This window comes from Aeoliella mucimassa (genome assembly GCF_007748035.1).
GTDB lineage: Bacteria > Planctomycetota > Planctomycetia > Pirellulales > Lacipirellulaceae > Aeoliella > Aeoliella mucimassa.
This window is the reverse complement of the sequence record NZ_CP036278.1, coordinates 2,710,560-2,941,245: the sequence shown is the minus strand read 5'-3', so window position 1 is coordinate 2,941,245 and position 230,686 is coordinate 2,710,560. Positions and strand designations below refer to the sequence as shown.

The following is a 230,686-nucleotide window of genomic DNA, read 5'->3' as shown; positions in this document are numbered from 1 at the left end:
GCTGCTGTGCTACCAAGGAGTGGGGAACCGGGGGGCCGGGCCGCGATGCGCCGAAACCCACGGCGGGAAGCTTGTCGGCTCGGTACAATTATTGTTTACTGATGGACGGACGCCAAGCGGACCGCCGGTGGGGCGAAACACTTGCACGGCACGCTTCTCGCCGCGAAATCCTTCACTCTTTTACGTCAAAGGCTCAGCAGATGGCACAGGAATCGGCACAGCAAACCCAATCGGCCCCCAAGCGGACTACCCAGAAATACATGGACCGTGCCTTGGAGGTGCTGGAGAAGTTCGGCGTGGCGACCGGAAAAGACGTGCAGAACGAGCTGATTCGCCTGCTTGAGGAGGTCCGCCATGTGGACGAAGCCCGGGCGCTGGCGATCGCCAACACGGTGAAGCACATGAGCGAGTTCAACCAGCTAGTTCGCGACAACGTGGAGGATATCAACGTTGGCAATCGGTATCTCGAAATCAGCCAGATGTTCGACTCGATTCGCGAAGACTCGAAGAAGCTGATCGCCCAACTAGACGACGGCAAAATCGGCTTTATCGAGAAGATGTCGAACCTGTGGATGAAAATCCGCCGAGGCACGCCGCACGATCGTTTTGAGAAGATCGTGGATGTCTACCAGGACGTTTGCAAAGACACGAAGGATCAGCTGGAGCGCGAAGAGATCATCATGGATGGTTACATCGACTTCCGCTTCGCCTTGAAGGAAGCCGAGATCCTCTCGCGGGAATTGCTCGAAATGCAGCTACCGAATCTCGAAGCCGCCAAGGAAGCGATGGGCAAGGCCCAGCAAGCGGTGCAGGACTACACCGGCGAGGACGAAAGCCAACGCTCGCGGCTCGAGCTCGAACGCGACGAAGCTCACGACCGCTGGAAGAAGGAAGATCGCATCTACCAGCTCTGCAAAGATGTCGCGGAGAACCTGGCCATCGGTTACGACGTCGGCGAGACCCTGGTTACCAAGCTCCGCCAGACGCACGATGTGAAGGAGCAGGTGTACCGCCGGGCGGTGACGTTCTTCACGACCAACGAGCACGTGTTTACCATCCTCGGCACGGTCTACACTTCGCAGCAAGGGCTGCACGAAGCAACCCAGTCGACCGAAGCCCTCAAAGAAGGCGTGAACAAGAGCCTGGAGGACGTTGCCGACTTGGGACGCGAGCTGGAAAAGGCGGCGTTGAAGGCTGGTTACGGCTCGACCATCAGCCCGCAGTCGCTCGAGAAGCTCGTAAAGGCGATTTCGGATTACCAGGTCGACTCGCTGAAGATGATCGCCGACCTCCGCAAAGAAAGCGAAGAGAACGCCCGCGAAATCCGCCGGGTGGTTGAACAAGGCAAAGCCCGCTATCAGAGTACGCTGGCCAAGTTTGCCATGGGCGGCGAGCTGACTTCGCAGGAGACCACCGACGAGGATTCGCCTTGGTCCGATAGCTCGAAGTAACGCAGTCCGCCTTCGGGCAGCTTACTCTTTGATTTCGAACTCCACCATCGATTTGCCGATTTTGCCGCTCAGGCGGTCGCGAATCTGCAGTTGCAGCTGGTACTTGCTGGCGTAGATTCGCTTCGGCATGGTGATGGTGTATTCGATGTAAAAGTCCTGCCGTGGGCGGTTGCAGTAGTCTTCCACACTGGCGAACTCGCCCCCTTCCACGCGATTGCCGCTTTGGTCGAGCACTTCGTAGCTGGTCGCCAGCGACGTGTGATAACCGCGTTCGGTCGATTCGCTGCGGAAGTTGTCGATTTCGGCATACAGCCGGATGGTCTGCCCTGGAGTAAATCGGTTCTCCAACGGCTTGTCGATATCGCCGAATCCGTACACCTTGTTGCAGAAGGTCACGTTGCGAACGATCAGGTTCGAGAGTTCTCCCAGCTTGCCAACCGCTTCGGAGAGTTGCTCCGACGCCGCACTTGCGCGACGTTGCTCGTCGGGCACGGTCTGGTAGTCGAGCAGCGTCGCGAGGGCGAAGAACTGGCTTTGCCAGTACGCTTGTTCGGTGGGGGTGAGACCCGGGATCGGGGCGAGCGCCTTGTCGCGATCGCCGTTGGCCAGGTGCATCAGCCGCAGTCGCACGTGCTGGTAGGCTTCCTCGGTGCTGCGAGGATCGTCGGTCGCTTTGGTCGCAAGCTGCTCGATGGCACCCGCCAGGGCGTCTTCCCAGTTGCGAGGTTCGTCGACTGGTTTCGAATCGTCGGCTACTTCTTCGTGGCTCGCTTGCTGTACTGCTTCTCCTTCCGGCTTCGCCGCTTCGGCTGCAGCCGCAGGAGCTGGCTCGGCAGCCGCTGGTGGTTTGACAGGCGGAGCAGCCGGCGTTTCGGCCGGGGCAGGTGCCTCGGCGGCCGGCGCTGGTGGAGTTTGTGCTGGTGGTGGAGTTGGTGCAGCCGCAGGCGTTTCAGCCGCCGGGGCGGCGGGAGTTTCCGCCGGAGCAGTCGCTGCCAGTGGAGCGACCGGCGGAGCCGCCCCTTCGGGAGCAGTGTAGGGGGGAGGATCGAACGTGGTCGACGGGGCACTCGACATCGGCAGCCCCGCGGTGTGAACGATGGGAGCCTCGGTCGCTTGTTGTTCGGCCAAGGCTTCGGCCGCTTTTTGGTTCAGCAGAATATGTTCTTGCCAGCTCGCCCGCAGGTTTTGAGCGGTGAGCGCACGGAGCGAGGGTTTTACTTCCTGCAGTCGGGCTACCATGATGGCGGCCGCGTGCGGATCGGTCGCTGCAACGATCTGGATTTCGTGCAGCACCGCTCCGCTGGGATCGAGGTCTTCGGCCCCAACGGGAGTGATCACGTTATTACCGGCCGTGGTGGCCGAAGCCGCCGAGGCGAGTTGATTCGGATCCGTGAACGAGGCGGTCTGTTGTACCGACGGGGTTGTCGAAGCCGAGCGCTGATCAACCAACGTTGGCGAATCGGACGCTGCGGAACCCGACCATGGCAGTGCACGACAGCCGGCGAGACCCGAGCAAACAATCAGCAGTGTTAGGCAGCGTAATGCGGACACGATGATTTTGGTGGGCAAGTGAAGGCGGGAGTGATAGCAACCAAGCGGCCAGATAGTAGAAAAACCGCAGCTCCTCGGCAAGACAAATGTGGCCGGTTCCCAAGCTGGATTTCCGAACACGCTAGCACCGCACGCCGAAGAACTCGCGTGCTGCGGCCGAACCAATCGTTCAGGTCGACGTAAACGAAATCACCGCCATGATGCCTGAAACTGGCGGTTTAGCGACTTTTTTCAGGACGGCTGGCTGCGAAGCCGATGCTAGCTGACGGACGCGCTAGCTGGCACGGAGCCGGCTCGTATTGGCACGTCACCGTGAGGGTCGTACAATCCCCGCCCCTCATCAGCTTCCTCTGCGAATAAGGACGGAACCATGAATCAGCTGGCCAGTAAACTTGGTGTCTTAGCGTTGCTGCTCGGCACCGCGGTCGGTTGCAATCCGTCGGTTCGCACGCCGCGGCTCTACAATCCAGGGCCAGCGGGGTATCAGCGGTATCAGGCCGATCATTACTACGATCCCTATCCGCTGCCGGATGCAGGGCCCGAGATCGTGGGTGGTCGCCCCCGCGATTTCCAGGCGCCGCGTCCCGAGGTCGAGCGGGCCCGCCAGTACACGTACGAGCGCCAGCAAAAGCAGTTCGTGGTGCCAGCACCGCAGGCGAACTACATCCAGTCGCAACCGACTTACGCACCAGTGCAATAAGCACTGAGTCTGATAGATGTCGCAGGGCGTTCGACGCAGCGCGGGTTACTCTTGAGCGGGGGCTTCTTCGGCTGGGGCTTCTTCGGCTGGGGCTTCTTCGGGCTCGGGATCTTTGAAGGCTCGCTGCCAGCCTTGCTTGCCATCGACCACTGGCAGCTTGAAGCTCGTGCGATCGAGATCCACGGTGATTTCGGTACCCGGCTTCGGCCAGAGTGTGAAGTCCTGGTCGCTGGAGAAAATCATCAAGCCGATCTGCTGGCCCGCGGGAATCACTTGATCGTCGGGCTGCAGGGCGAACTCCACGTCGACAAACTTACCTGGCTCGAGCGGCTCACTCTCCGTGATCGAATGGCGATTCTGAGGATCTGCCCAGCCGCGGGTGATGATGTTATCGGTGATTCGACGGTCGCGGTTCGATTCCCAGGGGAGCGAGACCACCCATACCGAGAGGTTGGCCGCTTCGCGATCGCAGGCCATCCGCACTTTGATGGTCGCCGTGCCCGACAGGTGCAACGGCTGCTTGAGCTTAGGGGTCAAGTAGATCAGGCGATGCTCGGTCCACTCAGCGCGGGCGAGCGACTCGCCGTTGAACGAGTAGTTGTCGATCAGCTTCTCTTTGCCTTGCTTGCCTTTGACCTTCAGCAGCAGTTCCCCTTGCTCGGGGGCACCCTTCTTCAGGTGCAGCTCCACCATCTTGGCGGCTGGGTTCGGGTAGCTCTCGTACGGGGTCGGCTTCTCGCGATCGTCGTGCTCGCGGACAATCCACGCTCGAGGGTCGTTCTCTACTCCGTTTTCGACGCCGTGCAGGTAGCGAGTGAACCAACGGTTCATCATTTTCATCGGCGGGGGACCACCGTGGCCCCCTTGGTGGTAGTAGACCTGCACCGGCAGCCCGCGGTCGCGGGCCGCGTCGATGATTCGCAAGCTGTGCTCCGGAACCACGTTCCAGTCGTTGAAGCCGTGGGCCATGAGCAGTGCGCACTTCATCGAGTCCATCTTGTTCAAGTAGTCGCGGCTCGCCCAGAAATCGTTGTAGTCGCCGGTCTTGCGATCCATGTTCATGTGGAACAGTTCTTCGCGAATGCACTCGTTGCAGTGCTCGCGCATCGCTTCGTCGCCGGAGTGAATGAACTCGTACAAGCAGTCGATGTCTTCGCCCATGTAGCCGCCTGGGTGACGCACCAGGCCGTTCGAGCGGTAGTAGTGATAGTACGACGTGTTCGGGGCGATGGGGATGATGGCTTCCAGGCCTTCGACGCCGGTGGTGGCCGCGGCCAATGGCAGCGTGCCATTGTACGAAGTGCCGGTCATGCCAATCTTGCCAGTGCACCAACCTGCGGTTACGCGATCGAACCCATCGACCGTTGTGTAACCATTGGCTCGGCCGCAAAGCCAGTCGATCACTGCCTTGGGGGCGAGCGATTCGTTCTCGCCGCCGACGGTCGGGCATCCTTCGGACAAACCGGTGCCAGGCGACGACGAATGCACCACGATGTAACCGCGTGGTACCCACTCGTTCGCGTGCGATTTCGAGATGATCGGCCGCATGCCGCGACGCTCGACTTCGGGCGAGAGCTTACGTTCTGGCGGATCCGCACCCAACTCCTGATGGGGGTCCCACATATGTTCCGAGTTCGAAGGGGACGTGCCGGCGAAGTAGGGGCTCGTCACGTACACCACCGGTAGCTTCAGCCCTTCGGTCTCGGTCTGGCGAGGGCGGGTTACACTTACGTGCATGCGGTCGAGTTTACCATCGTCGTCGGAGTCGAACTCGGTCTCCACCCACAGGTCGTGTCGCAACCAAAAGTCAGAGTCTTTGAACGCCTCGACCTCTTGGGCTTCGCCATCTTTGAACACCGGCACCGCCCGATTGTCGTCGGCCTGAACCATTGATGCGGATGCCAGAAAGACCCAACTAAACAGAATCGCGAGCGAATACTTCATCGGTGGAACTCAGGAAGCTCAGGAGGCGGGAAATCGTGAAGCTCCTAGTATGCGCACCGGTCGGGGCAGGGGGCAATGAGGCACCGTTGCGCCTGCCCGCTCGGGACTGTTTTCCGCGAGGCCTCATACGCCTGACTGGTTGGCTGCTTTCACCGCTCCAGAGTACTCCCAGGCGACCCCGGCAACTACCAGGTAGACAGCAGCCAGCCCGGCCGAAGCGGCATACTCGTACAGATTCGAGAGATTGTTTGGCAGACCCCAGCTCGGCACCAATTCCAGAAACAACACATGCGGGGCGATGAAACAGAACAGCACTGCCGCGGAGACAAACACCATTTTTGCTCCCCACGACATCACCTGGTTTACTGGTAACGCCGCGGCCAGCAGCAACCACCAGCACGTGCCGACCAACGCATACGCATAGCCGGTGTGTCTGGCGACTCGGTACGGTTGTGTCACCACCGGGATCAGTCCGCACGCCAGGCACACCAGTGCGGTGAGCACCAACAGATCTTTCAGCCGTAGTCCGCGGCTATGCTTCTGGGGAGAACGTTGAAGTGCCAAGACAGCCATCGCAGGAAGCCCGCAGAGGGACGCCAGCACTACCCAGCCAAGTATCGAGGCAAAGGTAGGACTAACGACAACCATTTGCAGTCTCCAGGAGCGAATGCCAGCAGATTAACATTCGATGACAGATGATCGCTAGCCGCACGCCCGGCCTCACTTGGCGGCGAACTTGTCCAGCAATTTTCGTCCCTTGGAGAGCCGCTGGTGACGGGCGAAGAAGGCATCGACCTGGCGCAGCCGGCGCGGGGGAGTGTAGCCAACAGAGCAGCCACTCCCGGCGAACGAGAATCCCCGGTCGTTCAGGTCGCGAACCACCTCCCAAGCGATGACGTCTTGTTTCTTCGGCGCTCGAAAGTCGAGTCCCATGGCAGCCATCGCCTTTCCGCATTGAGGGCAAGTGCTGACATCGTCGTAGTACTGCTGGCGGAACTCGCTCCAGGTAATCCCGAGCCGGGCTTCTACCTTCTCGAGTTGCTGGCCACGGTTCACGAACAGCTGGTGGTAGGTGCGCGATAGCCCCTTTTGCTCCGCCCAGTCGACCATGGCTTTCTTCTTGAAAGTCTTGCGACAATCAAAGCAGGCAAAGTGCGATTTGTAGGTTTGATAACTATAGCGACACATCTTGAGGCTCCGTTCGCGCCGATCAGTCACGGCACTTATTTGATACATAGGTTGTTTTAACTTTGAGACATGCCAGCAGACCGAAAGGTTCCATCCAAGTGCGCGAAAACCGCACTTTCTTACTATTCGCGACTCGCCCCGCAACCTTGGGGGGAAACTGGTTGATTATTTCGACCAATTGGGGGCGGGAATCGACAGAATCGGACTCAATATCTTGGTTGATTTAGGTGGGAATTGGCCACTCGTTGTGGTAGTGTATAGGTGGTCAGTGGTTACTGGAAGGTGCCGCTCGCCAGCTAGCACGCTCCCGCTCTGGGGACGCAACGTGGTGGCCATTTGATTTGCCCCCACCCCTGGGGGCACTATTCGCAAGCCATGGTTCGGAGATGGACAACAAACCCCCAAAAAGCCCGCCGAAATCGAGCCTCTCTGGCATTTGGCCGCCGAGGGTTTTGCCCCCACGAATCGATTTCGCGGTTTTGGGGGCAAAACGAACCACCGAGATCCGCTGGGCGGTCGCCTGCGACGAACCCCGTGGTGGAGACCACATTATTGCGGGATGGACCACTGACAAAAGCCCCCCGCGCTGGAGTAGAATAGAGCGTTTACCAATTTCAGGCCGCTGAGTTCCCTACGATGCCCCCCAAAAAGTCACATCAAAAATCTGCCGCCTCCAAAGGTCGTAAGCCGTCGGGGACGCCGCGCAAAGGCACTGGCGGCAAGGGAGCACCCAAAAAGAAGGGGGCCCCTAAGAAAGCCACCGCTGGTAAGGGGGCTGCCAAGAAGGGCACCTCCATCCGTGGACCCGCGAAGCCCGGCGGCCCGAAGAAAGCGGCCGCCAAGAAGAGTGCTGGCAGCAAATCTGGACCAGCCAGCAAACCGGGGCCGGGCGGTAAATCGAAGCCGGCCGGCAAGTCGGGGCCCGGCCTGAAGTCCGGCGCACCGAAGAAGCCACGCCCACCCAAGCGGAAGCGTACCCCGCAGCCGGCGAGCGATTTGCCGGGCGATCGACTGCAGAAGGTGCTCGCCGCAGCCGGTCTGGCGAGTCGCCGGGAGTGCGAGGAGCTGATTCTCGAAGGTCGCGTGCAGGTCGATGGTCAGGTGGTCGCCGAACTCGGTACCCGGGTCGATCCCTCCACGCAAACGATTCACGTCGACGGCGAACCGCTTCCCAAGCCACGCCTGGCCTACTACGCAGTGAACAAGCCAACCGGAGTGGTGTCGACCGCCAACGACCCGTCGGGGCGCCAGCGGGTGATCGACCTGTTGCCGCCGAGCTTGGGGCGACTCTACAACGTCGGTCGACTCGACATGGCCAGCGAAGGGCTGATTCTCGTCACCAACGATGGCGAAATGGCCAACCGGCTGACCCATCCCAGTCATGGGGTCGAGAAAACCTACAACGTGCAGGTGGCCGGCGTGCCCGATCGCGAGGTGCTCGATCAGCTCCGCAAAGGCGTTTACTTTGCCGAAGGCAAGGTGAAGGTGGTGCGGGCCAAGATCAAGAGCAGCCGCAAGCAGTCGACCGTACTCGAGATCGTGCTCGACGAAGGTCGCAACCGCGAGATTCGACGCATGCTGGCCAAAGTGGGCCACAAAGTGCAGCGGCTGGTCCGCATTGCGGTCGGCCCAGTGCGGCTGGCAGAGATGCCACCCGGGGCGTATCGTAGACTCACCGCGGCCGAAGTTCGCGACCTCCGCAAAGCGGCCAAACTGTAGACCATCGCCGGTGCTGCCCTGCAGTGCCCAAAGCCATCGATTTTCCCTCCTAGCCCACTTCGACCAACATGCCATTTGCTCTGGAAGCCAACGCCCTGACGGTGCCCGTTGTGGAGAACGTGCAGCTCGCCTCGCGGACGTATCGCGTACGGTTCGAATGCCCGCAGATTGCCGAAACCGTGGTGCCAGGGCAGTTTCTCATGCTGCGACTCACCGGTTCGGGCGATCCGCTGCTTGGCCGGGCGTTTGCCATGTACGACACGGTGGACGACTCGGAGGGCCGGCCCACCTACGTCGACGTGGTGTACCTGGTGATCGGCAAAATGACCTCGCGCTTGTCGCAGTACCAGCCGGGCCAGATGCTCGACGTATGGGGCCCACTTGGCAACGGATTCACGATTCCCGAGTGCGATCACCTGTTGATGGTCGCCGGCGGCATCGGACAGACCCCGATGCTCGCGCTCGGTAAGGAGCACCTGGGGATCCGCGGGTATGGCTCGCCGCCGCGTACCGTGTCGGCTCCCGACAAAGTGACGCTGCTCTATGGAGTTCGCTCGCTTGATCTGGTGGCCGGCGAAACCGACTTTCGCTCCGCTGGCATCGACCTCCGCATCGCCAGCGACGACGGCAGCATCGGCCATCACGGGTTCGTTACTGAGTTGCTCGAGCAAGCACTCGCCGAGTCGGCTGGCCAGCGAGTGCAGGTCGCCTGCTGCGGCCCGGAAGTGATGATGGAGCGTGTGGCCGAAATCTGCCAGGCCGCGGAAACGCCTTGCCTGGTATCGCTCGAAACGCCGATGGCCTGTGGCATCGGTATCTGCTTTAGCTGCGTCGCCAAGGTGCGTCAGGAAGATGGCACCTGGGACTATCGTCGCACGTGTGTCGAAGGCCCGGTGTTCGACGGCTGCTCGATTGAGTGGTAACCCTAGCGAGGCGCTCGCGCTCGGCCACTTTGCACTCGGCCGCACTGCGGCAAGTAGATTGATTCCAACACACTAAACACAAACAGCCGACGAGCTACGCCTCGTCGCCTAAGAATAAAGGAGACGAAAGGTAGCTCGTCGGCTATCGCGCAGCGGAACCGGCTGCGTGAGTCCGAAGCGAGGTGCAAACGACCTTACTTGATTGCCTTGATGGCCTTCGACAGGCGGCTCTTCGTGCGAGCGGCTACGTTGGCGTGGATCACCTTCTTGGCAGCAGCTTGGTCGAGCTTCTTGGTCGCTACGCGGAAAGCAGCTTCGCTATCCACCACGTTGCCGGTGGCGATCATCTCGCGAACCTTGCGAATCTGGCCACGGACGTGCGACTTCACGGCACGATTGTGGGCATTGCGAGCAATGTTCTGGCGAAGACGCTTCTTGGCACTTTCAGAATTAGGCATGTTCAGTTAACCGTTGAAACTCTTGAATGTTCGTAGAACCCCCTCTCCAGGCCTGTGCTCGCCCAGCCGGTTTTGGGGGCGGCAGCAACCGAAAGGAGGCAGCTATAGTTCCCGCATTCCAAACGCGGGGAATCGCTAAGTATTTCGCATTTGGCTGAGTTTGTCCAGCCGGTCAGCCACATCTCGGTAGCTAAAATCGGCCGCGGCGATCTCGGTAAGGTGTTTTTCGGCCTTTTCGAGCTCTCCCATCCCCATCGCCAGCACCCCCGCACGGTAGCGGGCCAGCTTCAGCTGCTCGGGATTCGCGTCGCCAGCCGCCTGTACCGCGGCCTCGTAGCTCGACATCGCCAGGCGAAATTGCTCGATTTTCTGGAAGCATTCCCCGAGATGCAGCTGAGTATCGGAAAGCCGCCGGGTGTCCTCGCGGGCCACCTGGAACGACTTGATCGCCTCGCGAAACTTACCCGCCCGCTTCAATCGCATTGCGAGTTCGAATTGATAGTTCAGATTTGCCGGATTCCGCTCCGCCCGGGCGGCATACACTTCCAGCTCTACCTGGTTTGCCTGGGCGAGCATCTTCTTGGCCAGCGCCTTCGATTCGGGCGAGGGTTCGTCCGTTGCTCGGCGGTTGGCCACGTCGACCTGCTGCCGCATCCGGCGAAGCCGAGTGTCTTCCAATCGTTCGCGAGTATCGAGGTCGCCCGGCGAAACGGTCAGCGCCTTCGTGAGCACCCGCTCGGCATCCTTCAGGCGGTCGACCGAGTTATAGAGGTCGGCCAGGTCCTTGTAATGGCTCAGCTCCGCGGGATACAAGCGGATGCGGTCAAGCAGGTCCTGCTCGCGACTCTCCGGCGTCTCTTCCGGCTCGGCGGGCGTTTGTGGCTCGTCATGATGCGGTCCTGCAGGGCTGGCCTTGATGGCCGCAGTTGCGTTTTCGTCGAGCGTGGCCGATTGGCTTACACCGGGACGCAGCAGTTCTTCGTTGTAGCCACCCTTTTGGATGGTCTGCTCGACGCTCATCCGCGAAATCTTGCGTTCCAGGTCCTTATCGTTCGGCTTCAGCTCGAGCACCCGCTTCAGGCAGACGATCGCCTGCTCGAATTGCCCAACGGCCGCCAGGGCGTCGGCGGCGTCGCGATTGGCTTGTTCGTGCTTGGGATTCGCGTCGAGCGCCCACTTCAGATAGAAGAGTTGGCATTCCGACGAACCAAGCGTGTGTACCGCGTCGGCCAGTTCGATCAGTGTCGCAGGGTCGTTGGGGCCGTGGTCCAACGCTTCGCATCCCGCGGTGAATGCGGCTTCCCACTCACCCTTGGTCTTGGCTTTCACGAGTGCCGAGCGGGAGGAGCTGAGTTTGCGATTCAATCCGCCAAACAGCGAACTCTTCTTCGCCTCGCCATGCTTCTTGGCCAGGTTCGATCGCAGGTGTTGCAGGTAGACCAGATTGGTCGGATCTTCGGCAACGCACTGGGCGAACAGCGTGTGGGCGTATTCGTGGTCGCCTTTTTCCAGACTCTTCTTGCCGTGTTCGAACAGTTGTTGCAACCGTTGACGAGTAGCGGCTGTAATCACTTTGGCAGCAGACATGGCAACGCATGGGGTCGGAGCAGGGCAGGGCGTGCGGATCACTCAATTCTAGTCGATTCGCCGGCTCCTACAAAAGGTAGATCGGTCGAACCTGCTCCGACTATTCACTCGGTTGGGGGCCGCCGCCCGGTTGCGGGTGCTCGCCGCCCGGTCTTCCAGGGCCAGGATGCTGCTGCTGATCGCCCTCAGTACGCTGTTTCTCGGGCTTTCCACCAACCCAGGGATCGCCCAACGCTTCGGAGAGAGCCTTTTTCAGGGCTTCGGGCGAGATTCCGCTGTGGAGCGAGTGAACAGCGACCGTCGTTTGCGGACTTGCGGCTTCGTCCAGGCTCTGGACGATCTGCAACACGCTTTCAAACAGTTCTTCCTGCACGGAAATAATGATGATGTTCGAAATTTCATCCACCCCGATCGACAGGGCTCCCTGGAACCCCACTTTCACCGGCGTTGGCTTTTTGCCATCGTCCGAATCGCCGGTCCCTTGGCCGTACCGAATGATGGTGGTGGTTTCTCGCTGCGTGGCCGCTCCCTTTTTGTCCTCGGTCTCGAACTCCTTGTCACGAGAACTGAGCAGGTCGCGATACACATCCTTCAGCGCGGCTGCCACCACCTTGGCCTGCGAGTACTTGAGCTTGATCGCTGCGGTGCGACGGGTCTTCGAGTCCTCGTCGTCGCTTGGTCGATCATACTTTTCGATCAAAGTGCCAATTTCGCGAAGCTGATCCTCCGAGGCGTTGGCCACCAAAATTGTGTTGCTGCCAGTATCCCAATCGAGCTTCAAGCGTTTGCGTTTCGACATCTGAGGGCTCGACCTTTTTTGCTGCCCTGGGATGTACTCCCATAGAAACTGATCGAAATAGCCATCGGTTTTGTCGCCGTCGATTTCTTCTTTGTATAGGTTCTTTAGCGTTAGGTAGATGGAGTAAGCCGTGACATACTTTACTTGGAACAAGCGGAAACGCTCTTGCGGTGGGGCCACCGAATCGATCAATCGTTCGGCTTCATCCAAGGCGAGCGTGTCGTCGCTAAACAGTAGTAACCGACCATCTGGCGCCACGCGAATCACCACCGGTGGTCTTCCCGATTCTATCGGTACGGTCTCAGGCTCCGACAAGGGCTCGGAGTCATCCGTCTCCGGTGGGGTGGTCGCCGTTGTTTGCTCGTTCGCGAAGTGGAACTTGCCACTGCTACTGCGAGCCTCGCGGTCGGGCGCGGAGGTCTCTTCCACGGGAATCGCTTGTTCGGCTTCAGGCTCGGTGGTTGAGTCGTCGGCTGGAGTGTTTTGTTGGGTGGTTCCTTCGAGCGGATACCCTTCGATCCGCAGTTCGTTGTCGCTCATTTGCGGCCAGATGCGTCGCAGGCGTTGCAGCAGCGCGGCGGTGTCGTCGGCCGACATCGAATCGACGACTCGCATATGGTCCCGGCGATCGGGCTCGTCGAGGGGCTCGCCGAGTTGGATCAGAAAATCGCGAATCTGCTGCAACTGCTCAGGAGTCGCCCGCACGATCAAGCGATTATTCTCGATGTCGGCATCAATCCGCACATCGGCTGGTGGTTCTTCTTCCTCTTCGTATGGGTTGTATCCCCACGGGTCCCAATTGCGGAAGCGACTGCTATTGGATTTTTTGTCATCCTTGCTGGGAGCGAACATGGTCTGCAGTGTGCCAGCCACCGCGTCGGCCGGATGCTTTCGCAGCATAAACACCATGGTCTCCAGGCCTGCTTCGTCGAGCTGTTTGATGAGTTGCTCGATCTTGGCATGGTCGGCTTCGGTCGCGCGGGCGAACAGGATATCGGCTTTGTTATCGGCTCGCAGTTCGGTCAGCGGGCTGAGGTCACCGATTTCTTCGAGAGTTGTTTGCAGCGTCGTGGGGTTGATCGTTTCGAGCTTGTAACTTTTGGGGATGCGATGCCCAAGTTCGGCAGTGAGGTCGATATCGCCCCCGTCGGCCGGCACGTCGAGCAGTTCGATCGTGTGGCGGATGGTGCGAATTACCTCCGGCGGGGCGTTAATCAGCACGCTGTTGCGATGCGAGTTGTATGCCAGGTAAACGTCGGGGCCATCCTGCTTGAGCATCCGCGAAATGTCTTTGCCTTGACCTTGCATCTGCATCAGCATTTGCATTTTTTGCTGCCGCATGGCGAGCTCTTCCTGCGAAGGCCGGCCGGCAGGATCGAGACCGAGTACCACGTAAAGGATATCGATGATTTTTTCCGCCCGCCGATGCTTCAAGATGATTTCAACCGGGACGATTTTACCGTCGACCGCCAGGCGTTCTTCGTTCAGGATGCTGCTGACCAGGCGGGCGTGGGCGACCGTGGTAATCAGCAAGATGCGTCGCGTCGACGGCAGCGGAATGACCTTCGTGTGCTCGCCAGCGGTCTTCTTCACGTCCTCGGCCGCGGCGGCCACTTCCATTCCTATGGGAAGCTGGAAGGTGATTTTCACAAAGTCGGCCGGCTGCAGGTCGTATAGATCTTCTTCGTCGACGCGGGGAATCAAGCTCGGATCGAGTTTGTCGATCTTAAAGATGCTGAGCACCTCGCCGTTGAGGATCATCGTAAAGCCGCGGGCGTGGAGCTGGCGGTTGATCAGGTCGCGGGCTTCGGGCAGCGTGTACGACCGCTGCGTGGTGAGGTTGAGATATCCGGCCGGTAGTTCGGTCCAGTCGAGGCTCTTGCCCGACACGTTTGCCAGCCATTGCAGCACGTCGGGCCACATTTGGCCGTTGAAGCTGAACGACACTTTGCCGCTTGAGTCAGGCTTGGCCTCCAGCTCGCGGGGATCAGCCACCTTGGGTGGTTGCTCGGGACGCTTTACGTCGCCGTCCGGGGCGGCTTCGTCCGGCTTTTTCTCCCCTTCAGGCTGCGGTTGGTTCGGCACCTCTGGATTGCTGGGGGGAGCTGCTTCGCCCTCGGTGGGCTGCTCCATGTGGTGTTCGATCACCACCGGCCGGCCGGGAGCGACCTGCATGCTATTGGGAGAGGGGATCACGAATTCCTCATCGGATCCAAAAAACTGCACGTCTTCTTCGACGGGCTGCGCAGTAGCAGGCGAGATGATCGCCATCGAAGCGAGTGCGCAAGCGATCAAAATCACTTGCCAGGGCAGCGATTGCCTTCGCAGTTTAAAAGGAAAAGAGAGTGCTTTCCGCCAGTTTCCGCAAGGCACCTGAGGCTCCTGAATCATTCGACTGCCATGGACGCTCACTTCCGGTGAACACAGTATAAGCGCGGGACAACACCCCCACCATCTCCTCAGACGCATCCACCCCGCAAAAAGGTCTCGGAATCTATGAACATTTCGCAAAAAGGTTCAAATATATTGCCAGCATTGCCAGCCGAATGGCAGAAAACCGGGAACTCCTGACCAGGTGTCGGCGTCGTAGGGGAGCAAACCCTCGTGGCTTTGCTCGCCTTGTTTTCACCCTTTCCTAACTCGGAGGACGAACCATGAACCTACTGGCTTTTCTCTGTGCGGTCGCCCTGTCTATTCCCCCGGTCGACTCGGCAGTCAGCACACGTGGTACCGCAGAGGTACCGCTGGACAATGTGGTGGTGCCGATGGACGTAGTCACGGTGCCAGTAGCTACCGAATATACACTCGATGGCGGTTGGCAGCTAAGCTGGGACGACCAAGTAGGGCAGGAGCTTTCGGGAGAGGTAAAAACCTGCGAAATCCGCCTGCGACACGTCGGTAGCAAAGTGACCGGCCGCTTCAGCGGGCGGGTTGCTGGCACCATGCGAAATGCCATTCTCGAGGGAGAACTGATTCACCAATCCGGCGGGTATGTGTTTCTGTTACAGCAACACGAGCCCGACTACGTTTGCACCTATCAAATTTGCTGGACCGAGAGCCAGGGCATCACGGATAAGGTCGGAGTATGGACCGATACCAAAGGCCGCAGCGGCAATTTCTCGGTACTCAAGCTGCAATAACGAACGCTGCAACCAGATAATACTCATCCCTCTCCCCCTTGGGGGAGAGGTTGGGAGAGAGGGGAATTGAAGTCAGCAGTAACACCGACACGGATGAGCTACACTTAACCCATCGCGGCGATGATCGCCTTGGTGTAGTCTTCGGTGCCGGCCGAGCCACCGAGGTCGCCGGTAAGCGAAGTGCCTTCGGCGATGACCTGACGGATCGCGTTTTCCACGCGGTCGGCGGCTTCTTTCTCGCCGAGGAAACGCAGCATCAGCACCGCGCTTTGAACCAGGGCAGTGGGGTTCGCGAGGCCCTTGCCGGCGATGTCGGGCGCGGTGCCATGCACGGCTTCGAACACGGCCGCGTCGTCGCCTACGTTTGCGCTGGGCGTTACACCAAGACCACCGACCAGGCCGCTGGTCAGGTCGCTGAGGATGTCGCCGAACAGGTTCTCCATGACCAGCATGTCGAACTGATGCGGGTCGATGACCAACTTCATCGCGGCCGCGTCGACAATGCAGTCGTCGAATTCAATGTCGCTATAGTCAGCGGCGATTTTCTTGCATGACTCCAGGAACAACCCATCGGACAGCTTCAAAATGTTCGCCTTGTGAACGCAAGTCACCCGCTTGCGGCCTTGACGACGGGCGGTATCAAACGCGAACTTGGCAATCCGCTCCGAGGCCTTCGACGAGATGATTCGCAGGCTCTCCACCACGCCTGGCACCACGGTGTGCTCGATGCCGCTGTAGAGGCCTTCGGTGTTTTCGCGAATCACAATCAGGTCGACGTCGTCGTACCGCGACTTGATGCCAGGAATCGAGCGGGCAGGGCGGAAGTTGGCGTAGAGTTGCAGTTTCTGACGCATGGCGACGTTCACGCTACGGAAACCGACGCCACTGGCCGTGGCCGTAGGACCCTTGAGCGTGGCGTGCGCGCCGCGAATGGCGTCGAGCGTCGCCTCGGGCAGCGGGTCGCCAGTGGCTTCGAACGTGCCGAGCCCCGCGTGGGCCTCCTGCCAGTTGCATGCGACACCCGCGGCATCGACCACCCGCATGGCAGCATTCACAACTTCAGGGCCAATTCCGTCGCCGGGGATATAAACGATGTTGTACATGGGGAGGATACAGGGGTCGGGGTTCAGGGATCAGGGAATGTGGGGTTTGTTGTGTTTGGAATCTCATAGCCGGAGACTTATGTGTCTCTGGAACTAGCTGGACGTTCAAGGTCTTTCCTAGTCCAAGCTTCGTATGCAGATTTCAATGCACTGCGACCTGCTTGCTTGTACACAAAAGGGGCGGAGTCTACTGGATGATAGGAAAGTTTTTTCAGAGTGATATCGAAGTTGCGAATTGGGATTTCATAATCCTGTGCGACATCATTAATACCTTCGATCACGGCCTGAACAAACAAACCTTCTTCATGAATGGATAAGTCATCCGCGTCCCTGTAAACCATTGACTCAGCGCCAGAAAGCGCTTCAATGATGATTCTTCCAGGGAGCGACTTTGCCGATTTCAATCTAACTTCCACACCTCCAAGGAATGCCGGTTCCGTTGCTTGATTGGTGAGATAACTCGATCCGACTGCAAATCTGCTCATATATGGCTACTCCCGAGCATCCATCGGGAACCACACGGTGGTGCCGGCTACCTGTTGGGCTTCATCACTTCCTTCGACTAGTACGACTTCCTTTACGGTCATGGCCGGTGAATCGTTGGGTTCGTTTTCGATCTTCTTGTACAGTTCCTCGTCGGAGGTCACTTCCTTCAGCGCTTGCTTGGCGGCCAGCGTGGCATCGCTCGCTTCTATGAGTGACCACCTCATGAAACCGTATTTGCCTTGCTTGGCTTCGACAGTCACCAGCAAGTTGGCCGCTTCGATGGCTACTAGGTATTCGGTCATCGTTTACTCCCGGGCATCCATCGGCACGGACAGCGCGCTCGCCCCGCCGGCGGTGACGCTGACCACCAGAAAGCCATCGTCCGGAGGGCCTTCGGCGAACACCGGGGCCAGGTACTCGAACGTTTCGGGCACCGCCTGCTTGCACTGTTTCCAGCTCTCCGCCCGGGCGTAGACGGTGGTCTCGCTGTCGGTGTTGTTGGCAATCGCATCGTCCACGGCATCGTCGCCGAGCCAGGCGCGGGCGATCTGGCCGCCGATTTCGTCTTCGCAGTCCACCAGAATCACCACGGGAGTCTTCAGCCCGCGTTCGATCGCCTGGTCATAGGTTTCGAACAGCAGCGGCAAGCTCGACTCGGCAAGCTCTTGTTGTTGCTCCAGGGGGTCGCTGTCGTCGTCGGCCATAGGTTTCCTGCAGTGGGGAGGTGCGTCCATCGATTGTGTGCGTTTCGCGCAAGCGACAGAACGACGAATACCGCTATTTGAAACCATCGCGCGCAAAAAACAAGGCTCGACCCTACCCGTAGGTAAAGCCGAGCCTTGCGTTAATTGCTTTAAGGGAGACCGACCTCAACTAGCGAGGTGCGGTAGCCGCTCAAAGGCAGGTGGTGGCTGTCCTGTGGGGACAACCCGCCGGTCATCGTCAGGTTAAGCCACCTCGCTGGCTACTAGAACAACTATCGAACAAAGTACCACCTCCTTCCTATATAGAACCTGGCGCGAGCCGCAATGAATGCCAGAGACATCACGACTAGGGCCAAATTGTCCGTCGCACTGCGTTAGTGCGACCCACTACACTCACTATAATCGGCGAGCGAAATCTTTGCAGCGCGAATAAACTGCGGAATTTTGCTCTTCACGGGAAATTCACTCCCCCGCGATACCGAGCTAGACAAGCCATGGCGGCCGAGGTTCGCTGAATTTTGCCAGGCGACGGGTTTTATCGTGCTCTGCCCGCTAATCTTCGCAATTTCCGCACGACGCATCCAGCGAGAACTTGCTGCCGGAAGCCGCTGTGTGAGCTAGGCTTGCTGTGCGTATTTTAACGTTCCACGAACCGAGGGGATCGCTGTCCATGCTTCGCAAAATCGTCGTTCGTCTTTTCCTGGGTGGGGTGGCCGTGGTTGGGTTGGTATTCGTTGGGCTTTCGGTCTGCGGTTATCTGGCATTCCAGGAGCCCGGCTTCTACGCTGCGCTTGAGAACCAGTCGTACACGGATGCCGATCGCCAGGCGGCCAACGATGCGATGCGACAGAGCGACGAGGAATTCCGCCGCTGGCGCGAGTTGTCGCTCGCTCGTCAGCAGACGAAGCCGATCGGGCTGAATCAAGTGGTCAACGTGCCGAACGTTCCAGAGAAGGTAGCCTACAATCCCGAGCAGGATGTCTACTCGGTGCGGATCACGCAGCAGCAACTCAACGCCCAGCTTTCGGCCGGCAATAAGAGTGGAAACCAATCGGTCGGCGTACCACGGATTTCGATACAGCAAGATCGCATCGACCTCGGCATGCAAGTCGAAGCGTCCGACACGTCGTGCGTGATTTCGGCGTCGCTCAAGCCGATGATGACCGAAACCGGCGACTTGCGATTCGAGATTGTCTCGGCCCACATTGGGCAGTTGCCGATTCCGCTGAAGACCATCGCCAAGTACCTACCAGCAAACGCGGTGCAGAGCGATCATCAGATGACGTTGAACCTGGCCGCGGCGACTCCCTACATCGATTTGCACCTGTCGCAGACCCAACAGAAGGCCGCGCGGGTCAAATCAATCGAGTGCCAGGAAGGGCTGATCTGCTTCGAGTTTCTACCGCCGCTGGTTGAGCAACCAGGAGCGGGAAGCTAGAGTGATCCTCTAGTTGCCACATCGCCGGATCGTAAGCAAATGGCGAGGCACGTCGTCGGCACGTGAGTCGAGGGTTGTGTAACTCGCACGAGTGCTGCCGTGTGGTGTTGGCATCCCTCCACATTCACGGTCTGTTGCCTGATGTATCCCGACTCACAACCTTTAGGTCCCGACCCGTCGTACGTCTGCGATAACTGCGGCGAGGAGATCGTGATTCCGGTCGACATTACGCAGGGAGCCAGCCAGGAATACGTCGAAGATTGCCCGGTGTGCTGCTGCCCGAACGTGATTCGGGTGGAGTTCGACGAAGATGGCGAAGCGCGGTGCTGGGGGGAGCGAGAATAGAGCGATGGTTCGCCTCCTCGCGTCATCCCCCACAACGCCTGCTCGCACGATCACTTGCGGCGGTGCCACCAAACTCCCCCGGTAGCCGCCAGGGCGAGTAGGCCGAGCACTGCGGTGGAGGGTTCGGGGACTACGTAGTAGTGCAGGTTTGACTGGGGAACAAATCGATAGTTATGGCTGAAATAAACTGTGCGGTCGTACTGCTCGCTATACCTAGATTGGTACCCAAGACTATTTGTAGTTTGTATGCTTACTTCAACTTCTACCGGTAAATCGTAGCCTTTGATTGTGATCCGTTGTCTGAAGTTCGGGTGGCCCTGGTCGTAGTTGTATTCCGTTCGATGGTAGACGGAGGAGGTTTTCCCTTCGGTATCCGTATGGGAATTGCCTCCGCCCACAGCACTATGGCCGCTGATGCCAACAGGAAGAGTAGGGGTGTATAACTTTTCATCAACTATAAATGTTGATTGAATATAGGCTGCTCGCGAGTCACGGTGATCTGGATATGCCCAATCGATATTTAGCCAATCCCCCGACCTAATGGACTTGCCGTCTGCTGGCGAGACAACTGCGGGGGCAAACCTATCAAGAGTCATTGTTGGGAGAGCATCGATGGCAATGGAGAGCTCAATCGGCGTAGTTGCATATTCAAGCGTTGTGCTGTCGAAGGGGCGGACTTGGAATTGCCAGTTTCCTACGGCAAATGCTACAGCCTCTTCTAGGGAATCGAAGTCCCATCTAACGACTTCGGTCTCGAAGGAATGCAATACGTGCATATCTGAGAAGTCGTTAGATGCGGGCGGAGAGATGCTAAGTCCGTAATAAGTTGTCGTGAGTGTTTTGTTATAGAGTTCGTAGCTATATTCAAACCCCGTGGCGGTTTCTTTCTCGATGAAAGTGCCATAAAAGTAGGTGTCGTTCATCGCGGAGGAAACTTGTCCGGAAACACCCATCAGTAAGGTTGTAACTGAAGAGATCGCGGCGACACGAATGTAATTGGTAAATTTGTAAGTCATCGTTAACCCCCTTAAACCCTGTTTCTCACGCTCGTAAGAATATCTCTCTCCGCCATTCGTGGCAATCTTTGAGAATTATTCCCTAAAGTAGATCGCAGCATACTAGGGCTGTGTAAACATCGAACGATGGGCCATGTATCAAGTAAACACTCTTCGTCCGATTTTCCTCGCAAATGGCCACCCCTTCTGCTATAAATAATCGTGAGATAGTGTGCGCGCGTATATTAGTCGTCTGCTGCAGCGACGTTGGTAAAAATAGATTCCCATGTGGGAATCTATTTCTGGCATCGCTGGCAGACTTACGTCGACGGTAAGATGAAAAGTGTCGGTAAACATAGTGCGAAGCGAGTGGTGACTCGACGTAAGTCGTGGGAAAATAGATTCCCATCGAATCGTTTATTCCCAAATGGGAATCTATTCGCTCAAAGAAATTGGGGGTAAACAACCAGTAAATGGGGTGAACATCCATGTTGCGTCGCCTGTCTTGAATCGACAAGTCGCTCCGGCGACTTGTCGCTCGGCGATCCTCTGGGGTGCAACCCGATCGCCAGCTAGCCTGTTCCTGCTGCTACCAGCATTCAGCCATTTCAGATACCTAAACCATAACCCCTGTCCAGAACCATGAATCGCAAGCAACTCCAGAAACTCGGCGTGCCGCCGCGTTGCGTGAAGATCGCCACGCAAACGCTTAGTCGGGCTGCGCAGCAGGGGACCGGGTTTGGACTCAAGGGCAAGCAGGCCAAGCAACTGGTGGCTGCCGTGCTCGATAGCCCGCAGGCTTATCTGCACGATTCGGTGTGGGGCGAGTTCGCGCGGGAGCTGCTGACGAAAGACATCGAGCCACAGGCCGAGCCGATCACCTATCGAACTTGGGGCGACGAAATCGACCACTCGGCCCACGCCCAGATGCGGCAGGCGTGTCGCGTGCCCAGTGCGGTCGGCGCGGCCCTGATGCCCGACGCCCACGTCGGTTACGGGCTGCCGATCGGTGGGGTGCTGGCGTGCGAGAACGCGGTGATTCCTTACGCGGTGGGAGTCGACATTGCTTGCCGCATGAAGCTCTCGGTGCTTGACTTGCCTGCCGACTCGCTAGCGAAGCGTCGCAATCTGTTGGAAGAAGCCTTGCTCGGCGGCACGCGTTTCGGCGTGGGCATCGAGCACAAGCCTCGCCAGCAGCACGAGGTGCTCGATCGCGACTGGAAAGTGACCTACATCACGCATCAGAAGAAAGATACCGCTTGGAAGCAGCTTGGCACCAGCGGTTCGGGCAATCACTTCGTGGAGTTTGGTTTGTTGTCGCTCGCCGAACGAGACGACGAGTTGAACCTCGACCCCGGCGAGTACCTGGCCTTACTGTCGCATAGCGGAAGTCGCGGGGCGGGCGCGGCGGTGTGCAACTACTACAGTCAGATGGCTCAACGGATGATGCCGCCTGGTTGCAAGGAGCTGGGGCATCTCGGGTGGTTGTCGCTCGACACCGAAGCAGGTCAGGAGTACTGGGCGGCCATGAACTTGATGGGCGAGTACGCGGCCGCCAACCACGCGGTGATTCATCGGCTGGTGGCAAAGCTGGCCGGCGCCCAGGTGATTGCGGGCGTCGAGAATCATCACAACTTCGCCTGGAAAGAGTACCACGAGGTCCCTGGCAAGGGACGCCGCGAAGTGGTCGTGCATCGCAAGGGTGCTACGCCTGCCGCGGCCGGCGTGCTGGGGGTGATCCCCGGTTCGATGGCCGACCCGGCGTTCGTCGTGCGCGGCAAGGGGAACATCGACAGCCTAGCAAGCGCCTCGCATGGTGCGGGACGCTGCATGAGTCGCAAGCAGGCGAAGGATACGTTTCGCATCAATGCGGTGAAGAAGGATCTGGAGAAGAAGGGGATTACCGTGCTCGCAGCCGGCAGCGACGAAGTGCCCGGCGTGTACAAGGACATCCGCCGGGTGATGGCCGCCCAGCAAGATTTGGTGGAGGTAGTTGCCCAGTTCGACCCCAAAATCGTTCGTATGTGCGGCGATGGTAGCAAAGCGGAGGATTAATCCGGCAGTTTCTCACCCCGCGTAACTACCGCAGTTGGGTCCCATCCAGTGCCTGAAATGGTATAAACTAACAACAGGTTTTTCTCTCCCCGCAAGGCGTACTTCCATGAATCGTATCGTTCCCAAGGTCGTTCTTCTATTACTTGCTAGTGTGCTGTCGTGTACCGCGAGCGCTCAGCGTTTTGCTCGCGAAGGCATCCTGGCCGGCGCGGCCGATCCCACCATCGTGGCGGTCGAGAACAAGCAAGGTCAAACCGAATACTACGTGGTCGCTACCGGCCGCGGGGTGCGGCTCTACAAGAGCACCGACCTGAAGAAGTGGAAGTACCTTGGACGCGTGTTCGAGAACAACGTGCCGGAGTGGGCGCGTCGCGCGGTGCCCGGCAGCAACGGCATCTGGGCCCCCGATCTCAGTTATCACAACGGCTTGTACTACATGTACTACAGTGTTTCGACGTTCGGCAGCCAGCGTTCGGTCATCGGCCTGGCGGTGAACAAGGCGATTGATCCCGAAAGCCCCGACTATAAATGGGAAGATCGCGGGTTGGTGATTGAGTCGTCGCCGGAGACCACGAACTTCAACGCGATTGATCCCGCCTTGTTGGTCGACGAGCAAGGGCGTTGGCTGTTGTATTGGGGATCGTTCTGGACCGGGCTGAAGGTCGTGGAAGTCGATCCCGCAACCGGCAAGCCAAAGCCCGATGCCGAGATTCAACCGATCGCCGCCCGACCCAACCACCCGGCCCACGCCATTGAAGCGGCCTACGTGATCTTCCACGATGGCTACTACTACCTGTTTGTGTCGTGGGATAGTTGCTGCGATGGAGCCGACAGCACGTATCGCGTGTTGGTAGGCCGCAGTCGCGAGGCAACCGGGCCGTTTGTGGATGCCGATGGCAAGCCGATGCTCGAAGGTGGCGGCACGCTGGTCATCGAAAGCAGCGAGCGCTGGCGTGGGCCGGGGCATAACTGTGTGCTCACTACCGACGAAGGTCAATGGATGGTGCACCACACGTACGACATGCAAAACCTACGTGCACAACGCATTCTGCAGATTCGTCCAATGACTTGGACCGAGCAAGGTTGGCCGAAGGTCGGCGAGCCAGTGGCCACTCCCTAACCTCGAAGGCTTCTCGTCATGCGTAATCTCATCGCTCTGCTTGTGCTCGTGGCCGGTATCGTCGGTGCCGACTGTCGCGCCCAACCGACGAACGAACCGCTCACCCGCGGAGTTGTGGCGGTGCGCTGCGCGGAAGGGGGCGTGTTCGTGAGTTGGCGCGTACTGCCAACCGAGGTCGAAGCGACCAAGTTCAACCTGTTTCGTCGGACCTCGGAGCAGCCCTGGCAACAGGTCAACGACCAGCCGCTCGCGGGAGCGAGTTGCTGGGTGGATGAGTCCGCGCCGGATGCCGAGGGTCTCGAATACCAAGTCCGAGTAGAGGGAGCCAGCGACAACGCAAACGACGATCCGGTGGCCAAGGTATGGTCGCCGGGGTATCTGGAGATTCCAATCCAGCCGATCGATGGTTACCGCCCTGGCGATGCTTCGCTCGGCGACCTCGATGGTGATGGCGAGTTCGAAATCGTGTTGCATCAGGTCTCGCGGGCTCGTGACAACGGCTCGGCAGGCGTCACTGGCATTCCGGTGCTCGACGCCTACAAGCTCGACGGCACCCATCTGTGGCGCATTTCGCTCGGCAAGAACATTCGCGAAGGCGAGCACTACACGCAGTTCATGGTGTACGACCTCGATGGCGATGGTTGCGCCGAGATCGCCTGCAAAACGGCCGACGGAACCATCGACGGTCAGGGCCAGGTGATTGGCGATGCCGACAAAGACTGGCGAACACTCGACGAGGGTTCGAACCGCGACGGTCGGATTCTCGATGGACCAGAGTACTTCACGATTTTCGCTGGCCCAACGGGAGCTGAACTGAAAACCGTGGACTTTGTGCCTGGTCGCGATCCGATTAATGGTTGGGGCGGGATCGGTGGCAACGCGGGGAACGACAGCTACGGCAATCGCTGCGATCGGTTCTTGGCCTGTGTCGCCTATCTCGATGGCACGCATCCCAGCGTGGTGATGTGTCGCGGCGTGTATGGTCGCATCGTGATGACCGCTTGGGACTGGCGCGACGACCAACTCACCCAGCGGTGGAAGTTCGACACCGGCAGCAGCTACCCTCCGTTTCGCGATGCGTCGCCTTATGCCGGCATGGGCGGGCATAACCTCTCGGTCGGCGATGTCGATCACGATGGCAAAGACGAAATCGTGTACCAAGCCATGGTAGTCGACGACAATGGGCAAGGCCTGTACTCGTCGGGCCTCAGGCATGGCGATGTGATGTACCTGAGCGACCTCGACCCCACCCATCCTGGTCAAGAAGTCTTCACCGTGCAGGAGAACGAAGAGCAGGTCGAGCGATTCATGACGCCTGGTGCAGCGTTCCGCGACGCCGCGACTGGTGAGATCCTCTGGAGCCACAGCCCGATGATCGACGTGCCATCTTGCATGGCAGCCGACATCGATCCTCGGTACGTTGGTTTCGAATGTTGGGGTGGTCCCGGTGGGCTGCGAACTTGCCAAGGAGTTGAGATCGGTCGCGCCCCGCGAAACACGAGTTGGACCATTTGGTGGGATGGCGACCCGCTTCGCGAACTGCTCACGCTCGGTCGGGCCGGTCGGCGCGGGCTGCGCAGGACGTACGGGGACTTCCCCACGCAGATTTCTAAGTGGGATTGGAACAGCGAGCAAGAGCAACCGCTGCAGCAACTCGAAGGGGTATCGATGAGCCGTGGGCCTTGCCTGGTGGGCGACCTGCTCGGCGACTGGCGCGAAGAGCTGCTACTCGTGGTGCCCGATGGCAAGTCGCTACGGCTTTACTCGACGACGATTCCGACGGAGCTTCGCTTGCCAACCCTGCTGGCCGACCGTCAGTATCGGCTAGGCCTGGTTTGGCAAAACGTGGTTTACAACCGCGGGTGCTATCCGAGTTACTACCTGGGAGCGGGCAAGGACGAATCGCTCAACTCCGCTCCGCAGGAACCATAGCCATACAATCTGTTAATGCTATTTGACCGGCTGCAACGTCACCGGCCCACTGAGGCCCAGCGGCCGCACCGGCCAGTCGGACGCATCGAATGGTTTGTAGTTCATATTCACAACGTTGATGTCTTCGAAGATGCGCCACTCGACGCCTCGGCGATCGAGGTCGCGAATGCGATTCGCGGCTACGCCGGTCACTTCGATTTGTAGTTCATTCACCTGGTCGGTCTTGGTGTCGATCATCACTTGATAAGGAGAACCAATCAACGTCGCAACTTGCTCTCCGTTGAGCATCACGCGGGCGCTACCATCGACCTTACCGAGGTCGAGCAAGTAGTGAGACTGCTTCTTACTGAGAGTGCTGAAACTCGTAGAGTACCGCACGGTACCGGCAAACGATTGGGCCGACTGGTCGGGGGCGTTCGTCCATGGAACAGGTTGAGGGGAACTAAACGACTCTGGCAGCGAAGGTCCTCCTTCGACGAACTCAATTTGCCAGGTGCCGCTTATCGCAACTGGCTGATCCGTCACCTGATGGTAAAGCCATGGTTCGGCGTTGAGCGGTTCGTCGGAGACCAGCAGGAACAAGCTCCCCCCCGCGGCCATTTGCAGCCGTACCGAGAGTGAGCCGGAGTCGAGCGACTTGCTCTCCGCCAGCCCAATGTTGCCTGTCATCGGATCAAGGATCGCGACCGAATTGCCCGAGGAGCCAAGCGTCGTCCACTGGTCGATCGCCTGCGAAGTGGTGTTTTTGAGGAAGTAGCATTTGCTTCCTTGATACTTCTTGCGGAGAAAGTCGATGCCAGATGTTTTTAAGCCAGACTCCTCAGTCAGCCCCGCCTGTTCGGCTGCGATTTGAAGGTCGTCGCAGACGATCATGCGTTGTTCTTTGACAAGCTGGTTGACTTGCGCGATGGCTTGCTTCCATGGCTGGCTGGGGGTGAGTCCCGCGAGTCCAGAATCGCTCTCGGGCAGGTGCTTCCGGAAGGCCACGGTCGCGCCGGCTTCGGCCAGGTCGATCAGGTGCTCGAGGGTCGCCAGCGGCAGGTGCTTGGCCTCGGGGATGACGATCAACTTGTACTCGCCCCCTGCGGTGGTGATGGTCTTGTGATCGGTCGCCGAGCACTTGGCCAGCTGTCGGTCGGAGACGTAGTCGAACATCACGCCTTGGTCATCCAGCCAGCGAGCCGCATGACCAATCGGCTGCCCGCGCAGCCAGTGCTCCGAGTTGTGCACAGTGATGTCGCGACGCATGCCATCCGCGTCGTGCCAGAGGTCGTAGATCGGCCAGTACAGCAGCACCTCGTTATCGGGCTGCGACGCCTGGAGCATCGACTGGCAACGCGTGACATACTGGTTGAGTGCTGGAAAGTCGTGCCAGATCGGATTCTGCGGGTTCAGCTGAGTCGAGGCGTAGAACAGCCAGCCAGGCCAGGACGCGTCGTCGGGCGAATAGGCGGTGCCGTGGTAGAGGATGTGGTTGATGCCGCCGAGCATTTGCTTGTCGACGACTTGCTGGATGTCGCTAAGGCCAACTGTGAAGTGCTCGCCGAGCCAAGTGGCCGTTTCCGACGAAGCGAGCGATTTGCCGGTGACATTGGCCGCCGACGAAGCGAACTTGAACACCAGCTTCTCGGCATCGCCGCCATCGACCCGTCCGAAGCTCTCGGTTTCGGGAATGTCGCAAGCGGCGTACAGGTCGAGCCAGTTCGCTGGGGAACCATGCGACTGATTGCGGGCGAGCTGATCGTGTTGGTGCGACCAGGCGACCCAGGTGCCGATGAAGTCTTCGAGCAGCAGGTCGGAGATCGTCTCACGGTAATCACTTTTCACACGAGCGATCAGCTCGCGGTCACCCTCACCGGCCAGCGCGGGCAAATGCGCTTCCAGGCGAAAGCCGCGTCGCTTGGCAAACGCATCGAGGAACTCCGGTTGCCAGTCGCCCTGGTACTCGAACGAATCATGAAACTGCGCCCGCACACCTGGCAGGCGATTGAGCGTGCTATCAAAGTCGGTAAGGAACGCGTTGACGGAATGCTTCCAGTATGGATTGATGTTGATACCCTCCCCGCCTGGATCAGGACGCTTTACCCGATCGCCCGACCATCGATAGGCCAGGCTGTAGACGGTCCAGTCACCTTCGGGCACCTGCCAGGTAAGCTTGCCATCGGCAATCTTTTCGGTAAGGTCGACCTGTTCGCCGGCAGCATTAAGGGCGAGGGCCGACTGGGGAGTCGACTTCGCGAAACGCTTGACGAAGGTCTTGCCGCCGACCGCTTGGTCGCTCTCGACGATCACACGGCTGTTTGCCAGGTCCATCGTGATGTTCGGTCCTCCCATCCGCCAGCCAGAGCCGGCGGGGAGATCGACCCCCATGCCTAAGCGATTTGCCTCGCGAAGCACGTGTTGCACTGCATCGACCCAGGCGTCGGAGCGATAGACCAGATTCCGCGAGTCGTTGTTCTGCACTCCGTAGATGCAAGTGATTTCGACCCCTCCGAGCCCCGCCTCGTGGTAGGTATCGAGCAGTCGCGTGAGGTTGGCATCGTCCACGGCCGAGCCATGCCACCACCAGCGGGTCCAAGGACGCGAGGTCGTGGTAGCCGCGGGCCACGCAACTGATGACGTCGCAGTTGGCGTCTGACTTAAGGCTACGTTGGGAGTTGACGCTAGCCAGCCCGTGGTAGCAGCAATTAGCAAGACAAAGCGAGTGAACCACCTGGAGATTTCGAGCATTGCGGCATCCTATGATCGAGACAAGCTATCGACCCGCATGTGGCTGCGGGTGCGATACCATTGTAAGCGAACGGCAGAGGCTCATTGTCCGCAATTGCAGGCCCGATTCCTGCAAAAATAGGCACTCGGTCTTTTCGATTCGCTGTCTGAAAAATCAGACAAACCTAAAAGTCAAACCGCAAGCTGTCGCAATGCAGTATTGTTGCAAATACGCTCTACCGGGTGGACTTTTTCAGGAGGGCTCGCTAACGATTATTTGGATTGCAGGGTAACATTTCACCGCAATTGAAGCCCTGGATAGCCAAATACGGTCTCCTGCAACTCTTCTTTACTCCATATTTGAAAAGTGAAAGTAGGAGTGCCATCGTGTTGCTCCAAAGGGCAGGTGTGTTGTTATTTCGGTGGGGAATAAGCTGCAACTGGCTTAACCAAACATAAACCAATCCCTTTCCGAGCAGGCTGAGTCAGTCGATCACTCTTCGTGACGTGGGCAGGTGAGGTCAACAGCTAAGTAGTGCCGGGTCTCGACTCGTTCGCACTGGGCCTATTCGCAATGCTTAGGAGTTAGTTGCTAGTGGTTGTTATTGCTATTGCCATTTGTGCTCTGATATTGATTGCGGGAATCGGTATTCACCTACGCAATCTGCATGTCGAGCTAGAGGCACGTAGCGAGGAAGTTGAAAGCCTGCAACAACAGCTGGAACTTGAGCGTCGAGAGCTTCACGAGGTCGAAAGAGATTTGCATAAACTGACTCGGGCGGTCGAGCATTGTCCGCTCTCCATTGTCATTACGAATGCAAAAGGAGAGATGGAATAGGCCTTGTTGACTAACTCCACTCGAACTGTGGAAGCCCGAGTTGGGTGAATTGATTGATGATTTTACAGCGCAAGCGGGCTTCCGTTTGTTGGTTTTCGAATACTCGGTTTTTGAGATGGCTCCCAAAGCTTTGTTTCACTCGGTACATGGTCGTTTCCGCCAAGCTTCTACGATGATAGCCCACTTCCTCTTTCCAACTCCTACGCCCCTTGCGTCGAATCTGACGAATTGCCTCGTCCCGGGGCAAAGGCTCCTCCGCAGAGTTGCCATGTTGTTTGATCTTGGCGTTGTGCTGCGGCGGAATCACCGGCTCAATGCCTTCGGATTCCAGCCCTTCATAAACCTTCCACTTGTCGTAACTACCGTCGCCGTGAAACTTTTTTACGGGCTGCTCCACCTGCTCCAGCATTTCGGGAACCGCATCGGCATCGTGGCAACTGTTCTCGGTCAAAATCTCCGCCACAATCTCGCGGGTGTCAGGATTCACCGACAAATGCAGCTTCCGCCATGTCCGCCGCTTCGACTTGCCATGCGTCCGCATCTTCCATTCGCCCTCGCCAAACACTTTCATGCCGGTGCTATCCACCACGATATCGATGTCGCCCCTCTTGTTAGCGATATCGAGCGAAACATTCAGCTTGCTGGCTCGCTTGGCGAGCGAAGAATAATTGGGAATCGCTGCCTCGACGCCCAACATCGCCACCAGCGAGCGGCCGAATCCCTCAGTCTGCCGATAGGGAAGTTTCAGCAGTTCGCGAATCGTCAGCAAGCACTCGATCGCCGTATCGCTGAAGACAAAAGGGCGACCGACTTTTGTCTGGTCGTTAGGATGTTCCCAGTTCTCCAACGCCTCGTCGCTAAACCAAATAGTGATGTTTCCACGCTCGATGAGCGACTTGTTATACTCCTTCCAGTTCGTGACTTTGTAGGTTCGTTTTTCTTTCGTAGCCATGTTCGATCTCCGTAAAAAAGGTACGTGGTTCCATTCCACGTTAGTTTTTACGGAGGTTTGTGACTAATTGTTCAACAAGGCCGATGGAATATGTGAATCCCCATTTCACCCGCACGACTGGCTACTCGGCTCAGGAAGCATTGGGAAATACGTCTCGCCTACTCAAGTCGGGCGAAACGCCCGATAGCGTCTACGAAGATCTATGGAGCAAGATCAATAGTGGGCAAAACTGGTCCGGCGAGTTGCTGAATCGCAAACGTTCTGGAGAGCTCTATTGGGAACAGCAGACGATTGCTCCCCTGGTGAACGAACTTGGCAAGATCACGCATTTTATTGCAGTGAAGGAAGACATCACCTGTCGAAAGATATCGGAGAAGGAACAGCTGCGGCTGGCCGAGGAGCTGAAGTCGCGAAACGATGAACTCGCCTACGAACGCCGGATGCTGCAGACCATTGTCGACAGCGCACCGCTTGCCATCTTCTGGAAAGACCGCGAGTCGGTTTACCTCGGGTGCAATGCCCTGTTCGCTCGCATGGCAGGCGTGGAGAGTTCGGACGAGATCAAGGGTCTCACCGACTTTGAGATGCCTTGGACTACCGACGAAGCACTGCACTATCGACTCTGTGACCAGCAAGTGATGGAACTCGGATTCGAGATTCTCAACCACGAAGAGACGCATACCTCGAGTGATGGGAAGGAACATATTGTTTGGACCAGCAAGGCTCCCTTCTACGATCAGGATGGCAACGTGGTTGGCATGGTCGGTGTCTACTCTGATGTAACCGAGCAACGCGAGGCCGCGGTGCACCGAGATCAGTTGCTTCAGGAAACCCAGGAGCAGAAATCGCTCCTCGACGCAGTCATGTCGAGTGTGGGGGATGGCATTCTCGCTTTCGACGACTCGAAGCATTTGCTCTGCTCGAATCCAGCAGCGGAGAAGATTCTCGGGGTGACAATGGAAGTAGGCAACACCTTGGAGAGCTGTGTGTCGACACTACAGATTTGCCATCTCGACGGCGAAACACCTGTCGAAACGAGCGAATTGGCTGTCAATAAAGCGATCGCTGGTAACGTGGTAGTCAACGAAGAAGTACTGCTGCGTAGCAAGTCGGGCGATAAAATGTTGTCAGTCAACGCAGCACCGCTGGTTGCCAATGGTCATCGGGGTGGTGTGGTGACCATGCGTGACGTGACGGAGTACAAAACGCTGGAACGGCAATTGCTTCAATCGCAGAAGCTCGAGTCGATTGGACAGCTAGCCGCCGGAATTGCCCACGAAATTAATACCCCGATGCAGTTTGTTGCCGACAACATTGAGTTCCTGGAGAAATCAGCAGGTGGCTTGTGTACGGTGATCGATCGCTATAACGAACTGCTTACCGAAGAGACTCCCAAGAGTTGGTCGCAACGGAAGCAAGAAATCGAAGAGATGATAGAAACGTGCGACTTCAACTTGGTGCGTTCGCAGTTTGCCGAGGCCATTGATGAATCACGCGAGGGTATTCAGCGTACCGTTAACATCATCAAAGCGATGAAGAGCTTCTCGCATCCTGGGAACAAAGACCGGGTGATGGTGAATATCAACGAAGCGATTCGTAGTACGATGACGATTAGTCGAAATCGTTGGAAGTACAACGCCGAGATCGACCTGAACTTGGACGACTCGCTGCCAGAGATTCCCGCGTATCCTTCCGAACTGAACCAGGTACTGTTAAACCTGATCGTGAATGCGTCCGATGCGATCGTCGATCGCTATGGAGAGAATGGTGTCGGAAAGATCGAGGTCCGCAGTTCCTTGACTGAGGATGGAGTCGAAGTGTCAGTAAAAGACAACGGGTGTGGTATTCCCGAGCCGATTCGTCAAAAGGTATTCGATCCCTTCTTTACGACCAAGGCGGTTGGCCAGGGAACGGGGCAGGGGCTCTCGATTACCCACAACGTGATTGTCGCGATGCACGGAGGTCAAGTGCATCTGGAATCGACCGAAGGAGAGGGGACGACTTTCACGGTTTGCTTGCCGATAGAACCTGACGATGAAGCTGGCAACGATCGGGCGAGCTTTGCCCACGAACTGAGCGTCGCGACGGCCGATTTGGCCGAATGCTAGCGGCTGCGACTTAGCCAAACTCGAATCCGTCCAGTCAGCGAGTGCGAGTCGTTCGACCCGTAGGTCGTGGTAGAATTCGTTTTGCTCGCTGTTCGCTTGCTGTATTGGAACCAGTGCCGGCCGCCCAACCATACACAGGCAGCTACTGTCAGGCTGCAGCAAGTTGGTTCTGGTGCTGCTATTTCGCTGTCGCCGGCTTCCAGCGAGGCCAGACGGTTACCAGCTGCCAAGTAGGCATTCTTGAATAGTCGGAAGTCGTTGCGGTCGACCCATCCCGACCGGTTGATGTCGCCCATTGATTGCCAGAGCGACTCGTCGATGCCCTGAGCGACTAGGCTGGTGTTCATATTCGCCAACATTAACGGCCAATCGGTTACATCGACGATGCTGTCGCCATTGAGGTCGCCAAGTCGTACGCCATTTACTGATGCATACGAGTCGAAGAAACGCTGAAGATCCAGATAATCGACAGACCGATCGAGGTTCAGGTCACCCAACTTCAGAAGCTCATTGTAAGACAGGTTCGCGACGTCTTGATGTAGCGATGAACGGATGGTGTCGTAGTCGGCGAGCGTAATTTGCGAGTCGTCATCGAGATCGGCTAGAAAACGTTGCTCGTGCAGCCAGTCTTCCATGTAAAGCTCGTTATAAGCTTCGAGCGTGGTGCCTTCGACCAGGGCGCTGATGTAAAGCCAGTTAATGTGAAATGGACTGTAGTTGGGTTTTGTGGGATCGAGCCCCCGCATGCTCAAAGGTTGGGCGTAGCCAAGTGTTGCGATCGATACGCCAAACTCCTCGAATAAGCCATGCATGTCGCTTAGATGATTGGTGTTAAACCAAGGTTGCGACGTGATGAAGTCGGTCCACTCCTGCCGACTCACCTGATTCGCAAATGCGTTTTTCAAGTACTCATCAACCTCCAGTGACGAAGCGTAGCCATACTGACTGGCGAAGGCCGAGCCGGCGGCGGTTGCCCCGATCGCGTCGTTCAGATGATCCTTGTAGCGCCAGACGGGAGAGAACTCGGTGACCAGCAGATCCTTTTCCGCTCCCAACGTTTGCCGCGCGAACTGGGCCATACCGCGGGCTTCGGCCGTGGTGCCGAAGTGAATATGCAGGTCCATGCCGGAAATGGCCGGATTATCGCGAGCCACGCGGAACAGTTCCTGCACGACATCCCTGTTTTGGTTCGAGGTCTGATCGAGTCGATTGAGGGATCCGAGGAAGTAGCGAGGTTCTTCTGTTTGAAGCGAACCATATTCGGTTTGTACGTAGTCCAGTAGTCGCTCCGTGAACTGGACGTAGGGGACTACTCCACCGGAAAACGAGAGATCGGAATCATGCGTTTCCCACATCGGCTCGTTCCCCAGCACGATCGCGTTGATAGGGCGATCGATGGCCTCCAGCGTTTCGACAGCCCGCTGAAACAGTGCGAGTTCGTCGTCGGAACCAGGAGCAGGTACGTTGCGGTCGAAACCTTTGAAGTTCCACTTGAACGACACCAGCACTTGCTGGCCCGCGTCGGCTGCACGTTGGAGGCCCAGCACATTCTCGTTGGTTTCCAGAGAGGTGATGCCGCGCATGGCAAGCACGTCGTAGAATCCACGTGACCAGGTGTTTTCGCTGGCCGCAAACAGCGAGGTGTTTACGTCTTTCGGACGTTCATTGAAGTTGGCTCCCAGAATCTGCCCCCAGCATGGTTGGTTGAATTCACCCATGACACAGGAGAGCAACGCCATCGCCAACAGGCGGGTCGTACGGCGGTGGTTGGATTCGCGTAACATAGTAGCTTTGCTCACCGCTGGCGGTGTCTCCGTTGAGCTCTTGTCTCTCATGAAGTTAGACTGTACTGCACACAAATGATACAAAGCACCTCCGAAACAGAGAGGTTTCGGAGGTGCCTCGACTTACGGCTGCCCGTCGTAAGTTATCGCTCAAATTCGCAATTGTTAGGTTCGGCGATATCCCAAGGCGGCCAAAACAATTGCACCCAACAGAGCGAGGCCGCTGGTAGGTTCGGGCACCGCTGTACCGTCGAGCGAGGCCAGCGAGCCGCTGCTGGCGCCGAAGTTGGCTTTCCACACCATGTAGTCGATCGTTCCGATCTCGGATCCATTGAGGGCAACGCTGCGATTGGCCAGGGTGCTTCCATCAGCTCCGAGATTGTCGCGCCAGACAGTGTAGTCGCCCAGATCCACGGAGCCATCGCTGTTATAGTCGCCAGGAAGTCCGGTGGACTCGACATAGTCGACGTAGACTCCTCCGATAATTGACTGCGAGATAAACTCGCCAGTGGTCGGGTCGACGACATCGTAGTAGAGGACTAAGTCTTGCAAGTCCTGCTCGGTGTCGTAGAACAAGCCCAAGGGGATCGAATCTCCGCTGTTGCTGATGGTGGAGTTACCCAGCGTGCCATCGTTGTTAAAGGCAAAGTACTCTCGTTTATCGCTGATGTTGCCTTCGTTGCTCGGTGCCAGGTCCCAACCTTCGCCTCCCAGGCCATCGCCTGCGGGGAACTCATCGTTCGCACCTAAGCCAAGATAACCGCTGCCGAGTAAACCACTGCCAGGGCTACTGACTCGTAAGAAATCGATGGTGCGATCGCCAGCAGCGGCACGCTGTAGGCTCACAACACCGGTCGAAGTATCGACGAGCAGTTTCATCTCTTCCGTATCTGGAACGATGGAAAAGCTGCCGATGACTTCGTTACCGAAGCCTGGAAGTTGATACGAACGATTGCCACCGCCGCCATCACCACCAGGAGTCGCACCGACGCCGTACATGCCGTAACCGGACTGGGTTAGAGTACCTTCCCAACCTTCGAATTGCCCGCCACCAGTGATATGGAAGTAGTTGGAGCCCGGGCCTGCGTCGGCGTTTGGCAGGCCGGTTGTGAAGCGAGCATCTTCGTCGGGGTAGTACATCAGCATGATGTTGCCGGCGTAACCGTTCGGGGTATAGATTGTGCCATTATTCTCGACGAAGTTTTTCAGCGTGGAGTATTGCTTGAGATCCCCCTCGTTCTCATCCGGCCCCTCCAGAACCACGTAGAGTCCTCCGGTATTGCCATCGAAGGAAAAACCATGGATGCCCGAGCGAGGCGACTCTGTTGCCAGGGATCCATACGGATCGCCGGTGGAAACCGTGGTAAGGTTCGTGTTGGCGGTAAAGTCAGCTAGAGTTGGCCAGCTGTCGACTCCACCGGCGCTATTCACTCCATAAACGGTACCATTGGGTAGTGAAGTGAAGCCCTGGTAGGTTCCGTACTCGGCAATCGTGTTTACCAGAGTGCCACCGGCAAAATTGCCGACTTGGTCGACGGAACCGCTGGTGCCGCCGACGCCATCGAAGGTGCGGATTTCGCCGGTGTTGCTCACCATGTAAATGTCTGCCGCCATCGCGGTTGTGCTGGTGCTTGCCAGCAGAGCGACGCAGGCGGTTGCCAAAACAGCCGATTTACGACGATAGGTGCAGAGACACATGGTGATACCCACTGCGATAAGACCCCAGGTAGCCGGCTCGGGTACGTTGGCTGCATCGGCCGATCCACTAGTAGCCGCCGATCCAGAGGCCAGCTCTTTGAGGAGTCGGAAATCGTTGCGATCAACTTGTCCATCGCCAGTCAGGTCTCCTGCCATGTAGCGCCCAATACCATCGAGGTCGGCGACGCTCGTGTTCATCGAGGCCAGCAGCGTGGGCCAATCGCCAGCGTCTACGACACCGCTTCCGTCGTAGTCGCCAAACAGTAGAGTGGAACCCGTGTAATTCACAATGGTATTAGTCGTTGCTCCACTTACCTCCAAGGCGATGCCCGCGTCGATGAAGGGACTCGGCGCCCAACTGACGCCCGGCAACACGGCCGAACTCCCCGCGGCGATGGTCACCAGGTTGCCACCCGAAAGTACAAGTTGTTGTACCGCACCGTTGCCATCGTCGAAGCCACCTTGGCCACCGATGAGGGTCGCCGAATCGATCGTGACCGACGAACTCGTGGGATTGGAGATGGTAATGTCGCCTTGTTCGAGATCGATCGTAGCGGTAAGGACCGCCAGGTTCGAACCAACCGACAGCGTGGATGGTTCGTTCCAAAACAACGTTTCAAAGCCATTGAAGGTGCCATTCGAAAAATCGCTGACTCCATCCATGCTCACGGCATCGACCGCTGTGAAGGGGGTTCCTTCGGTTCCGCTCAGTCCTCCGTAGCTACCTGGGTCGCCAACCAAGCGGCCTACGTTGTAGGTGCTATTGCCGTACCAGTTGTAGCTGCTGCTGGTGCCATCGACGACCGTCGATTGAACTACGCCTTGTTGGGTCGAATTGTCTTGTACAGCCAAAGTGAAAGTGTCGTTCGCATTCCAGGTCGCGGCAATCGAATACGACGTGCCCGCGGACAGAGAACCGTAGCTGCTAAAGATGGCCGCCGCATTGTCGACCAGGCTTACGTCGCTGGCGACGCTTGAGATTGGGCTGGGCAATCCGGCGCCGGTTTTAAGGGCGAGCGTAGGGACGCCATCGAGGAGCCATAGCCCCGTGCCATTGCTGGTACCGCCGATTTCCATGAGCAGTCGCGTTTCGCCGGTAGCCAAGTCGGCTGCAACTGGAGTGAACGTAGTATTCATAGTCCAGCCAGCGTCGAATCCGTTGAGGCCATTGAATTCGTCGGCTAGCTGCCGACCGTTGGCGCCGAAATCGCTTTCGCCGGCGATATCAGCAGGGCCGCCGAACGCGACCAGTGAAGTCGCAAAGTCGCTGAGATTCGACAAATTGTCTGCCTGGGCCAAGGATGGAAGACTGAGGAAGGGTAGGGTCAACAGTAAGAATCGACGGAATAGATGGTGCACTAGCATTGCTGATATCGTCCTTTCATGGTGCGATGAGAAACCATCTGCTGATCGGTGTGCTCGTAGGGAAAAGTTGCCGCCTGCAATTCGTACGTCGAAGCCTTGTGAGTGGTCACTTGGTCGACAGCTCGAAATCGCAATCAGCGGTGCCGCCTGTAGGCACATTGAAAGTAAGTTCGCTGTTTTGGTTGTATTTGGGGGGGAGTAATTCCTTTCGCAGTATCTTGTCGCCTTCGAATTCGTTCCGTTCGACTATCTTGCTGGTAATCGTCACGCGATGGTTGCCAACGACCGCGCCGTTGATCTTGTCGTTCTCGGGAGTGAGAGTTTCGAGGTGGAACTCGCCTTGCTCGTTGGTTTGGCCGCTTGCTACTGGCAAGCGATCTCCCTCGGTTCCCTCAGGAGGAGGAGTGAGGATGGCGAACTCCACCACCGCATTGGCAAGAGGTTGGCCATCGAGCTTCACTTGACCCGAGACCTCCGCGTATTGCCAGCCGGACGAACCACACCCAACCAGCATCGCGCAATAGCCTGTTATCAACCAGCAGAAGGCCGCGCGAAGCACGTCCTTGCTGTGGGGGTTACAATTCATCGACCAGCTCCCCGCCACTGATGGTGCCAGCGGCGCCCCAGATCACTGGATCGATATCGTTGTTGAGCGTTCGAACACTTCCGTCGAGCAGTCCAACCTGCACGACGCCACCGCTATGCAAGCTGGCGACCGCCCGTTCGCAGGAAACTGGATTAAGACCACTGGCAGTCACGCAAGCTTCGAAGTCGGGCAGGCCGAAGATGTAGGGGTGTTTGGCCGATGCCACCGGCACGCTCCGGCGTTCGTCCACGTAGGTGGTATCCGACATGCTCGAGTAGGCCCGCCAGTCGCCCCAGGAGGGGGGACGGAAGCCACCGTACAGAGTTTGCGTATGGTATTCGGCGATGGCAACCGTGCTACTGGTGCCATCGGTCACCTGACGGAGCTTCACTCGGTGGGCTTTGCCAACCGGCTCGGTCACGCAGGGCAGGGCCCCTTTGCGAATCTTGAATCGGGCCCACTTCGCAGCATTTTTCATGTTCGACGCATCCGCTGTCGGCACCGAGCCGGCCCCGCCATCCATCACGTGGATCGGGCGGCTCCAGTAGTTGCCATCGAAGTCTTGTCCTGCAATGCCAACGTACGAAGCGCGGGCTGGTTTGACGTCGGCCACCGAAGTGATTTCGGCTGCGCTATTGAAGGAAGTGTTAGCATAGTCATCCGGCCCCGGGTCGGAGGGGCAGACAAACAACCCGATAGGATTGTCGATCAAGTGCAGGTTCACGGGATCGCTAATCGGCAACGTGTAGTCGAACAAGTCTCCCAGGTTCGAGGCTTCAATGAACGATAATATCTCAATCCCCCAGGTGCTGTTGGCCGCGGCGAAGCCGGCCTGCACTTCGAGCGGCGAATGAATCTCCATGCCGGCGGGCAACTCACCGCGCGTCGACTCGTAGTTCATTACACCAAGCATCTGCTGCTTAATGTTGTTGGTGCATTGACTCCGACGCGCCGCTTCGCGTGCTGCTTGCACTGCGGGCAACAGCAAGGCAACCAGGATTCCAATGATCGCAATGACCACTAGAAGTTCCACGAGTGTGAAGCCTCTTCGTACTAACCTGTTCATGTTTACGTGCTTCCTAACCACGGAAAAGGAGATCGCTGGGCATAACCGCACGCGGTGAAGCCGCATTGCGGTCGTGGAGGCGAGGTCTGCCAAGCTGTGCTGTGCCAACCACCGAAGGTGCCAATGTCTGATAGGACTAGTTGTGACGAGTTGCGATCGCCTGGCTTCCTACAACCGGGCGAACATCATGCAGTTACCACCGTGAACCGCGCAGCTTACAGAAAAGTAGCCAAAAACTGACTTTTCCCACCAGGTTAAGGGCAGCGGGCAAAAAACGTGATTTATTTCGCTTTTATGTAAGCTTCCAGACGAGTTTTGTTAAATACCCAATAACGAACATCCTCCTCCTGCACTGGGACGCTGGTTAGCAGGCGGGTAGCGAAAGCCTGAGGCGGCAAGAGGCCCGCAGCAAAGCTGTTCGGGGTTTCCTATAATAAGAAGCCTCCAGAGCCCTTAAGGTGGGGTTAGATAAGCGGAGGTGAGGACTGCATGTGGAAAAGCAACTAACGGCGGAAGAGCTTGCCCAAATGTGGACGGCTGCATTGCCGGCGGTTGTTGCTTTTGTGCGGGCTGAAATTCGAAATCGACACGATGTAGAAGATGTGGTTCAAGAGATTGGCCACGCTGTCGTCAAAAGTGCGGATCGATACGATGCCGAACGTCCCTTTCTTAGCTGGGTGTTCGGTGTCACACGTCGGCAGTTGCTGCGGTACTATCGCAAGCAATCAAGCGACCGTGGGGTGTTCAGTTCTGAGCTCGTGGAGGGATTGGCCACCGCTTACGAACAGTTGCTGCCCCAGATTCCGGCTCGCCGCGAGGCACTCGATCAATGCGTCGAACATTTGAAATCAAATCAGAAGGTGGCGATTCAACTGTTTTATCACGATGAACTCTCGCAAGCAGAAATTGCCGAAGAAATCGGCATCACCAAATCGTCGGTAGGCGTTTTGTTACACCGAGCGCGAGAGAATCTCAAGGAATGCATTCGCAGGCGACTGGGCCAGGGACAGAGTTCGTAAGTCATGCAATCAAAACACCAATTACTCGAGAAGTACCTGAACGGCGAGCTCTCAGCCGACGAGCGCGCGCAGTTGGAAGAAAAATTGCTGGCCGACGAAGGCGAGCTTCAGGAGTTCGCCGAGCTGCTGTTGGTTTCCAGCGACCTGAAAGATCGAGATTTTACGTTTACCCGCCGCGAAGCCGAACCGCCAGTCGTGGCTCCGGTGACACTGCCAAAACGCGATTCCCGATCCCGTGCTCCCTGGATGGGATGGCTGCTGGCAGCATCGATTGCCGTGGTCAGCACCATCGGTGTTCTAAGATGGTTGCAGCCCGATTTCTCGAACGTGGCTGGCATCCCAGGCGGGATGGTCGGCAGCAAGGAGCCAGCCCATGCGGCTGTGGTTCCCACACTCGTATCTGCATACGTGGGACGAACGGACCAATGCGAGTGGCAAGCCGATCCATTAGTCAATGGCGATCTGCTGCATCAAGGGGATGTGGTCGCCTTGAACCAGGGTGTGGCCGAACTTATCTTCGACGATGGTGCCCGAGTGATCGCCCAGGGCCCTTGTACGTTGGAGATCAGTGATTCCAATTCATTCTCGTTGTCGCTTGGTAACGTATCGGTCGAAGCCACCTATGGATTCAAGGTCGGCACGCCGAGCGGTATCGTGCTCGACCTAGGCACCGAGTTCGGTGTAGCAGTTGACCACGCGGGAGGCTCCGAGGTCCATGTGTTCAAAGGCGAGGTAGCCTTTCAAGCAGTGAACGCGGGAGGAACCTTCCAAGGCAAGCCGTTGAAGCTCAAAGCCGATCAGGCCTGTAGCGTTGCCATCGGTGGTGTCACACTGCAGGAGTTCGAAGCCAACGAGGCGAAGTTCGACTGGCGCAATCGTCCTCAACTGCTAGATAGCGACGCACCTGACATGCAGGTGCGCAAGAATCTTACGCTATGGCTGGCCGCAGATCGCATGGTGGAGGTCGACGAGCAAAATCGAGTCTCGCAGTGGCGCGACCTCATGGTTCGCGGAAACAACACTCCAGAAGATGCTTTACAGACTTCGGCCGAACATCAACCACTGTTGGTGGCCGATGCCATCCACGGACACCCAGCGGTGCGATTTGGCGAAGGGGGCACGTTCTTGGTGACCCCGCCGCTGCATACCACCGACGAACAAACCGCATTTGTGGTCTGCTCGCTCAACGAAATCAAACCCGCCTTCCAGCAGATCTTGAATTACAATGGGCCGCCGCAACGAGTGGTTCCTCCGTTCGGCGGATTGGTGAGTCCCTCGGTGTTTGAAATCTGTCTTCGCGATCGCGACGACGACGGGCGCTTCGCCGTGTGTGGCGAGGTGTTCTCGGGGTTCAGCGATGGACGCACCGAAATATACAAAGGGGCAGTCGAGGTGCTCGACCGCATGCCGATCGCCGCGCCGCAGGTGATTTGTTTCCGGTATAGCTTAGCGGCCGAGAAGATGACGCTTTACTTGAATGGCCGCAAGCGTAGCGAGTCGGCCGCGCGGGAGCCAATTGCCATTACCTCCCGGAAAATACTCGGTCGACACCCCATTCTTTCAACTGGTCAGGGGATCTTCCGAGGCGATATCGGCGAGCTATTGTTGTTTAACCGGGCGCTCACCGATGAGGAAGTCACTACGATCTCCGCTTACCTTTGCAAGCGATTCGACATTGCTGTCGATAAACGCTAGCGACTTTGACTTCAGAAACTGGGCGCGGCGGTATTCCCGGCGCCCCAGCCAATGTGTTTGCCAGCTTACTTTTCGCGAAAACTAGATCTATGCTTTTCCAACGCGAATATTCAGCAGTTGTTTCCATCGGTGTGTTAGTGGTACTCGCGGTGGCGTCGTGTCAGGCCACTGCGGACGATGCTCCAACCGCAGGGCGGTGGTCGGTGGAGCGGGCGAACCAGTGGTACGCCACTCAGCCATGGCCGGTAGGGGCGAACTTCACCCCCTCCTCGGCGATCAATCAACTCGAGATGTGGCAGGCCGATACGTTCGATCCTGAGACCATCGATCGCGAACTCGGGTGGGCCGCCGATATCGGCATGAACTCCATGCGAGTGTTCCTGCACGATATCGCCTGGCGCGAAGACCCCGATGGATTCTGCGACCGCATCGATCAGTATCTGCAGATCGCCGACCGTCATGGCATCCGCACGATGTTCGTGTTGTTCGACGGAGTCTGGCTTCCCAATCCCAAAGCGGGGCCGCAACCAGCCCCCCAACCGCGAGTGCATAACTCGGGATGGCTGCAGTCGCCAGGCAAGGAGATTCTGCTCGACTCCGCGCGTCAAGACGAACTCCAAGACTACGTGCAAGGAGTCCTTTCCCGTTTCAAAGACGATCCGCGAGTGTTGGTGTGGGATCTGTTTAACGAACCTGACAACGCGAACCAGGGAAAGTGGCCAGGCACTTCGATTCGCGATCTGGAGCCCCGTGTTAAGCACGAGCGAACTTTCGAGCTACTGAAAAAGACCTTTGCCTGGGCGCGTGAAGTGAATCCATCGCAGCCGCTCACCGCAGGCGTGTGGGGGAATCCTCGCTGGTTCACGAATCCCGACGCCATCGACGCGCTATCGCTATCGCAGTCGGACATCATCACGTTCCATACCTATCACAATGCGGAAGATGCTCGGCCGATTATCGAGCAAATGGTGCAGCACTGCGACCGACCACTGATGTGCACCGAGTACATGGCACGTACCAACGGTTCGACCTTTCAAGGGCTGCTACCGCAGTTCAAAGAGCACAAGATCGGCGCGTACAACTGGGGTTTGGTGAGTGGCAAAACGCAGACGATCTATCCCCAAGACTCGCTGCGACGCAAATACGAAGCGGAGCCAAAGCTCTGGTTCCACGACGTGTTCCACCCCGATGGGCGTCCCTATCGCGAAGCCGAGACTCGCTTAATCAGCGACTTGGCCACCGACTACCAGGGCAATAATCCTCAGCACGTGAAAACCGCCGCGGCGTTGCCGCCGGACGATATTGCCGCGGGGCTGAAGAGTCACGATCGGGCGTTGTTTGTGAAAGCAGGGTGGATTCGCGATCCATTCATCACGCTGTCGCCGTCGGGTATGTACGTGCTCACGGGCACCACTCCGCTGCCAGATGACCCCGCGCAGAAGACCGATCCCTACAACACGGGTTTGGGCGATGGAAGCATTGTTGGCTGGAAGGCCCAGGTTTGGCAAAGTCCCGACCTAATTCACTGGCAATCTCTCGATACCCCCTTCACGCTGGAAGATGGCATCTGGAAGAAGGCTCGCCCCAAACGTTTTGCCAACGTTCCCCAGTCGCAATGGCGTCTATGGGCGCCCGAGTTGCATTACGTGGATGGTCGCTGGGCGTTGGTGCATACGAGTCCCTCGCCGGTGAATGGAGCAAACCTGTCGTTCACCCAAGGCGAGGATATTAAAGGCCCGTGGTCGAATCCCATGGGACCGAAGATCGGGCGTCGCCATGATCCCTCGCTGTTTAAAGACGACGATGGCACCTGGTGGATGATCTGGGGAGCCACGATGATCGCCCCGTTGAACGACGATTTCTCGGGCTTTACGCGAGAGCCGATTGCGATCGGACCGACCGGCGATACCGCCAAGATGGGACACGAAGGTTGCCTGATGTACAAGCTCGGCGACAAGTACATTCTGTTCGGCACCGGCTGGTCGACGGGGCAGATGCGTAAGGGGAGCTACAACCTGTACTACGCAGTAGCCGACAAGATCGAGGGGCCTTACGGGCCGCGGCAGTTTGCCGGGCGGTTCCTGGGCCATGGCACGCCGTTCAAAGACAAGCAGGGACGCTGGTGGTGTACCGCATTCTACAACGGCAACATTCCACCGCTTGAGACCAAGGACATCGCTAGTCGCGATCTGAGTGAGACCGCTCAGACGATTAACCAACAAGGGGTCACCATCGTACCGATGGATATTCATCTCGACGACCAAGGCGTGCCTGTCGTCGTAGCGAAGGATCCCCACTATGCTTCCCCTGGGCCGGATGAAGCCCAAGATTTCTCCCCACAACCCTAGCGATGCAAATCGCACTCGAATAAAGAAGACGGAAGACGATGAGTTGCTACCGAGTACTAAGTTGCGTTGCGTTAGGCCTGATGCTTAGCGCGTGTTTACCCGCCAAGGCCGATCCCCCCAACGTATTGTTGATTTTGGTCGACGATCTAAAGCCGTCGTTCGGAGCCTACGGTGCCGATTGGGTCCATTCGCCGAATCTCGATCGGCTGGCCGATCGAGGGATGCGGTTCAACTTTGCCTACTGCAACCAGGCGGTCTGCGCCCCATCGCGAAACAACCTGATGACTGGCTCGCGATCCACCTCGCTCGGGGTGTACGGCCTGTCGATGAACTTCCGTCGCGCGGTGCCCGATGCGGTGACGATGCCGCAGTTCTTCCGTAAGCATGGGTACACGGCCGAGGGCGTTGGCAAGGTGTTTCACATCGGCCATGGCAACACCGACGATACCGCGTCGTGGAGTACTCCTTTCTTTCCCGAGAAAGTGATCGACTACGCGCTTCCCGAGAGTAACGAGGGGAAGCTTACCCGCGAAGAAGCCTACTTCAGCAATCAGGAACTCGGTCGCATTCACGAACTGCCTCGCGGGGCTGCTTGGGAACGGGCCGACGTGCCCGACGATGCTTACTCCGACGGGCGGATTGCTAACGAGGGAATCCGTCGGTTGCAGCAAGCCAAGGAATCGGACCAACCCTTCTTTCTGGCCTTGGGATTTGTGAAGCCTCACTTGCCGTTCTGTGCGCCGGAGAAATACTGGGCGCTATACGACGATGTTGATTTGCCGATCGCGACCGTGCGAGACTACCCGGTGGGGGCCCCCTCATACGCGCCGAAGGACAAGCATGGCGAGCTCAATCAGTACAAGCCGATTCCCCAGGACCCACCGCTCGACCCGGCGGTGGAGCGAAATCTTGTGCAAGGCTACTATTCGGCCTTGAGCTACATGGACGCCCAGGTGGGCCGCGTGATTGACGAGGTCGATCGGCTTGGGCTGGCTGAGAACACGATCATTGTGTTGTGGGGCGACCATGGCTACCACCTTGGCGATCACGGCATGTGGACCAAGCATACGAACTACGAGCAAGCCAATCGTATTCCGATCATCTTTGCCGGACCTGGGGTCGCCAGGCCAGGGAGCGAGTCCGACGCTCTGGTCGAGACAGTCGATATCTATCCCACGCTGGCCGCTTTGGCTGGATTACCGACACCGGAAGGACCTCAGCCGATCGATGGGGAGAGCCTGGCGGGCATCCTGCAAGGTAGCGAGCAAGCGGTACGCGACCACGCCTATCACGCGTTCCCACGCGGTGGTGGTCGCATCGGTCAGGCGGTTCGCACGCATCGCTACCGCCTCGTAGAGTGGAAACAATTTCGTGGTAACGATCCGCCGGAATACGAGCTGTACGATTACGAGACCGATCCCCTGGAGACTCGCAATCTGGCCGACGATAAGCCTGAGATCGTCGCCGAGCTAAAGAAAATGCTCGATACGCATCCCGAAGCAGTCCCAGCTGGGGGACTCAAGAACTACCTGAAGTCTCAGGCCGCAAAGAAGTCGCCTTAATCAGAACGTCTCAGCATCAACAACAGCAGGAGCCTCACGAAGTCGATCGCTTCGTGAGGCTCGCTGTGTTCTGTTATTGGATTTTCATCAGTTCGCCATCGTCACGATGACCATACTGGTGCAGCAGTTCCTTCTCGATGTCTTCGGAAATGAAGCAGACCGAGCCATCGGCAAAGGCCACGTTGATGCCGCCGGGATGATAGCTTCCAAAGCCGCCGTTCTCGAGCGGCTGTAGTACCTTCTTTTCCTTGCGAGTGCCATCTGGCAAGAAGCGGTCGAGATGGGCGTTGATCACTGAGGTGTTGCGCAGCGTAGCTCGCGTGCCCGACGCCCAACCAAGACCCTCTGACTCGTTGAACGCCTCGGCTAGCAGGATGGTGTGCGAACTGCCATCGTAGATGTCGGCGAAGCGTACCCGGCTGTTCAGGAACAACAGCCCGTGATTGTCGACATCGATGGGGGCTTCTACATCATGGTAACAGCCCGCGTAGCTCGATTGCGTGACCGTTTGATCTTCGTTGTAGACCTCCAGTGGTGAGCTGGGGCACACGATGGCTTCGATCTGGCACGCACGGGCTTCGGCATTCTCTAGTGCGTAGGCCCCCAGCGACTTATCGAACCGCCGTGAGAGAGTGTTTGCCTCAATGTAAGGCAGGATCTGCACAATCCAGCTCGTGTGGTTACCTTGAGGTTGATTGATGATCGGCCCATCGGGATTGATCGTACCTGGAGGCAACGTTTCGAAGGTGAACTCGTAGTTATGAACGGCCAGGTTTAATTGCGTGAGATTGTTCACACAATTGGTGCGTCTGGCTGCTTCGCGGGCCGCTTGTACAGCGGGCAACAACAGGGCGACGAGAATACCGATGATCGCAATGACCACCAGCAGCTCAACAAGCGTGAAGCCGGCACCATAGCGACGAGATAGAGGGCGTGAAAGGGTCATCATGGGCTCCATTAACGCGAAGGCGTCGACTGGGGAAGGGAGATGGTGAGGGAACGTTGTACGAAGTGAGGCGATTCGAGTGGGTACTTGGCGGTAATTGTCAGGTGGCCTTTTGTCGGTGGATCGGCCGTTTGTGGATCGGCTGCGACTCGTGCGATGACCACCTCGCCAGTTTGAGTTTCGGTCGGCTCAGGTACTTCGATGCGAAGTGTTTCGCCATCGTAGGTCTCCTGCAGCGTCCACTGCTGTTGGGCCCGCTCGGCCCCCGCTTGCAGCAAAAGCATTGCCTGCCGTGCATGGCGTTCGGTACGAAGCTGGCGTCGACTAGTGAGTGCCGCCTGCAACATGGCCGTGACCAGCATGCTGATCAACAACAGGCAAGTAAGGGCAACCACCAACGCAGTTCCGCGCCGTTGCCGATGCACGCTGGCAGGCAATGCACGGTGGAGTAAAACAAGATTCATGGCGATTCCTCCTGCGGTGGTTCATTCTCCGCGGTTGGGGCATCGTCTGCCGGGGGGGCGGCCGCTGCGTCGTCGTCAGTGGAGTCATCCCATGTCAATCGGCCCACGACTTGCTCGACACGCAGTTCGAATGGCACTCGCCAGGCGGGAGGAGGCGCCCGGCGGTCCGACGAACTTGCTTCGGCTGCGCTGATGGCCTCGACGACTAGACGATCGGGTTCCGACAGCAACTGCACTCGCCAGCGGGTACCCTGCGGCAACCGATAGTTTTCGTGCGAGTATTTGTCATCGCTAACCGAGGTCATTCGCAGCACCCCCTCGGGGCTAAAGTGGTAGTCGATGTTAGGGTCGCCATTCTGCATGCCATAGAGGGTCACACCAATTGGTCCATCGTCTTCGGCTTGTTCGGTGAGTCCCACGTGACTGGCGAGCAGCAGATCGCTCCGCAATTGCCGCGACAGTCGCAAGCCGGTGCGTTCTGCTTGCAGGAACCTGGACGACTGGCTGTGGATATGCATCATGCGACTCAGAAAGGTAACCGCCAAAGTGAGGACAACTATCGAGATCGACATGACCACTAGCAGCTCGATCAAGCTGTGCCCAGTGCGGCGAGTGTGTCCAAGCAGGTTCATGGTGCACCTCCTGGGCTGGTGGTCTCCACGTCAGACGCAGTGGTTTCCGCGGGCAGATGCCAGCCGCTCAGCACCACGCACTTTGGCTGCTGCTCTGCAGGGCCCCACTCCACCCGCAGGGTCACCCGCGTGCCGAGCGATTGAGGTTCGGCGGTGCCGGTGATCGCGACGTGGTCGAGATGCGTTGCCAAAGAATCGGAAGGTTCAATTTTCGGTAGCTGCTCCGTGAGTTGTTGCTCGGAGAGCATGGTCAGCCGATCGAGCACGTTGGCAGCTTCGTCGAGCGCCAGGCGGTAGTCGCGGTGATCGTCCATCACGTCGCGGGCTTTCACCACTAGCTGCGTCCCGACCGTCATGGCGGTAGTGAGCAGCGACAGCGCGACGATCAGCTCGAGCGTACTCAGGCCCAGCCGCGCAGTGCGGCCATGACGCTCGCCCGAGAGGCTCGTTGGTCGGCGGATGGAGGGGAGGAATGACATGTTACGAAAGTGTCTCCAACAACGACGAAAGGGTCAGGAATATACCCAATGCATGCAGCAGCACGAACGCTCCCAGTGCGAACACCACGAGCAGTACGCCAGCGGCAACCAGGCGTTCGAGTTTCTGGCGGGCGAAATGTTTGCGTATGTCGGCGATTTGCCGAAGCACCCAGTTGCGATTGCCAAGGTTGTCGGCCGTTTCGAGCGCACGCGCTTCGGTCGCATTCAAGAGCTGGCAGTTAAGCAGCGACGGCCACAAATCGGCTCCCTGTTCCATCTCGTTGCGAACGTACAGTAACTTGTGACGCAGGTACGGATCGTAATGGTAGCGGGCGAGGGTCGATATCACGCCTGGCAGCGGGCGACCTGCTTCGGAAGCGACACTCAGCTCGTCGAGCGTCGCCGCGGTGCGCCACTGCCGGAGAAGTCGAAAGAAACTACCGCCGAGCTTATGTCGCAACGCCCTTCGCCGGCGATCGGATACCATCACCCAAATAGCAGGAATGAGCACTAGCAGGATCAGCCACCACAAGTTCACAACCGTATCTGCCGAGAAGGCTAAGAAGTCGGTGGCGGAAGGATGCTTCTGGTTGAACTCGTCGAAAATCTGCATCAGCACCGGAATAATCGAGCTGTGCATGAACACCGCCACTGGCACGGCCAGGAGCAGCATCACGCCGAGGTAAAAGATGATGCGGCCGATACCCACCTTCGCGCGGGGCGTCATGAACGGTTCGGCCTCGAGTCGCTCGCGGACCGCCGCCGATACCGCGCCCGACTGGTAGCCGAATCGCACCGCCAGCACGTCTTCGTCGTCCAGTAGGTCGACTACCTGCTCCAGCGCATCGGGCAGCGACGCTCCTTCGTCGAGCACCTTCGCGAGCCGATGCAAGCGAAGCTTGTGCCGACCTCGTTCGTCGAGCGCGAGCGCTTGCACGAGCGGAGCCAGCGGCAATCTTTGCTCCGTTGCGGTCGCAATCAGTCGCAGCAGCGTCCGATGTTGGGCGCGGCTCACGAACTGCGGCCAGAGCGTGTGCTTGATTCGTTCGATGGTGGGGAAATAGGAAGGCATCAGCCGGAGAGTCCTTCTATCAGTCGTACCAATGGCAAAAATAGGGCGAGTACCGTGAAGCCTACGGTCGCTCCGACCACGAGAATCGCAAGCGGACCGAACACAATTCCCTTGGTCCAGTACAGCCGGTCGGCCGTCTGGTCGGCGTACGAGCGACTCAGTTCGCGAAGCAACTGAATGCGGCTGCGCGGTTTCATGTCGGACGATACCGCGTGAGTGAGCGAGTGAGTCAGCGTATTGCCGACCGCGCGGGGGATCATGTAATCGCCAAGGGCGATTTGATGGGCGAGTAGCGAGGCGGTTTGCGAGATGGCCGCGTGTCGAATCGTACCAGCAGCTTGGCGGACCGCCTCGGCCAGCGGCAAACCGGCTTCGTGCAGGTCGGCGACATGCCTGGCCAACTGTCCGGTAACCGTGAGCTGAGTTCCTCGGCCGAGGAGTCGCGCACTAAACCATTCGCGAAGTGAGTGCGGCAACGTGCGGGCGGCGAAGAAACCGAGCACCACAAGCATCGCCAGCACCAACACGATGAGCAACAACCAGCCGTTGCGAATCGATTCAGCGACTGTGATCACCAGCAGCGTGGGGCCCGGCAGCGATAGGCCAAATTCTTGGAAAATGGCTTGGAACGTCGGAATTACGATGAAGCTCATCGCGACAATCAGTGCCATCGCGAGCAACAGCAGGAAGATCGGGTAAGCCAGGAACAACCACCGCCGCTGGCGTACCTGATGTCGTTCTTCGGTCCGGCGAAAGTACTCCGCGAGTACCAGTTCGCCGTCGTCGTGCACCGCGGCCGCGCTAAGCAAAGGGGCCCAGACGTTTGCCAGAGAATCGAACGAGGCAATCGCCCGCGTGAGTTCGTTGTGCGAGAGCAGGTGAATCACTTGCTCCAGCTCTTGCCGCGACTTGCCTACGGGTAGTTCACTGCAGTACGCGGTGAACGCGGGAATCAGGAGTTCGCTATGCGTAAACAGCTTCTCAAACGCGGTGTCGAGTGGCGGCGTGCGGTCGAGGGAGGCCTCGTCGCCTGTCAGCATCGCTGACGGAAGCTTTGCGTCGGCCTGCTCGATCGACAGCAGGGTGTAGCCTTCTGATTCCAAAGCCTCGACCGCCTCGCGGACCGTCTCAGCGGCAATTTCGCCGCTGAAGGTCTGCTGGTTGGTGTCGTACGCGGTGTAACGGAACTGAGGCATGGAATTGCAGCGTGGGGGTTAGGGAGTAAACGGGCGGGTGGTCGAGCTTTCGGCAAACGCGGTTAACAGCTCGACCATCGGCACGAACAACGCGAGGCCGTACAGCAGGGCAGCACCACCGCCGATGAGCACGAACGGAATCAGGATCGCCCGCCTCGAGATCTGGAACGCCTTGATCGTGCCGAGACAGTCGTACGCCTCGGCGATGCCATGCAGTAGTTCGCCGCGGACCGTCGAACTGCTCGCCAGGCTGGTTGTCCACCGCACAAGCGGCGGCATTTGCTTCGAGCTTCCCTCGTCAGGCGGATGATTCGCATCGCTGCAAGCCGCTTTGGCAATCGGTTCTCGCTGTTCCGCTGCGCACTGGCTCGTCTCCAGGTCGCCCAGCACATTGGCCAACTTTGCCTGTCGCTGCCATTTGAACTGCCGGCCACTGGCCTGCGAGGTCCAACCTTTCCAACGACACCATCCAGCAATCGCCACCAACACGATCGGCGGTATCCACGCCCACGCGGCGAGGTGCTCGCTCAGCCAGGTCATCCATCGCACCGCCATGCTCGGCGGCAGTCGCAGGTCGACAAACGTTGCCTGCAGCGAGGGAGCCAGGTACAAGCTGAATCCCACCAGACCAAGGTAAGCCAGCACGCAGATCAGCAGCGGATAAGCGAGCCCCGACCACACCGAGTGCCAAGCCTGTTCGCTTGCTTCGACGAGGGTTCGCGAGCGGTCGAGCGCCTTGTTCCAGTCGTTAGTCGCCAGGGCGTACCGCATGGTACTCGCGTACTGCTGGTACTTGCCTTGCTGCAGCTGGCCCAGTGCGTCGTCGAGCGAGCACCCTTGGCTCAGCTTGCGGGCGAGCAGGGCGTTGATTTCTTGTAGTTCGAGCGAGACCTGTCGCGCCGAGTTGCCGAGTCCCAGATCGAACCGCACGCCCAGTTCGGCCATCGAGGCGATCTGATCGTTCACGGAAAGCAGTTCTTCGAATTCGCTGTTAGGCATGAGAATCTATCGGCAACAAAAACTAGGAACAACCGCACCAGTCAGGTGCGTCTTCTGTTATTCCTGATGCACTGCGGCGGTGAATTTGCCTAGAAAAGATCCGCGTTTTTGGTACTCGTCACAGAGTCGACCCAGAAAGAGCCCGCACGACCCGCAGCACCGCTTATCGGCACCGCTAGTCGATGTCGTTCGGCGGAGCGGTGGCCTTTTGATTGAGCGATTTGGCCTGCTGCTCGCGAACGTCGGTGAAGATCTCGACCAGCCGCCAGCCAAGGTCGTTGTTGCGATAGTTCGTGGTGCCATTGCCCGAAGTCAGCACCTCGTCCATCGACGTGGGACCGCGCAACGCAAAGTTCGGTTGCCACCAAGGTAGCGAGAGACCAACCAGAAATACCGCCGCGGCAAACATCATGCTGTGCATCACCCGCGACCGGTCCCGGCGATCCCCTTTGGCGTCGCGGACCGCTTCGATCACTTGCGGGCGGAGGCCTTCGGAAGGCTGCACGTAGTCGCCAGCCGAGCGAATAAGCGATTCGAGCGAGGGGTCGCCTTCGTAAGCGTTGTGCTTAGTCATGCAGTACCTCCTCGCGCCGGCCGGCGAGTTTGGCCGATAGTTTGTTGAGGGCGTACTTGTAGCGACTGGCCGCGGTGTTGGGAGAGATCTCGAGAATCTCGCCGATCTCCTGGAAGGTCATCTCTTCCCAGATCTTCAGCACGACGACCTCCGCCTGTTCGGCCGGCAACGTTCGCAGTGCCGACCAGACCGCGCGGTTGGTCTCCTGCAGTTCGATTTCGTCGACTCGGCGGCGGATCACCAGATCGGCCAGCGAACCGAGCCCCCGCAGTCGCTTGCGTTTCCGCAGCACGGTCAACGCTTCGTGACGCACCATTTGCAGCAGGTAGGCCCACGCGCAGCGGGCAGAGTGCAACTGGTGAGGTCGCGTAGCGATGCGGACCATCACCGCCTGCACCGCGTCTTCGGCATCGCATTGATTGCGGGTGATGGCCACGGCCAGGCGAACAAGCCTTTGCGAGGTCAAATCAAACAACGCCCCCACCACGTCGACCCCGGCATCGCCGAGTTGGTCGGTCAGGTACTTCACACGGTGGACATAGGCGGAATTTGTGCTCACGCCCCCCATGATGCGCCGGCGACGCCAATTTGTGCAACCAAGTTTCCAAATCGGCGAAAAAATTCCCCGAGGCACCCAGCGGCCCGCCGAGGCCGAGGTCAGTCATGCCTGCCCCATTCGACGTAACCTGTTATGGAGAAGTAACTTGCAGTGTTTCGCGGGTAAGGTGAACAGGGCAGGGGGGAACCAACCGTCGCGGAGTGATGATGGTTACGTCTTGGCGATTGTGGTTTCGTCGGGCTGCGGCCGACATGAATGCTCGAAAGGAGATGCCCCGCGAATGCTTCACACGTTCCTCCTCTGGAAGAGTAATCGCTCTAGGCACCATCCGTGGGGCGAGTCGATTGTGGTTGCGGTAGGGAGGGAATCTAGCTAATTTTCGCCGAGCGATCCCCGTTGTTTTCAACCCCCTCAGGCGTGTCATTTGTGAGGAGCGTGTCTGTTGATGAGCCCCCACTCGCGTTCCAAAACTCACCATCTGTTAGCCAAGGCGATCTGCGCGGTCGCTCTCGTGATTGCCTGTAGCAGCAACACCTCGCTGGCCGCCACGTTTCTTCCCCTTGGCGATCTGCCTCAAGGGGAGTTTGGTAGCATTGCCTATGGCATTTCGCCCGATGGCAACATCGTTGCAGGCGGAGGAACCGCTTTGCCCTATCAATATCGGTCCTACGAGGCCGTGTTGTGGGATAGCACCGCGAAAGTCCATGCCCTCCGTGACAGCCTGGAAGACGATGGATTCGAACGCCGGGCAATTGCCGTCAATAACACTGGGGATGTGGCCGTTGTTAGCGCCTATGGCCTTGAAGATCATGAGTGGGATGCTTACTACTGGTCGGCGTCCTATGGTTTTACTTCCCTTGGCCACTTATTAGATCACCCAAGCACTATAGTTAGTGGAGCCAGTGACGATCTAGGCGTGATTACAGGCATCTGTAGCTATGGAAGTAGCCCATCCATAGCTTTTCGTTGGTCTGCCGCAACTGGCATCGAACCTCTTTATGGCGATTTAGGGGCCAACCCAGGCAACCCTACGGGCTGTAATGGGCGTGGAATTTCAGCAGACGGAAAAGTGATTGTTGGCATAGCTGGTTCTGGGGATTCGATGGAAGCCTTCCGCTGGACTGCTGAGAGCGGTATGGTCGGACTAGGAGACTTACCAGGTGGAGATTTCACCAGTGGAGCAATTTCGGCTTCTGCCGACGGTTCGGTAATCGTCGGATTTGGAACTGCCGAAGAATCATACAGCGTATCGCGCGCCTTCTATTGGAGCGAAGTAACCGGCATGTTCTCCCTGGGGACTCTCGATCCAGACGACTATGCAAGTACTGCTGAATTGGTGTCTGCGGATGGTCGGTTGGTCTTTGGTGTATCTCGCCAGCTTGATGACTTTCAGCCCCCACGCATCGAGAAATCTTTTGTGTGGGACGAAGCGCATGGCATGCGCTCGTTCAACAGGGTGCTAGAAACCGAGTTTGGTCTCGCCAGCGATCTAGCCGGTTGGGGCGACCTATTCGTCCTTGATATCTCGTCCGACAGCCTGACACTCGTGGGCCATGGCATCAACCCCGATGGCAATCGAGAAGCCTGGAAACTTACCCTCGACCATCCCATCGGTATCCCAGAACCGGCGTCGATCGTGCTGGTGATCGCGGGCGTTTTGGCCGCTGCGTGGCGGGCTCGTGGGCCAAATCGAGCGGCGTGTGAAGGTCGATGATCGAGCCACCAATTTTTTCACACAGGTACTCACATTCGCTCGCAACCGGTGTTATTGTATGACCATTCCAGCTTGTTGGACGTGGGGGGGCTCACGTCGGCTATCTCTAAACGCCAGGCGCCGGCAAGAACGGACAACTTAACGTGGATATACCTCAAGACCCGAGCTCTATCAAGCTAGCTATCTATTGGCCGTTCGCGTTAATCCAGCAGATTCGTCTCGTGCACGCGCTGGTCGAATCGGATTACCCAATTATCATCCCCGAAAGCGATTTACATAAGTTCACGGAACTGGAGAAAGTGTTCGGGATTCGCCTGAACGACCGCGCAGTCGGCTCCGTCGATTGCGATATTACGAAGTTTCTCAAGTTTGCTCATCGAGTGCCTACCACCTCCGTCGGCAGCATCGATCGCCCCCTCATCTTTCCCCGGGCGATCATGGCCAAGTGCAAGCGACTCTGGGCAGCCGACAGAAGTGTGCAGGTTGGCTTTGCCGGGCTGATCACTCCTGCAAGAGAACAGCTTATTGCGAAGTGGGTGGCAGCGAATACCGACGATCGTTCCGTCAAGCAGGAGGCACTCTTTTCTGCTGTCGGACGATTCATGTACAAGGTGATGAGAAAGCTGAACCTGCCCTTCGAGTATCGCCGGCAGTTCGGGCCGCTGGTATTGATGCAGTCGAATCGAGGGAGAAGGTTCCCGGGCAAGTCGTGGGATCACGATTATTTCAAGGCTCTTGGGGAATCGCAATTCACGCTCTGCCCGTCGGGCGAGAGTGTGTGGTCGTACCGGTTCTTCGAAGCGGCTCTCTGTGGTTCGATTCCGATCGTGGAAGAGAGTTGTGAGGCTTATGAGGGCTTCCGGTATTTCACTTTTGAAGACGATTTTTCCTCCCTCGAATGGAGCGAAGAGGTCGCCATGCACAATTACGACTTGTGCAGCGAACGCTTGTCTATCAACAAAGAGATGCTCAACCAAGAGCTGAGTGAGCTTGTTGAAAAATCGTTGCAGTCTGCTACCGCCGAAAAAGTCGCTTAGGCTTGAAGTTATCACCAGTAGTGCTTCATGTTGCCTGCTGCGCTAGCGGTACGATGGGGGGGCAACACCGCTGAAATCTCTGTGGTGGACGACGCCTGCCCCTGGGGGGCGTCGCCTATCTGAGGGCTTTTTTTTCCACGAGCAATTCTTGTTGTTTTTTGGTGGATATTGGCCACCTGTGGTGTTCTAATGAATAGGTGTGTGTTGTCCGTTGTTAGTTGTCAGTGGTTCGTTGTTGGAGGGTGGAATGGTTTAGCAGTTATTGAATTCACTTGATTGCCAATTTCGACGCGCAGGCGAAGGGTTGCTTGCGGGGGCGTTCGCTGCTGCGCGCGTGGGAAATGCGGGTGATGGGGCTGCGTCGCTGGAAGCTTTATGGGCTCTAGGCTTTAGGCTTTAGGCTGTAAGCGGTAGGCTAAGATTCTTCGGGTCGCTTGAAGCTCCCGTCAGGATGACATTCCACATTCCGAAATCCCCAATCTGCCCCCTCCCCAAAAATAGTTTCCCATGGGTGGGAATCTATTTTGGGCAACTATCACGGAGGTGTTGATGCAACTTGTTACCCACAAACGACTTGCGATTGATTCCCACCGAGAAAATAGATTCCCACTCGATGCGTTTTGGGAAATGGGAATCTATTCGAGAGAGAAAACCACTGGTTTTGTAGAGTGGGCGGAGATTCAATTTTCCCATCGATGGGTAAATTGGGAATCTATTTGCCCAGCGGTGGGAATCTATTGGGGGCGGTGGGAATCAATTCCTCGCTGGTCCCGGGCATGCGGGGAGCCGGGGGAGGGCAGGGGGCCTGGGGGAGTACGTCGCTTTAGCTGGCGACGCTTGGCGTCGAGGTCCGAGTGCGTTGGCACTCGTCGATGGCTTGCAACAGCTGTCGCTGGTCGACCGAGTGGACGTTCGCCGGTTGGGCGACTTGCTGGAGCATGGTTAGTGTGAGTCGACCACCGAGGTGCTGGCGGAACTCTTCGAGTCCTGCGAGCAGTTGGTCCGACTTGCTGAGTTGCTGGTGATCGAGCGTGAACCCTAATTCCAACAAACTATCGACCGCCCGCTGAGCGTCGCGGCGCGGGAACCCTAACGCGAGGGAGGAGTAAATGACATCGATCGCAACGCCGATGGCGACCGCTTCGCCATGGCGAAGCGAGAAGTTCGACATCGCTTCGAGCTTGTGAGCTGACCAGTGACCAAAATCGAGCGGCCTGGCTTCGAGCATTTCGAACGGGTCGCCGCCGCGGGTGATGTGGTCGAGGTGCAGTTCGGCCGACCGACGGATGATCGGTAAGCAGGCATCCATGTCGCGCTGGCGAATCCGCGTTGCCGAGTGACAAAGCTCGTCGAACAGCGCAGCATCCTTGAGCAACGACACCTTCACGGCCTCGGCAAAGCCGCTGCGGAAGTCGCGATCGGAGAGCGTTTCGAGCAGTCGGGCGTCGTTCACCACTGCCCATGGCACGCCGAACGTGCCGAGCCAGTTTTTGGTGTTGTAGAGATTCACCCCGTTTTTCACCCCCACGCCGGAGTCGGCCTGGGCGAGCGTGGTGGTCGGTAAGCGAACGAGTCGCACGCCGCGATGGGCCAAGGCGGCCGCGAAGCCGACTGCGTCGAGCACGGCCCCGCCGCCGATGACGACAACGTAGCTGCGACGGTCGAGCTCGGCGCGATGCATCTCGCCGAGCATCTGCTGCAGCAGGTGAACGTCGTTTTTGATGGCTTCGCCGCCGGAGACGAGTTGCACGTCGCTCGCCAGGAGCAGCCGATCGGCGTAGCGAGTGACAAACTGCTGCAGGCTATCGAGCAGCCAAGGCGTGGCTTCGGCCACATGAGCGTCGACCCAAAACTGAACCCGCGCCGGCGCGTCGCCCGACGGTTCGAGCAAATCGGCCAGCACGTGGTGTTCGGTTCCCAGTACGTCGCGGGTGAAACGAATCTGATGCTTCAACGGCACCGAGAAACGAACGTCGATCGAAAGAGAGTCGGATTGTGTATCAAAATCACTCATGTCATTCACATCATAGGGCACAGCTACCCGCTTGCAACAGCTCCACGCGGCGGGGGCGGCGAGCACCATTGGCACCGGTGTCGGCAGCCTGGGAGCAGCGGATGGCCGATGCGGGTTACCTGCGTATGCGGGGTCGCTGGCATCGCAAGCCGGATGGCGGGGGGAACCTTAGGCATTTTACGTGCCATGCACCGAAACAACCAATTGCCGATAAATGGCGATTGGCAACCGAATTGGGTGTCGGCCCGGTCGACAGGCGTGTCTGTTCTGCCGACATGTCGAAGCGGTTGTTCGGCCACAAGGATGCAGAGTAACCAAAGGTTTGGCGGTCGACCAGTCGCTTCCATTTATAAGGGGTCAACGGAATGGCGTAAGCCGGTCGAAGGCAAACTCTAAACCAGTATCCAGTGCAGTACGCTCTCGGGGCAGATCGGCTGCGTTGAAATTCACCCCTGAGGGTAATATCGTTCGCCCCAGAAGCAACTAAGCTACGTTTCATCACTTCCAAAATTTATCGAAAGGTCTACTTATGATTTGATGGATGGTATCGGCACTTTGTTGGCTGTTGATGGTTAACGCGCTGCAGGCAGCGATCATTCCGGCTCAGAGTGAGTTTCAAGTGATCGGCACTGCGAGCAACTCATCCAATCCTTCTGTATGGCAACCGAAGCAGATCGATGTCACTTCGTTCGTTGATGGTTCAACAATCGCTATGCTTAGCTTCGACTTGCGAAACGACTCGCCAGATAGCATCAGCAATGTGCCCAATACACCAACCACTGCTCGGCTGCGGATGGCTTCCGACGAAGAATACTACTTCGTGAACATTGAATGGTTCACCGGGCTATCGACTTCCCACTTTCGCGATATGCAGTTAGATATCGATGGCACGCTATTTCGTGATCAATTTGGGGCATTCAACGATCATCTCGGACTCGAGATTTCTGGAACCGTGCAGGACGGATTGGGGGCGGGCAGCAATATACTCGGTCTCACTGGTTTTGAAGGGCGGACCTTTGTGCTAAGCGTTCCCGAACCAAAATCAACACTGCTGCTGATTGCAAGCCTCTTGGGTGGGTGGTGGCTCTTTGGAGCCAGACGCCTTGGAGGAGGGACTGCCTTGAGTTGCCGGTATTTTTCCGCCAGTGTCGTTACTTGATTTGCACCTCGAGGATGCCGGCCGACCATTCAGGCTGCAGTTCGACTTCGATGCGAAGCGTGCTGAGCGATTGCCGGGGAAAGGTGATACTGCAGAAGCGATCCATTGCGGTGGCTCCCGCGGTCTGTTCGGCAATCGGTTTCCACTCGCCCTCTTGCAAAGTAAGTACGCGCCAGCGAAGGGGAGTACGGCAGTGAGCGCCGAGCCGTCGATCGTCCCACCAGTAGACTTGCACTTCGCTCACTTCGGTGGAATCGGCCAAGTCGGCCTGCACCCACTCGGTGGTTCCTCGATGGTTCCACCAACTGAACCGCGGAGTGGTTTGGTCGTCGGAAGCGGCGACGTCGAGTTGATCGTTGAGCGCGGCCGTGGTATCGCCAGACCAGCAGTGCGAAGCGGTCCACTCGGCTTGGCTGGCAATGGTCGCTGGCTTCTGGGCCTCGGCAAGTTGGCGTTGCTCGGGCAGCCAGACACGGCGAGCGGTCGGCTGGCGGTTGGAGTGGGCGTAGAACGGAATGGCCAACGCCTCGATGGTGTGGTCCGCTTCCGCCGAGTCGCTTTCACTCGCCTCCGCTGGCACTCCACGGACGTTGGCAGTGCAGCGAATGGCATCGATGCCGCCGAGCAGGTCGTCGCGCGACTCCACTCGCAACGTGGTGTCTTGATCGAAGTACAGATGGCTCAGCAGATTCTGGTTGTCACAATTCTCCAAGCAATAGACCAAAGGGCCTCGTTCGATGGCCACGTAACCTTGATTGGTGGTCACCAGAGGATTGTCGTGGACCAGTTGCGGAACGAGCGGCAGCTCGAGCTGAATGGCGTCGCCAGTCGACCACTGGCGAGTGAGCACCGCATAGCCTTGCTCGACGCGAGGCGAGTCAACCGGCTTGCCATTCACCCGCAGACGAGGAGCATCGCACCACTGCGGAAGCCGCACTCGCACGGTGAACTCGCTGGGCGAGTCGAGCTGCAACTTAAGATGGATGCTGCCGTTCCAGGGGTAGTCGGTCGACTGGTGGATGGTGACCTGCTGATCGCCGATTGGCAGCGACGCATGGCTGCCGATAAACAGGTTCACCGCTACTCCATCGTCGCGAGTCGAGTAGATGTATCCAGGAAGGGCGCCCATCATCTTCAGGAACATCGGAGGACAGCAGGGGCAGCCGTGCCATTGCCAGCGACGTTGCTGAGCCGACGCGGTCAGCGGATTCGTGTAGAGATACTGATCGCCCGACTGCGACACGCCCGCGAGAATGCCATTGTAGAGTACCCGCTCCAGTTCGTCGTAGTACTTGCCATCGCCGGTCAGCACGCCCATGTTGTGGTGAAACATACCGGCCGCGACCGAGCCGCAGATTTCCATGTAGCCATCGTTGGGCAGCTCGTAATCGTCGCCAAACCGTTCGTCGTGAGCGATCGCTCCCACCGCGCCGGTGATGTACATCCGGCGGGTGGTCATGTTTTGCCACAAGCGCTGCGTGCACTCTCGATAGACGCCGTCGGGGCGTTCCTGGGCGAGGGCGGCCATTCCAGCGCACAGCAGCGTCGCCCGGACCGCATGTCCTTCCATGGTTTGCAGTTCGGCCACAGGGCGAGCGTCTTGGGCGTAGGCCTCCAACGAGGTGCGCCCCTCGTAATGACCGCGAGCCTGGACGAAGAACTCAGCAAGGCGCAGGATCGATTCGACTTCGACCTCTCCGCATACTTCCTGCGCAAGTGCTGGGTCGTCGCGCAGCAGTTGATAGAGCGAAACGAGGGTGACCTCGGGCAGGGCGTGGCCTGGAATCACGTTGAGCCTGGGAGGAAAGCCGAACTCCTCGGCCATGTGCCCGACTAGTGTCGTGGCCGTCTTCAGCAAGCGAGTATCGCCGGTCGCCTGGTAGTGGTGAACCGCTGCTTCGACGAGACATCCAATATTGTAAACATCGTGTTGATAGCGAAGATTCCCCCCATTGCGTCCCCACCGCTTGGTGGGATCCTCCAGTTGCGTGTAGGTGTTGATGTAGCCATCGGGGTCGCGCTCGGCAGCCGCTGCGATCAGCTTGGCGTATTCGTCCAGCTGGTGCTGCAACTGCGGATCGGGATGCCGGGCCAGGAAGTCGCTGCTGGCGGCAATCATTTCGTACACCAACCCATCGAACCACGGTGCGCTTTCGTGCGACTCGGCACGTCCGTCGCGGATGCGTTCGAAATTGCGAAAGGCACCATCGTTTTCGAACTTGGCAAAGCAGTCGCGTATCGTGGTTCGTTGCCAGACCTCCATCATGGGAGTCCAGAAGTCATCGTCGACGGTAACGCTCCCCAGTGGCAAATCGTCGCCAACCCGTTGCGGACCATTCGCTCTGGTTGCAGGGCAGGGCAAGACCAGGCAGACAGACATGATCATCAGCAGACAAGTTTTGCTGCTATCGAAATGTACCGGTGTGCGAAGCTTGCGGAAATACCATTGAAGATAAGAGTGAGTAGTCATCGCCTGTGAATCCTTGTTCGTCGTGCGGGTGATCTCGACGCTTGTAATGTAGCTTACTGTGTTCTTGATGGAGAGGAGGTGCTAGCGATCAACCCGACCCCCCAACCGCCGATGCGAGTTGTGCTCGCCTATCACTGGAACTTGAAGATCGTGATCGAGTAAGGCTCAATCGTGACAGGGAGGTCTGTATTGGCTTCTTGAGGTTTCCGTTCGTGGATCTTTGGGGCAATGCGATTCATCTGCTCTTCGGTGTTGGTGTCGTCCAACTGACCGACAAGCTGAGCAACCTCGATGGTCGCTTGGGTTCTTTGGAAACCGTCGATGCGAAGCTGCGTGCGAATCGTCTGGTCGGTTGCATTGATCACACGGCAGCAGAGTACATCCCCTTGCTCGCTCAGGCTGGCAGAGCACGCGAGCGAACTCGCCGAGCCTTCCGGCGTGCACTTGAGCAAGCGAGGCTGGTAGTACTTGGCGAAGAGCTGCGTGACGTAGCCCGGTGGTTGCAACCATACACTTGAAGGAGACAGAAACAACAAACCTTGATCCCACCCGTTGTCGTTTTGTCCGTCGGGCTGCAAGCAGTTGGCGGAGAGCGTGACTGGGATGCGGCCATCCTGTTCGATCGCGTGCAAAGCAAGTGCATTGCCGATCGCCCGGCGATGCGAATGGTTGTTGGCATTCAACTCAAAGACCACCACTTGGAAGTTGGCTCCGGTCTGCATGGCTTCGAGGGCGTCGATAAACGACAGCATGCCCTCGGTGCTACGATCGATGCCCGGCCCGCCGGTCCACACATGCAAATCGAACCAGACTCGCTTGTTCTGCGACTTGGCGAACTCCAGAATCTGCTGCTGGCCATTCAGGTTGGTAATGCCGGAAGCCGCGCCGGTGACATGCTGCGAATCATGAATCACATCACTGTAAACAAAGTCTCCCACAACCAAGGTGAGTTCCGGATGAACGTTCCAGATAGCCTGCGCGCGTTCGATGAATCGCTGAGCGTACTGTTCGTCTACACGCTCCTCGTTGCCGAGCTGAAGGTACTTAAGGTGATAGGGGCGTGCGTGACCATTGGCGATCCGCTTGCGACCCCAAGCTGTCGAGGCATCGCCAGTGGCGTACTCCGCAAACTGGGCCACGCTCTCAGGCGTCTCGTTCATGCTCAGTGTCGGAATGTATTCGAAGCCGGCCGCCTCGCAGAACTCCATGAAGTCGAAGATGCCCCAGCCATTAGTCGAGAAGTCGTACCAATGCCCGCGATAGGGGGGCCGCTCCGCCCGTGGGCCAATCATGTTTTGCCAACGGTAGGTGTCGGTGTTCACCATCGAACCACCGTACCGCAGCATGGTGATGCCTTGGTGTTGCAGGAGTTCGGCGACATCGCGGCGGACCGGCAGGCCGTGGAAACGTCTCCACTCGCCAGGCTGAAGCGACACGTAGCCGACGTTCACTTTACCTGGAGCAGTTAACGAAATGGCGAAACGCCCGTCCCGACAACTGTCGTCGGGAGTAAATGAGAACGTGTGTTTTGTCCATTGATTCGAGGAAACTGAGATGGTTGTCTCCGCCAGCGTACGATCACCTTCCTTTGACTGTAGCGATACATGAACTTCGCAGGAGGAATCGGATCTAAAATAGACTACACCTTCGTACAGCCGGCCAGACTGGAATGCCATGCCCCAGCGATTCAGTCCCTGATTGTAGAGGCCTACTTCGCCTTCCCCACCCGCATGGATGAGCTGCTGCGACTGCCTGCCGACGAAGAACCGATCGGAGTCGAGCTCAAACCTGCCTTGAGCTGTGTGAGTGCGGAACGAAGTCCACATGCGACTCACTTCATCCACTTTGTCTACAGCGTCAACAAAAGGTAACGTGTGAAGTTCCTGCTCATCCTGGTAAGCTAAATGGCGATACGAAGCCCGGCGATGGAAGTGTCGCAGGCCGACGCTGCCAGCTTTTATTGCCTCTGCAGAGTCGTCGGTGAAGTGAAGCTTCGGATCACCATCGACGAAGACTTCGATAACAGTACCTCGAAGCCGCGTTTCGAGCTTGATCCACTTGCCGATAGGGATATCGCAAGGGACATCCTGAAGCAGCGTGAAGTCATTGCAATGGTGACCCAAGCGTACGATCTGCCTTTCGGGATCGAGCGCGACTTCGTAGCCGTAAAACTGATCGATGCCAGGGCCTGCTTGCGAAGTTCGCACGATGAGTCCCGCGTTGCCGCCGGAGTTGTCGTCGAACCGGACTTCGACGCTGACCTTGCCATCGACCAGTTCGACATGGTCGGCAATCAGTTTGTTACCGTTGCCGACGGGGCTGCCGATGGTGTCGCGATCAATTCGCCAGCTTTGACCATGAGCGGTGAATCCCTTTGCGATGGGAATGTCGGCCGGCTCCTGAAAGCTCTCGCCAAAAATCATCTGGCTGTAGAGACCGCCATAAATCTCATGGTTCACGTCCTCGATGCAGGCGCCCGTCAGCCAAGGCGTGGTGGTGCGAACGTCGTGCGAGGCGTCGATGCGAATCAGGCTCGCGGGCTCCGTAGCCAAAACCGAAACACAGGATCCCAGCAAAACGGAAAGAAGTATCTGCCAAAGTGAGCGAAGAACTGTCGTGCGCCGACGCATGGTCGTTTCCAGGAGCTGATAGGACGTGGTAACAAAGCTGTTTTCCCACCATTGTCCCTGAATGACGAGCGGATTGCCATGAGATCCGTCGTCGCGGGCTTGAGGTATATTGCGAGTGCTTCTGCTTAGCGATATATGCTAGATTGCTGGTGAATAATCGAAAAAATGGCTGTAGCGTAAGTGTAGTAGGAGGTGTCGGTGGGGGGCGTCTTGAGATAGGTACCGTTTGCCTCTTTGGTGAGAAATGAGTTCTGTTGCGAACATCTGGCTCTTTGTTGGAAAGACATGAAACGGAAACCGCGAGTAGCGATCTTGGTGGAATCGGCGACCACTTACGGGCGGGCGATCATCGCTGGCATTGCCCGCCATCAGCGGTCGCACAGCCCGTGGTCGACCTACATGGACGAGCGGGAACTCGGGGCAGCCCCTCCGACGTGGCTCCTAAAACGGCAGTGGGATGGCATCATCTGTCGGGCGACCAATCCAGCGTTGGCCAAAGCGATTGCGAAGCAGGCCATTCCCACGGTAGACCTCAACGATCTGTACGATGACCTTGGGCTGCCGCACATCCAGTCCGACATGAGTACGATCGGTTGCGCGGCGGCTCAGCATCTTTACGAGCGTGGCTTTCGTAACTTTGCTTTTTGTGGTTTCGTCAACGAGAAATGGTCGAGTGAGCGCTTGGAGGGATTCGAGTCGCAATTGCACGACTATCACTGCACGTGCGAAGTTTATCAATCGGCATGGCGGGGGGCTACTGCTCCGGAATGGGATGCCGATCAGGAGCGCATTGCCGAGTGGCTGCTAAGATTGCCAAAACCGCTCGGCGTAGCGGCATGCAACGACGTGCGAGGCCAGCATGTGCTGAACGCGTGCATGGACGCAGGCGTGTTTGTGCCAGAGCAAGTGGCCGTGGTCGGAGTCGACAACAACGAGTTGCTCTGCAACTTCTGCAATCCACCCTTGTCGAGCGTGGTGCCCGATGCCGAATCGGTAGGCTACGAAGCCGCCAGTTGGTTGGACGCATTGATGGGGGGGAGGAGACGCCAGCCCGGCAACTGGTTGCTCCATTGGGAGTGGTCACGCGCCATTCGTCCGACGCGTTAGACATCGCCGACCCGCTGGTGGTCAAGGCAATCGCCTGTATTCGCGACACTGCTTGTCATGGTTTATCGATGAGCCAACTCGTCGATCAATTGGACGTGTCGCGAAGCGTGGTCGAGCGACGCTTTCGCAAGTGGCTAGGTCACTCACCCCAGCAAGAAATACGACGAACACAGATCCGGCGCGTGAAAGAGTTGCTCCGCGACACAAATCTCACGCTTGCCAAAATCGCTAGCCTGACCGGCTTCGAACATACCGAGTACATGACCGTGGTCTTTAAGCGTTTCACCGGCGATCCGCCGAGTGCGTACCGGCAAAGAGTCGCGGGGGATTGCCGCCGACATTATCAGCAGACTGTTCACCGTCGTGAGTTGCTTTGCAATCACAACGACGCACTCATCAACGCCGGTAGAGAGCTTTTGCGAAGTGGTAAGAATAGTAGGGATCGTTTTTTCGTTATCCTGAAACGTCTTCAGAAAGCGTTCTCCCTCCGGACCATCGTCGGCTGTCACTCGTACACAGTAGTCCGGATGGGTGCTCGACTTCAACTGGTTGATAATGTCTCGTATGGTTAGTGCATGCCCTTGCTTTGCGCAGAACACCAGAGTCTTTTGAGACTGGTCGATTTGCTCCATGAACAACTTGACGCGGTGCATCTCTCGCTCATCGATTTCGATGATCCGGTTGAAATCCTCTTCCTCATACCTTTTGCCTTGCTTTACCTGGCCTTCCACAATTGTGTCATCGGAAGTGTAGACATAAGTGTCGAGCGTGGTCTCAATCTGCCGCACCTTGAACGGTGTCAGGTAACCGTCGTTGATGCCTTCTTTGAGCGAGTAGGTATATACCGGTTCGCCAAAATACCGGTAAGTATCGGCGTTGTCTTTTCGTTTTGGTGTGGCTGTAAGTCCAAGCTGCACCGCGGGAGAGAAATATTCCAGGATGCCTCTCCAGTTGCTTTCGTCGTTCGCGCCGCCGCGGTGGCATTCATCGATCACAATGAAGTCGAAGAAGTCAGGTGGATAGTCCCCAAAGTTTGGCGATGACTCACCCGACTCATCAGTCCCAGTCATAAACGTCTGAAAGATCGTGAAGAACACGCTGCCATTCTTCGGCACCCGGCCTTTCTTCTTGATAATCTCAGGATCGATCCGAACTAGCGCATCTTCGTCGAACGCGCTAAACGAGTTAAATGCCTGGTCGGCCAGGATGTTCCGATCGGCCAAGAATAGAATCCGTGGCCGGCGAGTCGGCGCGTCGGCACTTCGCCAGTGCGGCACCTTGGCACGCTTTGCCGCGCGGCGGATCGACTTGCGGAGGCTGTCGCGGGTCCATGGAAAGCATGGGGAGCGAAACAGATAAGGCGTGAGTAGCTTTTGTGCCTTGGGGCCAATGGGGATAACCCGGCTTTTGTCCTTGTGCTGCGTCTTATGGGTCGGCGGGCGGTACAGCCAGACGTCGCCGGCCATGTCGATGAACTCCTTGTCGATCTGGCACAGTTCACCCGGGCGCATCCCGGTTAGCAGCAATAGATTAACCATGTCAGCACGGACGGGTGTCAGCTCCTTAATGGTCGCCTGCAGGTCCGCGACGCTCACTGGTTTCACCTTGGGAGTCTCACGAACACCATGTTCGCCGCGTCGGAGTGGTCCCACAGCGTCGAGTCGATGCTTGGCGTCCCCCGGCAGCAGCTCCTCCTCGACTCCGTAGGCGATCATGCGTTTGAGCCGACCGCACTGGTCACGGATGTAGGTACGAGACCAATTAGCGGCGATCATGTCGAGTCGTACAAGTTTGTAGGCCTTGGGGCCGAAGTCCTTCGCAAGGTCGTCCGCATACCGCTTGCGTAGGAGCTTCATCAGGCCGCGCAGGTGGGTAACCTCAGAAGTCTTGTTGCCACCGTAACGGGTGATCGCAAACTTGAGATACTCCGCCATCAGCCGCACCATTGTCGGATCACTAACCGCGACGATGGGCAGCTCGACCGCTGGCGACTCTGGATCGGATTCCAACGCTTCAGCATAGCGTCGGTAGCTGTCCTTGGAGCCGTGTTCGCCTAACTGGATGCGTTTGCCATCGACGACAACGTAGGCCCTGTCGGGCCGGTTCTTCTCACGCTGGCGGCAATACTTGGGGAGACGGGGAGAGGGTGTTGTCATTGCAGTTACCTTCAAAAGCTACCCATTTGGGTAGGTTTGCGTGAAAGTAGCTGCACGACCGACCGTCGGAAGGAAGCCTCGAAGGGCTTATCAGCAAAGAACTTAGAGAGAGTGGGCGACACAAGATTCGAACTTGTGACCTCTGCGGTGTGAACACAGCGCTCTAACCAACTGAGCTAGCCGCCCTTGAGTGGGGTACGACATCGTGTCGTAAAGGTAAATCTTAGCAGCCGCGGGGCGAGTTTGCCAGAGGCTCCACCTTAGTGGGCAGCCTCGACTTTTTCCTTCTCGTCCTGCGGGGGAGCGGTCGGGGGCTCGAACTTGGGAGCCGAGGCTTCTTGCTGGTCGTAGTCGATGCTCGGGGTCGACGACTCGGTGCTTGCCGCGTCGTGGAACTCATCCTGGAGTCCCTGCACGCCCTTCTTGAATTCAGTGAGGCTCTTGCCCAGTGAGCGAGCTACTTCGGGCAGGCGACTGCCGAACAGCAGCAGTGCCACGACGCCGATGATAATGAGCTCGGTATTGCCAATGCCAAACATGGAGTATCGATCCTTGCCGCAGATTTAACTTGTACGATCGGGGGCCAACAGCACTTTGCGTTGGCGATTAGTGCGAGGTTTCCTTCTCGTCCGACTTGTCGTCGATTTCCTTCACGCCCTTCTTAAACTCGGTAAGGCTTTGCCCCAACGAGCGAGCAAGCAGCGGAAGACGATTGCCAAACAGCAATAGCACAACGGCCAAGACGATCAGGAGTTGCCAAGGGCCAATAGCGGACATTGAAACCACCTTGTATGGAGGGACACTCACCCGAGGCTGACGGGCGGCAAGTAGGAGGGCAACCGACCGCAGGCCGGAAAGTCCTAGTATAGTCACGGGTTACGATCAATTCTACTGCTAGGGCAGGGGGAGTCAAACAAGAGTTTCTCCCGCGATTTCCCCCGTGTGGGGGCTCAATCGCCCTGCAGATGCGGCTTTCGGGCTATTTCTGCGTGGTTTCGCCGCGCGGACGAGTGGCGATCCAGGGGCTTTGGCCTGCTGCGGGAGAGCCGTAGCGGTAATAGACTTCCAGACACATGGCGGCCATCGCGGTGGTGTAGACCCGGCCGCCGTAACCTCCCCATACCGTATTAGGGTTCCAGCTTCCCTGATCGGAACCTTCGATCACCTGGGCGGTCAGCAGCTGGTGCTTCATCCGCTCGTTCCAACGGTTCCAAGTTAGGCGGGCAGCGTTGCCGTCATGCTGAGCATGGTGCAATGCGAGACCAGCGTAGTACCAATAGTAGTAGTTGGTCATGCCATCGCCGGGCAGTTCGGCCGCCAGTGCATCGAGCGATTCGAGCTGGGCCAGGTCGGTGAGCGGCTTGCCAAGGACCTGCCGACAGTACATCGCCTCGGCGGTCATCGAGCGACTCCAGTCGGTGTTCGGACGGTAGGCCGCGAGACCTCCATTTCGTCCGCGAACCACGCGCGACAGGAAGTACTCGATACGTTGCCAGGTTTCGTTGGGGATGTCGATGCCGGCCATCTCGGCGCTTCGCAGAGCCATGATGATCCAGCCAAGTTGACTCACGTCGCCGACGGTGTTCGGTTCGTACCGCCAGCCTCCGTAGGTCTTGTTCTCGGTCCGCAGCAGGTAGTCGACACCGCGACGCACCGAAGCCTCCAGGCGTTTGTCGCCGGTCATGGCGTAGGCCTCGGCCAGGGCAAACGTGGCCATCGAATGGCAATACGTGCGGGCGTAGAACGTCGCGTCGCCGGCCAAGCAGCCATCGGCGGTTTGCGAACGCATGAGGAACACCAACCCACCAGCAATCTGGTGTTGATAGGGACCACCCAGGTGCGAATGTCCCGAGCCCATGAACGTGAGCAGCGCAAGACCAGTGATACCGGTGTCGGCCTGCACGCCGGCTCCGTGACGATCGTGACCCAGCACGCGAAGCTCGCGTCCCGCCCGCCATTGGTCGGCGTCCCACCGCCCATCGCGGGCTTGGGCCTGAGCGAGCCATTCCAGGGCACGGCCAACGGCGTTTTCGGTTTCGAGGCTCCCACCTTGCTCGAGAATCGACTTCGAACGATCGGGGCGAATCCGCTCGGCGTACGACGAAGGCACCGCCGGCGTGGCTGGTGTGATGTCGGCCACCGCGGGAGTGGGGGCTTCCGGCACGGCCGGCGTTACTTCGGCAGGTGGATTCGGTTCGCTCGGTGGTGTTTCGGGCGCTGGCGTCTCAGGCGGCGTTTCTGGTTCGACCGCGGGAGGTGTTTCCATCACCTCGGCTATCTCTTCGCCTTGCTCGGCGATGTCGGGTGGCGGCATCAGGTCGGGCGGTTGAATCGGCTCGGTGGGGGCTTCAGGGTCCGCTTCCGATATGGGCTCAGGTTCCGGCGGAGCTTCTTCGGCATCCGGTTCCACCACCGGAGCAATCGGCTCCTCGGTAGGTTCTTCGGCGAGCTCGTCGGTCGCAGCGGGCGTTTCCTCGGCGAGGATCGACGGTTGCAGCTTCGAGGCGATGATCGTCACCCGCACAGATTCGTCTTTGCCGGCTCCCGGAGGGATGGCCGCAAAGCGTACGAACGCAGCCAGACCAATCAGCACCGCGTGGGCAGCCAGAGAGAGTAGCACGCACCGAAGGATCGGGCGTTGTCGCGCCCAGCGGGTGCGGAGGCCGAAGAGCGATCCCACAAACACCACGACCAGCACCACCCATAGCACGATGTGCCAGGCATTCAGAGCCGCGATGGGTAGGATGGTGATCACTGGAATCTCACAGGCAGTTCGCCAAGGGCGAATGCTACTTTCGGGTGTTTGCCGGCTGACTCATCGCCGTGGCCAGTTCCACCGCGATACCGATTTGATGGATCTCGGATTCGTGACACGCGGCCAAGGTGTCGGCCACATGCTGGAAGGGACAATTCGCGTCGCCGTTGAGCATGACTTCCACGTCGGGCGAGGCACGCCGGGCTGCTGTGAGCCGTTCGACCAACTCGACGCGACTGAGCGACTCGCCGTCGAGGGCAATCCGGCCATCGGCGTACACGGTCACGGTGCGGGGTTCGCGCGGCGATTCATGTTCGCCAGCGGTCGCCACTTCCGGTAGTTCGACTTCGATGTTCCGTTCGAGTTCCGTGAATTTGGTTGCCACCATGAAAAAGATGATCAGCAAGAACAAGACATCGATCATCGGTGTCAGGTTTAACTGCAGTTGATCGTCTTGAGTGGTTTTAAGTGGCATGGCACGAACACACAGCAATGGGAACGGCGGACAGCGAGTCGTAAGCAAGGTGACTCGATGGATTAAGCGGCTTTCTTGCGACCTTTGCTTTGATTCGTTTCGGCCGAGATCAGGTTGACCAATTGCTGACCGTTGTTGTCGATCTCCATGACCAGCGTGTCGACTCGACCAACGAAGTACAGGTAGAGAATCAGAGCCGGAATCGCGACAAACAGCGCGGCAGCTGTCGAGAGCAACGCTTCGCTGATGCCGCCGGCAAGCATTTCGGGGCGGCCCATGCCATCGCCGCTGGCAATGGCGTTAAACGCCTTGATCATGCCGCAGACGGTACCGAGCAAACCAAGCAGTGGACTTACGGTCGCGACACCATTGATCACCCGCAGGTACTTGCGAAGCATATTCGCGGTGCGTTCGCCTTCGTCGAGAATCGCTTGCTCGACTTCCACCGCCGGCTTACCCCACTTACGCACCCCAGCGGCGAACACTCGGGCCATGTGGCTCGAGTCGTCTTCGCAATACTCCAGGGCTTCGTCGCGATCGAGCGAACCATCGGCCACTTGCGAAAGAAAGCAGTGGATGAAAGGTTTCGGCACCACCCGTTTACGGCGTAGACTCACCAATCGCTCAAATACCACTACCAACATCACAAACGACGCGACGACGATCGGCCACAACGTCAGGCCGCTGGCGAGTGCCATATCCAGCAGACTTTGTGTAGGGATTTCGGTGGCAGTTTGTGTGGCAAGCATTACAGCCTCGCTTTACATAGCACTAGCCTCGACCAACGAGTGGCGAGGCTAGTGGTAATTTTCAATTGTGTCAGCCTAGCAGTCTCTGGCGAGAAGTCGCGTTAGAACTGGGCAGCACCGCCATCTTCCACGTTGCCCACCATGTGAAGGTGGTTGTGGTCGACGTAAACCACTTCGCGAGCATCTTCATCGACCAGACGGTGAGGCACAGGCCAGCCAATGTTGCGTACGTCGGTGTAGTAGATGGTGCACTTATAGTGAGCGTGATGTTGTTGAGCAGGGCCGATCAGAGGGTACACGCGTGGTGGATCCATGTAGTCGGCAATCTTCTCTTTCACGATGCGAACGTTGTTGCGATTACGCTCGTACAGGAACGGCAGGTTGCCTTGAACCTGATTGGCCTTTTCCATGGCGATCATTACTTCGTCGTCGCTCGGAGGATCGAGCGCAACCGGTTCGTTACCCGACGTGTTGGGGCCAAGAATTGGCACACGACCGTAACGTTCCTTGTAATGGAACTCGTCTTCCTTTTTCTTCTGGTAGTAAGGGCTGATTGGCACTGGAATCGAAGCCATGCCGAGGCTCGGTCCCAATGTTTGCAAACCCCAGAAGCAACCGCTGGAGGTCAAGGAGATGAAACCGATTACGCTGGCGGTGGCCAGCATAACGGCCTTGGAATGTTGGCGAGATGAGCGGATGGTCCGTTGCATGGATCAACCTTTTGAATGCTTGAATGCTGTTGGGAGCGAAAAGCGACCGTTTCAACCAGGGTGGTGAAACGAGGTCATGCTATAGGTATCGAGATAATCTGGGTCAATCTTGCGGGTTGTTTGGATTTTGCTGGAAATAATCTGCAATTTCCAACCAGGCATGTAGCTAGCATTCCATTGCGCACAAAAAAACTCGGCCCTTCCGCGAGGGAAGGACCGAGCTTGTACGTTATCTGGCTGTATGCCGCTAGGCTTACTGGCACTTGCTGTGGCTGAAGTCCAGCATCCACCAACCGTCGTCCCATTCCAGCGTGACCTTACGCCATCCCAGGGGAACCTGGGGATACGGATAGAACGGGCCGATGTAAGGCCAAGCGGTAGGCGAGTACTGCTTGGGGTAGGTGACCGCAGCGTAGTTCGGGTAAGCAGCGTAGCTCGGCCAGGCGTAGCCAGGCATGTGAGCGTTGTCGTAGCTTACGCCAGTTGCACCGCCGTTGGGAACATAACCCGAAGGTTGTGGCGACATGCCACCACCTGGGTACCCATTGGTGCAGCCGTTGCAGTAGCTAGCGGGCATCGGACGGCCCTGGTTGCTAGCAGTGCGGATCGCGGTAGCCTGACCAGGTGCCATCGGACGAGGCATCTGAGCCATTTGGCGTGGGGCCACAGGGGCCGGACCAGCAACAGGTTGCATCGGAGCTTGCTGCATTGGCATGGCAGCGAGACGTTCCTGAACAGGTGCAGGAGTCTCGACCACTTGAGCCGCAGGCGACACCAATTGGTCGGTAGCCATGCCTTCGACTTCCAGCTTGCAGATGACTTGCTCGACACCTTCGATGTTCTGAGCAAGCTTCACAGCAGTTTGCTGCTGTTCGTCGCTGGTAACCGAGCCCAGCAACCAGGCGACACCGTCTTGGTATTTCACACCGAGACGATAGTTCTGAAGTTGGCCACTCTCTTTAATCGATCGGGCCACGTGCTGCGCCATGGCGGTGTCTTCCGGCGTTTGGGCCTTCACCGCAGTTGCGGATGCCACCAACATTGCGCAGGCGCATACGAGATGAATCGAACGCCTTCCCATTTTCCCCCTCCTAGGTTTCAAGTGAGTCAGTACAGCAATACTCTCTGCGGTACTAACTACGGCCCGACCCGAAAGTCGGGACTCGAGCAATAGACGATGTAATACGCTCGACCACCGCAAATAGGTGCGAGGACGATGCGACGCTATTGGTTTCGGCACCGGATGCTAACGGAGGGGAGTTTTTTTCCGGTTTTGCCGGTCATTTCGCGCGGAGTGCTAGCACGCGAGGCTCTTAGCGATGAATGTCGTCGCCCTGAGCGATGGATTGCAGCAGGCGATCGGGCTCGAAACCAGTGCGCTCTATGCACACCACCACGGCCATCAATCCCAGCGTGCATCCCGAGGCGGCCCAGAACGATTGTTGCGACAAAAACCCTACCACGGCTATCACGGCCACGACGCCCATGGTGATCGAGAGCAGGAAACTCGTGCAGACAGCGCACACTGGTTTCAGGTGATTGCGACTCGAAACGGCCAGGATGATTCCAGCCAGATGCACCGCCAGCCATACGCCGGGGTGAGCATTCAGAACAGCGTCCATGCAGGTTCTTTCTATGCCAATAAGTAGGAGGGGAGAGGATGGCCGGAGAATAGGGTCTACGCACCCTAGCGTCAACGTCAGAGCGACTTGCGGTTTTTTGCAACGGCTGGGAACTTCGGCACATCGATTGCTTTAGATTTTGGTCAACTGGTTGCCCGGCAGCTTCGATGAAAGCCCATGCTGGCAGCTGGTTGTGGTTCGGTGGGCCTTTGAGTCGCTCCGGAATGGGGTGGCATCCGCTACATGAACCAACGGAACGCTTCCAGCATGTTCGCCCTGCTGGAGTAGGTATTCCAGGTAGTCGCAAATCTCGGTACACGGGGTTTTTATAACGATTGTGATCCAACGTATCGCATCCCCAAGCCCCAGAGGCTTGGTGTTTTGCCTCGGCCTACGACGGACGCTCCGCTTTGGAGCGGGCGGTGTAGTGTCGGTGGAATTGGGGCTAAGTTTGGGCAGGCGAATGGAGCCAGCACCGCCCTCGGTACGCGCGTTTCACCCCCCCAGCGATTCACCATTTTGGTGAATTTGCTTCCCTATTGTTGTGACCCAACTCAAAAGCCCTGGAATCAAAGGGCTTTTTGAAAACCTGGCCACTCTGCCAGCTTCTAGGGAAGTCGACCGTAAGCAAGTCGTTCCGCGAAAACGTGCTTCTATCCAGCTGTTTTTGGCGAATCATCCCATGCTCACCACAACGGGGAGGAAATGTCGGGAGCGTGACTTGGTGGTTCGACCAAAGCCGGAGGATTTCGAGAGAAACTTCGCCCGAATCGCGGTTTCAACGCCCGAAAACACCAATTGCGAAATTGCCAACTTGAAATCTAACGACTGGCACGGGCATTGCATTGCTATCAGTCGGAGTGTGAGCTTCGCCATCGACGGCGGACTCGCTTCGCCTAAGATTGGCAACTTGCACTTTGGGATGATCGACTAATGAACTACGGCAGCAAACACCTCGACTACGCTTTGCGAAACTGCATGATCGACGAAGTTGAGACTGGCGATAACTACCACTGCGGAACCCAGATTCAATACAAGCGGAAACGTTCGGTGCACGCGCTGCGTCGCCGCCGACGTCGTAAGTCCGACACCCCTGGTTGCGGCATCGGTGGCCGCAATAATCGCCGCTACTCTTGGTAGCGACTGCTGCCTGTAGTCATGGCATAAAAAAAGCCCGCTCGATTTTGAATCGAGCGGGCTTTCGTTTTTCTAGAAGCTTTTCAGCCGATGCTATCGGCGGCTCATTTGCGGAGTCTTGCCGATCACTCGCTTCAGCTCGTCTTCAAGCTGCGAGATGTGCATGTTGCGATTGGCCACTTTTCCTTCATCGTCGACGAAGATCATCAGCGGCAAAGTCATCACACCCATCTCGTTTGCCAGGCGCCCATCGAGGCCTCCTTCGTCGTAAACGTGCTTCCAAGGGGTGCGATTGCTAGCTAGGTACTGCTCGGCCAGCTTCACGTTGCTATCGAGGTTCACCCCGATGATGTCGAAGCCCTGGCGAGCGTAGGCCGCGTGCAGCTTTTTCAGCTGTTCGATGTCTTCCTTGCAAGGCTCACACCAGGTGGCCCAGTAGTGAATCAGCACGTACTTGCGACGATAGCTCGTGAGGTCGACCTTGCCGCCACCAATCGCGTTGCCCGAGAGCGGCAACACTTTGCCGATGGAGTCGATGCGTTGAATCGCTCCTTGGGCTTTCTGGCCCGCGTCGGTTTTGGGGAAGTCTTTTGCGAGCTTACCGTACCATTCGATGGCATCTTTCTCTTCGCCCGCGAACTCCTGCTCCATGCCGAGTTGCAGCAAGGCTTCGGCCGTGTCGGTGTAGTTCGGATAGTCGTTCACAAAGGTCTTGAGCGATTCCACCCAGCTGTCACGTACCTTGGTGTAGTCGGCCTTGGGATCGCTACCCGCCTTGATGTAGTCGGACCACAGGCGACGGAACTCCACGTGCGCTTGCAGTTCTTTCGAGGCGTTGTCCTTCTTGAGCTGCTCGGCGAGCTTCTTCAGGTCGTCGATGGCTTCGTCGTACTGCAGCGTCTGAACCGAAGCGCTCAGCATATCCGCCAACTGGCGTTGCCATTGTTCGCGATCGTTGCCGGCTGGGCTCATCTTGGCCAGTTCCTGCATGATCTCGATCCGCCGTTTCATGTCGGCGTTTTGTTGCTTGGGATCGCTGCTGAAGTTGCTATCGAGCTTCTCCAGTTCGGTCATCAGGGTTTGCATCTCCTCGGTGGGGGCGTTGGTTGCCGCTACCGAACCCAGGGGATCGGCCGAGGGAATGTTAAACAAGCTCGCGACGGCCGAAGCGTCGCCGGTCTGCGGCAAGCCTAGCAAACGCCAGGTGTTGTCGACTTTCACGACCGCGCCCAGGTAAACCTGTTCGGGGTTGCCGCCGTTTTCGACCAAGGCAGCTGCGTTCTCATAGACTTCGATGTCTTTCGTCGAACCGTTGGTGCCAGCTGGAACCAACGCCGGGCGGGCGGCGCCGAAATCGAGGAAGCGCGTTTGCTTGTTGATCACGCTTTGCGACTTGGCGAACTGGGTGAACTTCGATTCGGCTTCGCGAATGCTGGTGGTTACTTGCTGTTCGAGTTCGGAACCGAGGCCAAGCGATTTCACGTCGCCGCTGCCGAGTAGCAAGGTGTTGAACAGGTTCGCGTCGTTCTTCTGGATCGCTTCGATCGCAACTTCCGCGACTTCGTAAGGCGAGATCTGCTTCCAGCTATCGATTTTGCCATTCTCGTCTTTGTCCAAACCCCAGCGAGTGCCGCCGGTGTGGAACCAACGGTACTGATCGGCTTTGCCATCGAAGTCGGCGTCGATGTCGCGATACACTTCCAGGCCGTTCTTGTAGTAGCACCACAGGTCGACCACGTTATCGCCGTTCGAGTCCTTGAAGTACCGCAGCATGGCGCCGCTCGGGTCGAGCACGATCCAGGCGGTCTTGCCATCTTGCTTGCCGGGCTGGATGGTGCAGTTTCCCGCGTCGGCCGCCGATGGCTTGTCGTAGTCGACATTCGACTGAATCGGTTTGAGCGACAAGGCCTGCTGCACGGTCGGCACGGCCGCCCGAACGCTCGGGCAGCAGACGAAGGCTACGGCAGCGGAAATCGTCGTCAGAAGGGTGGGGAAAGGGCAGGGGCGATGATGTAACATCGTCAAATTCCTCGAAAGTGGACGGGTTGATTAGCTACCGGCAGGAATCCGCCAGATTGGGGCAATAAAGTATCGAACCTCGGCGTCTGTTGCTAGGTCAGTACTGGGGAATGCTGGCAAGTCCGGCTGTGCCGGAGAATCCACCAAATTTTGTCCGCTGGAGGCCTCGGATGCCACCCGGCACCCTTTGACAAGCCACGCCAGCGCCCTAAAATACTGGACTCGACGGTTAAAACCCCGTCGACCCTCGGGTGCGTAGCTCAGTTGGTTAGAGCGCAGCCCTGATAAGGCTGAGGTCCCAAGTTCGAGTCTTGGCGCACCCACTCCCGAGAGGCTCGAGGCCAGAGGTTGGTAGCCAAAACCCGCAAGGATTTTGACTTCGAACCCCTGGCCTCCCGTTTCTCACATGGGGCCGTAGCTCAGTTGGGAGAGCGCTAGCTTTGCAAGCTAGATGTCGCCGGTTCGAGCCCGGCCGGCTCCACTTTTTTCTCTTTCCGCTCCAGCAAAAGTTCTGGAGCAGGGTCGCCCGCGGTGCCCGCGGCGATATGGCTTTCTCGGCCAAAGTTCTTTTCCCAAGCCATGTATCCCGTTTGGGAACAACCGCTTGTGATCGCCGATTCTTCCCCGGCTCGCAAGTTTCCCCTGGTTAGACGACACCGGGGGGCAATCAAGTCCGTCTCCGCTATTCGGTAGCTGGGAGTGCCAAGGCGAAAAGGAATGTGTGCACCTCGACGGACAATACCACCACGAACTGTTCGACCTGACGTTTACTACCGATGCAGGCGCCGCCGAGTCGGTCCGCACCACCGGTTGGCATAAGTTCTACCGCGTCGACGACCAAGCCTGGGTCTCAGCCGCCGAGCTAAACCGGGGCGACACCCTCGAAGGCATCGACGGCCTGCTCACCGTCGAGAGCCTCAACCGAGCCCCCGGCACCCACCGCGTCTACAACCTGACCGTCGAGGGAGAACACGTCTACCGCGTGGCCTCGCTTGGCGCGCTGGTGCATAATAATGGTTGTAGTGCTCGCAAACACGTAGCTTACACAGCTGAGGCCCTCGATTATCCAGGAAAGAAGTATTCAGGGCGTTCTAGTGGAGTGGATATGACAGCCGAGCAGATCCTCGCAAAACGAAAATCTGTTCATCATCGCAATCTAGGCCCCTTGGAATTAGATCAAATATCGGACTTAGGCAGTGCTATCCGGGGACGAGAACAACTATTGAAAGACAAGTTTGAAGAATTGGGAGTGGCAACCGAACAAATACAACCAATCAGCCCTCGCAGCAAGAATCGCAACAAGTACATTCAAGATGCCATAGACGAGTTTGGGGATCGATAAGGTGATCAGAACAGCGGGAAAAATAGGCGACGTTATTGAAATACCGCTCAGCAATGGCAATTTTGCAGCCGGACGGCTTTACAGAGAAAGTTCAATCGGAATATTCTCCAGGAAGTTTCGAAGCCATGTCAGGATCGAAGAGTTAGTTGACTTATCAATCGCGTTTGTTGTTGGATGCTTCGATACTGCAATCACCAAGGGCAACTGGCCTACGATTGGGAATATTCCTTTTGACGACTCCGAGGATGCCTGGGCTCCGCCACGGTATATTCAAGACATTATCAATCCTAGCAAGTATCGCATCTATCATCATGGTGAAATGCGACCGGCTGATCCATCAGAAATTGCAGGATTGGAGAAAGCGCAAGTCTACAAGCCGGAGCAGTTAGTGGAGAGAATTGAACGCGAATTACCTCTCTTGTAGATTTGGCGTTTCGCCTGCCCGCTCACCGTCGAGAGCCTCAACCGAACCCCCGGCACCCACCGCGCCAGCGAACCTGACCGTCGAGGGCGAGCACGTTTACTGTGTAGCCGAACACGGCGCGTTGGTGCATAATATTGGTTGTGCCCCAGTAAAGGCACTGAATGACGACGCTGCGAGAGCCGCCCTTCGCAAAGCACTTGGACAAGAAGGAACCGGCAAGGTCGCTCACCACCTGATTCCGCTTGAAGCAGAGAAGAAGTTCGGCAATCTGTTGGAACGGGGCCGTCGAGGTGGGTTTGACATCAATGTCGCCAACAACGGACGGTTGGTTGACCCGACAGACCACATAGGTGGTCACCCTCAGTACAACAAAGCGGTCCTGGACGAACTCGGTCGGATTGAAGACTAAGTCCGGGCCGGTGGGTTGTCGGATGGTGACGTTGCCGACCTCTTGCAAGGTGCCGCGGACAGATTGGGCGGGGCAATCGACAATGGCACATTCGGCCCCTGGGGATAGAGCATGAGCGAATCGACCGAAGCACCTTGGCAGAGCGACTGGAGTCTCTTCATTGATGAACTTGGAGGTTGGCTGCGGACCAGTGAGGACACCGACGAGCTTGCCCGCAGGTTTGGGAACCAGAGCATCGAGTGGGAAGGCGCCCATCGTGCCGCAAGCGGAAAATACCAGAAGGCATGGGAAGGGTTCTTAGATAAACCAAGATCGCAGGATGAGATCATCGGATTCGGAAAGAAACTATCAGAGAGGTTCGGCTTTGACTGGCAATACTAAGACTTTTCCAGGTTTCGACCACCTGTACTACATGCAACAAGCACCTATGGGAAATAAGTGCTTCTACGCTGATCTTGCCGACGACACCCCAGAATATGAACTGCTGCGTGGAGAATGGACGCCGGAAGGTCCTTTGTGTGCCAACTGGGGGATGGGAACGCCCGAGCCAGAAGACATTGCTCGTGGTCGTACTGTGACTTGGTTTTACTTGAGTCCTCGCGTTCAAGAAATCTTTCGAAATCATCACCTTACTGGCTGGTCAACCTACCCTCTTGCTTTACGCAACAAAGCCGGTGAAATCTGCCCCGGATACAAGGGCTTGAGTATTACAGGGCGTTGTGGCCCGATTGATGAGAATAAAGGGGCATTGGCGCCAGGTGAGTCCCCCGACGACTGTTTCGCAGAGCGTGTTGGTATTTTCTTTGATGAGTCTTCCTGGGATGGGGCGGATTTCTTTTATCCAACCGATGGGGTTAGAACCCTCGCCTTCAGGCGAAACCTTCAGGTTCATATACTACTGTGATGGATAGTTACCGGACTGGAGCACATAGCCGCTTTGATTTGAAATACCATTTCGTGTGGGTCACGAAGTACCGCAAGGCGATCCTGAGAGGTGACGTCGGGGTACGGGTGCGTGAAATCGTGCGCGAGGTGTGTCGGACGAACGATATTGAGATACTGCAGGGGGCGGTTTCGGCCGATCATGTGCATGTTTTGTTGTCATGCCCTCCGAATCTCTCGCCCAGCAAGATCATGCAGTATCTCAAGGGCAAGAGCTCGCGAAAGCTTCTGATGGAGTTCCAGCATCTGCAAAAGCAGTACTGGGGGCGTCATTTGTGGGCCCGCGGGTATTTTGTGGCGTCTAGCGGAAGTGTGACTGAGGAAGCGATCACCGCGTATATCCAGGGTCAGCGGGGAACGGAGCCCAGCGACGGGGAAGATAACTTCCGCGTAACGCCTTCGTGAGTGAAGGACTTCAGTCCGTAGCTCACGAACTCTTTCCAAACCTACCGGCTTCCAGCCGGTAGTAGTTCAGTTAGGCCTTGTTGACTAACTCCACTCGAACTGTGGAAGCCCGAGTTGGGTGAATTGATTGATGATTTTACAGCGCAAGCGGGCTTCCGTTTGTTGGTTTTCGAATACTCGGTTTTTGAGATGGCTCCCAAAGCTTTGTTTCACTCGGTACATGGTCGTTTCCGCCAAGCTTCTACGATGATAGCCCACTTCCTCTTTCCAACTCCTACGCCCCTTGCGTCGAATCTGACGAATTGCCTCGTCCCGGGGCAAAGGCTCCTCCGCAGAGTTGCCATGTTGTTTGATCTTGGCGTTGTGCTGCGGCGGAATCACCGGCTCAATGCCTTCGGATTCCAGCCCTTCATAAACCTTCCACTTGTCGTAACTACCGTCGCCGTGAAACTTTTTTACGGGCTGCTCCACCTGCTCCAGCATTTCGGGAACCGCATCGGCATCGTGGCAACTGTTCTCGGTCAAAATCTCCGCCACAATCTCGCGGGTGTCAGGATTCACCGACAAATGCAGCTTCCGCCATGTCCGCCGCTTCGACTTGCCATGCGTCCGCATCTTCCATTCGCCCTCGCCAAACACTTTCATGCCGGTGCTATCCACCACGATATCGATGTCGCCCCTCTTGTTAGCGATATCGAGCGAAACATTCAGCTTGCTGGCTCGCTTGGCGAGCGAAGAATAATTGGGAATCGCTGCCTCGACGCCCAACATCGCCACCAGCGAGCGGCCGAATCCCTCAGTCTGCCGATAGGGAAGTTTCAGCAGTTCGCGAATCGTCAGCAAGCACTCGATCGCCGTATCGCTGAAGACAAAAGGGCGACCGACTTTTGTCTGGTCGTTAGGATGTTCCCAGTTCTCCAACGCCTCGTCGCTAAACCAAATAGTGATGTTTCCACGCTCGATGAGCGACTTGTTATACTCCTTCCAGTTCGTGACTTTGTAGGTTCGTTTTTCTTTCGTAGCCATGTTCGATCTCCGTAAAAAAGGTACGTGGTTCCATTCCACGTTAGTTTTTACGGAGGTTTGTGACTAATTGTTCAACAAGGCCACTCACTTCTAAAAAATGCCGTAGTGTTTCGACTAGTCGATTATCTAATGGTGATGACCGTCTCAGAACGCTTGGTACAGCGAGTCTACCAATGCCAGCTCGGTGGATTTGAGTTCAAGAAGAAATGGCCACTTCCTCCAGGCACGAACTGGTTCAGTGAACACAAGCGGCGACCTTGGAAGCCAAATTAAAAGCACTCTTTAGAAAACTCCAAAGCCATCGCGGTCGGAGACCGCTCCTACATGCGATGCTTTGGCTTTGCGCCGGGTTACTTTGGCAACTTCTCCGGCGCTAGCACCGGGCGGCCCGCTTTCCAATCGATCGGCACGACCGACAGGTACCACGATTTGCCGTGGTCGTTGTTCCCCTGATAGAACAGGTAGTCCTGGCCGTCGTCGTCCTGGAACAGGAAGGGATGCCCCGACTCGCTGGAGTTCCAACTACCGGGCTGGCCGCAGGGCAGGAGAGGTTCGACCGAAAGCCGCTTGAAGTGCACTCCGTCGTCGCTCACTGCGACCCCAATTTGCTGCGGAGCATTGTTGTACGCTCCCGCGTAGAACATGTAGAGCTTGCCATCGCGACTGGCCATGGCGGCCGCTTCGATGCACTGTTGCTCCCACGCCAGATCGAGATGGGGGTCGTCCAAAGGTGTCGGCACGGTTGGCTCTAGAATCGGACCTTTCAGGTTCAATTGCTTCCAAGCGTCGCGGCCGAAGTCGCTATCGAGCGGCGCGGCGGCAACGCCTTGCATCTGAATCTTCATCTCGGGATCACGGGTGGCCCAGTACAGCAGCAGCCGATCGCCGAACGGCACCACGTCGGCATCAATCGCCCGCCCGACGTTCCAATTGCCGGTGGGACGGAAGATGGGGTTCGAGGGGTTCCGCTCGAAATGGATGCCATCGTCCGACCAGGCGTGACAGATCGCATCGCGCGGGCCACTGCCATAGGTTTGGTAGAACAAATGGACGCGGCCATTAAGCACGATGGCTCCCGGGGCAGTGAAGCCGGTGGCTTCGGCCGGGCCGGTGTTGGCGAGCCGAGTGACCTTGGTCCAGTCGACGAGATTCTCGCTAGTGGCGATGCCGATCGACCACCCTTGGGTCGGCTTGCCCTCGTAAGGCGGTACCGAATAGTAGAGCCAGTACTTCTGCTGGAACCGCACCACCGCGGGATCCTTGGAGTAAGGTCGGCCGCTCACGTTATCGGCAAAGTACATCCGCGGGGCATCAACTGGAGGATCGGCCAGGCTCACGTCGGCCAACACACACCCAACAAGACAAGTGACAAGAAGCAGTGCGTATTTCATCGGTGGGGAAACTCCGAAAGCGATATCGTCGGGTGCTGATTTAGGTCAGAAGAGTCGCATTGCAACCGCGCAGGACTCTGCGATGCAAGTACCCTCCATTAGACCATACCACGTCCCCCAATTAAACAAGTTGATACCCCCTCTAGCGACGCCCTCAATAACGCACCTCTTAACCAGGGGACCGCGCAAGAAGCAACCCAACTGCCCGCATCGTGCAGTTGGGTTGCTGGAATTCCACCACCTGACGCTTCGCTAGCTACCTTATGGAAAGCGTCGGGTGGTGGCGACGCAAGGGGCTCGTTACGCAGTGAGGGATCCCAACAGGGTGCCGGATGTGTAAAGGCCGCCGATGTATAGGCCATCTTCTTCCTCTCCCGTGGAACTGCCACCGGAGTAGACATCGTAGGTGGATCCCGAAACCAGCAGCGGCGAACAGATCACCACCGACTGGTACGCTTTCTCGGGTACAAAGGTCAGGATGTCTTGGCCGCTCGCATCTTCGATATGCACCATGGTTCCCGCCGCCTGGGTACTACCGTAACTGAAGGCCAAGTACTCTTGCGTGGAGGTGGAACTGGGTGCTTGGGCCATTTGCGAGCTACCTACGGCAACCAGGAACCCACCGGTCATGACAAACGTGCCATCGAAATCGAGGGGACCGTTACCGCTGGAGGTCGGGCCGTTGACGATCACGGTGCCGGCCGACATGGTGATGTTGCCATTCGCATCGATACCATCGCCGGTTGCGTTCACGACAATGTAGCCACCGGTGATGGTGATGGTTCCGGTACTGCCAGTGGTTCCGCCACCTGGGCCACCACCGCCGCCGGGACGACCACCAGTGGTGCCGCCTGAGCTATCGGCTCCCCCCGCAGCGTTCACTCCGTCGTCGCTACTGACGATGTGAATCGTGCCGCCGGCAAGCACAATGTCGGTGGCCTCGATCCCTTCGTAGCTGGTCGTGATGTTGATGGTGCCATCGTTGATGGTTACTTCTTCGTCGCCGTGGATTCCATCGTCGTAGGCAGCAATAGTAAAGATACCGCCGTTGATGGTGAGCACGGTATTGGTGTGCAGGCCATCTTCGGCCGAGTTGATGATAAAGGTGCCGCCGTTGATGGTGAGCACCGCGTCGGACTTGATCGCCTTGGCGCTCTCCGATTCGCTGACTCCTTGCGAGCTACCACCACCGGTAGTAACGATGAGCAACCCGCCGGAGACGATCAGGCTCGCTTCGGCCGAGATGCCGTCGCCGCCCGCTTCGACCACCAGCGAACCACTGGAAATCACGATGGTCGACGTGGTTCCCGCATCGGTACTCGCAATGATTCCATCGTCGGTCGCAGTGACATCGAGCGTGGTGTTCGCGATGGTGATGTTGGCAGCCTCCACTCCCTCGTAGCTGGTGGAGATGGTGATCATGCCGCCGCTGAGAGCGATAAGCCCTTCGGCATGGATGCCATCGTCGGCGGTCGCCAGGGTGATGGTTCCACCGGAGATAGAGAGGTCGCCGTCGCTATGCAGCGCGTCGTCCGAGGCGTCGACTTCGATCGTGCCCCCTTCGATTTCGAGGGTCACGCCGGCTTTGAGTCCTTTGCCACTGTCGGACGACACATCGCTGCCGCCGCCGGTGAGAAGGGTGATGTCGCCATCGACAATGGTAAGCGTAGTTTCGGCCTGAATGCCTTCGCCATCGGCAGTGATGTCGATCGTACCGCCGAGAATGGTGATGGTTCCCTCGGTGGCCTCTTCGTCGTTATTGGATTGAATGCCGTCGCCGCCGGCGGTGATGGTGATCGTACCACCTTCGATGACTACCGAGTCGCGACCACGAATCCCATGGCCCACGGAATTGATGCTGATGTTGCCGCCCGAGATGGTGAAGTCGTCCTTGCTGACGATGCCCATGCTGTAATTGGCATTGACCACCAAGGAGCCGCTGCCGGTGATCTCGAGATCGTCGTGACTGAACAACGCCGCATCGGGCTCGGTATCGGCGCCGAGATCGTAGGCGTCGCCGTCGGTAAGGGTGTTGACCGTGCCAGCGGCCAGGCTGATCAAAACGTCTTCGGCATTGGCGACGTAGACCGGCGAGTTATCGCTGCAGGTGATACTGACCCCATTGAACACGAGTGTCACCAGCTCGGTATCGGTGGTATCGACGACCAACTGGCCATCGGTCAGGGTACCACTGATGTTGTAGGTGCCGGACTCGGTAATGGTGATCACCGAGCCTTCCACCGTGACTCCGCTGCCGTCGACGGTGGCCGACGTGCCAGTTAGATCGATCGAAGTTTCTTCGGAGACTACTTTGCCATAGTTGGTTTTCCAAAGCTGGTAGTCGTCGGAGGTGTAAAGCGACCCGAGATTGTCGCGCCACACGGTGTAGTCGGCCAGGCTCACGACTCCGTCGTTGTTGAAGTCGCCCTGGGTACCGGATAGCAACTGGCGCTGCTCCAGCGTTTCGACGCGCAAGTTGCGTCGCAATTGGTGGCGGTTCGTCCGCCGAGTCGAACGGCTGCGAGTCGACCATAGGCGGTTCGCCTGCTCGATGATTCCTTTAATGTCTAGCAATGCACTGTCCCGTAAATCTGATGCGTGGTGATTCTCGAAGGAAGACAAGCTGGGCTACTTGGTGAGCTGTGAGGGCCGCGCTCCGTGTGGTTAAATCGGAGCATCAAGCAGCTTCTTTGGTCCATGCGATGTAAGACCGAAGAAAGGGCACCACAATCACGCAAATTGTTAAGAAAAAGTGAATCCGCGTCCTATTTTCGCCATTTTGACCAGGTCGGAGCCAAAATCGGGGCGCGCAGGACGCTTTCGCAGCCAGTTCGGACGATTGGAAAACCGTAGCTTTCCCAAGTGCTACCAGCCGGGCATCCGGAGGGCGAATCTCTATTGCTCGGAACCGCAGCGGCCGATATGAGTAGTGACTCAATAGGGTTTCCACTTATTCGCGAGACAGTTCCATGAACGTGGCGAGCTTCCAAACCAAGACCGCATTAGTACTTCTGGGGGTGGCCGTAGCGGCGTCGAGCATGACCTCGGCCCTGGCTCAGTACCCGAATCAGGAGTACTACTATCAGGCCCCCAATAGCTACTACCGCAACGACACCCGCGAAGGCACCATCACTGGTGCTGGCATCGGGGCGATCGCCGGTGCTTTGATCGGCGGGAAGAAGAATGCCGAAGGGGGAGCTTTGATTGGTGCCGGACTAGGTGCGCTCACCGGGCACACCCTCGGCAAAGCCCGCGACGACGCCGACATGCAACAAGTGGCCGTCGGCACCTCGATGGCGGCCAACGCCAATGCCCAAGTAGCCGCTCGGGCGGTATCGAATTACGACTTGATTCAGATGTCGCAAGCTGGCTTGAGCGACGACCTGATCATCAGCACCATCCAAACCCGCGGTGGCCGGTTCGACATGAGCCCGAACAGCCTGATCAGCCTCAAGCAGGCCGGCGTGAGCGATCGCGTGGTGATGGAAGCCCAACGGGCCGCCAGCGTGACGATGGCAACGCCGATCAATCCGGCGCCGCCGACCGTGCGAGTGGTACCAGCCCCCACGGTGTATGTCCGCCCCGCTCCCGTGATTCGCGTCTACCATGGTTACCATGGACCGGTTCCGCACCATTACCACGGACACTGGTAACACGTAAGACCACAGGTCTTTAGCAGCGATAAACAACAAGAGCCGGTCGATTGGATGCTTGAAAAGGCAACCACTTCGACCGGCTCTTTTTATATTGCTGTTGTTTAAGAGCTAAGCGAACGCCTACTCGACGCAGTACAGGGTGGACGTCGAGCGAATGAAGAGCTGGCCATCGCTCACCGCAGGCGTAGCGCTGATTTCACCAGTGTCGGATTCGAACTTGTTCACTGCCAGTTGCTCGAGGCCATCGTCGGTGAACTTGAATACGTAACCGCTTCCGCTACGTGAAAAGTAGTAGAGCTTGCCATCGGCGACGATCGGCGAGGAGTAATCGCCGCGCGGCCCACGACCGCCCCCCTGGGTGGCTCCGCCGGCCAAGCGTTGCTTGTCGATCGGCTCGCGTGTGGTGGCATCGATGACAGTGATCACTCCGCTCGAAATCCAGTAGAGTCGATTGTTGTAAATCACCGGCGTGCTGATGCGGCCCTTCTCGGTGCCAGTCCACAGCGAGTTGGATTCGGTAATGTCTCCTTCGCCCCCCACCCGCACGGCCACTGCACCGCTGTCGCGACCACCGAGTACGTAAGCGATCTTCTCGTCTCCGTCGCTCACCACCACACTGGCGGTGCACGAGTTGGACTTACTATTGGGCAGGCTGCAGTGCCATACTTGGCTACCATCTTCGGGATTGAGACCCCAGATTTCGTTCGGAACAGCGAGCACGATGTCGGTCCGCTGGTCGTCGACCTGCACCATCACCGGCGTGCCCCAGGTGCCGGCCAGGCTGGGGGCTGGTTTGCTCCAGACTTCTTTGCCGGTCTCTTTGTCCAAGGCCACAATCGACTTGCTTTCGGCCGAAGCGGTCACAATCACTTTGTCCTCGAACAAAATCGGGCTCGAGGCCGAGCCCCAGTGACGCTCATCGAGTTCGGTCCCGACGCTGGTTTGCCATATCTGCTCGCCATTGAGGTCGAACGCGACGACGCCCGACTTGCCGAAGAAGCAGTAGACGTGTTTGCCATCGCTCACCGGAGTGTGCGAGGCGTAGCCGTTCTCGGCAAACATGCCGCGGTAGTCGTCCTCCGGCAGCACTGCGTCGACCGACTTGCTCCAGGCAATCGCGCCGGTCGCGCGATCGACACAAACCAGCAGTCGCTTCAGGTCCTTTTGATCGTCCGACGATCCCTCGCCGGCAGCGAATCCGGTCCAGCAAGTGACGAACACCTTATCGCCGACGATGATGGGACTCGACAATCCTGGTCCGGGGAGTTCGCACTTCCATTTCAAGTTCTCGCTGTCGCTCCACGTGCTCGGCACCGAAGCAGAATCGTCGCTAACGCCTGCGCCAGATTCGCCACGAAAACGAAGCCAATCCGTTGCGTGCGAGGTGAGAGGAAGCGAGAGAATGAGTAGGGTGAGAACAAATCGCTGTAACATGCAGTGTGCCTCCGTGATTTAAAAGATCGCGAGGAGCCAGAACGTGTAACAAAGCGAGGCCCCTGAACGATGTAACCCGCTCGACTGACGAAAGGGTTTGTTCACGATAAAGTTTTCCGCTAATAGAGTCCAGAAGTCGTCTATGATTTCGGTTTTCACCCAATGCGCAAAAGGCAGGCTCATTTCGCCGAATTTTCTTGACATTGGCAGTGCGATTCGGATAATCCGTAGCATGCGGTGGCTAATCATTGGATGGAAATCGGTGACACAAGTGCTTCCATCCGTTATCTAATCGACTTGTGTGGTACTTCGCGCAGTAGCTGAACACCGACGACTTTTTCACGGTGAAGTTCCACGAGCACATGTTTGGCGGGCGTGGCTCAGGAGTGTTGATTCGATGGAGATCCGCCACCACGTATCCGGCTCTTACCATGGGAGGAATGTGGTCGTGTCACAAGTTTCAGTGCTTGATGCAATACGCGAGGGAATGTGGGACTTCGAGCCCCAGCCGTTAAATGCCGACGAATACTCGGCCACGAAAGCCATGCCTGGCACCAAAGCCAAGCTAGATGTGCTGGCCGAGCGCGCCCAGCGTGGTTTGCCGCTATGGCATGATGAAGACCGCGTTGAATACGACGACGGCAAAGACCTACCCCCTAGCCGCGCTTGACGCTCCCTACTTAGCGCCGCGAGTCACACTCCCGCGCAGTGCGCTGGCTGCAATACCTCGCTGAGTTACCAGCGAGTGGCGTTACGAGGTGATGCCCTTCGTGAGAGCCATGAAGGCGGTCTCGAGATTGATCTCGTCTTCCTTCAGCAATGTCAGGCGATAGCCACCGGCGATTAGCGTCGCGGCTAGGTCGCTAGGATCTTCGGCTTCAGGCACCAACGTGGCGGTAATATCCCGCGCGTCAATCTCAGCCGACTCTACCAGCGCGTGCGAGCGGATAGTCTCGAGCGCCTGTTCCATGTTCTCGGCTACACGAATCTTGAGCACCAGCTGCTGACGCACCTGCTTCATCACCGATTCGACGTCGGTATTCACAATCAACTCACCCTTCTCGATGATGCCGATCTTATTGCAGATGTCGGCCAACTCCGGCAGGATGTGACTCGAAACGATGATGGTCTTGCCCATGTTTCGCAGCTCTTTTAGCAGCCCGCGAATATCGATACGCGCACGCGGATCGAGACCACTGGCCGGTTCGTCGAGCAGCAGCACCTGCGGATCGTGCAACAACACCCGCGCCAAGCCAAGGCGTTGCGTCATGCCGCGTGACAAGCTGGTGACCAACGCTTCGCGCTTGTAAGTAAGGTCGACTAGCTCCAGCACTCCTTCGCAGATCTTCCGACGTTCGGCACCTCGGATGCGATACGCGGCCGCGAAGAACTCCAGGTACTCGATCACCTTCATGTCGTCGTACACCCCGAAGAAGTCGGGCATGTAGCCGATAATGCGGCGGATTTCTTTGGGGTGCGTGTAAATCGAATGCCCTGCAACGTAGGCTTCGCCCCAAGTGGGGTTCAGCAGCGTCGCGAGAATACGCATGGTGGTTGTCTTGCCGGCACCATTGGGACCGATAAACCCGAATACATCTCCTTGCGAGAGTTCGAGGTTGATGTCCTTGATGGCAAACAACTCTCCGTACTTCTTCGTTAGTCCGCGGATTTCGATCATGGCAAGTTACGCAGGTTGGGGTTCCGGACTGGAGAGTTGCAACAAAGGTTGGAGGATAGCTTGCTATTCGTCGGACGATGGCTCTTCTTCCGGCGCTTCGCCCGAAGTATTGACCGGCAGCACGTAACGGTACATCACCACGTACACGTCTTTCTCGTTGCGTAACGACTCGGCTTCGTCTCCCCTCAGTCGCACCAGTTCGCTCCGCGGGGCGGAGCAGGCACCGATGAGCATGGCGGTTTGCGAATCGAGGGCGTGGCTCAGGTCGACGTATTGCTGGTAGCGCATCCACTGATGGGTATAACGCCGGCCACCGAGTGCGTCGTAGAACATCATCATCTCGGCTAGACCACGGAGTTCGAGACTGTGAACCAAGTACTGCTTCTCGTAGTACGAGTTCGCTCCCACGTCGAATCCATGATCTTGCTTGTACATGTTTCGCAGCTTACGCGGGGCGCTCGACGAGTTGCTGGCTCCCGTCGACACCACCTTCACTGTGTCGCCCGGATTCATAGTGCCCAGCTTCCACGCCCAGTTGCCGTAGACGAGTCGGCAATCTTCGAGAGTCGCCGAAGTCGCGTTGGTAATCTCCCCTTCCACCAGATTGTTGGGAGTTCGCATCAAATCGCTCGCAAGCAAATCGTCGGTCTCGGTTTCCCAACGCGAAATAAACGTTTTGGTCGACCAGACCTCGATCGGCACCCCATTAAGCTGCGAGAGGTCGGTCCCCCAGCCATAATCGGGTCGGCCGCCGAGCATGCCGGCCTCGGTGGCCATGCCCCCCATGCCGCTTGCGGGGCGACCAAGCCAGGCCAAGTTCGACTCGGCGGTGGTGTCGGCCTCGCCGGATGGGCTCTTCACCGCGGGGATGAAGTTGTATCGATCGGGACTCGGACTAAATAGGTGAGTCCACATGGTGCCACGCGTCATGCCCGTTTGATTGTCGACGTCGACAATCTCGAGCTGGTTGATCCGCATGGAGTCGCCCTTGAGATAGGCGGCATAATAATAGGCGGCCGCACACGTTCCGATGATGAGCAGCGGGAACGTAATCCAGGTGAGCTCCATCCGCTTCAGCACGTGCTTGACCAGGAAGTAATCCCCAGGGCCAATCACGACGATGTACAACAGCACGAGGGCTGCGATGCCGAGGAAGGAGGGAGTGCGAATGCCGGAGTTCTCGAGCTGTTCGTCAAGCTGCTCCTGCATGGCCAGGGCCACATCGGCTGGGCCGTCGTAGTAATAGTCGCTGGTTTCGTCGTCGAGCTTTTCGTCGGGCAGGGCGATGATCTTCTCGAGCAGTTGAGCGCGACCGCCCCAAGACTTGGGACCGTAGAGCGGAGCAATATCGATGTCGAGTCCCACGAAAACGGTCTCGCCCAAACCAACCCGGCGGCGAATGATCAGCGGTAGCGGATTCTCGCGGCTGCCAAAGGTCAGATCGACATCGCCGGCGATTTGGCTGAACGTGGGGATCGCCCGCTTGATGCGTCCCCGGTCGGGCAGTGGTTCGTTGCTGCCGGTGTAGTTCATCAGCGGTGCCAGCGAGTCGATCGTCACCATCTCGGCAAACGGACCGGGAGCAAACGGAGTTAATGGGCCGTTGGCTCCCAGCACCAGATCGGCGTTCTCGCCGCAGAACAGCACGAGGCGGCCACCGTTATGAACCCAATCCGAAAGTGCCTGGATGCGAGGATCGTCGCCCCGCATGCCGGTCCAATCGTCGCGGCGGCTCGTCGAGAGCAACACCGTATCGACCGACTCGTAAGCCATCGACTGGGTCGGCAGCGATTCGACTTGACTAATGTGCGACACCACATTCTGGGTGTAGTACAGCTCGTTCGATTTTCCCGCTTCGGCCGAAGCTACGCCGATCGGCACCGGTCCGACTTCCACGATCATCCGCGTGGTCGAGGGATCGCCATGAGCAACGCCCCCCTTATCAAGCATGCGATTCGGCGAAAACTTGCGCGAAGCCAAACGCCGGCCTTGCTCGAGATTGATTAGCGTCACGTCGACCGGCGACTCAAGCTGCCCGATGCGTACCAGCAATTCAACGCTGGTCACTCCTTTGGCCGGCAGGCTAAAGGGGAGCGAGTTCACACTGGTGTAGACCCCGTCGCTATCGGGCACCGCCACTTGAGCGATGGCCGTCACGGTTTTCTCGCCGCCCGAGATGGTCAAACGGAGCGGGGTCCAGGATCCCACGCGGTACCGATCGGCAAAGCCGAGTTCTGCCCGCTCGAGGGTGACCTTCGGCGGCTGCTGGGCTTGCGCCGATGCACTGAAGGCACCCACCAGCAACAGAATGGTCCCTAGCAAGCGGCAAATCATTCGAGCCATAGCCAAGAACCGAACCATGAACGGGGAATTGGAGAGGAACATAACAACCTCCCAATTCTAATATCCGGACGCCAGATCTGGCCAGTGTCGATTTGCGGCATTACACAGGTTTACCAGCAGCGAGCCCCCCCGGCCGCTGCTGGTAAATCCTGCGATTTGCGTGTGACTCGTCGATTACTCGAATCGCGAAGCCCGCGAGGCCGACTCGAGTGGAGTGTTTGCGGGCTGCGAATCGTCCTGGAAGAACCGCGTGGTCTCTTCCGCGGCCAGCTTGATCTCCAAGTCGCGACACAGCACTTCGGCACGGAACAAGTGCGTGCCAGCCGCCTGAGCCCGAGCACGAATCTTGAGCGTTACTTGCTGTCCAGCGGGCAAGCTGCCGATGCTGCGGAATCCCACGCGGCCGTCGGCGATGGTCGCTTCGGCTCCAAGAGCGGCGACTGGTTCGATGCCTTGAGCGAACAGGCCAACGATGTTCACCTGCTCGGCAGCACTACGGCCGCGGTTGGTTACCGTAATGGCGTATTCGATCTCGGTGCCGACAGGAACCGGTCCCTTGGGATCGACGATGTCGAGCTTCAGGTCGGCCAGGGCAACCACGTCGGTCGAGGCGGTTACCGAATCGCGTACGTCGCCCGCACCATTGGAGGCCGACAGATTAAACTGGTTGGCTCCTGCCTGATTCACGACACCTCGCAACTCAAGATAACGATCGTCGCCAGGACGCAGCGTGCCGACGTTCCAGATCACGCGTTGAGCCGCCGAATCGAACTGATGTCCTTCACTGGCACTGCGGAACTCAAAACCAGCAGGTAGCGAGACGACGAACTGTGTTTGATCGGCCGAAGCGGTGCCCGGATTGCGAACCCGGAAGTAGTAGACCGCCTCGGTACCAGCGTACTTACGATTCGGTCCACGCCAGTCGACGTTCAGTTCCGCATGGCGGCAGAAAATCGACTGAGCGGTTTCGCAACGCAGGTTGCCATCGGCAACAGCCATCGCACGAATCGCCAGTTCGCCAGGCTCGCGAGCGGTGATCTCGATATCGACCGACTTCGATTCACCAGCCGCCAGTTGATCGATACGGTAGCTGCTCGTTGGCTGGCCACCTCCGGGAGGCATCAATTGCACCACGATGTTCTCGGCCGGTCCCGTTCCTGGATTGCTGAGCGACAGGTGATAACTCTGCGGACGACCAAAGTAGACTTCGTTCGGGCCATTGATGGCCATTTCGATCTTCGGCTCTTGCACCTCGACCATGGTGGTGGTCGCCACTGGTGCATGACGCCAGCTCACACCCAGGCTGAGCGACTGGCTGGTCTTCGGCACAAGCACTACGTTGAGTGTCTGCGAGCGACCTTCGGCCAACGAAGCGACGTCCCAACGCAGGGTGGTGCCACCGTTGGCACTCGCTTCGCGTTGTACGGTTCCGGCCGAGGCGGTGGTATGAATCACGTCGGCCCACTCAGGAGCGACGACTTCGGTCGAAAGCTGATTAGCAGCCGCCGTACCGCGGTTTTCCAAAGTCACGCGATAGGTGGCTTCGCGACCAATCAAAATCGTCTTTGGACCCGCTACGCGAGAAGCGATCAACGGCAGTTGCTCGTTGACCAATACGTTTTCGTTGTCCAACCCAGCCGGCGTTTGGGTATTCACTCCCAGCGGGGTGGTACTCCAGGGCTGCTGGTTCAAGTTGCTGGCAGCTGGTGGGGCAGCCGTAAACGCTTGCTCCGCGTCGGCTGAATTGGGAGCCATTCCGTTATCGACGATCGGCGGAAAGTTCGAGTCGGCTTCTTGCTCTACAGGGGCGACCACAGGTGGTGCTGGGGCGGCTTGGCTCCATTCATTCAGGGTCGCTTCCGCATCGAACTCGTCGATGTCGATCTCGTCCTGAGCCGAACCTACCACCTGCGGTGTGGGAGCGTTCAAAGCCAGATGCTCGGGCGACTCCGATGGTTCGGTCTCCGCCTGAGCTTCCGATTCCTCCACCACAGGCACCGCAACCGTTTCGGTACTAGGCGACAGTGGCTCGGTGGTCGGAGCAAGCGGGGCGATCGGAGCAAGCTCAATCGGATTCAGCGCCAGTTCAGCGGCTTCGTCGGCCGAGGCGAACCCCGACTCTTCGGGCTCCTCGGTTTGTTCTTCGGCTACAGGCACCTCGGCGAGCGGAGCTTCGTCGACTTTCGGCGCGACTGGCTCGCTGACCACGGGTTCTTTCTTGGCGACCGGTTCCGGAGTGGTGGAAACACCACTGGTGTCGTTCGAATCTGCCGACGTGCCGATTAGATCCAGGGCAATATCGTTGCCGCTGTGATGACGGGTAGCGGTGGTTTCGGGACGCGTGGCCACCTTCACAGGCTTGGCCTGCGTACGCAGCGGGGCTCCGCCGAGGGCAGGACCGATGTCGTACACGGCCGATTGCTGGGGCTTGCTCAGCACGCTACCCGCACGCTGGCGACTAGGGGCCGGCACGCTTGCCACGCGGGCGGCTGGCTGCTCGGGCTTGCCACGCAGGACATCGAACAAGTCACGCCCACCAGCTTGCTGCTGAGGCTGCGGTGCGGGCTCGGCCGCCGGCGGTTGTTCGCCGGTCCAGCTTCTACGAAGCTGCGAGAGCCGATCGCTCAACGACGGACCATCTTCCGCTAGAACATTGCTCGCTGACGAGAGTGTAGAGACAATGACGAAGGTGCAGAGTATCGATCGAATAATCTCGGTCGGGCGGTGCATGTTCGCTTCCTTGCGTTGCTGCCGGGGGGCCAGACTGCTAGCAAACCGCGGGGTCCTTCCACAACGGTTCGCCTGCTGTCGGTACTAGATCGGCAAACTGTGCAGCGCGAGTTGAGCGAATCGCAACGAATTTACCTAAGAATCCGCGTAGGAAAGACTGGCAACATGGGAAGACTTTTCCGGCCGAGCGATGCAGCTAGCAACTTCGCCTTCGATGGAGTGCTAATGACGCCGAATATCCGCTGCTCATCATTCATGGCTCTTCTGGTGCTGCTAGCAATCTGTTCGCTGACTGGCTGCACGAAGAAAGCTCCGGTCGTGCGACTCAATAGCTCGGCCATGACAACACTCGCCGAGAAGCAGGCGGCCTTGGCTCCTTACCTAACTTGCCAGCTGCCTTGCACCGACCTCGACTTCTCACTCGTCTACCACGACCCCTCCAACGACCGCCTGCCAGGCCCCCTGTACTACGACATCTGTGTGGCCGCCGACATCGCCCCAGATGAGCTAGCCACCTGGACCGCTGGCACCAGTTTGGTTCCGGATGCCGAAGCCGTTAGGGAGTGCTTTGCGTTCTCGACCCTGGCGACCAACTTGTCTGCAACCGTGGAGTGGCAGCTTTACCAATCGGCCGATCGCTCGAAGACCATCCTCTATTCGGCCGACAACGATCTGGTGCTAGCGCGTTGGACTTCCGACTAAGCCAGGGCAGGGGAGAGCAGGGCACGCGTGAGCGTTCTCTTCATAGGTGCATCGTGCGATCGTATTTCTGGCCAGAACGGGAGCAACTCCCTTCCGCCGAGGAACGGTTTCGCAAATGGTTCACTTTTCGCTGGCAATTGGCCACCACTGGTGTTCTAATGAACATGTGTAATTGGTTATCGGCTTTCAGTTATCGGCTGTTGGCTTTTTTGGTGAAAGGAGGCTGCGTTATGTGATGCTTATCCAAAAGTTCGAACGACTAGCAGTGCGCAGGCGATGGTTCGTGTGCGCCCAGGTTCGCTGCTGCGCGGTTGTCAAAGCTGTGGTGGGGCTGGGTCGCTGGAAGCTCCCTCAAAAGACATTCCGCATTCCGAAATCGAACCCCCAACATCCAACCAAAATAGTTTCCCATGGGTGGGAATCTATTTTGGGCACTTTCGAAGGAGGTGTTGATGCAACTTGTTATCCATCAACGACTTGCGATTGATACCCATCGTGAAAATAGATTCCCACTCGATGCGATATTGGAAATGGGAATCTATTCGCAGCCGAAAACCACAGGTTTTGTAGCGTGGGCGAAGATTCAATTTTCCCATCGGTGGGTAAATTGGGAATCTATATGCGCAGCGGTGGGAATCTATTGCGCCCAGCCGAGTAGATTAGCCCCCTAAGGGGAACTGTGGACTTCGACGCACAGAAGGAGAACAGGATAGGTAAGCTGATGATCGGATGCCGAACACCGACTGGCTATCGAGTTACTTTCGTGTCGCCGGTAGGCTGGGGGCGTTGCTTTTCTTGCCGATCGTCCCGGGCGTATACTGACCGCCATGCCTGGCCTGGTGGCGGATCGCCTGCCAGCAATCTCATTCGCCTTTAGCCCCACGTGGTCCTGCCATGTCCCGCCTGCGAAGTGTTCCTAGCGTATTACTACTTAGCCTGACGGCTCTCGTATCGTTCGGCTCCGCCAAGGCAGAGACCACAAAGCTGGTTTCCGAACCGACCGAAGCCGCGCTGCGGGCAGCCCTCGCGGAGGTTCGTCAGATGAGAAGCACCGGCGACACCGCGCCGGTTCGCTTGCAACTCACAGGTGGGGTTTACCAGCTGAGCCAAACCATTGAGCTCAATGGAGAAATTGTCGGCGAGGGACTTACCATCGAGCCAACTCCCGATTGCAAGCACGTAACCATTTCGGGCGCGGAGCAACTCGGCGTGCCGACCAAAGATGCCGATGGCCGCTGGCGTTACCCTTTACCAACCACCTGGCGGGCGAATGGTATCCCGCGAGTGATGCTTGTTGGTCACAAACTGCAAACCGCCGCGCGCACTCCGAACGAAGGTTACTATCGCATCGTCGAATGCCTGCCTGACCGTCGTAGCGGATTTTTGTACGAGGTCAACGATCTTCCGAGCCCGCTGCCTTTAGAAGGACACGTGTGCGACTTGGTACTGCTGCACGACTGGTCGAGTAGCCGGTTGCCGGTGAAGTCGATCGACGCCGAATCGCACGAACTGAAAACCGTGGGGCCGATCGGAGCAGATGCTCCCCACTACGCGATCGACCACTTCGAGAAACAACCGCGTTACTACTTGGAAGGGCATGAAGCGTTTGCCGACCTGCCCGGCGAGTGGTACGTGGATGTCGCTGCGGAAGAACTGGTTGTCGTTGCAGGCGACGATGCCTCGGCTCCGAATGTTGCGCTGCCTGTGGTCGAGCAATTGATCGTTGCTACAGGCACCGACGAGGCTCCTCTAAAGCACTTGGTGATTCAGAACATTCGTTTTACAGGAACACGATTCCCCATGCCCCCGGGGGGAATGGCCTGCGTGCAGGCGGCGAACCTGCAGGCTCGCGACGCGAATGGCGACATGATTCACCAAGGCCGGCAAGGGCTTTCCTCCGCAGTTCACGTGGAGGTTGCCGAGCAGGCGATCGTTCGCGACTGCGAGTTCGTTGGTCTTGGCAACTGTGGACTTTGGCTCGGCAGTCGCACGACGGACTGTCGCATCGAGCAGTGCAAGTTCGACGACATTGGTGGCAACGCCCTGAACCTGGGCGAGGATAGTTCGCGCAGCGTGAACGGCCAGGCCTGGTGGCAGGCGGCTCCCGCCGAGGTGGCTACCAACAACGTGGTGACCAAATGCACGATCAGCCATTGTGGACAATTGCTCCCCGGTGCGGTCGCCATCTGGGGTGGATTCCTTAAGCAGCTCCAGATTTCGGATAATGAAATCAGCGACTGTCCCTACACGGGCATTTCGCTCGGGTGGATGTGGAACCCGACACCGACCCCAGCTGGTAACAATCGGATTGCCAACAATCATATCGTGCGGGTGATGCAGACCCTGAGCGACGGAGGGGGCATCTACACTTTGGGACTCCAGCCGAACAGTGTGATCGAAGGTAACGTGATCGAAGACGTTCCACTGAACCTGGGACGCGCCGAATCGAATGGCATGTTCCTCGACGAAGGAACGACCGGCTGGACGATCCGCCAGAACACCTTCCGCGGCATCGCCCGCTCGCCGTTGCGGTTCCATCGAGCAGGCGAGAACTTCGTGAGCGAAAACACCTGGCAACTGGCCACGCCGGATACGCCGCCGGTGCGGTTCAACTCAACCCCGGAGACCAACATTACGATTGAAAATAATCGAGTGATCGACAACTAGTCGTTCCGCAACCTAGGCTAACGCGAGTCGCTGAGGGGTTCGTACGCGAGGAACTTCTTGAGTTCCTCCACGCGTTCCGCACAGAGCGGCGAGGTGCGATCGTCCGTTAAGCACGCAGCGCCACGCACAGCAACGATGTCGGCACCTGCCGCGATTACGGTCGGCAGGTGCTCGAAACGCAAGCTGCCTGCAGCGACGAACTCGAGCCCCGACTGGTGCGCGCGGCGAACCAGCTCGGTCAGCTCGCTAGTCGTGTAATGGTGCACCAGCGAGCGGCCCGACTTGTAGTAGGTATCGATCAACATGCTGGAACAGCCGGCTGTTAAAGCGGCCGAGAGCAATTCGTCGAACGAAGGGGCATCGCACAATAGCCAATCCGCGTAATGGACGGCCACCGGCTCGACTCCGGCTGGCAACGATTCGCACAAGCTTAGCCAGCGATCGCGCCACTCGGGCTGCCATTTGCCCCCCGGCGCGGTGCCAGCCAGACCGACTTTCACGCGCGCGACGCCAGCGAATTGCTGAGGCTCCAACGCGGCAGTGTCGTTCCATTTGACGAGTTCACCGAGAGCGATGCTCACGGGCCGTTCTCCTGCAATGGCTTGCACAGCGGTGCAAATCGCATCGGCATCGGCCATGCCTAACGAACCGCGAGCGGGTTGCTTGATATCGATCCAATCAGCTCCAGCAGTCATCGCCTGCCGAGCTTCTCGATCATTCACCACACTCACAAGTAGCAATGGCATTTGAATTGCTTACCCGAGAACTTAAGGTAGGTACTCTGCGAGCTCTGGCAGGTTTGCCGTGTTAATCGCCGCACCGGCCATTCTAGCAGAACACCATTAAAAGGCCACTTGAAAGGTTTGTGCCGATTCTATCAAATCATGACCGTCCGTGTGACTCCCTTAGGTGAGATAGATTCCATCGCAGTTGGTCGTGGGTGTACTACCCTTTGTAGACTGCGGGGCAGGCAGTTGACGTATTCGCTTCGAAAGGCGAGATGCGTCTGATGCTCCGTACAGCCATCCACAGTTCAGTGCCAATCCAATTGGGACATTCGCCAAAACGGTTGCGGAGTCACTTAAGCTATGTCTGCTACTGCCTCGCCGGTTGCCCCTATGTCGCATGCTTCGAGTAACAGCTCCGGGGGCGGAGTTGTCGCTGCTATTGCAGCTACCGTCCTCGCCTATGTCGTATCCCTGAGCTTGGGGCTGCCCCAATATGGAACTCAGTTGATCGTCGATCACCTGCACCATGGCGAAGCCCATGGAGCAGAGGGAGCCGATGGTCACGCGACGGAGTCGGTCGATCCGCACGCCAGCGAATCGCCGGAAGTGCATGAGCATGCCACCGAAACTCCAGCTGCCGAGGCCCCGGGCGAAGCCCATGCGGCCACCGCACCGCCGTTCTGGACGGTGCTGCCGTTTATCATGATTCTGGCGGCCATTGCCGTGTTCCCGTTGATTCCAGCAATTGAGCACTGGTGGGAAGAGAACATCAACCGCTTTAAAGTAGCCGCATCGCTCGGCGTAGTGACCTTGCTGTACTACTTGTTCATGCATGCTCACCCCGTCGATGGACACTGGCCTTACCATTATGTCGCTCAGCCGAATGCCGTGGGGGCCAACTGGTCCATGGCCGGAGCCATTATCGGCAACGCCCTGATCAGCGAGTTCATCCCATTCATTGTGCTGCTATTCAGCCTGTATACCATTAGCGGCGGCATTCGCATCGGTGGCGACTTGCGAGCCAACCCGATGACCAACGCCAGCTTCATGGCCGCCGGTGGTCTGTTGGCCAGCTTTATCGGTACCACTGGTGCGGCGATGCTACTAATCCGTCCGCTATTGGAAACCAATGCCGAACGTAAGCACGTCGTGCATACGGTGGTGTTTTTCATCTTTATCGTTTGCAACTGCGGTGGCTGCTTACTGCCGATCGGCGATCCTCCCCTCTTCTTGGGTTACCTGGAAGGGGTTAGCTTTACCTGGACGTTGTTCGCCCTCTGGAAGCCGTGGCTCATTACCAATGGTATCCTGATTGGCATGTACCTGCTGCTCGACGAGTTTGCCTACTACCGTCGGGAGACCGTGGCCGACATCTATCGCGACATCACCCACACCACCAAGCTTCGCTTCGAAGGCCTGGCGCTCAACTTGCCGTTGCTGTTCGGCGTGGTGCTGGCCGTTGCGTTGCTTGATCCCACCAAAACCCTTCCAGGCACCAACATCCATCCTTGGATGTTCTCTCGCGAAGTCGCTCAATTGGCCTTGGTCGGCCTGGCGCTTTGGCTGGGCTCCACGGACATTCGCCGGCGCAACAGCTTCAACTACCACGCGATTGTCGAAGTCGCCGCGCTGTTCTGCGGCATCTTCATCTGCATGCAACCCGCGCTGCAGATCCTCGGGCAATACGGCGGTGAGCTTGGCACCCTGATCGGTGCTGCCGACGGTCAATTGACTCCACTGCACTACTATTTCATCACTGGTGGCCTGTCGAGCGTGCTCGACAACGCTCCGACCTATCTGGTGTTCTTCAAAACTGCCGAAGCCGCTCCTGGCGGGCACGGGCACTTTGTGGCTGGCACCAACGTGGAGTACCAGACTCTGGTCGCCATCAGCTTGGGTGCGGTGTTCATGGGTGCCATGACCTACATTGGCAACGGCCCCAACTTCATGGTACGTGCTATTGCCGAAAAAGCGGGCGTAAGAATGCCCAGCTTTTTCGGGTACGTGGGCTATAGTGTCGTATTCTTGCTCCCGGTCCTGGTGTTTATTGCCTGGTTCGAGCTGATGTAACGGTTATTCCGGCTGCATCGGAAGAAACACCAGCTGAGTGTGCTTCGCCGCAGGGCTGTGATTCGCTCTCCCCAGGCGCGGGCCAAATACGCTACAATAGAGCTTTTAAAACCTTGCCCCGCCTCGTTTTGCAGTCACCGTCGTGGATTACCAGAGGATCAACACTAAGGCCGAACTCGCCGAGCTCTGTGAACAAATTGCCGACTCCAAGCTAGTTGGCTTTGACACCGAGTTCGTGTCGGAGGATACCTTTCGCCCCGAGCTTTGCCTGGTACAGGTAGTTACCGAACATGGCATGGCCATCGTGGATCCTCAAAAAGTCCCCGATATGGAACCCTTTTGGCTAGCCCTAGCCGATGGCGACCATGTGACGATTGCCCACGCGGCCCGCGAAGAAATCAACTTCTCGCTGAACGCCATCGGGCGTCCTCCAGCAAACCTGTTCGATACTCAGCTCGCTGCAGCGTTCTGTTCGCACGAATACCCGGCCGCCTACGCGTCGGTGGTCACTCGCATACTCAATCAGAAGGCCCAGAAGGGCGAGCAGCGCACCGACTGGCGGCGTCGCCCCCTGACCGAGGCCCAACTCGACTACGCCCTCGAGGACGTTCGCTACCTGTTCGAACTGTACGAACGGATCAAGCTGAAAGTCGAGAAGCTGGGCCGCACCGCTTGGCTCGATGAAGAAACCGCCGCGTTTATCGAAGAAGTCACGACCGCTCGCACCCGTCAACGGTGGAAACGGGTTTCGGGCATCGGCAACCTGCCTCCTCGCAGCCTGGCGATCGTACGCGAACTCTGGCTCTGGCGTCAGGAAGAAGCCGAGAAACGCAACATCCCTCCCCGGCGAGTCCTGCGAGACGACTTGCTGGTGGAATTGGCCAAACGCAAAAGCTCTACGCCCGACAAGATTAAAGCTGTCCGCGGCATGAATTACCGCCCGGTAAAGAACTCCATCGAGGAGATTGCCGAGTGCGTCGAACGCGGCCTCAACGCCTCGCTCGACGACTTAAAGCCTCCTCGCGGGCGGGCGATGCCTCCTCAACTGCAACTGCTGGGACAGGTGCTCTCACCGGCAATTACCAGCGTGTGCCGCCGATCGAGCCTGGCCACGAGCCTGGCCTGCACTGCGAGCGACATTCGAGACCTGGTAGCTTACCGCCTGGGCTTTGGCAACGCCGCAGATGGCGAGCAACCGATTCTCGCCAAAGGCTGGCGAGCAAAGCTGATTGGTTCGTTGATCGACGACGTGCTGCACGGTCGCAAAAGCATCCGGATCGAAGACCCCAATAGCGAGCATCCGCTCGACTTTGTGGACTGCTGAGTCGCAGCGAATCCTTTGCTGAGGCTGAAATCGTAGCCAGGTAGCATTAAAGAACCGCGGGTCTCTCGGCAATTTACTTGCCACCCCCGCCGGGTTGATTGGCGACTTCCGCTGCCGGGCCTTCAGCCACCGGTTCTTCCTCAAACAACAGCGGCGACGCAAACGAAGCCTGCTGACCTAGTTCGAACGACTCCCCCTCGTCTCCGCGGTCGCCCATCACCAGGGCTCCCTTAATATCCCGCCCGGCGAAGTTGGTTCCGTCGTAGATCGTTCCCTTCTGGAACGGTCCTGCGCCCATCACCCACAGGTTGCGGGCTGAGCTTTCGCTCATCGCCATGCCGCTCTGCCAGACAGGCATGCCGGATTCACGGTGATAAGCAAACACCGCCAGTTTCACGAGACCACGTTGGTCCTGACGCTTGGCGACTGCCACCTCCGGAATGGCCGAAGGCATCGTCCCGTCGAGAGCTAGAATATCGGGAATCTGAATCGCCGGAATACCGAACATCAGATCGTGGCTATCGGTTCCCACCGCCCCAGCGCGAGCTTCCACCACAAAATCAGCGTCGGTGCGATGCTCGCTGATCGTGCACCCGCTCGCGAGCAGATGCTGACGAATACTGCTCGACATGTACTGCCGATCCACTGCCGAGCCCAATGCTGCGTCATCCAGATACACACTCTGCCCAGCTAGCACCCGAAAGTTTAGCTGCGTCACCGCCCGATCAATCGCATCGGAAATCAGTAGCTGCTCAGTCGCAGTGCGAGAAGTCGAGGTGGTTCGCGTAGTGCCACAACCAACCAAACTGCAGAGCAGGACGCCGAGCACCAAGCAGCACCGCTGGGCATTGCTGGAGGTCCAACAATACCGCGGGCAAGGTTCGCTAGGGGAAGCGTCGGCGGTGAACATGGCGGGAGGGCAGGGGGAGGGTTTTCGAAAGCCAGCGGGAGTATAGCAATGTTCCCAGCCAGCAAAAGACCAGATCGGCGATGCTAGCACCGCCAGAAACGGTTCCCTGCAAACTCAGATTATGGCTTTTCTGCATCGTCGCAGGTGCAAACCAGATTGCTGCAGCCAGGACAGCCGCTACCGTATTTCTCGCGCACCGCTTCGCTCAGATCGACTCCCACCACATTCGCGATGGTGGTGAGCCATGCTAGCACGTCGGCAAACTCTTCCTTCTGCTCCTGGTGAGTTCCCTCACGCAAGGCCGATGCCAGTTCGCCTACTTCTTCCATCAACCACATGAAGGTGCCATCGACGCCGCGGGCGACATCCTTCTCTCCGTACATCTCTTTGATGAGATTCTGAAAGTCCGCAATCGTAGGCGACATGCACTTCTCTCTTGCTATCGCCAATGAATCGAAATGCCAGCTAGCTTCGCCCGATCGATAAGATAGACCTTGCCGGTCTCAAGATCGCGAAGCCCACGCATGTCGTTCACTGGGTCATCCAAACGTTCCATGTGGGTAAAACCCAAAAGCAAACGGCAAAATTGATCGCGATCGACCAATTGGCAGTCTTGCGAAGCGAACTTCTGCATTCGGCGAGTTAGTAGCGGTATCATCAACAGGTCTCACGAGATCCTTAAGGAGACGATGAGTACCCCTTCAAATTAACCGATTGGCGGATAGCGCCCACCCCCAGGGCGTTCGGAATTCCCGCTTGCGCGACGTAAGTTATTCTCAGCCCAACGGTTATGGCATTCTTGCGGTCTAGTGAAAATGTGCATAACCTGTTCGCAAGAAACGCCTTGAAGCCATCGGCTAACCGCACAAGACGGCTATTCCTCGGCTCTCAGCACTACCTTGGTCGCTGCCTTTTCACCAGGCTTCAGAACATGAAGCCCTGTGGAAATTCCCATTTTCTCGAGCCGGAACGGGTCGGGCACGCAGGTGTAGGGCTCGATGCAGACCGCCTGACGGTCGCCCGGCGTGTAAACCACCGCCACGGGGTACTCGCTGGCCTCGTACTCCTGCACCACCCGGCGGCCGCTCATGGGATCGGCTACCACGGTTTGTACCATTCCTTGCTCCACCGCATTGGCGTACACAGTATCGAACTTCCGCTCGCCTAGCTTCAGCCCCCCCGAGAAGGTTATGTCCTCTGCAAGTTTGGTCTGCTCACCGGTCGGAAGCATGTCGACCATCGGCCATTCACGATCGAGCGGGGCGGTGAGCAGGGTGTCGGCCGTGGCCGAACCGCTGGCCATCGGCAACCGCAAGTAAGCATGCGTACCAAATCCCCAGGGCAGGGGACCTTCGCCGGAGTTTGCAAACTCGGCCTCGAACCGAAGCTCGTTGCCAACCAGTTCGTAGCTCGCTACTACCGTGAAGTCGCTGGGCCAGTGCTCAAGAATCGTAGGATCGACCTCGGCCGCATGAAACTCGCCGACCACCTTGGTATCGGTCTGCTCGATGACTTTCCACGGGCGATTGAATACGAATCCATGCAACGCATGCGGGCGGGCGGGATCATGATCGAGTACGTAGTCGCGTCCCTCGTAGCTGTACTGCGAGTGACCGATGCGTCCTGGAAATGGAAACAGCAGGGGAATGCCGCTGCCGCTCGGGCGGCGATCGCCGGCGGCGAAACCATCCTCGGCCCACAACAGATCCTGCGGACCATCGGCAAACTGAACCGTCCACTCATAACAATTGAATCCCAGATCGATCAGGATCGAAGCCGAGTTCCCCGTAGCCGCATCGCGCAGTGTGACAGTCTTCATGACAGTTTCAATCGTAGTTAGTGGTGAATATTAATGAATCGTCGAGGGAAGCGTGCGTGCCAGGAACTCGCCCCGACCGGCTTCGCCTTCAAAGACACCGTCGCGTACTTGCACCTCGCCACGCACGGTGACCAGGCTCGGGCGGCCTTCAATCTCCCAACCTTCGTGGGGATTATAATCGGCCGCCATCTGCTGATTGGCCACGGTGATGTGCCCTTGATACGTGGGGTCGTAAACCACCAAGTCGGCATCGGCTCCCAAGGCGATCGTCCCCTTGCGAGGGAACAACCCAAAACGCTTCGCAGCCTGAGTACTAGCGGCGTCGACGAAGCGATGTAGGTCGATACGACCTCGCTTCACGCCGTAGGTGTAGAGCAAGTTGACGCGATCTTCGATCGAAGGCAATCCGTTCGGTATCTTGGTGAAGTCGCCACGGCCCATCTCTTTTTGTGCGGAAAAATCGAATGGTGCGTGATCGGTAGCAACCGTGCTGACGACGCCCGAAGCCAGTGCATTCCATAGGTAGTCCTGATGTTCGCGACTCCGAATCGGTGGCGACATCACGAACTTCGCCCCTTCGAAATCACCTTGCTCGGCGTACGTGTTGTCGAGCGTCAGATAGGGAATCACGGTCTCTAACATCACGTCAACACCGCGCGCCCGGGCGGCCATGGCAGCTTCGATCGCAGGTTGGTTGCTCGTATGCACCACGTAGACCGAAGCACCGGTAGCCTCGGCAAACGACATCAGGTGATGGACGCCTTCGGCCTCCACTTGCACAGGCCGCGAAGGCTCGTGCCATTCAGGGCCCGTCTTGCCCTCGGCAAGCAGCAGCTGCTGCCGCTCGGCGATCAGGGTTTCGTTTTCGCAGTGGGCGGTGACCACCACCCCAAGCTCCTTAGCCAGTTTCAGCGTGCGGAACAATTCGGTGTCGTTCACACCAAAGAAGTCTTTGTAGGCCAAGAACACCTTGAAACTGGTGATTCCGCGGTCGACGATCGTTCGCAGCTTGGCTTCTGTGGTATCGTCGAAGCGGGTGACTCCCATGTGGAAGGTATAGTCGCACGACGAAATGCCCTCGGCCTTGCTCATCCACAAGTCGAAGGCCTCAAGCGGATCCTCCTGCCGGCTCGGGCAGCACATTTCGATCAGCGTGGTGGTTCCCCCCACCAACGCCGCCCGGCTGGCCGAGTCGTAATCGTCCTTGGCAAAGGTACCCATGAACTCCATATAGATATGGACATGCGGATCGATGAATCCGGGAAACACGAACTGTCCCGTGGCGTCGAACACCTCGTCGCCGGCCGGCGCGGTCAGGTCGTGCCCGATGGCGGCAATTTTGCCCTCGTCGCACAGGATATCAGCCACATAGTCGTCGGTCGCCGTCACAATACGGCCATTTTTGATCAGCAATGCCATGATCGAAGATTCCTAGCTCAGGCAGAAAGAAATCGGTGATTCCCCGGTTATACCGCACCACCCACCGCAGCCGAACTCCCCCCACGGTTCCCCCAATAACCAAGCCCGCATTGACACACCAAACCCCAAGCGGCTACCATTCCACATTCGAGTCAGCACCGAACCCATCCCCGAGCGGAAGTGTCGGTACTGGTAAGAATCCGGGCGATTAGCTCAGTTGGCTAGAGCGCCACGTTTACACCGTGGATGTCGGGGGTTCGAGTCCCTCATCGCCCACTCTAAAAAGAGCCGAGAAAACCAGCTACTTTTTCACCTTCCGGCGTTCGGAAGCGCGGCGTTTCCTAAGGTCACAAAACGGTACATACCGTTTTGGCGACCCACAACATATGGGAGCGTCCGCTATGCCGAAGCTAGTTCAATCTGTACCCAAATACCGGAAGCACCGTGCCAGCGGCCAAGCCGTTGTCACACTCTGCGGAGTCGACCACTATCTAGGCCCGCACGGGACCAAGGTTAGCAAGACCGAGTACGACCGGCTTGTTGCTGAGTGGCTCGCCAACGGTCGGGCGATCGAAGTTGCAGTCGAAGAGATCACGGTACTCGAATTGGTGGTCGCGTTTCTCAAGTACGCCAAGCGGTACTACGGCGGGGGCACCCGTGGCAGCTATGCTAACCTCAAGCGTGGCATGGAGCCACTCAAGCGACTCTACAGCCGCACAAACGCGGCGGAGTTCGGACCGCGGGAGTTCAAGGCGGTGCGACAAACCCTTATCGACGAAGACCTTAGCCGTAAGTACATCAATGAGAAAATGCGGCAGATAATCCAAGCGTTCACTTGGGCAGCGGGGGAGGCGATGATACCTCCAACTGTCCCGCAGTCTCTCAAGATGGTCACACCATTGCGACTAGGTCGCTCTAGCGTCCGTGAGACAGAAGCTATTAAGCCGGTGGCAAAACCGCTGGTCGATGCCACCCTCAAGCACTTGTCGCCAACCGTGTCGGCAATGGTTCAACTGCAAATGCTGACCGGGGCGCGCCCCGGCGAAATCTGCGTTCTGCGCCCGTGCGACGTGGATCGTAGCCGCGATATTTGGGTAGCCAAATTGCCGAAACACAAAACCGCCCACCATGGGCGGGAGCGCGTTCTTCTGATTGGCCCCAAAGGGCAGGAAGTGCTTCGCCCCTATCTACTAAGACCAGCGGAAGACTATTGTTTCTCGCCAGCCGAAGCAATGAAGCATCGGCACGACGTAGCTCATGCCAATCGCACTACGCCCATGAGCTGCGGCAATAGCCCAGGCACCAACCGGAAGCGAAAACCGGCCCGCAAGCCCGGCAGGCGATACATTACTCAGAGCTACGCCCGAGCCATACAGCGGGCTTGCGAGGATAACGGGCTAGAGCACTGGTCGCCCAATCAATTGCGACATCTGACCGCTACCGAAGTTCGCCGCGAGTTCGGGCTCGAAGCCGCGCAAATCATTCTAGGGCATTCCCAGGCCAACGTAACGCAAGTTTACGCCGAGCGAGATATTGCCAAGGGCATCGAAGTAGCAAAGCAGATAGGCTAGGATTTACTCAATTGCTGGGTTGTGGAGTAATTAACCACACAGACCGGCCGATCACTGCGGACGCAATCTCCCCGCGGTGGCCGGCCGGTCGCCCTGACACGAATAGGAGATTGCAAAATGGCGAAGAAAGCCACCCCAAAGCCGAAGATGCGCGTCGTCACACAAGCGGGCGAGAAGTACGACACCATCCCGTTCCACGATGGCTATCTTGTCGGTCGACCTTACTCCGAGAGCGGTACTCTTGATGAACTGCTAGACAAACGTGAATGGATAGCACGCATTATCTGCCATGATTTTGCGGACCAAGAGGTTACCTCGGCTGACGACTCAGCCGATTACACGATCGAGCTTGACGGTAAGCTACGGCGATTCCAGTTGTTTCACGGATTCCGTATCGATCTGCGGACGCCCGATTACGACACCCGCAAGCACCGTGAAAAACGCCGCCGGTTCATCCGTCTGCAGACTCTCTGCATGGCCTACACTAACGCCGCCATCGCTGTCGGGTGTTACGAGACGCTGCAAGGTGAATGCGTCAATCGTTCGTCTGTTATCGAAATGCTGGCTGACTCTTGTTTGACGTTCGGCCAGCAGTGGTCGCAGTTTGTTCAGTGGGATGCGGCATTCGCAAAAATGAGTGAACGAGGCAAGGCGAATATCTCATCTTTGAATGAGTGTTACACGGGACAGCACGGCAAATACCAACCGGCAGTTGAATCGCTGATGGCCGATGGTACGAGCTACACAAAGGCGACCGAACGAGTGGCCGATGTTTTTAACGTCTCTGCACGAACCGTGCAGAGAAACACCGAGAATCCCAGGCCCAGGCACGGGAGTCGGCATCGGAAAAAGATGTAGGACAGCGTATTGCGCTGTCGTATCGCAGCCTATATCGCGTGCTTAAAACGGGAATCATCGCCATTCGTGGCGGTGGTTCCCGTTTCTTTTTTGGGCATTGCGAGAGCATCAAAATGACACTTTTACAAGAGCAGAAAATCACCTTCACCAAGCTTGCTCAGGAGCGAGGCGTTAACGTCTGCACAGTATGGCGATGGGCACAACGCGGCGTTCGCGGTGTTCGCTTAGAGTCGTTCAATGAGGGTGGCAAGAGGTACACCACCCGCGAAGCTCACGCGCGTTTTGTCGAAGGCACGACCGCTGCGGCGAATGGCACGACCGCCGTTCAATCAAACCGCACCAACCGCCAGCGCGAGGCGGCCATCGCTCGCGCTGAGCGCGAAGCTGAGCGGCTCGGACTCTAACCCACAACCGCCCCGCGGGTGCAAGAAAAAGCCCGCCCGGCTGCAACCGGTACGGGCTCATAGGAGATTCTGCAAATGGATTGTACAAGGCAGCGGCTAATGCCGCCAGAAGAATTAGCGTACCGCCGCGGCTGTCTTCATAGCAAGCCGATAGATTTTCTAGTGTTCTCGGGGGGCAGCCGATGAACACTGACCCCGTGCAACAAGTGCTCGACCGCCTAGAGGGTGTTCGCCAGTCTGGTAAACAATGGTCCGCCCAATGCCCGGCACATGAGGACCGCACCGCAAGCCTTAGTGTCTGTCGTGGCGACGATGGGCGGTGCCTGATTCACTGCCATGCAGGATGCGACACCAAGGACGTGGTGGCAGCGATGCGGCTGGACCTGTCCGACCTGATGTATGAAGACGGGCTTGCCGGTCACTACACCAACGGGCAAAGCAAAAGCGTGCAGAGTTCTGCACAAAAACCAAAGAAGCAGAAGCTATATTCTGGCAAGGTGCTTGCGACCTACGACTACACCGACCCCGAGGGAAATCTGCTGTATCAAGTTCGTCGGCACGAAGCTATCGACGAAACCGGAGCGGTTGTTCCCGGAAAAAAAACCTTTCGTCAGTGGCACCAGGATGCTAGCGGCAATTGGGTTAGCGGGCGCGGCGACGCCGAGCTAGTTCCGTATGAGCTGCCCCGGCTGCTGGAGTCTAGCGACATTCGGTTCATCTTCGAGGGTGAAAAGGATTGCGACGCTGCCAACGAAATCGGACTGACTGCTACCACCAACGTGTCGGGGGCTGGCAAGTGGACCGATTCACTCGCCAAGTATTTCGCTGACACTAACGTGGTAATCGTTCCCGACAACGATGAACCGGGACGAATGCACGCCCAACAGGTAGCCGCGTCGCTTCATGGGGTAGCCGAAAGCGTTCGGATACTCGAGCTGCCGAACCTGCCACCGAAGGGAGACTTCTCGGACTGGCTCGACATCGAGTTCGGAGACTCTGCGGAGCCTGACGACATCGCCAAGCGTATGACCAAGCTTGCCATCGCGACGACTGAGTGGACGCCAGCAGACGCCCCACAGGAGCCGGAGAGCGACGCCAAGCAAGTCATGGCACCGATTGCCAAGTTCACGGTCGACCAGTTGCGTGAGCAGCACCCGAAGCTGCACGAGCCGGTTGTCGACGGGTTGTTCCGCAAGGGCGAGATATTCAACATCGTGGGAGCAACCAAGTCTAACAAGTCGTGGACGGGGTACGGCATCTTGTTCTCGATTGGTTCCGGTCGTCCCTGGCTCGACCGGTTTGAGACTCGCCGCGGCAGAGTGTTGTTAATCGACAACGAATTGCATGCAGCCACCCTATCGAATCGGCTCGCTAGCGTGATAACTGCGATGGGGCTGGACCACGAAGACTACGCCGACACGGTCGAGGTGTGGAGCCTACGGGGGAACATGCGGACACTACCACAGCTTATGCGTGAGTTCGACGACGTTCCCCACGGGCACTACTCGTTTATCCTGCTAGATGCCCGGTATCGTTTCTCTGCCGAGGGCTCCAACGAAAACTCCAACGACGAGAACAGAGACTTCTACAACTGTGCCGACCAGTTGGCTGCCAAAACCGGGGCAGCGGTGGGGATGGTTCACCATTCCACCAAGGGGGACCAGGCGGACAAGCGAGTTACCGACGTTGGCAGTGGTGGTGGTTCCCAGTCTCGGGCGGCTGACTCGCATTTAGTGCTCCGGGAGCATGTCGACGAAGGTTGCATGGTGCTCGACGCTGCGGTGCGTAGCTTCAAGCGTATCGACCCCGTGGTGCTCCGTTGGGAGTTCCCATTGTGGCGTGTGGATGAGCAGGCGAACCCCAAAGACCTAAAGGGAGCCCGCACGAAGCAGCAGGAGCAACGAGCCGAAGCGGACGCCGAGGCGGACAAGGCTATCGTTGCCGCCCTGATGAACGAGCGACTATCTATTCGCAAGATACGCGAAACCGTCGGCATGGGACGCGACCGAGTTGAGCGGCGGTTGGATGCTTTGCAATCCCAAGGGCACGTTGCCTACGAATTGACCAACGTAGGTGGCAACAAATGCCGCGAATACTACATCCCCAACGAGGCTCTAGAGGGGGGTGGACTGGGTTGACGGACCACCCCCCGTGCACCCGTCCGGGGGTGTTGTGTGCGGACTATATAAATATAGTCCGCCCCCCCCCCAAACACTGGAATGAACACAACGGAAAAACAAAACAGCGGACCACCCCCCAAGGTGACCAAATGAACCAGGACGCCAACACAAGCCAATTCACAGCGAGCAAGCACCGACGCTTAGGCGGGCAGTACCGAGCCCCGAATCTGACCGACCGGTGCGAGCGGAAGCTACAAGCTGAAGAACCGATGGTTCGATTCGAGGAAGTACGCATGGAAGCCATTTTGGCGAATCGCAGAGGGGATCCGACATGTCCCTTTTGAACATCTGCCCGGTGTGTGGTGCAAACCTCAAGCTTCACGGTAAGCGATGGTGTGGCTCATTCATACTGCGAAACCGCGATTGCCTGAAGTGTGGTTACGTCGATCGTGCATGGTACGAACCAGAGCGAATCACGAATGTCGAAATTAGAGTCCGCAGACGGACTTCTAGTGAGTGTGGCAGTAGCACTTAGTTGGTAGAATTGGACGTATGAACATTAACTATCAATCCGTCGACGTACCGAAGGAACCCAGGCTGCTGAGTCTCGGCAGGTGTTGCCGGTTGCTCGACCTGGATACCGATGGTTTCCGAATCCTGGCACACCTAGCAGCCGTGGAGCCAGCGTTGGAGCTGGATGAGGTGCGATACTTCACCCCGAGCGACCTGGCTGTCCTGGAGGCTCTGAGGGCGTCTCAGGATGGGACGGGGGCACCCGGGGGGTAGGCTACGGGTCCTTCCAAGCCCCCCGCCCGGGGTCCCGCGTAGCGGCTATCCAGTCAGGTTTATTCACACACCACCCTCATTTTTGAAAAAACAAACAATCATTCCCATGCCTTCAAAGCCACCAAAAACGCTGCCAAATACCGAGAACTGGGTTCGGCTGACGGACATGGCGAACATGATTGGCGTGGGAGAGCAGAAAGCTCGCAACATCCACGAAGAGATGGGGCGACCGTTCGAGAAAATCGTTCAAACCCGCGGCAAGCCTGTGTTAGTCGACAGTGTTCGTTGGCTGCAGGCGTGGCGCTGGTATTACCTAAGTAAACGGAGATGAGACGATGGAAGATTACACCCAGTACAACGCTAGTCGACACTGCTTCGACGCAAAAAACGAGTGGACTCGGCTAGTCGACGAGCACCAACAGCGAACCGGTTGCAGCCGTAGCAAAGCGGTTTCGCATATAGCCAAGAAATACCCCGCACTTCGCGAGCAGATGGTCGCCGAAGCCAACCGCTACCCCCACCTACAAGGAGCATATTATGCCGACCAAAACCACTAGCACCGCGGAGCAAGTTCTCGAGAAGATGCGAGAAGCCTGCGGAAATGAGCTGAATGCAGCACTTCTGTCGCTGATGGGTGCCGAAGAATACTGCGACATCGACATTCACACCCGAGCCATCTGGAACACTTTCGGCGTGCCTGACTTCGAGCGGGATTCTGTTCGCTCGCCACTGCTGGCTGAATGGCAACGCTGCCGAACGGCCATGCGGGCTCTTGAAAACGCTGGGACTCACAGCCAGTACTCGAAAGCTGTGAAGGCACACGACACCGCGGCGAAGAACCTCAAAGAGCGGTCGCCCGAGATCACCAAGCAGATGAAAGAGCTGCAGAAAGAACTCGATGCGTTGGAAGCCAAAGAGCAAGAGACGCAGCGGGTGATTAACGACTTCGATGTTGCTCGCAACCGCCTCAAGAACCTGGCACCGACGCCAATCCGCAGGGAAGCGAGCCTTGCTCATCAGCGGGTGAACAAAACCCCATTGGCTGCTGAGGTTGCCGAGCTGAATACAAAGCTCACCCACATCGACGCCATCAAGGACCTTGAGGGCGATTCGCAAGGTGCCGTCAATGCGGCAAGGGCTGCCGGTTTGTCCGTGGAGGAAAAGACCGAAGGGAAGACGCTTACCCGTTGGGTGGATGCTGCGGTGTGGAAGAGCTACGTCTCTTCGCTGCTGGCTAACCGCGATGAGCTGCAGGCCGAGTACGACGCGAAGAAAGCGGACCTTGAGACAATGCAGCAGGAAGCGGACCTTGTTGCCAATTTCTATTACGGCTTCATTGCCGACTAAGGAGAATCAACCGATGAGTCCCGATACCATTCTCGTCGTCACGCCAGATATAGCGATGGCACTCGCCGAAGGAAAGAAACTGCAACCAGCCAAGTCGACCAAGTCTAACTTGGCTGGTTGTGTCCCTCTTGTTGGCGAAATCAACCGGTTAGGTGCGGAGGTGGTAGGCGTTGCCATCCAGCACCTTGCTTACAACGACGACATCGGCGAAATCTATCTGTACTGCGACTCCCCCGGCGGGTCTGCTATCGCCAGCAGTCAGTTAGCCGAGCGAGTTGCCGCTGCAGCGAAGATTAAGCCGGTTCATGTGTTCGCTGATGGGATGCTGGCTAGCGGTGCGGTTTATGTGGCATCGCAGGCAACCACAATCACGGCAACGCGGCAAACGTTCGTTGGCTCCATCGGAACCATCATGGTGCTGGCGGACTCGGAAAAGCTCTACGAGCGGTTGGGCGTTCGGGTGATTCCTATCTCGACAGGACGCTTCAAGGAAGTTGGACTTCCTGGCAAGAAAGTTACCGCCGAGGACATCGACGCCATTCGCCAATTGGTCAGCACAACAAACGAGATGTTTCTCGCGGACCTGGCGAGGGGGCGAAACCTCTCGGTCTCTTATGTTCGCAACGAGCTGGCTACGGGTGCTGTATGGTCCGCTCAGCAGGCGAAGGAACGGGGCTTGATTGACTTCATCCGCACCTGGGACGACTTCACCACCGAGCTACAGCAACGTATGCACACGGACGAAGTGGAGTTGCCAAGCAACGTTGCTGGTGAACCCTACGGCGAGCTGATGGGCAAGGCGGCTGCCGATAGGTTCAAGCAGCTATGTGGCGTTACTCACTGGCACGAGATTCAACGCTCACCAGCGAAGATGCAAGCCTATCGCCAGCACCCACAGTTGGCAAAGCACGCTGAAAGCTTTCACCGCATTTACAGGGCGAGCTACGGCGAAGAACTAGCCGCCAAGCTCTAACGATACTCATCGGTGGGAATGCGGCAGCGAGTGGCATCTGTCGGCGTGTCGCTCGCTGCCCTTCCTCACGAAAGGACGCGACGTAGTGCCGAACAAGCCGCGAATGCCTGACCCGTCGCCCGAAGAGATCGCCCAGGCTTGCGCGGAGATTCGCAAGGGGTGGAGTAAAGTCGAACGGGCCAAGCGGAAGGCCCAGAAGGTGGACGAGTGGTGCCCGCCAGCGCTCAGCGAGATGGTGGAGGTCAATGAGTAGACGCTCACACGAAATGCGGATGCCCGCACCACCACTCCAATCGATTGGATTGCGAGTTTCTTGCTCAAAGTGTCGATTCAATCGCTTCCATAAATAGGGACCAATTCACTCTTCTTGAAAGCAGCAAGGAGTAACTTCTTCCAAACTGTCGTGGTTCTGGTCATATAGGCAAGCTAACACGACCACACGGCATTGCCATAACTCCTTGTGTATTAACGACTTACAGATACTGCTTGAATTGTGAACCAAAGCCTGCGATAGCAATGTCTTGTTTACCCCATTAAGTGCCGACATTAGACTATTATTGATAAGTGAGACTGAACTCTCTACCGCTTCAGCGAAATCGATTAATGACCACGCAACCACAAGACCAGCTAAATCAGTGGCTAACCTTAGAAATGCAGATGACGGTATTTCATAAGGATGCACAGCACGATCTGCATCATGAGCGTGCCAGTGATTGGTTCCAGCGTATTGCTGGTGATGAATTTTCCTCAACAAGAAAGACACTAGTAAGAACCGACGAAGCGAAAGTCGACAACAAGCATTACAGCCTAACTAATGACCCGCTAAAGGTAACATGGAATGTAAGTGCTGTACCTGACGTCACAAACGGTTCCATAGACGAACTACCATCCCTGGGAAGCTTTGAACAAGCCAGCCAAGAGTTTCATGACACACTTGGTTGGTTTTTAGATGAATGTCCCGAGATTACACGGATAGGATTTGTTCCACGCCTTGTTTACAAGACAGACTCCAAGGAAGAAACCTACAAGTTCTTGGATACTTGCCTAAAAGACATCAAAGTAGACCCATCATCGCAGGAGTTTCAATACCGCATCAATCGACCGCGAAAGAGTGATGTCATTGCTGGCCTTGCGATAAATCGTCTCTCTACATGGACTGCAGCTAAGTTTGCAATCAGAGCGGTATCGGGCGACCAAACACAAAACCAACCGGTTATTTCTCACACACATTATGGATGCGTGCTGCAGTTAGACATCAATACAGACGCTGATCGGAAAGAGTCAATAGAGCACGAGTCGCTTCACAAGTTATGGGATGAGCTAGCCAAGATGGCTGCAGAGATAGTTCACGAAGGAGATATTCAGTAATGCCTACTCCATACTGCATGAGCATTGAACAAGCAGGGCAAAGCATTCCTGAAGACACACGCTCTCAAGGCAACTCTGTGGGGGAAAATGCTTCGATCAGAATTGTTGAAGTATTAGCTGAAGATGCCACCCAGGATTCAGCCAAGAGGACTGATTCGTATCAACTATTAAGTATTGATACTTCAAGCACGGCCCCTGAAACCAACAGTTTAGAGCAGTCACGAGAAAGGCTGATGTGCACAGCCTACCGGTTGTGCGAATTGAACGAGCCTCGCATGGCTGTAATGCTGGTGATGGATCATCTTGACGACTATCTACACAGCGGTGATTTTGTCGCATGCAATTCCGTGCTCAGATGTTTTGACCCGAGCAGATTGGCCGATGCTGTAATTATTACAGTGTTAGGAATCACACTTGGTGCAAAACAAAAGCTGACTTCAAGAAACTCTTTTTATCAGAGAGCCTTGGAAGTATTCGGCAGCCGCAGGGGCGAAGATGAAGCAAAGGCACTACTCAGCAAGTATCAGTAGCTTTTATGGATGCCAGTCGATTCTCGCGTGACACTAATGGCGTGGACTCCATTGCCGTCACGATCGAACGAACACCTAACTGCAATCTGCACGTGGGGCTCGCGTATAGAGCGAGCAACAACGAATTGAAATGGCTTCATCTTGCTTTTCATGAGATGCTCCAAAACGAGGCATGTGCTATCGCTAAACCGTGCGTTACGCCACGTATCGATAGTGCAGAGGCACTGTACCTATCCGTGTTCGCCGAAAAGATCGCAAAGTCTAAAATCAATCGGCGTATCCCATACAACTTGAAGTATGATCCAGATATAAGTTTTGATACTAAAACAGGTGCCATCGAGGCCGGCATTGATTCAACTGGGCTAGGGTGCGCAACATTTGTACTTGCAGTTTTTCGGTCATCGGGATGTGTTTTGGTTGATTGCTCTACTTGGCCGCCAGCCAATGAAGATGACAAAGAACAAAGAAGAACATATCTCGGTTTGCTAAGGCGCTGCTCGGCAAGTGGAAGAAGACAAGCTGAGCGGATAGAATCCGAGATCGATCTTCCCCGCTTTCGCCCTGAGCAAGTAGCGGGGGCATGTCTTGAAGACATTTATCCTGCTTGTTACGACCTTTGCGAGAAAAACGGACACTGGATTGTGAATCAACTCAACTAGTTCGATAGCGATTCAATCGAGAATGCCAGCTGGATGCATTTCTGATGTTATGCTGTGAACGCTATTTGTCTCATTGGAACAGATAGAGAGTGGCTTGGCACTAACCTATCCCCCGCAAATCCCGCACGGCTTCCCCTCATCTGCCGTATACTCGACGAGTCGTCAGTCTCACGGTGAGACTAGTTACGTTGGACCGGTTCCAGCGTGGAACCAGTCCAAAAGACGGCTCGAAGCACTCCCGTGTATCAGTGGGGAAGCACCGAAGCACCCCGAACCGCTGCGGATATTTTAGTTACGGGGCTGATAAGATAGCAACTGCGAGTGTCTGTCGCTGCTTTGCCAAAAAGGCAGCCACCAGACGCCCCAGACTCGACGCAAACGAGGTGGCTGGACTCCTAGCACCTTTGGCGATCCGATGCGTTAGGCGGCGAGTTCTCAAGCTCGCAGTACAAGCCTTCCTGCAAGTGAGACATTCTACCGGAATCATGTAAACACGCTGTTTTTGCAAAACGGTATGTACCGTTTTGGCAAATCTCAATACAGCTATTTCCCGAGAAATAACGCAATTCCGTGCAATCGCTTGCAAAACGGGGTTAGTGGCGTTAGACTCTACAAAACAAGAGGGAAACGCTGAGTTACGAAGCTTTTCCGGCTGGATTTACACCGTGGATGTCGGGGGTTCGAGTCCCTCATCGCCCACTTGACAAGTGTTCACCAGTTGCAACAGCTGTGATACCTCTGTATTTCCAGAGTCGGCGATTTTCGCCATCACGTCTTGCAGCTGCTTATCAACGCTTTGCGCAGCGCATGGCGCAGCGCGCTTTTCTACTTGGACCGCTTGCTCGAAGTGGTCGTCGGTCACCTGCCGGTAGTGCTTATTGGCAATCTGCTGAGAATGGCCAAGCCAGGCAGCGGCAACATGCCCCGGATATTTGTCAGCTAGCTCCGTGGCCCGGGACGCCCGCAATGCATGAAACAGCTTTGGCCAGGGGACCAATCCCGCCCGCTTCACGATCTTAGTCATGGTGGTGCGGAAGTTACTCTTCGGATCACGCTGCTTGGCCACGACGAACTCAACCGGCTTGTCGTCGCCAAAATAGGCTTCGTCCAACACTTGCCGCAGCTCAGGGAAGAGCGGAACAATGCGGTGTCCCGTTTTGGGACTCTCAACCACAAAACGTTCTTTGTCCCACAGTACGTCTGACCAACGTAGCGCCAATACCTCTGAGGGACAACGCAATCCACCCCATCGGCACAGGGCGAAGATCGTTCGCCAGTCCTGATCCGGACAAGCCTCAAGCACCTTGGCAGCTTGTTCAGGCGTAACAAAGTAATCTCGCTTCCTGTTTTCCACGATCGTTGCCGGCAGGGGAGCAAACGGATTGATTTCGATCAGCTCGTGATCAATGGCCGCATTGAAAAGCGATTTCGCGACTGCAGTCCGCTTACGCACCGTGTTCTCAGCAAGCGTTTTGGCCGGGATGGTTCGGTTGCCGACTTTTCGCTCGGGCGAGCCTTTTGCTACGTGCAATCGCCAGGCTTTTGCATCCCCCTTGGTAATCGACCTCAAAGTCCGATTCGCTCCGAAATACTCAATCAAGCTATTGTGAGTCGATCGCCATAGGGCTCGTGTTGAGTCTTTTACATCCGAGCGAATCGCCAGATACTCCGCGATGAACTCTCCCAAGGTCCCTCTTGTACGCTCCTCGCACAGCCCCACCTTGGCCAGCTTCTCCCGCAATTGATCACTCAGGTCGGACAGCCAGCGAGTTGTCTTCGGCGATGGGACTCCACCAAGCAGATTGCATTGCACCAACTCCGAAACATGGTAGCGAACCCCTTCGGAGTCCCGCTTAGAAACTTTGCCAAGTCGAATCGTCTTAATCTGTCCGTCTCGGTTCTCAAATTGAATGTAACGACTACCGCGCGAGTCTCTACCGAGTTTGGCCATGCTGCATCTGCCCCTATCCCATAAACGACTGTAAGAAGAAACCGGCTCACACCTGATGAGATCTTGCCTAGGTCCTTCCATTCACCGACAAGCCCTCACACTGCTAAGCAGTCACTGTGCTTGACGGTAGCATTATAAGCCAAACAACACCTCATATCGAAGTCGGCAGATCTTTGAGTGAATAGTCGAAACGAGCATCGAATGCGCTGCCTTTGAACTGCATTCCCTGCAAGTCATTGAAGACACCTTGCAAGAGGTTGCTGGTCGGTTGCACCATGTAATATCATGAGATTACTAGCTTGCCTATTTCGCCAACATTCGGCTGATATCTGGCCATCCCAGAATATTTGCCGCGCCCACTTACTTACTTGCTTTTTGCAATCGAAAAAATAAAAGTCCCGCGATTGCGGGCACAGCCCACTGCGGAGAGGGGGGCTGGCAAAGGACCCTAAGCCCCCGGGGGGGGGAACACCCCACGCCCTGAAATGGCAACTGCTACCTCAATTGCTCGGGCTTGATGGATTGAATATGACCAGAGTAGTTATCATTCCGCTCTTCGTCGTAATGATAGATGTGCCCCCACGTGCCTGAAGGCAAAACAATCCTTCCTTCTATAGATCCAAGCGTCACATGATATTCTTCGCCAACATGTTCTGGCCCGGCGAATAATCGCATGTAGACCACTACCTGAGCATCGACTTCATGAGCGAGCAAAACATGGCACCAGTTACTCGGGGTACGCACAACACCAGAAGGATCCTCTCCAAACGGAAGTTCGAACGATGGGCCGGCTTGATTAAAAAACAGTGTGGAATCGCCACCTTGCCACAGGTATTGCCGTATCGCTGCAAATTCGGGCTCACTTCCGTCAAACCCCCGCTGGTTGTGTATCAGGTAATAGTGAAAAGCTATCTTGGCAATTGCTCGGTCTGCTTCAGTACTATACTCAAATCGAATGCGTCCTTTAACCGTCGACTCCCCAGGTTCCGAATCAGGGAGATCCTCAAAGACCATCCCTGGAAATGCCTCCCTTAACAGGTCACGGCAGCTATTATCTGACTGCTCTGTGACCGAACAATATATCGATCGGAAATTTCGAATGCCGAGCTTTTTTATCTTGGCACTCAGAGTTTTGGCGGTCATCCCCTCATGCAGTTCGATTGAATGTTGCTTACCCGCTTCGTCAATAATCGTAATCTGATTTACCGGCTCCACTTGCCTTGGATCATTCCTTGGTTTCACGAGTTGGTCGTACCCTAACGGTCTGGCTGTATGCTGCGGAGCCTTGCTCCTCTTGGCACCTCTTTGGCTGAGCACAATCGGACGACCTCGCCGACGGATGGGAGCGTATCGCCGCAGGTATCCTAGTGGAGTCGCCTGCGCTAGGATCTGCTCGAATTCACTGAAGGCATTGTTGCAGCCGGGGCAACATCCGCGGAACCGAATGTCTTTAGCGAACTCCCCGCAAAGCCCACTCGGTAGCACGTGGTCCCCTCTTCCCTTAAAAGGGTCAAAGACTTTACCACAATAGATGCAGGGTTTCTCGTGCATGACACTATGACGCCCTCCGATTCGTCTCGCACAATCAGGGCTACGACTCGATTTGCTGACGAAAGATTTTCGCTTAGATCTTATCCTCCGAACAGGTCCCCCTAGCAGCTATCCCGCCAGCTTTAGCCGGCAAACTCTCGGCAGTCTGCAGACCCAAATCGCGAGAGCCCAGCAGTTGGTCGCAATGCGTTGCTGTCGACGCCGCCCTAATTATAAGCTGGCGGACTTGAATCACTCGAAATCGTCCGACCTGAAATGCCTAGCACTCTCCTCCAATCCATCCCCGACAGCACCTTCGTTACTGTTGGCGAGGCCCATAGTCTGATGGACTCCTTCATGAATCGGCATAGCAGGTGCCAGAAATGGTCATCGTTTGCGACGATGGAACCGACCTGTAGCTTCGTTGATTACCTAAGTGCCTTGCCAAAACCAAGTTCTTTTGAGCAAGGCTTATCAAACGATTGCCCGAACTGCTATTGCCCAACTACTAACTCCTTAGTACTTTACGCGAGCACAAAGGCATGGGGCTCCTTTCGAATCGAAACACTCCAGTTGCGATCAAGACGTTTGACTATTGCGAGCCTAGGGTTAGCGATAGTTGCGCATGAAATACTCAGTGTTGCATAAATAGTCTCAGTCTAATGGGAAAAGACAGACAGTCGCTACCACAGCTATCCCGCCCAGGCTATTGAGATCATCTATGGGAATCTTTGTCAAGCGTGGTTTCTTAGGGGATCATCATTTTCTCCTATTGTCGGATGTTTTATTTCGTTGAACCAAGACCGCTGGGGTATGCGAGTCATCGGACCTGCCGTCCGTGCTCAAACATCTATGCGGTGATCACCCGCCACTCCGTTGGCAAGTGTCCCATAAAAACGTCGGCGAAGAATGTCCCATTCACTCGTGCGCCGATCGGAGTCGCTCTCCGCCGGCATTCTCTATATCGAGATCATCCTGGCTTACGGTCGGTTCGTTCGTGGATGGCTACTTGGCCGCGGCAAACTGGTAGGCTCGTCCGTCGCGGAGCATGGCGTGGACGACCAAGAGCAGTCGCCGGGCAATCGCACAGGTCGCCTTTTTCTTGCCGGTGCGTTGGCTTAATCGCTCGAAGGTCGTCCGCCAGCGGCTGCTCGATTGCTTGACCCGGTGGGCCAGTTGAATCATCGCCCACCGCAACAGCGGCGAGCCCGCTTTGGTGATGCCCAAGGCCTTGCGGTGGCCATCGCTTTCGCGGAACCCGGGCGACAGTCCCGCAAAGGCGACCACCGCATCGCCGCTAGTAAACCGTCGCCAGTCGCCCAACTCGGCCAGTAGCACGTTGATGGTCACCGGACCTGCGCCGGGAAGCGTGGCCAACACCTCGCGGGCTTCGCGTTCGGCCAGCGGTGCCCGCTCGGCGAACTCACGCAACCGGCAATCGACGTTCGCCAAGTGGTGCCGGGCCTGGTCGAGGTCTTCCAACAGGTCGTCAACGAGCCACCGTTCTTCGTCGAGAAATTGAAACTGTCTGAGGGCCTTCCGCCCGATGCGAGTGAACAGGTCGCGGCGGTCGGCGTTGTAACGGGTCAATAGCGCGCGAATCGTGGTCTTGATCGAGGTGATGCGATTCTGCACCTTCTGCCGTCGGCGGATCAGCGAGCGATGTTGCCGCACGCGGGGCGTGGCTCGCCACGCTTCGGGGATCATGTTGTGAGCCAGAAAGTCGGCCAGCGTCTGGGCATCGATCTTGTCGCTCTTGCGAGTGCTGTCGGCGATGACGCGGAGTTTATGGGGGTGGGCGATCACCACCCGCCGGGCCAGCGGTTCGGCCCATTACTGTCCGGAATTAATCTTAACCGATTCTGAACTTGCGCGGTGGGGAGTGGTGTGGTACGACATAGTCCATGCCTTCCCAGCGAGTTGCTAAAGACGAGCTACCAGTGTGGCCCGAGCAGGTCATTGGGGGGAAGTATGTCCGGCTTTTGGAGAAGTTTCTCAAACAACTCCGCTCGGAAGACGCCCACGGTAATCGCAAGTTATTTCTCGATGACGTGTTCGTAGCCTACCTGCTGGCGTTCTTCAATCCCACCATCCGCAGTTTGCGAACCATCGAAGATTTCAGCCAAACGGTACAGGCTCAGAAACACCTTTCGATTCGCAAGATCACTAGAAGTACGCTCTCAGACTTCAATCAACTGGCCGACCCCGAGCGATTGCAGCCGATTCTCGATGCCCTCCGCCGGCAACTTGCCCGCAAGTCAAAACGGCAATCGATAGGTGACGACGATCTCGACGAACTGCTCCAGCAGACCGTGGCCGTCGATGGCACGTTTCTCCCGGCCGTGGCCGAAGTCGCCTGGGCCATGTGCAATACGAACAATCATGGGGCGAAGAAGCATCGAGCGCGGGTGGATGTCCATTTGCCGGTGAGCACGTGGCTTCCCGAGGCAATCGTCATTCCATCCCCTGGCCAGAGCGAGGCCGATTCAGCCATCGAACGGTTGCAGCCCGGTCGTATCTATCTGTACGACCGCGGCTTCATGAGTTTCGCGCTCTTGGCAGCGCACTACGACGACACACACGCGTTGCAATCGCACTTCGTGGCTCGTTATCGCCCAGCGGGGGGCAATTCGCCCACGCTGCGGGAAGTGAAAAGTCGCGAACTCACCGAAAAAGACAAAGCGGCCGGCGTGCTCAGCGATGGAGTGGGACATTTCAAGTCTTCGAATCCGAGCCGACATCGAGTTCCCCGAGTGCAGCTTCGCGAAGTCATCGTCGCTTGCGAAGAAAAGGGAAAACCGTCGCAACTGCGGTTGATCACCAACCTGCTCGATGTACCGGCGCACGTGATTGCCATGCTGTATCGCTATCGTTGGCAAGTAGAACTGTTCTTTCGGTGGCTGAAGAGCTCTGCGAACTTCGGACACTTGATCAGCCACGCAAGCGAAGGGGTGCAAACGCACTTCTACGTGGCGGTCATTGCCGTGTTGCTGATGTACCTGCACACCGGTTATCGACCGAGCAAGTACCTGTTCGCCCTAATGGGACAGGTCGGCCGCGGGGCGGCAACCCTGGAAGAGATCCTGCCGATCCTCCGCGAGCGAGAACGTCAGAACGAACTGGCCCGGCAGTCGGCCGCGCGGCGGAGCGAGAAAAAGAAACAGCAATCGACTTAGAGACGCTGCCACTCGGCCGCGATTCTCACGCTGCCGCCTGCGCAATGTGAAAGGAAAAAGGCGGCGAGTCTTGATCGCGTAAGCCAATCCATGCAATCATAAGACGCCGCGCAACACTCCCGGAATGCAAAGAACCGAACTCCGGACAGTAATGGGTTCGGCCAGGGCCGCAAACCAGTCGTAGCCGATGGTCGCCTCGACGGTGATGCAAAACTCCCCGAGCGAGGCGAGGAACTCGCCGATCTGATCGGGCTCGTCGCAGCGTAGTCGCTTTCGCTGGACGACTCGCGTGGAGTGGTCGTGCCATTCGACCACGCACAGGCTAACGGTCTTCTTATGCAAATCGGCACCAACGTACTTCATGGGAATCTCCTTGCGTCGGGGTGAGACGGGCGAATAACCGTCCGTCGGTGTACCACGCCCCGGTGCACGCGACAACGCACGCAACGGGCTGATTCCCATGTTTTCACTCATAGGTTGTGCAACTAAACATGACGATCGAATCCTAATCGGCTTGTTACGCCGGAGTAAAGGCAAAAAGAAATGCATTTGCAATCAGAAATGATCGCAGAAGGAAACTGGCTATTTCGCCATCGAGGAGTTGTGCCATTAGCTTTCTTGCTGCCTTTAATCTGGGTAGTGGCTACGATGCGTTGGCCATTTCATAGCTATGCTTTTCATGAGTTGTGGGAAGTATTCGCACTCTTTGTGTCCGCTTGTGGATTCATAGTTAGGGTCATTACCATAGGCCACACTCCCGCAGGAACATCTGGACGGAACACGGACCGCCAAATTGCCGAAGCTCTCAACACGAAGGGAATCTACTCAACGGTACGGCATCCGTTGTATTTGGGCAATTTCTTGATCGGGCTTGGAGTAGTCATTGTCCCCTTTAGTATTTGGTTGACCTGCGTGTATGGACTCGCCTTCTGGCTGTATTACGAGCGTATCATGCTTGCCGAGGAAGATTTCTTAGCTTCACGCTTTGGAGATAGCTTTCATGCTTGGGCAACAAGTACTCCTGCCTTCATTCCCAAACTTCGTCTCTGGCGCAAGGCGGATTTGAGCTTTTCCATGCGAAATGTTCTTAAGCGTGAATACACGGCCTTGGCATTATTTGTCTTGTGCCATGCACTTATCGAGACTATCGAACACGCAGTCATTGACCACAACTTTCATTTAGAGGCCGGCTGGATTGGACTGCTTGGCGGAACCCTCTTCCTCTATTTCCTTCTTCGGTATCTGAAGAACCACTCCAGCATTCTAGCAGTCGAAGGCCGTTAGCAAACCTTGCCTCCAACGAATTGATACTTACGCGCAAGATAAAGCCCAGCACCTTCTACCAAGTGTCGAGTTCGCTTACAACTCCTGCACTACAGCAGTACCGACTTCCGCACAGAGCCTTTAATTCCAAGTGTTTTTTGGGGCAACCTGGTACTCTACTGATAGAACTCTCCACATTACATCAATACGTATGTTGACAACTAAGGCATGCCGCCTTAGAGTTGAAGCAACTTGCCTTGCATTAGCCAACAGGCAATCACTTCACCTGCAAAAGAGGAGACCATGTCGAATATTCGCACCGATGCGACAGACACGGAACTCGCCATCCTCGACGTACTGTGGGATCGCGGGCCATCACAGATTCGCCCCATCGTCGAAGCGGTCTATGGAGAGCATTCAGCCGCCCTTCACGCAACCGTGAAGAGTCTACTAGGCAGACTATCGGAGAAGGGGCTTGTCGTGTGTGACCGCGGACAGTTCGCTCACGAATATCGCCCCGTTATTGGCCGGGAAGAATTTGTGGGAGTCCAGCTTGAGCAGTTGGCCAAGAGCCACTTTAGCGGAGCTCTTGGTCCAATGCTTCTGGCCCTTGTTGGGCGAGTGAAATTAAGCAAGCAAGACCGCAACATACTTGAGCGTATCGTTGAGAAAATCAAGTAAAAAGGCAATGCCGTGGATGAACTGCCCGAAATCCTTATTACGAACTCGGTCGTTGCTCTCGTTATGGCAGCAGCGATAAGTTTAGCTGCACTACTCCCAGCAGTGCACAAACGCCCCTTAATAAGTTATGGGCTTTGGATATTGGTGCTACTCAAGCTTGTTACACCTCCGTTGTTCGAGATTCCAGTATTCAGCCTAACGCCCAAGTCTATTGAATCACCTCACGATCATTCTGTGGTAGAGCGCGAGTCCATTCGCGTTCTCACCACCACAAGCCTAACACCAAACAATCATCAAGAAGCAGTCCGATCACTTCCAATCCCCTTATTCACTTTACTTACTCTGCTTAGTGCTTCCGGTACTGTAGTGCTTTTGGGGGCAAGCGGCTTTCAGGCAATGCGGCTAAATAAGGCGCTACGAGGCAGTGAATCACACGACCCGCGTATTAGTCGAGTCGCCCTGGAAGTAAGTAACAAAGTCGGTCTTCACAATTCCCCGGCTGTAAGTGTTGTTGCTTCAAATATATCGCCATTTCTCTGGGTTTGGGGACGCGTTCCACTCGTTGTGATCCCGCGGTGTTTAGCCAACACACTTACGGATGCTCAACTCCGCAACATCATTGCTCATGAGTATGTCCATTACGCCCGGCGTGACTACTGGATGTCAGCAGCCTCATTTATTATTGCATCCATCGTATGGTGGAATCCGATTGCCTGGTGGGCTCGCAGCGAACTGCGTTCGCTCCAAGAAATGCTCTGCGACACGCACGTGCTTAATCGTACTCGCTGCTCAAGATACTCTTATGCAAAGACACTGCTGCTAACCATTGAGTTTTTACAAGGCGAGCCAGCGCCTTTGTCTCCACTGGCAAGTAGTTTTGGAACTAAGTCATTTACGAGAAGGAGGTTTGATATGATTGCATCCCCTCAGGTTTCACCACATCTTTCAAAAGCCGGGCTACTAGCACTCTGCTGTGGAGTGGTAATCCTGGTCTGCTCGCCTTCCAATGCTGCTGAGGACACCATCCCTCTGAAGCAGTGCCCAAAGACCGTTCAAAAGGCGATTAAATCAGAAGCAACTGGTGGAAAGATTCTCGAAATCGAACGAGAAGACTCGGATTCGACGGTACAATTTGAAGCCGAGATCGAGTTCGATGGCAACGTCTACGAAGTCACTGTGGATAACGATGGAAAACTCCTCTCAAAAGAACTGGTCGATGAAGAGGAGACCGATGCCGAAGAGAATGAAGAAGCGGAGCACGAAGAGGACGATGACGACCAAGACGGTGAAGAAGTTGTAGGTTCGTTTAGCGAGCTTCCTCAAGCCGTGAAGTCAACCCTGAAACGAGAAACTCGTGGGGGTGAGATCGAAGAAATTGAGCGAGAGACGGAAGATGGTCGTGTGATCTACTCTGCCGATGTTGAGTATGAATCGGATTCGGGAGAGCTCGTTTACGAAGTCGAAATCGCTGAAGATGGCGTGCTGCTAAGCAAAGTGCTTGAGCAAGAAGAAGCTGAAGAGCACGAGCACGGCGATCACCAAGAAGATCACGATGACAAAGACGAAGAGCAGGAACACGAATCGTCGAAGTAAGTTGACTGATTTGTCGCCCCCCAGACTGGCCACATAGCATTTCTTGTGGCCAGTCTCTTGCTATGTAGATATCAAAACTTAATCTGACACTAACCAAGGTTTGAGGTTAGAGTACCGGCTGCAATCATTGCTTGAACGAGCGCAGCGAGTGATAGCAGTGATTGCAGCCGGCGGCCGCCTCATTTCCCCCAAGGAGTGTCCGAGATGAGTAACGATCAGAAAATCATCAAGAACAAGCTGGGCCTGCTGAAACTCGCTGAGCGGCTGGGCAACGTCTCCGAAGCGTGTAAAGTGTTTGGCTACTCGCGAGATAGCTTCTATCGCTTCAAAGAGTTGTACGACAACGGCGGTGAGGAGGCCCTCAAGGAGATCTCGCGGAAGAAGCCCGTCGTCAAGAATCGTGTGGCCGCGGAGGTCGAAGAAGCGGTGGTCGAAATGGCCTTCGAACAACCGGCCTATGGCCAGGTCCGTGTGAGCAACGAACTGAAGAAACGGGGCATCCTGATCTCGTCAGGTGGTGTCCGTAGCGTCTGGTTGCGGCATGAGCTGGAGACGTTCAAGAAGCGGCTGAAGGCTCTGGAGGCCAAAGTGGCTCAAGATGGTATTATCCTTACCGAATCCCAGGTCGTGGCCCTGGAGAAAGCGAAGCTGGAGAAGGAAGCTCATGGTGAAATCGAAACCGAGCATCCCGGTTACCTGGTGGCGCAGGACACGTTCTACGTCGGCACCATCAAGGGCGTCGGGCGAATCTATCAGCAGACGGTGATCGACACCTACTCGCGAGTTGCGTTTGCCAAGCTGTACGATCGCAAGAATGCGTTGGTCGCGGCCGATATGTTAAACGATCAGGTGATTCCATTCTTCGAAGCAGAGGACGTGCCGGTACTGCGCATGCTCACCGATCGTGGCACCGAGTACTGTGGCAGCCGTGAACATCACGAGTACCAACTGTACCTGGCGATCGAGAACATCGATCACTCGAAGACCAGGGCCAAGCGGCCACAATCCAACGGCATCTGTGAACGATTCCACAAAACCATGCTGCAGGAGTTTTACCAGGTCGCATTCCGCAAGAAGATGTTCAGCTCGATCGAGGAGCTGCAAACAGATCTTGACCAGTGGATGAAGAGCTATAACCACGAGCGACCGCACAGCGGTCGCTACTGTTACGGCAAAACGCCAATGGAAACCTTCGAAGATGCCAAATCGATCGTCAACGAAAAGCGACTGGACAAGAACTTGCAACTGGTCGCTAACTAGATTGTCTGTCAGATTAAGTGTTGGTTACTACACTTGCTATATGCACCTAGCCCCTAACGCCGTGATTGCTCCACACAATAGACCTTAACGATTAGGCGGACCTAATCAGCAGTAACGCTAGAACTGTCTGAGTAGCATTGTAACGGCCGATCTTAATACTACACACTTAGTAGTTATGAGAACTTCCCTAACGCGCCCGGCGGGTAAAGCGAACTATGATGCCTAGTCGCTGCATTCCATCGTCCAACCTATACCTTCTAGTGCTTACTGGCTTGATGTTGCTAGCATTGCCGGCCCAGTTAGGCTGTCATTGTGCGAACCCCGCCTGCGATTCCGGCTTGGTGTCCCGCGAGGTCTGCTGCCGTACTGGGTATGAACTCGCAAGAGTCCCACCTTGCCAGGAACACCTTTCGTCCACGGTAAATCTACATGACGGAGTGACCGAAGCCGAAGCGGTAGAGACGGCGCTCTCCAACAACTCGGCCTTTCAGGCCACGCTGGCGCAGCTCGGAATGGCTTGCGGCGATTCGATCCAAGCTAGCCTCATTGCGAACCCCCAACTTCTGGTCTACTTCCCCACCAGTATAAAAGAAGGGCAATACACGCTTTACGCCCCGATTGAATCCTACTTTCTGCGTCCAGCCCGCGTGAAAGCGGCCAATCGCGAGTATCGCCGAGTGGGAGAACAACTGGTTCAGAACGGTCTGGATGTCGCCCGCGATGCTCGTCTGGCTTATATCGATCTGGCCTTGGCCGACGAGCAGGCACGCTTAGCTCAGGAAGCGATTGATATCCGCAATCAAGTTGTTCAGCTAACGAATCAACGACTCAACGAGGGAGATATTAGCCAGCTAGAATCGATCACTTCCCGAGTCGATCAATTAAATGCTCAGGCCGCACATGGAGTCCGTCAGCAGGACATCTCGATCGCCGAAGCTAGGCTCGCATTATTGATGGGGCTTCCCTTTCAGGACGAACCACTTCGAGCAACTGAGTTACCACGCCCTGAGTTTGGTGAGTTCGACGAATCGGCACTTGTAAGCCAAGCCTTGGCATGCCGCCCAGATTATCATGCGGCAAGATGGGCCGTAGCGGCCGCCTCGCAACGGTCTGATCTCTCGCGCTGGACATTCCTGCGACTCGATGGCATGCTTGATGTTCGCTCCAATAGCGGCTCCAGTAAAACCGGCGGCGGACTCCGCATCGATCTTCCCGTTTTCAATCGCAACCAGGGTGGGATTGTTCGCGCAGACTGGGAACTGAACGCTGCCATGCATTCGCGCGACGCGATCCGCGATCAGATTGTGCAGGACGTTCGCACAGCCGCTCGGCAATACATTCAAGCACGCGACAACCTTGTGCTACTGGAGCAGCAAGTGGCCCCCACTATCGACGAGGCCTTATCGATTGCGAAAAAAGGGTACGAAGATGGCGGTACCGATTATTTGCTCGTGCTGCAAACCGCCAGTCAGTATCTCGATGTGCGGAGTCGCATGCTCGACCAACGAGCCGCTATGGCCCGGGCGGCTGCGGAACTCGAACGTAGTGTTGGCTGCCGGTTGGATGGAGAACCGATGGATTTGGTTCGGCTGCTTGAGGAAACGTCTCCACCAGAAGAGCTAGAATTGCCGCTATCGAGTCCAACAGCAGCAGAGCCTTCCGAGATGGAGAGCGGCGATTTGTCTCCTCCGGCGACTTCGTTCGCGACACTCCTAGATTAGTTAAGTGTGCTCTATTCTCTCCCACTTGTACTGGATATGGATCTTGATACTGCTCCAAAAACCAGCCTGGCAAGTTTCGGTCGCAACCCCCCTTCGCTGTGCGAAGCTTGGGCAATGCGGAGGGATCTGCCTGCTCGTCATCGTCAGTGTAGCGATCCTGACTGGATGTCGTGATACGAGCAAGGAGAAACACCCCAACAACGAGAAACCAGCGGTGGTCGAGAAGCTGCCGGTTGAAACCGAGTTGGCCACGGTTCGCTTGACCGAGAAGGCAAATGAGCGGTTGGGAATCGTTACGACGGCCATTGAAGAGCAAATCGTATCGAAACGACGCACTTTGGGTGGCGAAGCCATGGCACCACTTGGCAACTCGCTGATTGTCTCAGCCCCCGTGCCGGGCATTATTGCTCAGTATGGAGCGTCGCCAATTCCATTACCTGGCGCACAAGTAGGTCGCAATCAGGTGGTAGTCGACTTAGTGCCGTTACTGTCGCCTGAGCGCGACGTGATGACTCCGGCCGAACGAGTTCAGCTGGTCTCCGCTCGCGCGAATGTGGTTGCCGCTCAGCAAACAGCCATCGGCGATCTAGAGCGGAGCCATGCCGAAGTGGAAGCAGCCAAGATTACGCTGTCGCGTGCTGAGAAATTATTCAACGATGGCGCAGGGGCGCGCAAAGCGGTGGACGATGCTATTGCACAGCTCAATATTGCTCAGTCGAATTACCAAGCCGCGCAGCAGCAAGAAAAGCAGCTTGCCAACATGCTCCAGCAACTCAATCCGAGTGCCGACTCGTCAGCAGCAAGTCCGCTTCAGTTGGCCGCACCGATCGAAGGCGTTGTGCGAAGCGTAAACGTTCGTGTTGGTCAAACAGTTGCCGTGGGTACTCCTTTGTTTGAAGTGATCAACCTCGACACCATTTGGATACGTGTACCGGTGTTTGTCGACTTGCTCGGTACGATCGATAAAGGCAAACCAGCCCTGCTGAAAACGCTGGGCGGACAATCCTTGCCGGATTCGCTTGCTGGAACGATGATCGAAGCTAAGCCGATAAGTGCTCCGCCTAGCGCGGATCCACTTTCGTCGTCGGCCGATCTGTATTATGAAATTAGCAATGTGAACCTCGGCCTTCGCCCGGGACAGCTCGTCGGTATGGATTTGCCGTTGGTTGGTCAAGCGGAGTCGCTCGTAGTGCCTGCGTCGGCGATTCTTTACGACGTATACGGTGGCACCTGGGTGTACGCGGTGACGGGTGAGCGTGAGTACACACGACGCCGAGTAGTGGTGCGGTGGGTCGACGTAGATCAAGCCATTCTCGCCTCGGGTCCCTCGCCTGGGACGAAAGTGGTAACCACCGGCGCTGCAGAGCTATTTGGCACCGAATTTGGCACAGGAAAGTAAGCACGCAATGAGCTGGTTGATTGAAAACTCATTGCGCCTTCGCCTGCTGATAATTGGCTTGGCCATCGCACTTGTAGTAGTGGGGGTTCGCACCGCCGATGACATTCCGCTCGACGTCTTTCCTGAGTTTGCTCCTCCCCTCGTAGAAATTCAGACCGAAGCCCCTGGGATGGCCACCGAGGATGTGGAAAGCCTGATCTCGGTTCCGATCGAGAACGCGGTGAACGGAATCCCTTACGTCCAAACTATTCGCTCCAAGTCGGTACTCGGATTGTCGAGCGTGCGACTTATTTTCGAGCCAGGCACCGACCTTCTAACGGCCCGACAATTGGTGCAAGAGCGATTGGCACTCGCCGCACGCCAACTACCGATGGTAGCCCGCCCGCCGGTGATATTGCCTCCACTTTCGTCATTGAGTCGCTGCCTCAAAATTGGCATGTGGTCGGATACGAAGTCGCAAATGGAGATGACCACACTTACGAAATGGACCATTCGACCACGATTGATGGCGGTGCCTGGAGTGGCCAACATTGCAGTCTGGGGCGAGAAAGAACCAGAGCTTCGCGTGACCGTCGATCCCGATCGCTTACGGGCGAACAATCTTACACTAAACAGCGTTCTACAAACCGTCCGCGATGCAACTGCGGTGGGCACGGGAGGTTTCGTCGACACGCCGAACCAACGCCTCGCACTGCGACATGTCCCTGCCGTGTATACCCCGGAGCAACTCGGCGAGATCGTGGTTGCGTTTCGCAATCCCCCTGCGAAAGCCCCCTCAGGCACTACGAGTTCGTCCACTCCGCTGCGGCTTCTCGACGTTGCCACGGTTGAGTATGATCATGCCCCGCCGATCGGCGACGCGATTATCAACAATCAGCCCGGCTTATTGCTAATTGTCGAAAAGCAGCCTTGGGCCAATACGCTAGATGTGACGAAAGGTGTCGAGAAAGCGATGGAAGAGCTGCGGCCCGCCTTTGCTGGCATCGAGTACGACACAACTATCTTCCGGCCCGCGACGTTTATCGAGCGGGCGCTGACCAATCTGACTCACTCGATGCTGGCTGGCTGCGTATTGGTAGTCGTTGTCTTACTGTTATTTCTCTTCGACTGGCGCAGTGCGATCATCAGCGCAACAGCCATCCCATTGTCGCTTGTGGCTGCAGTACTGGTCCTCGCCTGGCGGGGTGGAACGGTCAACACGATGGTGCTAGCTGGACTCGTTATCGCATTAGGCGAAGTAGTAGACGATGCGATCATCGACGTCGAAAACATCACTCGGCGACTCCGCCTAAACGCGAAATCTCCCAATCCTTGTAACTCATTTCGAGTGGTGCTTGATGCCTCACTCGAAGTTCGCAGTGCAGTCGTCTATGCCACGGTCATTGTGATTCTGGCATTCTTGCCGGTCTTCTTCCTGACCGGGCTCGCGGGATCGTTCTTCCGGCCTTTGGCCACTGCCTACATCCTGGCGATCCTCGCCTCGCTACTGGTCGCGTTGACCGTAACGCCGGCGATGTCGCTGTTCTTGCTCCCGAAGTCTGCTGAACGCAGCGCGAAGGATGGCCCTCTGGTCAGGATGCTCAAGCGAATGTACAGCGGGCTACTTTCCCTGCTGCTGAACCATTCGCGTGTATCCCTGGGAGCGGCACTCCTTTTCTTCATTGGAGTGGCTGCTTGCGTGCCTTGGCTCGGTGAAGAATTGATGCCGAAGTTCCGCGAAACCGACTTTTTGATGCACTGGGTTGAGAAGCCAGGCATCGGCATCGATGCGATGGATCATATTACCATCCGAGCCTCCGAGGAGATGCTCGAGGTGCCTGGCGTCCGCAATTTTGGCTCCCATATCGGACGGGCGACCGTAGCTGATGAGGTAGTGGGCCCCAACTTCACCGAACTCTGGATCAGTATCGACGAAGAGAATTACGACGACACCGTGGCCGAAGTGCAATCGATTGTCAACGGATATCCAGGACTGCACCGCGATCTTCTGACCTACCTTAGCGAACGTATTAAGGAAGTTCTGACCGGTACCAGTGCCTCGATCGTAGTACGGGTGTTCGGGCCCGACCTCGATCAACTTCGGGACACGGCGGCCGATGTGGCCAGTCAACTCGCCGATATCGAAGGGGTGACCACCCTAAAAGTCGAGCCTCAAGTACTTGTGCCGCAAATCGCGGTCGAGTTACGTCCCGAGGCAGCCTCGCAATTAGGCGTGACGCCCGGTGTGTTGATGCAAAGCGTCTCGACACTGGTCAACGGAGCCCGCGTCGGCGAAATATACCGTGACCAGGCGATCTTCCCCGTCGTCGTGTGTGGTAAAGAAGCCTTACGGAGCGACATCCAGAGTCTTCGAGAACTGATGATCGACACTCCTAGCGGAGCCCAGGTTCCGTTGGAAACCTTGGCAACGGTTACTGTAATGCCCGCACCGAATCAGGTGCTTCGCGAAAACGCTTCGCGACGCATCGATGTCACTTGCAACGTCGCCGGTCGCGATCTCGCTTCGGTCGCTACGGATATCGAGCGAGTGGTAAAGGCAGAAGTGTCGTTTCCCGAAGGTTACCACCCCGAATTCCTGGGCGAATTTCGTGAGGCCCAAACTTCTCGACACCGCATGCTTCTACTATCCATGGGCTCACTGGTTGCGATCACACTGCTTCTATACATCGACTTCGGCAACGTTAGAACCGTTGCCTTGATCCTCACTGCGCTCCCACTGGCGCTGCTCAGCGGTGTGCTAGGTGTCTTTGCTAGTGGAGGTGTAATCTCACTCGGCTCCTTGGTGGGATTCGTCACCGTGCTGGGCATTGCAGCCCGCAACGCGATCATGCTCATCAGTCACTATCGGCACTTGCAGTCGGAAGAAGGCGTCGACAACCGTCGTCAGCTTATCCTACAAGGTGCCGAAGAACGGCTTGCTCCCATTCTGATGACCGCGCTCACCACCGGCCTGGCCCTCACTCCCCTCGTACTAACCGGCGAATTACCGGGCCAGGAGATCGAACACCCCATGGCCCTGGTGATCCTGTGCGGTCTAGCCGGCGCTACGGCCGTCAACCTGTTCTTACTTCCGCTACTTTACAGCCTGTTCGCCCCAACAGAAATAGCTTCCACAACAAAAACATAAGCCTGAGAACGGCGCACCTTCCGAGATGAACTGAACCGTGCACCATTATCTCACGAGGATTGGAACTACTAGCGACCACAATCCGCAAGTAATGGCCGGTGGCCTTTCGTTACAGAGTCGACTATTTCGTTCTCGTCTTCTCGCTCAAGCCACATTCGCGCTGCCAACAAGTCAATTCGCGCTCGCGGAAGACCTTGAGGCGCTGCCAGTTTGGCTTTGAGCTGGATCTCCCGCCACTCTTTACGTGGAAAACTATTGGACCCTGCAAGCACACGACGCAACTCTTCGTCGTCATCCAGATCGGCCATCAGCTGTCGCGTCTCGTCGGGCATTGGTTCGCACACCCGGTATCCTACGCAAAAGTCGATCCAGCCAATGCTGGGGGCTAGCTTAGGCTTCGCTGCACACACTCGCCGATACAATGCCAGCGCTGGCTGCTCCCACCCATTGCGGTGCTGAGACCACCAGGCGATCAGCTTCAAGACATCCTCGGGAGTCGAGCCTTGCTCCCGGGCCAGCGAGACCGCTTTCTCGGCTTGAGAAACACCAGCCGATTCCAGCTTGTCCATAACAACTCCCCAGCCCTCCATAGGGAGATTGTTGTTTATTGATTGTTCTTTCTTCTTTGAAAGGGATTGGTCCTGGCTCGGACGTGGCCTGTCTCTAGCTCGACGATGGCCCGAAGCTTGCTCAGTCCTGGCTCGCGTGCGTTTTTTAGCCGGACGATAATCGCTCCAATTACAGACACTTATTATCTTCTCAACCTGGCTCGGCCTTGGCTCGACAAGGGCTCGTTTCTGCAACCTAATAATCGCACGCTCGCACCAAGAAGGGGCTCGGCCTGTTAGTGCTGCCAAACGACGTTTTCCCGCATACAAGTCTCCCGGCTGCAAGGTTTCCCCATTTCGACCTGGCCGCTGTTGATAAGCGGCCAAGTCTACTAAGAGTACCATGAATCCATAGAGTTCGTGATCGTCTCTTAGTTCGTCCAACACAGAACGAGGCAGCGTGATAAATCCCTTGCTCATCGCTTACTCCCCCGAAGTCGGAGACGAATCGCGGTGAGACGCGTTCAACACCGGTAGGCCTGACCTGGCTACACGGACCAACTCTTCACGATCAAAACGAACCAGCCGACCGATTGCGACTGATCGCACATTGCCAAGTTTCGCGTGAGCATCTAGCGTCCGGATGCCGATCCCCAGCATCTCAGCCGCCTCTTCTCTGCGCAGCAATAACTTGTCTGTCGTCGAAATACTCATTGCGTCCTTCCTTGCGTGGAGTAGAAAAGCACTGCTTCTTGCAGTCGTGCACACGACCTGCAACATCAACAAGCAAGAGGATAGAACTCTCGACAGCGCCCAACTATGGGACGAAATGAGCACACCACTGACAACGCAAGCAAGCGCCCAGCAGTGCGCACTCATCTATCTTTGTTTTCGTGAGCTTCTGGAGTGCAATCACCTGCACAGAGCCCACTGCTGGGCGCAAATTGAACCTTCTTGGGATTGAATCGTCGCTTACCATTTGCAGCAGGTTCCTTTTCGATCACTGCCTGCAACTCCGCAGGCATCGAGGCTATTGCCTCCGCTGCCTTCCGGATCCGGTTTCCGTCGATAGACATTGGAGTCCATTCGCCGGCCGCCTGATTGCACACATGTAGGACGTCCAAAGCAGATGTATTCAACCCACGAAACTCCTTGCCGTCAAACCGCACAGTTCCTCTCTCAACCACAGGAGCGTGTGGCAAGCAAGAAGATGGCGATGGCGTTTCGAACCGAGCAGAGTTATCCGATCTTCTATCAGCTGATCGACTCCTCAACTGATCGGCCAGAAATTCAAGAATGTCGCTAGAAGTATTGCACGGATCGCCACCCAGAAAACTGGCGTACTCACCTTTTGCAATCCGTTTCTCTTCGCTCTTCCTCAACCAGCAAGCCAATTCGTCCTTGGCTACCTCTTCCACACCCCTTGATCCTTGTGGAACGTAGTACTTCCTGCGCAGCCAACCTGCGACAGCAGCAGAGGGATAGCTCCGAGTTGCTGATACTGCAGTTCCCAATTCATGAGACCATGCAGCATGAAAAACCATCCTCATCCACTCGAAAAGCTCCCCCTCACTCCAATCTCGAACGACTCCAAATCCCGGCAGATACAAACCGGCATTACTAACCAGCCGACAAGCTTCGCCTCCCAGTAAGGAAAGTTGATCATGGTGCCGCTCACAACTTCGATCTAGCTTCTCTTGAGAAACAGACAGTTCGTCTTCGTAACAGTGGCCATCATATGCAATTACCAACTGCCACCGTTCTTCCTTGTAGGAAGCTGTAACATTGTGACACTCGACAAACGTCGGACACTCCGGCGCCCAAGCCGGATCAGTCCGCCAACGAATCTCATCAATGTGATCTGGATCTATCCAGTAAGCCGCGGGGCGAGGCGTCTGGCGCAAGAATGGCAAGTTGCGGGAGATGGAACAAGATACCTGCCTGTCAGCTATGCGGCGGAAATCCGCCGCTAGGTGTCGCAAGGCACGCTCTAGCACAGCCTCTTCGGCAGAACGATCAATGCCCATGGTTTTCTATCCTTCATACCAACCCGGCTGCCGACCGCGCAAAGGATAGAATACGCGACCGGCAGGCCGACGCCGGGGATCAGCCGGCTAGCTGGCAAATGCAGTGTAAACAAGAACATATAATGCACGTCAGTATATTACATTTAACAATCAGAGTCTCCCCTCAGCAAGTCGCGCAGCGCATGGCGCAGCGCGCCGGACAGAATTTGCGTAAACACCGTGGAAAAAGCAGATAGTTCGAGACCCTCATCGCCCACTTGACAAGTGTTCACTAGTTACAACAGCTGTGATACCTCTGCATTTCCAGAGTCAGCGATTTTCGCCATCACGTCTTGCAGCTGCTTATCAACGCTTTGCGCAGCGCGCTTTTCTGCTTGGACCGCTTGCTCGAAGTGGTCGTCGGTCACCTGCCGGTAGTGCTTATTGGCAATCTGCTGAGAATGGCCAAGCCAGGCAGCGGCAACATGCCCCGGGTATTTGTCGGCTAGCTCCGTGGCCCGGGACGCGTGGAATCTACTCCGGATTACGCAATGTAGACGCCGGCACGTCGGATCGCTCGACGCGGATGCAGGTCCAGAGATCGGTCGGGAAAGCCGTCTCACGCGGACCGGCAGTTACCAGCTCGCCCCCATCGAGTTGCAGACCGGTGAGCTTACACTTGCCGCTGGGGTGGGGCTTGGGAGGAAGAGCGGCTTCCCCCCCTCAGGCCAAGCACGCCGCCAGCGTCTTTAGTTCCATTATAAAACAAGCCGGTGCCAGCGGCACCAAAAGTTCATTCGCTATGCGACCGGCGATAGGTTGCTGTCGAATTGTTGACATCTTTATCTAAATTATCACCCGGTGGCTATCCGATGAACTAAGGCGATACTAGACCTGTCTGTCCTCTGGAGTCTTGCGGATGCTGCGTACATTAATCACAGCGAGCGTGGCGATAGCCTGCGGCTGCTTATTTCACTTCAAATGCGAGGCTCAGGAGGTCGACTTTACGACCTATAATGATTTGCTGGAGCGAGTTGCGGTGTTGGAGCAGCAGAATGCCCAAAGGCCAGTTGCCGCGTCTCAGTATGGGCAAGGTGGCAGTTGTGGCAACCAGCTAAGTCTCGGGCAGAGTGACGCGTGCTGCCAGTCATCTAGCTGTGGTCGCGAGGGCGTCTACTTCATGTACGAGCAAGTACTCGTTGCCCCATTTCAAACCAATTCTACGGCCATCATCGCTCAGAATGATCCCGTGATCGAGCACATTGGCTTCGGGTGGAACATGGAGCCATCGAACCGCATCGAGTTCGGATACCTGGGCGGCAAAGGTTGTTTAGGCTGGCGAACTCGTTACTGGCAGTTCGACCATAGTGAAACGCTTGAGGTCGACAGTTCGGTCGGCCTGGTTCAGGACGAAGGCGCTATTGTCTTCTCGTCGACGAATAGTGGTGACACGATCATCGGTGTGGTCGACGTCGATACGGCCGTTATGACTCAGCAGATCGAGATGGACGTACTCGACTTTGAACTGCAACGACAGTTCTCTTCTTCGTTTCTCGTGAGCGGTGGTCTACGGATGGCCAAGGCCAACCAGACCTACTTCGCGGTAACTGACTCGGGAACTGTGAATAGCAGCATCAACTTCGAGGGATTCGGGCCAACGCTAGCAGGTGAGTTCCGATATCCAGTTCGGCACACCAGATTCTCCGTCTACGGCATTGGGCGAACCTCGCTGCTATACGGGCAGCAGGACTTTATCGCCACGGATAGCGACGGGGGCGAAGTTCTCTCGATTCCCAACGCAGGCCAATTAGTCGGCAACCTGGAACTTCAGCTCGGAGCCGAATACCGCTTTGGCAAGTACGATCGGTGCTTCATCCGCACCGGTGCCGAGGCACAGTTTTGGTCGAACCTCGGTAGTCCCAACCCCTCGGCAACGTACGCCGACGACTCCGATGAGGCGGTCGCCGACGATCCACGTGGCGAAGACCTAGGATTCATCGGGTTAACGATAAGCGGCGGCTTTTCGTACTAAATTGCTTTATCATCGAAACGCGGACACAACCACCCTCGCCGATTCTCATCGGCGGGGTGGTTTCTTTTTGCGTGGCTACCTGATCTTGACATTGCAGTCGGAACTCCGTATCTCTTGTCACCCGTCGTAAATGTGATCTAAGGCTGCGTACTGTCTGCCAAGGCCCATTTCCTTCATCGACAGAGCTGAAACCGATGGGTTCAAGACGCACCAAACCTACACACTCTCCGCCAATGCTGGACCGGCTTGAGCAGCTGTTCAGCAAGCCGGTCGATGGCGCCTCGCTAGCCGTGTTTCGCATCTGCTTTGGCCTGATCATGGCGTGGCATATCGCCTCCTACCTGATTCCTGGAGACGGCATCCGCAAGCTGGATTTCTACTACGTCGATGCGGTATGGAATTTTAGCTACATGGGCTTCGAGTGGGTGCGTCCTTGGGCCGAACCATGGCTAACGATTCACTTCGTCGTCGCGTCTATTGCTGCGATCTTTGTTGCGGTCGGACTGTACTACCGAGCAGCGTCCATTACATTGTTCTTGAGCTACACCTATTTCTTTCTGCTTGAGGCAACCAACTACAACAACCACTACTACCTAATGTGTTTGCTCGCGATGTTGTTAAGTTGCATGCCGGCCACTCGCCGGTTCTCGCTCGACAACCTCCGGGCGGCGCGACGAGTTCGGGCAGCGGATGCGAGCCCCTCGCCCGTCGATGGGCTAATTCCCTTTTGGCCCGTGTTGTTGCTTCGCTTTCAAATATTTCTGGTCTATTTTTACGGCGGCATTGCGAAACTAAACTCAGACTGGTTGACCGGTGAACCGTTGCTCGCACCAGGCGACATGCTATACACATTCCTCGATAGCACCATTGGATTGCCAAACAGCTTGCAGGTGAACCATGTCTGTCTGATGCTTGCCTGGGGCGGACTGTTCTACGACTTGTCGGTGGGGCTCTTATTACTGTGGAAGCGCACCCGGTGGATTGCGATCGGCCTGACGTTCTTGTTTCATCTGCACAACCATTTCATCTTCCCGATTGGTGTCTTTCCAGTGATGGCGTTCACCTCGACGCTGATATTTTTCCCTACCGACTGGCCAATCCAAGCGACTCGTTGGCTGCGTTGCAAAGCAACGCGGCAACCCGTGGCAGCTAACTCGCTCCCAAAACCGCAACCTCGCCTGCGAGTGTCGCGAGTCGCAGTCGGATTGATTTGCTTGTTTGTCGTATGGCAGAGCACTTGGCCTTTGCGACACTACTTTGTTGCTGGCGATGCCAACTGGACGGAGGAATGTCAGGACTTCAGCTGGCGAATGATGCTAAGAGCCAAGGCTGCCGGCTTTCTAGTATATCGTGTTACTGATCCTGATCTTCAGATTGTTGACTCTGAAGATCGCTCACAAATCGATTGGGATGCCTGTCCTGCAGGCACGCCCAAGGCTGTGTATGCTTCCGTCGACAGCCACCTATTCAATTGGAATCATCACCCTGGAATGTCTACGATTTACGAGCCGGCATTAGGAATACGAGTCATTTACACTCCAACGGCAGCTGAGAGCTCAGCTATCGACCTCGTGGAGGCTAACAAGGCGAAGATAACCGAGCGTTGGCAGGCTGCTTTCAATAGTGAACCGGAAATTGAAGAAAGCATATCGCTCAATGAGGCAATCGCAGAGATTCGCCAACGGATCGAGAGCCCCGAGGTGCGGCGGCAATTCCACCCTTCTACAATCGCCCAACTCGTTGGATGGATCGACGAACTTGCGACGGCCGTCACGGAGCAGCAAAAAGCAGAAGCTTCTTCCGAGGCATTTCAGGTTGCAGTGACCGGAGCATTGGATCGCCTTAGTCGCTCCCAGCTGTACTCAATCGTTCGCCCCACGCTGGAGAGGCTTCACCCGTTTGCTTTGCAGGGTGGTGTGTATTCGGAAAAGCGGTTCCTCGTGATTCGCGACTCTAATCGCAGCGTCGACCTAGACGATCAAGCACTGCTTGCCCTGTCACACGGCGAGCCCTATTTGGTGTGGGTCGACTTCTCTCGTTTGCGGCCCGTCGATTGGCGGGGATTGCCCAAGTCGATGGTTACGTTTGAAGATCGAATGCTCAACGTGGTCTGGAACCACTTCCATGACATCCATTCCCAACAGCTTGAGAAGTTTACTGTGCGTCCGTACCTTATCCGTCAGTACGCTCGCCATATCGCCGACTGCTGGGAAGAGTCAACCGGTCGGCGCCCCGAGGTACAAGCCAGTAGCTATATTATGCTCAACTACTACTTCCCACGCCCGCTGGTCGACCCCGAGGTCGACTTAGCAAAAGTTGCCTACGATCCGTTGCACCATAACGATTGGATCCTACCGCGCGCTACACATCGCATCGACCTTAGCAACTTACCAAGAAGCCGGCATTAGATTCTTGTTTGCAGCAGCTAGCCAATAATGGATGCCGCAATGTCCTGGTTGGTGCTCTCCCGAATGACCGTCTTGTGGTTTGCGATTGCAAAAACCTGCATGATCAAGCTGAAGGCAGAACTCCTTCAACTGACCTGAAATGCCCGACACTCTCCTCCAATCTCTCCCCGACGGTCCCCTCGATATCGTGGGCGATGTCCATGGTGAGATGGACGCCCTCATGACTTTGCTAAGCAGGATGGGCTACCAGGACGGTGGTCGCCATCCCGAGGGGCGCAGGCTGGTGTTCGTCGGCGACCTTACCGATCGCGGTCCCGACAGCCTGGCGGTTGTGCAGTTTGTTCATCGCTGCGTCGATCAGGGGCTTGCGCATTGCGTGCTCGGCAATCACGATCTCAACATCCTGCTTGGCAAACGCAAGTTCGACAACGGTTGGTTCTTCGGCGAGGAGTTCTACGACTCCGATGGCAAGCTGGTCCCCCAGCGACTGGCGTCGGATGACGACCGGCGGCAGATTCTCGACTTCTTCGCCACACTGCCGCTTGCGCTGCATCGCCCCGGCTTGCGAGTGGTGCATGCCTACTGGGATGAGTCGTTCCTCGGTCACATCGGCTGCAAGACCGATGCGGCAGCGGTTCATAACTACTATGCCGATAGTCTCGAGTCCTACTCGCTCTGCCGGAGTCTGCCGCAGGTGGAGAAAGAACTCTCGTACCAGAACGACAACCCGGTGAAGCTGCTCACCTCCGGGCCGGTGCAACAAGCTGCCGAGCCCTTCGAATCAGCGGGCAAGCTCCGCGTCGTCGAGCGGGTGCCGTGGTGGCAGGACTACTCCGATCCAGAGCTCTGTGCGTTCGGTCACTACTCACAAGATGCCTCGATGAGTCGACGCAATACGAAGGCCATTTGCATCGACTTCGGTGCCTACAAACGCCGCCAGTCCGACCGGCCGTACAAGTTAGCCGCGTTGAGGGTGCCGGAAATGGTCATCGTTTGCGATGATGGAACCTACCTGCAGCTTCGGTGATGGCTTATGCTGTGCTTTCGCTCGCTTACTCCTCCTGTGGCGTCGTGACTCCTTGCACCTCTTCAATCGGCAAGTCAGCAGTGCTGGGTGCTTCTGGAGCACGCAAACGCAGGGCAGCCACTTGTGCCTGACGACTGTAGTCGATCGACTCACCAAGAATTCGAGCCGCTTCCTGATCGGCGTGGAACCCACGGGAGTTTTCGCTACTAATATAGTCAAGCCGCCACATCGCCTTGCGTTGAAGCACGAAGACATCTTTTAATGCTTCGTCGTCTGCGCCAGCCGCTTTGGCTTCCAGTATGGCATCGATCATCTCCGTCATTGCTTCGCCAGCACGCTCCAGCAACGCCTGATTTCGCGACTGAATCGTTTCGATGCGATCTACCAACTCCGTTTCACTCTGATGATGGCAATTCTGACAGCTTGAGTTTATGGTCTTCAGTGGAGACTGCACATTATGGCTGCTCAATTTTGCTGCTCCTACACGCTGGTAGGGCATGTGACAATCGGCGCAACTGACTCCGCTGCGAGCATGTATTCCCTGACTCCACAATTCGAACTCAGGATGCTGCACCTTGTAAGTAACGGCGCCGGTTTCTCCGTGGATATAGTCGACAAAGTCACTCCCGTCAGGGAATGTCGTCTCCTCCCAAGTACGCTCTTCGTCTTCCATCCGCAAGCCATTCTTCCACGGAAACGTGAGCGTCTTTTTATTGGCACAGTAGTACTCCACATGACACTGAGCACATACGAACGACCGCATTTCCTGGCGCGAAGCATGAGCATTCGGGTCGTAGGGTTCGTTGCGATCCCCATTTCGCCATTTGGCTATGCTCGGAAGATGCGGGGCAGGGGCTTCGCCTTCGGCCAGTGCGCGGATGCCATTCACAAAGCCAGGGCGTGTCACGCGAATCGCCATGGTTTTGGGATTGTGACAGTCGATGCAAGTGACCGGATGCGCCTCGCCTACCATTGGGTGATCTTCAGGCACTGGCTGGCCAGCAAACTCCCCCTCAAATCCACCAACGGGGGCGGGCGGGAACACGGGTTCGTTTTCATCCGGTGTTCCATCAGGCGCCTGCTTCAACATGGCCAGCACCTCTTCGTAGGTTTTGGTACTTACCTCTTCAAAGCCTTTTTGTACTGCTTCCATATTAAAATCGGCGGCTAAGGCCTCATCGCTACTATCCTCGCCAAGAGCCTCCAACCCAACTTTACGATAGAGCACTGTGGTCGACCCATGGCAGTGCAAACAGGCACCTGCTTGCGGCTTTTTGGTCACCCGCTCTGTCACCCCTTGGTCGTAGAGCATGTAGGCGTGCCCCCGGGCCTGGCGATAATCAATGCTAAAAGCGTACCCCGCATAAAGTCGCTTGAGCCAAGGCTGCTTTTCCAACTTCGACTGCGGCATTGCGCTCGATCCGCCATAGAATTTGTCGCCTGCGGTTGCCTTCCACCCATCAAAATGATGCGGCCAATTCAGCCCCCATGGCTCGGGATCGACAGAGATCTCGTTGAGCTCGACGACTTGTACGTAGGGAACACGAGCTTCCTGCTTATGAGTGAACATCGTGATCAATACCCACGCCACCAATGCGGTACCTATGGCAGCGACCAAGAACGCCAGCAGGAGAACTGTTGCTTTGCCGGATTGCTTATCAGGTGTGCTTTGCATCGCATTTTTTGGCATCGATCAATATCCTTCATAGCGTCGAGGTGCGATAGACTGCGAGTGCCCCACACTTGCATGACAATGCACACAGCTGAGCATGTCGTCGCCCTCATGGAGCGGGAGCATGTGATTCACAAGATCCTGATGACAGTGCAGACAAGATGCCTGAACCACTTTGCTGTTGCGCTGCTTGATCTGAATGGGATCCTTGAAGTTACCAGTAGTAAAAGCAAGCGAATGGAAGAATCCGTTGTCGGCTTTGGTCAAATACTTCGCGGCGTAGCTATCGTGTGGCGTATGACAGTCGTTGCATACGGCAACCGCATGATGACTTGATTTAACCCAGGAATCGTACGACTCCTGCATCACGTGACAGTTGGCGCAACTCTGAGGATCGTTCCCCAAGTAGGCGTAACCCTCGCCATAGCCAAAAGTGAATACCCCCAGTCCGCCGAGTACCCCAAATGTGGCTGCCACGAGCACCGGCATCCGCCAGCCCGTGGGTTTCGTCGATCGCTCCTTTGCTCGACTCTTACGGCGCGACATGAAAAGAGATACCCCGAGATATATTTTAGAAAAGGCAACTCGATGTACTGAGCGGTGGTTGACCACGGATTAGACACATCGTCGTTGCGCGGCAGTATACCTCAACTTTTAACTACCGACAACAACGCGGCTACAAGTTTACAACCATCTCCTGCTGGGCAACTCGCGTGCCAGGATTCAACGCGTTTTCTATGACGGTTTGCTTTTTGAAGCTTTCATTAGGAGCAGCAACATTTTCGTCGGCACTTCAGCAGAAATACTGTGAGGAAGATGGGGAGCCATATGGATAAACGTGCCAGCGGTGGCTTCGAGAGTTTCGTCGCCTAGCGAGACTCTCGCCTGGCCTTCGATGAACAACAGCACCGCCGGCATGGCTGCGGTATGCTCTGACAGCTCCTGTTTCGCATCGAAGGCAAACAATACCGCTTTGGAACTATCGTCTTGATGAATCGTTCGACTTACGGTGCTGTCGGTCGCGAAGTCTACCTCACCGGCGACATTCATGATGGCAGTGTAGTCCATGGATATTCCTTTCCAGCATTCTCTTAGCCGATGTAAGCACTCAATGGAGCAAGATACTCCCCACTCCGCTGCAGAAACTTGCTTATCTCACGTATCGCAAAGTCGCAACACCCCCTCTTCGAAATGTTCACGACAAATAATACCAAACGACAACTACCTAACTCACCTTTCACTCGATAGATAGCTACTGGACAACGTCCAATCTCCACCTGTCAACTGACCGATCTCAACGCTGTGCGTTCTGGGGATGTTAGACCTTACCGGCAGATCCTCTTTCTTTCCGGAAAGCTCTCTCAGTTAACCGAAACCAAGAGACAGCACTTACTAGTACCCCATCTGGCAGTGAGCGAGCGTTTGCCTCACTGCCAGTAGCTACCGGTCTGCATTTTTCCATCGAGAACCCAGAATGCCTGCGAAATCTGGCCACTACTCGTTCCGATTGTTACTCTGCTGCTGGTGCGCTGCATTAACTGCTAGCAGTCAGGCAGCCGAGCATGGCCTGGGTTATCCGGCGCGGTACCCTGTAATCGAATCTGTATCCAACGCGCCCCAGGACACCGTTGAATACACTTCGTACCATTCTGTGGGGTTTAGTTGCTGCGATAGCTGTTCTCCTGAGTCCAGCGATGCGGGTTTCTGCGAATGCAGCCAGTGCGTACAGAAGCGTTCAGCATCTCCGTCACCTTGTGCTACAAGTCACAAGGGATTGTTTTACGCGAATGATTTCAACTATTTGAACGATCCGGCATACCATGGTTGCTGCTTAGGTGACTGTTTGAAACTCATGCCGGTGGATCGTTGTGGTCAATGGGGAACCGTGGACGTTGGTGGGCAACTGCGCCTGCGATATCACCACGAGCAGGGCATGGGGCAACTGCCCGAAACCAGCCGTTTCCAGGACACCGAAACCGACTTTCTGTTAACTCGACTACGACTGTACACCAACTGGAAGGTCTCCGACCGGGTGCGGCTGTACGCCGAAGGCATTTATGCCGATGTCTCGACGTCCGATCTCTATATTCCACGAGCTATCGACGACAACTACGGTGATTTTCTTAATCTGTTCGTCGATGTTGCGGTAACCGATAGCACGGCTGTTCGAGTAGGCCGCCAGGAACTCCTCTATGGATCGCAGCGTGTTGTCTCGCCACTCGATTGGGCGAATACCCGCCGCACCTTTGAGGGCGTGAAGATCATGTACAACGAGTGCGATTGGTCGATTGATACCTTCTTTACCAACTATGTTCCTGTCGACGACACCGATCTTGACCAGGCCGATTACAACCAGCGTTTCTACGGCGTTTATGGTGTCTATAGTGGTCTCGAGAACGCAACCGTCGACATGTATTACCTGGGATACGACGACGACCGCGCCCTCGGTAGCAATGCGGCCGGCAGTCGCGACTTTTCGCTTCACACGCTAGGTCTCCGGATCTCTGGATCTCAAGGAGATTGGCTTTACGAGTTCGAAGGTGGACCACAGTTTGGCCGCCAGAGCGGCATCGGCGCGAATCACTCTGCGGGTTTTGCAACTGCTGGTATTGGTCGCAAACTCGACATGAAGTGGAAACCTACCATTTGGTTCTATTACGATTATGCATCGGGCAATTCTGCCGATGGCGACTTCAATCGTTACAACCAGCTATTTCCACTCGCCCATAAGTACTTGGGATTCATTGATGCAACTCAAAGAGCAAACATCGAATCGCCCAACTTACTGCTAACCATGACACCTCATGAGAAGGTGAGCCTGCTGTTCTGGTACTATCACTTGATGTCGAATACAGCTGGCGATATTGTGCCATCGATCGGCGGAACACCTACCCAAAGCACTTCCAGTAAAGACTGGGGCGATGAACTCGACGCGACAGTTCAATACAAGTTCACTCCACGGTCGAACATTCTATTCGGTTACTCCTACTTTTGGGCGGGTAACAAGATTACCCCAGTCGCCGGGGCTACCGATGCCGATTTCTTCTACACGCAGTGGGAACTCAATTTCTGACGTCGCGTGACGTCGATTCACTCGGCCTCGGACCACGTGCATCACTACCTGGTCCGGGGCATTTCCTATGTGGCTGAACTCGGTGCGGCTGCTTTCATCACGTCGGCTAGCGTCGTGTAGGTCAAGGTCCAGGCATCCCTTGCTTCTTCCGTGAAGGCTTCGCCGAGCCCTTGCTCCAGCGTCCAGAGCAGTGCTTCGCCGACCGATTCGTAGTCTTCGTCTTCTACGCCATACTCATGATGTCGGCGGCCTAGGTCTTGCACCGCTGGCACAATCTGATCGAGCTTTGGCAAGCCATTCACCGCGACCGCCAGCATGGCCATGAGCTTCCGCCCCTGCTGTTCCAGTTCCCCCTTAAACAACGGTCGCACTTCTGGCGCGATTTCGAACAACCGCGTATAGAACAACTTGGCGACCGCGTCCGCCTGCTGGGCTGCCTGCATCCAGGTACTTTGCACTATCGATATCTGACGTTCCGTTAGCATTGCCCCACCTCCCCACACGAAAGACTAGATTTAGATACTCAAGCCTAGTTTATGCCGCATCGGTTGCGACTGCGGTTTTGGGCTGGTCTTATCACGAGAGACTTACCCCATATTCATCCACAAACCGCATGCGTTTTCCGGCAAACTATTTCTCGCGTTTATTTACTAGACGCACCCTACAGCACAACTCCACTTTGTCGATATTTATGATTCAACCAAGCTGTAGGTCGCTTCGCTTTCGCCTACAACTTCCCCTACCACCGTGCTATTGGCATCCACCTCGGATACCTGCTCGCTGCCTGTCTGCTCAACTGCCTTGGGCAAGCCAATGTAGAAGGTGGTGCCTTGCCCCACCTCACTCTCAAAACGCAAGGTACCGCCGTGCATCTTTACAATCACGTTGCGGCACAAGGCCAATCCTTGTCCAGTACCTTTGCCAACCTCTTTCGTTGTAAAGAACTGGTCAAACACCCGATGTTGAGCTTCGGTGGGTATGCCGCATCCGTTGTCTCGAATCTCAATCACTACTTCCGTTTCGGTGCTGCGGGTGGTGATATGGATCTGCCCTTGGTCTCCTTCGCCAAACTTCGACACGATCGCATCGCATGCATTTACCACCAGGTTCAAAAGCACCTGATTTAGTTCCGATGCGAATACCGAGACTGGCTGCAACTCGCGATCAAGATCGAGCTTCACTTTCGCTGCGTATTTCCAACGAGTTCGAGAGATGGTGATCGCCATATCGATCGCCTCATTCAAGTCGATCAACACCCGACCTTCGTTGCCAGGATGCGAGAACATCTTCATCGCTTTCACGATCGAGACGACTCGCTGGATGCCGAGATGGCATTCGGCCACCGCTTCTTCAATCTGCAGTCGGACGTGATTACAGCCGCAATCACGAATCATCTCGTCGATCGTAAGTCGGCGTTGCTTCCAAGCTATCGGGTCGTCGTCGGTAAGCTGCGATTCGTAGCAGCGGATCACTTCGTTTACCCGTTCGAGCACCTGTTCCACGTAAGCGACGTTGTCCTGCACAAACTGCATCGGCGTGTTGATCTCGTGGGCGATGCCGGCTGCGATATCCAAAACTCCCCCAACTGATGGAAGTGCATCAACCCGCCGGCCTCTCGAAACACCAGCTACTGCCTGCGCTTTCGAGAATCAGCACGAATCCTGCAATCTCCCTAGCCACTGGGATAGATTCCCAATTTTCCCACCGATGGGAAAATTGAATCTCCGCCGGCTCTACAAAACCAGTGGTTTTCGGCTGCGAATAGATTCCCATTTCCCAAAACGCATCGAGTGGGAATCTATTTTCGCAGTGGGAAAGTACCGCAAGTCGTTTACCAGTAACAAGTTGCATCAACACCTCCACGGAAAGTGCCCAGAATAGATTCCCATGGGTGGGAAACTATTTTGGGTTGGGAGTTGGATGTAGAAATGTCATCTTGAGGGAGCTTCCAGCGACTGAAAGATCTAGCCTATCGCTTACAGCCTAAAGCCTACAGCTTTGACACAAGCGCAGCAGCGAACGCCCACGCAAGCAACCAATCGCCTGCGCGTCGCTAGTAGTCTGACTTTAAAAAAGCATTACATTTGATTCACCTCCAATCACTAAAAAAGACAACAGCCGAAAGCTGATAGCCAACAGCCTTTGCCACCTGTCCATTAGAACACCACAGGTGGCCATTTCCCAGCGAAAAGTGGAACCATCCAGGAAATAACATTGGGCCCGCAGATGATGCCTAGCGAGGGGTACTTACGGACTGCGACGAGAATTGTCGCGAGCGATTACGACCGACGATCGCAAGTCCCCCAACTGTTGCCAGCAACAGAAACGCCGATGGTGGTTCGGGGACCTTGGTCCCGAGCGTGGCGATGAACGCCTCGTTTCGCTGGCGGCTAGCACTCGCCGCGGTGCCAACCACGACCGAACCATCGTAGGAGAGCGCATTGACCTCGGAAATGATCCAGTCGTCCATATCGACTCCTTGATCCACCAGCAGCTGACGCAAGCTTTGCACGCCATGGGTTTCGTCCCAAATCCACCCTTCGACACCGCTAGCAGTGCGCCCAGAGCCCCCCACCACGTTGCCATCGCCCGACACGGCAAACGCCCCGGTGGCAACCAGTTCGTCGGTGACCGCCCCGAGTGGTTGCATGCCGGTTTCGGCGGTCCAACGAAAAGCCATATCGCCTTCGGACAATTCGCCAGAGCCCACGATCACGGAACCATCAGCACTTAGGTTCCGGGCCTGGCTGGCGACGAAGCCTCCGTCGTCGCCGAGGGTGCTTAGTAGTTCGAAGCCGTTGGAATCGGTCCACCGAAATGCCTGCGCCATCGAGACAGAGTGACCGATCACCACCGATCCATCGTCGGAGACCCCATAGAAGTGAGTGGAACCATAGCCAGCGGGGAGTTCGACCAGTTGGTACCCACCCGACTCGGTCCAGTACAACGGGATCCGTGTTCCATTGCGATTGTAAGAGCCGACCACGGTGGATGCGTCGTCGGTTACATCAAATGCAAACGAAAAAGTGGCCAACGGGTGAGGTAGTCCGAGCTCTACGTAGCCGGAATCGGCGGTCCAGAGGAAAGGCAAAGTCCGCCCGCTGGCTCCCGCGTTCGTGTTGTACCCCACCAAGGCAGTTCCATCCGAATTACTGCGGGTGGTGACGCCCGAGATGCCGCGACTACGGTCGACCAATTCCTCAAGGCCCTGTGACTCCGTCCAACGCACCGGCATGTTACTGTTGAGTCCGCTGCCACTACGGTTGTACGCGCTATAGGCAAAGGCGGTTTGGCCATCAGCACTGAGCCCGGTGCCATAACTGTAGGGAAAGTCGAGCGGAACGACTCCCAGTGGGGTAAAGCTGGCCATCGTACCGGCCAGCGTTTGACCACTTGCCAGCACTCCCAGTAAGACGAACGCAAAGGTTGGTCGCAGTCTCATGAGTTCTTCCCCGGCAAAACAGAACGAGTACCAACGATAGCCCCCCGCCAAGCGGCTACCAAAGAGATGAGCAACCAGCTAATCGAAGGGGCGTTCGCCCACGCGCTGGTGGGGGTCAATATAGCAGGGCCAGCTGCTCAGGCCAAACTTTCGTCTGCTTTTGTCGCCTAGGTTTCCGCAAAAAGGGCACCGGAGCGGCAAGTCATGTTGTGAAATCGAGTGTTGCAAGGAGTCACCACCATTGGCAAATCGCAAACGTTTTTAGGGTGGCATGCTGGATGCTAAGAATTCCCTTTTTGGCATTACTTCTCACAAACTTCACGAAGTAGAAGCTGGTAATCGCCTTCGCGAAAGGTATATTCAGGGAAAGTGATAGGCGGATGAGGTGGCACCTTGGGAGAAGTGCCACTTACAAAGGATCCCCAACACGACTATTCGATTCCTGTGCCAGCCTCGCCTGGCAACCAACGTTCATTGTGGCTGGTCGATTCTACATTGCCGCACGGAGACAACGAAGGAACACAATGGATCGACCAGCGGAAGCCCCACTGCGGTACGCTTGTTTTTGGTGACGACGAGGAATCACCGACGACTCGCTTTCGTGAGCTGGTAGTTCAATCTCTGCGTGTAGAAGTAAGCGTTTCGATCACAAAACGTGATCGCCCGAAGTTTCACGTTCTTCCCCAAGGAGACGAGTGCTACCGCCTACGAGAAAGGACCCCTGAGATGCTTCGTTATCTAGCGTTCGCTACCACCCTGGCCCTGGCTTGTTTACTCGCCAGTACGAGCACCGCCCAAGAATCACTGCCTCGGCCCGCGCAGGCCTTTGAAGGCAAGATTGGTTTGACCTACCAGGACTCGACTGCAGTCAAGCCGAAGCTCAAGATTCCTGCGACCTATGGCCTGGAAGACGCCCCCAACATTCTGATCGTGCTCATCGACGACTGTGGCTTTGGGCAAATGGGGACGTTCGGCGGTGGCATCCCCACTCCTACACTCGACCGCGTGGCTCGCAACGGGCTGGTTTACAACCGCTTTCACACCACCGCGCTCTGCTCCCCCACCCGCGCGGCGTTGCTCACGGGTCGAAATCACCACTCGGTCGGCAGCGGTGTGATTGGCGAAGCGGGCACCGGATTCCCGGGCTACGACGGCATCATCCCCGACTCGACCGCCACTGTGGCCGAGGTGCTTCGCGAGTATGGCTATATGAATGCCTGGTTCGGCAAGAACCACAACGTGCCCGACTGGGAAACCAGCCTCGTCGGTCCGTTCGATCGCTGGGCCGACGCGCTCGGCTTCGATTACTTCTACGGCTTCGTGGGTGGCGACACCGATCAATGGCATCCAGCGTTAGTCGAAGGGCGCAAACGCATTGAGCCCCCCAAGACTAACGAAGATGGCTCTCCTTATCACTTCACAACCGACATCGCCGACAAGGCGATTCGCACCATTCGTGCGTCGAAAGCGGTGGCCCCGCAGCGGCCGTTCTTTGTGTACTTCGCGACCGGGGCCACGCATGCCCCGCATCAGGTGCCAAAGGAATGGGTCGACAAGTTCGAAGGCCAGTTCGACGACGGCTGGGATGCGTACCGCGAGAAGACCATCGCCCGGCAGAAGCAACTCGGCGTCGTGCCGAAAGATACGAAGCTGACCCCACGGCCCGACTCGCTGCCGGCCTGGGATTCGCTTCCCGAGAAAGAGCGCAAGGTCTACGCCCGCATGATGGAGGTGTTCGCCGGCTTTACCGCGCACACCGATTATGAAGTGGGGCGCGTGATTGATTCGATCGACGAACTCGGCGAACTCGACAACACGATCATCATCTACATGGCTGGCGACAATGGTTCGAGCGCCGAAGGTGGCTTGAATGGCCTGTTGAACGAGATGACCTTCTTCAACGCGATTGAGGAACCGCTGGAGAGCAAGCTCGATGCGATCGATTCGCTCGGCACCGACCAGCACTACAACCACTTTCCCGCCGCCTGGGCGCACGCGATGGACACGCCGTTTCAGTGGACCAAGCAGATTGCCAGCCACTTCGGCGGCACTCGCAATGGCATGGCCATTTCGTGGCCGAAACGCATCAAAGCCCGCGGCGAAGTGCGCGACCAGTTCCACCACGTGATCGACATCGCCCCCACGTTGCTCGAAGCGGTCGGCGTCACAGCCCCGGCCGTCGTGAACGGAGTGGCTCAGAAGCCGATCGAAGGGATCTCGATGGTTTATACGTTCGACGACGCCAAGGCCGCCGATCGCCGGACGACGCAGTACTTCGAAATGATGGGCAACCAAAGCATCTATCACGATGGCTGGATGGCCAGCGCCATGCGCGGCGTACCTTGGCTGAGCGAGAACCCGCCAGCCGACCTGCTGAACATGCCATGGGAACTGTATCACGTGGAAGAGGACTTCAGTCAGTCGAAGGATCTGGCGAAAGAGAACCCCGAGAAGCTCGACGAGCTGGTAAAGCTCTTCTTTGCCGAAGCCGCTCGCTATCAGGTATTGCCGCTCGACGATCGCAAGACCGAACGGCTGAACGTCGACAATCGGCCAAGTCTCACCGAGGGCCGCACGACGTTCGTGTACCCCAATCTCTTACGCCTGCCTGAGGGAGCCTCGCCCGACCTGAAGCATCGCAGCCACGAATTGATCGCCGAGGTGGTGATTCCCGAGGGAGGAGCCGAAGGGGTGTTGATGACTCAAGGTGGCCGGTTTGCTGGCTACGGCATGTACGTCAAGGACAACCGCCTGACGTACCACTACAACCTGGCGGGCGTGGAAACTTATACGATCACCTCCGACCAGCCGCTTCCCACGGGTGAGGTGACTCTTAAGGTGGTTTACAAATCCGACTCGAACAAGCCGTTTGCCGGCGCCGACGTGGCGTTGTTTGCGAACGACAAGGCGATCGGTTCCGGCCGGGTGGAGAAGAGCATCCCTAATCGGGTGACACTCGACGAGACCCTCGACATCGGCTTCGATACCGGCACACCGGTGGCCGATTACTCGTTGCCATTCGAGTTTACCGGCACCCTTAAGAAGGTGACGATCGAGCTCAAGTAAGTTACTTAATCGACGAGTCGACGACGTTTCCCCGTCGTGCGACAGACAACCAGGTCTACTTTTCACCTCACGCGGCCGGTGTGCAACCATTGTGCATCGGCCGCGTGACTGTGTTACATTGGTCAGCATCCCGCCAATGTTCCAGCCCGCCTCGCCCAAAGCGGTGGGCCCCGCCCTGCGACATGGAGTTGCACCGATGGTTCGAAGTTTGAGTGCTTGGCTCTTCGTTCTCGCTATAACCGCGTCCGCCGTCGCTTCGGCAGCCGAACCACCGGCGGACGACACGCTGCTGACCATCGACAATGGCACCACAAAGATCGGCATCGACCGATCCAGGGGTGGTTCGATCACTTGGTTGTCGTGGAGTACGTATCCACACAACACCATCAACATCCACGACCCCGGGCGGCTGATCCAACAGTCGTACTACACCGGGCGGGTGCTCGATCGCACGGCGGAAGGTCAGTCGAAAAGCTGGAGCCCCTGGCCTTGGAACCCGATCCAAGGGGGCGGCGTTAGCTCCTGGGCGCGAGTCACTCGCTTCGAGAAGCCCAACGCTTCGACCCTCACCAGCGTGACGATTCCCAAACTCTGGGACATGCCCGACGAAGAAGCGGCCGCGGTGATGCATCAGACCACGCGTTTTGAGCCCGACATGCCAGAAGTGATGGTCATCGAGAATCGACTCGAGTGTCGTCGCAGCTCCGACGATGCCTGGGGCCCGGCGGTGCACTGCTCGCAGGAGGTGCCCGCATGCTACTTCACGCGCAACTTCGACCATTACAAGAGCTACCTCGGCGACGGCGAATGGCGCGACGAGCACCAACCTGCAGGCCCTCCGTGGGGCAATGCCGAGCCTCCACGCAAGGCGATGGCTTGCTTCAACGCCGAAGGGCAGGGGATTGCGGTGTTTAGCCCTACTTCGAATTTCCGCTGGAACTTCGGGCCGCATCAAGAAATCATGTCCGACGATCCTGAGCATGGCGCCTGCGTACATGTTGCACCGATCTCGCAAGTCACCCTCGGCCCCAAGTCGACCTACGAGTATCGCTACTGGCTGGTAGTTGGCGACCAGGCGACGCTGGCCGATCGGCTGGAAACCTTGTGGGCGAAGTACAAGGACGAGCAGGGCACACTCACCAATCCGTCTGAATAATTCGCCGCTTTCCTGAATGCATGCAGTGTTCGTTCGGCAATCCGGGTATTGTCAAATGCCCTTCAGCGCCAAAGGTCTGGAAGTCGACCCCCCCGCGCGTCGCATCCTTTTTGGCTGCTGATTACCGCGGATTAGGTAGTGAAGTGCAGTACTGCGGAAGGAGTAAGTGATGAATGTCTCGAGCCGTCGTGCGTTTTTGTCGAGTGTAGCCGCGGGGAGTGCCGCGTTGGCTTCCGGACCGCTGTTGGCCCAGTACTCCAAGCCAGGCTCGGTAATGCCAACGCAGGGCAATGCTTCGGGTCCGCTGCCGAAGAACGACCCCACGGAAGCTAAACGATTCGTCCCCAGCACTCGTCTCGGTTTGGGCGGAGTCGCGGTCGGCAACGGATTTGCCCCGACCAGCGACGAAGAGGCTCAAGCCACCTTGGCGGCCGCTTGGGATTCGGGCGTGCGTTACTTCGATACGTCGCCTTACTACGGTTTTGGTCTGAGCGAGCGTCGCTACGGGTGGTTCCTGCACAATCACCCCGCGGATGATTACGTGCTGTCGACCAAAGTGGGCCGGGTGTTCCACGCTACCGATGCTCCGCGCACCGGAACGTTGTGGAAAGAAGCGTCGCCATTTGATTACAAGTACGACTACACCGCCGATGGCGCGCGTCGCTCGATTGAAGATAGCCTCGAGCGACTCGGGGTATCGCAGATCGATATCGCCTTCATCCACGACCTCTCTCCCGACAATGGCGAAATCGACTGGCAAGAACAGTTCGAAATCGCCCGCAAGGGAGCCATGCCCGAACTGACCAAGATGCGGGAAGAGGGAATGATCAAGGCCTGGGGTTTCGGAGTGAATCGCCCCGCGCCGGCCCTTAACTCACTGGAGGTGGCCGATCCCGACATCATGCTACTAGCTTGCCAGTACTCGCTGATCGATCACGATCAGGCCCTGCACGACACGCTGCCGAAACTCGCTGAACGCAATGTATCGGTCGTCGTCGGCGCACCGCTGATGGCTGGCTATCTCGCAGGGCGCGATCGTTACCTGTACGGTGGCAATGTCCCAGAGGGGGCTCCGGCCAAGCGTTCGCAACTGAGCGAAGTGGTCACGCGCTACGGTATCGACCTGCGAACCGCGTCGCTGCAGTTTGCCGCGGCGAATCCCACGGTTTCCTCCGTCATTCCCGGCGCCCGCACCCCCGCCCAGGCGGAAGCCAACGCCGAATCGATGCGGGTGAAGATCCCCACCGACTTGTGGTCGGAGCTCAAGCACGAGGGACTCATCGCCAACGACGCTCCCGTGCCGGCGGAGCAGGCTTAGTTCGCATTCTCTATTTCGCGATTGCGATAGAGCGACGAATCGACCGCGGTGAGCATCTGCTCCAGATCGACTTGCATTGGTAGAAACTCAACGATTTGCTCGGCCGAAGGAATCGGATCGAGTACTAACTCGTTGTAGTTGATCTCGATCAAGTCGATCGTCGATTGCGTCGGCAGCCAGGCGAAGAATTTCGTCAGGTGCGACTCGAACGCTTTCTTAATCACCGCCGGATCGGGGGGATTCACTCCTCGACGCACCAGCATCTTTTCTTGCGAGGTGATTACCTCGTCCATATCGCGTCGCATGAAGACAACTTTATAGTGCTCCGTCGCAGGCAGGTCGAACAACAGCTGCGAGATCATCTTCACCACCTTGCCCCGGGCATCGGGTAGCCAGGCGGTGTCTTGCTTGATCTTCTTGACCCGCTCGAACTCGTAGTAACCCTTCGGATTATCCGCATCCGCTTGCCGCTCGTGGTCGGTTACCGGCTCGATGCCCCCCTTGGCCAGCATCTGCATCATGAGCGACGTACCCGAGCGGGGCAGGCCAGAAACAACAACAATGGGAGATACATCAGGCATCGGTTTCACGCTATAGGTTAACGTTCAAGAAAGGCTTGGCCGCAAACGCAGCCACCATGGAAATCAGGAACCAATACACCATCCAGTAATTGGTGCCAGATGTCCAGCTGGATCGATCAGGATAGGTTACTTCAATCGATTGCACCGTGGAATCGGCCGCGAACGGCGTCTCGCGGGGATGCAACACTACGTCGCCGAACAACAGGGCAGGGCGTTTGATGCTAGTGGGCTGAAACACATCGCCAACCGAGAGTTCCTTGGTATAGGTCTTGTCGCCGACCACAAAATCGAGCTGTTGCATTCCGACTGTGGTTGGTTCGAGTTCCCAGCAAACCATTTGTTTACTCGGTACTCGCACGGGCCCAGTCACCACCTTGGCTCCGTCGGTGCTGGCTAGTTCAATCTTGTCGACCGCTTCGGGTTCCGCATCGCTCAGCATCACGGTCACCACCGACGGTTCGCCGACATCGAGCGGCCGAACCTGGTACCACAAGGCTAGCTGACCGAGGATTAGTATCATCGGCACTGTCAGCACCGCCATTGGAACGAGCGAGTACCATAGTAGCATGCCAGCACTGGCCAGCAGTCGACCCTGGCAGCGAAAGCTGACCCACAGATTCTCCTTGAAGAGCGATAGCGCGAGCATATTCGCCTTGATGCGATTGCGAGTGCGCTTGATCGCCTGCTGATTCGACGTGTGCTTGAACACGATGATCATCAGCACGCCGGTCACGGCTCCCACGAGCGTGGCCGACAACCAGCCAGGCATCCACCCGACCGGGGCCAGGAGCACCCGCCCTAGCGCATTGGCAAGCGCATTCAACCAAACGACAATTTGCGTGAACATCGGCCAGTTACTCGATGTATCCAAGTCCGCGAAGCTGATCGGCAACTTGTTGCTCGTCTAGGTCTTCGCCGATGCGTTTCACTTCGTTCTCGATGGCCGTTTTGATCAGCTCATCTACATTGCTGTAACCAGCCTTTTCGGCCGCAGCCGCAGCCCGCTGGTAAAGGCCATCGTCAATAGTTGTTTTCGGCATGGTGGAGTGCTCCTTGTTCTAAGAACGTGTTTTAAAATTCACTTTTCCGCGCTGGCCAGTCTTTTCGACATGAGGCTGATCATGGCGACGTAGGTGATGGCTTCGCTGGAGGCGGTTGTTTTTTCGTAGTCCTTGCTGTTCCGTCGATGTCGGGCCAGCCAGGCGAAAGTTCGTTCCACGATCCATCGCTTCGGCAATACCACAAACCCTTTTAGGCCGACTGGCCTGAGCACCGTTTGTAGAATCCAACCAAACGTTTCCCAGGTCCAATCGGGCAACCCTGATCGACCGTACGCGAAGTCGCCAAACACAATCTTGATTCGCTTGAATTGCTCGCCCAGCTTGTCCATTACCCATTCGGCTCCGTCCTGGTCCTGCCAATCCGCGCTATGAACGACTATCGCGAGCAACAATCCGAGCGTATCGACCGCCACATGACGCTTGCGGCCCGTGATTTTCTTGGCCGAATCGTAGCCCCTTTCTTCACCTCCTTCGGCCGTGCGAACCGATTGGCTGTCGATGATCGCTACCGTGGGTGTCGACTTCTTGCCTGCCGCTTTGCGTGTTTTGGCTCGCAACGCATCATGAATCTTCTGCCACGTGCCATCATTTCTCCAACGCCAGAAGATGCCGTAAACCGTACTCCAATTCGGAAAGTCCTTAGGCAGCATCCGCCACTGGCAGCCCGTGCGGACGACGTACAAGATCGCGTTGATGATCCGCCGGCGGTCAATCGGACGACGTCCGAACTGCGAACGTGCTGGCAACAACTGACGAAGCAATTGCCATTGTCGATCGGTGACATCACTGCCATACTTCCTTTCCGTTTTCATGCTACGGCTCCTTCCTCAGGCTGCTAACCAAAAGAGGGAGCCGTAGCTGTTTTTCTTTAATCAGGCAATTTCAAAACACGTTCTAAGATATGGATGATTAAAAGTCGTAAAGCTGGCGTCCACACCGGTTAGGCAGGTTTGTAGATACTACTGCCAGTCATGGTACTCGGTGTTGGCTGCCCGAATTCTTGCAGAATACTCGGAGCAATGTCGACCAGCGAGGGATCGCTCTTGTCGATTTTTTTGTTCGTGAACAACACGCCTGGCACCTCCAGGGCGTCGGCACAATGGTCGGCCGCCCAGGCCGAGGTGTTATCGAGCAAGGTATCCTCGGTAAGTTCACCCAAGCAGGTCTCCCATGAAGCACGATAGCCCCGCGAGTAGCCGATGATTAGGTCGGGGGCCAGCTCCATGGCGTCGCCGCTGTAGACTTCGCTCGAGCGATAGACTTCGCGAATCACGCGTTTTCCATTGAAGTCGCGGACGCTCTTTAAACGGGCGGAGATTTGACGGAGCAGCTTTTCCTGCTCTTCGCCGGGCTCGACGATACCTTCTGCCTCGCGTCCTTTGAGATTTAGATACAACCCGTTGATCCCCAGCCCGTAGGCTTTTGTCCGCGACCAGTCTCCATCAACCAGCACGTTGGTGCATTCACGAGGATTCAGGTAGCCATAGTCTCGCAGCCAGGAATTCAGATTGAACTGGCGGCCGAAATTGGCAAAACCGTGGTCGCTCATCACAATGATCGTTGCTTTGCCACCATAGCGGTCGTTTATATCGCCGATGATCGAATCGAGCTGCCGGTAGAGGTCTTTCACGTACTGGAATCGAGTGGCCGCTTCGGCACTGTTGAAGAGTGGATGCTGCACGTTGCCATCCGATTCGTCCCACCAGAACATGTGCGACTGCAAATCGCTGCTCGAGAAGTAGAAATACAACAATCCGTCGTCGTAGTTCTCGACCGCGTATTCAAACAACGCGAGTCGCTCTTCCAACACGTTCGTCGCCTGGCGGCGGAACTCGTCGTCGTTAAACACCCCGTTGGAACGGGCCTTGTGATCTTCCTGAAAACCCGTGGTGTAGAACAAGCCAAGCTCGTCGGACACGTCGGTGATAAACGATTCGGGTTCCGACACCTGGGCCGAAGGACTCGAGGGATCGATGTTAATCGGGGTGACGTATAAGCGGAAGTTCGGTGCCAGCTCTTGCACAAGGAACCGACAAATACCGCTGGCCGACTGACTCGGCATCGGCTTGGGCATCGATAAAGCGAAATCGAGCTTCACCCAGCGACTCCATTGTCCAGGCTTGAGCATCAATCGCTGGCCCTGCACTTCGATCAGCACCGCATCCGACTTGCGATCGCGGTGAATGTCGAACGGAATCTCAATCGGCTTCACGTCTTTCAGCAAAGCATCGGGAGGCCCAACGATTTTGGCCTTGGCCGAATCGCCATCGAAGGATAGCTTCGACCGCATTCCACCACCTTCCTCGACTCCTTCGGCTGGCGTGTCTTCGCTGAAGTACTGATAGGTACCATACGAACCCAGCATATCAGGCGTCCCCATGCCCGAGATGCAGCGGTGGTGACCATACTGCGACGGGCTCGGCGGGTAGTTCGAAGGCAAGTCGTAGAAGACCGAATCGATCTTCTTTGCATCGAGGTAATCCCAGAAGGGCACCCCCTTGCGACGCAGTACGGTTTCGGAAGGTTGATGATTGAACGGCCAGAAGTCGAGCTGCACCTCGTAGTCGCCCCAGTCGATGGCTCCTTCAGGGGGAAGCGTTTCGGCTCCCGAATAAAACGGCGCACACTGATCGTGGGGATGACGATGGATGAAGTCGAAAATGCCATGCGAACCGGGCCCCGCGCCGTTGATGAAGTTCGACCAGGCGACCGGGCTCTGGGGTGGAATGCTCGTACCCAAGCTACTGAAGCCACCGCCGCCTGTCATCTTCGACAGATTCGGCATCAATCCGGCCGACATCATCGCCGCGCTAAGTCGAGGGTCCATTCCGTCGATGCCGATCACAATCACCTTCTTGGCAAGGCTGCGCGACACACGATTCGGGCCACCCACGAAATACCCCGTGGCTCCCAGCCCCGCGGCGCCGGCCGCCACGGCTGCGCCGGTAAGCAAGGTACGTCGACTAATCTTTGATGTTTGTTTTTCGCTCATGCTACACTCGCTTCTGACGATGGCTGCTCGGCTTTGAGATTATTTCGCTCGCCGACGTCGAGCACCCGGCCATCCATATAGTCCGGCACCGGGCAACCAAACAAATCGAGAATGGTCGGTGCCATGTCGATGAGTCGAGGATGTTCGGTTGTTACCTCGTGATTCGAAAACAACACGCCTGGCACGACGGAAGGATCGACACAATGATCGCCGCTCCAGGCCTTGGTGTTGTCACTAAAGAGCTCCTTACTTGTACGTCCTACCGCCGCATCCCACGACACGCGGTAGCCGCTGGCGTAGCCCACGATCAAGTCGGGAGCGTTCTCTTTGTAGGGTCCTCGGTACGCTTTGGCGGCTTGATACACTGATTTAATCGCGTTCTGTTCGTTTTTTGGATCGATCACTTCGCGAAGCTTTCCGGCGATCTCATCGCGCAAGGCGGGTGCCTCGTCGGGGTCGACGATCCCATGCTCGAACTTGCCAGCCAAGTTGACAAATATTCCGGTGAGGCCAATGGCAAAGGCCTTGGTTTTTGACCAGTCGACGCCAGTCAGGTAATCGTCGCTTCGCTTGGCGTCGTCGACAACTAGATAACCGTTTTGTTCAAGCCAGCAATTCAGATCGATGCCCCGACGGAAAGTGTTGAAGCCATGGTCGGAGAGCACCATCAGCAAGCTATCTTCTTTATCGCACTTAGCCATCGCGCGCCCCACCAGGTCGTCCATGCGACCATACAAATCCTCGATAGCCGTGGCAAACGCGGCGGGGACTTGGGCTGGGCGGGCGGGGTGCGACTCGTCGAGGTATCGCCAGAACATGTGCTGCATACGATCGGTGCCGTCGAACACGCACACGCAGAATCCTTCCGGCACTTTCTCCAGACCGTCGAAGAACATCTGTTCTCGTTCCATGTCGATTTCGGTGCACTGCTGAAGAAAATGCTGATCTTCCAACACCTCTTCACTAAGTCCCCAAGTATCCTCAGCCAATCCTAGCGTCGCGTAAGTTCCCTGACGCTTTGCCAGGTAGATGGGATAGACCTTGGGATAGCCGATCGCCATCGCGGGATGCTCGGGATCGATATGCACGGGGGTTACATATAGGTTGAATTCCGGCTCGACCGATAGTATCAGGAACCGGCACACTCCCTTTACCGATGATCCCATACCGAGCGGGAACTTTACGCTTAGCCATTCGGTGTATTCGCCTAGCGTCAGGTTGTGCTTCTCGCCATTGATGGTGAGCGTCGCTGATTTACCACCGTTGAGTTTCACAACAAACGGCAGCTTCATATCCCCTTCTTCCGGCTTGTGTGGATCGGGTGGCCCCAGCAAATGGCACTTGATCGTGTTGCCTTCGCGAGACACATAATGGACTTCACCGCCGGTCTTTTCTTTCTCGCTCTTGCTTTGCGTAGTGTATTGGGAAAAGGTGCCTTGGGTTCCACGCAAGTCGGGCACGCACATGGCCGACAATTGCACTCCCTTCAGCTTCTCGGGCGGGAAGGTAATCGGCACACGAATCACGCAGTTGAAGATTCCGTATTCACTGAGCACGCTCCAAAATGGCTTGCTCTTTCTCAGCATCCTCACATCAGGCTGATGAAAACGAAAAAGCTTGAGTGGTCCAATGCCGAACGATTTGCTCGCGGTGCGAATCTCAACCGACGAGAGCTTCGGCATGTAAGTCTTCAGATCGGGCGTAAGGAAATCGAAGATGTTGTGCTTGCCAGGATTCGTACCAGTTTGAAAAGTCGACCAAGCCACTGGCGAGATAGGGGGGAGCGTACTCGCCAGCGGGTTGAAGTTGCCTGTGTCTCGCAACTTTGCCAGATTCGGCAGTCGACCTTCTGAAAGAAGTCTCGTAGTCAGCTTGTGATCCAGACCGTCTAGCCCTATCACCACCACGCGTTTGAATCGCGGCTTCCGAGGAGGTTTCTTGCGAAACAGCATGCGAATGATCCGCCGGAAAGGCCAGAACAAGATCATCGACACGGCTGATAGCACCGCCCCGAAGATCGCCAGGAACGAACCAGCCAGAGCAAATCCAGCACCTGGACCGATGTAGCCAACGGGAAGCGAATCGAGTGGAAGCAAAGCAAACATGTCACTTGTAGGTGGTGGAGTGATACGACGTCCGAGGAACACGATCGTTTTCGGCGACGGCTACGCGGCAGCAACATAGCCATCGCCGAGAGAACGATTCGACTAGTTGTCAGCTGGGGGACGACCTCCAAAGTCGCCTCCAAAGTCGCCTCCACGGTCACCACGGTCACCACGGTCACCACGGTTACCACGGTTACCACGGTTACCACGGTTTCCGCGACTTCCACGATCACCACGACCTCCTCTTCCTCCGTCGAACCCACCAGGTCCGCCAGCGGTTGCAACCACTTCTTCAAGCTTATCGCCGGGGGTGAGGTCTTTGTCTTTCAGACCTTCGTAATCGGTGGTGTACTTGTAAGCACGGAAGACTCCGCCTCCGCCTCCAGGGCCACCACCGCCGGGGCCTCCACCACCAGGACCACCAGGACCACCTCGGCCGCCGGGGCCACCTTGGCGGTCACCACCGGGAGGACCGAAGCCGGGGAAGCCAAATCCACCTCGGTCTTGAGGTCCACGCTGTGGGCCATTCTGTGCTTGTTGGTCCGGCCGTGCCTGTGGACCGCCTGCTTGCAAAGGGCCAAACCCACCTTGTGGGCCACCAGGTGCACCAGCTTGAGTAAACATCTGCTCCATCTGGCTAATCAGATCTCGCTGACGCTTGTTGAGGATCTGATTCAACTCTTTCGACACCTCGGCTTGCAGTTTCTCTAGCTCCTTCTTCTGGTCGGCCGTAAGGGCCAGGTGCTCTTCAATACCAGGAGGCACGATGGAACCCACTTTTGGAGGAGTAGCCATTCCGCCTGCAAGCACCTCGCGAGGAGGATTCTGCAGCTTGTTGAGTTGCTCCTCCGTCAGCACTTGCTTGAGCTTGGCGTCGATGGATTCCTGCAATTTAGCAAGACGATCTTGCTGTCCTTGGTCGACGCCAAGCATCATGGCAAGCGGGCCAGGAAGGATGCCTTGGAACATAGGTGCTTGGCCGAAGCCACCAGGGCCGCCAAATCCGCCTGGGCCTCCGGGACCGCCAGGACCACCGCCGCCCGCCAGCTTGTACTGCCAGACGATCTCACCGTCGGTGGTGACCTCGAACAGAATGCCCTGATTACCCGAGCAGATAAAGGTGTTACCGTTTGGCAAGCGTTGGCAACCAGAGATCATCATGGAGAAGAACCCGGTGTTTTCGGCCGATCCATACCGCCAGGTGGCTTCGATTGGTTCGTAAGCAAGGTACTCCTCTTTGATGTAGGTGCCATTGTCGGTCACCGGTAGTTCCACTTCGTCGGCCGACGAATAAGTTCCGTCGGGGCGGTTCGCGCCGTTGTTGAACACCAACATATGCCCCGCGCCGGGAAGGCCTTCCGCAATCCAATGGGCGCAGTGCTGGGCATACAGTCGCTGGTCGATGTTGGTGCCGTTGCGATAGGCTCGTGGGTTGCCCCAGCGGTAGAGCAGGTCGCCACCTTTGCCGGCTTTGCCACCTTCGTGCGAGGCGGCTTCCTTGCTGGTTGTGCTATGGTCGATAATCCAGACTTCGCTGAACTCGTGCACGCTGATCATGATCTGATCGAGTTGTGGGTTGTACGACACCGCATTCACATGCATCCAGTCGCTCCCCATTCCGGGAGGGCCACCACCACCGCCGTGGCGTCCACCACGATCTCCACGACCTCCGCGATCACTCCGATCGCCTTGGGAGTCGTTGTTTCCATCAGGGCGATTGCCACCCGCAGGGGCCGAGCCACCGCCGACGTAACCGAGCGAACGCAGCTTTGCTAACTCCTCAGGATCTTGCATCATGCGATCCATCATGCCATTCACGAAGTTGACATCGATCAACTCCGGATGCTCCGACACGTCGCCATAGTTTGGCTTCTTCTCGTGCACCTCTTGAACCAGGTGGTCCCAAGGATGCCATTCCCACACGACCTTGCCCGCTTTCTTGCCAGTAGGTTGGATTTCGATAATCGCGTCCGTTTGCAACTCACCAGTTGCGATCGTCGGCAACCGCCCCGCTTCGATGCACTCCTTCGACGACTTTGGTTCGGTGCAGACAACCAGCACATTGCCATTCGGGAGTGGGCAGATGTCGTGATGAGGCCGCAGCTTCGAATACTTGGCTCCTTTCAAGCTCGAAATCGAGAAGTCCCATACCAGGTTACCTTCCCAGTCGAACTCTTGAATCCGTCCCCCCGCCCCTGGGCCGCCAGCCATGCCGCCGCGCTCCGCGCCTGGCCGTAGCAAGTGGCCATTCGGCAGAAAGTAGGCACTAAGGGCAGGGGTGTACTCGCTTTTCCATTCGTTGACCACTCGCCCGTCGTTATCAATCAGATAGGTCGAGGTCGCGTTCATGGGGGCCACGAGCGTGTAGCCCACTGTTGCTTTCGAATCGTTGATGGTCAGCCCATCTTCCTTCGCCTCGAGCAGGTCGGCTGCCCGAGAGCCTTGCGACACGAGGCCGCAGCACAAAAGACCTAGTAGAAGAAACGTCTTTCTGAGCATGGTTTTTCCAGTTCCTCTTAGGGAATGGTTCGAGCCTATCGAACCGCTATGATCCGCTTTCACTCGCTTGGGACCACTTTCGCCCCGTGCCTTGAGTGTTGTCAAGAAGTCGCTGTGAGTTGCGACTCCATGAAACTAATGCGAAGATCTTCCCCTAAGAGTGCCAGTTTTTCTGGACGAACCACACTTTTGAGATCGCCAACGGTAAAACAAGGCTGGGCAGGACGCGAAATTCCCCTACAGCGCTGGCACGCTCGCTTGGGCGACGGTCGATTTACCATCGGGCGCGGTGTTCCAGATAGGAGTTGCCACATCGACTCTCACCGGTTGCATCGGGCCGCCTACCTCGATGCATTGCACCACGCCGATCGGCCAATCGGCCTCGCTGTGCACCACAGCAGTAGAAGTGGCTGTTTCTACCGAAGTGATCAGATCCGTGCTAACGAAATTGGGATCGCCGGTCGCTGCGATGAGCACCATGTTCGAAACCAGCAGGCTGCCGGTGGTCGATTCGTTCGCCTCCTGCCACTTCTCTTCCACGTGAGATTCATGTTGGTCGGCTGTTCGATCGTAACGCGAAGCCTCTTCAGCTTGAGTTTCGGCTGTCCGTTCTTCCGCATCGTGATCGGCCGGATTATCCAACCCCGACAGCACTTCATCGATCAAGATCTGTTCGCGATGCCATTTTTCCAGCGGACTGAGCCAATCGGCGTTGTCGGCCACATTGTCCGACTCATCTCCATCCTCGCCGAGCTCGGCAAAGGTCTCTTCCAGTACGTCTCGCTCGGTGACCTCTTGTAACCGGTAATCGGCAAGTAGCTTATCAGCCACGTCACTCCCACTACGTTGCAGCGAAGTGGATTCTTCCACCAGATCGCTCTCCGCAATGTCGGAGGTGGTATCTTGCGATTCCGAAGGGGCAAAAACATACGAAACGCTATTATTGAAGAATCCACCCCCCTCGTTACCAGCGAATCCATCGAGTACCGTCGCCAGCGAGTTGGGCTCGGAGGTGGCCGCCAGAGGAGGCGATACATCCATGATGTTCGACGCATTTGACTCCGAAGACTCAGGGCTGGTAGCCGCTAGTGGTGCTGCAATCTCCGACTTTACGACTTGCTTGATCGTTTCGAGATGAGAAGCGTCAAAAGTTGAAACCAGATAGGTGATCGTCGCCTTGGCTTGCAAGCGACTTGTCTCGAAATCGGCTTGCGAGGTATCGCTGATCAGCCAACTACTGGATTCGATATGCCCGTGGGTGGGCATATTTCCGTTGTGGTGGTCAGGGCGCGAGTACTCGTGCAATGCCACTCGGCCATTTACCATATCGGAGAAGTCAGGCATCGACAGGGGAACCGCCGACAGCGCGACACGGCTCTCGAGTTTCTCGAAGTTGCGAGTTCTATTTGGCTTGGACACCACGTATCCTCCGTCTTGCGACTTCTAAGGCTTTCCGACACCGCTTCCTGCGGGGCGAGACTTCGCAGCTGCAACTTGAGACGTTCCCCAAGCTTGTTGCTCATCTATTAGTTTATCCGCTTCGGCTGCTTTGTCTTGGCTTAAAAGACAATGAACATAGTTGTCTGCGTGATTCTCCACCAACTCGCGGTAAGACGAACTACCGGGAACCTGCAAACTGGCATTTCGCTGATAGCGTAGTGCTTCGGCATACGCGGTTTCGGCACGTTGAAAGTCGTGCTGCTCCTGGAACAACAGGCCGAGATTGTTACACACGCTTCCCAAATCGCTCAACAGTTTTGGATCTTGCTCCACAACGTTCAACAGCATCTTCTCTATCTTGTAGGCCTGCTCAAACGATTCGAGTGCTTGCTGATACTCGCCTACCCTTGCTTGAGTCATCCCCAGGTTGTTGTAGCTTATCGCCCAATCGCGACGATAGCTGATCGCTGCAGGCGATGCTTGAACTAGTAACTGCTGAATGCTAATCGCGTTGCGAAACGAATGCTTGGCATCGCCCCAATGCTGATGCTGCGCTAAGAAGTAGCCAAGATTACTATAGGTACGTGCCAGCTCTCCCTGATAGAGTCGATTCGTCGGTGCCAGTGCCACCAATTTCCGCTGGATATCAATCGCCCAAGCATAGGCTCGCCTTGCTTGATCGAATTCGACCTCGCTACCAAGCGATGCCAGGTTGTTGTAGCTGGCTGCTAAACACCGCAATTCATCTTCATCATTTGATTGCTCTATCTGAGGGTGATTGAGCACGTGAATCGATTGCTCGAAGCAATCGATCGCTTGCGAAATGTTGCCCTTGGCCTTGTACCACAACCCTCGATTGTTCTTCGTAACCGCAAGTTGAACGAGGTTGCTAGGGACCTTCGCCTGATCAATTGGTTTGGTGGCGAGCGTTTGCTCTGCCTGGCGAAGGGAGCTGTCGGCCTCGTCCAGGCGGGACTCTTGGATCAACAGAAGCGCTAGCCGATTGCACACCTTGGCGAGTTGCAGTACAGAATCCGGGGCATTTCCATCGGCAGCAAGCTTTTGCTGCCATAGCTGACGAGCGGTTGAATAGCGAGTGAGTGCCACTTCCGTCTCGCCGAGACGCTCACTAAGCATTCCCATATTGCTATAGGCGCGAGCAATATTGTCGAACGTCGGCGAGGTGGGATCGACCTGTCCCTCAAACTGGTTGTAGTAGTCCAAACTATCCTTGAGCAACTCGAAACGTAGGCCTTCGGCACCGGGAATCGCCGCCAATTGATCAACAGTGCGGGCTCCAAACCGGTCGAGCACTTCCAGCGCTTGCCGCAAGTTTTGCTCCGAGCTCACCAGCGCCTGATCGATCGCAACATTCTTGCTGGCAATTTCCGCGTTCTTGTTGGCCAGCAACAGGTTGTTGAAGCTTTGACCAGCGAACAATAGTGCTATCAACATCGCTGCAGCGGTCGCGAGGCGTTGATGTCGACGAGCCCATTTCGAGGCTCGGTTCAGCAGACTAGGAGGCGACGCCTTGATCGGCATCCCCTCCTCGAAACGCCGCAGATCTTCGGCGAATTCCAGTGCTGTGCGGTAGCGATCGCCCGGTTCGTCGGAGATCGCCTTCATGACGATCGTCTCGAAATCACGAGGAATATGCTTATTCCAGCTTCGCAGTGGTTTAGCGACAGGGCGGCGACCGTCGATGATCCATTGTGGATTAGCCACTTCTGGGCAGGGATGGTTGAGCGTGGCCAGTTCGTAAAGCGTGACCCCCAACGAGTAGATATCGGTACGATGGTCTACCAAGTCGCCTTGACCTCGCGCCTGCTCGGGACTCATGTAACGCATGGTGCCGATGATATCGCCAGTTTGCGTGTTGCAGTCTCGATCTCGGCAGCGAGCCAGGCCGAAGTCGGTAATCCAGAGTTTGCCATCGTTGGAGATGAGCAAGTTCGACGGTTTGACGTCGCGATGGACGATGCCGCATTCGTGAGCCGCGTGCAACGCATCGGCAGCCTCGGCTCCCAGGCGAGCAACCGACCGCAAGCGATCACTCAACCGGTCACTCGGATTAAGTCCTACGATCGCCAGCTCTGTATCTCGCTGCTGACGATCGACGTCGTGGTCGCAATTGTCGTAATCTGCCGGTAATTCCACGGCGGTTGTTTCGCCGTGGCAGGCAATGGTTTCAACCCTAAGGTGATCGAGTAGCGAAGCTAGCGATGGCCCTTCGATCAGTCGCATCGTATAGAAGTGAATGCCTGCTTCTTCACCGATCGAGAACACGGGAACGATGTGAGGGTGAGCAATATTTGCGGCTGCCTGAGCTTCGTTCTTGAAGCGGCGAATCTCTACCGAATCGTCGTTGCCGGTAAATGGCAACACTTTCAGGGCCACCTTGCGCTGCAAGGAGCATTGCCACGCTTCGTAAACAACCCCCATGCCGCCTCGACCAAGTATGCGGATGAGGCGGAAGTCGCCAATGGTGTCTTGAGAACCAAGAATTTCGGGATGAAATCGAGTGGCAGCTTCGGTTGCAGGAGCCGCAGCCGCCTGATGGAACAATTTGAGTCCACTCAGGTATCCTCGAAGATACGATGCCTCTTCCGGATGCTGCTCCAGCAGTTGCTCGGGCGACATCGGTTCGCCCCGTTCGATGCCCTGCAGGTACGTATCGAGAATTTGCGCAAGCCGCTCCTGCTGCTGCTCCGACAGTTCGCTCTCGATGGTGGAAGTGTGCCCTGAATCAGGCATGGCTGGCTTCTTCGTCGTAAATCGTTCGTAGTCGATCAATGGCCCGCAACCAAAGCATTCGCGAAGCCCCGACCGAACGTCCCATGCGTTGGGCGACTTGTTCGAAGGGGAGTTCTTGCAGGTTTCGCAATACGAGCACGCGGCAATAATCCTCGGGCAACTGCGCTAGACGATCGGCCAAACGCACGGCTTCTTCTTGCTGCTGCACCAAGACGCTTGGCGTCTTTCCCTTGGCCGGCAGCATGCGTGCCAACTGAATTGTCGAATGCTCAAGCGATGCGCCTAGTCGCTCCAGCGAGCGTTCACGGCGAACATCGCGCCGGGCGGCAAGCATATGCTGTTCGATGAACGTGGCCAGATTATTCACCAGAATTTGCCGCAGCCATGCCAAGAGTTCCGGCTCGCTGCTGCCGCGAAACTGCCCAAAGTTCTTATGGGCTCTGAGCAACGTTTCCTGAACCACATCCGACGGACTCACTCGTGGTAGCAGGCGGGGCTCGAGTTGCGTGGAAGCCAATACCGCTAAGTAGTTGCGGTAATGGTGCAACAGAGTCCCAATACTCGAGATATTGCCATCGCGGGCGTGATCGAAAAGGGTGTTGAAGCTGGTCATTGCGATCTATTCAATAGGGGGGCTCTTCAAAAGGGATCCATCAAAAGTTGCGAATCCAGGTATCGATAAGCGGTGGCCGTCCTGTTCGTGATGTCGTCTGTCCCCCTGTCGGTCTATACGTACATGCGTGAGCTTCTTGTTCCGGGTGCCAAAACAAATGAAGCGGCCGCCGATTACGCGGCAAGCCGCATGGCCAGTTTTTCAGATTCTATTCCCCACCAGCAAATCCCCCATCTTCGCATTTCAACTTTTGTGTGGCGCGTTCCTCCAGACCTCGGTCTCTCATACCAGTCAAGGAGGCAGTTCGGCACTTAGGCAGCTAGCCCCCGAACACCCCTTCATTCATTCCCAGATTGAAAATTGGAGAGACCGAACATGCAACGCAGTAGGGTTGGCAAGTCAGAACGGCTGGAAGATCGCATTTGCCTCACCGTATCGGCCTCTGTGGTCGATGGCGACCTAATCGTCGAAGGCGATGCGGATGGCGTGGTTGAAGTCGTCGCCATCGGCGACGGTGCCTACACAGTAAGTGACGACGGCATCGTTGTCGCTGACCTCACCGACGTCGACGACGACATCTACATTCAACTTGAAGAGTCCGTTTCGGCAGTCGACGATACGGTTCTCTTGGACCTTGGCGACGAAATTGTGGATCGGATCTACTCGGATCTGGGCGACGGAAACAACGTGCTGGAGATTACCGGAGGCTCGATCTATCGCCTTACCTACCGCGGTGGCGACGATGCCGACAGTCTGCTGCTGGATACCATCATTGAATCCCAGGCCAAGCTTTCCTTAGGCGACGGGGCCAACGATGTGACGATCTCGGGCGAGGTAGCCAGCCTGACTATCAAAGGCGGCGACGACAACGATCTGATTGCGATTACCGAAGAAGCCCTGATTACTCGTAATATTTCGGCCAACCTGGGCGATGGCGACAACTCCTTCTCGGTAGCCGGTGAAATAGATGGCCGACTGGAAGTCACCGCACGCGATGGAGCGGATACCGTCACGATCTCGGAAGCCGCCATCCTGGCTGAGAGCGTGAAACTCTCTCTCGGCGAGGGGGACAACTACACGACCATCTCTGGAGCCATCGACGGCAAGGTCGACATCACCGGTGGCGACGACAACGATACGGTCGAAATCACCAGCACTGCCGCCATTGCCGACTCCGTTTTCGCCAAGTTTGGCGACGGAATCAACACGTTTACACACGATGGATCGATCGAGGGCGACCTGAACGTTACCAGCCTGAACGAAGGTGATTCGTTCATCGTTTCAGACGACGCCGTCGTAGAGGGCGACACCTCGCTCACTCCCGGCGAGCAATTCACGGGGCGCTTTGGCCATGGTGGTCACGGTCAACACGGACATGGGCACGATATGGGTGGCAGCCGCGGAGGTCATGGCGGTCGCGGCGGCGGATTCTCGTTCCGCTAGTTGACATCGAACCAACTAAACTAAATCCCTGGAAGAGGCACCTACCATGCTACAAACCTTGATTATGATCGCAAGTATCTCCCTGCTTGCAAGCACAGCCGAAGCTCATCGCATGTCGCACAATTCGTTTGGCGGTCGCAGCGGCGGTGGAGGTGGATTTGTGAACCTTGGGGGCCGCTCGCACCACGGCGACTTTGGCGTCGGCGGCACCTTTGGCTTCGACATCGTGCATGTCGATGAACCCCAAACCAAGTACGAGTCGATCTTCGATACCCTGGTGGAACAATACGAGACCGATCTCACCGAAATAGATGATTATTACACGACTGATGACTACTCCGAAATACTTGATAATATGGAGTGGTTGGTGGTCAACTACGACTTGTTTCTTAGTAGCGTGGAGCGATCCATCGAGAGACTCGACGACGTCCTAGGTATCGCCAATGAGGATCTCACCTACTACACCGATTTATTAACGGAGTATGAAGCGAATACGGAACTCTCGGAGGATACGCTCGAGAGAATCATCGAACGGTTAACCGCGGCCCAGGAGAGGATCACGGAACAAATAGAGACCTTAACAAATACTCAAACAACCCTGAACGATAACCTAGCAACTTACACTACCTTTGCTGACGAAATCGGAACCTACCTGGACGAAATGCTCGCCGCTGGAGGTACTTCGAGCGACGACACCTCGACTGATACCAGTGATTCGGACGATACTGGTTCTGAAGAATCAGCAATCGTATCCGCCGTGGCGGCCACCAGCCCTTACGAGGCGGCCCCCGCCCATGTAGTTCCCGAACCGGCCAGCTACTTCACGGCTATCGCCGGCGCGATGTGTTTACTGGGGATCTCCCGGGCAGCACGTCGCAAGTCGAGTTAGCGTTGGCGTAAACAAACATTTTACCCCGAGGCGTTAGCGGTGGGGCACTAGCCAGCAGTTCGGTGGAGAGCAGCGGCAGTGACCCCACCGCGACGTATCTTGCAGCGGAGATGTAGCGGAATGTTCTCGGTGGCTACAAAACTACAGTTCACTTTCTTCCTTGGTTCGATCACGTTTGCCAGCTTTGCCTTCGGCTACGTACCAGACGAACGCTGGTCGACGACTTCCTATGGAAGCGCTGGAGAGTCCGGTACGCCGGCAACGCTCTCCTGGAGTATCGTACCCGATGGCACTTCGATTCCCGGCGAAGGCGACAGCGACCTGATTGAGTACATGGACGACATCTTTGGCGTTACCTCTTCCAGCACCGATCTGACGGAACGACCTTGGTTCGAACTCTTTGAGAGCATCGTCGGCCGCTGGGGCGAAGTTTCGGGACTTACCTTTGAGTACGAAGCAAACGATACCGGAAGCGAAGTATATTACAACGATGGAGTCCTCGGTACGCGAGGCGATATTCGCTTCTCCGGCAGTTATATCGATGGTAGCAACAACACGCTTGCGTACGCCTGGCTCCCCGAAGTCGGCGACGTGGTGATCGATACCGGCGAGGCCTCATTCTTCGCCGATAGCTCTGATAACTACCTGGCGTTTCGTAACACCGTGATGCACGAAGTCGGGCACGCCTTGGGACTCCTCCACGTAGAATCCTCGTCGGAAGTACTGCTCATGGAGCCAGTAATCGATCTTTCGATCGACGGGCCACAGCTCGACGACATTCGCGGCATGCAAGGCCTGTACGGAGACTACTACGAGAAATCGAACAACGGCCAAGGCAACGGTACCTACTCCTTGGCAACCTCCCTCGGCAGTTTGATCGATGGCGGAGAACTCTCCATCGGATCCGATGCCACTGGTGGTCAGGAAGTCGATCCCACCGAGACCGACTTCGTTAGCATTTCCAACGCGACCGACGTCGACGTCTACTCCTTTACAATCGACCAGCCGATGACCCTGGAAGCCTTGCTTACTCCCCTGGGGGGAGAGTTCCGCCAGGGGGTGGAAGGAGGGCAACAATCGACCTTCGATGCCAATTCGCGAAACGATCTCTTGCTGACGATCTTCGACAGCAATGGAACCACCGTGATGGAACTTGCCAACGACACCGCAGCCGGCAGCACAGAAGAGATCATCGGCTTAGACCTGACCACTGCTGGCACCTATTACGCCGAAATCAGCGGTAGCTCAAGTAGTGTGCAACTGTATGAACTCGTGCTTTCCGGGTTGGCCTTGTTCATCGAGTCGGGCGATTTCAATGGCGATGGCATCGTCGATCTAGCCGACTACACCCTCTGGCGCGACTCATTTGGTGCAACGGGTACCACCCTGGCAGCCGATGGCAATGGCGACCATGTCGTCGACGCTCTCGACTACTCCATCTGGAAGTCGCAATTTGGAACCAGTACCGGACTAGGTGGCATGACAGATACAACCGTCGTGCCTGAACCTGCTGGTGGAATGTTGCTGCTGTGCTTCGCAGCAGCCTCTCTGGCGATGATCAAGTCGGCAACGTTTTAAAACAGAATCGAAAGCAACCTTCGCCTGCCCCCAGCTGTCGGGAATGTGTCTGGCCCCCGGCAGCTGGGGGCTCTTTTTGTTGAGGCAAAGCGGTTTCGGTTAGCGAACAGAATCGCTTGAATCACACCCGATACTGCCACACAACGGCTACCATCGGGCCTCAGCACACTGCCGGCTTGCAGTAGGCGACTTACCCATCCGCCGTTTGTACGCGGTGCTAAAGGCCGACTCCGATTCATAACCCACGCGATGGGCAATCTGTTGTACCGAAAGTGTGGTTTCTTGCAGTAGCTGCGAGGCCCATTCCATGCGGACGCTCGTCACGTAGTCGAACGGGGCCTGGCCCATCACATTTCGAAAACGGGCTGCAAAGCTCGATCGCGACATGCACGCCCGACGAGCCATCTTGGCCACGCTCCAATCGGTTGCCGGATCCGAACGAATCTCAGCAATCAATGGACTGAGCCGGGGGTCGCCGCTGCCATTGCTCTGCAGCTGGCCGCCTGGCAATTGCTCATATCCCCCCGTCTGCTGCAAAGCGTACACCAGTAGCAGTTGCAGGGCACTTAGACACATGGCATCGCTGTACGCAGAAGTCTGCTTAAGCTCTTCTAACAGCAACTCGCGAACAGTTGAAATCCCCGGCTGGGGCAGGGGAATGCGTTGGACACCTTCGGTCAGATCACGATCGGGGCCAGCCGCATAAGCACGAAACCGCACCATGACCAAAGCCGGATAAGCATGGGAATGCCCGTTTCCGTTGATCGAATGCGGTACCTCAGAGGAATAGGGCCGAATGATATGCGGTGTTTCCTTTGCCACCATGACCATCTCATCCGGTCCGAGAGTAATTCCATGGGCACCGCCATGTGAGCGTATCTGACACGTACCCTCACGCGCCAAGTAGAGCCGCCCAACCGTAGCCTGATCCACCACATCGAGGGGGTGGTCGATTTTTAGTTCTTTCCACTCACGGATCGCAAAGTGGCTGATTCCAAGCACCGTAAATAAGTCGCCCATGCAATTAGTACCCCATCCGATGGGCCTGATTTATACGAGGAAAAATGAGTCTAGGTTGTCCATTCTTGATAGACCGGAATTCTCACACGGTTGTCACGCCGACTTTCTACTGTCTCGAACAGACCTTTTACCCCTGATGGATGCAGAGATCAAAACGAGACGATCAACAAGGCATTTAAGACGCAGGCGAATGGCTGTGCCTTCGATCGACCTGCTTTTCTCTCCAGAAAGGCCTTCTAAAAGGTAATGCGTCGATCGCACGCAATCCGTGCCAATCAGGCGAATAACATTCGCTCCAACGCAACAGAAAGCGCTCTCCCCCGCCGACTCCTTTATTGGTGGATCATGAGAGGGCAGCGCCGTGACACCTGCCCACTGCGGAAAGCATCAAATCTCGTTATGGCGTTATTTTTTGGTTAGAGCTATGATGGACCTCTATGTCGGACGTAACCCAGATACTCTATAAAATCGAGCAGGGCGATCAGCAGGCAGCCGCCGAATTGCTGCCGTTGGTCTATGCCGAGCTACGTCAATTGGCCACCAGACGTATGTCGCAAGAAGCGGCCGGCCACACGTTGCAGCCGACAGCTTTGGTGCACGAAGCTTATCTCCGGCTGGTTGGAACCACCGACACTCCCCAATGGGATAGTCGGGGCCACTTTTTCGCCGCGGCCGCCATAGCCATGCGTCGCATACTCATCGAGAATGCGCGACGCAAGTCAACTGCCAAGCGGGGCGGGGAGCGCATCCGTTGTGAGTTGGACGACGAAATGGCGGAAGTCGCCGCGACCGACCACTCCACGCTGCTCGCTTTGGACGAAGCCCTCACCAAGCTCGCCCGCGAAGATGCGGATCTCGCTCGCCTGGTCGAATTGCGGTTTTTCGCCGGCCTGACGATTGAAGAAGCCGCTGAAATTCTCGGCATTTCCTCTCGCACTGCGAAACGCAACTGGTCCTACGGGCGGGCCTGGCTGCGACGGGAACTCGACGATTAAATTTGCGATTCTTGGCCCTTGCCACCGATTCTTATCGCATTTTATAAGTGGTACAGCGCATTGCAGGAAGGTATCTGCAGCGTGTCTTCTTCCGCGGATGTAAGTCATTGAATGCCAGCATCGCCTGAAAAGTCGATATTCCTCGAAGCACTCGAGTTCACCAGCGCCACGCAGCGCGAAGCCTATTTGGCAAAAGCGTGTGGTGCAGATGCGACGCTGCGCGAATCGGTGGAGCAATTGCTCGCAGCACACGACCGGGCCGACAACCCACTCGACCACCCTGCGGTTCAATTCTCGAAAGGGCTCCTGGAGCGACTTCGCGAAGATACAGTCGACTACGCTTCTGAATTTGAACCCTTGAATACCACCATCGATGCCTATCGATTGCTCGAACAAATCGGCGAAGGTGGGTTTGGTATCGTGTACGTTGCCGAGCAGCAATCTCCGATCCGGCGGCGGGTCGCACTCAAGATTCTCAAGCCTGGCATGGATACGCGCGAAGTGATCGCCCGCTTCGAAGCCGAGCGGCAAGCGCTCGCACTGATGGATCACCCCAACATCGCCAGGGTGTTCGATGGGGGAGCCACCTCGACCGGCCGGCCGTACTTCGTTATGGAGCTGGTGCGCGGGGTACCAATCACTACGTTTTGCGATCAGCACCAGCTGAGCCCTACCGAACGGCTTGAGTTGTTCATTACCGTCTGCCGGGCGGTGCAGCACGCTCACCAAAAAGGGGTGATTCACCGCGACCTGAAACCATCGAACGTACTCGTAACCCTGCACGATGGAGCCCCCGTTGCCAAGGTAATCGACTTCGGAGTCGCCAAGGCCATCGGTCAGAGCATGACCGACAAGACCATCTATACACGGTTCACGGCACTCATCGGCACTCCTTTGTACATGAGCCCGGAACAGGCGGAGATGACCAGCCAGGATGTCGACACGCGGAGCGACATCTACTCGCTGGGGGTCATTCTTTACGAACTGCTCACTGGCTCGACTCCATTCGACAGCCAGCGATTCGGCTCCGCAGGTATCGATGAAGTTCGGCGGATCATTCGCGAAGAGCAACCACCCATTCCGAGTGCTCGGCTGTCTACGCTCGGCGAGCGACTGACCACCGTCTCCGCAACCCGTCGCAGCGATCCTTCTCGACTTCCTGCTATCGTGCGGGGCGATCTGGACTGGATTGTGATGAAGGCAATCGACAAAGACCGCACTCGCCGCTATGAAACCGCCGATGCGCTGGCCGAAGACGTCCTCCGCTATTTGCACGTCGAGCCGGTGCATGCTCGCCCTCCCAGTCGAAGCTACCTGCTGCGTCGCTTCGCCAAACGCCATAAAGTCGCAATTACCACGGCCACGCTGGTAGTTGCTTCGATGATGCTCGGCACCGGCGTCAGCGCATGGCAAGCCTTGCGCGCGACGCGTGAGCGTAACGAGAAAGAGCTGGCGCTGCTCGATGCCGAGGACGCGCGGCAGGAAGCCCATGATGCTTATGTCCAGATTGATGATTTCAACAAAACACTGATTCGCGCGAACACGCTGCTCGCCAGCGCCGATGCCAACACACTGGCTCAGCAGTGGGCGGCCGCTAGCAGCGACTATGATCAAGCGGTAACCGTTCAACCGCAGTACTACGTGGGATGGCTCGGGCGGGCGTCGTTCTATGTCCGTCTTGGTCTTTGGGACGAAGCCTCACGCGACTACCAGGCGGCTCTCGCACTCGGGGTCGAGCCGACAGGACCAACTTGGATGGGTGTCGCTGCACTCTTTGCATCGGAAGAAGACTGGGAAACCTATCTCAAAATGCAGCAGCAGTACCTTCGGATGATCGAGAAGGACCAGACGGTTCACTTAGGCGACATTCGCGCCTGTTTGGTGACCCCTCTTGAGACCGATCAAGCGAAGCTAGTACTGGCAGCCACCCAAAAGTTAACGGAACAACAAGAGCAGCGTCCTCCACGGCCGCCGCACAATGATTTTTTCGAAGACTTCATGCGCGAATTTTCCTCCGATGGCGGGCATCGCCGCGAACCACCTCGCAAGGACCGGGGTGGCCCGCCGCGAGACAATCAACCGCATCAATTCGATCTATTCCACATGCCGGGTGCGGTAAGCTCTTACATAAACGGCATGGCCTACTTGCGAACTGGCGACTACGCCCAGGCGATCGAGCATTTGACACAAGCCGACAACGATCCAGGTTGGCCCGGCCATGGCATGTGCGAACCGGTTTTAGCGATGGCCTATTTTCGGCAAGGCAACTTGGAGGAAGCTCGCAACGCCATGCAACGCACGAATCGAGCTTACGATCGTTGGGCGGAACAAATGGTGTCGGGAGAATTGGGTAATACCCCGATCCCGTGGTTCGACTGGGTTGAATTTCTGGTACTGCGCCGGGAGGCCAGCCTGCTGATCGAAGGACAGCTTCCTGCGGAGGACGAACGTCTGCAGAACTACCAGGACTACATCCGAGCGGTGCTGAGCGACGAAGTTTAGGCAACCAAGCCGCACAAGCATCGCGATAGTTAATAGCACACAAGTCGGCATTTGGTATCCTCATTGATCGATCCTTTCCTGCGACTCCCTGATCCACCCAATTCCGCAGGTCCCCACAGGGAGCCAATCTTCCCACTCCAGGCGGGATAGATTCCCAACGCTCACGAATAGCTTCCCAATTTACCCACCGATGGGAAAATTGAATCTCCGCCCCCGCTGCAAAACCAGGGGTTTTCGGGCTCGAATAGATTCCCATTTCCCAAAACGCATCCGATGGGAATCTATTTTCGCTGTGGGAAACAATCGCAAGTCGTTTGCCTGTAGTGAGTTGCATCAACACCTCCGCGATAGTTGCCCAAAATAGATTCCCACCCATGGGAAACTATTTTGGGGAGGAGATACGATTGGGGATTTTGGATTGCGGAATGCGGAATGTCATCCTGACGGGAGCTTCCAGCGACTGAAGAATCTCGCCTGCAGCTTAAAGCTTAGAGCCTACAGCTTTAACAACCGCGCAGCAGCCAGCGCCCACGCAAGCATCCCTTCGCCTGCGCGTCGCTAAAGGGTTAAAGTTCCTCGCAAGTATCACATCGCAATCACCTCCAATCCTAAAAAAGCCAACAGCCGATAGCGAGAAGCCGGCAGCCTTCATTACCTGTTCATTAGACCACCACAGGTGGCCAATTTCCAGCGAAAAGTTGTCTAGCGGCGAAATTGCTTCGCCCTTTCGCCCGAGGCCGAACGATCGCGAGTGGCAAATACAACGAGGCACCCACACGATCAAGACTCTGTCTCGGTCGCTGGTGCCTCGCCTTCTGCGCATAAAAAAACCGCTCCCATGCTGAGCATGGGAGCGGTCGTTGACTTGGCCGAACGCCTACCTAGCGGCAACTTGTTCGGGCTGCCCCGCCGAACGCATCACCGCAAAGGCAGGTAAGGCCAGTCGATAACTCATAGGTTTCAGACTTTTGCAGCGAGACGCTTGCGAATCATGGTTAGACCAAGTGCACCGACCAACAACGCCAGGGCGGCTGGCTCAGGCACTGCAGTCGTGGCAACAGCACCACCACTGTAGACGGTGCCAAACTTGGCTTTCCACAGGTCGTAGTCAGCCATCGACACGGTGCCACCAGTGCCATTGTTGTTGAGCGTCGAGGCGTTGCCGCCCAGGTTGTCGCGCCACACCGTGTAGTCGCCGAGATCGACAACGCCATCGGCGTTGAAGTCACCGAAATCACCAGTGGGAGCCACACCGACGTAACGAACCACACCGTCGAACAGGTGAGGCACACCGTAGCTGTCGGAGACAAAGTCGTAGTCGCCAAGGCTCTCTTCTGCGAATCGCAAACTAAGGTCTTCAGCGCCGATATAGACGTTGTACCCCACGCCGAGCGAAATGGAGGCTCCCGCCGCCAAAGTCGAAGTACCGTTGAACTGCGATTCCGTAATCAAGTAGTCGTCCGAGCCACCACCAACGGTCCAATTAGAAGCAGGGAATCCGGCTTTCCCGCCCAAACCATCGAACTCGGTCGAGTCGAGGCTCCCGCTTTGGCTTTCAATCTCAATCGCCCGCAGGTTGAACGACTGGGCATTGCTGCCGTTGTTGCGAAGCGTCATCTCACCGGTTCCGCGGTTGACTTCCAACACCACCGGCGAGGGACCACTAAGCATGCGGAACTCGCTGCCGCCGATGTTAGTATTACCGTTTTCGGCCGAAACTTCAGCCACTGTAATCCGCATCGCAACGTACTGAAAACTGTAATCGTTGTTCAAGGGATAGGGACGAATATAGCTATCCAAAGCACGAGCATCGTCGCCATCGAGCGCGAACACCGAATCGGGCTCGGTTGCGGGGGTTTCGTTATTGCTCGCACCAAAAGGGGTGTCGCTGAACCAGAACTCAAACGAACCAACGCGGTCGGCATCGGGAATCGCCCCCGAACGTTGTGCCCAGGCAAACGAGTTGGAAGAAACTGTCGAACCGTAATCGAAGAAAAGCGTCTTCGGAGTCGCGCCGACACTGACGTACTGGCTGCCAACTACCACTTCCGGATCAGGATTGTTGTAATTGAAATTGAACAATTCCGAATCCACACCATAGACATCCAGGAACTCATCGTCGAACAAGTAGTCCGCAATTTTGTACTCACCACCTTCATAACGAGCGGTCTCAGAAGCTTGAATGCCGAACTCTCCGCTCGGCGTACCAAGGTTACTGTAACTCACGGCCATCGCATCGCTGGCGGTGAAACAAGCAACGAGTCCGAACAGCAAGGTAGCAGCCATCCACCGACGGGAGCGATAACCAACGGCAGCAGCACCTGCCAAAACCAGCATCACGATTGACGAAGGCTCAGGCACCGAAGTGGGGGCCATCAAGGCATCAATACCACCAGCAGCACGTGCTAGCAGAATGAAGTCTTCGATGTCCGAATCGAGGTCGCCATCAAGGTCGCCTAGCAAGTAAGCTTCGGCTGGTGAAAGATTGGGATAGTAGCCACCGAATCCTTCGAGGAAGATCTGATAGTCATCGAAGTTGATGCTGCCGTTGTAGTCGTAGTCGCCAGCGATAATGGCATTGCCGGTCATCTCGACACTCTGCGAGATCAACTCGCCAGATTCGTCGTAAATCAACACGCGGATGTCGTCGTAAGGAGTCAGCAAGAACAGATCGCCTAGATTGACGGAGTTACCTGCAGTGATGGTCAGGCCATTACCGGCTCCTCCTGCAGTCATGCCTTCTGCAATACCCGTGCTTTGTGATTGGGCATCGACCACCCAAGTGTCATCCGGGTCGGTACCAGCTGTGGCAATCGGCGTCCACTGCGAAGCATCTAGCGTCCCGAAGGTCGCCGAAGCAATCTCGTAGCTTCCAATCGTCACGGTCGATTCTGCGCGAATCGAAACGGCACCCGTCGCGCGATCGATCACCACGGTCGCTGCATCGTCTTCGAATAATTCGAATTCAGCAATCTGCATGAGATTGTTGTTACCCTTCAACGTGGGAAACACCATCTTGTACGAGGTGTAGGCGGTATTGCTCGCGTTATCTACTTGCACAACACTACCAGCGGCAAAGCGATTGTCGGGGAGCGACAGAGTTCCCTGATCGATCAATACCCAGTCTTCCTTATCACCAACGCTGTTGTCTTCGCTGGTAATTTCGTCGTTCGTACCATACAGCACCCACGAGCTAGGATCGCGTTCAGGAAGATCGTTCGCGGTCGTGACCCGAAATCCTTCGACTACAGATGATCCCCTAGAGGGAGTAACAATGAAGCCACTGTTGGGACCATCCGTATTGAGGTACTTCGTAGTGATGTCGCCATCGATCGCCAATGGCGGATTCTCAAGAGCGGGATATCCGCTGTAAGAACTATACTCAGCTTCTTGTACCGCCAACACCAAGTTGGGACTGGTGGTAATATCGACACCGCTGCTGTTCAACAACTCGACCTCACCCAACTGCATCGAGTTGGCAGCAGCCGAGTTGCGAACGGTCGGAAAGATCATCCGATAAGCAGAATAAGAAGTCGTATTGCTGAAGGTGTAAGCATCGGAAAAAGTGTAGCGATCTTCAGTAAGGCTCAGATCACCTTCAGAGATCAACTCCCAGCTCTCCAAATTGCCAGCACTATTGTCTGTGCTTGCAATCGAGTCGTTCGTGCCATAGAGCACATACGACATGGGATCGCGTTCCGAGGCATCGTTCGCGGTAGCCAAACGAAAACTCTGGATCACGGAACTCGATTGCGGCTGGATAATAAAACCGGTATTCAGTTCGCCAAAATTTAGGTACTTCGTCGCATCTGCTTCCATGTACAGATCGTCGAACAGATAGTACGGGGTTTCGCCTGCGGGATAGCTACTGTTTAAAGAAGAATAAGAATCTTCATCGATAGCAATAATCGGGTCGCCAGGAGTAAGCACATTCAAGGCCAGGGCGGTCTGCTCGCAAGCAAATCCCAGCACCCCAACCATCAGGAGCAAAGAAAGTGAACGACTCATCATTAAAAATCCTCTAGCCAAGTCAATGAACAGTGTTGTGATTAGATGTTGCCGCCCGACAAGTTGTGCGCACTTTGTGCGTCGAAACCGGCCTCCTCCAATAGGGAGGTGGTTTCATTTCCGATAAATGGATTGATTGGTGTCTACGACTACCAACTACCTTCTCTTAAATACGACGTTTTCACCGTCGTCGCTGCGATGGCCCATGCGTCGGTAAACCTGTGGATCGATGTCGTATTCCACCAGATCGACCGAACCATCGCACATCGCCATGACAACACCACCGGGGTGGGGACCTCCGAATACCTCGCGCCATGGCTCAACCCGTACCTTTTGGTTGTTCCAGATCGCGTCGGTTTCTTTGAAGTCATCCTGCACAGTGGAATCAGGTGCAGGTTGGTGGGTAGGTAGCAAACCATCATAGAAAGTCGAACGGGCGGTGTCGTCCTGGAAGCCTGTATACATGCTCCAGTCGTCCGCAATCCAGTCGCCGGTTTCGTATTTCGATTCCGGCAGATAACGCTCGCCGATGGCAAAGGTCTTGCTCATACCGTCGGTGACGTTACGAATTTTCACCGAGGCACCACAGTACGAAATACCACTGAACGAGGTCACCCGAGGAGGCCAGCCCGCAGGAGTAGTCGTGTAGTTGCGAGGCGAAATGGCCTGGCAATCGAGGTCCGAACGGGGAACATCGCCAACGTTCACCGCATAGTCGGAACGAGCTTGTTGCTCGGTATCGTAGCTGATCACGCCCCCTTGGCCATTGCCCGACAGCGATCCACCCAGCAACGAGGGATAAGGTCGAGGCTGCCGACGACTCGGGCAATTCATGATCGGCAATGGAGTTGAATCACGAGTGATAAACGCTTGCGAACGTGCAGCACCAGTTAGACCAGTACCAAGATCGTGCAATTGTTCTTGCTCGACAAACGGCAAGATTGAGTAAATCCAGCTACCTGGCTGGTCGGGTCCGCTACCGCGGTCAGGGTCGCCGGTCCAGCTGCCGAACCAACCCGATGAAGGCCAACTGCCATAGGTCGATTCGTGATTCAGCATGGCCAACGAAAGGTTCTTTTGCTGACTAATGCACTGGGCGCGACGCGCCGACTCTCGAGCCGCTTGCACGGCGGGAAGCAGCAAGGCCACAAGGATGCCAATGATGGCAATCACTACTAGCAACTCAACCAACGTAAATGCAGGGCGGCGGATTGCCGAGAAGCTTTGCACTTTCTCGGACTGTTTACGAAGGCTCCCTGCTAATAAAAACTGCATTCCCTGCTCCCATAGGGTTCGGAACAAACACTAGTTACTTACGCGATGCTTCAATTGTAATTAAAGAAAAAAAATTACAATCGCTAACACGCTGGCCGCAGCACTAACGGCCCATAAATCGATTCTGTATCACCAGCATGGTGTTTGAGACACCGGCGGAAATCATCAGTACCGAGCACCTCACTTATGGCACTCCTTGCTCTGCATCCCCATGGAACGCAGAACACGAATGCCCACCACATGAAGGGTCAATCGTTATCCACAGTTCCGCCTGTGTGCCTTTATATTCCCGCTTTCTGCGATTCGTTACAGTCTTTCTCAGGTTTATTTGGCTATTCACTTCATCGGATTACCACAAACGTGGCAATGACGCTTCAAATGGTGCGGATTTTGGCACTTTTCGCTCGGCATTTTGTGCGGATCGAATGGTAACCGAAATCGACTAACGACCACGATGAACGTCCACTCGATGGCGTGTCTCCGACCAGCGTTCCCCCCCAACACCTCAGAGACAGATATGGACAAACAAAGTTCAGTGAGTGTTCAACTGGACCACGTTGTCGAGTACAACTAAGTAGTACAGGCCCCCTTCGGTTTGCCGGTTGATTCCCCTACGCAGGCGACTCCGGTTGAGTCTTCACGTTGCCCGAGAACCCGACTGATGCCAGACGAACAAATCCCCCCCGACGGCCCCATTCAGGCCAGCGAAGCCTTTGTTCAGCTTTTGACAGGCGAACAATTTCGACTGCTTCACTACATCACCATGCTCCTTGGCGATGTCGACTCCGCGCAGAATGTGCTGCAGGAAACCAACATTGTGCTCTGGCGCAAGTCGACGGACTTTGAACCGGGCACCAACTTTTCGGCATGGGCGCGAAAAGTTGCGTACTGGAAGGTTCAGTCGTTCCTTCGGGACCAACAGCGGGAGCGTCACGTGTTTGGCGACGCATTGATCGCACGCTTGGCGAACCAGGAGACCACCTCGGAACAAGAAATAGAAACTCGCGTCGCCCTGCGTGATTGCATGACGAAGGTAAGCGACGAGAACATTGGCTTGCTTCGCGATCGCTACGCGAATGGACTATCGATATCGGCTTTGGCTGCAAAACTCGGCCGTACCGAATCTGCGATAAAAGTTCACTTGATGCGTCTGCGACGATTGCTGCAAGATTGCATCGAACGAAACCTTGCCCGCGAACTGGAGTAACATACGTAGCGATTCACACCACTTCGCTGCCATTATCTCTGCAACACGATTCAAGCCGACCACTTCCCATATACATGTACGAACAAGAAAAACAGCAGATCCGCGAAATCGCCGCCTGTATTGCCGAGAAACAGGCGAACGACGAAATGCTGGCGCGATTAGCAGCGCTAATCGAATCAAACGAAGAGTTGCAGGAGTACTATTCGACAACTCTTTTCCAGCAAATGCTCCTACAGAACGAGCTGGATCTTGGTCGCATGGAATTTTGCTCAGTAGTTGCGACCAAGCCCGATCAGGCAGCGAGCAAACAGTCAGTCGAATTCAGTTGCCAAGACTTAGCGACCCTTGCTTCGCTAGACCTTGAAACCACTCCTAGCAAAAGCGCATTGCTGGCCACTTCGGGTTCGTCACGACGCTCCCTGTATTGGGGTGTCTACTCAGCCATCGCGGCAACGCTGTTTGTCGCACTCTACTATGCTTTCCGAAGTGCTCCAGATCAGGTCGCAACGGTTTCTCTTCCTCCCACCGTTGCTGCCATTCCGTTATCCAATCCCACCGAAGGCGAAGTGGTGGTTCGCGATGATCGCGCGCTCTCGATACTTGGCCAACTGACCCGAACTGGTTCGCTCGATAGCATTCGGCTTGCAAGTTGCCTTAGTACGCTCAATCCAACCGAAGGTCTCTGCCCGTGCACCGGCACCGCCTGGCTTGAACGGGGGCAGGACAACGATCAGCCTGGCTACCTGGTTGCTCTCGAACCAGGACAGCAGATGGACATCCTTGTCGACGCTTCGGCCTGGAGCCAGAATTCGCTTAGCATGGTGGAGCTCGACAGCGAGGGGCGGCTTTCTGGTGGGTGGACCTCGTTTAATAATCTGTATGAAAACAACATTGAGGCTCCGGTGCGTCGGCACGGGCTCGTGGGACAACGCACCGAGTACAACACCAGCAACCGCACTCGCTACTTTCTGTTCGCTGGCTCGCACATCGTGCCATCGACTCCCAGCGATAGCACCTGGCATCTGAGCGATTGCCGAGTTCGCTTTGAAACCGATTTCCTTTTGGCGATCGGCTGGGACGACCGCGTGTACGTTCCATCGGACGAATCAGAGTCGGAAACTCTAACCTCCGACAAAGACTTCAACGACATGGTCGCAACCATCCACTTTACCACTCCCGAAGTGGCGAAGGTGGATATGGAACTGCCCCATCCCGCGGTGGAATACATGCCTGCTCCTATCGTGGAGCGGATGATCGTGGACGATATCGATTATGGACAGCACCTCGAGGTGAAACCTGGAGAGCGCTTGATCTTATCGTGTTGCAGTAGCGCCGAACTGCAGAATCGGATTCGCTTGATCGAGCTTGATACGAATCGCGTCGTCTGGGTGAATGAAGGTACTCCCTACGTGGAGGGGCAGAAGCAACCAGGCGATCGCGGGATCTACGTCATCACCAACCGCTCGGATCAACCGCAGCGTTTCCTGCTACAGGTGCACCACCATTCCTATGAGGATGATCCCACCGATCCCTGGCGCACCACGTTTGGTCGGCAACTATGCGGCACCGAAAAGCACGCCTATTTCGGATTCGAGGATAGCCTGGAAATCTGGAATCGGAGCGACTGGCAGGACATCTGCGTTTCGGCCCATTGGGTAGGGATGTAACACTCTCGCTTGAGAGTCGCTCATAAACCGGGGAATCAAAACCTTACAACTGCATCACCGCACGCACGCCGATCACGAGTGCGGGATCTACTTCCTGTCGCGCTGGCATCAGCACCTGCACGTCTGGCGAGATGTTGAGCCACTTTGTCACTTCGCAGTTGTAGAACATTTCGACCCCATACCCATCGCCGATGGGACCTAGGGGAATCTCCAGGAAGGGGCTGATCTGATCGCTGGTACCGCTCATGAACCAGCCGAGGCCAAACGTATCGTTGCGATGGCCACAGTAGGGGTTGTTACCGCCAATGCCTAGACTCAAGAAATAGGCGATTGGGTTCGCTTTGTCGTCCGCAATGCCCGCGCGACCAAACAGTCCCCAACCTTTGCTAGGATCACAGCGATCGGTGTAGAGGTATTGGTCAAAGTTGTAGTACAGCGACCACGAGCCTTGAGTTTCGTTGATCGCCACTTCGGGAAAGATCACCCGCGGATCCTGGTCGAGGGCGACGTAATCGCGGCTGCTCCAGGTGCCGCCAAACAGATGATGGCCAGGCTTGCCCCAGAACGTCGACGGCAGTCGCAGTTCGGCGCTCATCGCCACCCCGTCGGCAAACAACTCGTCGAACCCAGCCCTGTTTGCTGTGTCGCGTGGGTTGATGATCGTGTAATTGAAGAGCGGCTCGCCACCCTCGCCCATGATCAGAAATCCACACCCGAGCGACGAGTAGGGTACAGTTCGCAGCGCGATAGGATTCACGACGAATCCACTGTTCATGAATTGGGTCTTCCCTCGACCACTCGCAAACGCATTCGCGTCGCCGTCGAGTGTGTCGAGTTTGCCGAAGAACACCGCGGTTCGCTCGTTGAGGAACTGAGTGAACAAGACATTCGTCAGCATCAAGTCTTCACTGTCGGCTACTGGCAAATCAGCAAGTACCGTCGCCGGTAGCACTGCTCCGGTAGAAGGATTAATCGTCTCTCCAAAGCGATGCTCGGCCCGCACTTTCAAGAACAGACCTTCCTGAACGCCGAGTTTGCCGAAGTCGACATTGGTAACATAGTCGCCGTGTCCTGCGTAGGTAAAATGACGCTCGAGTCCTCCCGATGTCACTCCATGGTAAAAGTGGGCCACGTCCATATCGAACGTGATACCGTTCTCTGCCAGGCAGGTACGATTGCCACACCAGTCGCCGGTTAACGTCTCAGCGCAGTAGCAGCCATCGTTAAACACACCTTGGCCGTTTGCCACGCCGATGATCGCAGTAGCAATCATCAACGATTGAAAAATGACAGCGACGGAAGTTCTCATCATCCGATCCTTGGAAACGAGATTGGCAATCGATCCATTTACAGAAGCCCGAAGTCCTGTATCGGTCCTATTTGGGTCCAGAAAAAACAGTACCTGCATCAATCCGTAAAACCGTTACGACAGGTTTGTATTCCAATGCACGCCCGTTGGCCGAACATGAACGCTTTGTGAAGATCATTCATTGAATCTTTATCTCCAGGTGAGTAGCGATGGGTAAATCAGGTGATCTAAATGCCCCATTTCCAAGGTTATTTCGACCAAAGACTTGGCGAACGGAACTCGCACGATCTTGAAACTAGTAAGCTGCCAGAATCTGGACCTTTAGGCTCACAATTCATTGCAACCCGTTAAAATCCCCTTATACTTCCTAATGCCCCATGGCGTTCTCGCTGCCTGGTCGGGCTTCGTGGAGGGGGGCTTTTCACTTCTTACCCAGGGGAGGTTCTTATGCGGCAATCCATGATGCGTCTCTTCCAGACGCTCAGTCTGGCAGTCGTTGCCATGGTGGTGGGTAGCCACTGCTCGGCGGCCGACAAGCCCAACATCCTTGTGATTTTTGGGGATGACATCGGCCAAAGTAATGTCTCTGCTTACACGATGGGCCTGGTGGGGTATCGTACCCCGAACATCGATCGCATCGCCCACGGTGGGATGATCTTTACCGACTACTACGCCGAGCAAAGCTGCACCGCGGGGCGTTCGACCTTCATTACTGGTCAGTGCAGCTACCGCACAGGTTTGTCGAAGGTCGGTCTGCCGGGGGCGGATCTTGGCTTGCAAGCCGAAGACCCCACGCTGGCCGAGTTGCTCAAACCGCACGGTTACGCCACTGGTCAGTTTGGTAAAAACCACCTTGGCGACCGCGACGAATTCTTGCCGACCATGCATGGATTCGACGAGTTCTTTGGCAACCTTTATCACTTGAATGCCGAGGAAGAACCGGAGAATCGCAACTACCCACGCGATCCAGAGTTCCTCAAGCGATTTGGTCCTCGTGGCGTGCTGAAGTGCAAAGCCAATCCCGATGGCACACAAACCATCGAAGACACCGGCCCGCTGACCAAGAAGCGGATGGAACACGTCGACGACGAGACCTCCGAAGCTGCGATCGACTTCATGAAGCGTCAGGTAAAGGCCGACAAGCCGTTCTTCTGCTGGTGGAACGCGACTCGTATGCATTTCCGCACGCACGTCGCTGAAGATCGTCGGGATAAACCAGGCCTGACCTCGCGTACCGAATACGCCGACGGCATGATCGAGCACGACAACCATGTTGGCAAACTGCTCGACACGCTCGAAGACCTCGGCATCGACGAGAACACCATCGTGCTTTACACCACCGACAACGGCCCACACAAAAACAGCTGGCCCGACGCTGGTTTGAGCCCCTTCCGCAACGAGAAAAACTCGAACTGGGAAGGTGCTTTCCGCGTGCCATGCGTTATTCGTTGGCCAGGCAAGATCAAGGAAGGGAGCGTTTCGAACGAAATCGTCAGCGGCCAAGACTGGTTGCCGACGCTGATGGCCGCGGTGGGTGAATCGGACATCTCCGAGAAACTCAAGGCTGGCCACAAGGCAGCTGGTAAGGAGTTCAAGGTTCACTTGGATGGTTACAATCAGCTTCCTTACCTGACCGGCGAAGTGGATGAATCGCCTCGTAACTCGTTCTTCTACTTCAACGACGATGGCCAGTTGGTCGGTATGCGGTTTGAGAACTGGAAACTTGTGTTCCTCGAACAACGCGCCCGCGGAACTCTGCAGGTGTGGGCCGAGCCGTTCACCGAACTTCGCGTGCCCAAAATCTATGATCTGCATGCGGATCCGTACGAGCAGGCCGACATTACGTCGAACACCTACTACGACTGGCTGCTGGAACATGCTTATATGTTGGTTCCCGCTCAGCAGTACACTGGCAAGTTTCTGGAGACCTTCAAGGAGTTCCCCCCACGTCAGAAGCCAGCGAGCTTCAACTTGGAGGAAGTCATGAATAAGCTCCAAGAAGGTGCTCCCGGGTCGAACTAGACCTTTTTCTATCGTAATAAGCCTCTTCTTTACTCGTGGGAATATTGCCATGAAGCCGCTGTTTTTGTTACCCATTCTCACATGTATCCTTAGCGCGGCCGCGCAAGAGGCTGCCACCAGCGATCCGCTTGCTTCGTGGAACGACGGAGCCACCAAACAAGCGATCGTCGATTTTGTCGAACGGGTCACTACCAAAGACTCGCCCGACTTTGTCGCGCCCGCGGATCGCATCGCGGTGTTCGACAACGACGGCACCTTGTGGTCCGAACAACCGATGTACGTACAACTCGCCTTTGCGCTCGATCGCATCAAGGCAATGGCTCCGGATCACCCGGAATGGAAAACGGAGCAACCTTTTCAAGCAGTGCTGGAAGGGAACTTCAAGGCGATGGCCGCTAGCGGCAACGAAGGGCTTCTGAAGATCATCGGGGCGACCCACGCTGGCATGACCAACGATCAGTTTGCCGAGATCGCCCGCGACTGGTTTGCCACGGCCAAGCACCCCAAGTACGACCGACCTTACACCGAGTGCGTCTATCAGCCGATGCTCGAGTTGCTCGCGTACCTGCGAGCCAATGGGTTCAAGACCTACATCGTCTCGGGCGGCGGCATCGACCTGATGCGTGTGTTTTCTGAACAAGTTTATGGCATTCCTCCCGAGCAAGTAGTCGGCAGCAGTATTGAATTGGAATATGTCGAGCAGGACGGCGTGCCGACCTTGATTCGAAAGCCTCAGGTGGCTTTCATCGACGACAAAGCCGGCAAGCCGGTTGGTATTGATCGCTACATCGGCCGCCGCCCGATTGCGGCGTTTGGCAATTCCGATGGCGATTATGAAATGCTTCGCTACACCACCGCGGGCGATGGCCTGCGGCTCGGTGCGATTGTTCATCACACCGACGACGAGCGCGAAGTCGCCTACGACCGCGACTCGCACATCGGGCGGTTAAACAAGGCGCTGGACGAAGCGCCGGAGCGGGGATTCCTGCTCATCGATATGAAACAAGACTGGCGGCAGGTGTTCCCCAAGAAATAGCTTGGTGGATCTAGCTGATTAGTTAGTCTCCCTCTTGTTTGGCATCTGCGGAGCTAGCGTGCGGGCGCGATCCCGACTGGTGGGATACTGCGCGCCGGTGGCTGCGAGTTGCTCGATCATCTCGCCCATCATCCGTGCGAGCTGCTCCGGTTCGCTCGACGAGAGATCGTTCGACTCGGTGGGGTCCTCGGCCAGATTGAATAATTCGTATCGCTTGTTTTGGGGATTCGTTTTCGGCAGGTAGTGGTAGGCAATCTTCCAATCGCCATGGCGATAGATCGTGAAGTAGTTGCTGCGATGCACCGAGTGCGGGTAGTGCATCAGGAACGTCTCCGGGCGGGAGTCGTCGTGCTTGCCAGCCAGCAGCGGCTGAAGGGCAAAACCATCGACCGGGTGATTCGCGGGATTGTCGAGTTCGGCGATTGAGAGAATCGTGGGAAGCAAGTCGCAGACCGACGCCACCTGCGACTGAATTTGCCCCTCAGCGATCGGCACCGCCGCCTGCACGGGGTTCGCAGGATTCGACTTCGCCCACCCCGCAATCATCGGCACCCGCACGCCCCCTTCGTAATGCGAGCCTTTCTTGCCGCGCAACGGAGCGGCCGAGGCGATTTCGTGAGCGCCGCCGAGCGGGGCGTCGCTGCCGTTGTCGCCGAGGAAGATCACGATCGTCTCTTCGGCCACCCCAAGCGACTCGACATGATCCAATAAATCACCGAGCGATTTGTCCATGCCCTCAATCAGCGTGGCGAACGCCTGGGCTTGGGGTTTCTTGCCCGAATCGCGATAGTGATCGGCAAATCGCGGATCGGATTGAAACGGCGCATGCACCGCGTAGTGGGCCATGTACAAGTAGAAAGGCTGCTTGGCTTCCACCGCTTCGGTCACCTGCTGCTTCGCTTCGCGCGTGAGTGCCTCGGTAAGGAAGATCTCCTGCCCGTGATATTTCTCCAGGCCAGGCACTGCCTGAACGGGGTTCTTCTCGCCAAAGTTGTCGGTGCCATAGTAGCTCGCAGGATGTCCGGCCGCGTGCCCAGCGATGTTCACGTCGAAGCCAAGATTCAGCGGCTCGGCTCCTTCATGGTTGGCGGGCCCGAAGTGACCTTTGCCGACGTGGATGGTTCGATAGCCGCCAGCCTGCTCGAGCAAGCGAGGGAGCGTTACATCGCTCTTCTTAAGCCCGGTCCAGTTCCAGTCGGCCGGCCCAAACGGTCCCCGATTGTTCGACTGCGGATTGATCCAGTTGGTCGTGTGATGGCGACTCGCGTTCTGCCCGGTCATGATCGATGCCCGAGTCGGAGAGCAAACGCTCATCGCGTAAAAATTGTTGAGCCGCACCCCTTGCTGGGCCAACCGCTCCATGTTGGGAGTGCGATAATAGTCGTTCAGAGGATGCCTAACCGCGTTGCCTTGCTCGTCGGTCAGGAAGGGCAGTGAGGTATCCATGATGCCCATGTCGTCGACCAGGAACAGGATGACATTCGGCGCCGCAACTGCTTGCTGACCAGCAGCGAGCACCGCTGCGGCCATCAGCGATCCGAGTAGCATCACGCAGAATGGCCGGTAGATGATCGTTCGCATGAAAAGTCGCCTTCCAATGTAGGTTTGCTGTTACCTCTCGACGCTGCTTACCTCGACACTCGCTCCAAGTTGCTCTTGGGCTTTGCCAATGTAGTAGGCTTCGATCGCTCGGGTGATTTCGGCACCCACCAAAAATGCCAGCGATGTGTAGTAGCACCAGGCCAGCAGTACTGCCAGCGAGCCAGCAGCCCCATAAGCGGACCCCAGATGCATGTGGGTGAGCAACAACGCCAGCAAAGTTTTGCCCAACATGAACAACAGGGCGGTGATCATTCCCCCCAGCGACGCGAATTTCCATGTTACCCGCGTGTCGTGCAGCCAGCGATACACAAGCGTAAAAAAGCACATACTTACGATAAAATCCGACGTGAACGAAATCAGCCACCCTGTCTGCGGCAACTGCTGGTTCAAGATCGATTCGTTCAGCACATCGCCGAGCGTTGTTAGCGTGGCGCTGATCACCATCGTGAGCAACAGCAGGAAGCCGATGACGATCACGAAGCCTAGCGACAGCAGTCGGCGAATAAAGAAATTGCGTTTTCGCAGCCGGTCGACGTCGGGCTCGTGCTTCCAGATCAAGTTCAGTGCGATCTGCACCTGCACGATCACGCCCGAAGCACTGAAAAACAGCATGGCGGTCACGAACAACACACTGGAGGTCGAGGGAGGCAACTTGGTAGCCCGATCGATGAGTTGCGCCACCTGATCGGTGCTGAACGAGCCGACGACGCCGCCGACCTCGTCGATCATGTGCTCGCGAACCGTATCGCCGGTACCGAGAGCGCCGATCCTCGCCAGATACCCCCCAATCGAGATGGTGATGAGCAAAATGGCTGGCAACGAGAAGATCATGTAATACGCAATCGCCGCGGCCATCTGCGGAACGTGATGATTCATCACGCCGACCGTCGTGGTACGTAGAACACCGAAGATTGCCTTTGCGATGCGAATGATAAATGCCTTTAGTCGCCTGAGGATGCTATGTTTTTTACCTATCCGTTTTAACTTACACGCTCTATCTGAACCATGGCGGATGGAAAGTGTCCGCTTTCTGCCGATTTGTTTTCGAGCGAGCCTGCGGGGAAACGAAGTTTTTTGGACTGCCGTTTTTGACCTGCTGAAATTGCCCGCTAAAATCACCTGATTCGAGTCCGTATCGCTTCCCCCAGGATCCCCCCCATGCCATCTATACACCCTCGGGATGCCATTGTTCGCCCGCGAGTCCGGGGAGGAGAGGGGCAGGTTAGCTTGCTCGAGGATCTGGTGGCCGAACACTTGGACAAAGGCACCACCGGCATCTTTTGGGTCGTGGGTGGCGCTGGCTCGGGCAAGTCGACCGCGGTCAGGCATCTGCACGAGACCTTTCCCAATCTGCTGGTGCTCGACGAGCCGAGCTTGGCCGACGTGGCCGAGCAGGCCGAAACCCAGTTGGTGATCGCTACCAGCGGGGTAAAGCTCTCCCGTCGCTGGCGACGCTGGCAACTGTTGCCATGGGGGCGGGACGATCTGGTTGAGTACCTGCTCGCAGCCCACTCCGACCTTTGCAAGCATGTGATGAACCGACTGGGGACGCACGCCCAAGGCATCTGGCTTCCGGAACTGGCGACCATCGTGCTCGACCACTTTGCCGCCGACCAGACGCTCGACGATCCGACCGAAGCGATGCTGGCCGAGGTTCGCGAACGAGCAGGGGGGCAGGATGGGTTGATTGCGGCCATGAAGGCTTGCTTGACCATGCTCAGCGAGCAAAACACCTGGATGTTCACTACCTGGATCTCGTTGCTGCAACGCGAAGCGACGCCGGAACTCAAGGCGTTGCTCCGCCACCGTCCGGTGCAACTTCCGCTCGCAGCGACGTGGATCGTCGCCGCCGAGTCGACTCGTCGACTCAGCCGACGATTGCTGTTGCCGTTGCCGCCCGATTTGATTGATCTCACCGCCCGCTACTTTCAAAAGAAAGGAGACGGGCAAAAGAAGGGAGACGGTCAAACCAAGGAGGATGAGCAAACCAACGCAGAGGGGACTGCTCTGCTGTTGCAACTGCTCGAACAGGGTGGGGGTCTGCTGGAGCAGGGGGGCTGGTCGTCGGCCGACCCGATGGCTGCCAGCATCCTGCTGCGACTCGACCCAATGTGGCGGCCGACGCCGGAGAGTCGCCGGCTCTGGAACCTTAGCGGGGGATCGTTCCCCCGCGCCCACTGGACCGAAGTAAACCTGGCCGACGCCAAGCTCGGGCAATGCGATTTCAGCGAAGCCGATCTGGTCGGCGCCGACCTGTCGAATACTCGGCTGACATCTAGCTCGTTTGAAGGAGCCAACCTGGCCGGCGCGCAGATGCAACAAGCGATCGCGCTGCAAGCCAACTTTGCCCACGCCAAGCTGGCGGGAGCAAACTGCACGAACGCCAGCTTCTCGCGAGCCGACTTCTACGAGGCCGATCTGCGAAATGCCGACCTCTCTGGTGCACGTCTCACCAACGCGGTGCTCACCCGGGCGAACCTGTCGAACGCCAACCTTAAATCGGCTCGCCTCACCGGGGCCAACCTGGAGGAAGCCAACCTGAACAGCGCCGACCTCAGCGGTGCCCAACTCGAGCATGTCGACCTGCGTACGCTTTCGCTCGACGGTGCGAAGTTCAGCCGGGCGAACCTGAACCACGCCCAGCTGGAAGACGTGAGCATCGAAGGGGGCAGCTTCTACCAGGCCAACCTTTCGTACGCCCACCTCACCGGCTCGCAGTTTCCCGGCGGCGACTTCTGCCAGGCCCGGCTGGTCGATGCCCATCTGGCGGAAATCAACTGGGAAGGTGCCGACCTGCGACGCGCCAATCTGCGCGGGGCTTCGTTCCATATGGGTTCGTCGCGGAGCGGGTTGGTCGACAGCCCGATCGCCATGGAAGGGAGCATGACGGGATTCTACACCGACGAGTTGACGGAACTTCATTTCAAACATCCTGAACAGGTTCGCAAAGCCAATCTGCGCGGCGCAAAACTCCGCGGCGCTCAAGTCGATGGGGTCGATTTCTATCTGGTTGATTTACGCGACGCCGAACTCGACCCGGCCATCGAACAGCAGGCCCGCCAAACAGGGGCGATTCTCGACGATTTTGATTATGAGGATTGATCGCAACGCAGTACGAGCGCGATGCCGACTGGCTGTGCTGTGCTGTGCTGTGCTGTTGTGCCCCCAGTTCCGAGTGGGGGCAAAACCGATTCTCCTAAGTTGTTGTGTGTTCGCGACTTAAGACATTTCATTTGCCACCAAACGGGACATCTCATTCGTGGGGGCAATTCTTACGACTCCGGCAGTTGTTGCAAACTCTTTCCTAAGCACGACTTACAGCCGACTGAATCGACGCAAGTGGTTTTCAAATGCCCCCAGCGTGGAGCGATATTTTTCGACCACAGCATTTGGTGTTTAGTCAATCTACCGATGGTGTTTTCTACTGATAACATGCGAGTTGTTCCTCGTGACGCGAACGAGCTTCGATACATATACATTTGTTCTGTACTATTAGATCACATCGCCCGCGTGATTCAAGCATTATTTTTGGCCATTTGCGTCGGCCGAACTGGCATCACCAGTGGGAAGGGAAGACTACACTGGGAGACTTGGCGAGCATTGCTCTCGTTACAATCGACGACCCCGTGTTGGAACCGAACCATGGCGACCCTTAGCTCCACATTCTTGCCACACCTTGCCGCGCTGACTGTTTTGCTGAGCCTGACTGGCTGCAGCGATCCACCGGCCACCAGCCCCTCTTCCGCAAACAAGACGGCAGCGCCAGCAGCCGAGGACTCATCCGCTAGCACGCCGATCGCCGAATGGAAATTGACCGAAGAGCAACAGGCGCTACTCGGCGAGAAGTTCGAGATGGGGCAGTTCGTGTTTCAGCCCCCGAAGAGTTTCACCTTCATCGAGCAAGTGCAACAAGGCAATTCCTACACCTGGGTAGGGCCTGTACGTCAGGACGAAACCTATCCCATGCTGATGGTTATTATCGTACCACTGAGATCGGTGAACTATCCGTCGCTCGAAGCGATGCTCGAGGACTCCATCAATGGCATTCGACCGCATCGCAATTCATTCTCCAGTTCTCCGATCGAAACGGGCATGGTCGGCGACCTGAAGTTCGTCCGCAGCCACGTGGTCGGCGAAGTTGCCGACGGCGCTCGCGAAGGCCTGATCGGCCGGACGATGCACACCACGCTCTACGTCACCGAAAACAACAACACGATCGTGCAGATCTTGTGTCAGGACGTGGCTCCCGATCACGAACCAGGAATGGCTGAAGCCGAGGCCGCGGCGATGTCGTTCACGGCGAAACCACTGGCGATGCAGTCAGCCGAGGATTGAAATAAGCAGGACTGACCAAGTGGTTGCTGGCCAGCAAGCAGATAGATTAATGGCCAGCATGAACCGCTAGTCGAGTGCTCACTGGGGGGGATTAGAGCTTGAAGCTCCACCCGATCGGCTACCTGAGACGAGCCTGGCACAAGTCGCCAGCTTAGCGACCGCGCATAAAAAAGTGGACAGGACTGGGATCGAACCAGCGACACCGGCCTTTTCAGGGCCGTGCTCTACCAACTGAGCTACCTGTCCAACGAAGACTTTCATCTTAATCAACAACCCGCGGATGGCAAAGGGCAGGGGGCAACCGTCTGAAAATCAGGTGCTCGAAGCCCAGCAGCGGGTCCTATCTACATCGCCAACTTCGCGGGTAGTTGTTAAACAAGACCTGCAAAAAACAGGCGATCCGCTACCTGCTGGGTAGGGAATCCCCTCGCTTGGAAAACAAAATCGTGTCTGCATTTCATTGCAAAGCTGCCTGCAAGAAATTGCAAAACCCATGCATTGCAAGCATCTAGACACGCAAGGCCTTGTTTAGGGTTCGCAGTGCGAGAGGAAATGGCGAAATCCCCATTCCCTTCCAGCGGGAGTGTTGTAGGATATGGCGGTAGACAAGTCCTGTATGCCGTGGGCACGCACCGCAAAGATCCCGCCTAATTCTCTCCCAGCGGGCCTATGGCAGTCGAGTGGGAGAAGCCTTAAATCGTTATAGGGGTTGACCTAGCGTCGATTTTGTGAAAAAAATCACAAACTTCCATTCGCCGGATTTACCGTCCACCAGCGTCCGTTCGTCACTGCTACCGCCCAGCGTCTCAACATTCCCGCGTTAAGCGAGTTGCCCGCCCGATCATGCCTCAGCCAATCCGCATTACCAAAGGTCTTGACATTCCCCTCGCTGGCGAGCCTAAGCAGCAAATCAGCGACGCCGTACCTGCCACTCGCGTGGCGCTGCTGGGCGACGACTACATCGGCATGAAGCCGACGATGTTGGTTGCCGAAGGCGACACCGTAAAACGGGGTCAGGTGCTGTTCACCGACAAAAAGCTGCCTGCGGTCTGCTATACCGCACCGGCGGCAGGCCGCGTGGTGGCCGTGTCGCGGGGTGCCAAGCGAAAGTTCCTGTCGGTCACCATCGAGATCGACGGCGACGAGTCGGTCGACTTCAAGTCGTACACCGACAGCAATCTCACTCAGTTGCCAGCGGTCGAAGTTCGCGAGCAGTTGATCGCATCGGGCCTGTGGACCGCCTTGCGGACCCGCCCATTCAGCAAAGTGCCCGATCCGGAAACATCGCCGTACGCGTTGTTCGTCACCGCGATCGACACCAACCCGCTGGCCGCAGATCCGAAGATCGTGATCTCGACTCGCGAACGCGAATTCAAAGCCGGTCTCGAGGCGCTCAGCACTCTGACCGAAGGCAAAACCTACCTCTGCAAGGCCGATGGCGTGAGCCTGCCTGGCGATGACCTCGACTGCGTCGAATCGGCCTCGTTCGCTGGCCCGCACCCCGCCGGTTTGCCCGGCACGCACATTCACTTCCTGGCGCCCGTGAACTTGGAACGCCACGCGTGGTACATCGGTTACCAAGACGTGATTGCCGTTGGCCACCTGTTCCTCACGGGACAACTGAGCAACGAGCGAGTGGTCGCCCTGGCTGGCCCCGCGGCGAAAGACCCACGACTCGTCCGCACCCAACTTGGCGCTAACATGACCGACCTCACCGCCGGCGAGACCACCGACGCCGAATATGGCGTGCGGGTGATATCGGGCTCGGTGCTGGCTGGTCGCAAGTCGGTAGAGCCTGTCGACTTCCTCGGCCGTTACGACAACGCAATCACGTTGATCGCCGAAGGCAAGCAACGCGAGTTGATGGGCTGGAGCGGTCCTGGCTTCAACAAGTTTTCGATCAAACCGATCTTCGCGTCGGTACTGTCGGCTGGTCGCCGATTTGCGATGACCACTTCTACCGAAGGTAGCGAGCGGGCGATTGTGCCGCTTGGTTCGTTCGAACAAGTGATGCCGCTCGACATCATCGCGACCCCGCTGCTGAAATCGCTGGTAGTCGATGATACCGAGCAAGCCCAGGCACTTGGTTGCCTGGAACTAGACGAAGAAGACCTGGCCCTGTGCTCGTTTGTTGATACCGGCAAGCACGACTTTGGACCGATCCTGCGTCGCAATCTGACGACCATCGAACAAGAGGGCTAAACCAAGCCCACCATCCGCAAGAGGAATGAGGAAACTCGTGTGAGGCATCCCTCACCCGAGCACTAAGTCCCAAAACGAGTATCCCCCTGATATGAAATTCCTTCGCAACCTGCTCGACAAAGTAGAGCCTTTGTTTACCAAGGGCGGTAAGCTCGAACGGTTCTACCCGTTGTACGAAGCGGGCGACACGTTTCTGTTCACGCCGGGCGAGGTGACCAAAACCGGTCCCCACGTTCGCGACAGCCTGGACATGAAGCGGATGATGTCGACCGTGATCGTGGCCTTGCTGCCATGCATCCTGATGGCTCTCTACAACACCGGGTATCAAGCCAACCTGCAAATCTATGCCGGAACCGGCACCGCTATTGACGACTGGCACGAAACGGTCTTCACCGACATGGGATTCACTCACGATCCCAACAGCGTTCTATCGTGCTTCGTGTACGGGGCGTTGTGGTTCCTTCCCGCGTACATCGTCACGATGGCCGTGGGTGGTACGATCGAGCTGATCTTCGCCTTGGTTCGCGGTCACGAGATCAACGAGGGCTTCCTCGTCACCGGCATGCTTTTTCCGCTAACGCTACCGCCGACGACACCGCTGTTGATCGTTGCGGCCGGTATTGGATTTGGTGTGCTGATCGGCAAGGAAGTGTTCGGCGGCACTGGTAAGAACTTCCTGAACCCCGCCCTCACCGCCCGCGCGTTTGTGTACTTTGCCTTTGCGAAGTACCTGTCGGGCGAGACAAACCCCTTAGGCCAAGGCGTGTGGGTCGCAGTACAGAAGACCGACGCCTTCTCCGGAGCGACCACACTCGGCAAGATGATGACCGCCACGGCCGAGCAAGGCCCGAGCGAAGCGATGGCCGAAGTGGTGCATACGGTCTCCGAAGGGGCGACCTTCGACTGGATGACCGCGTTCCTTGGTTTCATCCCCGGTTCGATGGGCGAAACCTCGGCCTTGGCCTGCCTGATTGGGGCCGCCATCTTGATCGCCACCGGCATCGGTTCCTGGCGCATCATGACTGGCTGTGTGCTCGGTCTGCTCGCAACCACCTGGTTGCTGACGCTCACCTTCACCGGCAACCCTGTTGTACAAATCCCACCGTACTGGCATCTGGTCATTGGTGGCTTTGCCTTTGGCACCGTGTTTATGGCCACCGACCCGGTTTCGGCCGCCATGACGAACAGCGGCAAGTGGTGGTACGGAGCCCTCATCGGGTTCATGACCGCCCTGGTGCGAGTGGTGAACCTCGGCTTTGCCGAAGGTATCATGCTGGCCATTTTGTTTGGGAACGTCATGGCTCCCACGATCGACTACTTTGTGATCCAAGCGAACATCAAGCGGAGGCTCGCACGATATGGAACGTGATTCGTTTCTAGGAACGATCTTGGTAGCGCTAGGCGTTTGCGTAGTTTGCTCCGTGCTTGTAGCGAGTTCCGCTGTCCTCCTGAATGGACGACAGGAAGAGAACAAGCTGCTGTACAAGCAGCTCAACGTATTGCGCGCTGCGAACCTGGTCGATAAGAAGGCTGATCTGTCGAAAGAAGAAGTCGACGCGATTATCGAAAAGCGGGTCACCACGCTGCTGGTCGATTTGGAAGATCAGACCGTAATCGAGGACTGGAAGGAAAAGTACTCCGACTTCGATCCTCGCGATGCTGCCAACAGCAAAGAACTTGGCAAGGAGATCGAAGGCGTCACCCCCTCGCCAGGCATCAAACGCCGGGCCAAGATGCAGTTCGTCTATGAGATCCACGCCGAAGGCGATCCGAACAAGATCGAACAATATGTGCTGCCGGTGAGCGGCAAAGGTCTCTGGTCGACCCTTTATGGGTTCCTGTCGATCAATGCCGATGGCAAGACCGTCGAAGGCATTACCTTCTACGAACACGCCGAAACACCAGGCCTTGGTGGTGAAGTCGAAAACCCCACTTGGCAGCAGAAATGGGAAGGCAAGCTCGCCTACAACGACGAGCACGAAGTGGTGATCAAAGTGATCAAGGGTTCGGCTCCTAGCTCGGGCCCTGGCGCCGATACCACGATCGATGGCCTTTCGGGTGCAACGATTACCACCAATGGTGTTTCGAACTTTGTGCAGTACTGGCTGGGCCCCGATGGGTTCGGACCTTTCCTCCAAAAACAGACCGCAGGCTCGGACCTCTAGGCAACTAAGAGCAGTTCGTCACGCTTCGCTCTAGATACTTCCTTGGACCAATTTGATCATGGCCAAAACTACCCCTTCCAAAGTGTTGTTGAACCCGATCTTCAACAACAACCCCATCGCGCTGCAGGTGCTCGGCATTTGCTCGGCTCTGGCGGTGACTACCAAACTGGATAAAGCCATTACCATGGCCATCGCAGTGACTGTGGTTACCGGTTTTTCCAGCGCCGCTGTCAGTGCGATTCGCAAGCTGATCCCCAGCAGCATTCGCATTATCGTCCAAATGACGATCATTGCGTCGATGGTGATCATCGTCGATCAGATCCTGAAGGCCTACTTGCCAGACATCAGCCGCACGATGAGCGTGTTCGTCGGCTTGATCATCACCAACTGTATCGTGATGGGCCGCGCCGAAGGCTTCGCCATGAAGGAAGGCCCTTGGTTGTCGTTCCTCGACGGCATCGGCAACGGCCTCGGCTACAGCTTGCTGCTCGTGGTCATCGGATTCTTTCGCGAACTATTTGGCTCGGGTTCGATCCTCGGTTACCAGGTACTGGCAATTTACGGAACCGACGAAGGAGGCTGGTACGAGCCGAATGGCTTGATGCTGCTTCCCCCGAGTGCGTTCTTTCTGATCGGCATCTTCATTTGGATCCTTCGGTCGTTCAAGCCGAACCAGATGAACTCCGATCCCACGCTGTAACCTTACACCTAACGCTGTCCGACTCCCTCGCGATCGCACACTAACCAATATTTGGACCCATCCACATGGACCTCCAGCACTACTTCAACATCTTCCTCAACGCCGTGTTCGTGCAGAACCTGGCGCTGGTGTTCTTCCTCGGCATGTGTACCTTCCTGGCCGTGTCGAAGAGCATTAAGAATGCCATCGGTCTGGGCATCGCGGTGATCGTGATCATGACGATCACGGTTCCACTGAATAATGCGATCTACGTCTATCTGCTCAAGAAGAACGCGATCGCCGATGGAATCAACCTCGAGTTTCTCTCGTTGATTAGCTTCATCGGTACGATTGCCGCCATGGTGCAGATTCTGGAAATGACGCTCGATAAGTTCTTTCCCGCACTGTACAACACGCTGGGTATCTTCCTGCCGCTGATTACGGTGAACTGCGCCATCCTGGGTGGTTCGCTGTTCATGGTCGAACGCAGCTACAACCTCGCTGATAGTGCTGTGTACGGTTTTGGTGCTGGTTTCGGCTGGGCCTTGGCCATTCTCGCCCTCGCAGGTATTCGCGAGAAACTGAAGTACAGCGACGTGCCCCACGGGCTCCGCGGCCTCGGTATCACGTTCATAACGGTCGGCTTGATCGCCTTGGCTTTCATGGCCTTCGGCGGCATCAACCTGCCTGAGTAACTTTCACTATATCCTATCATTCAAGCGGAATTGCTCCGCCATTTGATTCTCGCTGAGGCATCCCTCATGGAACCGATTACCATCGTTTACGGCGTTGCCATGTTCACCGGCGTGGTCGTGGCGCTCGTACTGCTCATTCTGTTCGCCAAGTCGCAATTGGTGGCATCGGGCGACGTATCGATTGAAATCAACGAGCAAAAAACGATTCACGTGCCAGCCGGCGGCAAACTGCTCGGAGCCCTGGCCAGCGAAGGCATCTTCGTTTCCAGCGCCTGCGGCGGCGGCGGAACCTGTGCTCAATGCCGAGTGAAGGTGCTCGACGGGGGTGGCGACATCCTGCCGACCGAGAAGACACATATCAATAATCGCGAAGCTCGCGAAGGCTGCCGGCTGTCGTGCCAGGTGGCCGTAAAGCAAGACATGAAGGTCGAGGTACCGGACGAAGCGTTCGAGACCAAGAAGTGGGAGTGCGAGGTCATCTCGAACCACAACGTCGCGACCTTCATTAAGGAATTCAAGCTCAAGCTGCCCGAAGGCGAAGATGTGAATTTCAAGCCGGGCGGTTACATCCAGATCGAATGCCCTCCGCACGAAATCCACTACAAGGACTTCGACATTGAAGAGGAGTACCACGAGGACTGGGACAAGTACAACGTTTGGCAATACGTGTCGAAGGTCGACGAAGAGGTGGTGCGAGCCTACTCCATGGCCAACTACCCTGGCGAGAAGGGCATGATCATGCTCAACGTTCGTATCGCCAGCCCACCGCCACGCCTGCCGAACGTTCCGCCTGGAAAGATGTCATCGTACATCTTCTCGAAGAAGCCCGGCGATAAAGTCACCATCAGTGGCCCTTACGGTGAGTTCTTCATTAAGGATACCGACGCCGAAATGGTTTACATCGGTGGTGGTGCTGGTATGGCTCCCTTGCGTAGTCACATTTTTGAACTGTTCAAGGAACGCAAGACCAACCGCAAAGTGTCCTACTGGTACGGTGGTCGTAGCACCCGCGAATTGTTCTATGTGGATGAGTTCCGCGATATCGAGAAGGATTTCCCGAACTTCAAGTTCAACATCGCCCTGTCCGACCCCATGCCCGAAGACAATTGGGATGGCTACACCGGGTTCATCCACCAGGTGCTGCTCGAGAACTACTTGAGCACGCATCCCGCGCCGGAAGACATCGAATACTATATCTGCGGTCCTCCCATGATGAATGCCGCGGTGTTCAAGATGCTGGACGAACTGGGCGTTGAGAAGGAAAACATCGCCTACGACGACTTCGGCGGATAAAATAGGGAATCGCTTCCCTCGCCACGAAAAGACGTTCGTATGCCTCGCCTCACTCACTCCCCACGCAATCTTCCCACGTTCTCGCACCCAAGCTTTGCCTTGGTGCTTGTCTGGGGAGTGCTGCTATCAAGTGCTGTCGCGCACAGTGAAGAGGTCCGGCTTATCGGGCGTACGATGGGCACCTCGTACCATGCAACGGTCGGCTTCGACAGTTCGCTGCACTCCGAAGAAGAAGTGCAGCAAGTGATCGACGATCGCCTGGCCGAGATCAACGCGTTGATGTCGACCTACGATCCTAAGTCAGAACTCTCGGAGTTCAACCAATCGGAATCGACGGACTGGTTCGACCTGTCGCCTGAGACGGCCAAGGTAACTGCTGCCGCGATCGATATCGCGAAGCGAAGCGAGGGCTCGTACGACCCTACGGTCGGTCCGCTGGTAAACCTCTGGGGATTTGGTCCCGACGGTCAGCGGAAGGTCCCACCACAGGAAGAAATCGACGCCGCTCGCGCTCGGGTTGGATACGAAAAGCTGGAGGTGCGACTCGATCCCCCCGCGGTTCGCAAGTCGCTGCCCACCGTGTATGTCGACCTGTCGTCGATTGCCAAAGGGTATGCTTCCGATGCGGTCTGCGAAGTGTTGCACGATCCCGATAAGGGAGTTGGCTGCAGCTACGCCATGGTAGAGATCGGTGGCGAGATTCGCACGCTCAACATTCGCGACAACAAGCAGCCATGGCGACTCGGCATCGAACTCCCCGGTCCCGATACTCAGATAAGCAATCGAATCGTGCTCATCGACAATGGGGACGCCCTGGCGACGTCGGGAGACTATCGCAACTTCTTCGAGAGCGGAGGAACGCGATACTCGCATACGATCGACATTAAGTCTGGCACGCCGGTCACCAACCACCTGGTAAGCGTTTCGGTGCGAGCAGCAACGTGCATGGAAGCCGACGCCCTGGCGACCGCGATCATGACCATGGGATTCGACAAAGGGTCGGCCTGGGCCACCGAACAAAAAGTGGCGGCCGTCTTGCTCGAACACACCGACGCTGGTTACCGCGAGCAGTCGACTCCGGCATGGAAAGCGACCGAGGAGCAAGAATCTAACAAAGCCAACTCAGAAGAACAGGCGAACAGCACCATGCTCACTTACTTTCTCATCACCCTCGGCGTATTCGGGATCGCGGTGATCGCGATGGCCGTCGGCGTGATCTTCAGCAATCGTTGCGTGAAGGGCACCTGCGGAGGACTCGCAAACATGCAAGACGGCAACGGCAAAACCGCTTGCGAGCTATGCAGCAATCCCTCGCCCACCTGCAGCGGCAAGCCCGAGCAGGAAGAATCGCGAGTTGAATCTTAGCCCTCGCGTGTGTTACGTATTCACGCTACTCGCGTTGTTCGGCAGCATGCCGATAGACTCTCACCCCGGCAAACTCAGCAGCAAGCTCTAATTGCTGGTCGTCGAGCAAGCGATCGAGTAGTAGCTGCTCGGGATCACCATGAAATGCTCGCGAATAGACCACCCAGCACTCTTCTCCGGTACTAGTTAGCTGATCCATCGAATCGATCGCAAGCTGCACGTCTGCGGCCGAATCGATGATCTGATTCGCTTCGCCAGCGACGGGAAGTTCGGCAATACGATCGGGCTCGGCCATGTAGAAGTCGAGCACGCAAGAGAGATAGTCGGAAACCACAAACACCCGACTTGCTTGCTCTCCCTCTTGTTCAATGAACTCGGCAGCCGCACGCAGGTCTTCGTTCTGGTACCTGGGAACAAACGTGCGATTGTTAATCGCCACCAGGGATATCACCAACAGCCCGATGGTTGCGAGCTTTCCCCACCACCGCGGCCAACTTTCAGCCATGCCAGACGCCATCAACACCGCGATCGGCACAATGCACCACACCACGAATCGTACGTTGTAAGTGATGCCAGTCGCGACGCCCAGTCCGCCCGCCAATATGATTGGCAATACCGCCAGCAGTACGACCGCCGATGCGAGTCGCTGGCTGGCCAATCGTTTGATGCCCGCCATCCCCAGCAGTAGCGAGCAGCCACCAATCGCGACCGCCCAAGGCATCACCTGCTTGGCCGCCTCGCGTACGGGAAACGTTTGCAGCTCGGGCTTCGAAGGCCCCAGTGTGTAACCGCTAAAGAACGACACGTAGGTGTAGGCTGCAGCCGCCAGCGACAGCGGTCGGGGCTCTCGCAAATCGTGTTGGAATGCGAAGTCGCTTTTGAGTGATATCAGAATCGGCAATGACAATACGCCTGCCGCAATACTCGTGAGCAGCAGCGGTAGAACAAATCGTCGCGCATCAGCAGCCAGTCCGATGATCCATAGTGCGACGATCACAAACGCAAAGTAATAATGCGTGAACATGCCGAGCACCCACAAGAGACCGAGCAGTGCCCACTTGCCCTTGGAAGGCTGGCGCACAGTGATCGCGAACTGTCCGATGGTGAGACAGGCCAATAGGGTGAACATGGAATACGCTCGCACCAACTGGCTGTAGTACAGCAAGAACGGGGAGATTGCCAAAACACCAGCAGCGACCACCGCGATTCGTTGAGAAACGACCTGCCGTGCGTACCACCACATAGCAACCACCGTGGCTATCCCGCAGAGGGCAGATGGCCATCGCGCAGTCTCTACTCCAAAGGTGGAAGTCCAGGCTTTGAGCAGATACGAATAGAGCGGCGGCATCGAGTCGGGAACGTGAATAATCTCAGCCCACGCGACGCGACAATGCACCAACTCATTGGCTTCGTCGATGAACCACGATTGCCGCCCGATGGTGAACGCATGGTAGACGAGCAAACCGACAACCAGGCAGACAACGGCAATCGCCTCGCCAGTTTCGATGGGTCGGCGTCTCTGCTCTGGCCGACTGGTAGATGCGTTGTGTTCGTAGGAACTCATACCTGATCGGCAATCGAGACGGGAGTTATCTCCGCAGGCAATGCATCAGCAGCAGTCGCAGCATGCCGGGCGAGTGGGCCGACGTCGAAATGTTGCTGCATGCTCTCAAACAGTGTTCGCAACAGGCTTAGCTTCGATCGCTGATCGACCTTCATGCCGGGGAAGAACGACAGCAACGGCTCTTCCTCACCTCCCAGAAAATCAAGAGGATGCAATAAGAGGGAGGGAGCCACTCCCCGCATTCGGCAGAGCGAGATCGAAGTTCGCAGGTACGCGTACGCTGCCATCCGCGAAAACTGATGCAAGTACATCAAATAGGTCACGTGAATCGGCAATCGAAACACCGGCATCGTCGTCACCGGCACTTCGACCAGCGTTCCCGCTGGTGTGCTTACCACATGCGGGGCGAGTGTCGCAAAGCCGTCGCGTAGCGAAGCAAACCGTTGCCGACCATCTTGATGGCGGCCAAACGATTTCAGTCTGGCGTACCAGGCGGCAAGCGGGCCAATAATGGTGGGAAACGTCGAGGCATCGTAGCGATATCCTCGTGATGCGAGCACCGAGAGCACTTCGGGAGATCCGCTGAACCCCGGCGCCCGGAACCCAACTGGCCGGACTCCAGTCAATGCTTCGATCGCGATCTCGGTGTCGGCAATCTCCTGCTCCAGCAATTCGGGCTCCAACTGATCGAGCCAGGGATAGTGCCAGTAGCTGTGGTTCGCGATCTCGTGCCCTTCGGCCGCCAAGCCAGCGACCGCTTCGCGATTGGCTTCGTCTTCCAGATCTTTCCCAACCACAAACAGGGTGATATCGAGGTCGAACTCGCTGAGCACCGCACCAATACGATCGCAAACCGTAGGCAGGTAGCTTGGATAGCTCTGCCACCCCTCCACCCCATGCGTGCGCAAGTAGGCCCACCGGTTATCCAAGTCGAGCGATAAACTAGCAATCGGCTTTGGCATGTTACCAGCTAACAGGGAAGGGCAGGGCGGGGTTCGGCTGAGGCAGTTTCTCTCGACACTTCGTTCAGGGCAGGTAATAGCACGTCGCGAACGGCGTCTTCGGCGACCTCAATCGTCTCGTTGACGTTGAGATTGCCTTTGAGAATGTGCGACGAGTTGACCGTGAAGATCCCTGGCACGCTGGTCACCATCCCAGGCAACCGCTCCGAGTAATTGAGCGTCGGGATCGCCATCACGTTTCGTGTACGAGCAACCTGCATGGCTACTACATCCTCGCGTGAGAAATGGGAGTACATCTTCTCAAGTGTCGACAGGAATCGCTCTTTGATCGCATCGTCGGAGAGGTGGAATGTCTCATCGCCAGGTGCCAGGTACTTTGGCAAGTAGACGAGTGAATGGCCACCGAGTTCCGCAGGATCGACGATGGTCGACATCTCGATCACGGCCGTCAACGGAACCCACGTGTCGGTGATATTCGTCACGTAGTATTCCGAGATCGGTTTCTTTAACAGCATTGATGCACAGACGATGCCCAGGTATTCGATCGACTGCAGTTTGCGTCGCTCATCAACACTCAATTGCGGGCAGGCGGCGGCGATGTGGGGTGAGGGAATCGTAAACACCACCCGATCATACGCCCGGCGGCTGCCATCTTTCAGTTGGACGTCCACTTCGCCGGTCGAAGTGCGTTCGGCCACTTGCACCGCCGCATCGCAGACGATTTCGACGCCCTCGTCGCGAAGCACCTCGGCCAATCGATCGAGAATGCGAGCGTACCCACCTGGCACGTAGCCGAACATCTCCTTCTTGTGCCCAGTCCGACGGGCTTTGTACATGCGGTTGATATGCGCCCAGATGAATGCGGCCGAGGTCTTCTGGTAGGCGTCGCCGAGCTTCGCTTTCAGCAACGGCAGCCAGATTTTCTGGAAAGTACCTTTGCCACTCCAGCGTTCCAACCACTCATCGACCGGGATGCTCTCGAGCCGCTTCCAGTTCTGCATCTTCGACGCGGCGAAAATGGTTCCCCCTAAGCGGAACTTCTCTAGCAGTCGCAGCGGGGGAAAGTTCAAAAACTCCAGCGCGTTGCTCATGGAATAGAGCCGACCGTTCGCGTAGAACCCGGTCTTGGTTTCCACCCACTTCAACTCTTTCTCTAGCCCAATCTCTTCAAGCAGCCCACGCAGATTGCTATCCGACAGCAACGTGACATGATAGTAGCGATCCCATACGACGCTGCCGAGATTCCACGCGCTGGTGAGACCACCCAGCTCTGGTGCGGCTTCGAGCAACGTGACCTGTTGGCCCGCTTGGGCAAGGCGGTGCGCAACCGTCATGCCCATCATGCCGCCACCGACCACGGCCCAACGTTGTGGGGGATTATTCGTATCCATATCGATCTGCTGCAATTGACTCATGATCTAGCGGAGGTTTAAACGCCGGCGAATGAGAACGTGGATGGTTTGAAAAACGGTCTTCAGCACCCGCATCTTGCTGGCACCACCCTTTTGATCGTAACGAAGAATGAAAGGGACCTCGCCGACCACCGGTTTGAAACGATGTAGTTTCAAGAGCATGTCGACCATGCACGAAAAGCCCTTTTCGGATACCAACTGGTCGCCATAGTACTCGTCGGCACGACGCAGGATTTCGTGACGATACGCCCGGAAGCCGCACGTGTAATCACGTACGCCGCGAATGGGAAACATTACCGTGAATAATGCACGTGCGCCGAAACTAAGGAAGTTGCGATAGCCTGGCACTCCCACGATCTGTGATCCGTGTTGATATCGCGAAGCGATCACTACGTCGTGCCCTTCGCGAATCATCTGAATCATGCGTTCCACGCTGCCTGGCGGTTGCGTGTTATCGGCATCCATGGTCACGATCACATCGCCAGGCTTGGTCGCCGCCAGCGCGGCAGCCACCCCGGTTCGCAATGCACCGGCCAGGCCTTGGTTTTGCACGTGAGTTATGCACTGCACCGGCATATGAAACGACGCCTGGCTGGCCAACAACGCAGTGTCGTCGGAGCTACCATCGTCAACCACAATCACTTCGTAGGGAATCTGGGCCTCGTCGAATGCAAACTCGATTTCATTCAACAACGCTGGGAGTGCTTCCGCTTCGTTGTAAGCGGGCAGCATCACTACGATCTTGCTTCGCGATGTTACGGAACGCTCAAGGGTGGCCGATCCAAGAGCAATTGATGGATCCTCAATCGTGGCCGAGGTAGAATCTTCGTACGTGTTCACAGGTGTTTGCGGCCGGGCCGCCCAAGCTAAGGTAATCGATTAACCGTAACAAATCTCAGTAGCAGGTTGTTGAGTCGAGTCGGGATTCAAGCGATAGATCCCGGTGAGCTGAAGCCCCAACAGTGTTAGATACAACGGATTGAGATAGAGATAGCGACGCCAGAGCCGGCGAGGTTCTTTCCACAAGCGGAAGAGCCATTCGAGCCCCCGATCTTGCATCCACTTCGGCGCCTGAGCAAGTTGTCCTGCATGGAAATTGAACGCCGCACCGACAGCCAACAGCGGCATCGACACCCGGCCTTTCATCTCGTGCGAGAACACCTCCTGGCGTGGGCAGCCGAGGCCGACAAACGCTAGTTTCGCACCACTTTGGCGGATTTCGTCTACCAACTCTTGCCGTTCTTGCTCGTTTAGTGTGCGGAACTTCGAAGCCCGCACGCCAGCGATCTGCAATTTCGGAAACTGCTTGAGCAACCGGTGCTGCAGGTCGGCAAGCAACTCTTCGGTGCCACCAAACAGGAAGATCGGCACCCCGGTTTCAGCGGCCGAGCGGCAGACTTCGAGCATCAGGTTCGGCCCATACACCCGATCGGGTAACTTAGTGCCATGCAACCAATTGAGCGCCCACCGCACCGGATGGCCGTCGGGCACGATCAACTCGAAGTGATTCAAGCGGTACCGATGCTCGCGGTCGAGTACTCCGGTCATCAGCCCATGGACCGCCAGGGCCGAGATGGCCATCGGCTTCGCCGCCCGCGCGGCGTCGATGATCCGGGTCACTGCAGCGTCGTAGTCGACCGCGTTGATCTTTACTCCTAGGACATTATGTTTGCCACGATCGATCATACGACAGTCGCCTCCACCCAACGTTCCACGTTGGCGTCGTAGATCTCTTGCAAGATTTCAGGCACGTCGTACTTCAACTTCCAGTCGGGATAGTCTGCTCGGAAGCGAGCCAGGCTACTGATCCACCAGATATGATCCCCCGCCCGGTTCGATTCGCTGTAACTCCAGTCCATTGGGCGGCCAGTGATTTGCTCGCACAGGCCAATCGCTTCTATCATCGAACAATTGCTGTAGCGACCTCCACCAATGTTGTAGACGGCCGCGCTCTTCGGATTCTGGAAGAAGGCATAGAAGGCTGAAATCAAATCGGCGCTGTGAATGTTGTCGCGCACTTGCTTGCCGTTGTACCCAAACACGGTGTAAGGGGTGCCAGTCACGGTGCACTTCATCAAGTACGCAAGAAATCCGTGCAGCTGTGTGCCAGAGTGACTGGGGCCAGTCAAGCAACCACCACGGAAGCAGGCGGTTCGCATGTCAAAGTAGCGGCCGTACTCTTGAACGAGAACATCTGCAGCCACCTTCGAAGCCCCAAACAAACTGTGCATCGATTGATCGATGGAGAAGTCTTCGGGAATGCCATCGACGTACTCATGCGATGCATTAATCTCCCACCGAGTGGTCTGCTCGACAAGCGGCAAGCGATTCGGGGCGTCGCCATACACCTTGTTGGTGGAAGTGAAGATGAACACCGCTTCGGGAGCATGCTGCCGAGTTGCTTCCAAAAGATTCAACGTACCATTGGCGTTCACACCGAAGTCGGTTTTTGGATCGCGTGCCGCCCAATCGTGCGATGGCTGGGCTGCGGTGTGCAGCACCAATGCAATATCGTTCTGGTAACGCTCGAAAAGAGACGCGACCGCGTCTTCGTCCCGAATGTCAATCTCTTCGTGCTTGTAACGATCCCCTAGCTGGGCTTGCAGTCGCTGACGATTCCACTGAGTCGAGGCCTCGGCTCCAAAGAAGCGAGCGCGCATATCGTTATCGACACCGACGACATCGAAACCTTCGGCAGCAAAGAACTTGGTCGCTTCAGAACCAATCAATCCGGCCGAGCCAGTTATAATTGCGACACTCATCGGTACTCTTACTTAGGTGGGAATCAAAGGAGGGAGTTTCTCTTGACGGCATCAACGCTTGCAGGAATCGCTGCCGCTTATACTTCGCCGGCTAAGCCGAACGGGCAATCGGTGGGTTGCCTGTGGAAGCGGATCGCTTCGACTTGTTGCGGTGGGGAATCTTCACAAAGCGTTCTTCGATCATGCGAACGATCCGCGCCGTGGTAAGTCGCGGCGCCAGAGCGGCGGCCCATGCCATGCGCAAGTAGCCCCGCACTCGGCGGTTGCCATATAGTTCGGCTATTGCCACACGGTACTGGCAACGAGAGTGCAAATCGATCGACTCACGCATCTTTGCCATCCATCCGATGGCCGCCCGTTGCTGGGCGTACTCTTCGTGTGTGATCAGCGGCAGCCCTTGCTGGCGGAGGGTCGCCAAGTGCCGGGCGTAGTCGATGCTGAACCGCATGCGACGCATCCCTTTACCATTGAGGCTGCCGATATGCACTCGGTAGTGATGAAGCACTTCGTCGATGTTCGCAAGCTTCGAGACCTCGCCCATGCGAATCATCATGTCCCATGCATCTTGCAGTGGTACTTTCCAGTAACCGCCGATCTGTTTCAGGAGATCCGTACGCATCAGAATGCAGGCGTGGGCCAAGCCGTGCCGGCCATCCATCATGGCGGCAAACACCTCGTCGTGGGTCGTCGGCAGATTCAGACTGGCACCCACCCCCGCTTGCCCTAGGGGTGCCATTTGTGCTCCCACTAATCCGACCTCAGGATGAGCATCGAGATAGGCAACTTGTGTCGCCAGGCGATGCGGCAACGAGACATCATCGGAATCCATTCGGGCCGTGTACTGACCGGTGCAGCATGTCAGTCCATGATTCGCCGCAACAGCAGTGCCGCCATTCTCCTGATAGATCACGTGAATGCGTGGATCAGCGAGACTGGCTAGATAGTCAGCCGTACCATCGGTTGAGCCATCGTTGACGATAATGAATTCAAAATCGTCGAACGATTGATTCAACACCGACTCAACCGATGCCGGCAAGTACGGCATCCCGTTAAAGACGGTCATCAGGACGGAAACACGAGGCACGAAGCTCACCTACTTGTGTGGTGTAAACGGGGGATAGAAGTGACGTTTATTCTCGTTAGAACCAAATGAAATGGAAGCTATTGACTTGTGTTTTTCACACTTTTTTCTAACACAGGCAACTATGTGGCTAGGGTTATCCGCTAACCTTACTCGCACGCGCCCCCGTAATGTGCGGCTTGTGGTAACCACTCGCTAAGAACACTCCCATCCCAATACACAAACCACCGATGCGAGCTTCGGAACAGCCGGTTTCGGTCAGACCATGCATCAACGCAAACGCAATGAGTGTGGCGAATAGTGCGTAACCCGCAACGCCTGTTTCGTGTCTTGCACGTACGAGGATTACCAATGCAGCAACAACGAGTGCAAGATTTAGCAGAAGCCCTACGAATCCTTGCTCGAGCATGGAATTAAAGTAAATCGAATGGGCATCGGTCGGCGACCAATCGATCTCGTCGAAAATGTCCATGCGTCGCTCACCGGTCCAGAAGGCTTTATAGCCGTACCCTGTGATAGGACGTTTGGCGATGTCGTCGGAGACTGATTGCCACAGAGGAATACGTCCAGTGAGCGAACCAAGCCCTTCGCTGCGCCCCATGGCAGCCGCTCCGCCGAAGGCTCGCTGCAACTGCGAACCTCCTGCGGCAAGTACGAATAGCATCAACGCGACGATGGTGCTCATCCAGGCCCAATAGCCGATGGCACGCTTAGTATCTAGATGGAGCGACCACTGAATTGCCGCTGCTACCAAGAACACTCCTGCAGCAGATCGAGACTTCGTGAGCCATAGCGATGCCAACGCAACGAGCAACAGTACCCAGCACCACGACTTGTGCTTGACAACTCGCATCATGCCCATCGCTGCTAACGCCATGATGGCTGCATGAATGGCAACCATATTGGCATGCATGCCGCCCTGTAGACGGTAGTCGCCTTGCCAAGGCTTCAGTACTCCCGCTGCGGCTTCCGTCGCCAACGCGGTAAATATTGAACAGCTACAGATGGCCAGCACAACAAACATCAATTGGTTGGCCGAAAAACAGCGCGCCAAGCCAAACGCGGTGAGTACCATCACGTAAAGCCGCACCAATTCGCGAACCGTCAACTGAGGTTCGGTAGACCAGAGAATGCTTCCGCCTGCCCACAACAAACAGGCGGCCGCTACCCACACCAGCCTGTTAGGATGGTAAGCTTTCGCTGGCTGACGAACGAACGAGAGGTATCCGGCTATCGCAACGAGCATTAAAAAACAGATTTTCTTCTGCTGGGTACCAACTTGTACCTGGTTGTCGCTGTCGGCCTGCTCTTCGAGGTACTGCGTTGTAACGTCGAAATCGTAAATGTCGAGTCCGACCGCATCTTGATTATGGTAGATACCCACGACTGTAATTGCCAGCAACAAGGCAAGTCCGTAAGGCCACTCTGACACCGAGCGACTTACGATCAGGGTATCGACACGTTGTACGCTGCCCACCATCTACGCGTCGTTCCCCTTCAAAAAGTAGAACCACATGACAGATAGCACAGCGATCGACTGCACGGCCGTGGTCCACCCAATACCAGCAGCACCTTGCCACCAGACCAGTGGAATGCCTGCCACGAAGACCATCGCGACTCGCAAAAACGAAGCAACAAACAACTCGCGGCCACGCTCGAGCGCCATTTGCGCGGCTTCGACCGGAACAATGACCGCCTGCAAGCAAAAACCGAGAGTCACCGCCCCCATTACGTAACGACTTGCGTAGTTCGACTTAAAGAGCAGTTCGACGATCTGCTCGCCAAATAACGTCAACAGCGCGGTGGCAAGCAATGCGAGTGCTGCTGCGACGGCGGTACCAATCAGGGCGAATCGCCTTAGTCCAGCTAGCCCCATCGCGGCATAGACACGGGCGGCCCAACTGCGGCAGAAGATCGTCGCGGCATTCACGATTGGGTTGATGAGCCCAACAATGGTATACGCGGCTCCGAAAGTCCCCATCGCCTCGATGCCATGAAAACCGGTTAACAGCGACCGCAGTAACAGATCGCATACAAGCCAGGCCAAGGCGATCGCCAGCAACCAAACACCGAATCCAAAGTTCGAACGCAAATGGGCGACTGCCATGCGTCGGCGGAACGTCACACGGCGTGACTCACCGACAAACCACGCAATGCTCAACATCGTAGCCAGAGCCACGGCCAACAACGCGGTGGACGAATCGAGCCAATCGAAACGCCATAGCAAAGCGAGTAGGGATACCTGCACCAAGGCAATTGGCAAATCGATTGCCAACAACAGTTGCCCACGAAAATCAGCAATGCAGGTGCGCCGTGCGTGCTCGCGGAGTGTTGCTCCCAACAGCAGAGGTGCCATGGCTAGCACCAGTCGAGGTATCCATACCGGCACTTCTACCACACCGGAGAGTGCCATCAGCACTCCGTACGCAATCAGCAATACCACTGCTTGAATCAGGGAGAGCAGGATGGCGATCGCTGCGGAGCTACCTGCGTAACGACGCAACGAGGCCGGAGTCAGATGCGGCGCCCGAGAAGCGTAAGGACTCCAGACCAGCGCTACCGGCAATCCGATAGCCCGCCACATGAGCGATACGCCGAAGACGAACACGCCGAGTTCGTCGAGACTGCAAGTGCGTCCAACAATGATGGTGGTCACCGCACTCACCAAACTCACCACCGCCTGATCCGCAAAGGTAAACACCCCTTGCTTCCAGGGACGAACCACCTGCTTAGCTTGCTCAGCGCGCGCAGTCGATTCGTGCGAATTCGAGGTGGTAGTAGTGACCGTGCTCACAATACAAATACTGACGTTGAGACCGACCGCGCTGCGGTCTAGCAAAACCTTACGTACACTTCACGCGGTAGAGAGCCATCCCCCACAACAACCCCACTCAAGGCTAGATTGTTGCACGAAATTTAACCCGCTTCTTGAAAACCCGCTAACAACAACTCGTTACAACCACCGCCGGATCCATTTCGGAACATAGCTCCGCTGTCGATTCAGCACAGCCCCGGTCAAACGAACCCCATCTACTCGTAATTGCTCCGCCGCACGGCGGGCTGACTCCTGTCGAGTTCGCTCGCATTGAGCTACCAGCAAGACACCGTCGCATTGCTTTGCCAGCAATAGCCCCTGGCCCATGCTCGATGGATCGGAGAAATCGAACACGACTCCCGCATACTCTTCCCGCATTTGTTGAACGACGATTGCGACCGCCTCGCTGTGGATCGCTACGCTCTCCAAGATGCCAACCCGGCCTGCGGCTAACACCTCAAGACCGGGCACTCTGGTTCGCTGCACCACCTCGGCTAAGGGCAGGTTTTCAGCGAGCATCTCAGCGAGCCCTGGACATCGTTTGATCCCCAGGAACGCATCCGCTTGAGGGCGGCTAAAATTGCTGTCCACTAGCAATACGTTTCCATCAAGATGATCCGCCAATCGATTGGCAAGATTCATCGCAACGGTCGTTGCACCAACTCCCACTTCCGCTCCGACGACACCAAGGATCTCCGCGACGCCGTCGAGCGACGAGAGTTGCGACCGCATTCTCCACAGTACGCTGTCGTACTCGTCGCTGGTCCGTCGTCGCTGCCGGGGGCGATGGGTTGCTGGATTGAATTGTTCAAACGCATCGTCCCCCGCGGCATCGGGCGCGCCGTTGCTCGGATCATGCGTTAACGGGGTCGGCATGGAAGTGTGATCTTGACGGAGGTTAATCGTGCTATCAGTGCGATACTGTAGCGAGCGGCTCAGCAGATTCGGGTATTTCTGCATATACTGGCACTCCGAGAGTTTGGCTCGCCTGCTGTTCGTCTCGTAGCTTGTCGTTAAATCGTTCGCTGGTAAACACCGCCGCAAAGGTTCCGGCTGTCGCAAGAAAAAGCGACGCCAGTAGCACCAAGCCCTTGGAAGGACTCACCGGCTTCCTCAACAGGAGTGGTTCCTGCGAGACCGCGATATTCGAGATGCGCTGTCGCTCAAGCTCCTGGTCGATGCGAGCTTGCTCCATATTCTTAGCGTATTGAAAGAACTCGGCTTCGTGCAGTCGCTCTTCCCGTTCCAACTCGCTAATCTTGACCTCGTTGGCGTTTAGCTCTTTGAGATCCATCAACACCAACTGCAACTGCTCGTTCAATGTTTCCAACCGCGATCGGTAGCCTGCAGCCACACTTTGTTGTTCTTTGAGCGACAACGACAACTGCTGATGTACCGGATTCACGTCGTCCACCGACTCTTCACGTTCCGACTGCTGCGAATCGACCACCCGCTGAGCTTCCTCCACCTGATTGCTGACAGCCATGACCAGCGGATGGTTGCTGTTATAGCGGGCTTCGAGATCGGCCTTGCGGATCTGCAAGCTGTAGAGTTCTTGCCGCATGAGATCGGCCCCTTCGTTCGGCACCATCGTCCGCGAGGTGGCGACACGCTCGGGGAGATTCGAAAGCTGGTTCTTCAGGTCGGCGACTCGAGCTTCTGCGGTCGAAAGATCTTGCTCGGTAGAATACTTCTCCGATTCAATCTCTTTCAACTGGCTTTCAAGCGTCGCGCGACGACCTTCGACCGAGGCGATGCCCATTTCGTCTTTGGCTTGTCGTATGGCCTCCTGGGCTTCGTCGAGTTGGGCACGGAGCATTTCGCGTTGCTGATGGAAAAAGGCTTGCGAATCCTGGTTGCGATGGATTCTCCCATGCTCTTGCTGAAACTCTTCGATCAACGTCGTCAAAATCGTTTGTGCTAACTCGGGTGAGTCCGCTTCGATTTCCACCTCGATAGCGGTCGAACCTCTTTCGGATTGAATGACAAGCAGCTCTTCGATCTCGTTCATCGCTTCTTCACGCTTCGAAATGGGATCGATACTCTTGATGGCTCCTGCCAAACGGCCGAGCGTCGCGCCGGCGATGCTGGAAACGACATTCGGCTCCGACGCGTACTCGGAACTCTCTCCCAGCACGACTTCGGGGCTCAGGTGGTCGATGACCTTAGCCAGCACACCGCGCGATCGAAGGACATTGACCGCTGACTTCACTTCGTCGTCACGCCCGTTTTGCTGCAGGGCAATGGTTTGACCAGTTGTTGCAGTAGGATCGATACCAACCGATTCGCGACCGACCTGCAGGAATAACACCGCCTCGGAGTGATAGGTGCGAGGGAAGAACAGGATAACGGCGGCTCCCGCTAACAAACTCAAGAGCGGGATCAAAATCAACTTGCGACGATGACGAAACGCGATTTCCGTCAAGTTGCTCACAGGACTATTCGTGGGTTTCATCATGGGATTGCGATCGTTGGTAAAAGCTTAGGTCTCAGGATTCGAACGAACCAAGTCTCCGCGGTCTAGGAAGAACTTGGAGAGGTCGATCTTGCAAATCGGTTAGCGGCTCTGCGAGCATTCGATCCTACTGGCTCACGTGCACTCTCGTCGTAAGGTAGTGACTCCCAACACACATCGCCGGCGAGAATCTGCTGATAGGTGTATTCCATCTCGTCGGCAAGCTCTTCCCAGCGAAACTGACTCGACCGTAGCTTCGCCGCTTCGCTCATCTGCTGCCATCGATCCGGATCGTCCGCTAAACGCGAAATGGCTTGTGCGATGTCGGAACTCACCTGACGGGGAGTATCCACACGGATTGGCTCCGCACAATCAGATGTCATGATGTCGGCTGCCCCTTGATGGTCGAGACCCACGATCGGTGTGCCAGCGGCCAACGATTCTAACAACCCTGTACCCGAAGTGTCGCGAAGGCTGGTAAACACAAAAGCATCCGCCCATTCATAGTGTGGCAGCGTATCGGCGTACTCCGGCCATCCGATCCATTGAATGCGATCGGCCACACCGAGTCGCTCCGCCTGACGTCGCCAAACAGCATGGCTGGCTCCCACGCCCAACACTCGCAATTCGTAGTCCAGCGACTTGGGAAGCTGCGTGAGTGCCTTGGTCAACAGCGGAAGCCCCTTCCACGTACGTTGACGACCTGCCCACAGCAAACGAAACGGGCGATCACTCGTGCGAGGCTCGCGGCGATGCTCAATCGCAGGTCCAATACCTGTTTCCAATTGAACTTGCACCTTCACTCCGAGACAACGCTCCAAGTCGTTCTTGGCTGCCTGCGAAGCTGCGAACACACGATCGGCCGTGCGAGCGGCTCCTCGAATGCGTCGCGACATGCGAAGCTGCCAGGCATTCACCAGTGCGCGGACCACCTCGCGGCAACCTCCCGCAAAGTCGCACTGCGTTAAGAACCGAAGTGGCAAATTGTGCGTGCCACCGATGGGGCCCCATACGAACGGAATCCCCAGCCTCCAAGTCAATCCTGGTTCGCGGAAGCTGCAGAAGTTGATTTGATGAATCAGATGAAACTGATGCTGCTTATGCAGTTCCACCGCATAACGCTTGGCTTGCCGCTGCCAGAGTCGATACCTGGGCCAGAAGAGATCGACTTGCTCGCGATAGGCCGATCCCAAACGGCAATTCGGTACCGCAATGAACTCGATCAGTGCATCGGGCAACTGCTCGGCGGCGTAGCGTGAAAGCACGTCGGAGGGAGTTCGCCCTCCGTGCAACACCCAGACTCGATGATTGCGTGCCGCTTGCATCACACGCTGCCACCCCACGCGCGATTCCATGCACTTATAGGGATCGCACGAATAAGCAACCGCCAACACCCGCCCAGAGCGCGGTTGCAACGAATGCGGATTCGGACTTAAGGCAAGCGAATCGCCCATCAGGAATCGATTGAAGGAGGGAATGGCAAAAAAGCGAACGAGTTTCGCTTTAGGCAGGTTTCAACAGCAATCGCGTTTACCTAGGCCCCTTGGAAAAGACGATTGCAGGCACGGTGGCGAGGACCAGCTGCAAATCGTACCACAGCGATCGACGACGAATGTACCTCAGGTCCATTCTGATCCATTCTTCGAACGATACAACATTTCGCCCGCGAATTTGCCAAATACAGGTCAATCCGGGCAAAACCTGCAGTCTTTGACGCTGCCAGGAGCAGCACTCTTGCGATTCCTGGGTGGGAAGCGGCCGGGGCCCCACGAGCGACATTTCTCCCCGCAGCACGTTCCAAAGCTGCGGCAATTCGTCGATGCTCGTCTTCCGCAACCATTTTCCGACCCAGGTTACTCTTGGGTCGTTCGTCATTTTGAACGCCGGCCCATCCTGTTCGCTGTGCATGCGGAGGTCGTCCTTAAACGACTCTGCATCGCTACGCATGGTCCGGAGTTTGAGAATCTGAAAGCGCTTTCCCCCGAGTCCCTCTCGCTCCTGAAGAAAGAACGCTGCACCGGGCGAGGTGAGTTTCACCGCCAAGGCAGCACCGGCAATTAGCGGCGAGGTCAGCACCAAACCAGCACTGGCCCCTACGATGTCGAATAGTCTTTTCCAAGGAGAAACCCGCAGGGCAAAGAAAGCATCGCTGCTCGGGGTCTCACTAAACGAGATGCCAGAAACAGAATCCTCGGGAGCAGGAAACCCTTCGTTATCTCGTTGATCGTCGGGGTAAACAACCACTTCGCAATGCGGGCGATCGTTGCCAGGTACGAAGGGATCGCACAGGTCGGCTGCTACCTTCCAGGCGCCTGATTCAGGTGTATCGGGAAGCAATACGCCGAAGCGCCCGTCGGCCAATGCCCCTACTGTATCAGTAAGTCGCAAGCGTTCGGCAAGCATGGCGAGAAACTGCTTACAATCGCGGGCCGAAGCCCGGCGGGCTGGCAGGGCAATGGTCAGAACAGAAAGCACTGACCCATTACGATCGACTCTCATGCGTTCGCAAATCGCCGCATGTTGAAACTCTTCGGCCGTAAGTACCTGGGGACCACGGTACGCGGAACGATGGGTCAACAACCGGCTTGCACCACTTATTAACGCCGCAATTCCCATCGAGCTTCGTCTTTCGTTGCCTGCAATATCACTAGATGTCCAACCAAGCCGGTACCGATACCCAACACGCCACGCGGTCAATATCTCAGCAAATCATCGATTGCAACATTCCCTTGGGAAGCGACAACCATTCAAGCCTATTTGGTAGCTCAGTCGTGCCGATTATAGTTATTGGAAGAAAGGTGTCGAATAGAAACCAGTAAAAACACCTTACTATGCGCAAAGCACAGCGGGCGGTTTTCCCTACTCCCGCCCATCCTCCAGTCTCGTCTGCCCCCCATCCTGGCATGTCCAACTCTCCTGAATCGGCGTTCATTCAGCTCCGCCCGCTATTCGATTTGCTTCGCTGCCCTTGCGCAGAGATTTCGACAAACACACTTGAATGCGAATGGAGCAACAATGCCTGGAAAAACCTTGATATCCAGCTCCAAGACGAAGGTAGTGGAGATACCCCACTAATCGATCAGCTGTCGAATCAACTCATCAACTTCGGAACAGGGACTGGTACGTTCTCTTGCCAGATCGCTCACCCCAACGGCACCGTAGCTGAATATGAAACAAGCGTGCAACATTCTGCACCTAGCAAGGAACGTTCGTCGTGGATGGTTATCCTTACTCCGACCGGACAAACTCAAGGCGATCAAGCTCCTGAAGACCGCGATACCCTCACAGGTTTGCCTGGACGGGCGACGTTGATGGCAAGGTTAGAAACCTACTTTGACTCAACCACCCTAAGCCCACCGTTTGGGCTTATCTTTCTCGATCTCGATGACTTCAAACAAATCAACGACTCCAACGGTCATCTCCTGGGCGATCAAGTGCTGCAAGAAGTAGCAAGCAGGCTGTCTGACGCCTTAAGAACAGACGATTTGATCGTCCGTTATGGAGGTGACGAGTTCGTGGCGATCGTCGTCGGAGTCGCGGAAAATAATGAACTGAAGCAAGTTGTTCGGCGACTAGAAGATTCGCTCAATGCTCCCTTTATGGTAGCCGGCGAAAAAGTGCGTCTATCAATAAGCTTAGGGGTGGCTCAGTCCGGGGAAAACTGGGCCACCCCTATGCAGATGATCGATCAAGCCGATCGGCGTATGTATCAAGCGAAGCAGCAGCGGTCAGGAAACCAAGACTTGTAGGGCTTCAGGGCTGCGACTCGCACTCCCCCCGGGCTATCAGGTGTTAGCGACGGAAGCGACGAACGCCACCGATCAGCATCATGCCAAGCAGGCCGGCAGTGACAACACTGGCGGGCTCAGGCACATTGGCACCCTTAATGGCACCAGTACCGCTGGCGGTGAACGAAGTCAGGTAAGTGCCATCGGTCGACAAGGTGTCGAGGATCGAGGTGAACGACACTTCTACCGAATCACCCAACTGAAGACCACCAGGAAGGGATTGGCCAGCGACATCGGCGACGGTCGCTGCGAAAGCGAACGAAGCGGTGTTGGACAGCTTGACGTATTCGACCTGCACGGCACTGAGGCTCAGCGACACGTACTCAGAACCTGGAAGACCAATGTCCAGAGTACCATTGGCATCGCTGGTGGCAGTACCACCGGCAGCAGGAATGTTCAGCAAGTTAGGAATGAAGAAATCAAGATCGATGTCGGAAGTGAAGGGCGAACCACTCACGTTGGCGCCGTCCAGTTTCACGGTCACGGTATCGAGAGGATCACTTCCATTCGTGTCAGCGTCTTCGTAGTTAGTGCCATCGTAGGTGGCATCGACACCGCTCATTTGAATCGAAATGGTACCAGCATCAGAGGTCTGGCAAAAAGCAATCAGTGCAGCAACTGAGAAAGCTCGTAGCAGGTTGTAGCGCGTCATCACTAGCACTCCCCGGAAGTTAAGTCTTGTCTAGTTCACTAGCAGCAAGATCAATCGAAACGGAATCAATGTGAGCAAAATAAGTACGACAGAACTGATCCGCTGAACCAGTCCATAGTGAGGATTCTCCGCAAAACTTTTGGACAATGCAAGCTTGTTCATGGAAAAATCTCCCTTTTTTTCTGACCAACCCCTAGAAAGGTCACCATTGTCAACTGAGGGACTGACAGAAACTGCCATTATTCTCCGGGGAAATCGGTATTCCGCACTCCCCTCGGCCCCCTCCAAGGCTCTCAATCTACCCAGCCAGGTTTTTCGCCTGAAGCGAAGCTTCTCCCATGGATGTGTTAGCCGCACGAGGGTGAACTGAGATCCAGTCGGCGATTCGCATCCGAATTCCATACTCTCATCCCTTGCTTAGCCAGGTGCCCCTTTAGGCGCAGCCCCCCGCAGGAGTCCGATTTCCCTACCCCAACGAGATAGATTCCCACCGCTTGCAAATAGATTACCAATTTACCCACTGATGGGAAAATTGAATCTTCGCCCACACTACAAAACAAGCAGTTTTCGCCCTCGAATAGATTCCCATTTCCCAAAACGCATCGAGTGGGAATCTATTTTCGCGATGGGAATCTATCGCAAGTCGTTTGTCAGCAATGAGTTGCATCAACACCTCCACGGAATGTGCCCAAAATAGATTCCCATGGGTGGGAAACTATTTTTGGGAGGAGTCAGGAAACAGGACTCGGGGGACAGGTGGTAGGGGATGTCATCTTGAAGGAGCTTCCGGCGACTGAAAGATCTCAGCCTACCGCTTACAGCCTAAATCCTAGAGCCAATAAAGCTTCCAGCGATGCAACCCCACCACCGCTTTACCAAAGCGCGCAGCAGCAAACGCCCGCGCAACCGAACATTCGCCTGCGCGTCTCTAGCTCGTTCGCGTTCAAAACAATCATCACATCGCAATCACCTCCAATCCTCGAAGAGCCGACAGCCACCAACACCTATCCATTAGAACACCATCGGTGGCCAATTCCCAGCGAAAAATGGGCTATTGGGGGAGCTTCACAAGAAACCGCTCGCATTGCTGCCCGCAGCCGAAGGCGATATGCATTCCCCGCATTCTTCCGCATGCCAGCTTGCTCTGCAGGTCGCCGAAGCGCGTTGAGGTTCTCTGAACCTGGCCAGAGGGGAATGCAGTCAAGTAATCGTGAAAGCTTCCTTCAAGGGTTACGCGCGCACCGCCCGTCGATCGCACGATTCGACCTAGCTTGCAATCTCGCTTTCACCTATCCTGATGCGCCTGAATGTTGACATGAGGTCAGCGTACCCCCCAAGGAAGGGATCTACGGTGCAGCGTTTATTCTCCACAGCCATGATGGTAGCCATCCTCGGTGGTGGCGGCTGGATGTTCTACAAAGGACTCCACCTGGAGGACATCAAGCAGATTCTCGTGACCGGCAGCACCGCGGTCAGCCAATTGCATCACAATGGGGACACGGCAGGCGGCGGTTCGCCGCAACCCACTCCAACCTCAATCAACTTGGGGCAACAGAATCAGTCGACCATCCGCATCGCCAGCTTCAATATCCAAGTCTTTGGAGAGAAAAAAGCGAGCGACACAGAAGCCATGACCGTAATCGGCAATGTGTTTCGCAATTTCGATATCGTTGCGGTTCAGGAAATACGAAATAAGGACGAGTTGTTTGTCCCCAAGTTTGTGCAGAATTTGAACCAATTCACCGGGCGAACCTTCGACTACAAACTGGGGCCTCGCCTGGGCAACACCACCAGCAAAGAGCAATACGCATTCATCTTCGATACCGCCAAGATTATGGTTTCGTCGAAGTATGTCTTTACGATCCAGGACCCCAAGAATCTGCTGCATCGCGAACCGTACGTTGGACTATTCACGGTACGTGGTGTACCCGACCAGGATCGGTTCACCTTCATGCTGGTGAATGTGCATACCGACCCCGACGTGGCCAAGGAGGAAATGGACGCCTTGGCCCAGGTGTTCGAGGTGCTTCGTAGACAAGGCTTGGGGGAAGACGACATCATCATGTTGGGGGACTTCAACACCGCGGTGCCGATGGATCCCAATTCCACAAGCCGAGTAATCTCACAAGACGACTTGGCAGCGCTGGGACGCATTCCCGACATCTACCCCGTCATCCAGAACCAGCCGACGAATGTCGCCAGAAACCGACTGCACGACAATATCCTTTTCCACCGCCCCAGCACAACAGAATTCACCGGTCAGGGCGGAGTGTTTGATTTTGAAAAGCAGTTCAACCTAACCCCAGAACAGGCCAAGAGAGTATCGGATCACTTTCCGGTGTGGGCCGAGTTCTCGATCTACGAGGCGGGAATCTCCAACCAGATGGCCATCGGGGCAACTAACACCACGCGTTAGGTCGACTAGCAACGACCACGGCACAGGACATTCGGCTAACCGCCTGCCAAGCAAGGAAAGCGCATCTAGAAATGGCTGCGTTGGCAGCTTTCCCTGATTGTTGCCGAGAGGGCGGTGCGTTAAGACACAACGCATGGCCAGAAGACATCACCACTACGAGAGGGCGTTCGAGGCGTTCCTGCGCGCGGAACGCCTCCCCTACGTGGCGGTCGACGAAAAACGTCGAAGCCTGGTAACTCCCCTGGCCGATGGAACGGAGCAGCCGTCACTAAAAAACGTCGATTTCTTGGTCTCCCCGCCTGGCCCCACAAGCTACCTGGTCGATATTAAAGGGCGAAAGTTCCCCTCCGGCACGCACCACAAACAGTACTGGCGTAACTGGTCGACCCGCGACGACCTGCGGAGCTTGGCCGAGTGGGCACGGTACTTCGGGCCCGATTTTGCTCCGCTACTGGTCTTTGCGTTTCAAGTGATGGGCGATCGTTCTCCGCTACCCGCCGGTGATCTATGGACATTCGAGGAGCGGCGGTACGCATTTGTTGCGGTGCCGCTGGCTGAGTACTGGCAAGCGGCTCATACGCTCTCAACCAAATGGGACACAGTCACCATGTCGGCCAGCGACTTCCGCCTGGCCGCCCGTGATGTGAGGCACTGGCTCAAACCGAAGACCTGGAGCCCTGTGGAAACCGACTCCCCCAGTCCAACGCCGGCCGACAGGTCGCCGGCAGTCTAGCAAACACCTGTTGCGGAAATCCCTTCTGGCAGTAACCGCTGCGCAGAGAACGAGTTAGCTTCGCCAGCTACTGTGTAGCCATTTTACTTAGAAATTGACTATTTTCCGCCCAACGCATTTTGGCTAGTATTCGACGCCAGGGGCACCCTTTTCCGGAACATGTGCGTGGAGACTACCAATGAAAGTTGGCAACGGCCGCTGGCAACCAACTATCTGCTTGGCAATTCCCAGCCTCACTGGGCTAGCTGCCAGCCTGATTCTGCTGGCCCTATCTTTACCGGCGCAGGCCGAGATACTCGGACTTTACTCGGCTGGCGACGGATCGGTTGCTTTTTCGCCTTCTAGAGACTGGGGGTGGATCCCCTCGTGGAACGAAATTGCCTATCCGGCTCTCGGGCAGAGCGTCACCGGCGATGCCGGCGGGGGCCGCACCGCCTGGCAGATCACCGACCAGGGGAACAACGGCCTCGACCCTAACTATTCCCTGACTCTGTTCGAAGGGAGCCCCAATCTAGCGAATGCTCGGGAGCGAGGATGGAGCTTCAGCACCACCGCCCAATTCGTCGACACCATGAGCGGCAGTGCCAACCAGGGACTCTCGGCCTACTTCGACGACCAGCTCTACCAAGTGATGATCGATCTCGACACCGCTGGCCAACTACGTGGCAACGTTTACTTATCGCCAATCGAAACAGCCACCTTCGTATTAGCTAGCGCGGAGCAGAGAAACGAGTATCACGATTACGAGCTGCGATACGACTCCGCGAATCAGCAAGCGTCCTTTTACTTTGACGACCATCGGATTACTAGCTGGCCTGGGTACGCCGACCAGCACGAAACCATCTTCCGCTTTGGGTCGGTCACGGCTAGCGGGGCAGGGCAGATGAATTACCGCGAAGTGAATATGTCGATCATACCCACGCCAGCCGAGCAGGGCGATTTCAATAGCGACGGCACCGTCGATCTGGCCGACTACACGGTATGGCGCGACACACTCGGCTCGCGAACCCTAACCAATGCCGACGGCAACGGCAACGGTCGTGTCGACTCCGGCGACTACGTCATCTGGCGGAACAACTATGGCCGCCTGCTAGATGGCAATTCCATCGAGGCGAGCAACATCGCGGCCGTACCTGAGCTTCGATCGCTTTCGCTGCTATTGGTTGGTGCAACTCTCTTGTTTGCTTCGCGACCAAAGCGTTAGCGCACACAAAGGGCCGGTTAGCAACATGGCAAACCGGCCCCTTAGTGTTGAGTCATTCGCCCATCGCCTGGCAACGGGCTGTGCTGGCGATTGTTAGCCAACCATGTCCTTGAGCTTCTTCAGCGGACGAATCTTCACCACGTTCTTCGCAGGCTTTGCCTTGAATACGGTGGGCTCGCCGGTGAAGGGATTAATACCTTCGCGCTCGGGAGTGGCCTTCTTGTGTTGCAACACGATCTTGCACAAACCGTGCAGCGTGAAAGTCTTCGGAGCGCCACGGCCGGTGAGAGCCTTTTCAATCTCCTCGTTGAGAGCATCGAACACCGTTGCAACTTGACGCTTGGTCAGACCGGTCTTCTCGGCAATGCTGGCGTAGACTTCCGTCTTGGTGGGTGGCTTGGGAGCGGCTTTCGCCATGGGTCTGGTTCCTCCGAAAAATGACTTGAAAACAGGTGCCTGGAAGGGTCGAGTAGGATCGTCCTCCGTTAACGAACGTGCTGATTAGAGCGCTGAAGCACGAAAATTACAAGTGCGGAATGGCCTGAAACCCCTCTAGAACAAGGACTTTTTGGCTTACCACACCGAATCGACATGCTTCGATCCGTTCAAACGGCCAACCTCCAGGTGGCACCAGAATACAAATTCGACCAACAACCACCCCCTTACGTAGGGGGTATCTGAGCCCCCTCAGCAAGGAAACTCATTGCCTAACAATAGAACGTAAACCCAAACCAGCAAACAATTTATGATGACAATGGGTTCCCTACAACCGATACGACCGGAACCGAGCACGCAAAATCCAGCGCAACCGCCTCATCCGGACCACCATGGAATGTCCAATCGCCAAAGCAGCGGGTTCTCGCATTGCACTGAATAGGGGACTTCGCCTAAGCTCGAAAAGCAATCTGGCGTCCTGCGCCTCAAAATCACGACAATTCAGGTAAGCTGGACCGCTGGATTCACGGCTTGGAAAGAATCGAAAGTGTCGCCCCGAGCGACAGTCACCTGTATCATAGGATTAGACATAACAACACAGACTCCACACCAATCCATCCCACCAGGCGCACGGGGAGTAAAGGATGATGACCCGCTGCCAGTTCTCATGCCTTGTTTCGGATCCCTCGAAGTTCTCGCCATCTCACGGTGCGAGTTCTGGTAGATCCTCTCTCTACAGGCCTCGGAGCTGCTTTTTGTCCCGGAGTCTTCACTATTTGCTCGTTGCCATGGTTGCCATCAATGGGGTTCCGGTAACGGTTATCGCCCAGGTGGTGCCAGCCCAAGACGCCGGCGACGAAGTTGCCGAAGAGCCAGAAGAAGCCAGCGATCTGCACTCGCTCTACTATTCGGCCCATCTTCCAACGAACCGTCGTCTGTCGCAGGACCTCCGGCAGGCCAAGCAGTTGATCGATGCGGGACGCTACAGCGAAGCGTTGCCACTGATCGACCGCGTTCTGGAGGCCGAGGAGGACAACTTTGAGCTCGCCAGCAGTCGCGGCGCGGACGACGTGGTTCAGGGGCTCAAACAATATGTCCAAAAGCTGCTCAGCGAATTACCACCCGCTGGAGTCGCAGCCCTTGAACTCGATCAAGGGGTGAAAGCTCGGCGAGAACTCGATGCTGCCGTGTCGGCTGGCGAGATTGCCGAACTGGCCCGCATCGCCCGGCGATATCCCATGACCGAAGCAGCCGTCGAAGCTCGATTGATGCTGGCCCAGATGAATCTGGATAAGGGGCATTACGATACGGCCGCCGGAGTGTACGAACAATTGCTCGGTTGGTCGAAGGCCGCCCAGCGGTACTCGCCACTGATCGCAGCCCGACTGGCATGGTGCAATGCCGCGATGGGGAATACGCAGGGACTCAACAGAAGCATCGAGCGACTGCGGGCGATGAAGTCTCCCAGCGAACGAGCAGAACTGGCTCGCTTGCTCGGCACCGATAACACGGAGAACTGGCTCACCGAACTGAAAACCTATGCCGCGCAGCCGAGTCGCTTGCCGATGCCGGCTGGCTGGTTGGTGGATGGTCGCAGCGCATCACGCAATCCGTTGGTCAATGTAAGTCCTGTACCCCACCTTTGGCCGGCCTGGGAAGCTCGCACGGTGAAAGAAACCAACGTGGCCGAGCGCCTGCAGTCGCGAGTCGACTGGCAGCATCGCCATGGCGCTGCGTGGGGCTTAGTCTCCAGCCCGGTCGCGGTCGGCAATCATGTCGTCATTCGTACCCCTACGAATCTGGTTGCCATCGATTGGCAGACCGGGCGTCGCGTTTGGGAAACTCGTCCCGATTCGGTGGAAGACGACAAAAACACGATTCAGCTGCAGTACCAGTCGAACAACAACCAGTCGATCGTAGCGCTCGACGCCACCGATCAACGACTCTGGTTAGATTCGGTTTACGGGGCCATCAGCAGCGACGGCCAGCGAGTGTATGCCATTCGCAACCTCGAGAGCATCAACATGCGGTCGGCCAACCGTTACCGCGTGCAGGGGCTGTTCCGTACAGGCCAAGAGTTCGAAGAGCCAGGCAACACGCTCACCGCCTTCGATCTGCGCACCGAAGGGAAGCGGGTGTGGGAGATCAATGGCGAGAACAACAAAGAACTCACTGGATGCTTCTTCCTTGGCCCACCGTTGGCCGAAGGGGACTCGCTGTTCGTGATTGCCGAGTTCGTAAACTCCATCCATCTCATTCAACTCAACGCCCGCACTGGTGAGCTGGAGTGGAAGCAGCCGCTCGCGAACCTTGAGCGAAGCGTGTTGCTCGACGTCGGCCGGCGGCTCGCAGGGGCGACCCCCACGCTGGCAGGTGGGCTCGTGCTCTGCCCGACCGGCGCCGGCAGCGTTGTGGCCGTCGATCCGATCGATCGGAGTCTCCGCTGGGTGTTCCGCTTCGAAGTCGACGAGTCGGTGGCCAATCGTAACAACCTGCGTCAAACCTTCGGAGTTTACCAGCCACGGCTGACCACCGGATGGCAACGTAACCGCGTGCTCGTGACCGACGGTTCGGTACTGATCACTGCACCGGAGTGCGAGGATCTGTACTGCCTAGACCTGTATACCGGCGAGAAGCAATGGTCGCTCGAGCGTGGGTCACTAACTCAACTTGTCGGCGTCGCCGACGAAACTGTTGTACTAGCGGGCGGGACCCAATTCTCGCTGGTCGAACTAGAGAGCGGCAAACCAGCATCCGGCGAGTCGGACATTAAACTCCCCGAAGAAGTCGCCATCGCTGGCACCGCGTTGTTATCGAAGGGCGAAGTGGTGGCTCCTCTGTCGAATAGTCAGGTGGTCGTCATCGATCTGAGCAAACGCGAAATTGCCTACACATTGGATCTTCGTGAGTGCGACGCTATAGGCAACTTGGCCTACCATCGTGGCTCGATCCTATCGCAGTCGGCGACCACGCTCACCAAGTTTGATCGCCTGGAGTTGCTTGAAGAACAACTAGCTGCTGCCGAGGCTGATAACCAGGTAACCGCCGAAAGCCTCCGCATCGGCGGCGAACTGGCGTGGGCCAACGACGAGCTCGACCAGGCCATTCAGTTGCTGCAAGAATCGTATCGAATGACGCCAAACGATCCATTGATTCGTCATCGCTTAACCTCAGCGTTGGTCGAAGCGATGCGAGCCGATTACACTCGCTTCGGCAGCTATACGCAATTGCTCGAGGAGCTCTCGACCGACACCCGGCAACGGCTGGAACTCTACCGGTTTAGCACTGATGGAGCGCTGGCCGCAGGCGACGCAACCGCGGCGTTTGCCTTCTTGCGAGAGATCTATGCCATCGATCTCGACGACATGGTAGACCTCGGGCCGGAACATACCGTGCAGTCGGAACGCTGGTTTGCCGAGCGACTCAGCCGAGTCTGGCATCTTGCCGACGAAGCCTTGCAACAAGACATTAGCGACGAGATTCACCGTCTCGACCTGCAAGCGAAGTCGGATGAATTGATGCAGCAAAGCTCGCGATTGGTCCGATAC

The 230,686-nt window shown here is 56.6% G+C and carries 180 protein-coding genes, 5 tRNA genes and 1 pseudogene (1 of these 186 running past the window's edge); 88 read left to right on the top strand and 98 right to left on the bottom strand.

Annotated elements, in window-relative coordinates; all coding sequences use genetic code 11:
• The first annotated feature begins 200 nt into the window (after window positions 1-200).
• On the top strand, window positions 201-1,451 hold the full coding sequence (locus Pan181_RS11775) for a cell surface protein (RefSeq protein ID WP_231943819.1): 1,251 nt from the start codon (window positions 201-203) through the stop codon (window positions 1,449-1,451).
• A 21-nt stretch (window positions 1,452-1,472) separates the two neighbouring features.
• Here the strand turns inward: Pan181_RS11775 and Pan181_RS11770 are convergent, their stop codons facing one another.
• Complete coding sequence (locus Pan181_RS11770) at window positions 1,473-2,900, bottom strand: hypothetical protein (protein WP_197529188.1); 1,428 nt, start codon at window positions 2,898-2,900, stop codon at window positions 1,473-1,475.
• 472 nt (window positions 2,901-3,372) lie between these two features.
• Here Pan181_RS11770 and Pan181_RS11765 point away from each other — a divergent pair, with 472 nt between their 5' ends.
• The gene (locus Pan181_RS11765) at window positions 3,373-3,702 is read left to right on the top strand and encodes a hypothetical protein (RefSeq protein WP_145247019.1); all 330 of its coding nucleotides are present in this window, start codon (window positions 3,373-3,375) and stop codon (window positions 3,700-3,702) included.
• Window positions 3,703-3,747: 45 nt separating this feature from the next.
• Here the strand turns inward: Pan181_RS11765 and Pan181_RS11760 are convergent, their stop codons facing one another.
• From Pan181_RS11760 to Pan181_RS11750, 3 genes are all read right to left on the bottom strand, one after another.
• Window positions 3,748-5,646: a Xaa-Pro dipeptidyl-peptidase gene (locus Pan181_RS11760; RefSeq protein ID WP_145247018.1), complete on the bottom strand. Its 1,899-nt coding sequence runs from the start codon at window positions 5,644-5,646 to the stop codon at window positions 3,748-3,750.
• A gap of 123 nt (window positions 5,647-5,769) precedes the next feature.
• Window positions 5,770-6,294: a hypothetical protein gene (locus tag Pan181_RS11755; protein ID WP_197529187.1), complete on the bottom strand. Its 525-nt coding sequence runs from the start codon at window positions 6,292-6,294 to the stop codon at window positions 5,770-5,772.
• 72 nt (window positions 6,295-6,366) lie between these two features.
• Window positions 6,367-6,834, bottom strand: a complete 468-nt coding sequence (locus tag Pan181_RS11750) for a hypothetical protein (protein ID WP_145247016.1) — start codon at window positions 6,832-6,834, stop codon at window positions 6,367-6,369.
• Between the two features lie 636 nt (window positions 6,835-7,470).
• Here Pan181_RS11750 and Pan181_RS11745 point away from each other — a divergent pair.
• Both Pan181_RS11745 and Pan181_RS11740 read left to right on the top strand, forming a co-directional pair.
• Window positions 7,471-8,553, top strand: a complete 1,083-nt coding sequence (locus tag Pan181_RS11745; RefSeq protein WP_145247015.1) for a pseudouridine synthase — start codon at window positions 7,471-7,473, stop codon at window positions 8,551-8,553.
• 68 nt (window positions 8,554-8,621) lie between these two features.
• The gene (locus Pan181_RS11740) at window positions 8,622-9,476 is read left to right on the top strand and encodes a dihydroorotate dehydrogenase electron transfer subunit (RefSeq protein ID WP_145247014.1); all 855 of its coding nucleotides are present in this window, start codon (window positions 8,622-8,624) and stop codon (window positions 9,474-9,476) included.
• 194 nt (window positions 9,477-9,670) lie between these two features.
• On the opposite strand, the gene rpsT is transcribed toward Pan181_RS11740, so the two are convergent.
• From rpsT to Pan181_RS11725, 3 genes are all read right to left on the bottom strand, one after another.
• A complete protein-coding gene (gene rpsT, locus Pan181_RS11735; protein WP_145247013.1) occupies window positions 9,671-9,934 on the bottom strand; it encodes a 30S ribosomal protein S20 in 264 nt (87 codons plus the stop codon).
• Window positions 9,935-10,069: 135 nt separating this feature from the next.
• On the bottom strand, window positions 10,070-11,521 hold the full coding sequence (locus Pan181_RS11730; RefSeq protein WP_145247012.1) for a tetratricopeptide repeat protein: 1,452 nt from the start codon (window positions 11,519-11,521) through the stop codon (window positions 10,070-10,072).
• A gap of 100 nt (window positions 11,522-11,621) precedes the next feature.
• Window positions 11,622-14,591 (bottom strand): secretin N-terminal domain-containing protein, encoded by a 2,970-nt coding sequence (locus Pan181_RS11725; protein WP_197529186.1) that lies wholly within the window; start codon window positions 14,589-14,591, stop codon window positions 11,622-11,624.
• A 383-nt stretch (window positions 14,592-14,974) separates the two neighbouring features.
• Here Pan181_RS11725 and Pan181_RS11720 point away from each other — a divergent pair, with 383 nt between their 5' ends.
• Window positions 14,975-15,460: a hypothetical protein gene (locus tag Pan181_RS11720; protein ID WP_145247010.1), complete on the top strand. Its 486-nt coding sequence runs from the start codon at window positions 14,975-14,977 to the stop codon at window positions 15,458-15,460.
• A gap of 104 nt (window positions 15,461-15,564) precedes the next feature.
• Here the strand turns inward: Pan181_RS11720 and Pan181_RS11715 are convergent, their stop codons facing one another.
• From Pan181_RS11715 to Pan181_RS11700, 4 genes are all read right to left on the bottom strand, one after another.
• Entirely contained in the window at window positions 15,565-16,563 is a 999-nt protein-coding gene (locus Pan181_RS11715) for an isocitrate/isopropylmalate dehydrogenase family protein (RefSeq protein ID WP_145247009.1), read from the bottom strand.
• A gap of 77 nt (window positions 16,564-16,640) precedes the next feature.
• Window positions 16,641-17,048, bottom strand: a complete 408-nt coding sequence (locus tag Pan181_RS11710) for a hypothetical protein (protein WP_145247008.1) — start codon at window positions 17,046-17,048, stop codon at window positions 16,641-16,643.
• Window positions 17,049-17,054: 6 nt separating this feature from the next.
• Entirely contained in the window at window positions 17,055-17,351 is a 297-nt protein-coding gene (locus Pan181_RS11705) for a hypothetical protein (protein ID WP_145247007.1), read from the bottom strand.
• Window positions 17,352-17,354: 3 nt separating this feature from the next.
• Complete coding sequence (locus tag Pan181_RS11700; RefSeq protein ID WP_145247006.1) at window positions 17,355-17,753, bottom strand: hypothetical protein; 399 nt, start codon at window positions 17,751-17,753, stop codon at window positions 17,355-17,357.
• 670 nt (window positions 17,754-18,423) lie between these two features.
• Between Pan181_RS11700 and Pan181_RS11695 the strand changes: the two genes are divergently transcribed.
• Together Pan181_RS11695 and Pan181_RS11690 are read left to right on the top strand one after the other, a co-directional pair.
• Window positions 18,424-19,191: a hypothetical protein gene (locus Pan181_RS11695; RefSeq protein WP_145247005.1), complete on the top strand. Its 768-nt coding sequence runs from the start codon at window positions 18,424-18,426 to the stop codon at window positions 19,189-19,191.
• Between the two features lie 99 nt (window positions 19,192-19,290).
• Window positions 19,291-19,536 carry a CPXCG motif-containing cysteine-rich protein gene (locus Pan181_RS11690; RefSeq protein WP_231943818.1) on the top strand — a complete coding sequence of 82 codons (246 nt, stop codon included), beginning with the start codon at window positions 19,291-19,293 and terminating at the stop codon, window positions 19,534-19,536.
• A gap of 50 nt (window positions 19,537-19,586) precedes the next feature.
• On the opposite strand, the gene Pan181_RS11685 is transcribed toward Pan181_RS11690, so the two are convergent.
• Window positions 19,587-20,552: a PEP-CTERM sorting domain-containing protein gene (locus tag Pan181_RS11685; RefSeq protein ID WP_145247003.1), complete on the bottom strand. Its 966-nt coding sequence runs from the start codon at window positions 20,550-20,552 to the stop codon at window positions 19,587-19,589.
• 621 nt (window positions 20,553-21,173) lie between these two features.
• Here Pan181_RS11685 and Pan181_RS11680 point away from each other — a divergent pair.
• The 3 genes from Pan181_RS11680 (at window position 21,174) to Pan181_RS11670 (ending at window position 25,638) form a co-directional block, all read left to right on the top strand.
• Window positions 21,174-22,586, top strand: coding sequence for an RtcB family protein (locus Pan181_RS11680; protein WP_145247002.1), 1,413 nt, complete (start codon window positions 21,174-21,176; stop codon window positions 22,584-22,586).
• A 106-nt stretch (window positions 22,587-22,692) separates the two neighbouring features.
• Complete coding sequence (locus Pan181_RS11675) at window positions 22,693-23,706, top strand: arabinan endo-1,5-alpha-L-arabinosidase (RefSeq protein WP_145247001.1); 1,014 nt, start codon at window positions 22,693-22,695, stop codon at window positions 23,704-23,706.
• Window positions 23,707-23,724: 18 nt separating this feature from the next.
• A complete protein-coding gene (locus Pan181_RS11670) occupies window positions 23,725-25,638 on the top strand; it encodes a rhamnogalacturonan lyase (protein WP_145247000.1) in 1,914 nt (637 codons plus the stop codon).
• Between the two features lie 18 nt (window positions 25,639-25,656).
• Here Pan181_RS11670 and Pan181_RS11665 read toward each other — a convergent pair whose 3' ends face one another.
• The gene (locus tag Pan181_RS11665; protein WP_145246999.1) at window positions 25,657-28,368 is read right to left on the bottom strand and encodes a glycosyl hydrolase; all 2,712 of its coding nucleotides are present in this window, start codon (window positions 28,366-28,368) and stop codon (window positions 25,657-25,659) included.
• A gap of 574 nt (window positions 28,369-28,942) precedes the next feature.
• Between Pan181_RS11665 and Pan181_RS11660 the strand changes: the two genes are divergently transcribed.
• Window positions 28,943-29,185, top strand: a complete 243-nt coding sequence (locus Pan181_RS11660; RefSeq protein WP_145246998.1) for a hypothetical protein — start codon at window positions 28,943-28,945, stop codon at window positions 29,183-29,185.
• Between the two features lie 10 nt (window positions 29,186-29,195).
• Here the strand turns inward: Pan181_RS11660 and Pan181_RS11655 are convergent, their stop codons facing one another.
• Entirely contained in the window at window positions 29,196-30,137 is a 942-nt protein-coding gene (locus tag Pan181_RS11655; protein WP_145244898.1) for an IS5 family transposase, read from the bottom strand.
• An 83-nt stretch (window positions 30,138-30,220) separates the two neighbouring features.
• Here Pan181_RS11655 and Pan181_RS11650 point away from each other — a divergent pair, with 83 nt between their 5' ends.
• Complete coding sequence (locus Pan181_RS11650) at window positions 30,221-32,245, top strand: PAS domain-containing sensor histidine kinase (protein WP_197529185.1); 2,025 nt, start codon at window positions 30,221-30,223, stop codon at window positions 32,243-32,245.
• Here Pan181_RS11650 and Pan181_RS11645 read toward each other — a convergent pair.
• The 4 genes from Pan181_RS11645 to Pan181_RS11630 form a co-directional block, all read right to left on the bottom strand.
• Complete coding sequence (locus tag Pan181_RS11645) at window positions 32,242-34,029, bottom strand: hypothetical protein (protein ID WP_145246994.1); 1,788 nt, start codon at window positions 34,027-34,029, stop codon at window positions 32,242-32,244. The two genes, Pan181_RS11650 and Pan181_RS11645, sit on opposite strands and share 4 nt — an antisense overlap.
• Window positions 34,030-34,194: 165 nt before the next feature.
• Complete coding sequence (locus tag Pan181_RS11640) at window positions 34,195-37,026, bottom strand: type 2 periplasmic-binding domain-containing protein (RefSeq protein ID WP_145246992.1); 2,832 nt, start codon at window positions 37,024-37,026, stop codon at window positions 34,195-34,197.
• Window positions 37,027-37,198: 172 nt separating this feature from the next.
• Window positions 37,199-37,678 (bottom strand): carboxypeptidase-like regulatory domain-containing protein, encoded by a 480-nt coding sequence (locus Pan181_RS11635; protein ID WP_145246990.1) that lies wholly within the window; start codon window positions 37,676-37,678, stop codon window positions 37,199-37,201.
• Complete coding sequence (locus Pan181_RS11630; protein WP_449188289.1) at window positions 37,668-38,711, bottom strand: DUF1559 family PulG-like putative transporter; 1,044 nt, start codon at window positions 38,709-38,711, stop codon at window positions 37,668-37,670. Before Pan181_RS11630 ends, Pan181_RS11635 begins: the two co-directional genes overlap by 11 nt.
• 524 nt (window positions 38,712-39,235) lie before the next feature.
• Here Pan181_RS11630 and Pan181_RS11625 point away from each other — a divergent pair.
• From Pan181_RS11625 to Pan181_RS11605, 4 genes are all read left to right on the top strand, one after another.
• Complete coding sequence (locus tag Pan181_RS11625) at window positions 39,236-39,763, top strand: sigma-70 family RNA polymerase sigma factor (RefSeq protein WP_145246986.1); 528 nt, start codon at window positions 39,236-39,238, stop codon at window positions 39,761-39,763.
• 3 nt (window positions 39,764-39,766) lie between these two features.
• Window positions 39,767-41,458 carry a LamG-like jellyroll fold domain-containing protein gene (locus tag Pan181_RS11620; RefSeq protein ID WP_145246985.1) on the top strand — a complete coding sequence of 564 codons (1,692 nt, stop codon included), beginning with the start codon at window positions 39,767-39,769 and terminating at the stop codon, window positions 41,456-41,458.
• A gap of 89 nt (window positions 41,459-41,547) precedes the next feature.
• Complete coding sequence (locus tag Pan181_RS26105; RefSeq protein WP_197529182.1) at window positions 41,548-43,806, top strand: family 43 glycosylhydrolase; 2,259 nt, start codon at window positions 41,548-41,550, stop codon at window positions 43,804-43,806.
• Window positions 43,807-43,844: 38 nt separating this feature from the next.
• Window positions 43,845-45,368: a sulfatase gene (locus tag Pan181_RS11605; RefSeq protein WP_145246983.1), complete on the top strand. Its 1,524-nt coding sequence runs from the start codon at window positions 43,845-43,847 to the stop codon at window positions 45,366-45,368.
• A 73-nt stretch (window positions 45,369-45,441) separates the two neighbouring features.
• Here Pan181_RS11605 and Pan181_RS11600 read toward each other — a convergent pair whose 3' ends face one another.
• From Pan181_RS11600 to Pan181_RS11560, 9 genes are all read right to left on the bottom strand, one after another.
• Window positions 45,442-46,317, bottom strand: coding sequence for a DUF1559 family PulG-like putative transporter (locus tag Pan181_RS11600; protein WP_231943817.1), 876 nt, complete (start codon window positions 46,315-46,317; stop codon window positions 45,442-45,444).
• 8 nt (window positions 46,318-46,325) lie between these two features.
• On the bottom strand, window positions 46,326-46,778 hold the full coding sequence (locus Pan181_RS11595; protein ID WP_145246981.1) for a hypothetical protein: 453 nt from the start codon (window positions 46,776-46,778) through the stop codon (window positions 46,326-46,328).
• Window positions 46,775-47,410 (bottom strand): PulJ/GspJ family protein, encoded by a 636-nt coding sequence (locus tag Pan181_RS11590; RefSeq protein WP_145246979.1) that lies wholly within the window; start codon window positions 47,408-47,410, stop codon window positions 46,775-46,777. The genes Pan181_RS11595 and Pan181_RS11590 overlap by 4 nt, the downstream gene beginning before the upstream one ends.
• Entirely contained in the window at window positions 47,407-47,889 is a 483-nt protein-coding gene (locus Pan181_RS11585; protein WP_145246978.1) for a hypothetical protein, read from the bottom strand. Before Pan181_RS11585 ends, Pan181_RS11590 begins: the two co-directional genes overlap by 4 nt.
• A 1-nt stretch (window position 47,890) precedes the next feature.
• Complete coding sequence (locus Pan181_RS11580; RefSeq protein WP_145246976.1) at window positions 47,891-48,961, bottom strand: type II secretion system F family protein; 1,071 nt, start codon at window positions 48,959-48,961, stop codon at window positions 47,891-47,893.
• Entirely contained in the window at window positions 48,961-50,157 is a 1,197-nt protein-coding gene (locus Pan181_RS11575; RefSeq protein ID WP_145246974.1) for a type II secretion system F family protein, read from the bottom strand. Before Pan181_RS11575 ends, Pan181_RS11580 begins: the two co-directional genes overlap by 1 nt.
• 18 nt (window positions 50,158-50,175) lie before the next feature.
• Window positions 50,176-51,156, bottom strand: coding sequence for a type II secretion system F family protein (locus tag Pan181_RS11570; protein ID WP_145246972.1), 981 nt, complete (start codon window positions 51,154-51,156; stop codon window positions 50,176-50,178).
• 175 nt (window positions 51,157-51,331) lie between these two features.
• The gene (locus Pan181_RS11565; protein WP_145246970.1) at window positions 51,332-51,730 is read right to left on the bottom strand and encodes a hypothetical protein; all 399 of its coding nucleotides are present in this window, start codon (window positions 51,728-51,730) and stop codon (window positions 51,332-51,334) included.
• Window positions 51,723-52,259, bottom strand: a complete 537-nt coding sequence (locus Pan181_RS11560) for an RNA polymerase sigma factor (RefSeq protein WP_231943816.1) — start codon at window positions 52,257-52,259, stop codon at window positions 51,723-51,725. Before Pan181_RS11560 ends, Pan181_RS11565 begins: the two co-directional genes overlap by 8 nt.
• Before the next feature lie 475 nt (window positions 52,260-52,734).
• Between Pan181_RS11560 and Pan181_RS11555 the strand changes: the two genes are divergently transcribed.
• Together Pan181_RS11555 and Pan181_RS11550 are read left to right on the top strand one after the other, a co-directional pair.
• The gene (locus tag Pan181_RS11555; protein ID WP_231943857.1) at window positions 52,735-54,003 is read left to right on the top strand and encodes a hypothetical protein; all 1,269 of its coding nucleotides are present in this window, start codon (window positions 52,735-52,737) and stop codon (window positions 54,001-54,003) included.
• Between the two features lie 143 nt (window positions 54,004-54,146).
• Window positions 54,147-55,040, top strand: a complete 894-nt coding sequence (locus Pan181_RS11550) for an exostosin family protein (RefSeq protein ID WP_145246964.1) — start codon at window positions 54,147-54,149, stop codon at window positions 55,038-55,040.
• An 823-nt stretch (window positions 55,041-55,863) separates the two neighbouring features.
• Here Pan181_RS11550 and Pan181_RS11545 read toward each other — a convergent pair.
• Window positions 55,864-57,054: a 3-dehydroquinate synthase gene (locus tag Pan181_RS11545; RefSeq protein WP_145246962.1), complete on the bottom strand. Its 1,191-nt coding sequence runs from the start codon at window positions 57,052-57,054 to the stop codon at window positions 55,864-55,866.
• Between the two features lie 77 nt (window positions 57,055-57,131).
• On the opposite strand from Pan181_RS11545, the gene Pan181_RS11540 reads away from it, so the two are divergent.
• Together Pan181_RS11540 and Pan181_RS11535 are read left to right on the top strand one after the other, a co-directional pair.
• Window positions 57,132-57,368, top strand: coding sequence for a hypothetical protein (locus Pan181_RS11540; protein ID WP_145246960.1), 237 nt, complete (start codon window positions 57,132-57,134; stop codon window positions 57,366-57,368).
• Window positions 57,369-57,622: 254 nt separating this feature from the next.
• Entirely contained in the window at window positions 57,623-58,213 is a 591-nt protein-coding gene (locus tag Pan181_RS11535; RefSeq protein ID WP_145246959.1) for a hypothetical protein, read from the top strand.
• On the opposite strand, the gene Pan181_RS11530 is transcribed toward Pan181_RS11535, so the two are convergent.
• Both Pan181_RS11530 and Pan181_RS11525 read right to left on the bottom strand, forming a co-directional pair.
• Window positions 58,206-60,683: a glycoside hydrolase family 127 protein gene (locus Pan181_RS11530; RefSeq protein ID WP_145246957.1), complete on the bottom strand. Its 2,478-nt coding sequence runs from the start codon at window positions 60,681-60,683 to the stop codon at window positions 58,206-58,208. The genes Pan181_RS11535 and Pan181_RS11530 overlap by 8 nt on opposite strands.
• 131 nt (window positions 60,684-60,814) lie before the next feature.
• A complete protein-coding gene (locus Pan181_RS11525) occupies window positions 60,815-63,235 on the bottom strand; it encodes a family 16 glycoside hydrolase (protein ID WP_197529181.1) in 2,421 nt (806 codons plus the stop codon).
• 363 nt (window positions 63,236-63,598) lie between these two features.
• Here Pan181_RS11525 and Pan181_RS11520 point away from each other — a divergent pair, with 363 nt between their 5' ends.
• Window positions 63,599-64,420, top strand: coding sequence for a XylR family transcriptional regulator (locus tag Pan181_RS11520; protein ID WP_145246953.1), 822 nt, complete (start codon window positions 63,599-63,601; stop codon window positions 64,418-64,420).
• Between the two features lie 68 nt (window positions 64,421-64,488).
• Window positions 64,489-64,992, top strand: a complete 504-nt coding sequence (locus tag Pan181_RS27020) for a helix-turn-helix transcriptional regulator (RefSeq protein WP_391483994.1) — start codon at window positions 64,489-64,491, stop codon at window positions 64,990-64,992.
• A gap of 264 nt (window positions 64,993-65,256) precedes the next feature.
• Here the strand turns inward: Pan181_RS27020 and Pan181_RS27015 are convergent.
• The 10 genes and pseudogenes from Pan181_RS27015 to Pan181_RS11465 form a co-directional block, all read right to left on the bottom strand.
• Window positions 65,257-65,886, bottom strand: a pseudogene (locus tag Pan181_RS27015) (DEAD/DEAH box helicase family protein); the annotation flags it as partial.
• A gap of 802 nt (window positions 65,887-66,688) precedes the next feature.
• Window positions 66,689-66,762: transfer RNA gene (locus Pan181_RS11505), tRNA-Val, on the bottom strand.
• Between the two features lie 74 nt (window positions 66,763-66,836).
• Complete coding sequence (locus Pan181_RS11500) at window positions 66,837-67,115, bottom strand: Sec-independent protein translocase subunit TatA/TatB (protein WP_145246950.1); 279 nt, start codon at window positions 67,113-67,115, stop codon at window positions 66,837-66,839.
• A 67-nt stretch (window positions 67,116-67,182) separates the two neighbouring features.
• Complete coding sequence (gene tatA / locus Pan181_RS11495; protein WP_145246949.1) at window positions 67,183-67,353, bottom strand: twin-arginine translocase TatA/TatE family subunit; 171 nt, start codon at window positions 67,351-67,353, stop codon at window positions 67,183-67,185.
• 202 nt (window positions 67,354-67,555) lie between these two features.
• Window positions 67,556-69,331 (bottom strand): prenyltransferase/squalene oxidase repeat-containing protein, encoded by a 1,776-nt coding sequence (locus Pan181_RS11490; protein ID WP_145246947.1) that lies wholly within the window; start codon window positions 69,329-69,331, stop codon window positions 67,556-67,558.
• Between the two features lie 34 nt (window positions 69,332-69,365).
• Window positions 69,366-69,806, bottom strand: a complete 441-nt coding sequence (locus tag Pan181_RS11485; protein WP_145246945.1) for an ExbD/TolR family protein — start codon at window positions 69,804-69,806, stop codon at window positions 69,366-69,368.
• 62 nt (window positions 69,807-69,868) lie between these two features.
• Window positions 69,869-70,555, bottom strand: a complete 687-nt coding sequence (locus Pan181_RS11480; protein ID WP_145246943.1) for a MotA/TolQ/ExbB proton channel family protein — start codon at window positions 70,553-70,555, stop codon at window positions 69,869-69,871.
• Window positions 70,556-70,656: 101 nt separating this feature from the next.
• Window positions 70,657-71,130: a hypothetical protein gene (locus tag Pan181_RS11475; protein WP_231943815.1), complete on the bottom strand. Its 474-nt coding sequence runs from the start codon at window positions 71,128-71,130 to the stop codon at window positions 70,657-70,659.
• Window positions 71,131-71,518: 388 nt separating this feature from the next.
• Entirely contained in the window at window positions 71,519-72,307 is a 789-nt protein-coding gene (locus tag Pan181_RS11470) for a BON domain-containing protein (protein WP_231943814.1), read from the bottom strand.
• Window positions 72,308-72,578: 271 nt separating this feature from the next.
• Window positions 72,579-72,887, bottom strand: coding sequence for a hypothetical protein (locus Pan181_RS11465; RefSeq protein WP_145246940.1), 309 nt, complete (start codon window positions 72,885-72,887; stop codon window positions 72,579-72,581).
• A gap of 933 nt (window positions 72,888-73,820) precedes the next feature.
• On the opposite strand from Pan181_RS11465, the gene Pan181_RS11460 reads away from it, so the two are divergent.
• The gene (locus Pan181_RS11460) at window positions 73,821-74,027 is read left to right on the top strand and encodes a hypothetical protein (RefSeq protein ID WP_145246938.1); all 207 of its coding nucleotides are present in this window, start codon (window positions 73,821-73,823) and stop codon (window positions 74,025-74,027) included.
• A gap of 90 nt (window positions 74,028-74,117) precedes the next feature.
• On the opposite strand, the gene Pan181_RS11455 is transcribed toward Pan181_RS11460, so the two are convergent.
• On the bottom strand, window positions 74,118-76,043 hold the full coding sequence (locus Pan181_RS11455) for a thioredoxin-like domain-containing protein (RefSeq protein WP_145246937.1): 1,926 nt from the start codon (window positions 76,041-76,043) through the stop codon (window positions 74,118-74,120).
• 249 nt (window positions 76,044-76,292) lie between these two features.
• On the opposite strand from Pan181_RS11455, the gene Pan181_RS11450 reads away from it, so the two are divergent.
• From Pan181_RS11450 to tnpA, 8 genes are all read left to right on the top strand, one after another.
• A tRNA-Ile gene (locus Pan181_RS11450) sits at window positions 76,293-76,366 on the top strand.
• Window positions 76,367-76,451: 85 nt separating this feature from the next.
• Window positions 76,452-76,524: transfer RNA gene (locus Pan181_RS11445), tRNA-Ala, on the top strand.
• 135 nt (window positions 76,525-76,659) lie between these two features.
• Window positions 76,660-77,385: a Hint domain-containing protein gene (locus Pan181_RS11440; RefSeq protein WP_145246936.1), complete on the top strand. Its 726-nt coding sequence runs from the start codon at window positions 76,660-76,662 to the stop codon at window positions 77,383-77,385.
• Between the two features lies 1 nt (window position 77,386).
• Window positions 77,387-77,809 (top strand): Imm26 family immunity protein, encoded by a 423-nt coding sequence (locus Pan181_RS11435; protein ID WP_197529178.1) that lies wholly within the window; start codon window positions 77,387-77,389, stop codon window positions 77,807-77,809.
• Between the two features lie 124 nt (window positions 77,810-77,933).
• Window positions 77,934-78,218 (top strand): AHH domain-containing protein, encoded by a 285-nt coding sequence (locus Pan181_RS27010; RefSeq protein ID WP_197529177.1) that lies wholly within the window; start codon window positions 77,934-77,936, stop codon window positions 78,216-78,218.
• Between the two features lie 111 nt (window positions 78,219-78,329).
• The gene (locus tag Pan181_RS11425) at window positions 78,330-78,599 is read left to right on the top strand and encodes a hypothetical protein (RefSeq protein ID WP_145246932.1); all 270 of its coding nucleotides are present in this window, start codon (window positions 78,330-78,332) and stop codon (window positions 78,597-78,599) included.
• Window positions 78,583-79,122 carry a hypothetical protein gene (locus tag Pan181_RS11420; RefSeq protein ID WP_197529176.1) on the top strand — a complete coding sequence of 180 codons (540 nt, stop codon included), beginning with the start codon at window positions 78,583-78,585 and terminating at the stop codon, window positions 79,120-79,122. The genes Pan181_RS11425 and Pan181_RS11420 overlap by 17 nt, the downstream gene beginning before the upstream one ends.
• The gene (gene tnpA / locus Pan181_RS11415) at window positions 79,122-79,565 is read left to right on the top strand and encodes an IS200/IS605 family transposase (RefSeq protein ID WP_145246807.1); all 444 of its coding nucleotides are present in this window, start codon (window positions 79,122-79,124) and stop codon (window positions 79,563-79,565) included. The genes Pan181_RS11420 and tnpA overlap by 1 nt, the downstream gene beginning before the upstream one ends.
• An 84-nt stretch (window positions 79,566-79,649) precedes the next feature.
• On the opposite strand, the gene Pan181_RS11410 is transcribed toward tnpA, so the two are convergent.
• From Pan181_RS11410 to Pan181_RS11400, 3 genes are all read right to left on the bottom strand, one after another.
• Window positions 79,650-80,591 (bottom strand): IS5 family transposase, encoded by a 942-nt coding sequence (locus Pan181_RS11410; protein ID WP_145244898.1) that lies wholly within the window; start codon window positions 80,589-80,591, stop codon window positions 79,650-79,652.
• A 350-nt stretch (window positions 80,592-80,941) separates the two neighbouring features.
• A complete protein-coding gene (locus Pan181_RS11405; RefSeq protein WP_145246930.1) occupies window positions 80,942-81,982 on the bottom strand; it encodes a family 43 glycosylhydrolase in 1,041 nt (346 codons plus the stop codon).
• 300 nt (window positions 81,983-82,282) lie between these two features.
• Window positions 82,283-84,556 (bottom strand): carbohydrate-binding domain-containing protein, encoded by a 2,274-nt coding sequence (locus Pan181_RS11400; RefSeq protein WP_197529175.1) that lies wholly within the window; start codon window positions 84,554-84,556, stop codon window positions 82,283-82,285.
• A 401-nt stretch (window positions 84,557-84,957) separates the two neighbouring features.
• Here Pan181_RS11400 and Pan181_RS11395 point away from each other — a divergent pair, with 401 nt between their 5' ends.
• Complete coding sequence (locus Pan181_RS11395) at window positions 84,958-85,635, top strand: YMGG-like glycine zipper-containing protein (protein WP_197529174.1); 678 nt, start codon at window positions 84,958-84,960, stop codon at window positions 85,633-85,635.
• 123 nt (window positions 85,636-85,758) lie between these two features.
• Here the strand turns inward: Pan181_RS11395 and Pan181_RS11390 are convergent, their stop codons facing one another.
• Window positions 85,759-87,072 carry an outer membrane protein assembly factor BamB family protein gene (locus tag Pan181_RS11390; protein ID WP_145246927.1) on the bottom strand — a complete coding sequence of 438 codons (1,314 nt, stop codon included), beginning with the start codon at window positions 87,070-87,072 and terminating at the stop codon, window positions 85,759-85,761.
• Window positions 87,073-87,520: 448 nt separating this feature from the next.
• Here Pan181_RS11390 and Pan181_RS11385 point away from each other — a divergent pair, with 448 nt between their 5' ends.
• Complete coding sequence (locus Pan181_RS11385) at window positions 87,521-87,742, top strand: hypothetical protein (RefSeq protein ID WP_231943812.1); 222 nt, start codon at window positions 87,521-87,523, stop codon at window positions 87,740-87,742.
• A gap of 81 nt (window positions 87,743-87,823) precedes the next feature.
• Here the strand turns inward: Pan181_RS11385 and Pan181_RS11380 are convergent, their stop codons facing one another.
• The 3 genes from Pan181_RS11380 to Pan181_RS11370 all read right to left on the bottom strand — a co-directional run bounded on the left by Pan181_RS11380 (window position 87,824) and on the right by Pan181_RS11370 (window position 93,823).
• Complete coding sequence (locus tag Pan181_RS11380; protein ID WP_145246926.1) at window positions 87,824-88,750, bottom strand: ABC transporter ATP-binding protein; 927 nt, start codon at window positions 88,748-88,750, stop codon at window positions 87,824-87,826.
• Between the two features lie 63 nt (window positions 88,751-88,813).
• Complete coding sequence (locus Pan181_RS11375) at window positions 88,814-91,093, bottom strand: hypothetical protein (RefSeq protein WP_145246925.1); 2,280 nt, start codon at window positions 91,091-91,093, stop codon at window positions 88,814-88,816.
• Between the two features lie 174 nt (window positions 91,094-91,267).
• Entirely contained in the window at window positions 91,268-93,823 is a 2,556-nt protein-coding gene (locus Pan181_RS11370) for a CARDB domain-containing protein (RefSeq protein ID WP_145246924.1), read from the bottom strand.
• Window positions 93,824-93,988: 165 nt separating this feature from the next.
• On the opposite strand from Pan181_RS11370, the gene Pan181_RS11365 reads away from it, so the two are divergent.
• Window positions 93,989-94,525: a hypothetical protein gene (locus Pan181_RS11365; protein WP_145246923.1), complete on the top strand. Its 537-nt coding sequence runs from the start codon at window positions 93,989-93,991 to the stop codon at window positions 94,523-94,525.
• Between the two features lie 894 nt (window positions 94,526-95,419).
• Window positions 95,420-97,192, top strand: coding sequence for a right-handed parallel beta-helix repeat-containing protein (locus Pan181_RS11360; RefSeq protein WP_145246922.1), 1,773 nt, complete (start codon window positions 95,420-95,422; stop codon window positions 97,190-97,192).
• Window positions 97,193-97,209: 17 nt separating this feature from the next.
• Here the strand turns inward: Pan181_RS11360 and Pan181_RS11355 are convergent, their stop codons facing one another.
• On the bottom strand, window positions 97,210-97,938 hold the full coding sequence (locus Pan181_RS11355) for a (5-formylfuran-3-yl)methyl phosphate synthase (RefSeq protein WP_145246921.1): 729 nt from the start codon (window positions 97,936-97,938) through the stop codon (window positions 97,210-97,212).
• 342 nt (window positions 97,939-98,280) lie between these two features.
• Here Pan181_RS11355 and Pan181_RS11350 point away from each other — a divergent pair, with 342 nt between their 5' ends.
• Both Pan181_RS11350 and Pan181_RS11345 read left to right on the top strand, forming a co-directional pair.
• Window positions 98,281-99,990, top strand: coding sequence for a sodium:proton antiporter (locus Pan181_RS11350; protein ID WP_197529173.1), 1,710 nt, complete (start codon window positions 98,281-98,283; stop codon window positions 99,988-99,990).
• A 142-nt stretch (window positions 99,991-100,132) separates the two neighbouring features.
• The gene (locus Pan181_RS11345; RefSeq protein ID WP_145246920.1) at window positions 100,133-101,314 is read left to right on the top strand and encodes a ribonuclease D; all 1,182 of its coding nucleotides are present in this window, start codon (window positions 100,133-100,135) and stop codon (window positions 101,312-101,314) included.
• A 73-nt stretch (window positions 101,315-101,387) separates the two neighbouring features.
• Here the strand turns inward: Pan181_RS11345 and Pan181_RS11340 are convergent, their stop codons facing one another.
• The 5 genes from Pan181_RS11340 to hydA form a co-directional block, all read right to left on the bottom strand.
• Window positions 101,388-102,224 carry a DUF6655 family protein gene (locus tag Pan181_RS11340; protein WP_145246919.1) on the bottom strand — a complete coding sequence of 279 codons (837 nt, stop codon included), beginning with the start codon at window positions 102,222-102,224 and terminating at the stop codon, window positions 101,388-101,390.
• Window positions 102,225-102,343: 119 nt separating this feature from the next.
• Window positions 102,344-102,649 (bottom strand): MazG nucleotide pyrophosphohydrolase domain-containing protein, encoded by a 306-nt coding sequence (locus Pan181_RS11335; RefSeq protein ID WP_145246918.1) that lies wholly within the window; start codon window positions 102,647-102,649, stop codon window positions 102,344-102,346.
• Between the two features lie 14 nt (window positions 102,650-102,663).
• The gene (locus Pan181_RS11330) at window positions 102,664-102,882 is read right to left on the bottom strand and encodes a hypothetical protein (RefSeq protein ID WP_145246917.1); all 219 of its coding nucleotides are present in this window, start codon (window positions 102,880-102,882) and stop codon (window positions 102,664-102,666) included.
• A gap of 216 nt (window positions 102,883-103,098) precedes the next feature.
• Window positions 103,099-104,043, bottom strand: a complete 945-nt coding sequence (locus Pan181_RS11325; protein WP_145246916.1) for an aldose 1-epimerase — start codon at window positions 104,041-104,043, stop codon at window positions 103,099-103,101.
• 30 nt (window positions 104,044-104,073) lie between these two features.
• The gene (gene hydA / locus Pan181_RS11320; RefSeq protein ID WP_145246915.1) at window positions 104,074-105,462 is read right to left on the bottom strand and encodes a dihydropyrimidinase; all 1,389 of its coding nucleotides are present in this window, start codon (window positions 105,460-105,462) and stop codon (window positions 104,074-104,076) included.
• A gap of 202 nt (window positions 105,463-105,664) precedes the next feature.
• Between hydA and Pan181_RS11315 the strand changes: the two genes are divergently transcribed.
• From Pan181_RS11315 to Pan181_RS11265, 13 genes are all read left to right on the top strand, one after another.
• Window positions 105,665-105,738: transfer RNA gene (locus Pan181_RS11315), tRNA-Val, on the top strand.
• A gap of 125 nt (window positions 105,739-105,863) precedes the next feature.
• Window positions 105,864-107,033: a tyrosine-type recombinase/integrase gene (locus Pan181_RS11310; RefSeq protein WP_145246914.1), complete on the top strand. Its 1,170-nt coding sequence runs from the start codon at window positions 105,864-105,866 to the stop codon at window positions 107,031-107,033.
• Between the two features lie 117 nt (window positions 107,034-107,150).
• Window positions 107,151-107,891, top strand: a complete 741-nt coding sequence (locus Pan181_RS11305) for a hypothetical protein (protein WP_145246913.1) — start codon at window positions 107,151-107,153, stop codon at window positions 107,889-107,891.
• 113 nt (window positions 107,892-108,004) lie between these two features.
• Window positions 108,005-108,295, top strand: a complete 291-nt coding sequence (locus Pan181_RS11300; RefSeq protein ID WP_145246912.1) for a DUF1580 domain-containing protein — start codon at window positions 108,005-108,007, stop codon at window positions 108,293-108,295.
• 182 nt (window positions 108,296-108,477) lie between these two features.
• Entirely contained in the window at window positions 108,478-110,433 is a 1,956-nt protein-coding gene (locus Pan181_RS11295; protein ID WP_145246911.1) for an AAA family ATPase, read from the top strand.
• 850 nt (window positions 110,434-111,283) lie between these two features.
• Window positions 111,284-111,532 (top strand): hypothetical protein, encoded by a 249-nt coding sequence (locus Pan181_RS11290; protein WP_145246910.1) that lies wholly within the window; start codon window positions 111,284-111,286, stop codon window positions 111,530-111,532.
• A gap of 4 nt (window positions 111,533-111,536) precedes the next feature.
• Window positions 111,537-111,758, top strand: coding sequence for a hypothetical protein (locus Pan181_RS11285; RefSeq protein WP_145246909.1), 222 nt, complete (start codon window positions 111,537-111,539; stop codon window positions 111,756-111,758).
• On the top strand, window positions 111,739-112,548 hold the full coding sequence (locus Pan181_RS26100) for an AAA family ATPase (RefSeq protein WP_197529172.1): 810 nt from the start codon (window positions 111,739-111,741) through the stop codon (window positions 112,546-112,548). Before Pan181_RS11285 ends, Pan181_RS26100 begins: the two co-directional genes overlap by 20 nt.
• Window positions 112,549-112,561: 13 nt before the next feature.
• On the top strand, window positions 112,562-113,521 hold the full coding sequence (locus Pan181_RS11280) for a S49 family peptidase (RefSeq protein ID WP_197529171.1): 960 nt from the start codon (window positions 112,562-112,564) through the stop codon (window positions 113,519-113,521).
• 103 nt (window positions 113,522-113,624) lie between these two features.
• Entirely contained in the window at window positions 113,625-113,774 is a 150-nt protein-coding gene (locus Pan181_RS26095) for a hypothetical protein (RefSeq protein WP_197529170.1), read from the top strand.
• Between the two features lie 350 nt (window positions 113,775-114,124).
• Entirely contained in the window at window positions 114,125-114,889 is a 765-nt protein-coding gene (locus Pan181_RS11275) for a hypothetical protein (RefSeq protein ID WP_145246907.1), read from the top strand.
• 17 nt (window positions 114,890-114,906) lie between these two features.
• Complete coding sequence (locus Pan181_RS11270) at window positions 114,907-115,419, top strand: hypothetical protein (RefSeq protein ID WP_197529169.1); 513 nt, start codon at window positions 114,907-114,909, stop codon at window positions 115,417-115,419.
• Window positions 115,420-115,424: 5 nt separating this feature from the next.
• Window positions 115,425-116,078: a hypothetical protein gene (locus Pan181_RS11265; RefSeq protein ID WP_145246905.1), complete on the top strand. Its 654-nt coding sequence runs from the start codon at window positions 115,425-115,427 to the stop codon at window positions 116,076-116,078.
• Window positions 116,079-116,736: 658 nt separating this feature from the next.
• Here Pan181_RS11265 and Pan181_RS11260 read toward each other — a convergent pair.
• From Pan181_RS11260 to Pan181_RS11250, 3 genes are all read right to left on the bottom strand, one after another.
• Complete coding sequence (locus tag Pan181_RS11260) at window positions 116,737-118,029, bottom strand: tyrosine-type recombinase/integrase (protein ID WP_197529168.1); 1,293 nt, start codon at window positions 118,027-118,029, stop codon at window positions 116,737-116,739.
• A gap of 495 nt (window positions 118,030-118,524) precedes the next feature.
• Window positions 118,525-119,271, bottom strand: coding sequence for a hypothetical protein (locus tag Pan181_RS11255; protein ID WP_145246903.1), 747 nt, complete (start codon window positions 119,269-119,271; stop codon window positions 118,525-118,527).
• 1,293 nt (window positions 119,272-120,564) lie between these two features.
• Window positions 120,565-121,365: an IS110 family RNA-guided transposase gene (locus Pan181_RS11250; RefSeq protein ID WP_197529167.1), complete on the bottom strand. Its 801-nt coding sequence runs from the start codon at window positions 121,363-121,365 to the stop codon at window positions 120,565-120,567.
• Window positions 121,366-121,463: 98 nt separating this feature from the next.
• Between Pan181_RS11250 and Pan181_RS11245 the strand changes: the two genes are divergently transcribed.
• Window positions 121,464-122,735 carry an IS4 family transposase gene (locus Pan181_RS11245; RefSeq protein ID WP_145245135.1) on the top strand — a complete coding sequence of 424 codons (1,272 nt, stop codon included), beginning with the start codon at window positions 121,464-121,466 and terminating at the stop codon, window positions 122,733-122,735.
• A gap of 96 nt (window positions 122,736-122,831) precedes the next feature.
• Here Pan181_RS11245 and Pan181_RS11240 read toward each other — a convergent pair whose 3' ends face one another.
• Window positions 122,832-123,098, bottom strand: a complete 267-nt coding sequence (locus Pan181_RS11240) for a hypothetical protein (RefSeq protein WP_145246901.1) — start codon at window positions 123,096-123,098, stop codon at window positions 122,832-122,834.
• Window positions 123,099-123,278: 180 nt separating this feature from the next.
• Between Pan181_RS11240 and Pan181_RS11235 the strand changes: the two genes are divergently transcribed.
• The 7 genes from Pan181_RS11235 to Pan181_RS11205 all read left to right on the top strand — a co-directional run bounded on the left by Pan181_RS11235 (window position 123,279) and on the right by Pan181_RS11205 (window position 133,779).
• Complete coding sequence (locus Pan181_RS11235; RefSeq protein ID WP_145246900.1) at window positions 123,279-124,019, top strand: methyltransferase family protein; 741 nt, start codon at window positions 123,279-123,281, stop codon at window positions 124,017-124,019.
• Between the two features lie 282 nt (window positions 124,020-124,301).
• Window positions 124,302-124,679 carry a BlaI/MecI/CopY family transcriptional regulator gene (locus Pan181_RS11230; RefSeq protein WP_145246899.1) on the top strand — a complete coding sequence of 126 codons (378 nt, stop codon included), beginning with the start codon at window positions 124,302-124,304 and terminating at the stop codon, window positions 124,677-124,679.
• 12 nt (window positions 124,680-124,691) lie between these two features.
• The gene (locus tag Pan181_RS11225; RefSeq protein ID WP_145246898.1) at window positions 124,692-126,272 is read left to right on the top strand and encodes a M56 family metallopeptidase; all 1,581 of its coding nucleotides are present in this window, start codon (window positions 124,692-124,694) and stop codon (window positions 126,270-126,272) included.
• Between the two features lie 204 nt (window positions 126,273-126,476).
• Window positions 126,477-127,532, top strand: coding sequence for an IS481 family transposase (locus tag Pan181_RS11220; RefSeq protein WP_145246897.1), 1,056 nt, complete (start codon window positions 126,477-126,479; stop codon window positions 127,530-127,532).
• 437 nt (window positions 127,533-127,969) lie between these two features.
• Window positions 127,970-129,253: a TolC family protein gene (locus Pan181_RS11215; RefSeq protein WP_231943811.1), complete on the top strand. Its 1,284-nt coding sequence runs from the start codon at window positions 127,970-127,972 to the stop codon at window positions 129,251-129,253.
• Window positions 129,254-129,296: 43 nt separating this feature from the next.
• Window positions 129,297-130,652, top strand: a complete 1,356-nt coding sequence (locus Pan181_RS11210; RefSeq protein WP_145246895.1) for an efflux RND transporter periplasmic adaptor subunit — start codon at window positions 129,297-129,299, stop codon at window positions 130,650-130,652.
• Between the two features lie 7 nt (window positions 130,653-130,659).
• Window positions 130,660-133,779, top strand: coding sequence for an efflux RND transporter permease subunit (locus Pan181_RS11205; RefSeq protein WP_145246894.1), 3,120 nt, complete (start codon window positions 130,660-130,662; stop codon window positions 133,777-133,779).
• Window positions 133,780-133,847: 68 nt separating this feature from the next.
• On the opposite strand, the gene Pan181_RS11200 is transcribed toward Pan181_RS11205, so the two are convergent.
• Both Pan181_RS11200 and Pan181_RS11190 read right to left on the bottom strand, forming a co-directional pair.
• Window positions 133,848-134,348, bottom strand: a complete 501-nt coding sequence (locus tag Pan181_RS11200; protein WP_145246893.1) for a hypothetical protein — start codon at window positions 134,346-134,348, stop codon at window positions 133,848-133,850.
• Window positions 134,349-135,202: 854 nt separating this feature from the next.
• Window positions 135,203-136,354, bottom strand: coding sequence for a hypothetical protein (locus tag Pan181_RS11190; protein ID WP_145246891.1), 1,152 nt, complete (start codon window positions 136,352-136,354; stop codon window positions 135,203-135,205).
• 898 nt (window positions 136,355-137,252) lie between these two features.
• Between Pan181_RS11190 and Pan181_RS11185 the strand changes: the two genes are divergently transcribed.
• The 3 genes from Pan181_RS11185 to Pan181_RS11175 all read left to right on the top strand — a co-directional run bounded on the left by Pan181_RS11185 (window position 137,253) and on the right by Pan181_RS11175 (window position 141,800).
• Window positions 137,253-138,365, top strand: a complete 1,113-nt coding sequence (locus Pan181_RS11185) for an Lpg1974 family pore-forming outer membrane protein (protein ID WP_145246890.1) — start codon at window positions 137,253-137,255, stop codon at window positions 138,363-138,365.
• A gap of 194 nt (window positions 138,366-138,559) precedes the next feature.
• Window positions 138,560-140,773 carry an HTTM domain-containing protein gene (locus tag Pan181_RS11180; protein ID WP_145246889.1) on the top strand — a complete coding sequence of 738 codons (2,214 nt, stop codon included), beginning with the start codon at window positions 138,560-138,562 and terminating at the stop codon, window positions 140,771-140,773.
• A gap of 139 nt (window positions 140,774-140,912) precedes the next feature.
• The gene (locus Pan181_RS11175) at window positions 140,913-141,800 is read left to right on the top strand and encodes a metallophosphoesterase (protein WP_145246888.1); all 888 of its coding nucleotides are present in this window, start codon (window positions 140,913-140,915) and stop codon (window positions 141,798-141,800) included.
• A gap of 25 nt (window positions 141,801-141,825) precedes the next feature.
• On the opposite strand, the gene Pan181_RS11170 is transcribed toward Pan181_RS11175, so the two are convergent.
• The 3 genes from Pan181_RS11170 to Pan181_RS11160 all read right to left on the bottom strand — a co-directional run bounded on the left by Pan181_RS11170 (window position 141,826) and on the right by Pan181_RS11160 (window position 144,540).
• The gene (locus Pan181_RS11170) at window positions 141,826-143,490 is read right to left on the bottom strand and encodes an ammonia-forming cytochrome c nitrite reductase subunit c552 (RefSeq protein ID WP_231943810.1); all 1,665 of its coding nucleotides are present in this window, start codon (window positions 143,488-143,490) and stop codon (window positions 141,826-141,828) included.
• Between the two features lie 3 nt (window positions 143,491-143,493).
• Window positions 143,494-143,961 carry a cytochrome c nitrite reductase small subunit gene (gene nrfH, locus Pan181_RS11165; protein WP_231943856.1) on the bottom strand — a complete coding sequence of 156 codons (468 nt, stop codon included), beginning with the start codon at window positions 143,959-143,961 and terminating at the stop codon, window positions 143,494-143,496.
• Between the two features lie 246 nt (window positions 143,962-144,207).
• Window positions 144,208-144,540 carry a cupin domain-containing protein gene (locus tag Pan181_RS11160; protein ID WP_145246885.1) on the bottom strand — a complete coding sequence of 111 codons (333 nt, stop codon included), beginning with the start codon at window positions 144,538-144,540 and terminating at the stop codon, window positions 144,208-144,210.
• Window positions 144,541-145,324: 784 nt separating this feature from the next.
• Here Pan181_RS11160 and Pan181_RS11155 point away from each other — a divergent pair.
• Window positions 145,325-146,545 (top strand): alginate export family protein, encoded by a 1,221-nt coding sequence (locus Pan181_RS11155; RefSeq protein WP_197529165.1) that lies wholly within the window; start codon window positions 145,325-145,327, stop codon window positions 146,543-146,545.
• Between the two features lie 65 nt (window positions 146,546-146,610).
• Here Pan181_RS11155 and Pan181_RS11150 read toward each other — a convergent pair whose 3' ends face one another.
• The 3 genes from Pan181_RS11150 to Pan181_RS11140 form a co-directional block, all read right to left on the bottom strand.
• Window positions 146,611-147,003, bottom strand: coding sequence for a globin family protein (locus tag Pan181_RS11150; protein WP_197529164.1), 393 nt, complete (start codon window positions 147,001-147,003; stop codon window positions 146,611-146,613).
• Between the two features lie 231 nt (window positions 147,004-147,234).
• Window positions 147,235-148,119, bottom strand: coding sequence for a sensor histidine kinase (locus tag Pan181_RS11145; protein WP_145246882.1), 885 nt, complete (start codon window positions 148,117-148,119; stop codon window positions 147,235-147,237).
• 659 nt (window positions 148,120-148,778) lie between these two features.
• Window positions 148,779-149,987 (bottom strand): hypothetical protein, encoded by a 1,209-nt coding sequence (locus tag Pan181_RS11140; RefSeq protein WP_145246881.1) that lies wholly within the window; start codon window positions 149,985-149,987, stop codon window positions 148,779-148,781.
• 726 nt (window positions 149,988-150,713) lie between these two features.
• Here Pan181_RS11140 and Pan181_RS11135 point away from each other — a divergent pair.
• From Pan181_RS11135 to Pan181_RS11125, 3 genes are all read left to right on the top strand, one after another.
• The gene (locus tag Pan181_RS11135) at window positions 150,714-153,053 is read left to right on the top strand and encodes an arylsulfatase (protein WP_145246880.1); all 2,340 of its coding nucleotides are present in this window, start codon (window positions 150,714-150,716) and stop codon (window positions 153,051-153,053) included.
• A 196-nt stretch (window positions 153,054-153,249) separates the two neighbouring features.
• Complete coding sequence (locus tag Pan181_RS11130) at window positions 153,250-154,209, top strand: hypothetical protein (RefSeq protein WP_231943809.1); 960 nt, start codon at window positions 153,250-153,252, stop codon at window positions 154,207-154,209.
• A gap of 169 nt (window positions 154,210-154,378) precedes the next feature.
• Window positions 154,379-155,527, top strand: coding sequence for an aldo/keto reductase (locus Pan181_RS11125; protein ID WP_145246879.1), 1,149 nt, complete (start codon window positions 154,379-154,381; stop codon window positions 155,525-155,527).
• Here Pan181_RS11125 and Pan181_RS11120 read toward each other — a convergent pair.
• The 10 genes from Pan181_RS11120 to Pan181_RS11075 form a co-directional block, all read right to left on the bottom strand.
• A complete protein-coding gene (locus Pan181_RS11120) occupies window positions 155,524-156,108 on the bottom strand; it encodes a sulfotransferase (protein WP_145246878.1) in 585 nt (194 codons plus the stop codon). The two genes, Pan181_RS11125 and Pan181_RS11120, sit on opposite strands and share 4 nt — an antisense overlap.
• A 10-nt stretch (window positions 156,109-156,118) precedes the next feature.
• On the bottom strand, window positions 156,119-156,955 hold the full coding sequence (locus Pan181_RS11115) for a hypothetical protein (protein WP_145246877.1): 837 nt from the start codon (window positions 156,953-156,955) through the stop codon (window positions 156,119-156,121).
• 7 nt (window positions 156,956-156,962) lie between these two features.
• Window positions 156,963-157,148, bottom strand: coding sequence for a hypothetical protein (locus tag Pan181_RS11110; protein ID WP_145246876.1), 186 nt, complete (start codon window positions 157,146-157,148; stop codon window positions 156,963-156,965).
• A 38-nt stretch (window positions 157,149-157,186) separates the two neighbouring features.
• Window positions 157,187-157,981, bottom strand: a complete 795-nt coding sequence (locus Pan181_RS11105) for an IS5 family transposase (RefSeq protein ID WP_145245101.1) — start codon at window positions 157,979-157,981, stop codon at window positions 157,187-157,189.
• 128 nt (window positions 157,982-158,109) lie between these two features.
• Window positions 158,110-160,161, bottom strand: coding sequence for an alkaline phosphatase family protein (locus Pan181_RS11100; RefSeq protein WP_145246875.1), 2,052 nt, complete (start codon window positions 160,159-160,161; stop codon window positions 158,110-158,112).
• Complete coding sequence (locus tag Pan181_RS11095) at window positions 160,158-162,266, bottom strand: alkaline phosphatase family protein (protein WP_145246874.1); 2,109 nt, start codon at window positions 162,264-162,266, stop codon at window positions 160,158-160,160. The genes Pan181_RS11100 and Pan181_RS11095 overlap by 4 nt, the downstream gene beginning before the upstream one ends.
• Before the next feature lie 102 nt (window positions 162,267-162,368).
• The gene (locus tag Pan181_RS11090) at window positions 162,369-164,717 is read right to left on the bottom strand and encodes an aryl-sulfate sulfotransferase (protein ID WP_197529163.1); all 2,349 of its coding nucleotides are present in this window, start codon (window positions 164,715-164,717) and stop codon (window positions 162,369-162,371) included.
• A gap of 285 nt (window positions 164,718-165,002) precedes the next feature.
• Window positions 165,003-166,184 (bottom strand): hypothetical protein, encoded by a 1,182-nt coding sequence (locus Pan181_RS11085; RefSeq protein ID WP_145246872.1) that lies wholly within the window; start codon window positions 166,182-166,184, stop codon window positions 165,003-165,005.
• A gap of 24 nt (window positions 166,185-166,208) precedes the next feature.
• Window positions 166,209-168,959 carry a tetratricopeptide repeat-containing serine/threonine-protein kinase gene (locus Pan181_RS11080; protein WP_145246871.1) on the bottom strand — a complete coding sequence of 917 codons (2,751 nt, stop codon included), beginning with the start codon at window positions 168,957-168,959 and terminating at the stop codon, window positions 166,209-166,211.
• Complete coding sequence (locus Pan181_RS11075) at window positions 168,952-169,572, bottom strand: sigma-70 family RNA polymerase sigma factor (protein WP_145246870.1); 621 nt, start codon at window positions 169,570-169,572, stop codon at window positions 168,952-168,954. The genes Pan181_RS11080 and Pan181_RS11075 overlap by 8 nt, the downstream gene beginning before the upstream one ends.
• A gap of 375 nt (window positions 169,573-169,947) precedes the next feature.
• Between Pan181_RS11075 and Pan181_RS11070 the strand changes: the two genes are divergently transcribed.
• The 3 genes from Pan181_RS11070 (at window position 169,948) to Pan181_RS11060 (ending at window position 173,482) form a co-directional block, all read left to right on the top strand.
• Entirely contained in the window at window positions 169,948-171,015 is a 1,068-nt protein-coding gene (locus tag Pan181_RS11070; protein WP_145246869.1) for a hypothetical protein, read from the top strand.
• A 46-nt stretch (window positions 171,016-171,061) separates the two neighbouring features.
• Window positions 171,062-171,904 carry a hypothetical protein gene (locus tag Pan181_RS11065; RefSeq protein ID WP_197529162.1) on the top strand — a complete coding sequence of 281 codons (843 nt, stop codon included), beginning with the start codon at window positions 171,062-171,064 and terminating at the stop codon, window positions 171,902-171,904.
• Window positions 171,905-172,033: 129 nt separating this feature from the next.
• Window positions 172,034-173,482: a matrixin family metalloprotease gene (locus Pan181_RS11060; RefSeq protein WP_197529161.1), complete on the top strand. Its 1,449-nt coding sequence runs from the start codon at window positions 172,034-172,036 to the stop codon at window positions 173,480-173,482.
• A gap of 147 nt (window positions 173,483-173,629) precedes the next feature.
• On the opposite strand, the gene Pan181_RS11055 is transcribed toward Pan181_RS11060, so the two are convergent.
• Window positions 173,630-174,502, bottom strand: coding sequence for a helix-turn-helix domain-containing protein (locus Pan181_RS11055; RefSeq protein ID WP_145246866.1), 873 nt, complete (start codon window positions 174,500-174,502; stop codon window positions 173,630-173,632).
• A gap of 437 nt (window positions 174,503-174,939) precedes the next feature.
• On the opposite strand from Pan181_RS11055, the gene Pan181_RS11050 reads away from it, so the two are divergent.
• Together Pan181_RS11050 and Pan181_RS11045 are read left to right on the top strand one after the other, a co-directional pair.
• Window positions 174,940-175,497 carry an ECF-type sigma factor gene (locus tag Pan181_RS11050; protein ID WP_145246865.1) on the top strand — a complete coding sequence of 186 codons (558 nt, stop codon included), beginning with the start codon at window positions 174,940-174,942 and terminating at the stop codon, window positions 175,495-175,497.
• Between the two features lie 111 nt (window positions 175,498-175,608).
• Window positions 175,609-177,999: a serine/threonine protein kinase gene (locus Pan181_RS11045; protein WP_145246864.1), complete on the top strand. Its 2,391-nt coding sequence runs from the start codon at window positions 175,609-175,611 to the stop codon at window positions 177,997-177,999.
• 960 nt (window positions 178,000-178,959) lie between these two features.
• Here the strand turns inward: Pan181_RS11045 and Pan181_RS11040 are convergent.
• Both Pan181_RS11040 and Pan181_RS11035 read right to left on the bottom strand, forming a co-directional pair.
• Window positions 178,960-182,010, bottom strand: coding sequence for a PEP-CTERM sorting domain-containing protein (locus Pan181_RS11040; RefSeq protein ID WP_145246863.1), 3,051 nt, complete (start codon window positions 182,008-182,010; stop codon window positions 178,960-178,962).
• A gap of 153 nt (window positions 182,011-182,163) precedes the next feature.
• Window positions 182,164-183,282 (bottom strand): DUF1559 domain-containing protein, encoded by a 1,119-nt coding sequence (locus Pan181_RS11035; protein ID WP_145246862.1) that lies wholly within the window; start codon window positions 183,280-183,282, stop codon window positions 182,164-182,166.
• Window positions 183,283-183,943: 661 nt separating this feature from the next.
• Between Pan181_RS11035 and Pan181_RS11030 the strand changes: the two genes are divergently transcribed.
• A complete protein-coding gene (locus Pan181_RS11030; protein ID WP_145246861.1) occupies window positions 183,944-184,489 on the top strand; it encodes a sigma-70 family RNA polymerase sigma factor in 546 nt (181 codons plus the stop codon).
• 74 nt (window positions 184,490-184,563) lie between these two features.
• On the top strand, window positions 184,564-186,156 hold the full coding sequence (locus Pan181_RS11025; RefSeq protein WP_145246860.1) for a hypothetical protein: 1,593 nt from the start codon (window positions 184,564-184,566) through the stop codon (window positions 186,154-186,156).
• A gap of 43 nt (window positions 186,157-186,199) precedes the next feature.
• Here the strand turns inward: Pan181_RS11025 and Pan181_RS11020 are convergent, their stop codons facing one another.
• Window positions 186,200-187,468 carry a carbohydrate porin gene (locus Pan181_RS11020; RefSeq protein WP_231943808.1) on the bottom strand — a complete coding sequence of 423 codons (1,269 nt, stop codon included), beginning with the start codon at window positions 187,466-187,468 and terminating at the stop codon, window positions 186,200-186,202.
• 456 nt (window positions 187,469-187,924) lie between these two features.
• On the opposite strand from Pan181_RS11020, the gene Pan181_RS11015 reads away from it, so the two are divergent.
• Together Pan181_RS11015 and Pan181_RS11010 are read left to right on the top strand one after the other, a co-directional pair.
• Window positions 187,925-189,487, top strand: a complete 1,563-nt coding sequence (locus Pan181_RS11015; RefSeq protein ID WP_391483980.1) for an arylsulfatase — start codon at window positions 187,925-187,927, stop codon at window positions 189,485-189,487.
• Window positions 189,488-189,536: 49 nt separating this feature from the next.
• Window positions 189,537-190,523: an HAD family hydrolase gene (locus Pan181_RS11010; protein ID WP_145246857.1), complete on the top strand. Its 987-nt coding sequence runs from the start codon at window positions 189,537-189,539 to the stop codon at window positions 190,521-190,523.
• Window positions 190,524-190,541: 18 nt separating this feature from the next.
• On the opposite strand, the gene Pan181_RS11005 is transcribed toward Pan181_RS11010, so the two are convergent.
• A complete protein-coding gene (locus Pan181_RS11005) occupies window positions 190,542-192,104 on the bottom strand; it encodes a sulfatase (RefSeq protein WP_145246856.1) in 1,563 nt (520 codons plus the stop codon).
• Window positions 192,105-192,134: 30 nt separating this feature from the next.
• On the bottom strand, window positions 192,135-193,001 hold the full coding sequence (locus tag Pan181_RS26090) for a YihY/virulence factor BrkB family protein (RefSeq protein ID WP_197529160.1): 867 nt from the start codon (window positions 192,999-193,001) through the stop codon (window positions 192,135-192,137).
• 282 nt (window positions 193,002-193,283) lie between these two features.
• On the opposite strand from Pan181_RS26090, the gene Pan181_RS10995 reads away from it, so the two are divergent.
• The gene (locus Pan181_RS10995; protein WP_145246854.1) at window positions 193,284-195,227 is read left to right on the top strand and encodes a pentapeptide repeat-containing protein; all 1,944 of its coding nucleotides are present in this window, start codon (window positions 193,284-193,286) and stop codon (window positions 195,225-195,227) included.
• A 540-nt stretch (window positions 195,228-195,767) separates the two neighbouring features.
• Window positions 195,768-196,460, top strand: coding sequence for a hypothetical protein (locus tag Pan181_RS10990; protein ID WP_145246853.1), 693 nt, complete (start codon window positions 195,768-195,770; stop codon window positions 196,458-196,460).
• Window positions 196,461-196,633: 173 nt separating this feature from the next.
• Here Pan181_RS10990 and Pan181_RS10985 read toward each other — a convergent pair.
• Window positions 196,634-196,706 (bottom strand) — tRNA-Phe (locus Pan181_RS10985).
• 597 nt (window positions 196,707-197,303) lie between these two features.
• Between Pan181_RS10985 and Pan181_RS10980 the strand changes: the two genes are divergently transcribed.
• The 7 genes from Pan181_RS10980 (at window position 197,304) to Pan181_RS10950 (ending at window position 204,859) form a co-directional block, all read left to right on the top strand.
• Complete coding sequence (locus tag Pan181_RS10980; RefSeq protein WP_145246852.1) at window positions 197,304-198,662, top strand: Na(+)-translocating NADH-quinone reductase subunit A; 1,359 nt, start codon at window positions 197,304-197,306, stop codon at window positions 198,660-198,662.
• Window positions 198,663-198,753: 91 nt separating this feature from the next.
• Entirely contained in the window at window positions 198,754-200,031 is a 1,278-nt protein-coding gene (locus Pan181_RS10975; RefSeq protein WP_145246851.1) for an NADH:ubiquinone reductase (Na(+)-transporting) subunit B, read from the top strand.
• The gene (locus Pan181_RS10970; protein ID WP_145246850.1) at window positions 200,021-200,827 is read left to right on the top strand and encodes a Na(+)-translocating NADH-quinone reductase subunit C; all 807 of its coding nucleotides are present in this window, start codon (window positions 200,021-200,023) and stop codon (window positions 200,825-200,827) included. Before Pan181_RS10975 ends, Pan181_RS10970 begins: the two co-directional genes overlap by 11 nt.
• 58 nt (window positions 200,828-200,885) lie before the next feature.
• Window positions 200,886-201,527 carry an NADH:ubiquinone reductase (Na(+)-transporting) subunit D gene (locus tag Pan181_RS10965; protein ID WP_145246849.1) on the top strand — a complete coding sequence of 214 codons (642 nt, stop codon included), beginning with the start codon at window positions 200,886-200,888 and terminating at the stop codon, window positions 201,525-201,527.
• 65 nt (window positions 201,528-201,592) lie between these two features.
• Window positions 201,593-202,201, top strand: coding sequence for an NADH:ubiquinone reductase (Na(+)-transporting) subunit E (gene nqrE, locus Pan181_RS10960; RefSeq protein ID WP_145246848.1), 609 nt, complete (start codon window positions 201,593-201,595; stop codon window positions 202,199-202,201).
• A 66-nt stretch (window positions 202,202-202,267) separates the two neighbouring features.
• On the top strand, window positions 202,268-203,494 hold the full coding sequence (gene nqrF, locus Pan181_RS10955; protein WP_145246847.1) for an NADH:ubiquinone reductase (Na(+)-transporting) subunit F: 1,227 nt from the start codon (window positions 202,268-202,270) through the stop codon (window positions 203,492-203,494).
• 39 nt (window positions 203,495-203,533) lie between these two features.
• Window positions 203,534-204,859 (top strand): FAD:protein FMN transferase, encoded by a 1,326-nt coding sequence (locus Pan181_RS10950; RefSeq protein WP_145246846.1) that lies wholly within the window; start codon window positions 203,534-203,536, stop codon window positions 204,857-204,859.
• A 25-nt stretch (window positions 204,860-204,884) separates the two neighbouring features.
• Here the strand turns inward: Pan181_RS10950 and Pan181_RS10945 are convergent, their stop codons facing one another.
• From Pan181_RS10945 to Pan181_RS10885, 13 genes are all read right to left on the bottom strand, one after another.
• Entirely contained in the window at window positions 204,885-206,423 is a 1,539-nt protein-coding gene (locus Pan181_RS10945) for a glycosyltransferase family 39 protein (RefSeq protein WP_145246845.1), read from the bottom strand.
• Window positions 206,420-207,385, bottom strand: a complete 966-nt coding sequence (locus Pan181_RS10940) for a polysaccharide deacetylase family protein (protein WP_145246844.1) — start codon at window positions 207,383-207,385, stop codon at window positions 206,420-206,422. The genes Pan181_RS10945 and Pan181_RS10940 overlap by 4 nt, the downstream gene beginning before the upstream one ends.
• A gap of 8 nt (window positions 207,386-207,393) precedes the next feature.
• The gene (locus Pan181_RS10935) at window positions 207,394-208,800 is read right to left on the bottom strand and encodes an NAD(P)/FAD-dependent oxidoreductase (RefSeq protein WP_145246843.1); all 1,407 of its coding nucleotides are present in this window, start codon (window positions 208,798-208,800) and stop codon (window positions 207,394-207,396) included.
• Between the two features lie 3 nt (window positions 208,801-208,803).
• Window positions 208,804-209,637 (bottom strand): glycosyltransferase family 2 protein, encoded by an 834-nt coding sequence (locus Pan181_RS10930; protein WP_145246842.1) that lies wholly within the window; start codon window positions 209,635-209,637, stop codon window positions 208,804-208,806.
• 39 nt (window positions 209,638-209,676) lie between these two features.
• The gene (locus Pan181_RS10925) at window positions 209,677-210,483 is read right to left on the bottom strand and encodes a WecB/TagA/CpsF family glycosyltransferase (RefSeq protein ID WP_145246841.1); all 807 of its coding nucleotides are present in this window, start codon (window positions 210,481-210,483) and stop codon (window positions 209,677-209,679) included.
• Window positions 210,480-211,559 (bottom strand): NAD-dependent epimerase/dehydratase family protein, encoded by a 1,080-nt coding sequence (locus Pan181_RS10920; RefSeq protein ID WP_145246840.1) that lies wholly within the window; start codon window positions 211,557-211,559, stop codon window positions 210,480-210,482. Before Pan181_RS10920 ends, Pan181_RS10925 begins: the two co-directional genes overlap by 4 nt.
• A 91-nt stretch (window positions 211,560-211,650) precedes the next feature.
• On the bottom strand, window positions 211,651-212,643 hold the full coding sequence (locus Pan181_RS10915) for a glycosyltransferase family 2 protein (protein ID WP_145246839.1): 993 nt from the start codon (window positions 212,641-212,643) through the stop codon (window positions 211,651-211,653).
• Window positions 212,644-212,776: 133 nt separating this feature from the next.
• Window positions 212,777-214,120: an O-antigen ligase family protein gene (locus Pan181_RS10910; RefSeq protein ID WP_145246838.1), complete on the bottom strand. Its 1,344-nt coding sequence runs from the start codon at window positions 214,118-214,120 to the stop codon at window positions 212,777-212,779.
• The gene (locus Pan181_RS10905) at window positions 214,121-215,365 is read right to left on the bottom strand and encodes an MATE family efflux transporter (RefSeq protein WP_145246837.1); all 1,245 of its coding nucleotides are present in this window, start codon (window positions 215,363-215,365) and stop codon (window positions 214,121-214,123) included.
• Between the two features lie 228 nt (window positions 215,366-215,593).
• Window positions 215,594-216,331 (bottom strand): P-loop NTPase family protein, encoded by a 738-nt coding sequence (locus Pan181_RS10900; protein WP_145246836.1) that lies wholly within the window; start codon window positions 216,329-216,331, stop codon window positions 215,594-215,596.
• 34 nt (window positions 216,332-216,365) lie between these two features.
• Window positions 216,366-217,889: a GumC family protein gene (locus Pan181_RS10895; RefSeq protein ID WP_197529159.1), complete on the bottom strand. Its 1,524-nt coding sequence runs from the start codon at window positions 217,887-217,889 to the stop codon at window positions 216,366-216,368.
• 86 nt (window positions 217,890-217,975) lie between these two features.
• Window positions 217,976-219,325 carry a glycosyltransferase family 4 protein gene (locus tag Pan181_RS10890; protein WP_197529158.1) on the bottom strand — a complete coding sequence of 450 codons (1,350 nt, stop codon included), beginning with the start codon at window positions 219,323-219,325 and terminating at the stop codon, window positions 217,976-217,978.
• Between the two features lie 115 nt (window positions 219,326-219,440).
• A complete protein-coding gene (locus Pan181_RS10885; RefSeq protein WP_197529157.1) occupies window positions 219,441-220,487 on the bottom strand; it encodes a sugar transferase in 1,047 nt (348 codons plus the stop codon).
• 326 nt (window positions 220,488-220,813) lie between these two features.
• Between Pan181_RS10885 and Pan181_RS10880 the strand changes: the two genes are divergently transcribed.
• Window positions 220,814-221,659, top strand: a complete 846-nt coding sequence (locus Pan181_RS10880) for a GGDEF domain-containing protein (protein WP_197529156.1) — start codon at window positions 220,814-220,816, stop codon at window positions 221,657-221,659.
• A gap of 43 nt (window positions 221,660-221,702) precedes the next feature.
• Here Pan181_RS10880 and Pan181_RS10875 read toward each other — a convergent pair whose 3' ends face one another.
• Window positions 221,703-222,350 (bottom strand): hypothetical protein, encoded by a 648-nt coding sequence (locus Pan181_RS10875; protein ID WP_145246831.1) that lies wholly within the window; start codon window positions 222,348-222,350, stop codon window positions 221,703-221,705.
• Between the two features lie 1,351 nt (window positions 222,351-223,701).
• Between Pan181_RS10875 and Pan181_RS10870 the strand changes: the two genes are divergently transcribed.
• The 3 genes from Pan181_RS10870 to Pan181_RS10860 all read left to right on the top strand — a co-directional run bounded on the left by Pan181_RS10870 (window position 223,702) and on the right by Pan181_RS10860 (window position 226,703).
• Window positions 223,702-224,766: an endonuclease/exonuclease/phosphatase family protein gene (locus Pan181_RS10870; protein WP_197529155.1), complete on the top strand. Its 1,065-nt coding sequence runs from the start codon at window positions 223,702-223,704 to the stop codon at window positions 224,764-224,766.
• Window positions 224,767-224,899: 133 nt separating this feature from the next.
• Window positions 224,900-225,499, top strand: a complete 600-nt coding sequence (locus Pan181_RS10865) for an HYExAFE family protein (protein WP_145246829.1) — start codon at window positions 224,900-224,902, stop codon at window positions 225,497-225,499.
• Between the two features lie 178 nt (window positions 225,500-225,677).
• The gene (locus tag Pan181_RS10860; RefSeq protein WP_145246828.1) at window positions 225,678-226,703 is read left to right on the top strand and encodes a dockerin type I domain-containing protein; all 1,026 of its coding nucleotides are present in this window, start codon (window positions 225,678-225,680) and stop codon (window positions 226,701-226,703) included.
• Between the two features lie 93 nt (window positions 226,704-226,796).
• Here the strand turns inward: Pan181_RS10860 and Pan181_RS10855 are convergent, their stop codons facing one another.
• Window positions 226,797-227,120: an HU family DNA-binding protein gene (locus tag Pan181_RS10855; RefSeq protein WP_145246827.1), complete on the bottom strand. Its 324-nt coding sequence runs from the start codon at window positions 227,118-227,120 to the stop codon at window positions 226,797-226,799.
• A gap of 806 nt (window positions 227,121-227,926) precedes the next feature.
• Between Pan181_RS10855 and Pan181_RS10850 the strand changes: the two genes are divergently transcribed.
• Window positions 227,927-230,686, top strand: the 5' portion of a protein-coding gene (locus tag Pan181_RS10850) for an outer membrane protein assembly factor BamB family protein (RefSeq protein WP_197529154.1). Its footprint extends 1,815 nt past the window's final position; the window shows 2,760 of its 4,575 coding nt (coding positions 1-2,760); the start codon lies at window positions 227,927-227,929; its stop codon lies off the right edge, out of view.

Coding starts and splice junctions, on each gene's coding strand:
- Pan181_RS11775 (WP_231943819.1), top strand. CDS start 201: ATGGCACAGGAATCGGCACAGCAAACCCAATCGGCCCCCAAGCGGACT.
- Pan181_RS11765 (WP_145247019.1), top strand. CDS start 3,373: ATGAATCAGCTGGCCAGTAAACTTGGTGTCTTAGCGTTGCTGCTCGGC.
- Pan181_RS11760 (WP_145247018.1), bottom strand. CDS start 5,646: ATGAAGTATTCGCTCGCGATTCTGTTTAGTTGGGTCTTTCTGGCATCC.
- Pan181_RS11755 (WP_197529187.1), bottom strand. CDS start 6,294: ATGGTTGTCGTTAGTCCTACCTTTGCCTCGATACTTGGCTGGGTAGTG.
- Pan181_RS11750 (WP_145247016.1), bottom strand. CDS start 6,834: ATGTGTCGCTATAGTTATCAAACCTACAAATCGCACTTTGCCTGCTTT.
- Pan181_RS11745 (WP_145247015.1), top strand. CDS start 7,471: ATGCCCCCCAAAAAGTCACATCAAAAATCTGCCGCCTCCAAAGGTCGT.
- Pan181_RS11740 (WP_145247014.1), top strand. CDS start 8,622: ATGCCATTTGCTCTGGAAGCCAACGCCCTGACGGTGCCCGTTGTGGAG.
- rpsT (WP_145247013.1), bottom strand. CDS start 9,934: ATGCCTAATTCTGAAAGTGCCAAGAAGCGTCTTCGCCAGAACATTGCT.
- Pan181_RS11730 (WP_145247012.1), bottom strand. CDS start 11,521: ATGTCTGCTGCCAAAGTGATTACAGCCGCTACTCGTCAACGGTTGCAA.
- Pan181_RS11725 (WP_197529186.1), bottom strand. CDS start 14,591: ATGGCGATCATCTCGCCTGCTACTGCGCAGCCCGTCGAAGAAGACGTG.
- Pan181_RS11720 (WP_145247010.1), top strand. CDS start 14,975: ATGAACCTACTGGCTTTTCTCTGTGCGGTCGCCCTGTCTATTCCCCCG.
- Pan181_RS11715 (WP_145247009.1), bottom strand. CDS start 16,563: ATGTACAACATCGTTTATATCCCCGGCGACGGAATTGGCCCTGAAGTT.
- Pan181_RS11710 (WP_145247008.1), bottom strand. CDS start 17,048: ATGAGCAGATTTGCAGTCGGATCGAGTTATCTCACCAATCAAGCAACG.
- Pan181_RS11705 (WP_145247007.1), bottom strand. CDS start 17,351: ATGACCGAATACCTAGTAGCCATCGAAGCGGCCAACTTGCTGGTGACT.
- Pan181_RS11700 (WP_145247006.1), bottom strand. CDS start 17,753: ATGGCCGACGACGACAGCGACCCCCTGGAGCAACAACAAGAGCTTGCC.
- Pan181_RS11695 (WP_145247005.1), top strand. CDS start 18,424: ATGCTTCGCAAAATCGTCGTTCGTCTTTTCCTGGGTGGGGTGGCCGTG.
- Pan181_RS11685 (WP_145247003.1), bottom strand. CDS start 20,552: ATGACTTACAAATTTACCAATTACATTCGTGTCGCCGCGATCTCTTCA.
- Pan181_RS11680 (WP_145247002.1), top strand. CDS start 21,174: ATGAATCGCAAGCAACTCCAGAAACTCGGCGTGCCGCCGCGTTGCGTG.
- Pan181_RS11675 (WP_145247001.1), top strand. CDS start 22,693: ATGAATCGTATCGTTCCCAAGGTCGTTCTTCTATTACTTGCTAGTGTG.
- Pan181_RS11670 (WP_145247000.1), top strand. CDS start 23,725: ATGCGTAATCTCATCGCTCTGCTTGTGCTCGTGGCCGGTATCGTCGGT.
- Pan181_RS11665 (WP_145246999.1), bottom strand. CDS start 28,368: ATGCTCGAAATCTCCAGGTGGTTCACTCGCTTTGTCTTGCTAATTGCT.
- Pan181_RS11655 (WP_145244898.1), bottom strand. CDS start 30,137: ATGGCTACGAAAGAAAAACGAACCTACAAAGTCACGAACTGGAAGGAG.
- Pan181_RS11650 (WP_197529185.1), top strand. CDS start 30,221: ATGGAATATGTGAATCCCCATTTCACCCGCACGACTGGCTACTCGGCT.
- Pan181_RS11645 (WP_145246994.1), bottom strand. CDS start 34,029: ATGTTACGCGAATCCAACCACCGCCGTACGACCCGCCTGTTGGCGATG.
- Pan181_RS11635 (WP_145246990.1), bottom strand. CDS start 37,678: ATGAATTGTAACCCCCACAGCAAGGACGTGCTTCGCGCGGCCTTCTGC.
- Pan181_RS11620 (WP_145246985.1), top strand. CDS start 39,767: ATGCAATCAAAACACCAATTACTCGAGAAGTACCTGAACGGCGAGCTC.
- Pan181_RS26105 (WP_197529182.1), top strand. CDS start 41,548: ATGCTTTTCCAACGCGAATATTCAGCAGTTGTTTCCATCGGTGTGTTA.
- Pan181_RS11605 (WP_145246983.1), top strand. CDS start 43,845: ATGAGTTGCTACCGAGTACTAAGTTGCGTTGCGTTAGGCCTGATGCTT.
- Pan181_RS11600 (WP_231943817.1), bottom strand. CDS start 46,317: ATGATGACCCTTTCACGCCCTCTATCTCGTCGCTATGGTGCCGGCTTC.
- Pan181_RS11595 (WP_145246981.1), bottom strand. CDS start 46,778: ATGAATCTTGTTTTACTCCACCGTGCATTGCCTGCCAGCGTGCATCGG.
- Pan181_RS11590 (WP_145246979.1), bottom strand. CDS start 47,410: ATGAACCTGCTTGGACACACTCGCCGCACTGGGCACAGCTTGATCGAG.
- Pan181_RS11585 (WP_145246978.1), bottom strand. CDS start 47,889: ATGTCATTCCTCCCCTCCATCCGCCGACCAACGAGCCTCTCGGGCGAG.
- Pan181_RS11580 (WP_145246976.1), bottom strand. CDS start 48,961: ATGCCTTCCTATTTCCCCACCATCGAACGAATCAAGCACACGCTCTGG.
- Pan181_RS11575 (WP_145246974.1), bottom strand. CDS start 50,157: ATGCCTCAGTTCCGTTACACCGCGTACGACACCAACCAGCAGACCTTC.
- Pan181_RS11570 (WP_145246972.1), bottom strand. CDS start 51,156: ATGCCTAACAGCGAATTCGAAGAACTGCTTTCCGTGAACGATCAGATC.
- Pan181_RS11565 (WP_145246970.1), bottom strand. CDS start 51,730: ATGACTAAGCACAACGCTTACGAAGGCGACCCCTCGCTCGAATCGCTT.
- Pan181_RS11555 (WP_231943857.1), top strand. CDS start 52,735: ATGAGCCCCCACTCGCGTTCCAAAACTCACCATCTGTTAGCCAAGGCG.
- Pan181_RS11545 (WP_145246962.1), bottom strand. CDS start 57,054: ATGAGTGATTTTGATACACAATCCGACTCTCTTTCGATCGACGTTCGT.
- Pan181_RS11535 (WP_145246959.1), top strand. CDS start 57,623: ATGGTTAACGCGCTGCAGGCAGCGATCATTCCGGCTCAGAGTGAGTTT.
- Pan181_RS11530 (WP_145246957.1), bottom strand. CDS start 60,683: ATGACTACTCACTCTTATCTTCAATGGTATTTCCGCAAGCTTCGCACA.
- Pan181_RS11520 (WP_145246953.1), top strand. CDS start 63,599: ATGAAACGGAAACCGCGAGTAGCGATCTTGGTGGAATCGGCGACCACT.
- Pan181_RS27020 (WP_391483994.1), top strand. CDS start 64,489: ATGAGCCAACTCGTCGATCAATTGGACGTGTCGCGAAGCGTGGTCGAG.
- Pan181_RS11500 (WP_145246950.1), bottom strand. CDS start 67,115: ATGTTTGGCATTGGCAATACCGAGCTCATTATCATCGGCGTCGTGGCA.
- tatA (WP_145246949.1), bottom strand. CDS start 67,353: ATGTCCGCTATTGGCCCTTGGCAACTCCTGATCGTCTTGGCCGTTGTG.
- Pan181_RS11485 (WP_145246945.1), bottom strand. CDS start 69,806: ATGCCACTTAAAACCACTCAAGACGATCAACTGCAGTTAAACCTGACA.
- Pan181_RS11480 (WP_145246943.1), bottom strand. CDS start 70,555: ATGCTTGCCACACAAACTGCCACCGAAATCCCTACACAAAGTCTGCTG.
- Pan181_RS11475 (WP_231943815.1), bottom strand. CDS start 71,130: ATGGCTTCGATTCCAGTGCCAATCAGCCCTTACTACCAGAAGAAAAAG.
- Pan181_RS11470 (WP_231943814.1), bottom strand. CDS start 72,307: ATGTTGGTGGCATCCGCAACTGCGGTGAAGGCCCAAACGCCGGAAGAC.
- Pan181_RS11465 (WP_145246940.1), bottom strand. CDS start 72,887: ATGGACGCTGTTCTGAATGCTCACCCCGGCGTATGGCTGGCGGTGCAT.
- Pan181_RS11460 (WP_145246938.1), top strand. CDS start 73,821: ATGAACTACGGCAGCAAACACCTCGACTACGCTTTGCGAAACTGCATG.
- Pan181_RS11455 (WP_145246937.1), bottom strand. CDS start 76,043: ATGTTACATCATCGCCCCTGCCCTTTCCCCACCCTTCTGACGACGATT.
- Pan181_RS11425 (WP_145246932.1), top strand. CDS start 78,330: ATGAGCGAATCGACCGAAGCACCTTGGCAGAGCGACTGGAGTCTCTTC.
- tnpA (WP_145246807.1), top strand. CDS start 79,122: ATGGATAGTTACCGGACTGGAGCACATAGCCGCTTTGATTTGAAATAC.
- Pan181_RS11410 (WP_145244898.1), bottom strand. CDS start 80,591: ATGGCTACGAAAGAAAAACGAACCTACAAAGTCACGAACTGGAAGGAG.
- Pan181_RS11405 (WP_145246930.1), bottom strand. CDS start 81,982: ATGAAATACGCACTGCTTCTTGTCACTTGTCTTGTTGGGTGTGTGTTG.
- Pan181_RS11390 (WP_145246927.1), bottom strand. CDS start 87,072: ATGTTACAGCGATTTGTTCTCACCCTACTCATTCTCTCGCTTCCTCTC.
- Pan181_RS11380 (WP_145246926.1), bottom strand. CDS start 88,750: ATGATCGAAATCCGCGGACTAACGAAGAAGTACGGAGAGTTGTTTGCC.
- Pan181_RS11375 (WP_145246925.1), bottom strand. CDS start 91,093: ATGGCTCGAATGATTTGCCGCTTGCTAGGGACCATTCTGTTGCTGGTG.
- Pan181_RS11370 (WP_145246924.1), bottom strand. CDS start 93,823: ATGCACCGCCCGACCGAGATTATTCGATCGATACTCTGCACCTTCGTC.
- Pan181_RS11365 (WP_145246923.1), top strand. CDS start 93,989: ATGGGAAGACTTTTCCGGCCGAGCGATGCAGCTAGCAACTTCGCCTTC.
- Pan181_RS11360 (WP_145246922.1), top strand. CDS start 95,420: ATGTCCCGCCTGCGAAGTGTTCCTAGCGTATTACTACTTAGCCTGACG.
- Pan181_RS11355 (WP_145246921.1), bottom strand. CDS start 97,938: ATGCCATTGCTACTTGTGAGTGTGGTGAATGATCGAGAAGCTCGGCAG.
- Pan181_RS11350 (WP_197529173.1), top strand. CDS start 98,281: ATGTCTGCTACTGCCTCGCCGGTTGCCCCTATGTCGCATGCTTCGAGT.
- Pan181_RS11340 (WP_145246919.1), bottom strand. CDS start 102,224: ATGTTCACCGCCGACGCTTCCCCTAGCGAACCTTGCCCGCGGTATTGT.
- Pan181_RS11335 (WP_145246918.1), bottom strand. CDS start 102,649: ATGTCGCCTACGATTGCGGACTTTCAGAATCTCATCAAAGAGATGTAC.
- Pan181_RS11330 (WP_145246917.1), bottom strand. CDS start 102,882: ATGATACCGCTACTAACTCGCCGAATGCAGAAGTTCGCTTCGCAAGAC.
- Pan181_RS11325 (WP_145246916.1), bottom strand. CDS start 104,043: ATGAAGACTGTCACACTGCGCGATGCGGCTACGGGGAACTCGGCTTCG.
- hydA (WP_145246915.1), bottom strand. CDS start 105,462: ATGGCATTGCTGATCAAAAATGGCCGTATTGTGACGGCGACCGACGAC.
- Pan181_RS11310 (WP_145246914.1), top strand. CDS start 105,864: ATGCCGAAGCTAGTTCAATCTGTACCCAAATACCGGAAGCACCGTGCC.
- Pan181_RS11305 (WP_145246913.1), top strand. CDS start 107,151: ATGGCGAAGAAAGCCACCCCAAAGCCGAAGATGCGCGTCGTCACACAA.
- Pan181_RS11300 (WP_145246912.1), top strand. CDS start 108,005: ATGACACTTTTACAAGAGCAGAAAATCACCTTCACCAAGCTTGCTCAG.
- Pan181_RS11295 (WP_145246911.1), top strand. CDS start 108,478: ATGAACACTGACCCCGTGCAACAAGTGCTCGACCGCCTAGAGGGTGTT.
- Pan181_RS11285 (WP_145246909.1), top strand. CDS start 111,537: ATGGAAGATTACACCCAGTACAACGCTAGTCGACACTGCTTCGACGCA.
- Pan181_RS26100 (WP_197529172.1), top strand. CDS start 111,739: ATGCCGACCAAAACCACTAGCACCGCGGAGCAAGTTCTCGAGAAGATG.
- Pan181_RS11280 (WP_197529171.1), top strand. CDS start 112,562: ATGAGTCCCGATACCATTCTCGTCGTCACGCCAGATATAGCGATGGCA.
- Pan181_RS26095 (WP_197529170.1), top strand. CDS start 113,625: ATGCCTGACCCGTCGCCCGAAGAGATCGCCCAGGCTTGCGCGGAGATT.
- Pan181_RS11275 (WP_145246907.1), top strand. CDS start 114,125: ATGACCACGCAACCACAAGACCAGCTAAATCAGTGGCTAACCTTAGAA.
- Pan181_RS11270 (WP_197529169.1), top strand. CDS start 114,907: ATGAGCATTGAACAAGCAGGGCAAAGCATTCCTGAAGACACACGCTCT.
- Pan181_RS11265 (WP_145246905.1), top strand. CDS start 115,425: ATGGATGCCAGTCGATTCTCGCGTGACACTAATGGCGTGGACTCCATT.
- Pan181_RS11260 (WP_197529168.1), bottom strand. CDS start 118,029: ATGGCCAAACTCGGTAGAGACTCGCGCGGTAGTCGTTACATTCAATTT.
- Pan181_RS11245 (WP_145245135.1), top strand. CDS start 121,464: ATGCCTTCCCAGCGAGTTGCTAAAGACGAGCTACCAGTGTGGCCCGAG.
- Pan181_RS11240 (WP_145246901.1), bottom strand. CDS start 123,098: ATGAAGTACGTTGGTGCCGATTTGCATAAGAAGACCGTTAGCCTGTGC.
- Pan181_RS11235 (WP_145246900.1), top strand. CDS start 123,279: ATGCATTTGCAATCAGAAATGATCGCAGAAGGAAACTGGCTATTTCGC.
- Pan181_RS11230 (WP_145246899.1), top strand. CDS start 124,302: ATGTCGAATATTCGCACCGATGCGACAGACACGGAACTCGCCATCCTC.
- Pan181_RS11220 (WP_145246897.1), top strand. CDS start 126,477: ATGAGTAACGATCAGAAAATCATCAAGAACAAGCTGGGCCTGCTGAAA.
- Pan181_RS11205 (WP_145246894.1), top strand. CDS start 130,660: ATGAGCTGGTTGATTGAAAACTCATTGCGCCTTCGCCTGCTGATAATT.
- Pan181_RS11200 (WP_145246893.1), bottom strand. CDS start 134,348: ATGGACAAGCTGGAATCGGCTGGTGTTTCTCAAGCCGAGAAAGCGGTC.
- Pan181_RS11190 (WP_145246891.1), bottom strand. CDS start 136,354: ATGGGCATTGATCGTTCTGCCGAAGAGGCTGTGCTAGAGCGTGCCTTG.
- Pan181_RS11185 (WP_145246890.1), top strand. CDS start 137,253: ATGCTGCGTACATTAATCACAGCGAGCGTGGCGATAGCCTGCGGCTGC.
- Pan181_RS11180 (WP_145246889.1), top strand. CDS start 138,560: ATGGGTTCAAGACGCACCAAACCTACACACTCTCCGCCAATGCTGGAC.
- Pan181_RS11175 (WP_145246888.1), top strand. CDS start 140,913: ATGCCCGACACTCTCCTCCAATCTCTCCCCGACGGTCCCCTCGATATC.
- Pan181_RS11170 (WP_231943810.1), bottom strand. CDS start 143,490: ATGCCAAAAAATGCGATGCAAAGCACACCTGATAAGCAATCCGGCAAA.
- nrfH (WP_231943856.1), bottom strand. CDS start 143,961: ATGCCGGTGCTCGTGGCAGCCACATTTGGGGTACTCGGCGGACTGGGG.
- Pan181_RS11160 (WP_145246885.1), bottom strand. CDS start 144,540: ATGGACTACACTGCCATCATGAATGTCGCCGGTGAGGTAGACTTCGCG.
- Pan181_RS11155 (WP_197529165.1), top strand. CDS start 145,325: ATGCCGGTGGATCGTTGTGGTCAATGGGGAACCGTGGACGTTGGTGGG.
- Pan181_RS11140 (WP_145246881.1), bottom strand. CDS start 149,987: ATGAGACTGCGACCAACCTTTGCGTTCGTCTTACTGGGAGTGCTGGCA.
- Pan181_RS11135 (WP_145246880.1), top strand. CDS start 150,714: ATGCTTCGTTATCTAGCGTTCGCTACCACCCTGGCCCTGGCTTGTTTA.
- Pan181_RS11130 (WP_231943809.1), top strand. CDS start 153,250: ATGGTTCGAAGTTTGAGTGCTTGGCTCTTCGTTCTCGCTATAACCGCG.
- Pan181_RS11125 (WP_145246879.1), top strand. CDS start 154,379: ATGAATGTCTCGAGCCGTCGTGCGTTTTTGTCGAGTGTAGCCGCGGGG.
- Pan181_RS11120 (WP_145246878.1), bottom strand. CDS start 156,108: ATGCCTGATGTATCTCCCATTGTTGTTGTTTCTGGCCTGCCCCGCTCG.
- Pan181_RS11115 (WP_145246877.1), bottom strand. CDS start 156,955: ATGTTCACGCAAATTGTCGTTTGGTTGAATGCGCTTGCCAATGCGCTA.
- Pan181_RS11110 (WP_145246876.1), bottom strand. CDS start 157,148: ATGCCGAAAACAACTATTGACGATGGCCTTTACCAGCGGGCTGCGGCT.
- Pan181_RS11105 (WP_145245101.1), bottom strand. CDS start 157,981: ATGAAAACGGAAAGGAAGTATGGCAGTGATGTCACCGATCGACAATGG.
- Pan181_RS11100 (WP_145246875.1), bottom strand. CDS start 160,161: ATGAGCGAAAAACAAACATCAAAGATTAGTCGACGTACCTTGCTTACC.
- Pan181_RS11095 (WP_145246874.1), bottom strand. CDS start 162,266: ATGTTTGCTTTGCTTCCACTCGATTCGCTTCCCGTTGGCTACATCGGT.
- Pan181_RS11080 (WP_145246871.1), bottom strand. CDS start 168,959: ATGCCTGATTCAGGGCACACTTCCACCATCGAGAGCGAACTGTCGGAG.
- Pan181_RS11075 (WP_145246870.1), bottom strand. CDS start 169,572: ATGACCAGCTTCAACACCCTTTTCGATCACGCCCGCGATGGCAATATC.
- Pan181_RS11070 (WP_145246869.1), top strand. CDS start 169,948: ATGCAACGCAGTAGGGTTGGCAAGTCAGAACGGCTGGAAGATCGCATT.
- Pan181_RS11065 (WP_197529162.1), top strand. CDS start 171,062: ATGCTACAAACCTTGATTATGATCGCAAGTATCTCCCTGCTTGCAAGC.
- Pan181_RS11055 (WP_145246866.1), bottom strand. CDS start 174,502: ATGGGCGACTTATTTACGGTGCTTGGAATCAGCCACTTTGCGATCCGT.
- Pan181_RS11050 (WP_145246865.1), top strand. CDS start 174,940: ATGTCGGACGTAACCCAGATACTCTATAAAATCGAGCAGGGCGATCAG.
- Pan181_RS11045 (WP_145246864.1), top strand. CDS start 175,609: ATGCCAGCATCGCCTGAAAAGTCGATATTCCTCGAAGCACTCGAGTTC.
- Pan181_RS11040 (WP_145246863.1), bottom strand. CDS start 182,010: ATGATGAGTCGTTCACTTTCTTTGCTCCTGATGGTTGGGGTGCTGGGA.
- Pan181_RS11035 (WP_145246862.1), bottom strand. CDS start 183,282: ATGCAGTTTTTATTAGCAGGGAGCCTTCGTAAACAGTCCGAGAAAGTG.
- Pan181_RS11030 (WP_145246861.1), top strand. CDS start 183,944: ATGCCAGACGAACAAATCCCCCCCGACGGCCCCATTCAGGCCAGCGAA.
- Pan181_RS11025 (WP_145246860.1), top strand. CDS start 184,564: ATGTACGAACAAGAAAAACAGCAGATCCGCGAAATCGCCGCCTGTATT.
- Pan181_RS11020 (WP_231943808.1), bottom strand. CDS start 187,468: ATGATGAGAACTTCCGTCGCTGTCATTTTTCAATCGTTGATGATTGCT.
- Pan181_RS11015 (WP_391483980.1), top strand. CDS start 187,925: ATGATGCGTCTCTTCCAGACGCTCAGTCTGGCAGTCGTTGCCATGGTG.
- Pan181_RS11010 (WP_145246857.1), top strand. CDS start 189,537: ATGAAGCCGCTGTTTTTGTTACCCATTCTCACATGTATCCTTAGCGCG.
- Pan181_RS11005 (WP_145246856.1), bottom strand. CDS start 192,104: ATGCGAACGATCATCTACCGGCCATTCTGCGTGATGCTACTCGGATCG.
- Pan181_RS26090 (WP_197529160.1), bottom strand. CDS start 193,001: ATGAATCATCACGTTCCGCAGATGGCCGCGGCGATTGCGTATTACATG.
- Pan181_RS10995 (WP_145246854.1), top strand. CDS start 193,284: ATGCCATCTATACACCCTCGGGATGCCATTGTTCGCCCGCGAGTCCGG.
- Pan181_RS10990 (WP_145246853.1), top strand. CDS start 195,768: ATGGCGACCCTTAGCTCCACATTCTTGCCACACCTTGCCGCGCTGACT.
- Pan181_RS10980 (WP_145246852.1), top strand. CDS start 197,304: ATGCCTCAGCCAATCCGCATTACCAAAGGTCTTGACATTCCCCTCGCT.
- Pan181_RS10975 (WP_145246851.1), top strand. CDS start 198,754: ATGAAATTCCTTCGCAACCTGCTCGACAAAGTAGAGCCTTTGTTTACC.
- Pan181_RS10970 (WP_145246850.1), top strand. CDS start 200,021: ATGGAACGTGATTCGTTTCTAGGAACGATCTTGGTAGCGCTAGGCGTT.
- Pan181_RS10965 (WP_145246849.1), top strand. CDS start 200,886: ATGGCCAAAACTACCCCTTCCAAAGTGTTGTTGAACCCGATCTTCAAC.
- nqrE (WP_145246848.1), top strand. CDS start 201,593: ATGGACCTCCAGCACTACTTCAACATCTTCCTCAACGCCGTGTTCGTG.
- nqrF (WP_145246847.1), top strand. CDS start 202,268: ATGGAACCGATTACCATCGTTTACGGCGTTGCCATGTTCACCGGCGTG.
- Pan181_RS10950 (WP_145246846.1), top strand. CDS start 203,534: ATGCCTCGCCTCACTCACTCCCCACGCAATCTTCCCACGTTCTCGCAC.
- Pan181_RS10945 (WP_145246845.1), bottom strand. CDS start 206,423: ATGAGTTCCTACGAACACAACGCATCTACCAGTCGGCCAGAGCAGAGA.
- Pan181_RS10940 (WP_145246844.1), bottom strand. CDS start 207,385: ATGCCAAAGCCGATTGCTAGTTTATCGCTCGACTTGGATAACCGGTGG.
- Pan181_RS10935 (WP_145246843.1), bottom strand. CDS start 208,800: ATGAGTCAATTGCAGCAGATCGATATGGATACGAATAATCCCCCACAA.
- Pan181_RS10925 (WP_145246841.1), bottom strand. CDS start 210,483: ATGATCGATCGTGGCAAACATAATGTCCTAGGAGTAAAGATCAACGCG.
- Pan181_RS10920 (WP_145246840.1), bottom strand. CDS start 211,559: ATGAGTGTCGCAATTATAACTGGCTCGGCCGGATTGATTGGTTCTGAA.
- Pan181_RS10910 (WP_145246838.1), bottom strand. CDS start 214,120: ATGGTGGGCAGCGTACAACGTGTCGATACCCTGATCGTAAGTCGCTCG.
- Pan181_RS10900 (WP_145246836.1), bottom strand. CDS start 216,331: ATGCCGACCCCGTTAACGCATGATCCGAGCAACGGCGCGCCCGATGCC.
- Pan181_RS10880 (WP_197529156.1), top strand. CDS start 220,814: ATGTCCAACTCTCCTGAATCGGCGTTCATTCAGCTCCGCCCGCTATTC.
- Pan181_RS10875 (WP_145246831.1), bottom strand. CDS start 222,350: ATGACGCGCTACAACCTGCTACGAGCTTTCTCAGTTGCTGCACTGATT.
- Pan181_RS10865 (WP_145246829.1), top strand. CDS start 224,900: ATGGCCAGAAGACATCACCACTACGAGAGGGCGTTCGAGGCGTTCCTG.
- Pan181_RS10860 (WP_145246828.1), top strand. CDS start 225,678: ATGAAAGTTGGCAACGGCCGCTGGCAACCAACTATCTGCTTGGCAATT.
- Pan181_RS10855 (WP_145246827.1), bottom strand. CDS start 227,120: ATGGCGAAAGCCGCTCCCAAGCCACCCACCAAGACGGAAGTCTACGCC.